The organism is Desulfomicrobium salsuginis (genome assembly GCF_054657795.1).
In genome coordinates, this window is sequence record NZ_BAAHYA010000002.1 from 1419290 (window position 1) to 1645788 (window position 226499).

Below are 226499 nucleotides of genomic sequence, written 5' to 3' on the forward strand. Positions count from 1 at the left end.
GACACTCCTGCACAGGTAAACCGGGCTGCGTCTGCAACCTTACTTCAAAGCCGGGCGACGAACAACCACAAGGTTTTCGCATCCCGCCTGCCGCGGCCTCGATGAATTTTTGCGCTATCGACGCCCGATGGTACGCGGCGGGGTCGAACTTTATGTTCAGCCTGCCTGGGAGCTTGATGCATGCACGCTGAAATTGTATCGCTATACGGCAAACTTCAACCTGAACCCCGGAAACAGCCATGCATGCGCATTCGGTCAGAAGACTCGCACAGATCGATTTCAACATCCCCGGCATCAAGAACGTCGGGATGGAACTCATGAAGCTTTTGAACGCTGCGGATCCCGACATGGATGCCATCGCCCGCACCATAGAGCTGGACCCGGCCCTCTTCGGCTCCGTCCTGGCCTGCGCGAACTCACCCCTCTTCTGCGGCGTCTCGGAGATCATCGATCTGCGCGTGGCCATCAACCGGCTGGGCCTGAAGGAGATCCGGCGCATCGTCTTCCACGTGGTCCTGGAGTCCGCCTTCCGCTCGGACAACGCCGACATCAACAAGCTCCTGCGGAACATCTGGGCCCAGAACCTGGCCGTTTCCCTGACCATGCAGCGGCTCGTTCCGGAATGCCCGCAGGTCGCGGCCCTGCCCGTCGAGATGGTGACCCTCATCTACCCCCTGGGGCTCATGCACGTCATCGGCATCCCCGTGCTGATCATCAACAGATACACGGCCTTCGCCAGATTCATCCGCGAGGACATGACCCGTCCCTTGCCCGAGATATACGAGCGGGAGCGGGAGCTTTTCGACGGCTTCGACCACTTCGAACTCGGCGCGGAGCTGGTCAAACGCTGGGCGTTCCCGGACTTCGTCCCGGAAGTGATCGCCACCTACAACCTGCCCGACCCGGCCCTGGACAAAGACACGCGCACGCTCCACTCCCTGCTGCGCCATGCCCGCCACCTCGCCCAGGAATGGGGCTACGCGGCCCTGCCCAGCGCCCCGGAGGGTTACTGGCTCCAAGGCAACGTCTTCGATCTCGGCCACGTCGACCTGCAGAAGCTCGCCCTGGACGTCAAAGAACAGATGGGCAGGATCGTGCAGATGTTTTCCTGATCGCGGATTGCAGCAGCAAAAGGCCGCCGCGTCCGATGAGGATGCGGCGGCCTTCGTGTTTTTCCGGCTTGGAAAGAGGGTTAGAACCGATAGGTCAGGCTCAGGCCGGCCATGTGGGCGTGGGAGTCCTCGCGGGCCAGGTCCACGATGCCTTCCCGGGGCGTCCTCGGCTCGTAATCGCGGTCCTTCATCCACAGGTAGCCGTAGGACACGTCCACAGTCCAGGCGTCCTGAAAGGTCCAGCCCGCGCCCAGGGTCACGATCTGGCGGTCCGTGCAGGGCACGGCGAAGTCCTCGTAGTCGTCGTTGACCGGGGACTGGTCGTAGACGTAGCCGGCGCGCAGGTCCACGGTATCCGTCAGGGCGTATTCGGCGCCGAATTCGAAGCGCCAGACATTGCTCCAGTTCTTGGGGGCGGAGACGTCGCCCAGGATCTCGTCATACTCAATGACCAGTTCCTTGTAGGCGCTCCAGTTCGTCCACACGGCGTCGAACTCCAGGCTCAGACGGTCCACGGGCTTAACCATGACGCCCATGGTCACGGACTCGGGCACGGGCTCGGTACCGGAAACGCCAATAGAGTCCTTGAGATGCGCCGTAGCGAGAGGGACGGCGCCCTTCTGACTGAATTCGGCCTCCCCATCGACCGTGAGCTGGATCTCGCTACGCCACAGGATGCCGAAAGCAAGCCAATCATAGGGGCGGTAGCGGGCCGCCAGGCTCATGCCATATCCCCATCCATCGGCCGAGATTTCCTGCTTGATATCCCCCGTGTTCGTTGCCGGGTTATACGAGCGGGGCGGGTATACGTCCGAAGTCATGTCATACCCAAAATCCAGATAGGTCATGTCCACGCCCACGGCCAGGGAGAAGGCGTCGGAGAACTTCATGGCCAGGTTGGGCGTGAAACTCACGGACTTGATGGCCGCGTAGGAGCAGCTGTAGCGGCCGGCCCAGGTGTCGGGGTCTTCGTAGTCCGTGCCCAGGCCCACGCGCGAGAACATGCCCATGCCGAACCAGTAGTTGTCCGAGAGCTGCCTAGTGTAATACATGGTCGGCAAGGGCCAGACGTGATCCTCGAAGTCCATGCTTTCAAGGCCGTCCTGATGGACGTCCATGGTTCCCGAAGGGGCCACGGCCGTGAAGCCGAGCTGGAACTGGTCGCCAGGCAGGTCCGTGATGGCCGCCGGGTTGTAGGCCACGGCCGACGGGTCGGCGTCCCTGGCCACCATGGCCCCGCCAAGGGCGTTGCCCCTGGCGCTCCATTCGTAGATTCCGTATCCCGCCGCCCATGCCTGCAACGGCATGAGCGCCAACGCCAAGCCCACGATCCATCTGCGCATCTCTTCTCCCCCTCTTGTGATTTTCCCGGTCGAAGTTGACAGGGCCCGGGGACTGTAGCAGGCAAAGATAAAACGTCAATGAATCACACCATAAAAATTATTCATATTTCATGAATACCACCCCAACCCGTTCATTCCCGGTGAATCCATGAACAGCTCCGATCTCGTCGCGTTCTATGCGCCCCGTCTGGAAAGCATGCCGGACCCGGCCCTGGTCATGAATCAGGACGGCGACGTGCTCTACGCCAACAGCACCCTGCGGGAAATGGGCAACACCCCGCTCGGCGCCCTTGCGCCCGGGAACATCACGGAGGAGCTTCGATCCATGGTCCGCGGCCGGGAACGTGAAGCCCCTGGCGACGACCGCCCGCCGGTGCGGGAATTCCGTCTGCGCGTGGTCCTGCCCGACGGTGCGGGCACGCGCCACGTGAACTGGAAGTGCGCGGCCGTTCCAACCAGCGACGGCATCACGATCCTGGCCTGGGGAACCTTCAGGTCCACGGGGCCGGGCCGGGAGATGGGCTTCACGGTCCTGCCCAGCGGCATCATCCAGGCCGCAAGCCCGGCCCTGTGCGCCGTCTGCGGCTATTCGCGCGACGAACTGGTCGGCCGCCCGGCGCGGCAGTTCTACTACACCGCCGCCTCGCGCCGGCGCATCGTCAACCAGCTCAACGAACGCAGCGAAGTGGAGAACGGCGCCGTAACCCTGCGCCGCAAGGACGGCTCGCCCCTGACCCTGTGGTACAGTGCCGAGGCCATCCGCGACGCCGAAGGCCGCATCCGCGCCTACAGCGGCTACTTCCAGGAGCGGCCCTTCCCGTTCTCGTCCAAGCTGGCCAGCGAGTTCACGCGCATCGTCGACGCCCTGCCCGACCTGGCCTGGGTCTGCGGCCGGGACCTGCGCATCGTGGCCGCCAACCAGGCCTACCTGCAGGCCTACGGCCGCGCCCGCCACGACGTCATCGACCGCACGGAGTACGATTTCCTGGAACCGCGCCAGGCCCGCTTCCCCATCGAGGCGGCCATCAAGGTCTTCGAGGAGAAGCAGGAGCTCCTCCACCCGGCCGTGCCCCACCTGACGGACCCGCGGGTCTGGTACCGGGTCATCCGCCGGCCCATTTTCGACGACGACCGCCAGGAGGTCATCGGGCTGCTGGGCATCGCCCAGGACATCTCGGCCAAGGTCCTGCAGGAGAACGCCTTCATGGAGCAACTGCGCGGCGGCGAGGGTGACGTGGTCGTGGTCACCGACGACCAGGGCCGCATCCTGCGCCGTTCGGCCCAGACCCTGAACCCGTCGATCTTCGGACGGCCCGAGGCCTTCGACGCCTACACCCTGGACATGCGCCCCGTGCTGGACCTGCTCCACGCCGAGGACCTGCCCAAGGTCCGCCAGGCCATGCACAACGCCCTGCGCGAACACCGCGAGCAGCATCTGGAATGCCGCATCCGCAACCAGGCTGGCGAGTACTCCACGGTTCTGACCCGCCTCGTGTTCAACGACACGTTCTACGGCGAGCCTCGCATGTACGCCGTGGTGCGGGACATCTCCGGACAGGTGGGCCTGCGCACGGCCCCGATGGTCATCGAGCGACTGCGGCAGGCCTCTGGCGCGCGCACGGACCGGGAGCTGGCGTCCTTCCTGAACGTCTCGGCCGCAGCCATCTCCAACGCCCGCAAGAGCGGACGCATCCCGCCGGACTGGCTCATCGACACGGGGCTGCGCACGGGCCGGTCCATCGACTGGCTTGTCTGCGGGACCCAGGCCCTTCCATGCTGAAGTCGAAAATCCCGCGGCCACGGCCTCATGGGAGCTGTTGTGCTCGGCGAGGGAGATGGATAGTATCGCGACTTTGAATCTGAACCCAGGGAGCGCAACTTCATGAAGCGACTGACCATATTCCTTTTCCTTCTGCTTGCCATCGGCTGCGCGGCGCGGCAGGCGCCTTCCACCGCCGCCCAGGACGAATGGCTGGCCCTGAACAGGACCTACATCGAACTCCACGCCCGCGGCGATTTCGACCAGGCCCTGGCCGTGGCCCTGCGCGAGATCGATCTGGCCCAGGGCTTCACGCCGCGCGACAACGCCGACATGGCCACGTCCCTCAACAACCTGGGCGTGGCCTACGCCGCCCTGGGCAGGTACGACGAGGCCGAATCACCGCTGCGCCGCTCCCTGGCCATGCGGGAGAAGGTCCTCGGCCCCGAACACCCCGAGGTTGCCACCACCCTTGGAAACCTCGGCGAACTCCTGGTCGCCAAGGACCGGGCCGCCGAGGCCGAGGAGATGTTCATCCGGGCCCTGAACATCCGCGAGAAGCGGTTCGGCGCCGAAGACAAGGACCTGGCAGAGTTGCTCAACAACCTCGGGGAACTCTACTTCCGCAAGAACCTGCTGGGCGAAGCCGAGAACATGCTCCGCCGGTCCCTGGCCATCCGTGAACGCCTCCTCGGACCTGAAGACCCGCAAGTGGCGCGAAACCTCGACAACCTGGCCGGCATCGAGCAGGCCCGCAGGCGCACCGACCAGGCCAGGCTGCTCCTGGAGCGCTCCCTGGCCATCAAGGAGAAGGCACTGGGACCCGGGCACCCCTGGCTGGTCAACACCCTGACCAACCTCGCCGAAGTGCTCACGGCCCAGGGCGATGCGGCGGGAGCCGAAGCGCCGGCGCGGCGTGCGGTCGACATCGCCTCCAAGGCCTACGGCGCCGACAATGTGCGCACGGCCGTGCCCCTGACCACCCTCGGCAACGTCCTGCGCGCCCAGGATCGCCTGACCGAGGCGCAGGAGGCCTACGAACGCGCCCTGAGCCTGCGCGAGGCCTCCCTGCCGCAGGATCACATCGACATCGCCATATCCCTTGGCAACCTGGCCTCCCTGGAGTATGCGCGGGGACGCTTCGCCGAAGCCGACGCGCTCTACGACCGGGCCCTGGGCATCAGCGAGGCGAGTCTCGGCCCGCAGCATCCCGACGTAGCCCAGCTCCTGTTCAATCTCGGCGTGGTCAATCGCCGCCTCGGCAACCTGCAGCGCGCCGAGGGCGCCCTCCTGCGCGCCCTGGAAGTTCGACAGGCTCTCTTCGGCCCCGAGGACCTTTCCGTGGCCCTGACCCTGGAAAGCCTGGCCATGACCATGACCGACGCGGGCCGCGAGGACGAGGCGGCCAGGTACTCACAGCAGGCCCAGGCCATACGGTCCAGGTTGCCCTGAGCCTTGTGAGAGGGAACCGGACCGCGCCTCTGCGCCCGGCATCCGGCGTTAGACGTCAGGCTTTTTTTTCGGTAGATTTTTCAAGTCGGCAGGCGACAGCGGGCAACCCCGCTGACCGCCATCACGCTACACTTCAAAGAGAGGGGCAGGTCAAACCTCAATGTTTGCGATCATAGGCCTTGTGGTTGTCATGGGATGCGTTGCGGGCGGCTACATCATGGCGCACGGAAACTTCAGCGTCCTGTGGCAGCCCGCGGAATTCGTCATCATTCTCGGTGCCGCCATCGGCACCTTCCTCGTCGCGTCGCCCATAAAGGTCATCAAGCTCACGCTGAAGGGCTTCGCCAGCGCCTTCAAGGCCAAATCCCCGGGCAAGGACGAATATCTCCAGCTGCTGCGGGCGCTCTACGACCTGCTGACCCTGGCCAAGCACGAAGGCATCATCGCCCTGGAAAGCCACGCCAACAAGCCCAAGGAAAGCAGCATCTTCACGCCCTACCCCTTTGTCGTCAAAAACCACCACGTCCTCGACTTCATCTGCGACAACGTGAAGACCTACGCCATGGCCGGCATGGAGCCCCATGAATTCGAATCCATCATGGACATCGACATGGAGGCCCACCACGAAGAGGAGATGATCGCGTCCGGCTCCATCAACAAGCTCGCCGACTCCATGCCTGCCCTGGGCATCGTGGCCTGCGTCCTGGGCGTCGTCATCACCATGGGGGCCCTGAGCGAACCGCCGGAGGTCCTGGGCGCGCACATCGGCGCGGCCCTGGTCGGCACGTTCTTCGGCATCCTGATGGCCTACGGATTCGTCGCGCCCTTCGCCACCAACGTCGAGCACCAGGTCCGCGACCAGCACACGCTCCTCAATGTGGCCAAGACCGCCATCATGTCCTTCGCCCTCGGCTGGGCTCCGGCCCTGGCCCTGGAGGCCGCCCGCCGGGCCGTGCCCAGCTCGGCCCGCCCCACCTTTGAAGAACTCGAAAGCGCCGTGCGCAAGAAGTAGCCATGGCCGAGAAAAAAGCGGTCATCATCAAGAAGGTCAAGAAAGGCGGTCACGGCGGTCACCACGGAGGCGCCTGGAAGATCGCCTACGCCGACCTGGTCACGGCCATGATGGCCTTCTTCCTGCTCATGTGGCTTCTGAACAACGTCAGCGAGGAAAAGAAGGAGCAGCTCTCCATTTATTTCAAGGAGTTCTCCGTCTTCGACGGCCCGCCGCCGTCCATGACCATGGGCGCCGGCGGCAAGAGTTCGAGCGAGACCGAACGCCTGGTCCCCATCATGATGGAAGGGACGGTGGGCATGTACAGCGAAGGCAAGTCCCAGGAGGAAATCCTCAAGGAGGCCATGGCCAAGGCCATCGAGGAAAAACTGAAGGAATACAAGGATGAGCTCATCGTCGACACCTTCGACAATGGCGTACGCATCCAGATGCTCTACGGCGAAGGGAACCCCTTCTTCGAGTCGGCCAGCTCCCAACTGACCGGAGACGCCCGCGAGGTGCTCAAGGTCATCGCCGAGACCGTGCGCGACATGCCCAACCATGTCGCAGTCGAGGGCCACACCGACGCCAAACCCCTGGGCGGGCCGAATTCACGCTACACCAACTGGGAACTCTCCACGGACAGAGCCTCTTCGGCCAGACTCATCCTGCAGGAGTACGGCATCGACCCCAAGCGCATGGTCCGCGTGGCCGGCTACGCCGCCACCCAGCCCCTGATCAGGGATAACCCCGAGGACCCTCGCAACCGGCGCGTCAGCATCCTGCTTTTCAACGACCCGACCCAGACGCCCGCCGACGCGCAGAACGCCAGCGGCCGGCCGCCCGACCCCATGAAGCTCAACCCCCTGCCCCAGCCCCCCGCCAACGGCGGCAGGCAGCTCTTCAAGGTCGCGCCGCTGCAGGACAACACCACGGAAGGCCTGGTCCTGCCCAGACGATAGGCGGAAAATCCATACCCCAAAAAGTGCAAAACCCCCGACAGCGAACTGCTGCCGGGGGTTTCTCATTTCATTCAGTCGGGTGCGGATCAGGATGCGCCGAGTCCGAAAACTCCGCGGCGCGAAGAAGCGGGGCGGGGCTGCGGAGCGGTCCGGCCTGACGCATCGGAGCGTTCCGCCGACTGGCGACGGCCCGAAGCAGCCGGGCGATCGGCCCTGACGCCGGCGTCGCGCCCGGCAGGTGCCGGACGGGAGGATCTGCCGGCTGGCGCACCCTGCCGCGGCGACGAGGACGGATTGCGGCGCGGAGTGCGCGGCGGCCTGGGCTCTTCGAAGGAGGAGTCGCTGCCCGCGGCGGAACGGTCGTAGGCGAATCCGTCCAGCTGCACCCGCGGCAACCGCTCGCCCAGAATGCGCTCGATGGCCCGAATCTGGATTTCATCCTCGGGCGAAACCAGCGTCACGGCCTGGCCGCTTCTGTCGGCGCGGCCGGTCCGCCCGATGCGGTGGGTGTAGTTCTCCGCCGTGTCGGGCACGTCGAAGTTGACCACGTGCGTCACGCGGGTGCAGTCGATGCCGCGGGCCGCGATGTCCGTGGCGACCATGATGCGGTAGCGGCCGGCGCGGAAGCCGTCCAGGGCCTCCTGGCGACGGTTCTGGGACAGGTTGCCCTGCAGCGAGGTGGCCGCCATGCCCTTCTGGTCGAGCTTGCGGGCCAGGCTCTTGGCGCGGTGCTTGGTTCGGGTGAAGACAAGCACGCAGTCGTAGTTCTCCGCGCCGAGATAGGCCTCAAGCAGGGCCATCTTCTGGGCTGGCTGGACGGGATAGACGCTGTGCCGGATCTTTTCCGGCGGGGCCGTGTTGGCCACCTGCACCACGGCGGGCTGCACCAGGATCTGGTCGGCGATCTTGCGGATCTCAGGGGGCATGGTGGCGGAAAAGAGCAGGTTCTGGCGCTTGGCCGGCAGCTTGGCCATGATGCGGCGCAGATCGGGCAGGAAGCCCATGTCGAACATGCGGTCGGCCTCGTCCAGGACCAGTGCGTCCACGTGGGACAGGTCGATGAGGCCGCGGTTCAGCAGGTCGAGCAGACGCCCGGGGCAGGCCACCAGGATGCTGGACTGGGAGGCCGCCTTGATCTGGGGCGTCTCGCCCACCCCTCCGAAGACCGCGGCGCTGCGGATGCCCGTCTGCTTGCCCAGGGCGATGAACGTCTCGTGAATCTGCAGAGCCAGTTCGCGGGTCGGGGCCAGAACGAGAACGCGCACCGGGCCGCGTTGCGGGACCGAAGCCTCGATCATGCGCTGCAGCAGAGGCAGGGCGAAGGCCGCCGTCTTGCCGGTGCCGGTCTGGGCCAGGCCGAGGACGTCGCGGCCCTCGAGCACCGATGGGATGGCCTGAACCTGGATGGGGGTAGGAGAAACATAGCCGCAGTCACGGATGCCGGCGTGCAGACGCCGGTCGAGGGAAAAAGAGGAAAAATCCACAAAAGATCCTGTGGTTGGAGGAAAATCGACGACTGGCGTGATGAGCAATCGAAGGCCGGGCGTACCGGATGGACGGAATAATCTCCAAGACGAGACGATGACGGGCCGCAGGCGGAAATGTTCCGCAGGGCTTCAAGGCGCAAGTCTGCACACGCGAGAGATGTGACCCATAAGCGCACCGGGGGCGAATTGCAAAGAAAATCGCGGCCGGGCAAGAAAAAAGGCTGCACCGTAACCGATGCAGCCTGATCTTTCGTGGTGGGCCAACAAGGAATCGAACCTTGAACCTGCTGATTAAGAGTCAGATGCTCTACCAATTGAGCTATTGGCCCGCGCAAACGGAAGGCCTAAGTAGACAGGAGGGGCTGGATTGTCAAACGAAAAAATGCATCCCCGCAATAAATTTTCTCGTGCCCGCATCCGGCCGGATCCCGTCGTCTCGGGGCGCTTCGACTGCGGGCGGCTTCTCGATTCCCGACTACGCGCGCCCCAGCTTGACCAACAGCGTGGCCAGGGGGATGTTCTGCTGCAGCGGGTTGGTGGCGATGGCCGTGATGTTTGCGGAGACGACCGGGTCGTCCTTGCCGAAATCTGGATTGACGCTCAAGATTTCGAGAATGTAGTCGCTTGCCCGCTTGGACGTGTGCCTCTGCCTGATCATTTTCCGGTCCCCGTATGCCGTGTGGTGACAGATGGCGGCGTTGTACAGGGCCGTCGACCAGAACCCGACGTCCATCTTGGCGCCCCGCTTCTCCTCGCGCACCGCCAGGAGCGAATAGATGCCGCACGCCCCGTCCGGGTCGCCCAGCCTGTTCATCCGGAAATAGGCGACTTCGCTCAGGAGCGTCTTGTCCACGTTGCCGTTGCGCAGCAAAAGCGTCGCATACTCCCTGGACATGTCGAGGGACTCGTTGTCGACGCATGTGTTGGCGATCTCGAAAATCACGCCGGACGTACGCTCCTCGGACGTGATCTTGCGCGCCGCGCTGATGGACTTGGCGAAGAACTCCCTGGCTTCCTCCCCCCTGTTCTGTGCAAGGCACAACTCGCCGATCCTGATGAAATTCGTGTAGTCGAGGGTGTTGATCTGCGCGAACTTCTTGAGCCAGAAAATCTCTCCCCGGGTCCTCTTGGTCGCCGCGCAGAGCTTGGCCAGGCTGGCGTAGGCCTGGAAGCTCAACTGCTCGTCCCTGAAGCCACGAATGTAGTACCGCCCGGCGTTCCTGTGTTCGCCCAGCGCAAGCTGAACGTCTCCGCAATACAGCAGGGATTGGTGCGTATGCTCGTATTCGGCCTCGATTTTCCGGCAGATGGCCTGCGCCCTGGCCAGTTCGCCCTTCTCCAGGCACTCGCGCCCGGCTTCGACCAGCCGCTCCAGAACCGTCGGTTCGGCGAACACGGACACGACCCTGGCCTTGAGATCCTTGGGCATGAACGGCTTGACCAGCACGGCCCTTGCCCCGCGGGCGTAGAGCAGGCTGATGAGCCCCTGGTAGGCCTTGTCGACGATGGCCACGACCTTGAGGCGCTCCCGGTACTGGTCGTAGAGGGTGTCGAGCAGATGGAAATAGGACGGGCTGTTTTCGTTGTTGAAGTCCATGATCAGCAGCAGTTCCCTGGCATCCGCCAGGAAGCTCAGGAAACTCTTCTGAACTTTGGGTTCCCTGAAATCATCCGAGGCGATGTGGACGAGCGGGGTCAGCCCGAGTTCCGCCGTGATGCCGGTAATGGACTTGCGGATACCCATCTCGCGGCAGAGGATGCATATCCTGCCGTTGTTGCCGATGAATGTCGCCAGTGTGAAATGATGCTCCGGTGCCATGCCGCCCTCAGAATCGTTTTTCCTTGTGAAACATATTTTCCCCATCAAGCCAAGCGCAACCAGGCCACGCCTCACTGCGGGCATCTGTCGAAACAATGCGCGGTAAACACGCATCAGGCCGGGCGCTCGCCTCGCCTGCCCGCAGATTCCGGGCGCAACCGGGTGCCGCGGTGGACACCCGGCCGGTTACCGTCTATACAATAAACCTGAACGACGTCATGCTTGCGGCCCGTGCGTCATGGACACGGGCCATCATCGAACCGATTCGCCCCATACGGAACATACCCAAGAACATTTTCAGGATACCCACATGTCATTCGACCATCTCGGCCTGCGCCCCGAACTGCTCAAGGCCGTCAGCAAGAAGGGCTATGAGGCCCCCACCGAAATCCAGGCCAGGGCCATCCCCGTCATCCTCGGCGGACGCGACATCCTGGCCAGGGCCCAGACCGGCACGGGCAAGACCGACGCCTTCGCCCTGCCCATCGTCGAAGTCCTGAGCGGCAGCCACGGCAACGGCCACCACCCCCGCGCCCTGGTCCTCACACCCACCCGCGAACTGGCCCTGCAGGTCGGCGAAAGCATCAAGGCCTACGCGCGCAAGGTCGGTCTACGGTGCACCGTGGCCTTCGGCGGCGTACGCATCGAACCGCAGATCGAACGCCTGCAGCGCGGCATCGACATCCTCGTGGCCACGCCCGGCCGCCTGCTGGACCTGGCGGAACAGGGCTTCCTCAACCTGGCGCTCATCGAGTTCCTCGTCTTCGACGAAGCCGACCGCATGCTCGACCTGGGCTTTTCCCGCGAGATCGGCCAGATTCTCGAACTCCTGCCCGAAGACCGCCGGACCATGCTCTTCTCGGCCACCTACTCGCCGCAGATCAGGACCCTGGCCGCGCGCATGCTGAAGAACCCGGAGAACGTGGAGATCACCCCCGAGGTCATCACGGCCGAGGCCGTGACCCAGAAAATCCATTTCGTGGAACGCGACAACAAGCTCCCGCTGCTCCTCCATCTCATCGACAGGCAAAAGGGGAACCGCATCCTGGTCTTCGCCCGCACCCGCACCTGGGCCAACCGGCTGACCGACAAGATCGCGGCCCACGGCGTGAACGTCGCGGCCCTGCACGGCAGCAAGAGCCAATCCCTGCGCAAGCGTACCCTGGAGGAGTTCAAGGCCGGCGAGATCCACGTCCTCGTGGCCACGGACGTGGCGGCCCGCGGCCTGGACATCTCGAACCTCCCGCTGGTGGTCAACTACGACATGCCCGGCTTCCCCGAGGAGTACATCCACCGCATCGGCCGCACGGGCCGGGCCGGGCACAGCGGCGTGGCCGTGTCCCTGGTCTGTCCCGAGGAGCACGACCTGCTGGCGGCCATCGAAAAGGCCCTGGGCCGCAAGATCCCGGTGGAGGCGGTCAAGGGCTACACCCAGGACAGCGACATCCCCGACGGCGTGCTCTACCGCCCCGGCAACCCGGTCAGCGAGAAAAAGGCGCCCAAGGCCATCAAGGCCCTGGTGGCCGACAAGAAGGGCGCGAAGCTGCCGGTCCGCGGCAAAGGGCCCAAGCCCGCAGGTGATGGCCCAACGCGCACGAAATCCGATTCCGGCAGGTCCGGAAAACCCGGCGACACCGTCGGGGGCAAGGTCCGCAGCCCCAAGGTCGGACGCAGCGACGAACGCGGCGGCAAGCCCAAGGCCGGCGGCACTGGCGGGAAACCCGCCCGCCCCGCTTCCCGTCCGGCAAAACCGGCAAAGCCAGGCCGCGGCAGGACGGGACGCTGACCTGTCCCGCGACGCCGCGCGCTCCGCTGCCGGCCTCTCGCCACGGTCGGCAGCAACCACGCAACCAGGAGGAACCGACATGAGTCGCCCCAGAATCTTCGTCACCCGCCGCATACCCGAGGCCGGACTGACCCGGCTCCGCGCCAGCTTCGAGGTCGTCGTCAACCCTGATGACCGGCCCCTTACCACGGAGGAGCTGCACCGCGGTATCGCCGACGCCGACGCCGTCATCGGCCTCCTGACCGACAGGATCGACGCGGCCTTCTTCGACGCCGCGCCGAACCTCAAGGGCTACGCGAACTACGCCGTGGGCTACGACAACATCGACGTGGCCGAGGCCACGCGCCGCGGCATCCCCGTGTCCAACACCCCCGACGTCCTGACCATGGCCACGGCCGAGCTGGCCTGGGCCCTGCTCTTCGCCGTGGCCCGCCGCGTTGTCGAGACCGACGCCGTCATGCGCTCGGGCGCCTGGACGGGCTGGGGGCCCCTGCAGTTCATCGGCGCCGACGTCAGCGGCCGGACGCTCGGAATCGTCGGCGCGGGGCGCATCGGCACGGCCATGGCTCGCATGTCCGCGGGCTTTAACATGCGCGTCCTCTACACCAGCTCGTCGAGCCGCAACGAGGAACTGGAGCGCGACCTCGGCGCCCGCAGGGTGGAGTTCGACGAACTTCTGCGCGAATCTGACTTCATCTCCATCCACACCCCCCTGCGGCCGTCCACGCGCCACCTCTTCAACGCCGACGCCTTCCGCCGGATGAAGAACAGGGCCATCCTCATCAACACCGGCCGCGGCCCCGTGATCAGGGAGGACGACCTCGTGGCCGCCTTGCACGCCGGGGAAATCGGCGGCGCGGGCCTCGACGTGTATGAAATGGAACCGCGCATGGCCGAGGGGCTCAAGGACTGCCCCAACACCGTCCTGCTGCCCCACATCGGCTCGGCCACGCACTCGACCCGCGACAACATGGCACTGCTGGCGGCCGAGAACATCGAGGCCATGCTCGCCGGGACCAGACCACCGACCATCCTGAACCCGGAGGTCCTGAAGTGACGCAGGCCAGGGAGAATACCGCCATGACCGATCCCCTTCTCCACGCCGAGCGGATCTTCCGCGCCGGCCTCGACCGCGTCGACCCCCTGAAGATGATGGAGCGCGTGCTGTCCCTGGACGGAGACACCCTGCGCGTCGCCACGGAATCGCAATCCTTCGAGTACGACCTTGCCCGCTACCGGCGCATCCTCGTCCTCGGCGCGGGCAAGGCCTCGGCCCGCATGGCCCTGGGGCTCGAAAGGCTTCTGGGCGAGCGCATCGCCGACGGCATCGTGGCCGTAAAGGAAGGCCACCTCGAACTCCTGGACCGCATCCGCCTCGTGGAGGCCTCCCACCCCGTGCCCGACGAGCGCAGCGCCGCCGCGGCCGAATCGGTCCTGGACCTGGCCCGCACCGCCGAGCCCGGCGACCTCGTCTTCGTCCTCGTCTCGGGCGGGGGCTCGGCCATCCTCGCCGCCCCCTGGAGCGAAAACGGCCGCAGCCTGACCCTGGAGGACAAGCAGGCCGTGACCAAGTCCCTGCTGGCCTGCGGCGCGACCATCCAGGAGATCAACTGCGTGCGCAAGAAGCTCTCGAACATCAAGGGTGGACGCCTGGCCCGGGCCCTGGCGCGGGCCGAGTTCCTGAGCCTCATCCTGTCCGACGTCATCGGCGACGACCTTGACGCCATCGCCAGCGGCCTGACCGTGCCCGACGGGACCACCTGCTCCGAGGCAAACGGCATCATCGAACGCTACGGCCTGGCGGGCAAGCTCCCGCCCGCAGCCGAATCCCTGCTGCGCGACGTCGCCCTGGGCGTCATCGCGGACACGCCCAAGGCCGACGACCCGGCCTTCGCCAACTCGCGCACCGTGCTCATCGGCACCAACCACCAGGCCCTGCTGGCCGCCCGCGAGATGGCCCGCAAGCTCGGCTACAATACCCTGCTCCTGACGTCGCACCTGACCGGCGAGGCGAGAGAAATGGCCCACCTCTTCCTGGGCATCGCCAAGGACATCACCGCCCACGGACTGCCCGTGGAGCGCCCGGCCTGCGTCATCGCCGGCGGCGAAACCACCGTCACCCTGCGCGGCGGCGGCAAGGGCGGCCGCAACCAGGAAATGGCCCTGGCCTACCTGGCGGCCTACGCCCGCTCGCCCAAGGACGCAGGCGCCGCTGTCTTCCTGGCCGCCTCCACCGACGGCAGCGACGGCCCCACCGACGCCACCGGCGCCTTCGCCTCCCCGGCCATCCTGGAACACGGCCGCGACCTGGGCCTGGAACCGTCCCATTTCCTGGCCGACAACGACGCCTACCACTACTTCGAACAGCTGGGGCAGCTGCTGAAGACCGGGCCGACGAATACGAATGTGTGTGATATCAAGGTGCTGCTGGTGCCTTAGGGGGATGGACGAGAGGACGAGATGGACTTTATGGACCAGATGGACTGACACGGACTGATACGGACAAAAGGCACGCCACTCTCATGGTCCGTGCCTGTCCGTGAAAGTCCGTGTTCGTCCATAAAGTCCATCTCGTCCATTCAGTCCACCCAGCCCCAGCCCCCTCTCACAAAAAAAGGCAGGCCCCCTCGGGCCTGCCTTTTTTCTTTCCAGCTCTCTCCCGCCGTCATCCGCCCAGATAAGCGTGGATGACCCGCTCGTCGTTCAGGAGTTCCTCGCCCGTGCCCTGCAGCACGATGCTGCCGGTCTCCAGAACGTAAGCGTAGTGCGCCACCTTCAGGGCGGCGAAGGCGTTCTGTTCGACCAGAAGTACCGTCTTGCCCTGGGCGTTGATGACCTTGATGATCTCGAAGACGTCCTTGACCAAGAGCGGCGCCAGGCCCAGGGACGGCTCGTCGAGCATGACCACGTCGGGCGAGCTCATGAGCGCCCTGGCCACGGCCAGCATCTGCTGTTCGCCGCCCGACAGGGTGCCGCCCTTCTGGTTCTGGCGTTCGCGCATGCGCGGGAAGAGGTCGAAGACCCACTCCTTGTCCTTCTCGATGCCGTCCTTGTCGCTGCGGCTGTAGGCGCCCAGGTACAGGTTCTCGGTCACCGAGAGGTGCGGGAAGATGCGCCGGCCTTCCGGGGACATGACGATGCCGCTCTTGACGATCTCCACCGGGTCGAGCGTCGTGATGTCTCGGTCGTTGTAGGTGATTCTGCCCTTCTTGTTCTTGATGAGGCCCGAGATGGCCCGCAGGGTGCTGCTCTTGCCCGCGCCGTTGGCGCCGATGAGGGTCACGACCTTGCCCTTGGGCGCCTCCAGGGAGATGCCCTTCAGGGCGTGAATGCCCCCGTAATATACATGCAGGTCGCTGATCTTAAGCATATTTCACGTACTCCTCACCCAGATAGGCCTCGATGACCTTGGGGTTGGACTGGATGGCTTCGGGCCCGCCCTCGGCGATGGTCACGCCGTAGTCGAGGACCCACATGTGCTCGCACACGCCCATGACGACCTTCATGTCGTGCTCGATCAAAAGGATCGTCAGATCGAAGCGGGTGCGGATGGTACGGATGAAATCCATCAGTTCCAGGGACTCCTGGGGGTTCATGCCCGCGGCGGGCTCATCCAGCAGCAGGAAGCGCGGCTTCGTGGCCAGGGCGCGGGCGATCTCCAGGCGGCGCTGGGCGCCGTAGGGCAGGCTGTTGGCCTTCTCCTGGGCGATGCCGGCCAGGCCGACGACGTCGAGCAGTTCCATGGACCTGTCGCGGATCTCGCGCTCCTCGCGCAGGGACATGGGCGTCATGAGCACCGACTGGATCCACCCCGTGCGCTGGCGCACGAAGCTGCCGATCATGACGTTCTCGATGGCCGTTTCGTTGCCGAAGAGGCGGATGTTCTGGAAGGTGCGCGCGATGCCCGCGCGGCAGACCTGATGCGGCGACATGCCGGTCAGTTCCTTGCCCTCGAAGAAGACCTGCCCTTCGGTGGGCTTGTAGAAGCCCGTGACCATGTTGAAGCAGGTCGTCTTGCCGGCGCCGTTGGGGCCGATGAGGCCCGTGATGCTGCCCTGGGGGATGCTCGCGCTGAAGTCCGAGACGGCGACCAGGCCGCCGAAGCGCATGGTCAGTCCCTTGGTTTCGAGAATCATGCTCATGCCTTGCCTCCCTTGATGAGCCGGGCCACGGTGCCCCAGTGGATTTCGCGCATGCCCATGATCCCTTCGCGGCGGAAGAGGATGACGAGGATGAGCACCAGGGAGAAGACGACCATGCGCATGCCGGGAATGCCGGGCAGGGTCCAGTCGCCGATGGTCACGGGGTTCTCCACGAAGCGCAGCCACTCCAGCATGACGGTGATGCCCGTGCCGGCCAGGATGGAACCGGTGATGGAACCCAGGCCGCCGGTGACGACGATCATGAGCACGTTGAAGGTCAAGGTGAAGAGGAACATCTTGGGATCGATGGTGGTCAGAAGACTGGCCAACAGCGCCCCGCCCACCCCGGCGAAGAACGCGCCGAAGGTGAAGGACAGGAGCTTGATCTTGAACACGTTGATGCCCATGGCCTTGGCCGCGGTCTCGTCGTCGCGGATGGCCTTGAAGACGTTGCCTGTGTTGCTGTTCAGGATGCGGATCACGAAGTAGAGGGTCAGCAGGCACCATCCGTAGTTCCACCAAAGGTTGGCGTGGTCGGGGATGCCCTTGAAACCCAGCGCGCCGTTGGTCACGCGCGGGATGTTGTTGGCGATGACGCGCACGATCTCGGCGAAGCCAAGGGTGGCTATGCCCAGATAGTCGTCACCCAGGCGCAGCAGCGGCGCGCCGATGACCAGCCCGAAGAGGGCCGCCACGACCCCGCCGGCGATCACCGCCATCAGGAACGGCGCGTGGGAGTTCTGCACCCAGGGCAGGGCCTCCTGCAGGATGAAGAGCGTCTCCTTCTGCTCCGGCGTCATGATGAGGATGGAGCAGACGTAGGCGCCGATGGCCATGAAGCCGGCATGCCCGAGGCTGAACATGCCCGTGAAGCCGTAGATGAGGTTCAGGGACAGGGCCAGGATGATGTTCACGGCGATGAGGTTCAGGATCTGGATCTTGTAGCCGTCCAGATTCCCCTCGGCCCACCACAGGAAAAGCCCCAGGCAGCCGATCAGGACGAGGTTGAGCAGTATTGTCGTAGAGCGGTTCATCAGACCTTGTCCTCCGTCTTGACGCCCAGCAGGCCGGTCGGTTTGACCAGCAGGATGCCGATCAGCAGGACAAAGGCGAAGGCGTCGCGGTATCCTGCCAGATCAGGGAAAAATGCCACGGTCATGATTTCGATGAAGCCCAGGGCCACGCCGCCGATGACCGCGCCCTGGATGGAGCCGATGCCACCGAACACGGCCGCGATGAAGGCCTTGAAGCCGGGGATGGCGCCCATGATGGGCTGCAGCTGCGGGTACCGCAGGGCCCACATGATGCCGCTTGCCGCGGCCAGGGCCGAGCCGATGCCGAACGTCAGGGCTATGACCTTGTTCACGGACACGCCCATGAGGTAGCTCGTCTCGATGTCCTTGCTGATGGCGCGCATGCCCAGCCCCGCCTTGGTGTGGTACACGATGTAGACCAGGGCCAGCATGAGGAAGAGCGAGAGCAGCGGCACGAAGAGGGTCAGGGGCAGGACGCGCACGTCGCCCCAGAGCATGGGGTTCTCCAGCCAGGCAGGACGGTAGACCTGCCGCGGGATGGCCTGGAAGAAGACGATGGCCACGTTCTGCAGAAAAAAGGACACGCCGATGGCGCTGATCAGTGCCGAGATGCGGGGCGCGTCGCGCAGCGGGCGGTAGGCGATGCGGTCCACCAGGATGCCGATCCCCGCGACCAGGATGATGGATGCGACCATGGCCACAGGCCAGGGCAGGTGAAAAAGCGTGATGCCCCAGAACACGAGATAGGCACCGAGCATGAAGATTTCGCTGTGGGCGAAGTTGATCAGCCGCAGGATGCCGTAGACCATGGTGTAGCCGATGGCGATGAGCGCATACAGACTGCCGAGGGTCAGGCTGTTCAGGAAATGCTGGATGAATGTTGCCAGGTTCATGGAAGGTCCTTTTCTGATGGGCGGCAGGGGCCCAGGCCCCTGCCGCCGCCGCGCCCGAGGCGCGAAATCAGAGGATTAGAGTTCGGGGGTGATGCTGCCGACGTAGGTCTTCTTGCCACCCTTGATCATGACCAGACCGACGGGCTTTTCGGCGTCGTGGGTCTCGTTGATGGTGGTGGTGCCCGTCACGCCGACGAAGCCCTTGGTGGCGGCCAGGGCGTCGGTGATGGCCTGGGGCTCGGCGGAGCCGGCGCGCTTGATGGCGTCCATGATGATCATGTAGGCGTCATAGCCCAGGGCGGCGTTGACGTTAGGGTCCTTGCCGGGGTTGGCCTTGGACCAGTCGGCCGTGAACTTCTTGGCCACGGGGTTCATGTCGGGCATGGACGGATCGTAGGGGAAGGTCGTGTGCATGAAGCCTTCCACGGCGTCGCCGCCGATGGCGGTGATTTCGGGGTTGTCCATGGCGTCGCCACCCATGATCTTGAACTTGGAGCCCAGTTCCTTGGCCTGCTTCATGATGATGGCGCCTTCGGCGAAGTAGGAGGGGATGAACAGGACGTCAGGTTCCTTGGACATGATTTCCTGCAGCTGGGCAGTGAAATCCTGGTCGCCGGACTGGTAGTTCAGGGTGGCCACGATCTCGCCGCCCATCTTGTTGAAGGACTTCTTGAAAAAGTTGGCCAGGCCCACGGAGTAGTCGTTGGCCACGTCGATCAGCAGGGCGGCCTTCTTGGCGCCCAGGTCCTTGAAGGCGTAGGTGGCTGCGCCGGCGCCCTGGAAGGGATCGATGAAGCACACGCGGAAGATGTACTTCTTGCCCTGGGTGACCAGGGGATTGGTGCAGCTGGTGCCGACCTGGGGGATGCCGGCCTTTTCGGACACTTCACCGCCGGCCATGGCCAGGGAGGAGCCGTAGGTGCCGATGATGGCCTGGACCTTCTCCTTTTCGATCAGGCGCTTGACCGCGTTGGCGGACTCGACCTTGTCGGACTTGTTGTCAACGACGAACAGCTCGACCTTCTTGCCCATGATCTCGCCCATTTCCTTGTGGGCCATCTGCACGCCTTCCAGTTCCAGCTGGCCGCCGAAGGCGTTCTGGCCGGTCAGGGGAAGAAACACGCCGATGCGGACGGTGTCGTCGGCAGCCAGGGACATGCCGGCAAAGCCGCAGACCATGGCCAGAACCAGAGACAGGACTACAAGTCTTTTCATCTCAAACTCCTCCAGTGAATGTTGAAATCCGACATACCTCGCGGGGTGGTACCGGCACCTCAGCGGCGCCGGACACTGCGAGTCTGCCATGGGAACGGAAGCACAACGCTCCGGCCCCTTTTCTCCCCATCCGGACGAACCCCTCAGGGTTCCTGCGCAGCAATAATCCTTTTCCTACCAGGACACCACTGCGGAAATCTTCTTTGCCAGTTCCACAAGGTAGCCGGCGAAACGTTTCTCGAACTCCTCCATGGAATAGCGGTCCGTGGAGGAGTCGAAGCTGACCCCGCCCACCACCTTGCCCGTGCGCAGGCTGTACAGGGGGGCGCCGATGGCGATGAGCCCAGGCACGAACTCCTCCCGGTTGCGCGTGTAGCCGCGCTCGGCGGACTCGCGCAGGTCGGCCAGCAGCGCCTCAGGAGATGTGACGGTCTTGTCGGTCTTGGGCGAAAGCTCCAGCCGACCCACGAGGGCGGCGAGATCGCCCGGATCCATGAAGGCCATGGCCGCCTTGCCCGCCGCCAGGTAATAGGGCTCCGAGCCGTAGCTGAAGGAGCGGAAGGCCTTGGTGTCCTGGGACTCGCGGCGGTAGATGAGGTAGATGGCGTCGCCGGACAGGATGCCCACGTCGATGTGCACGCCGTGACGCTCGTGGGCGGCGTCGACCTGGGTCTTGACGGCGCGCTCCAACTCGCTCTTTTCGAGCATGGCGTGGGCCAGGGCCAGCATGCGCACGCCCAGACGGTAGAGGCCCGTGCGGTCGTCGCGCTTCAGGAAGCCCAGCTCGCAGAACGTGTTGACGTATCTGTATATGGAAGTCTTGTTGATGCCGGTGCGGCGGGAGATCTGGGAAAGGGTGTAACCGACGTCGTCATCGCCGAAAATATCGAGGATCCAGAGGCCCTTGGCCAATGTTTCGGAACTGTTGTCCTTGCCTGCCATGGATTTCCCGTTTGACGCCGCAAATACGCTGAAAGAATGGACCCAGCTGGATAACGGACGACTCGTTCCGCTGAGCGAACTCATAATTTGTATCGCGAAACGGGTAGTAAAAAAAAAGGCCGATTGTCAATATGAACTCACGACCGTTGGTAGGGCTGGATATTCGACGGCTTCTCAAGGCGGCAAGACGGCATGGAATGAAAGCGCGGTTTTTGCGGCGCTACGTTCGCATCGCGTTGACCGCACCCGCCTCAACCTGCGCTCTCTCGGCCAGGGCGCGGGCCGAATCGGTATCCGCCCTCTCCCTGCGCGATCTTGCCTCGGCCAAGTCCGCCTCTGTTCTGGCCCTGTTGGCCTCGATCAGGCCTACGCGGGCGTCGCGGCCGAAGTGCAGGACACCCTGGAACAACGTGATGGCCGCCGCGCTTCCGCCGGCGACCACCGCGGCGGTGATCAGAATGCCGACCTGGGTCGGCTGGATCGACCCGTCGGAAGCGGGAAACAAGCGTGACAGCACATCGAAGTCGACGTGCCGGCACGTGTACCAGGCGACCAGAAAGGCGATGGGACTCTTGAGGCCCTCTATCCGCTCGGAAGCCTTGCGGAACCAGTGGTATTCGAACACGAGCGCCAGGGCGCGCTCCAGGAGCAAGGCCAGGGCGACGAGCAGCGCCAGCGCGCCGCTGACGTCAAGCAGTCGCGCATAGGCCGCGTCGGGTGCGGACAACATGCACACCTCCGTTCGTTTCACGTATCCGGCTCAACCCGGTCCTGTCAGGCGCGAACATGCCGGACGGCAAGACGCCTCACATGACCACGCCGTAGAGTTCCGTGAACGCCTCCCGCGCATAGGCGTCGGAAGCGTAGCCGAAGCCGTGGTCGCCCCATCTCTCGCCCCAGGTGTTGCGGACGACGAAACCCTCGCGGTCGTAGCCGACGAGGGCCACAGCATGCCCGCCGCCCGCCGTATCGGCCCGGTAGGCTTCGAGCCTTCCCTTGTTCTCCGTGGCACGGTACCACGTATCGTCAACGTTCAGACGGGTCAGGATGGGCCCGTTGAAGGCGATCCACTCCCTCCACTTGCGCGGGTCCGTGCCCAGGGAAAAATAGCTGGATATCTTGAAACGTGCGGCCAGAGCGTAGAAGGAGTTAGGACGGCCCTGAAAGAGGGACGCCTCGCCGAACGGCAGAACGGACTCGGGCACCGCGCCGAACTTGCGGACGATGTCCAGGGCCGTCTTGATGCTGGTCCCGGCAATCTCGATGAACGTGGTCGGGAAGGACGTGTACTCGTCGACCTCTTTGGCAGCCATCCAGAGATACCGGGCTGAAAGCCTCTCGAAATCGGGCAGCAGGCCCGCCTTGACGAAATGCCATCTGAGCACGGAATTGGCCGCCGCCCACCCGACGCAGGACCCCGTCTCGCCCTGATCGTCCACCTCCCACCACAGCGGTTCACGCAGGTCCCTGGATTCGGGCAGGGGCTGCTCCATGTCCGTCAGGTCCGCTGCCGCGGCGTCCTCGAAAGTCCAATCCGATGCCGTGTTCCGGGATGGCGTGCAGTTGAGAATACGCGTTCTGAATTCAGCCACGGTTCCCTCCTTCGTATCATTTTCTTATTAAGAATATGAAGTTGAGCGCGGAAAGTGAATCCGAGGACACTTGTATATTGAAATTGCAGACACTACATACTTTACATAATTTCCAGCAGCTGGAGAGTTGTGTCCGTGTGGGATGCGCACGCAGGGCGAACACGGCCACGACACCCATCCGCCGGGATTGCGAACCGAAAAGGAGTGACTACCAAGACGTGTACGAGCGGAAACGAGCCGTACGGGCCGGTCATCCGCATCGGACGGGAAGGCCTTCGACCGGGGGACGGGAAAGTCGGGCGCCCCAGCCGGGAGAACGGCGGCGAAGCGCTCCTGGATTTACGTGCCCGACCCTGATAGCTAGACACAGCAGGCGACGAACAATCACTCCACACAGGAGAAACCATGGACCTTCAGTACTGGCATTGGCTTGTTTTCGGCATGATTCTCATCATTGCCGAGCTCTTCGTCCCGAGTTTCACCATCTTCTGGTTCGGTCTGGGCGCCCTGGCCGTCGGGGGGCTCCTGTGGGTCGTCCCGGCCCTGGGGCTGACGGCCCAGCTTCTGCTCTGGGCGCTGTTTTCAGCCCTGCTGACGGCCTTCTGGTTCCTGGTCATGAAACCGCGCATGACCGACAAGACCCGCGCCGGCATGTCCCGCGAGGCCCTGCTGGGCGAAACCGGCCAGGTCATCCGGGAACCCGAGGGCGACCGGCGCGGTACCGTGCGCTTCTCCAAGCCCCTGCTGGGCTCCGATGAATGGTCCTTCATCTGCGACGAACCCGTCCGCGTCGGCGATCGCGTCCAGATCCGCGACGTTTCGGGCAACACGCTGATCGTTGCCACGAAAAACAAGTAAACCAAGGAGATACCCCCATGCTGACCCCAGGTCTGACCGTTGTCCTTTTCCTGCTCGTGCTCGTCATCGTGACCATCGCCATGGGCGTGCGCCTCGTGCCCCAGGGGTACAAGTACGTGGTCCAGCGTCTGGGCAAGTACCACACCACCCTGGCCCCGGGCCTGAACATCATCATCCCCTACATGGACACCGTGGCCTTCAAGGTGACCACCAAGGACATCGTCCTGGACATCCCGTCCCAGGACGTCATCACCCGCGACAACGCCGTCATCATCACCAACGCCGTGGCCTACATCAACATCGTCTCGCCCGAGAAGGCGGTCTACGGCGTGGAGGACTACCGCGTCGCCATCCAGACCCTGGTCCAGACCTCCCTGCGCTCCATCGTGGGCGAGATGGACCTGGACGATGCCCTGGCCTCGCGCGACATGATCAAATCCAAGCTCAAGGAGGCCATCTCCGACGACATCTCCGACTGGGGCATCATGCTCAAGACCGTGGAGATTCAGGACATCAACCCGTCCCAGACCATGCAGCGGGCCATGGAGGAGCAGGCCTCGGCCGAGCGCGCCCGCCGCGCCACCGTGACCCGGGCCGAGGGCGACAAGACCGCGGCCATCCTGCAGGCCGACGGACGTCTGGAAGCCTCCCGCCGCGACGCCGAAGCCAAGATCGTCCTGGCCGAGGCCGACAGGAGTGCCATCACCAAGGTGGCCGAAGCCGCCCAGAGCGGCGAACTGCCCCTGGTCTTCCTGCTGGGCCAGCGCTACGTCGACGCCATGCGCAAGATGGGCGAGACGGACAACGCCAAGATCGTCATCCTCCCCGCCGACCTGCCGGCAGCCGTGCGCGGCATCATGGGGACGCTGGGCAAATAGCCGAAGCCCCCTCCTCTTGCCGAAACTGCGCGGCCGGCATCCCCCGGCCGCGCATCTTGAAATTTCCATCCCCCCTTCAGTCCGCACAAGGCATGCAGGCTAACGACCGCACATCGCCGGCATGCGTGCGAAGACGGCTCGCAGCTTGCCCACGCTTCCTCCCGACACCCCGGCTTCATCCGCCAGGACAGGCCACTGTTCCACCGCTGCCCGGACCTCTTCGTACATGGCGGCCATGTCCTTGTCCCTGAGGCCCTCGCCTTGGCCCACGGCCCACATCTCGCGTCTGCCCGGCGCCTTGCCCTCCCCTCGCACGGTCATGGAGTGCTCTCCGCCCGGGCCGGGGGCAAAGGTCAGGTCATAGGCTGGCGCCAGCCGCCAGTCTCCGGACTCGTCCAGGCAAAAAGAGACGTTCTTGACGTGATCGTCCCGGTTGTGGGTCAGGACGTTGAAAACCATGCGCCGGAAAGCCTGACGGAGATCCTGGTGGTTTTTGGTCAGAATGCGCACGACCTTGAGAAAATCGGCATAATCGCAACTGGGCACGCGGAAGTTGGAATGGATCAGGTTGCCCAAGGTGTGCGTGTGAACGCGTCGGCCTTCCTGGCGGTCAAAGCGCCGCACGCCGAAAAAGCGTTCCTTCCCGACCTCGAAAAGGCGCGTTTCCGGCATGACGAGCCCTGCGGCGGCTGCCATGCGGGCATAGGCGAACTCGATGGGGCCGGAGTCCCGGTCATCCTGCCGGGCCGGAAACTTGATGATCCAAGGCGAAAATCCCTCGGGCAGTTCCCCGTGCCCAGAGATCAGCCTGTCACCCTGCACGCCGACCAGCACCTTGGGCCGTGCTCCGCCCGGGCTTCCTCCGGCCCGTTGCAGCAGGGGCAGAGCGCTTTGCACATCCCCGTCCAGAACCTGGACCGCTTCCCGTGCCAGGCGACCCAGGTCGAAGCTCTCGTTCAGGTCGTCCTCGCGCGGCATGGCCGGTTCATAGACCAGCGCGCCCATGGTTTCCGAGCCCAGGTAGGCCAGGCGCTCCAGAATGCCGACCTCGTGGGGATCGCGACCGGCACGGCGGAAGGCGCGGTCCATGAGCAGAAGCCCCCAGCCATCGGGCAGGGAATCATCGAACAGGCCGAACAGCGGGCCGAAGGCGCGGTCCGTGTGTTCGTGCAGACCGGGCAAGGGCGGCAGCTTGAACGGCGAAAGCCATAGGGGCGCGCGCAAAAACTCTGGATCGTACTCGAAGAACACGCGGCCCAGGCTTTCGGCCAACTGGCCCACCTGCCTCCTGTCTTCGGGAGTGTACTGCAAGAGGACCCGTAGTTTGTTCATACTCGCCCCCGCTTGGGTGCATTTTCCTGCAAGGATTCCAGTTCCTCGATGGATGCGGCGGGGGCAGGGGCGAACAGGGAGGTCAGTTCCTCCAGCCGGTCCAGGGTGAAGGCCAATTTCAGCAGATTTTCCAGGGAAACATGCCCGGTGCGCTCGAACCGCTTCACGGACGCCTCGCTCACGCCGGACCGTTCGGCCAGGGTGGCGCGTTTCCAGTTTCGGCGCAGCCGCAGAGCCTTGACCCGTTCGGCCAGTCGGCGGGCAACGTCTTCGGGAGTGTGCAGGGCAAAAACATTCATGAGATAAAATAAGATCCTTTAATGATATTTTTTGCAATTAATAGATCTTATTTTGCCTTTTGTCCATTCACGTCAGAGCCTCTCCGCAGAGAGTGACAACGCGCCCTCCCCGCGCTATGCGGAGTACCGTTCGGGACGACGTCCCACTGCAACCCTCAACCCCGGAGTCTGGATGTTCAGCGCATCACAGGATTTTGTCGGCACGCTCCGCAGGGGCGACGCCCGGTGATCTGACCGGGTCCGTGGCCCCTGCCCCGTCCTCAACCCGCGCATCACGAGGAGGAGCATCATGGGCTACACCAACGCCACGGAAGTCTTGCCGAAAACCGTTCTGGAGGCAGTGCAGAAATATATCGATGGCCAGTGCGTGTACATCCCGCGCCGGGATGACCGCAGGAAGGCCTGGGGGGAGCGCACGCAGACGCGCGCGAACATCAAAGCCAGAAACCGCGAAATTCATGCCCGGCACGGCCGGGGCATGGGGGTGCGGGAGCTGGCAGAAGAGTTCTTTCTCTCGCCCAAGACCATCGCCAGGATTCTTCGCGCACGAACCGCCGGAAGGTGAACACAGCGCCACGGGTCAGCCCCGTGGCGCTTTTTCGTTTCACAACCGTCCCGGGGCGCGACGAACGCGCAGCAATCGTGTACTCCGCGATCAAACAAACACGGAGATGCGACCATGACCTTTGACTCGACCACGCTATTTTCCCGCCAATACCAGCTTGAAACCATGATGGGGCCCAACTGCCTGCGCATCCTGGACGAACTGCTCGCCCGCGCAGGCCTCCCGCCCGAAGCCCGCGTGCTGGACCTGGGCTGCGGCATGGGCCTGACCTCCATGGCCCTGGCCAGGGGCTACGGCTGCACCGTGACCGCCGCCGACCTGTGGATCCCGGCCGAGGACAACACCCGGCGCTTCGCCGAGGCGGGCCTGACGGATCGCGTCACGGCCGTGCACTGCGAGGCCCGCGCCCTGCCCTTCGAGCCGGAGTCCTTCGACGCCGTGATCTCCATCGACGCCTGGCACTACTTCGCCGCGGACTCGGCCTTCCTGGGCACGCACCTGCTCCCGCTGCTCAGACCCGGCGGACTGCTCGCGGTCGGCGTCCCCGGCCTGCGCCACGCCTTCGACTCCGTGCCGGCCGACCTGCGCCCCTACTGGGTGGACGGCATGAACTTCTGCACCCTGCAGTGGTGGAGAGAACTGTGTCTGCAATGCACGGGCCTGACCCTGCGCGACGCCTTCGACATGACCTGCCATGACCGGGCCTGGGCCGAATGGCTGGAGAGCGACAACGAGCACGCCAAGACCGACGTGGTCATGATGGGCATGGAAGGGGGCCGCTACTTCGCCACCCACGGCCTGATCGGCGAAAAACGAAGCTGGTGAGGCCCGGCATGACCCTGGAGCGTCTTGGATTCGATCACTGGTTCGCGGCCCGGACCCGAGACATGGACGGCCGCTCCCCGGCCCGGGTCTGCGCCGTGGACCGCGGCTCGTATCGCGTACGGAACGAATCGGGCGAGGTGGAGGCGGAGCTGTGCGGAAAGCTCTCCTTCATGACCGACCGGGCGGAGGACCTGCCCTGCGTCGGTGACTGGGTGTCGGCACAGTATTACGACAACGGCCGGGCGGCCTTCATCCATGAGGTCCTGCCGCGCAGGGCCTTCCTGCGGCGCAGGGCCGCGGGAGAGAGCGGCGCGGAGCAGACGATCGCGGCCAACGTCGACACGGCCTTCATCATCCAGGCCTGCCACTTCGACTTCAACCCGAACCGGCTGGAGCGCTACCTGGTCATGGCCGCGGACGGCGGGGTCCAGCCCGTCGTCCTCCTGACCAAGACGGACCTGCTCGCCCCGGGGGAAGCGGAGCGCATGCGCGCCCTCGTGGCCGCCGTGACCACGGCCCGGGTCATGGAGATCAGCAGCGTGACCGGCGCCGGGTACGACGAACTCCACGCGGCCCTGCAGCCGGGGAAAACCCACTGCCTGCTTGGCTCCTCGGGCGTGGGCAAGACGACGATCGTCAACCGCCTGCTGGGGCTGGACGCCTTCGCGACCCGCGCCGTCAGTGGCACTGGCGAGGGCACCCACACCACCACACGCCGCCGGCTCATCCTGCTCGACTCCGGCGCCATGCTCATCGACACGCCCGGCATGCGCGAACTGGGCGTCCTCGGCACCGGGGACCGCGTCGACGCGGGCTTCGGGGAGTTGGCCGCACTGGCCGCGGACTGCCGCTTCGCCGACTGCACGCACCAACGCGAACCCGGTTGCGCCGTGCGGGCAGCCATGGAGCGCGGCGAACTGCCGCCGGAACGTTTCGCCAACTACACGAAGCTCAAGAAGGAGTCGGACCACGCCGCCATGTCCGCCCTGGACAGGCGCAGAAAAGACAAGGCCTTCGGCCGCATGGTCAGGTCGGTCCAAAAACGGCCCAAGGGCTGAACAGTCCCGGCCTCACCCGCAGCCCGCATGTGAATCCGTCACGGACCGCACGCACCCGAAAAACAGCAGGGCCCGCTTGCCATCGAAAACGGGCCCTTGCTTTTCTCGCGCAGTGCACTCCGGCATCACCGGGAGCGGTTCATTTCCCAGGCATCTTCAGATGTTCCAGGACCTTCTGGTGCGCCTGCTTCGACTTCTCCGTCTCCAGGGACGGGATCTCGTCGCGGTCCACGTAGCGGATGGCCGCGCAGGGGCACATCTCCACGCAGGCCGGACCCATGCCGACCTGGCGGCGCTGGGCGCACATGTCGCACTTGGCGACCATGACCCCGCGGTCCGTCTCGAACATGGCGCTGTGGGGGCAGGCCAGGATGCAGTTCTTGGTCTGGCAGCCGCGGCAGAGCATGGGCTGCAGGATGACGGCCCCGTCCTTGTCCTTCTTCAGGGCGCCGCGCGGGCAGGCGTTGGCGCACTTGGGGTTCTCGCAGTGCAGGCAGTACAGGGGCACCATGACGCCGTCCACGGTGCGCGTCATGTGGATGCGCGAGGTGTCGTGGGTGAAGCGGCACACGTATTCGCAGGTCTCGCAGCCGATGCACAGGCTGTAGTCGATGTAGAGGGTCTTGCCGCAGCTCATGCCTGCCTCCCGAACCCGGCCTCGTTGGCCACGAGGTCGTTGTAGTCGTAGGCGTCCAGGCGGTCCTGGGCCTTGAGGTCCAGCCAGTTGGCCAGGGAGCGGGCCGCGCGCAGGCCGCTGTAGACCGCCTTGCCGATCTTGCTCGGGCCGCTCAGGGCGTCGCCGGCCACGAAGACGTTCTCGATGGCCGTCATGTGCAGCCAGCGCACCTCTCCCTTGCGCACGTTCTCCAGGCCGAGTTCCTTGGCGAAGGGCGGCGTGGCCACCTCGCCGATGGCCGCCACCACCAGGTCCACGGGCAGGACGATGGTTTCCGGCCCGTCCTTGCCGGGCCGCGAAATCTCGATGCCCTCGACCCTGCCCTCCCCCAGGACCCTCAAGGGTGCACTGCGCTCCAACCACTCCACGCCCATGTTCTTCAGCTGCTCGACCTCGAAGGAGCCGCACGGGGCCTCGCGGCTCGTTCGGCGATAGATGTGGTAGACCTTGGCCGCACCGAGGTGGATGGCGCTGTGGGCGACGTCGATGGCCGAGTGGCCGGCGCCGATGACGGCCACGGCCTTGCCCTGCACGTCGGGCAGCTTGACGTTGGGCGCGCTGTATTTGACGGCGCGGATGGGGAAGAGGAACTCAAGGCCCGAAAACACGCCGGGCAGACCCTCGCCGGGGATGCCCAGCTTGCGGGAACGCCAGGAGCCCGTGCAGATCATGATGGCGTCGTGCTTCTTGACCATGTCGCCGAAGCCCAGGATCTCGCGGCAGAAATGGTCGCCCTCCTCGTCGTGCAGGGGGCCGCTGCAGCAGATCTTGGTGTGGGTGTGGAAGATGACGCCGCCCTGCCGCTCCAGCCTGCGCGCGCCGAGGTCGATGCGTTCCTTGGGGATGCGGTAGCCCGGGATGCCGAAGAGCATGAGGCCGCCGGGCTTGGGCAGCTTGTCGTAGACCTCCACCTGGTAGCCCAGGCAGGACAGGTAGCCCGTGGCGGCCAGGCCCGACGGGCCGGCGCCGATGATGCCGACGCTGCGGCCGTTGGGCATGGCCGGCTCGGAGCACAGAAAATTGAAGTTGATGGGGTCCATGGAGTCGCTCCCTTTGGCTGGATGCACGTATGCTCAACGTCTGTGCCGGGGCCGGTGCTTTGTCAAGAAAGAGCAATCGTTCACAAGGGTTCGGTCCGCGGCGCGAGGAAAACACGCGTTTTTTGACATGGGTCAAAGCCGGGGGCGAGGCATCGACGTAAAGCTCTTTTCAACGGGGACGACATGGCCGTCCCGGCGCAGGGAAAAGAGCTTTTTTGACATGGGTCAAAGCACCCGGCGCGGGTTGCCCGTAAACCCCTTTCTCAACGGAAACGACAACACCATCCCAACCATGGAGGTTACTCCTCATGTTTTGCAACCAGTGTGAACAGACTGCCAAAGGAACCGGCTGCACCAAGGTCGGCGTGTGCGGCAAGCAGCCCGAAGTGGCCGCTCTCCAGGATCTTCTCATCTATGCCCTGCAGGGGCTGTCCGAAGTGGCCGTGCAGGCCCGCGCCAAGGGCGTGTCCGACGCCGACCTGAACCGCTTCGTCAACGAAGGTGTTTTCTCGACCCTGACCAACGTCGATTTCGACCCGGCCCGCTTCGAAGTCCTGATCAGGGACGCCGTGGCCCGCCGCGAAGCCCTCAAGGCCAAGGCCGGCGTCAATGTCGCCACCCCGGCCGCCACCTTCGCCCCGGCCGCGACCCTCGAAGGTCTCGTCGCCCAGGGTGAACAGCACAATATCTCCGAAGCCCTGGAAGCCCACGAAGACCTTCGCTCCCTGAAGCAGATCCTCATCTACGGCCTCAAGGGCGTAGCCGCCTACGCCGACCACGCCGCCATCCTGGGCCGCGAGGACGAGAGCGTGTACGAATTCGTGCAGCGCGCCCTGGCCAAGAGCCTGGACAAGCTGGGCCTGGAAGAGCTCATCGGCCTGTGCATGGAGTGCGGCCAGGTGAACCTCAAGGCCATGGAGATCCTGGACGGCGGCAACACCGGCACCTACGGCCACCCGGTCCCGACGGAAGTCCCTCTGGGCGCCAAGCAGGGCAAGGCCATCCTCGTCTCCGGCCATGACCTGAAGGATCTGGCCATGCTCCTGGAGCAGACCGCGGGCAAGGGCATCAACATCTACACCCACGGCGAGATGCTGCCCTGCCACGGCTACCCGGAACTGAAGAAGCACGCTCACTTCCACGGCCATTACGGCACGGCCTGGCAGAACCAGCAGAAGGAGTTCGCCGAGTTCCCCGGCGCCATCCTCATGACCACCAACTGCATCCAGAAGCCGGTCGAGTCCTACAAGGGCAACATCTTCACCACCGGCCTGGTCGGCTGGCCCGGCGTGACCCACGTCGGCAAGGACTTCTCCCAGGTCATCAATAAGGCCCTGGAAATGCCCGGCTTCGCGGCCGACGAGGACAAGGGCAGCGTGCTGACCGGGTTCGCCCGCAACGCGGTTCTGGGCGTGGCCGACAAGGTCATCGCCGCGGTCAAGGGCGGCGACATCCGCCACTTCTTCCTGGTCGCCGGCTGCGACGGCGCCAAGCCCGGCCGCAACTACTACACCGAGTTCGTCGAGAAAGTGCCTAGCGACTGCGTGGTCCTGACCCTGGCCTGCGGCAAGTTCCGCTTCTTCGACAAGAAGCTGGGTGACATCGGCGGCATCCCGCGCCTGCTGGACGTCGGCCAGTGCAACGACGCCTACTCGGCCATCCAGATCGCGGTGGCCCTGGCCGGCGCCTTCAACTGCGGCGTGAACGACCTGCCCCTGTCCATGGTCCTGTCCTGGTACGAGCAGAAGGCCGTGGCCATCCTGCTGACGCTGCTTTCCCTCGGCATCAAGGGCATCCGCCTCGGGCCCAGCCTGCCGGCCTTCATCACCCCGAACGTCCTGAACGTGCTGGTCGAAAACTTCGACATCAAGCCCATCACCACGCCGGACGAAGACCTGAAAGCCATCCTCGGCTAGCCCTGACCGGTCGGCCATCCTCCACAAGGCCCCGCCCCGCGCGGGGCCTTTTTCGTTCACGCTCGTCAACCGGCTGATTGCGCACTCCCAGGTTGACAGCGCGCCTGGTTCATGGCCACAGAATCCGGAAGCGGCGCAACGCAACCCGGACACAGCATGGACGAACGCACGAATCCCCTGGACCGCCTCAAGGACTCCCTGACAGCCGCATTGTGGCGCACCCGCCCCGAACACGGACCCGTTCCCTGGATCGTGATCCGCCTGCTCCGCACCCTGTTTCTGGCGGCCAAAGGGTTCGATGCAAGGCAGGGCCCCCTGCACGCATCGGCCCTGACCTTCTATTCCCTGCTGTCCTTGGTCCCCCTGGCGGCCATGGCCTTCGGCGTGGCCAAGGGCTTCGGCTTCGAGCAGATGCTTGAGCGCGAACTGCTCAAGCATTTCGCCGCGCAGCAGGAAGTGGTCCTGCAGGTCATCGGCTTCGCCCGCAACATGCTCGACAACACCAAGGGCGGCCTCATCGCCGGTGTGGGCGTGGCCGTATTGTTCTGGTCCGTGATCAAGGTGCTGGGGCGCATCGAGGAGAGCTTCAACCTCATCTGGGGCGTCACCCCGCGCCCCCTGATGCGCAAGCTGAGCGACTACCTGACGGTCATGATCATCGGCCCGGTCCTGCTCATCATGTCGGGCAGCGTCACGGTCTTCATCGCCTCGCAGGTCTCGGCCCTGTCCTCGCAGGTCGGCCTCGAAAACGTGGTCGACCCGGCCGTGTCCCTGGGCCTGGCCCTGGCCCCATACGTGCTGCTGTGGGTCCTGTTCGCCCTGGTGTACATGATCATGCCCAACACCAGGGTGCGGCTCGGGAGTGCCATGCTCGGCGCGGTCCTGACGGGCTCGGCCTACCAACTCCTGCAGGTCGCCTATGTCCGGTTCCAAATCGGGGTGAGCAGCTACAACGCCATCTACGGCAGCTTCGCGGCCCTGCCCCTGTTCCTGGTCTGGCTGCAGCTGAGCTGGATCATCGTCATCTTCGGTGCGGAAATCGTGCACGCATTTCCCGATTCGGAGTTTCCTCAAGCCGAATCGGGCTGCGCGACCCGCAGCATCTCGCAGACGCGGGTTCTGGCCCTGGCCATATGTCACGAGGTCGTGAGCCGCTTTCACCGCGGCGAAACGCCTCCGAACGAGAAGGAGCTGTCCACCGCACTGGACATCTCAATCGCCGAAATCCACGAAATGACCGACATGCTCGACCAGGCGGGCATCCTCAGCCGAACGGCGCACGGCGAAAGCCCGGCGCTGCAACCGGCCCGCGACAGTTCCGGCATCACGGTTCAGGATGTTCTCACCGCCGTGGACAATGCCCATGCCCGCGCATTCTTCCCCAACCGTCACCCGAAAATGGCCGCCATGGCCGACTGTCTGCGCAGACTCGGCTTGTCCGCAGACGGCATGCCGAACTCGGCCCTGCTGCGCGACGTGCCCCTCGCAAACTCCGAAGCACCTGACGACGGGACCGCGGGTAAAAATTAATCATTTTTGTTTAAAATTTTTTAGAAATTCAGCAACAAATAGGAATAAAGTAACAAAAAAGTAAATATTACTTTTTTTCAGGACATCCCGCCGCCGTCAAATCTCCCGAAATATCCGCGTAATCGCGAAGCCGCCGCCGAACAGATCATTTTTTTCAACCTAATATCCAACATGTTACATACAAGCGACGGTTCAACTTCGCCTGCTCGGACAGCGCGGCATCCTTGTTGCTTCTGACGCGGCATGAGCACGTCCACCTGTTCCACCGAACTGCGGGTTCTGCTGGCCATCAGCAAGGTCATCGACCAGGCCCTGGACCTGGAGAGCGCCCTGGAGTCCATCCTCAAGATTCTCTCGGACACCATGAGCATGCGCCGGGCCACGGTCACCCTCTACGACCCCCAATCCGGCCGTCTGGCCATCTCCACGTCCAACGGCCTGTCCGACCAGGAAAAGCGGCGCGGCGTGTACCGCATGGACGAGGGCATCACCGGGACCATCTTCCGCACGGCAAGGCCCTACGTGGTGCCCGATATCTCCATGGAACCGCTCTTCCTGGACAAGACCGGCACAAGGCGCATCAGCCGCGAGCGCATCTCCTTCGTCGGCGTGCCGATCCTCCTGCATGGCAGCCCCATCGGCGTCCTCAACGTGGACCGGGTCTTCACGGGCCAGGAGCAGCTCGACGCCGACACCGAGTTCCTGACCGTGGTGGCCACCCTCATCTCGCAGTTCCTGAGCCTGAACGAAAAAGTAAAAAAAAGGGAGGCGGCCCTCAAACAGGAGAACACGTCCCTCAAATACCAGATCGCCAAGGAGAACCACGGGCCCTACATCGTGGGCAAGAGCCAGGCCATGCTGGAGGTCGAGCAGTACGTGGCCAAGGTCGCCACGACCAAGGCCACGGTGCTGCTGCTCGGCGAATCCGGCACGGGCAAGACCCTCATCGGCCGCATCATCCACGAACTGTCCGACCGCAAGGCCCACCCCTTCATCAAGGTCAACTGCGCGGCCATCCCGGAGAATCTTCTGGAGGCCGAACTCTTCGGCTACGAAAAGGGCGCCTTCACCGGCGCCAACAGCGCCAAGCCAGGGCGCTTCGAGGACGCCCACCTGGGCACGATCTTTCTGGACGAAATCGGGGAGCTGACCCTGACCCTGCAGGCCAAACTCCTGCGCGTCCTGCAGGAGCGGGAGTTCGAGCGCATCGGCAGCAACCGCACGCGCAAGGTCGACGTGCGCATCATCAGCGCCACCAACCGAGAGCTGGATCTCCTGGTCTCCCAGGGCCTCTTCCGCGAGGATCTCTACTACCGCCTGAACGTCTTCCCGGTGCGCGTGCCGGCCCTGCGCGAACGCAAAGAGGACATCCCGCGCCTGCTGAACCACTTCCAGAAGGAGCTTGAGCGCGAATACGGGCGCAGCCTGACCCTGACCGCCGAAGCCCTGAACCTTCTGCTGGGCTACGACTGGCCCGGGAATGTGCGTGAACTCGAAAATCTCGTCGAGCGCCTCGTCATCCTGACCGACGACAAGTCGGTGGAAGCCGAATTCATCCGCGGTTTCCTGAACCCGGAAACGCACCGCCCACATGCCGCCCGCACCATCCAGGAACCGCCGTCACCGCCGGCGGAACAGTGCCAGCCATTGCGGGAAACGGAGCGCAAGGAAGTGGTGGCGGCCCTCAAACGCAATGCCTGGATTCAGTACAAGGCCGCGCGCGAGCTCAATCTCACCCCCCGCCAGATGGGCTACCGCGTCCGGAAGTTCAACCTGGAGGAACTCATCGCCAAAGGGCGCGTGGAATCCCGCAGACATCAGCCATGACCCCAAGGCCCGGCCGGATCCCAGCACCAACCTCCCTCGTCCGGCCGGGCTTCCTTCTTCACTTTCCCCCAGCATCCGTGCTATGCACAAAGCAGGCGCCAAACGTCCAGGCGGCGACCCGCAGCCTTTGCCTCACAAAGGTTCGCGACTTGCCTCTTGACGAGCGCTTCCGAAAAGCACAAGGGGAGATACCGAAAATTGCCCGCACGCGGCAGAGTTTCACTTCAGGGAGCACAGCGAATGTTCATGCGATTCAAAGCGTTCGGCTTTGTGGCCGGACTTTTTCTTTTTGTTCTGACCAACCAGGCCATTGCCCAGCCCGCCCCTTTCGGACTTGAGAACGTCGTGGCCCTGGCCAGGGACCTCGCGGCCAAGCCCTTCGAGGACAACCAGGGCCAGGTCCCCCAGATACTGCGTGACATCTCCTACGATCAGTGGCGGGACATCCGCTTCGATCCCGAAAAGAGCCTGTGGCGCGACGAAAAGCTGCCTTTCGAACTGCAGTTCTTCCATCCCGGGCTGTTCTACGACCGCACGGTCGCCATCAACATCATCGACAAGGACGCCCCCGCGCGCCTGGACTTCGACACCACGGCCTTCAACTACGGCGGCAACAACTTCGCCGGACAGATTCCCGCGGACATGGGCTACGCGGGCTTTCGCATCCACTCCGCCATCAACACCAAGAAATATCTCGACGAGTTTCTGGTCTTCCTTGGCGCCAGCTACTTCCGCGCCGTGGGCAAGGGTCAGCACTACGGGCTTTCGGCCCGCGGCCTGGCCGTGGACACGGCCGAAGCCACGGGCGAGGAGTTCCCCTTCTTCAAGGAGTTCTGGATCGTGAAGCCGGGCAAGAAGGACAAGAGCATCGTCATCTACGCCCTGCTCGACTCGCGCCGCGTCACGGGCGCCTTCCGCTTCGACGCGACGCCCGGCGCCGAGACCGTCATGGACGTCGAATCGGTCGTTTTCCTGCGGGAACCGGTGGCCAGGCTCGGCATCGCCCCTTTGACCAGCATGTTCATCTTCGGCGAGAACTCGAACCCGCGCGTCAACGACGACTTCCGCCCCGAAGTGCACGACTCCGACGGCCTCATGGCCAGATTCGAGAACGAGGAATGGCTCTGGCGCCCCCTGCAGAACCCCAAGACCCTGGCGGTCAACGTCTTCAACGCCCCCAACATCCGCGGCATGGGCCTCATGCAGCGCGACACGGACTTCGACAACTACCTCGACCTCGAAGCCAGGTACGAGGCCCGGCCCAGCGCGTGGATCGAGCCCAAGGGAGACTGGGGTCCGGGACAGCTGCACTTGGTGCAAATCCCCTCCCCCGAGGAGATTCACGACAACATCGTCTCCTTCTGGGCGCCGGAAGTCACGCCGGAACCGGGCAAACCCCTGCGCTTCGACTACAGGGCCCGCTGGACGGCGCCGCATCGCGTGACATCGCCCGAGGGGCAGGTCATTTTCACGCGCACGGCCAAAGGCAAGGGCGAAAGGTCCAGGCTCTTCGTGCTCGAATTCGCGGGCGGCAAGCTCGACGACCTGCCCGACGACGCCGCCCTGGACGCCAACGTCTGGATCGGCGAGGGCGGCAAGCTTCTGGAAAAACGCGTCTACAAGAATCAGGTCACGGGCAACTGGCGCCTGGCCTTCGAGATCGAGCCCGACGCCTCGTCGGGCCTTTCCCTAGTCCTGTCGGACAAGCGCCCCTTCATCGAGATGCGCGCCACCCTGCAACATGGCATGGCTCCGCTGACGGAGACATGGTCCTACGCCATCAAGCTGTGATGAAAAAAGAAACGGCTGACCCATCCCAGACCGGTCTTCAGGACATGTTCCGCCCCCCGGTCGAGACCCCGGCCATGCTGCTGGAGGCCCGCATGGAGGCCGCCGGCCGCCGCATGGCCGTCTACCTGCGGCACCTGCCCCTGCCGGAAAGGACACGGCACGAACTGGCTCTGGCGGCCCTGACGGAACTGGCCAAGGACCCGGGCGTCAACCCGGTCCAGGCGGAAGCCAGGGGCATGAGGATCCTGCGCGAATTGCTATCCGAGCAGACACCGGCAGTGCATGTCGTTCCTGGACCCGGCGTCCGGAGGAGGCACATGAGGCCGGAGGAGATGGATCGTCGCCCGTGGGTGCGGGTCTACCTGAACTTCATGCGGCCGCTGTGGATCATGGTGGCAGGCTTCTTCAACACGGCGCTGATCGACTTCCTGCTCTATGCGCTGCTCCTGGCCGGGCTGCGGATCATGGACATGCAGCTGCCCTGACCCGCAACACCCGATATTCCCGCTGCCGCGCCCACAGATACGGCGGCGGACGACTCCTTGAAGGAGAAAAATGAAACGCGAATTTCTGAATGAACCGTGGCGCAAGATCGCCTCACGCCGCAGGCTCCTGCTCCTGATCCTGGTCCTCGCTCCGGCCCTGACTGCCGCCTACGTCATGGGCGGCCTTCTGCCGCACAAGGGGCGGACGGTCCTTGAAGCCGCCATCATCGCCGTCTACTGCGTGCTCTTCATCTGGATTTCACTGGGCTTCTGGACAGCCCTGGCAGGTTTCTGGACACTGCTGAAGAGAGATGACCGCTTCGCCGTGAGCCGGTCGCGCGGGGAGCTCGATGCGCCCATCCGCCAGAACGTCAGGACCGCCATTCTCTTCCCCGTCTGCAACGAGGACCCCGAGCGCATCATGGCCGGCATCCAGGCCGTGTGGCGTTCCCTGACACGGCTTGGCGCCGCGGACCGCTTCGACATCCACATTCTGAGCGATTCCAACGACCCCGAACGCTGGGTGCAGGAAGAGGCCGCCTGGAACCGCCTCTGCAACGACCTGTCGGCCCACGGGCACATCTTCTACCGCCGCCGGCGCATCAACCTCAAGCGTAAGAGCGGCAACGTGGCCGACTTCTGCCGCCGCTACGGCGACCACTACACCTACATGATCGTCTTCGACGCGGACTCGGTCATGTCCGGCGAGACGCTTATCCGCATGGTGCGCATCATGGAGCGCAGGCGCAACGTCGGCATCCTGCAGACGGCACCGGCCTGCACGGGCCGCGAAACCTTCATCGCCCGCGCCCAGCAGTTCGCCAACAGGGCCTACGGCCCCATGTACGCGGCGGGCCTGCACCACTGGTTCCTGGGCGACGCGCAGTTCTGGGGGCACAACGCCATCATCCGGGTCAAGCCGTTCATGAAGCACTGCGCCCTGACGCGCCTGCCCGGCAAACCGCCCCTGGGCGGGGACATCATGTCCCACGACTTCGTGGAGTCGGCTCTCATGCGCCGAGCCGGCTATTCGGTCTGGCTGGCGTATGATCTCGAGGGCAGCTACGAGGAGGTGCCGCCCAACCTGCTGAACGAGCTCAAGCGCGACCGCCGCTGGTGCCAGGGCAACCTCCAGCACCTGCGCCTGGTCTTCACCCGCGGCATCTTCCCCGGCCACCGGGCCCTGTTCCTGAACGGCGTCATGGCCTACGGCTCGGCGCTGCTGTGGTTCCTGTTCCTGGCCCTGGCCACGGCCGAAGCCGTGTCCGAGGCTCTCGTCCAGCCCGATTACTTCACTCCAACCAAATCCCTCTTCCCCGTCTGGCCGGTCTGGGACCCGATCCCGGCCCTGAGCCTTCTGGCCGGAACGGCCATCGTGCTGTTCCTGCCCAAGGTCTGCGCCCTGCTCCTGGCCCTGATCAAAGGACGCCGCAAACAGTTCGGCGGCTTTTTCGCCCTGTGCGGCAGCATCATGACGGAGGTCGTCCTCTCGACCCTGCTCGCCCCCGTGCGCATGCTCTTCCACAGCAAGTACGTCTTCCTGACCCTCATGGGCATGGGCATCGGCTGGGGCACGCAGCAGCGCGACGACGAGGGCACCAGTTTCTGGGATGCCCTGCGCTTTCACGGCGGCGGCACGCTCCTGGCCCTGGTCTGGGGCGCGGCCCTCTTTCAGATCAACCGCGTCTTCTTCTGGTGGAGTTCGCCGCTGGTCATCTCGCTGCTGCTGTCCATCCCGGTGTCCATGATCACCAGCCGGGCCGAAGTCGGACGGTTCCTGCGCCGCCTGCGCATCTTCGTCACCCCCGAGGAAGTCCGCCTGCCGCGCGAATACGAGGACATAGACGCCTACATGCAGAGCACGTCCAACGATCGCAGCGGATTCGGCATCCCCTCCGAGGACGGGTTCGTACGCGCCGCCGTCGTCCCGGCCATCAACACGCTGCACCGCAACCTGCTGCGCGGGCCACGATCCCTCGCCCCTGAAATCGCCAAGCGCCGCGACGCCCTGCTGGACCGGGTCCTGCAACACGGCCCGGCGGCCCTGAACAAGAAAGAGCGCAAGGAGCTCCTCTACGACAGCGAGCGCATGGAGCGGCTGCACCACGGCATCTGGGAACTCCCGGAGGAGACGCTGGAAAAGCTGTGGAACGTTCGCCTGAGTTGACGGAACGCCTGCCCGCCACGCGGGCGAAGAACGTCTGATTCCACCAGAGGTCCCGGAGGTTACACAAAACCGCCGGGACTTTTTTTGCCCCAATCCGTCATCATCCTTTCACTTTCTGTTCCGGATGCATTCCGATGCACGTCGAAGATGGATCTCGCGCGTTGCCCGACCAGGCCGCGCTGCGCTCGCGATGACGGCCGTGACAATGCGTCATTGTGAGGAGTCTTCGACGCGGCAATCCAGTTTTCACGATCTTTATTCGATGTAGGTAAGCGCACGTCGAAGATGGATCGCTCGCTACCCTCGCGATGACGGGGCACGTGTGATGATGCGTTCGGAGCGACGTTCGACGACGTCGGTGTGCATCCAATGATAGCCTGGAAGCCCTAACCGGAAAAAAAAAGCCCCGGGAGAACCCGGGGCTTTGCGAGGGGAGATTCCCCTGAAGAGCCTAGTTGGCGCTGGCCTTGAATTCGTCGCGACGATTCTTGGACCAGGCGGCCTCGTTGGAGCCCTGCACGGCGGGGTATTCTTCGCCGTAGCTGATGATGGACATCTTGGAAGAGTCCACGCCCATCAGGACCAGAAACTCGTAGGCGGCACGAGCTCTGCGTTCGCCCAAGGCCAGGTTGTATTCGTTGGTGCCGCGCTCGTCGCAGTGACCTTCGATCAGCAGGTTCAGGCCGGGGGTGGACTTCAGCAGTTCAGCCTTGTCCGTCAGGATCTGACGGGATTCCTGGCTCAGCTCGTTGGAATCGAAAGCGAAATAGATCCGATCCGCAGCGATCTTCTCGATGGCCTGACGCTGCAGTTCGGCCAGGCGCTGGGCCTCGAGCTGCTCGGCGGTCAGACCGCCCTGCGTGCCGTAGCCGTCACCGGAACCGGCAGCAGTCGCGCCGGCAGGAGTGGACGCCACCTTCTTGGAGCAGCCGCCGGCCATGGCCAGGCAAAACACCAACACGATCAATCCAAAAATACCTAACTTCTTCATAACTTCCTCCATTAACGAAAAAAAACCAAGCCTTAGCCACTATAATTTCCCCCAGGCCGGAGAGCTCGCCTCACCTGGCCCGGTTGGAATCAAAATAGGTTCGTCCCCGTGCTTCGTCGTCAGATAAATCTGCTTCGGTCCGGATCTGCTGGACGAAAACGCGATGAAATACCCGTCCGGGGACCACGTCGGATCTTCATCACTGCCCCCTCCAAATGTCAACTGGCGTTCCTGCCCGGAGATCAGATCTGCAAGAAATAATTTATGAACTCCGTTGACCATATGGGCGAAGACGACCTGTGTGCCGTCCGGGCTGATGCTCGGACTGGTGTTGTACTTCCCGGTCATGGAGACGCGTTTGACCTCTCCGCTGCCGAGATTCTTCAGGAAAACATGCGGATTCCCCAATCTGTTGGAAACAAAGACCATTTTCTGGCCGGAACGATCGAAGTCGGGACTGACGTCGATGCCCCAGTTCTGTTCCAGGGGCCTGCCGACGCTGTAGTCGGACTTGAGCTCGTAAATCTCGGGGTTTCCGCTCATGTCCAGGCTGATGGCCACGGAACCGGACTTGGTGAAGGCGGGCGCGATCAGCGTGTTGCCCGGAAGCCTTTTCGTCTCCAGCGACCTTGTCTGGCGGTCCCAGACGCAGAGGTTGTGGTGCTGCTTGTCGAGGAAGACGAACACGAGCTTCTGGCCGTCATGGGACCACGAGGGGCTGACGCAGATGCCGTCGAGATTGGTGACCTTCTGCAGGTTCAGGCCCTGAGCCGTGCACATGTAGATCTGCTTGCGGTTGCCCTCCTTCTTGACGAAGGCGATGTTGGACCGGAAGAAGTCACCCTGGCCCGTCAAAGCCTCCATCAGGTCCGCGCAGAAGCGGGCCGCCACCTCGGGCACCTGCTGGTTCGTGTTGACGCTGTAACCTTTGCCGACGATCAGGCGGCCCGTGTAGACCTCGTAGGCCCGCAGTTCGACCTCGCCCACTCCGCCGGGCCGCGGCGTCCAGGCCGCGGTGACCAGCACGTCGGCGCGGGAGAGCTGGAACTTCTTGAGATCGAGGTTCGGCGTCACGTACCCGCCCGGATTGGGCCCACCGACGATGTCCCTGCCCCCGAGCATGTTGAAGAAGGGCAGAAAGGCGCAGTTGGCGTGAATGCGCTGCTGCAGTTCAAGGGGAGCGTTGCCCGGGATGGCCCCGAGAGGACCGACGCTGTCCTTGGACAGCGGGTCGGCCACGAACAGGTTCACCCTCGACTGGCCCGGACCGAAGATGTCGATGCTCATCACGTCCGCGCCCCAGACCGGAGCCGCGACGACGCACAGGAGCACCACAAGCAAAGAGAGTTTTCTGATCAAGACCGTCTCCTACCCGTTTTCCGTATTGTAAAAAGTTATCCTGAACGTTGTCGGCAGCGTTTCGGGAAGCTCCGGCAGTTTCCTGGTGTCTTCGATGGCCCGCATGACGGAAGCGTCGAAGTCCGAGCGCCCGGAACCGTTGACCATGCGCGAGCCGAGAATCTCGCCGCCCTTGTTGACCCGCAGCTCCACGGTCGTGGCCAGGACCACGTTGGACAGGCGGGGGAATCTCCAGTTCTGGCGGATGACCTTGATGACCTGGGACGCGTAGAAGTCCTCCAGGCTGCCCGTGGATTCACCTTCACCCTCGCCGTCCTCGGCCGTCCCGTCGCCGCTGGTGCCCCGTCCCGAGACCTCGCGGCCGGCATCGGCCAAGGCATCGGCCAGGGCGTCCTTGGAACCGCCCTTGGTGGAACCCTTGGCCGCACCCTCGGCACCGGGTCGGGTCTGCTTGGCGGTCTTGGACACGTCGCCCAGGGCCTCGGCCAGGATATCCTCCTTGCTGGGCGCCTTCTTGGTCTTGTCGTCCTTGGCGTCCTTCTTGGGATCTTCCTTCTTGCCCTCGTCCTTTTTGGCTTCGTCCTTCTTGGGCTCCTCCTTCTTCGGAGCCTCCTTTTTCGGCTCCTCTTTCTTGGGCTCTTCCTTCTTGGGCTCCTCCGGCTTGACCTCGGCCACCGTGGCGTTCTCTGTCGGCACCGGTTTGGCCGTTTCCGACGGGGCGGCCTTTTTCTCGGGCTTCTTGGGTTCCTCGGGGGCCTTGGCCACCGGAGCTTCCTTCGGGGCCGCCTTCTGCGGCGCGGACTCGGGCGTCACGGCCTGCCTGGGAGCGCTCTTGGCGCCGGGCTTGCCCTTATGCGGCGGCCCGACGAGATTGACCTCATACATCCGCTTGTTGAGGTTGAGTTTGATATGGGAATCGGTGGAAACGTAGACTCCTCCGATAAACACTGCAAGGTGCAGGGCAATAGAGAAGACCCAACTCAGATGACGCAGGGAATACGACACGACAACGCCTTGAGCTTAGAGCTTCTCTTCTTCAGGTTCCGCAACCACGCCGAGTTTCTGCACCCCGGCGGCCCTGACCTCGGCCATGACCTTGACGACCACGCCGTAGGCCACATCCTTGTCCGCCTGGAGATACAGCAGTTTACCCTTCTGCATTTCCATCCGCCTGAGATGGTTGCCTAAATCCTCGATCTTGACCTCGTACTTGTCCAGCTTGATGGTCCCATCCTTGAGGACATGCAGCACGACTGTGTCGCTGTCCTCGGGCAGGGTTTCCACCGCCTTGGTTTCCGGAAGGTCGACTTCCACGCCCTGGGTCAGCATGGGCGCCGTCACCATGAAAATGATGAGCAGCACCAGCATGACGTCCACGAAGGGCGTGACGTTGATCTCGGCAAGGAAGCCCTTGCCTGAGTTTAACTGCATGCCCATGGCCTATTCTCCCCGCTTGTTCATCCAGGGCAGTTCGAGCTGGGCGCGATTGAGGAATTCGCTGGCGAAGCACTCCATCTCCGACTGCACCGTGTTGATCATGCCCAGAAAGGTGTTGTAGGCGATGGTCGCGGGAATGGCGACGCCCAGGCCAATGGCCGTAGCCACCAGGGCTTCGGAGATGCCGGGGGCGACGGCGGCCAGAGCCGCGGTCTTCATCTGCCCGATGGAGTGGAAGGAGTTCATGATGCCCCAGACCGTGCCGAAGAGGCCGATGAAGGGGGCGGAGTTGGCGCACGTGGCCAGGAAGGCCAGGGACCGGGACATGTCGCCCAGGCTCTCGGTCACGCCCTGCTCGAGCACGCGCCGCAGGTTGTCGCCGGCCACGCGGAACTTGAGGTTGGGATGAATGACGGACTGTTCCAAACGGCGGAACTCCTGCAGCCCCTTCTTGGCGATGGGGTACAGGGCCGAGTTGCCCTGCTCGCGCAGGGTTTGCACGCCGTCGGCCAGGTTTGTTGCGTTCTGGAACAGGGCGCGCTCCTGCAGAGCCTTGCGCCGGCCAAGGTTGATCTGGATTATCTTGAAGAAGATGATCGACCAGCTGATGAGCGACATCAACGCCAGAAGCGTCATGACGCCCTGCACCACGACCGTCGCGTTGGCGATCATTTCCCAGAAGCTGAACTGCGGCATGCCGCCGAGTTGCGTCGCGGCACCCAGCTGCTGCATTGAATCCAAGGACTGCGTCATGTTTATCGGGTCAACAACGCCTGTCTGCGCTACTGCATCCATAAGTTTCACCTTTTTGAACTACGAAAGTTTTCGACGAAATAACAAATTTTGATTCACTACTGCGAAAGGCACCGGGACACAAGAGCCCAGGCATGATCATCCGCGGCGCGATATTCCTCTTCCGACATGCCGCACCCCAGGGCGATCCGGCGGCGCAGCTCCGCCCCGACGAGGTCGCGGGGCTCGTGGGCATCGTTGTTGAGTACGAACCGGGCCCCGAAGGCACGTGTCAGGGCCAGGACATGGCCGTTGGCGTACCCGTGTCCGGCCCTGGTGGTGATTTCGAGGAGCACGCCTTTCTGGGCCGCCAGACGGACCTCCTCGGGGGTGATCAGTCCGGGGTGAGCCAGCACGTCGACACCGGCCTCGATGGCGGCGAGATTGGTGCCCCGCTCCACCGGCTCGACGATGGTCTCGCCGTGGGCGACCACGATCTGCGCCCCGAGGGTCCTGGCGCGCTCGACCTCCTGGGCCATGAGGGCCGCGGGCACGTGCGTCAGTTCCACGCCGGGGACGATGGCGATGTCCATGTACACGGAATACTCTCGCGCCATGGCGGCCAGGCGCGGCACCACGAGGTCCATGTTCGAGGCGTCGGCGTGGTCGGTGATGGCCACGGCGCGGTATCCCGCCACCTTGGCGCGTCGCGCCAGCTCTGCCGGAACGAGGACCCCGTCGCTGAAGGTCGTGTGAGTATGCAGGTCGATCACGGACGCGTCACATCTTGTACTTGATGTCGTCGAGGCTGTACTTGGAGAGGATGTCCGTCCACTTCTCGCTGTCCTCGCCCTTGACCACCTCCTGGAACACGCCCTTCTGCAGGGTCTTGTTCAGGGCGATGACCTCCTTGGAGACCCGGATAGGCACCTCGGCCCGCAGGGCCAGGGCAATGGAGTCCGACGGACGGCAGTCCACGCGTCTCTCCCCGCTTTCGGAGCGCAGCACCAGTTCGGCGTAGTACGTGCCCTCGTGGATCGACACGATCTCGACGGCCTCCAGCCGGGCGGCCAGCTTCTCCAGGATGTTCAGGATCAGGTCGTGGGTCATGGGCCGGGGCACGGGCACCTTGTTCAGGGCCATGGAAATTGACATGGCCTCCATGGCTCCGATCCAGATGGGGAAAATGATGTCCTCCGTCGTGTCCTTGAGAATGAGGATCGGCATCTGCGAATCCTCGTCCAGGGCCAATCCGAATACCGTCATTTCTACCACGGTTCACCTCGGGTCTCCCCTGTTAGGGAGTGTTTCTTCGCAGCCAGGATGCGCACGCGAATCATTTTGCCCGTCAGGTCGGGCAGGGGCGAAGGAAAGTTGACGATGCGCCCTCCGCCGTCCCGGCCACGCCAAAAAAGGGCCGCGCCGTCCTGCATCCTGCTCGTGCCCTCCACCAGGACGTCGACCTCGGCGCCGACCCGGGACTCGAGCTCCTCGGCGGTGATGCGGTTCTGCAGGTCCTGCAGCACGGCCAGCCGCCGGGCCTTCTCCTCCTCGGGCACCTTGAAATCCATCTTCTCGGCCCGCACCCCGGGCCGGTCGGAGTACTTGAACGAAAAGCTCGACTCGTAGCGGACCTGCCGCATGAGTTCCAGGGTATCCTCGAAATCCCGTTGCGTCTCGCCCGGGAAGCCGACGATGATGTCCGTGGTCAGGGCGATGCGCGGGCAGGCCGCGCGAAGGTCACGGACGATGCCCAGGTAGCGCTCCCGCGTGTACTTGCGGCCCATGGACTTCAGCATTGCGTCGGAGCCGGACTGCACGGGCAGGTGCAGCTGCGGGCTCAGGTTCGACAGTTCGCCGAAGGCCGCCACGACCTCGGGAGCGATGTCCTTGGGGTGCGAGGTCGTAAACTTGAGCCGGTCAAGACCGGGAATGGCCGCAATCCGGCGCAGCAGAGAGGCGAAGGTGGTGCCGTCGCCGTGTCCGTCCTGGCCGTAGCTGTTCACGTTCTGCCCCAGCAGGGTCAGCTCCCTGGCCCCGCGCCGCACCAGGGACTCGCACTCGGCCGCAATGGCGTCGGAAGACCGCGACTTCTGGCGGCCGCGGGTGAAGGGCACGATGCAGTAGGCGCAAAAATTGTCGCAGCCCTGCATGATGTTGACGAAGGCCTGGGCCCCGACGCGACCCTCCTCGGGCTGCTCGCGCTCGGGGTAGTGGTCGAGGAAGTCCAGCAGACTGACGCGCAGGGCCGGATCCTCGACGAGGCGCTCAAGCGCCTTCGGCACCATGGCCGTGCCGTCGGTGCCGAAGACCAGACGCACGAAGGGAAAGCGGTTCCAGAACTCCTCGCCGATCTGCTGCGCCACGCAGCCGCCAACGCCCACGAAGACGGCAGGATCGCGGTCGGCGTAGCCCTTGAGGCGGCCAAGCAGGGAATAGACCTTCTGTTCGGGCTTCTCCCGCACGCTGCAGGTGGTAACCAGGAAAACCTGGGCGTCTTCCTCCGCGGATTCGGTCCAGCCCCGCGAAATCAGGGCCTGCGACAGCCAGTCGGAATCGGCCACGTTCATCTGGCACCCGAACGTCAAAATGTGAAACCTCACGAAACCTCTTCTCCTCTTCGGATCATGCGTTGCGCATTGCTATGAACGAATTTTTTGCCCAGTCAACTCATTTCATGGGCTCCGCCGGCCGCCCCCGTCTGTTCGTCGATCCAGCGCAGGAAGGGGGCGTGTCCGCGGTCGATGCCAAGGGCCACGATACACGGAACTTCATAAGGATGCATCCCGAGAACGCAAGCCTGCAGGCTGTCGTAGAGGTCCGCCCGTGTCTTGGCCAGGAACGCCGTCTCGACCTCGAACTGCACGGAACCGTCCCACCAGTATATGGACTCGATGGACGGCAGGATGTTGACGCAGGCTGCCAGGCGCCGCTCCACCAGGGTGCGGCCGATGCGGCGCGCCGTTTCCAGGTCCGGGGCCGTCATGTAAACCAGGATTTCGCTCATCTCGCGCCTCCGTGCAAAAAACTTGAGGTTGCGGAAAAAAACTGTCAGGCACGTTCACTCGGGGTCCGACATCCGCACGAGGTATCCGCCATGACCAAACCGAACATCCCCGCCAGGGCCGAGGCCATCCGGGAACGGCTGGCCCGCCGCTACCCGGTCCCTAGGACCGAGCTGCACTGGTCGTCGCCGTGGGAACTGCTGGCCGCCACGGTGCTCTCAGCCCAGTGCACCGACGCGCGGGTCAACCAGGTCACTCCGCATCTCTTTGCCACGTGGCCGGACGTGGAGCAAATGGCAAATGCCGATGTGGGGGAAATCGAGGTCGTCATCCGTTCGACGGGCTTCTTCCGCAACAAGGCCAAGAACCTGCGCGCCGCCGCGGCCAGGATCGTCGTCGCCTACGGCGGCCAGGTCCCCCGGACCATGGAGGACATGCTGACCCTGCCCGGCGTGGCGCGCAAGACGGCCAACGTCGTCCTGTCCAACGCCTTCGGCGTCCAGGCCGGCATAGCCGTGGACACGCACGTAAAGCGCATCTCCTTCCGCCTGGGCCTGACCCGCGAGACCGTGCCGGACAGGATCGAGCGCGACCTGATGAAACTTTTCCCCCAGGACGACTGGGGTGCCGTGAACCACTACCTGGTCCTCTTCGGCCGGGAGGTCTGCACGGCCCGCAAGCCGGCCTGCCCGGAATGCGAACTCGAGGACCTGTGCCCCAAGGCGGGCCTGGACACCAAAACCGCAACGAAACGAAAACCGAAATGAAACCAGGAACATTCACCATACATCATACCGACGGCGCGTCCCGGGCCGGCGAACTGCACACGGCCCACGGCGTCATCCCCACCCCCATCTTCATGCCCGTGGGCACTCAGGGGACCGTCAAGGCCGTCTGCCCCGAGGACCTGAAAAACCTCGGCGCGCGCATCATCCTCGGCAACACCTACCACCTGTGCATGCGCCCCGGCGACGAGATGATCGCCCGGCGCGGCGGCCTGCACAAATTCATGAACTGGGACCGCCCCATCCTCACGGACTCCGGAGGCTTCCAGGTCTTCAGCCTTTCGGGACTGCGCAAGCTGACCGAGGACGGCGTTGCCTTCTCCTCGCACCTCGACGGGTCCAAGCACTTCTTTTCGCCCGAAAAGGCCATCTCCATCCAGCGCAACCTCGGCTCGGACATCATGATGGTCCTCGACGAGTGCGTGCCCTACGGCGCGGACTACGACTACACCAGGAAGTCCCTCGGCCTGACCACCCGCTGGGCGCAGCGCTGCCGCAAGGCCTATCCCCAGGGCAGCGGCGACCAGCTCCTCTTCGGCATCGGCCAGGGCGGCTTCTTCCGGGACCTGCGCGAGGAAAGCATCCGCCAGCTCATCGACATCCCCTTCGACGGCTACGCCCTGGGCGGCCTGAGCGTGGGCGAATCCAAGCCCGAGATGATGGACATCCTCTACCACAGCGCCCCTCTGCTGCCCGCGGACAAGCCGCGCTACCTCATGGGCGTGGGCACCCCGCTGGACATCATCCGCGGCATCGACGCCGGCATCGACATGTTCGACTGCGTGCTGCCGACGCGCAACGCCCGCAACGGCACCCTGTTCACCTCCCTGGGCAAGGTCAACATCAAGCGCGCCGAGTACACCGAGGACGACGGCCCCCTGGACCCCGAGTGCTCCTGCTACACCTGCCGCAACTTCAGCCGCGCCTACCTGCGCCACCTTTACCAGGCCCAGGAGATCCTGTCCTACCGCCTGAACACCATCCACAACCTCGCCTACTTCCTGCAGGTCGTGACCGGAGCCCGCAAGGCCATCGCGGAGGGATCGTTCCAGGCGTACAAGGCGCGGTTCGAAAACATCTACGACACCTGAGGAGGCGCGCATGCTCAAGGACATCGTCACCGCCAGCCGCAGCTACCGCCGTTTCGACACCAGCGTCGCCATCTCCATGCAAACCCTCGAAGAACTGGTCGAACTGGCCAGGCTCTGTCCGTCCGCGGCCAACAGGCAGCCCCTGCGCTTCATCCTGTGCAACGCGCCGGCCGACAACGAGGCCGTCTTCGCCTGCCTGAAATGGGCGGCCTACCTCAAGGATTGGGACGGGCCCGCGCCGTCCGAGCGTCCGGCCGCCTACGTCATCGTGGTCAACACGGCCCATGACTGGGACATGGCCAGGATCGACCTGGGCATCATGGCCCAGACCATGCTGCTGGGCGCGGTGGAAAAGGGTCTGGGCGGATGCATGCTCGGGGCCATCGACCGCGACCGGCTGCGCGCGCACCTCGGCCTGGCGCCGGAACTGGAGATCAGCCTGGTCCTGGCGCTGGGCAAGCCTGCGGAGGACGTAAGCGTCGTGGACGTGCCCGCGGACGGCTCCATCAGGTACTGGCGGGATGAAGCCGGAAGGCACTTCGTGCCCAAGCGCCCCATGGCGGAGCTCATTCTGGGAAAAAGAGAGGGATAAGGAGGAGCCGCTTCCCGAAGGAAGCGGCCGATCTGGAGGCTGCCGAGCGGTGGACCTCAGCCCTTGCGGCTGATCAGCTCGCCGAGACGGTAGGAGTCGAGGGTGTTCATGAGGACATTGCTGGCCTCGATCCACACGAACTGGGTCACGCATTCTCCGGCCAGGGAACACTCGCCGCAGATGGGCTCCCCTTCGGCGCACTGGGTCAGGGCGACCTTTTCCTCCAGGGCGCGCACCACGTCGCCGACAGTGATGTCCAAGGCGGACTTGGCCAGCTTGTGCCCTCCGAAGGGGCCGCGCTTGCTCTTGATGAGCCCGCCGCGGCGCAGGCCCGTTATCAGCTTCTCGATGTACTTCTGCGATATGTTCTGACGCCGGGCGATGTCCGTCGTATTCACCCACCCTTTGTCCTCGTTGAGGGCAATGTCCAAGAGAAGTCTGGTCCCGTAGCGGCTTCGCGTTGTCAAACGCATGCGTTCCTCCGAATATTCATGTCCACGCCCCCTAGGACCCCGCCTTGAACTGGCCATTGTCGCCGTTTGGTGCGGGCTGGTCTTTTTTTACATATTTGCGCGGCAGCTCGACGCGAAATTCAGTTCCCTCGCCGACAGTGGAATCGACGACAATCTGTCCCCCGTGCTGATGCACCACATCATTGGCGATATAAAGGCCAAGGCCGGTTCCCTTGCTGCCCTTGGAGGAAAAGAAGAGGGAAAACATCTTCTCCTGGGTGGCTCTATCGATGCCCGGCCCGTTGTCCCGGATGACGAAGGAAACCTTGTTCTTGTCGCCTTCGACGATGAACGTCACCACGTGCCGATCCTTGGACTCGTCTTCGATGCATGCGTCCACGGCATTTTCCAGGATGTTGACCAGGCCGGCGGAGATGACCTCCGGGTCGATCTCGAACCGGCCGAGATTGCCATGGAATTCCTTCTGGAAACGGATGTCGTGCTTGGTGGCCTTGGGCTCCACGAAATTGGCCACGCCGTCGCCGAACGTCTGCACGTCCAGGGTCTGGATGTTCAGATCGCGGTCCTTGGAGTAATAGAGCATCTCCAGGACGGAATTGCGAATCCGCGAAATCATCAGCTTGACCCGCTCCGCACCGTTGGCGACCAGGTCCATGTCGTTGTTCTGGATTCCCTTCTCAAGCCTGTACAGCCCGCCGTCCAGTGCGGTCAACATGCCGCGCACGCCGTGGGAGATGGAACCGATGAACAGCCCCAGCGACGTCAGGCGGTCCTGCAGCTCGCGGATCTGGGTGATGTCCGTGGCCAGTTCCATGACCTCGTTGATCTCCCCGTGGTCGTTTTTCAGCGGGGCCGTCAGGGTCAGCACGATTTTCTGCTGTCCGGTGCGCGTGGTGACCACTTCCTCGGTCTGATGAACCATGCCGTCGCGGAACGTCTCCTCCACCGGGCATTGGGGGCACGGGTGCGTGCGGTGCTTGTAGATCTCGTAGCAGCGCTCGCCGAGGCAGGACCCGAAATCAAGCTTGAACTGCCTGTTGGCGCGCACGATGCGGCGATCCCTGTTCTGGACGGAAATGTAGCACGGCACCTCGTCGAAAAGCTGTCGGCAGAGCTGATGGCTTGATTCGAGAATTTTGCTCTTCTCGACCAGAAGGTCCCGGTCCCTCCGCATCTCGATGAAGGTCAGGGCACGGTCGAGGGCGATGCGCAACGCCCGCTCCGAAACGGGCTTGAACAGGAAATCCGACGCGCCTTCCTCAAGAAAATCGAGCCCCATCTGATACTCGTCCTCCGGGACGAGCACGATGATGCGCACTTCCGGGAAGCTCGTTCGTATCTTGCGCAGGACGCCCTGTCCCAGCCTGCAATCGCAGATTCCGAGCACGGCCAGGCGAGGCCGGACCACGCTTACGGTCACAAGGGCGTCATCGTAGTCGCAATTCGATGGCTGATACCCGTATTCATGGAGGATATGCCCCAGAACCCTGCCGTGCTCGGGGTCCTGGGTGATGATCACGATGGCTTCGGAAATGACGATGTTGTGCATGGCGCAAAGAAGGCGTCCCTGTCCGTGTCGAGACGGGACAAGGACGCCTGCGGGTTGAGTTTGGCGTTACCCGATGTTTTCCTTGATCGCCTTCAGCAGCTCCTCGCGGTCGAAGGGCTTGGTGAAGGAGGCGACCGCCTTCTGGATCGCGTACTTGTTGCCGGCCAGTCCGCTGATGACGATGACAGGAATGTTCTTGTACTCGTCTTCCTGGCTCAGCTCGCGGTAGAAGCGCGGGCCCCATTCCTTGGGCATTTCCAGGTCCAGGGTGATCAGCTCGGGCTTCTCCTGCTTGACCACTGCCAGGGCGTCGGCGCCGTCGGTGGCCTTGCAGGTCGAGTAGCCCGCATCCTGGAAGATATCTTCCAAGTAGGTGACAATATTGGGATCGTCGTCAATGATCAGGATTTTCTTGGCCATCATACACCCCCAACAATGATAAAGAGTTACACGTTTTGAATCTTATCCGGACGGTTGACCGATGCGACAGGGCACGTTGCGCGCAGAAGCACCTGCTCCAGGGTGTGGCCGAAGGCCGACTCCTCATCGCCCACATCCTTGGAATGGTGGGCCATGATGATCAGGTCGGCCTGCTTCTCGCGCGCATACTTCACGATTTCGACATATGGGATGCCTTCCCAGATGTCGGCCGACACGTTCTTGAAATCCCCGGTCTGAATGAGATATTTCCGTCGCATCCGATCCCTGGCCTCGATCATCTGGTCATCGAGCTGCTTCTGGGAGATCAGGCTGTGCGTGGAACCGATGTCGATGGCGTGGAAAACGTGCAGCTTGGCGTCCAGTTCCTTGGCGGTCTTCAGGGCGAACTTGAAGGCGTGCTCGGAAGCCTTGGAGAAATCGGCGCCAAAGACGATGTTGGTGAAGCCGCCCCAGAAGGAGGCCACCGGACGGTTGACCACCAGGACCGGAGCCTTGGAGGCCTTGGCCACGCGCTGCAGGGTGGAGCCGGCGAAGTGGCGCTGGTAGGCGTCGGCGTCGGCCTCGCAGCCAGTGGTGCTGGCGCCCATGACGATGAGGTCCACGTCCTCCTGCCGGGCCTTGCGCAGCACCTCGCGGTGCGGGATGCCGACGGCCGTGTCGATCTCGCAGTCCACACCGCTCTTCATCTGGCGGTCATAGGTATTCTTGAGCTCATCCTTGACCCACAATGCGTAATCCTCGTCCAGCTCGACCTTCTCGCCCGTGCGTACGTCGACCACCACCTGGCTGAACCCGCGGCTGGGTACGCCAAGGACATGGTAGACGAAGAGTTTGGCATTGTAGCGCGCGGCCAGATCGAAGGCGACGCGCGCGGCGGCATCGCAGCAGGGAGAGCCGGAGGTGGCGAACAGAATCTTTGTAAACATGTGTCAACTCCCGTTCTGTTTGCGGCCTGCCGCGCATGGCGCGGCAGGCCGATGACTCGTCGGACCTATTCCTGAGGCAGGAGGTGTTCGGGCACCTCGACCATCTTGAGCAGAAGGGGCTTCAGGAAGCTCCAGCGGATGCCGATTTCGAATTCCTCTTCCAGGTCGCGGATGGCATCCCAGCAGTTGTGGCAGGGGGCGATGACGAACTTCGCGCCCGTGGCCAGGATCTGCTCGCGCTTCATCTTCAGCGCGACGTTGCGCTGCTTGCGATAGCGGCCGATACCATTGAAGCCTCCGCCACCGCCACAACAATAGTTGTGTTCCTTGTTGGGCGCCATCTCGCGGAAGTCCTCGGCGATGTGCTTCATGATGATGCGCGTGCAGTCGCGCAGGCCGGCGTTCCTGACGTAGTTGCAGGAATCCTGAACCGTGACGGGCTCCTTGATTTTCTTGGCGGGGTCGATCTTGAGCTTGCCCATCTCAAGGGCCTCGGCCATCCACTCCACGTAGTGAATGCACTCCACGGGCGGCTTGCCGTCGGGGCGTCCGGCCCAGTACGGGCCTTCGATGACCGTGGCGCGGTAGGCGTGGCCGCACTCGGTGGCGACCATGCGCTTGGGACGCAGGCGCTCCATGGCTTCATAGACCGTCTCGACCTGCATCTTGCAGGCCTCCCAGTCGCCGGCGAACATGGACAGGCTGGTCATTTCCCAACCGGAGGACGGCATGGTCCAGTTCTCGCCTGCGATGTGGAAGAGGATGGCCGCCTCGACGATGTCCTCTGGGTAGTGTTTCGCCTCGCGGGCGTTGATCATGTAGACGATGTCGGCGTCTTCCTTGTCGATGGGTATCTCAAGGCAGGGCCACTCTTCGAGGGCCTCGTCGACCATCCATTCGCAGGTGTCGACGAACTCCTCGACGGTGACGTCCATCTGGGCGCGGAACAGGCGGTGCATGCCCGAGCCGATCTTCAGCTCCCACGGCACGAAGCCCTGGGAGTGCAGCAGGCCGCGCAGGTAGCTGAACATGACGCCCATGTCGATGCCGTAGGGGCAGAAGGAGCCGCAACGGTTACAGCAGGTGCACTTGGACCAGGCCGTGTCCATGCACATGCGCATGAACTCGTTGGACACCTTGCCTTTCTGCTTGACGATCTCGCCCAGGGTGGACTGGATCTTGTAGGACGGCACCTGCTTGGGGTCGCGCTCGTTGACGCTGTACAGGAAGCAGCTGTCGGCGCACAGGCCGCAGTGGGCGCAGATGTCGAGCCAGGTTTTGGTTCTGGACTTCATGGTCTTCTGGATGGTCGCCCACAATGCGTCGGCGTCCACGTCCAGCTGTTCCATTTCTGCATAGTATTGTCTGCCGTTGCTGTCGGAGAGGAGCGCATCCAGCTCCTCGCGGCAGGAAACGGGCTTCTTATTGCAAAGTTTTCCTTCGGGCATGTTGTATTCCTCTTGGCTTACCAGTCAAAATTGGACTTCATTCCACCGCGCTTGATCCCGAAATCCATGCCCAGCTGGATACGCGTGCAGAAAAAGAGCGCGATGTGGGCCAGCTTGGTGAAGGGTGCGGTCAGAAGCACGATCACGCCGCACAGGATGTGCAGGTTGATCCAGAACGAATACGTGTCGGTGTGGTACGAGGCCATGATGCCGGAGGCCAGCAGGGTCAGGGTCAGGACCAGCAGCATGACGTCCTTGAAATCGGTCAGAATGCGCACCTCGGGCAGCAGGAAACGACGCACCGCGATGCCGATGCCGCCCATGAGCGCCGCGATGGCCAGCACGTCGGCCAGAATCTGCGGCATGGACGGCCAGTCGATGCCCAGGCCGTTTCGGATCATCACGGCGTGGCCTTCCAGGAAGATGGGCACGATGACGAGCCCGATGTGGAAGGCGAAGAACATGATGGTGAAGATGGGTTTGGCCCGCCAGCTATGGGTGCCGAAGGGCAGCAGCCAGCGGTACACGGAGCGCACAGCGCCCTTTATGCCGTAGTTCATGTGCGGCTTGTAGGCCACGCGGTCCAGCCGCCAGTCCAGCCCCTTGAAGTAGAGCACCACGCGGGCGGTCAGGCCGACAAAGAATACCGCAAAGGAAATCCAGAGCAGCGGACCAGTCAATATCTCATACATACGAATACTCCTTCATTGGTCGAAACGGACCGAGCCTATTCCTCTTCCTTGTCAGCGAACCTGTCCTCGTCCCGTTCGGTCACGAACAGCCAGAAGGCCACGAACGCCACCAGACCAAGGCCCATTCCGACATAGGCCATGCCCTTGGTCCAGAACATGAAGTCATGATACGTCATGAATTCCATTGTACGCCTCCTTTAATGGGCTTCCTTGAATTCGGGGTGTTCGTGCAGGATCGGCAACTTGCTCAGGCAGAAACGCAGGACCGTGATCTCCAGGGTGACGATGAACACGGTGATCATGATCTCTTCCCAGGCCGGGACGTAACGGAATTCGGACGGCAGCTGCCAGTTGAAGGCCACCAGGGAGATGTTCAGGCGGTTCAGGACGATGCCCAGGACCGTGACGATGGACGCCCAGAAAGCCAGCTTCTGGTTCTTCTCGCGGGCGGCCACGGCGTACATCAGGCAGGGCACCAGCACGAAGCCGATGACCTCGACCAGGAACCAGGCGCCCCAGCCCGTGGCCAGATAGTGCCAGTTGTCGTCAATGGCCACGCCGATCCACTTCAGGTTGAAGTAGCCGAAGAGAACCACGGCCGCGGCCTTGGCGAAGCCCAGCGTCACGCCGGGCGCTTCGTCGATGTGGGTCTGGTCCATCTTGTGGTGCAGGAACTTGTGGGACAGGCCGCCCTCGAAGATGACCATGGACAGGCCGGCCGGGATGCTCGAAACGAAGAAGAACAGGGCCAGGTACGGGGAGTACCAAAGCGGGTGCAGCTTGGAGGGGGCGATCAGGTACAACCCGCCCAGGGAAGACTGGTGCAGGGTCGACAGGATGACGCCGAAGATGGTCAGGACCAGGGTCAGGCTGTGGGCATAGTGCCGCATCTTCTTCCAGCGCAGGGTCTCCCAGACCGCGGGCGAGAACTCGATGGCCAGGACCGTCAGGTACAGGGCGACGCACAGGCCTACCTCGAAGAGGAAGGACGTGGGGCCGGGGTAGATGGTCAGGGGGTACGGCAGCCGGTAGTAGCGGCCCAGGTCGTACAGCAGGGCGAAGACGACGAAGGCGTAGCCCAGGAAGGCCGTGGTGATGGCCGGACGGACCGCCGAGTGATACTTCTTCATGCCGAAGAGGTACACGGCCGCGGAGGTCGTGTAGCCGCCGGCGGCCAGGGCGACGCCGCAGAGCAGGTCGAAGCCGATCCAGATGCCCCATGGGTTGTCGTCGGTCAGGTTGGTGACGGAACCGATGCCCATGGTGAAGCGCTTGACGGTCAGCACCAGGCCGACGGCCAGGATGATGGCCGTCAGGATGTTGGCCGGGGTCCAGAATTTCTTGTCGGGTGTGGTGTGGTGAGACATCGCCACTCCTCCTTATTGCTCGCCCGCGTCGGCGGCTTCGGCTTCTTTCTTGCGAGCCTCTTCCGCGTCCTTCAGGGCCTTTTTCACTTCACGATCGACGGCTGCCTGCTTGTCGCGCTCCGCCTTGTCCATGGCCGCCTTGAGCTTCTTGGCCGCTTCGGCCTGGGCGTCGGCCACGGCTTCCGCCACGGCGTGGTGCTGCTCTTCCTCGGAGATCTTCTCCTTGCGCTTGGTCAGCGCGTAGGCGCCGGTCAGGAACACGGGCCACAGGCCGACAATGGCCGGGACCACGCCCAGGGGGCCGGAGGTGAACTGCGGAGCGGGCGTGATGCCCAGATCCTCGCGCAGGCCGATCTGGGAGAAGGGAGCGCCCGAGATGTAGAGCCAGCTGGTGCCGCCCATCTCGTTCTCGCCGTAGATGTGGTTGATGTACGTGTCGGGGTGCTTGCGGATGCGCTCGCGGGCGATGCCCAGCAGATCCTCGCGGCGGCCGAAGACCAGGGCGCCCTTGGGGCAGTCCTCGACGCAGCCGGGGAGCTTGCCTTCCTCGATGCGCGGCTGGCACATGGTGCACTTGCGCACCCGCGGCGTGACCGGGTCATGATACTCGTACGTGGGGATCTCGAAGGGACAGGCGATCATGCAGTAGCGGCAGCCCACGCACTTGGAGGCGTCGTAGCTGACGGCGCCGGTCTTGTCCTTCTTGAAGGCGCCGACGAAGCAGGCCGAGGCGCAGGCCGGTTCGAGGCAGTGGTTGCACTGCTGCTTGCGGTACACGGGCTTGTCGCCGACCGCGTACTTGTTGACCACCGTGAAGGTGTCGTGGTGCGTACGGCGACGCTTGTCCATGACCGTCAGGTCGTCGAAGGGCACGGGCTGGGCCGGCAGTTCGTTGACCTTGTTGCATGCTGCTTCGCACTTTCTGCAGCCGATGCATTTGGTGCTGTCAAAGAGCACCCCAAAGCTCTCGGGATATCCCGTAAAATGATGATTTCCACCGGCACTGGCCGAAGACGCCGCCAAACAGGCCCCTGCGCCAGCCAGCATGCCAATGAATTTTCTGCGTTTCATAGTAGCTCCTCGTTATTGCGACCTTGCAGGCAGGTTACTTTTTCGCGGCGTGACATTCGGTGCAGGCCGTGGCCGCCGGCTTCTCGATGCCCATCTCCGTGTGGCAGCCGATGCACTGCTGGTGATAGGCGGTCTTCAGATCGGGCTTGGCCTCTGTCAGGGGGCCGGCGCCCTTGCCGTGACAGCTGACGCACTTGGGCGGGTTGGCCGAAGCGGGGCTGTTGTGGTGGCAGCCGGAGCAGACGGCGTTGGGGCTCGCGTGGAAATACGCAGCCATGGCGTCGTCCTTCATGCCTTCCATGATCTTCTGCACGATCTTGCGGTGCGGGAACTTGCTGGCCTGGTATTCATTGGCCAAAACACCGATCTCGATGTTCTCGGGGATCTCGTCGATCTTCACGACCGTGTCGGACTTTGCGCGGGTATCATAGAGCATGGCCGCGGTATTGACCTGCATGGTCTTGTCCTGAGCCATTTCGGGGCCGGCCGTGATGCTGACGTGGCACTTGGCGCAGCTGGCCTCGGTCTTCTGGCCCGTGCGGCCCATGAAGGTATGGCAACCGGCGCACTGCTTCTTGTCCTGGGCCTGGGCGTGGCAGCCCACGCAACTGGCCTTGGCGGTCACGCGGTGCATGGCCTGCTCGGTGGTGATGAAGGCGCCCTCTTCCTTGCCAAGGGAGGTGTGGCACTGGGAACAAGCCACCACGCCCTTGGTCGAGGCGGTGTGATGGCAGACCGAGCAATTCTCGTTCGTCTCTTCGTGCTTCTTGTGATTGAAGGGCACGGCGTTGACGAGGGCCGGCTCTGCGGAAGGCTTGGCGGGTTCGGCCATGAGCAGGGCGAAATCGGACTGGCCGGCTTCGAGCCTGGGCGCGTCGGCGACCTTCTTGAACGTGGCGCGAACGGTCGCGTCATGGCAGCCGGAACACTCCACGGGACCGCTGGGCTGCTTGGCCTTGGCGATCTCCATGTGGCAGGACACGCACTTCTCGTGCGACTGGTCCTTGTTTTCGGCAAAGGAAAGATTGCGTTTTTCGGGCTTGTCCTGGGTGTGGCACTTGGAGCAGTTGTCCTTCTGGCCGGCCGGGGCGGGGACCATCTTGGACGACTGGTGCCTGTAGTGCAGGGACTTGTCGAAGGTCGGCAGCGTGCGGGACGTTTCCGCAGGCCCGGCATGACATGTCCGGCACTGTCCGCTCTCGGGCCCGCTCTTCTTGCCGGCCTTGGACGTGTCGGTGTGACACTTGATGCAGTTGTCGTGGTAAACGGCCTTGATTTCGGCTGCGGTCGTGTCTGCCTCGCGCTTGAACTTGGCCGTGACCGTGTTACCGGTCACCTTGTGGCAGGATTCGCACTTCCCTTCGACGGCCTTGGTGTGCTTGTCATGCTCGAACCGGACAACTGGGTACTCGAGATCACCGAACTGCTTGAGCGTATCGATGGTGACGAGATCGGCGCCCAATTGCTTCGTAGCGACCTGTTCCTGCTTTCCCCCAAGAGCGTTCAGACCGATTCCGGCCACTGCCATGCTTACGCACAGGATTCCGACCCATCGCAGCATTGGTCTTCCCTTCTCCATGTGAAAATTCCTTTGTTGAAATCCACTCCGGAAAATTCCGGCAACCACCCTCGCCAAGAGGCACCGCCTCCCGGCGCCCTCCTCTGTCCCGGAAAAAACCAGACCGCGAACACGTCCGCACGAAAGCCGGACAGGAAATTTGAAACAGACTGTTCAGGTATGATTTATTCCGACCTCGGAGGTATAGAATTCCAAAAATCTCGTCAAGGCTTAATCCATTTTTTCACAATCTAATCCGAACCTGGAAAGACCCCGCGCAATTCGAATTATGCGTATAATATCAATAAGTTAAAAATATGCATTGCGGACAAACACACAAAAACACAATGCCGCTCCGAAGCTCAAAGGCCCCCGAAACGGCGGTAAAAGATATAAAAAAAGCCCGGTCTCCAAGGGGAAACCGGGCTTTTTGAACGGAACCGAAAAGAATTATTTCTTCACATGACATTCGCCGCAGGCCACAGGGCCTTTCTTCTTTTCGACGTGACACGACTTGCACTGGCGGTGGTACGCCATGCGCAGGCCGGGCTGGGAGCCCTGGGCTTTCAGGGTATGGCATTCCGAGCAGGCCTGATCTTCGGAACTTTCGCCCTCCACGAGTTTGCCGTCCTTGTAGACGTGATGGCATGCGGCGCAATCTTCGATCGCCGCCTTCTCGTTGTGGGTGTCATGATCGAAGGCGCTGACGGGTCGTTCCAGGGTTCCGAAGGCCTCGACCTTCAGAACCGTGTCCTCCTGGGAAAAAGCCGGAACGCTGCACAGCGTGACGCAGAGCGCGACGAAGCAATAGATGGCGTATCTGTATAGTTTATGTCTCATCACTCACCCCTAGACAGCATTTGGTTTTTCCATGCAATCGTAGATAATCTCACCAAGGAACTTGAGCTGCATGTCCAGTTTGTACTTGTGGATGATATCCTCAAGTCCACCGTGACAGTTATGGCACGGGGCAATGCACACCTTGACGCCGGTGGCCTGAAGCTGTTCAGCCTTGACTCTGTTGCTTTCCACGCGGGAGTTTTTGAATGGCGGCCCGCAGTTGATGACACCGCCGCCCGCGGCGCAGCAGTAGTTGTGTTCCCGGTTGGGCGTCATCTCGATGAAGTTGGGGCAAAAGGCCCGCACCACTTCGCGCGCCTTTTCGTGCAGGCCGCGGCCGCGCACGACGTTGCACGGATCGTGGAAGGTCACGGGCTCCTCGAACAGCTTGGCGACCTTGATCTTCCCTTCGTTCAGCAGGTCCCAGTAAAACTCCAGGGCGTGCACGACCGGAATGGGGGGCATGCGCCAGCCGAGAACGCGGTTGCCCGTATCGTATACGGAGCGGAAGGCGTGACCACACTCGCCCATGACGATCTTCTTGACCCGCAGCCTGGCCGCCGTTTCGAAATGCAGACGCTTCAGGCGTCCCATCATCTCGGAGTCGCCCGTGTACATGGCCATGTCGGAGTTGTCCCAGCCGGGGGTGGCCGGCATGGTCCAGTCCATGCCCGCCTCGTTCATGATGGCCGCGGCCTGATAGATGAGCTGGGTCCGGAACTTGGGCTCGGGCCCGATGACCGAGTACATGATCTCGGCCCCTTCCTTCTCCAGCGGGATGCGCGCGTTGGGGAGTTCTTCGCGCATCTCGTCCTCCTGCCAGTGCAGGGCGTCGATCCACTCGTCGTCCTTGACCCACATCTGGTTCATGGTCGCAGAATGGGAATGAGCCGTATCCTGGATGTAGAGCGGCGTGATCTCCAGTTTGTGTGAAATGCGGCGCACCAGCGACATCATGTAGGCGATGTCGATGCCGAAAGGGCAGTACTGCACGCAGCGGCGGCACATGTTGCACTCGGTCTGCGCCACCTGCACGGCCTGCTTCATGAATTCGGTCGAGACCTTGCCCTTCTTGTCGAGCATCTCCCAGATGGTCTGCTTGACCTTGCCCACCGGCGAGAACCGGGGGTCACGGTCGCGGGAGAGGTAGAAATGGCAGGCCTCGGAGCACAGTCCGCAGTGAGCGCACGTCTCGACGTACGCCTTCAGGCGGGACCCGGCCTCATTGTCGAGCACCTGATTGATCGTCTTCTCGATCCTTTCGGGGGTCAGCTTCTCGGCCCCCCTTTCAATGCCTTCGTCCTTTATCCAGACGCGTTCTTTCATAGCGTTCTCCTCTTTTTACCAATCCTTGACGTGGCGCACCATGCCGAACTCGGAACCGATGTATGCCCTGGTCAAGGGGGCCAGAAGCATGTGACTCAGACGCGTGAAGGGGATGGCCACGAGCAGGAGCTCGGCGCACAGCATGTGCAGGATGACCATGGTCATGTAGTCGCCCAGCTGATGGTAGGCGAGGACGCCCGTCACGAACGGCGAGGCCACGAGGGCGAGGAGGGCGAAATCCGTCCAGTCGGTGACATATTTGACTTCGGGCCGCACGACCCGGCGCACGCCGAAGAAGATGCAGGCGCCGATCACGGCAAAGGCGATGATGTCGGCCACGGCGTCGGGGATGGTCACCCAGCCGATGCCGAAGCCTTCCTCGATCATGATCTGGTGCGCGGACACGAAGATCAGCAACGCAAAGAAGGCGATGTGAAAGAAGAACGCCACGCCCGTGAAGACGGGGTGCAGCCTCATGTTCACGGTGTTGAACGGGATGGACCAGTTGATGATGGACCTGAGCCCGTACTTGAGGGAAACGTAGTTGAGAAGGACCTGGTCCTTCTGCCTGGCGACGCTCAGGGTCGACCAGATCTTCCAGATCGACCCCAGCGCGAAGATGGTCCACGCCGCCCAGGCCAGGGGGCCGGATACCAGCAAATAAATGTCCTGCATGTCGGGCCTCCTTATCCGATGATTTTTGCGACGGGTTCGACGATTCTCATGTACTTCCCGCCCGCGATGGCGCGAATGAGGACCTTGCTTCCATCCGGACTGAAGGTGGGATCGAAGCACTGGTCGAAGCCCTGGCCGTAGTCCTTGCCGTCCACCGCGATGGTGAACTTGCCCTTCTTCTCGACCCGGGCTGCGACATGCTTGCTGTCGGGGGAGAATACCGGGGCGAAGCACATGTCGTACTGGCCGCCCCAAGGCTTGTCGTCGGCGAAGACCGTCCACTTGCCGTCCTGCTTGCCCAGGGCGGCAAGGCGCTTTCCGTCGGGGCTGAAGGTCATGTCCATGACCATGTCGCCAAAGGTGGTGTTCCAGGGCTTGCCGTCCACGGCCAGGGTCCAGCGGCCGTATTCGGGGCAGACGATGGCGGCCAGCTTGTCGCCGGACGGGCTGAACTGCTGCTGCCAGGTCTGGAAGAACGACGGCTGCCAGATGACCTTGCCGTCCTGGGCCATACCCCATTTGCCGGACAGGCGCACCGGCGCCACCACCGATTTGCTCTTGGGATGGAACAGGGGCTCCCACACCTGGTTGAAGATGGCGTCCCAGGGCTTGCCGTCAACGACGATGGTGTAGTCGAACAGGTTCAGACGCACCTGCGCGGCCACGGACGAATTGTCGGCGCTGAAGCGCGGGCTCCAGGCGTTGACGAAATTGACGCCCCAGGCTTCCCCGTCCACGGCCACGGAAAAGATGCCGTCCTTGAACTTGAAGACTTCGGCCTGTCCCAGGGGGATGGTCTGCACCACGGCGGCGGATTTCTTTCCGTCGGCGCTCAGATGAAAATTGTTGGCGTTGGCGTAGAGGTTTTCCCAAGCCACGCCGTCCACGACCATGCCGTACGTCATGGAATCCGCGACGCAGCAGGCGATGACCGATCCATCCTTGGAAAACATGGTGTTGAACAGGAAGCCGTACGTCTCCTCCCACTGCTCGCCGTCGACGCACATGGTCCAGTCGCCCTGGTCGTTGGCCAGACCGGCCAGACGCCCATCGGGCGAGTACCGCAGATACCAGATACGCTCATACCTGGGTTCCCAGCACGATCCGTTGACGCAGACGCTGAATTCGCCCTCGCCGGTCTTGACGACTGCACCCACCTGCTCGCCGTCCGGGCTGGCCTGGTTTTCCTCCCGCCACTCAACGTCGCAGTCACATTCGGTCAGGTCGGCCACGGTTCTGGAGCCTACGCCCCAATCCCAGGCAGAATAGTCACTCATACACACCCTCCTTACCAACTTGGTTACGCCCAAAACTTGTCACGGTCGCCCGATGATAACGGCAGAAATCCGTCCCGGGTCCCGTCATTTCCTGTTATGAAATTACCCCTCCAGCACTGCTTTACTACCCAATTTTTTTTGTGATCCCGCTATCATGGTAATCAGAGTCTGTAAACACCATTTTCATTTCAGACTCTTTGAGTCTACAACTTTTCGGATTCACCTTGTACGAATATAACGCCACAACAACGCTGAACGAACGAATTCCGACTGGGCTTATCAATATTACATGCGATAGCAGCCAACAAACCAGAATTGTTGAAAACGACAGTGCGTTCCAGACGAATTGAGCGTCGACGAACACGCGTTGAAATGAAACAACCCGGTCAAGCCGGGTTATTCGGAGTGCGGAAGGGCCGAAAGAAAAAAGGCGGGTTTGGTCCGGCCGCAGGCTGCGGCAGACCGGTCAGAGGGAGTCGGACTTGTCCTCCAGGATATCGACGGGAGGCGCTGAAGGCAGGCCCTTGGGCGTATCGGCGGTGACGTCGATGGGCTTCGGCGAAACCACCGCGCCCTTGCTGTCGATCATGGTCCGTTCGTCGAGGATGGCGATCCCCAGACGGTCCATGACCTCGCGCTTGTAGTCGTATTCCATGTTCTTCTTGCGCAGCTTGTAGTTGAGCACCATGCGCACCACCCCGAAGATGGTGCCCGCGGCCAGCACGCAGCCAAGGCCGATGAGCAGGAACCGGGATGCGGCCTCGCCGAATCTGGCCAGAAAGTCCATGATGGCGCCAATGTTGTACACCACGCCGATCAGGGCCCCCAGGAGCAGAAGGGTCAGCAGAAACGGCAACTGGAAACAGAAGTTGGCGGTTCTGGCCAGCTTCCCGGCAAACCCTTCGAGCCCGTCCTCCTTGAAGACCGCCTGACCGCGCTGGCCGTAGAGAAAGGAATTGAAGGCCACGACCACGATCCCGGTGAGAAAGGTCAAGGCCACCGGCGCGGCGAAGGACACCAGGAAATAGGCTTTCCAGGGAAAGGGGACGTCGACGGGCTTGCCCGTGACCGCCACCTCGTCGATGCCCAGCTGGTAGACCCAGCAGACGAGGAAAATGAGCACCTCGACCACGATCAACAGCTGGATGTACCTCCTGAAGAGGTCCTTGATCTCGTAGTCGTCGAAGAGCGAGGCGACTCCCTTTCTTCTACCGCCGCTCTTGGTCTTCTGATTGTCCTGCATTGTATCTCCGTGTTGCGCCAGCCGTGGGCGGGCGGCAACTTCGCGTCTGAAATCCGAGTGTTCCGGTTCCTGTTGCGGCTGGACCGCGCCGTCACCGCCGCATCCGACGGCGAGGCACCCAGCTGGTTTCCGGCGCCAAGCCGCCGGACCGTCCTGAGGGTTGAGTTCCGCCCTGCTTCGGATTAGGCATGTGAGCTTCGTTCACGAATCCCAACAATAGCCTTAGCGGGTATTTCCATGAGCCATTTTGACATCATTGTCATCGGGGCGGGACCGGGCGGTTATGCCGCAGCTCTTCTCGCCAGTCAAAGAGGAAAAACTGTCGCCCTCATAGAAAAAGAACACCTCGGCGGGACCTGCCTGAACTGGGGCTGCATCCCCACCAAACTCTACCTCGGCGCCACTGCGCCCCTTGAGGGGCTGCACGCCCAATCCAGGCTGCGCCTGTGCAGCGGGTCCATCGCAGTTGATATGCCCGCGCTGAAAAAACGCAAGGGCGCCTTCGTCTCGGCCACGCACAAGGCCATGTCCTCCCGCCTCGAAAAAGACGGCGTGGCCCTCTTCCGGGGCGCGGCCGAGCTGACCGGGGCCACGACCTTGCGTGTCGCCGGCGAATCGGTGCGCGAGCTGTCCTTCTCCGCGCTCGTCATCGCCACCGGCTCCTCATCCAACTGGTTCCCCGGCCTTGAGCCGGACCACGAGCGCATCCTCGACTCCACGGACCTGCTTGATCTGGAAGAGGCGCCCGAGAGCCTGGCCGTCATCGGCGCCGGGGCCATCGGCCTGGAAATGGCCGACTTCTGGAACCGCCTGGGAACGCGCATCGACCTCGTCGAAGCCGCGCCGCGCATCGCCCCGGCCGAGGACGAGGAGATCGCCCAGACCCTGCACGGCATGCTCAAACGCAAGAAGTGGAACATCGTCACGGGCAAGCGCGTGGCAGGCATCGTAAACGAAGGGGATGCGGTGCTGACCCGTCTGGAGGACGGCACGGAGATCCGCAGCGCCAAGGCCCTCGTGGCAGTGGGCCGCAAACCCAACACGGTCGGGCTCGGACTCGGGACCGCCGGAATCGACACGCGCGGAGGGGGCTGGATCGCCACCGATGATTGCCTGCTGGCCGCGCCGAACATCTACGCCATCGGCGACGTCAACGGCCGCACCCTCCTGGCCCATGCCGCCGAACACCAGGGGCACTACGCCGTGCGCCACGCCCTAGGCGAAACGACCGCGCCCTACGAGACGGGCCCCATGCCGGGCTGCATCTACGGTTCCATCGAGGTCATGCGCGCCGGCGCCACCGCCGCCGAACTCGCTGCCGCAGGCAAACCCGTCCAAATCTCCCGCGCCAACCTCGGGGCCAACCCCATCTCCCAGGCCCACGGCCAAGCTCAGGGTCTGGTCAAGGCCGTGTGGTCCGACGGCGTGCTGCAGGGCCTGAGCGCCGTGGGGCACGGAGCCTCGCATCTGGTCACCCTGGCCGAGATCATGGTCCGCGACGGCTGGACCCGCACCACGGCGCACGAGCACATCTTCGCCCACCCGACCCTGGACGAGGCTCTGCGCGACGCCCTGACCGCCCCCCTGGAGGACAAGTGAACCAGGGCCCGTTCCGCGTCCGGCGGCCCCTGGTCCTGGCCTCTGCCTCGCCCCGCCGCCAGGCCTTGCTGGCCGAGCAGGGGCTGCATTTCGAGGTCGTCCCCAGCGCCGTGAAGGAGCCCGCGCCCGAACCCGGCGAAGCCCCGGCCGACTACGCGGCCCGCATGGCCCGCATCAAGGGCGCCGACATCGCCGCCCGCCATCCCGACAAGATCGTGCTCTCGGCCGACACCATCGTGGTCCGGGGATCAAGCATCCTCGGCAAACCGCAGGATCGCCGCGAGGCCGTCGACATGCTTTCGTCCCTGTCCGGCGGCTGGCACGAGGTCATCACGGGTTTCTGCGTGCTGTGCGAACGCGACGCCCTGACCGTCTGCCGCACCGTGACGACCAGGGTGCACATGGCCGCCAACTCCCCGAAAATGCTCGCGGCCTACGTGGCCACGGGCGAACCCATGGACAAGGCCGGCGCCTACGGCATCCAGGGCATCGGCGCCTTCCTCGTGGACGAGGTGCAAGGTTCCTACACCAATGTAGTCGGTTTGCCCCTGCGTTCGGTCCTGAACATCCTCCTGGAAATCGGAGCCATCGGAGTGGCCGATGCCTGAAACCAAACCCGAACCACTCTCCTCCCGGCTGGCGACCCAGTTGGCCACCCTCGGCCCGGCCGGGCGCATGCCCAAGGCCCCGGGCACGTGGGGCTCCCTGGCGGCCGCCGCCGCGGCCCCCGTTCTGTTCCTGCCCCTGCCCCTCTGGGCGCGCCTCGCGGTCCTGGCCGTCCTCTTTCCCGTCGGAGCCTGGTGCGCCGGACGGACCGAAAAGTGCCTGTGCTGCAAGGACCCGTCCTGCGTGGTGGTGGACGAACTGTGGGGGCAGTGGATCGCCCTGCTCCCCCTGAGCGCCGCCGAACCGCTGTGGATCATCCCGGCCTTCCTGCTCTTCCGCCTCTTCGACATCGCCAAGCCCTGGCCCGTGCGGACCTCGGAGCGCTGGCTGCCCGGTGGCTGGGGCATCATGATCGACGACGGGCTGGCCGGCCTGTACGCCCTGCTCGTCCTGCTGATCTGCCGCGCCCTGTTCTAGGCCATGGCGTCCACGCTCCCGCCGCTGCCGCCGCTGCCCATTGACGCAGTCCTCCCTGAGCTGTCTCAAGCCCTGCGCACGGACACGGCCTGCGTGATCCACGCCCCGCCGGGCAGCGGCAAGACCACGCGCATCCCCCTGGCCCTCATGGACGCCCCCTGGGCCGCCGGGCGCAAGATCCTCATGCTCGAACCCAGGCGCCTGGCCGCGCGCGCCGCGACCCGCCACATGGCTGGCCTCATGGGGGAGAAGGCCGGGGAGCGCGTCGGCTACCGCACGCGCCTGGACATCCGGGTCTCGTCCTCAACCCGTGTCGAGGTCGTGACCGAGGGCATCCTGACGCGCATGCTGCAGCACGACCCGGAACTCATGGGCTACGCCTGCGTCATCTTCGACGAATTTCATGAAAGAAGCCTCCAAGCCGACCTGGGTCTGGCCCTGTGCCTCGAAGTCCGCGCCGCCCTGCGACCCGACCTGCGCCTGGCCGTCATGTCCGCCACCCTCGACGTGGAGGCCGTGGCCGCGCTCCTGGCCCCGTGCTGCATCCTGTCCTGCCCGGGACAGGTCCACGCGGTGGAGACCCGCTACCTGCGCCTGCCCGAACGCTTCATCGAAGAACGCATGGCCCGCGCCGTATCCCTGGCTCTGGCCACGGAAACGGGAAGCATCCTGGCCTTTCTGCCCGGAGCGCGCGAAATCCGCCGCACGGAGGAACTCCTCGGCGCGCCCCCGCCAGGCGTGGAAATCCACCCGCTCTTGGGCGCACTGACCGCGGCCGAGCAGGACAGGGCCATCGCCCCGCCCCCGCCCGGAACGCGCAAGGTCGTGCTGGCCACGGCCATCGCCGAAACCTCCCTGACCATCGAGGGCGTGCGCGTCGTCATCGACAGCGGCCTGGCCCGCCTGCCCCGCTTCGACCCCAGAAGCGGCATGACGGTCCTGGTCACGGAGCCCGCCTCCCTGGCCACCGTGGCCCAACGGCAGGGCCGCGCCGGACGCACGGAGCCGGGCGTGTGCCTGCGCCTCTGGGACCCGGCTGACGAGGTCAGCCGCAAACCCTTCCCCGCCCCGGAAATGCTGGAGGCCGACCTCACCCCCCTGGCCCTGGACCTGGCCCTGTGGGGCGCAGCCTCCCCCGCGGACCTCGCGTGGCTGACCCCGCCACCGGCCGGAAATTTCCAGAGTGCCAGACGCCTCCTGCGGGAACTCGGCGCCCTCGACGACGCAGGACGCATCACAGCCCACGGCCGCGACATGGCCGCCCTGCCCCTGCACCCGCGCCTGGCCCACATGGTCCTCGCAGCCAAACGCATCGGCCACGGCCCCACCGCGGCCCACCTGGCCGCCATCCTGGGCGAACCGGGCCGCATCATGCGCTCCTCCCCGGACCTGCGCGAAGCCGTGCGGCCGCGGGGGCTCTCCGACACGCTGCGGGCCTCCATGGAGCAGATCACCCGGCTCGCCTCCGTCAAACCCGGACCCGTCGACCCCGAAGCCGCCGGCCTCCTGACTTCCCTGGCCTACCCCGACCGCATCGCACGCCGCCAAGAGGACGGGTCCTACCGCCTGACCAGCGGCCGCAAGGCCGTCTGGCCGGGACCGAGCACCCTGTCGGGCCACGAATTCCTGGCCGTGGCGCAACTGGACGGCAGCGCCGATAACGCCCGGATCTGGCAGGCGGCCCCGCTCTCATGGCAGGAACTGCACGAACATTTCGGGGATCTCATGCGCTTCGAAGACGAGGTGCGCTTCGACCCGCTCCTCGACCGCGTAATCAGCCGTCGCAAGCTGATGCTCGACGCGCTCTGCCTGCGGGACGAGCCCCTGGCCGCCGACCAGGATGCCGTGACCAGGGCCCTCCTGGCCGGGCTCAAAGACGTCTCGCGCCTGCCCTGGGATGACCAGAGCCGCGCCCTGCGCGACCGCGTGCGCTTTCTGCGCAGCCTCGACGAGACAACCTGGCCCGACCTGTCCGACGCCGCCCTCCAGTCCTCCCTGACCGACTGGCTCGGACCCTTCGCCGCCGGCGCGCGCTCCACGGCCGACCTCGCCCGAGTCCCGCTCCTGGAGGCCCTGAAAAACCTCATCGGTTGGGAAAAACTCAAACACCTGGACCGCCTGGCCCCGGAACACCTCGACGTCCCCTCGGGTGCCCGCCGCCGCGTCGACTACTCGCCGGAATCCGGCCCCGTCCTGCCCGTCAAGCTCCAGGAAATGTTCGGCTGCGCCGACACCCCCACCCTGGCAGGCGGCCAGTACCCCCTCGTCCTGCACCTGCTCTCCCCCGCCGGCCGATCCCTGCAGGTCACCCGCGACCTGCCCTCCTTCTGGAAAAACGGCTACCCCCTCGTGCGCGCCGAAATGCGCGGCCGATACCCCAAACACCCCTGGCCCGAAGACCCCGCCACCGCCATGCCCACGGCCAAGACCAAAAAGGCCATGACGCCGAGATAAGAATGCCTCCGGCGGGCAGGGGACTCGCCCCCTGCACCCCCATTCATCTCTTTCTCTCCTCACACCCTTCCGCCCCGCCTCAAGCGGTCCGTCGCGGGCCGGGCAAGGGCTGTCGGCTGTCTGACCGAGCCAGGCATCGTTTGTTTCCCGGCCGCCAAACGCTCAACGCGTCGCCTCCTGCCCGAAGCTCAAGGCCGGGAAGCATTACGAGGCCCGCGAGGAAGTTCCGGCAGCCCTTGCCCGGCCCGCGACGGACCGCGACTCCCGAAAAAGGCAGCTCATAATACTGATAACGCCCAATATCACTCCCTAGCATCACGCATTACCTTCTCCACTACAAGATTGTTTGACGCCCTCAGAGACGGGGGCAGGACACTGCAATGCGGGAGGTCAAATTGATGGAGGTCATGAATGCCTGCGACGCGCTCCGACGTGTCGAAAAACCGGATGCGCTTCTGCAGGAAGCCCGCGACAAAGGGTGCGCGGTCTGGCTGATTCTGGACCCTCTGTGCCACCAGGAGGCCCTGGCCCAACTGTACGAAAATGAGCCCGACGCGGAAAAAACCATCCTATTCCTGAAAACCACGCTGGCGGAATCAAGCGAGATTTCTCCCCGGCTTGCGGCCCTTTCCCTGGATTCCCCCATGGAGCGTTGGATCAACGATTCCATGGCATCAGGATGGGGGTTCTATTTCACTTCGGACGCCCCCTTCTCCGAAATACTCGCCCATCTGCGCAGCCTGGTCTTCATCAAGAGGGGTGGGAAACGGGTCATCTTTCGCTTTTGGGATGGACGCATACTTACACGCATCTGCCAAGGCATACCCGAGGACATCCCCTCGCTGCTGGGGCCCATCCGCCGCATCCTGACCCAGGACGAAGGAGACGGGTGGATCTGCATCGACAGGGACGGGGACGCGTACATGGCGGAAGCGCATCGTCCGGGAACGGTCCTGCCCAGCCCCTGGTACGCCTTCACGGACCGCCACGACCGGCTTTTCCACGACAAGCGCCCCGGGATCGTCGCCCGGAACATCGTCGAGTCCCTGTTCAATGAGAAAATGGAGCATGGCCTCGCCCTGCCGCCAAACGAGGCGCTCTCGACCTTTGTCACCCGCCACGTGAACCGTGGCCTGGCCCTGGGGCTGTGGGGGGTGGAGGCCTTGGAGCTCTTTGTCCGCTGCTGCCTGCGTCACGGCGAGTGTTTCCCCGACGCACAGGCCATGCCGGTCCTTTCCCCCCTTGCCCGCACCCCGCTCGACGAAGACGCGGCCGTGGCCGTCATGCGCCGATTCTGCAACCAGGGAGGTTCCCATGTCTGACCCAGGAATGCTCGTGGGCTGCCCCAAGGTGAAGCGAGTCGGCTTTGCCCTGGAGACACAGGGCAGCGAGCCGCCTGTCGCCGTCCCCGAAACGGTAATGCATACCTTCAGCGTCGCGGCCGATGGCGACCGACAGGAACTGGGGCTGTTCCAGACCGTGGTCTGGCTGGGCCCCGAGGACGACCCGCAGGCCACGACCGAAGGCTACCCATGGCGCGACTACACCTACGCCCAGACAACGACGGTGCACCAGACGGGCGACCTCGATTACGTCCCCATTCTGCCGAGCGGAAAAGGCGGCCGACCATGACAGCGGGCCAAGCAGACACCCAAGGCGGCCCCGCCGCCAGCCCAAGGGCCAAGTCCCGTGCGCACCGCCATGCACTGTGCCTTCTTGCCATCCTGACACTTCTTCTCGCCGGAGGTTGCCAAACCATGCAGCACACCAAAACCAGCCAGCCACCCCTGCCCGTAACCCTCTACCCCGTGGGGCGCTTCCTCTTCCCCGTGCCCAAGGGGCTGGAGTTCCAGGGCAGGTTTATAAAGATCAACCACATGACCATCGAGGAAACGGACTGGGACTCCGGGGACCGCGCACAGCAGTTCCGGGACATGTGGGAACCGGTCCGCGACGAGGCCAGGAAGCACTACGACGTTTACAAGAACACGCCCGTCGTCCGCGGCGGGTTCGTCCAGGAGGACGTCAGCGAGCACTTCGGGCACCCGGCCGTCCTGCTCTGCTACTCGGCCCAGAACGGCGCGCACTGGGTCGACACATTCGTGGCCATGCCGGACTGGATTCTGCGCATCAAGGAGGAGACCGCCTATGAGATCGGCAAGGAATGCCTGGGCGATTTGAAAGGGACGACCCTGGACTTTTTCAGGCACTACCACACGGACAGGTCAAATCTACCGGCTGACTTGTTCTGGACGGGGAGGGGGTGGGTGCAGGGTATGGAGACGCGGGATGAGGACGCCAGAGCTTCAGCAATCTTACCCGCCACAGAAACCACACCGCAAATATCGCTGCGCCTCAGGGCGTACATGATCGCAACTCCGGATGAACCAGCCAAATCGATCACTTCGATTCGAAGAATACTCGATGGGAATAACATTGATCTCAAACTCCTCCGTTCACGCCAACGCCCCTTCGAGGGGATGCCTGGTCTGGAGGAAGTCTATATCCTCTCCGCATACGAATGCGGTGAATACCGATCGACTCTCTATACCCAGTGGGCCATTGAAGTAGAAGCCAAAAACCCACAAAGACCTGCGATCTACCTGGAGATGAGCTGCAACGCCGCTGCTCAGGACGAGGCCCTGTGCATCTGGGATGCAGCCATTAATAATTTCACATCAATCCAGGCATGGAACGCCAAGATGAAAGGAGAAAGATGATGCATAACGACAAACCTAAAATCCCCTACGATGACCCCCTCCGGCACAGGAAGACCCCGCGGGAAATGCTCAAGGAACCGATTTGCACGGAATGTGAGGCATGCCGGGACAACATCATCCAGATCCAACGCGATACCATCGCCGTCATCTTCGTGCCCGGCATCATGGGCTCAAAGCTGAAGGATCCCAAGAATGCACCCGTCTGGAATCCTGACAGTAGTTCGTTCATGGCGGGACTATACATGAAAGCAACACCTTATGATCGTTACAAACTCCTCATCGGGCAACCCTTGACCGTCATGCACGAAGTCACCAAGGATCACGCCGACTACCCCAAAGCCGAAGAACGCGGCTGGGGGAGCGTAGCCTGGAGCTTTTACGGGGACCTGCTGACATCCATCCAGAACTGGGCGACGCACCTCAAGGTACTGCTGGACCTGCCCGTCTATGCCTTTGGCTACAACTGGCTGGAGTCGAACCGCGTGTCCGGGGAGAGACTGCGCGAATTCATCCACACCATCAAAGCCGAAAAGGTCATTCTCGTGACCCACTCCATGGGCGGTCTGGTGGCGCGCTGGGCCTTGGGCGGCGATGACGCCGGGGACGTCGCAGCAAAGGTCCTCGGCGTCATCCACGGCGCGCAGCCCGTGCACGGCGCCCCGGTGGCCTACCGGCGCATGATCGCCGGCCAGGAGGTGGACGGCTTCTTCAACATCCTGGGCATGCTCGGCGCCAAGGTTCTCGGGCCCGACGGTCCCTCCATCACCGCCATTTTCCCACACGCCGAGAGCGCCCTGGAGCTCCTGCCCAGCCAGCACTACCGCACCAACGACGGCAGGCGGGAATGGCTGCACGTCCAGGATCCAGGCTCTCCGGACGGCCTTCAGTCCTACCCCAAGGCCGACCCGTACAGGGAAATCTACGCCAGAAGCAGCCATAGCGACTTCTGGGGCATGATCCACGGCGATTGGTTCCAACCGGAACCGTTGGACCGGGAGGCCCTGGGCCGCGTGTTTCATGGCGAGGTGACAGAGGCGGATCCCGGGTCAGAAACACGGGCCAGGATATTTCTGAACAGGCTGGAGGCGGTCCGTAATTTCCACGCGGCAATCGGCGACTACAGCCATCCGCGCACCATGCAGCTCTTCAGCAGCGGAAGACACAACACCTGTTCGGAAGTGAGCTGGCTGGCCAGGGACATGACCCTGACCGTGGCGCGCCGCCCAGACGACATGCGCGGGGACAGGGAACTGAGGGACAGGTATTTCGCCCTGCGGCACATCCCGGGCATCCTGGAACGCAGCAGGGGCGACTACAGTGAAGTCCGCTGGGTCGAGGCCGACGGATCCCACGGAAATACGGTGCCCTGGGACACGCCCTTTGCGGAACTGGACAGGGGAATCAGGGAAGGACGGCGGCTCATCCTGCTACGAGTGTCAGACTTCGGAGACACGGAACCGGGCATGGCCGACAACTGCAACCTGGGCGACGGCACGGTGCCGCTCAGTTCAGCGACCGGCCTCCAGCCGGATTGCACCACCTGGGGAGGCGCAACGCACACCCTTCCGTTCTGGCAAAACGCTTGGCACTGCATGATCGCCACCGGTTGTCCCACAAACGCGAAACATTCGGGATTCTTCGACCAGAGTTCCATCCAGGCCACCATCAACACCATCCACACCCTCTGTCTGGGATGGCTCCGGGAAGAGTACGACTAAAAGCACGGACTGCTTTCCTGCGCTGGACGATGGGACGAAGGAGATTGGAGTGCAGGGGGCCCCCCCTGCACTCCATGCACATCTTTCTTTCTACACGCACTTCCGCCCCGCCTCAAGCGGTCCGTCGCGGGCCGGGCAAGGGCTTTCGGCTGTCCGACCGAACCAGGCATCGTTTGCTTCCCGGCCGTAAAACGCTCAACGATCCCCCTCTGCCCGAAGCTCAAGGCCGGGAAGCATTACGAGGCCCGCGAGGAAGGTCCGGCAGGCCTTGCCCGGCCCGCGACGGATCGCGACTCCCGCCCACCGAAATGAAAAATCCCCGCCAAGGCGGGGACTCTTCACATCGCACAAACATATTGAACCGAAACCATCACCTCTTGCGCAATTGCCTCTTGTCCCCGATGCGCATGGTGATCTTCTCCTTGTCCAGGTACTCCAGGACCGGGATGGCGAACTTGCGGGTCAGCTCCGTCAGGTCGCGGAAATCCTGCGGGCCCATCTCCTGATTGGATTCGAAGAAGCCCCGCACGCGGGCGATGATATCGTCCATGGCCGTCTTGGCATAGTAGAACTCCTCGCTGACCTTGATGAGCACGCCCTCTTCCATCAGCAGGCGGTACATCTGGGCCACGTCCTTGGCGGCCAGCCCGTTCTCCTCCAGAAACGCCTTGGTGGTCGGCGGCATGAGGCCTGCCTGAGTGTAAGCCGACTCCATCAGCGCCCGCAGGCCCGACTGGTCCGAGGCCAGGGAGACCACGTGGCCCGGCAGGCGCAATGTGTCGCCTTCCAGGACCACCTGGCCGGACTTGACCAGCCGCTCCACCAGGAAGTGGACCAGCTTGGGGTGCATGCCCCGGCCAAAGCCCGAGAGGAGTTCGGCCCGGGACAGCCCCTGCCGCATGGGTTCGCGTTTGTGGTACTCGCCGAGGTAGGCCAGACACTCCGCGCCCAGGGTTTCGAGGACGTCGGCGCCGACATAGCGCTTGTCCTCGCGGTCGAACTGGAAGGCGAGCTGCCGGCCGCCCAGGAGCTGCAGGGTCTTGTCCAGGAGCTTGGACTCCATGTCCGTCATGATGCGCAGTTCCGCCACGGTCAGGCCCGTGCGGCCGGCCAGGCGCAACTGGGCCAGGAGGAGTTCCTCGCCGCCCATGGCGCCCAGGGAGTTCAAGGTCTCAAGCTCGCGGGAGTGGCGTTTGACCTTACGGCCCAGGGGGTTGACGATGCGCCCGCCGGCAACTGTCTGCAAAGGCGAGAAGGAGCGCACGATGCAGCGGTCCCCGAACACGCCGGGCAGGGGCGTGGGGAATCGCACCTGGCAGACGGCCGTCTCGCCGGGCTCCAGCTTGTCGCGGTCGAGGAAGAAGAGGCGCGCCAGGACCTCGCGCGAGCCGTGATGGAAATGGACCTCGGTGCGGTGCTTGAGGGGGTTGGGCGACGACGACAGGCAGGTCATCTCCACGTCCCAGACCAGAGACGGGAAGAGGGTCTGGGGATGGGCCAGGACCTCGCCGCGCTCAAGGTCCGCCACCTCCAGGCCGTAGAGATTCACGGCCGTGCGCTCGCCGGCCCGGGCCGTGTCCGTGGTCACGCCGTGGACCTGCAGGCCGCGCACCTTGGAGCGATGCCCCGAGGGCACGATCTCGATCTCCTCGCCCAGGCGCAGGACGCCGGAAATGGACGTGCCCGTGATGACCGTGCCGTGGCCCTTCATGGTGAAGACGCGGTCCACGGGCAGGCGGAAGAGGTCCGAGCGGCGGTCCGGGGAGAACGTCGTAGCCAGCTCCAGGATGGAGGCGCGCAGCTCGGGCAGGCCCGCGCCGGTGTGGGCCGAGACGGGCATGATGGGCGCGCCCTCCAGGAACGTGCCCTGCAGGTAGGCGCCGACTTCCTCGCGCACCAGTTCGAGCCACTCCTCCTCGACCATGTCCGTCTTGGTCAGGGCCACGAGCCCGGCCCGGATGCCGAGCAGCGAACAGATTTCCAGATGCTCGCGGGTCTGGGGCATGATGCCCTCGTCGGCGGCGATAACCAGCAGCACGAAGTCGATGCCCGCCGCGCCGGCCACCATGTTCTTCACGAACCGCTCATGGCCCGGCACGTCGATGACGCCCAGGCGGATGTCCGGAGTCAGGTCCAGGTATGCGAAACCCAGTTCGATGGTGATGCCGCGCTTCTGCTCCTCGGCCAGCCGGTCGCAGTTGATGCCGGTCAGGGCCTTGATGAGGCTCGTCTTGCCGTGGTCGATGTGCCCGGCCGTTCCCATGATGACAGGCATGCCGTCCTCCTAGCTGACTGTTGAAAAATTCAAAATTCGCAGGCCGTTCAAAAATGGTGAGATGCAAGGAAGCGGAAAAAGCCAGGACGCGCAGTGTACTCTCGCATACATAAGCGGTCTGGCTTTTTTCGCTGACGCAGCAGATCGCCATTTTGGGGCGGCCTGCTAGCTGCGGTAAAATGCTGAGTAGGCCTGGACCGTCGCGTACAGGTCCGCCTTGGAGCTGATCTCGAAGGGGCTGTGCATGGACAGCACGCCGGGGCCGAAATCGATGATCTCCATGCCGTAGACGGCCAGGTCCTTGGCCACGGTGCCCCCGCCGCCCTCGTCGACCTTGCCCATTTCGGCCATCTGCCAGGGGATGTCCTCGGCCGCGAGCAGGGCCCGGAACCAGGCCACGTACTCGCAGTCGGCCTCGCTGGCCCCGTACTTGCCGCCGTGGCCCGTGAACTTGGAAAAGACCGGGCCATGGCCCAGGAGGGAGGCGTTGTGCTTGTCGTGCACGTCCTGGTAGTCCGGGTCCAGGGGGCAGTGCACGTCGGCCGACACGGCCTTGGTCCGGCCCAGGACGTGGCGCAGACGGGTCTGCGGCTCCCAGGCGTCGAGGACGTCCTCCAGGGCGTGCTCCATGAAACGCGACTTGGCGCCGGTCGCGCCGTCGGAGCCGATCTCCTCCTTGTCGAAGAGGAGCAGAACCTGAGTGTGCTCCCCGCTCGGCGCGTCTAGGAAAGCCTTGACCGCCGTGAACACGCACAGGCGGTCGTCCTGACCGTAGCCGCCCAGAAGGGATCGGTCCAGGCCGACGTAGCGCGCCCGGCCCGCGGGCACGACCTGCAGTTCGGCGCTGAAGAGGTCCTCCTCGCCGATGGCGTAGCGCGCGTGAAGGAGTTCAAGGACCTTCTGCCTGACCTTGGCCTCCTCACCGGCCGTGGCCGGTTCGTGGCCGAAGGCCAGGTTCAGCTTTTCGCCGACGAAGGCCTTCTCCACGGTCTCCTCACGCTGCTTGCGCGCCAGGTGGGGCAGCAGGTCCAGGACCGTGAACACGGGATCGGACTCGTCCTCGCCGATGCAGACCGGGATGACGCGGCCGTCCAGGGCCACCACGGTGCCGTGCAGGGCCAGGGGCCTGGCCAGCCACTGGTATTTCTTGATGCCGCCGTAATAGTGCGTCTTCATGAGGGCCACCTGACACTCCTCGTGCAGCGGGTGCTGCTTGAGGTCCAGGTGCGGCGTGTCGGCGTGGGCGGTGACAAGCCGCAGGCCCTGCGCCATGGGCGCGCGCCCCCTCCGGGCCAGCAGCACGGCCTTGGAACGGAAGGGAATCATGGCCAGGCCGTTTGACAGCCCTGCGGAAAATCCCGCGGCCGCGCCCTGCTCGAGAACCCAGGCGACGGTCTCCCGCTCGGTCTTGCACCGCGTCAGGAATTCGAGAAACTCATCGGCCAGCGCGTCCATCCGCGCCCTGTCGCCGTCCGAACCGTAGCGCTCCCAGCAGTTCTTCGCCGTGTACTTCAAGACCTCGTCCATCGCGTTCTCCTCGAAAATCCATTCAACAGAAAAAAAGGGAGCGGAATCGCTTCCCGCTCCCCACGAACCCGAAAACCGTCAGGCCTCAGCCCATCTTCTCGAAGTATTCCTTTTCCGCACCGCACTTGGGGCAGACCCAATCTTCGGGCAGGTCTTCGAAAGCGGTCCCCGCCGGAATGTTGTTGTCGGGGTCGCCTTCAGCCGGGTCGTACACGTAACCGCACGGGCATTCCCATCGTTCCATGGCCATGGTCGCCTCCATCGGAGTTGAAGTGAACGGGTTGAAATCCTTAAAGGACCTAGCTCTTCTTCTTCAAGGCCTTGGCCAGGACGTCGCCCAGGGAGCCCATGTCCCCGCCTGCCTGGGGCTTGTAGCCCTTCCAGTCGGAAACCTCGTCCTTTTTCCCGGTGCCCAGGCTGATCTTGCGGTCGCGCAGGTTTACGCTCTCGATGCTGACCACGACCTTGTCGCCGGCCACGAGCTTGTCATACTTCACCTCGCCCTCGGCCTTGGCCATGACGGACTGGGGCAGAAGCCCGGTCACGCCCGGCTCCAGGTTGACGAAGAGGCCGAACTGCTGGCGCTTCTCGACGGTGCCCTCGAAGGTCTGACCCACGGGGTACTTGTCGGACACGGTCAGCCACGGGTCGCCCTCGGCGTCGCGCATGCTGAGCGAAATGCGCTGCTTCTCGACATCGACCTGCTTGATCACGGCCGCGACCATGTCGCCGACCTGGACCACGTCGCCGGGCTTGTGGATGCGTTTGGCGTAGCTCATCTCGCTGACATGGACCAGGCCCTCGATGCCGGGCGCGATCTCGACGAAGGCGCCGAACTCCATGAGCTTGACGACCTTGCCCGTGACCTTGTCGCCTTCCTTGAAGCGCTCGGACACAGTCTTCCACGGGTCGTCCTGGGCCTGCTTGATGGACAGGGACAGACGGGTCTCGCCGGGCTTCTTGCCGGCGCTGGTGCCGAGGTACTTGACCCGCACGCGGTCGCCCACTGACAGGGCCTCCTCGGGGCTCTGGATGCGCGCCCAGGAGATTTCGGAGATGTGCACCAGGCCTTCCACACCCGGCACAAGCTCGACGAAGGCGCCGAAGGCCGCCAGGCGGGTCACGGTGCCCTCGACCACGTCGCCGGGCTTGACGCCGTCGAAGAACTCGGCGCTGGCCTGCTGCTGCTCCACCTCAAGCAGGGCGCGGCGGGAGACGACGATGTTGCGTCCGCCCTCGGTCAGCTTGGTGATGCGGAACTGCAGGGTCTGCCCGACGTAGTCCTCGGGGTTGGCCACGTAACGCGAGTCGATCTGGGACACGGGGCAGAAGGCGCGGCGCTTCATGATCTCGACATGGAAGCCGCCCTTGATCTGCTCCCTGACCTTGCCCTCGACCGGAACCCCTCCCTCGTAGGCGTCCTGAAGCATGTTCAGCCCGCCGGCGCCAGTCAGCGCCTTGGACAGACGCACGCTGTCGTCGGTCAGGCCCACCACGTAGAGCTCCAGCGTGTCGCCTTCGGCCACGGTCAGTTCGCCGGCGTCGTTCAGCAGTTCCTCGCGGTCCACAATGCCGTCCACGGACGCGCCGCAGTCGACAAACACCGACTTCTGGCCGATGGAGATGACCGTTCCGGATACCTTGTCCCCTGCCTTGAGGGCTGCCTTGCGCTGGGATTCGTAGGAGGCGAACAGCTCGGCAAAATCTTCGCTCATGTTTGATTACCTTACTTCAACGTCTTGCGTCATTCAAAACGGGTAATGGAGTTGATGGACACCTGGTCGGCGGGTGCGTGTTCGTGGTCGCCCTGGGCTTTGACCCGGACTTTTTCAATTTTCTTGACCACATCCATCCCGTCAATGACCTGACCGAAAACGCAGTAGCCGAACTCGCCCTCGCCCTGATGATCAAGGTCCGGGTTGTCGACCGTATTGATGAAAAACTGGGCGCAGGCACTGTGCGGGTCCGCGGTGCGGGCCATGGCCACGGTGCCTTCGAGGTTCTTGAGGCCGTTTGCGGCCTCGTTGGCGATGGGCGCCTTGACCGGCTTCTCGCGCATCATGTTGTCGAGGCCGCCGCCCTGGACCATGAACCCCTTGACGACCCTGTGAAACAGGGTGCCTACGTAGAAATCCTCATCCACATAACTCAGAAAATTGGCCACGGTCTGCGGGGCCTTGTCCGCGAAGAGCTCGACCAGGAATTCCCCCTTGGTCGTGTCCACCAGGACCACCGGATTACTCATTCCTTCCTCCAGAAAATGGTCTCAACAAAAACGGAGCATAAAAATATACGGCTCCGGGCCGTTTGGCAAACCCTTTGCCGCTGTCCCCGAACGCCGGGCACCACCCGCCAAAGCCGCATGGTGCCGGACCGGCCGCAACCCGCCGGGACAGCGGGGCCGCGTGCAAAACGCTTTTTCAGGCGCGAAGGATCATTGGGTCTTGCCCTTGCGATACCCGCTCTTGAAATCGCCGGCCGCGTTCTCGACGCTCTTGACCGTCTTCCCGGTCCATTCGCCCATGGTCGAACAGCCAGCGCCCAGGAAGGCTATCAGGCACGCCACGACAATCCAACATCTCCACATGGTGGACCTCCCGTCCCAATCGCCGGTCGTATCGGAAGCGCGACCCTTCATTTTTCCTCCGGCTGGCAGCGTCTGTCGCACAGCCCGCCCACCTTCCAGCCGTCAAAGGAGGCATGATCCTCCCGCGGCTCAACGTGGATGGTGATCTGCGCCCCGGGCAGGACGGCGCGAATGCCTTCCTCCACGCCGCAGCAGAGGTCGTGGGAATGCTGCACCGTCATGGAGCCCGGAACGAGCAGGTGGAAATCGACAAACCGCACCGCACCGGCCCTGCGCGTCCGCAGGGCGTGATATTGAGTCCCTTCCCCCGCCACCTGCCCGATGGCATCGATAATGGCATCGACTTCGCGGGGCGGGAGGCCTTCGTCCATGAGACCGGCCACGGAGCGGCGCACGAGGGAAACGCCGGTCCAGACGATGTTGACGGCCATGATAAAGCCCAGCACCGGGTCCAAGATCTGCCACGATGGGGGTGCGAAGAGCATGACTCCCAGGGCGGCCACCAGCCCGGCCGAAGTCCAGACATCCGTCAACAGGTGCTTCGCGTCGGCCTCGAGCACGATATTGTCGTACTCCCTGGCGGCGCGGAGCATGACCTTGGCGGCGATGAAATTCACGGCCCCCGCAGCGGTGGCCACGACGATGCCCGTCCCGAGGGCTTCCAGGGGCTGGGGGTCGAGAAACCTCTGCACCGAGGCGTAGGCGATGCCCACCGCCGCGACGCAGATCAGCGCGCCCTCCATGCCGCTCGACAGGTATTCGGCCTTGCCGTGTCCGTAGGCATGGCAGTCGTCGGCGGGCCTGTGGGCCGCGATGATGGCCAAAAGCGCGATGACGCCGGCCGTCAGGTTGACCACGGACTCCACGGCGTCGGAAAAGAGGCCCACGGAACCCGTCAGGAAAAAGGCCCCGAACTTCAGGGCCATGGTCAGGACCGAAGCGCCGATGGAAAGATAGGCATATCTGCGGGCGTGGATCTGCACAGCGGACCTCGACTAGATTTCCGGCGCCCCGGAAGGGATCAGGCACAAAAAGGTCAACTGCTCCGAACCCGCGTTGCGGATCTGGTGCTCCTCCTCGCCCGGAACGAAAACCGCGTCGCCGGGGCCCACCGGCACCCATTCGCCCGCCCGGAAAACCTCGCCCTGGCCGGCGTGGAAGAAGATTTCGTGTTCCCAGGCATGGGTGTGACGCGGCGTGTGACCGCCGGGGGCGAGGTCGAAGCGGCGCATGCAGAAATTCGACGCGCCGTCGCTGTGGCCGATGACCACCCGTCCGGTGACGCCGCTGGCCGGACCGGAATTGAAGTGGACCGGTTCTGGGGCCGTGGTGGATATGATTTTCATTGTCGTTGCCGTCCTTAGATCAAGAAATTGTTTGCGTTCAGTAATTCCAGACGTCGAAGAAATTGAAGCCGATGAGCACGTGCACGTCCTTGCGGGCAGACAGAAGCACGCTCCCGCGCACCGGGCTGAAAGAGAACATGCCGTTGTCGAGCATCCAGAAATCGTCAGGCGCGTCCTGGACGATGGCGAAGGAGTGGCGCCGCCCGGCAAACTCCACCGAGACCACGCCCAGCGCGTCGTCGGGAAAGCCCGCGTCGCGCAGCCGGTGCATGATGGCGATGGACTGGTCCAGGCTGATGCCCCTGCCCTTGTCCAGTGTCACGGAGGACGGCCGCCACAGATCGCCCAGCTCATGCTTGATCTCCAGGAGCGTGCGGCGGTGGATGCGGCGCATGAGAGCCAGGTCCACGGTGCCTTTCAAGGCCTTGACCGGGCGGTCGTTCTCGAAAGTCATGGACTCCATCTGCGTCTTCTGCCATGTGCAGACGTCGTCGTACAGGGGGCTGTTGCGCACGCGGTCGTTGCGCACGAAAGGACGCTTCCCTGGCCGCAGCGCGTATAACCAGCCGCGAACCGTCGAGAGCGTGTATCCGAACCAGTATTTCAAAACATGCATGACGTTCTCCTGCCTGTCGGTGAACGCCTCTTATTCAGGATTGGGCCTTCCTTTGTCAATTTGCGCAGTCATCTACGACGCCCCCCTCCTCGTTGACAAACAGCCCGGGCCCTCATATTGATTGGGTATTCAATTTAATACGTTACGACGAGCTCATCTCTCGGGGCTGTTCATGGCACCGGAAATTTGCCGCCAGCATCATCAGGAGAACGGGAACACACCATGGCCACCGGACCGACCAAGAAGGAATTGCTGCTCAAGGCCGCCAAGGAACTTTTCAGCGAACACGGGTATTCGGAAACGACCTTCAAGAAGATTTCCGACCGTGCCGGCGTCGCGCTGGGGTTGCTCACGCACCATTTCGGCAACAAGGAGAAGCTCTTTCTGACGGCCGGGCTCGACGTGCTGCACGAGCTCATCCAGACCATCAAGACCAACCTCCAGGGAGTGCCCAACGGCCTCGAAGCCGTCCGCATCTTCGCCAACACCTACTTCGACTTCGCCCGCAACCCCCGGCAGGACTTCATGGTCCTCGTCCGCTGCTCGCCCTTCAGCGACCTCAAGACCACCGAGGACAAGGAGTTCATGGTCCGCACCTTCTCGGAACTCTACGACGTCCTGCGGGACTGCGTGGAACTCGGCGTGAAGGACGGCACCATCCGCCCCGTCGACCCGCAGCGCGCCTCCGTGGTGGTCTTCTGCAACCTCGTCGGCGGCATCAGGCACGGCCTGCTCACGCCCTACGGCGACGACAACCTCTTCGACGACATCGTCGAATTCGTGATCTACGGCCTCAAGGCCCGGTAGGCCGATCCTGCGGACGCGACTTTCCCGTGGCATTTCGGTTAACGGGCGTATATGGTGGGCGGGCATCTTCCCATCGACGGAAGATCGTCCCATGCGTCCAAAGCAGGAGGCATCCATGCCGGAAAAACGAAATTCGCAGCGAACCGCATGTCTCGAAGAGTGTCTCGTGCGGCGATATCCCGTCGACTCGGCGTCATGCCGGTCACGAATCCTGAACTACAGCCAGAGCGGCATCAAGATCGAGACCGAATGCCCGTTGCGCAACGACGAGCACATCAAGATCTGCGGCCTTGGAATTGCCTCCGACGCGATGGTGGCCGGACTGGGCCAGCGTGTCGGCAAGGTGCGCTGGTGCTCTGCCGGACCGCCGCCCGACACGGGTCTCTATGAGGCGGGCGTCACGGTGATCGGCGGCGTTTCCGAGAACGCCGACCGGCGAAACTCCCCGAAATAGCTCCGCCGCGGCGGCTGTCCCATGTCCGGCCGTCAGCGACGCCGGTCCTGAAAACAAGTGCTTGAGCTTGGGCGCGGACGAAGCTAGGGTGCATGACTGTTTCGGCGGGCGACTCAAAGATCCGTCCTCCGGACGGGCATCCGAGTGCCGCCCTCGCCAAACCTCAACGCCACGCAAGGACGCATGACCAGAAAGAGAAGAAACACCCACCGCAGGCAGTCCAACATCTTTCGCCAGCACTCCAAGAAGTCGTCCCGCGCTGCGCTGCCATTTCTCGCTTTCCTTGGAATCCTGATCATCGGCGGCGCCATCGCCTTCAACTTCCTGGCTCCCGAGGAAATCCAGTCGAGCATCGACTACAGCGCCATGGGCGTCGCTGCTCGACATGACGTCCAGCCCTCGGAAAACGCCGAAACGCAACCCCTCGACCCGCGTGAACTCCCGGTGGCGGAAGCCCCGCGCGAACCTGAAATCACCCGCATGACCGGCATCATCAAGAACGGCGACACGCCGTCGTCCCTGCTCGAAGGCTGCATGGCCCTGCCGGAGATCTACAACCTCTGCAACGAAAGCAAGAGCGTCTACCCCCTGAACAACCTCAGGGCCGGGCAGCCCTGGACCATGATCTATTCCGGAGACGCCCTCGTCGGGCTGGAGTACGAAATCGACTCCGAGGAGCGCCTCGTCGTCTCCATGACGGACGGCGAGTTCGAATTCCGCCGCGAGGCCATCCCCTACGAAATCGAGACCAAGACCGTATCCGGCGTCATCGAAAGCAGCCTCTTCGGCGCCATCGGCCAATCCGGCGAGAGCGACGAACTCGGCATCCGGCTGGCAAACGTCTTCGCCTACGACGTGGACTTCACCCGCGACCTGCGCCAGGGCGACAGTTTCAAGGCCATCATCCAAAAAAGATACCGGGAAGGGAGCTTCGTCGGCTACGGCCCCCTCGTCGCGGCCAGCTTCACCAACCAGGGGCAGACCTTTTACGCCTACAGCTACACCGACAAGGGCGGGAACTCCGCCTACTACGACCAGAACGGCCGCCCGTTGCGCAAGGCCTTCCTGAAGTCGCCGCTGCCCTTCACCCGCATTTCCTCGGGCTACACCATGAGCCGCATGCACCCCATCCTGAAGTACCGCCGTCCCCATCAGGGCATCGACTACGCCGCGCCAGCGGGTACGCCCATCAGCACCGTGGCCGACGGCATCGTCGCCCAGGCCGATTCCAACGGCTCCCAGGGCAAGTTCGTGCGCGTCATCCACAGCAACGGCTACGAGACCATCTACAACCACATGAGCAAATTCGCCCAGGTCTCGAAAAAGGGGGCCAGGGTGAAGCAGGGCCAGGTCATCGGCTACGTCGGCAGCACGGGCTACGCCACGGGGCCGCATCTGGATTTCCGCATGCGGCAGAACGGCAAGCTCGTAAACCCGCTCAAACTCAAGGTCATGCCTGCCGACCCCATCGCCAAAAAGGAAATGCCGAATTTCAAGGCCGCCATCGCTGCCTGGAAATCGCAGCTCGAAGAACCGGTCCAGGCCGCCTCACTGAGTCAACCGACATCCACCGTGCAGTAACCCAGACTGCCCCGGTCCGGCGCGCCGCCTAGGCCGGCGCGCCCGGCACCACGCGGGCCAGGCAGACTTCCCTGCCGTGCTCCTCGCCCGACATGGCCACCCTCACTCCCCCCTGCCCGTCCTTTTCGTGACGAATCGCAACACCGTCGCCTGCCATGACCTCGCGGGCGTGCCGGATGCGGACGAAACGCACACATCGGCCGCCGATGCCGAACAGTTCGAGATGGTCGGCTATCCAGTCCACGTACCGCAGATTGTTCATGTGCCCGAGGGCGTCGATATCGCTGATGCGGACGATCCTGCTTTCCGACGGCGCGGTTTCCGCGGGCGCGTCCAGGTCTGGCAACGGCTCGCCGAACGCCGGGGCGGGCAGAAGGTCCCACGGCAGCGAGAAAAAGGACTCGGCCTTGCGCGGCCTTCGGCTCTCGAGATCCAGCCCGAACCATGCGCTGGTCCCCAGGGCGACCACCCGCCCCCCGCCATCGAGAATCCGGTAGTCGCGATGGCACAGCAGGCGCTCGGCATGCGTCGGCCAGGTCTGAATCCGCAGCGTCTCGCCCAGGGCGGGGAAACGCATGACCTGCATGGCCTGCTCGCGCAGAACCCAGGCAATGCCCTGGCGCCCCAGGGTCGTAATGCCGAAGCCGAGGCGCTCGGCGTGGCGTCCCGCGCATTCCTGCGCGAAGCGGCACAGGGCGGTGATGGTGCATTCGCCCGCAGGGCCGGTGTGGTGCAGCTGCACCGTCTTGTCCTGTTCGAAGAGATAGCCGTCGAAAGTCTTCATGGCATGTCCTTGCAACATTTTTTGTCCAGCGCAGGTAGCCCGTTTTATCGGCGGCGGCAAGAATCGAAAGGCTTCTGCATGGCCTGAAGCCATGTTCAGACCTTTGCTCTTTGTTGCATGAAAAGACGAATGCGACTACATGATTGACGAGAACACACAGTCGGCGCTGCCCCAGGGGCGGCGTCCCGTAGCGGCAACCTTCCAGGAGCGACACATTGTCCCACGCGCCCAGCAATCAGACGATCCTGATCGTCGACGATGAGCCCATCAACATCAAGGCGCTTCAGCTCGTCCTCGGGGACGAGCACAACCTCGTCTTCGCAACGACCGGAGAAATGGCCCTGGAGATGGCGGCCGGCGCCCCCCAGCCCGACCTCATCCTCATGGACATCGTCATGCCCGGCATGGACGGGTTCGAGGTCTGCGAGCGGCTCAAGAAGGACGAACGGACACGGGACATCCCCGTGGTTTTCCTCACGGCCAGATGGGAGACGAGCGAAGAGGCCAGGGGCCTGGAACTCGGGGCCGTGGACTACATTCGCAAGCCCTTCAGTCCGCCCATCATCAAGGCCCGCATCCGCAACCATCTGGAGCTGAAAAAGACCCGGGACCTGCTCGAAAACCTGTCCACCCTCGACGGCCTGACCAACATCCCCAACCGCCGCCGCTTCGATGAAATATTCGCCCACGAATGGAACCGGGCCGTCCGCAACAAGGCGCCCCTTTCCCTGCTCTTCATCGATATCGACCACTTCAAGAACTACAACGACTGCTACGGCCACCTGGCCGGCGACGACTGTCTCAAGGCCGTGGCCAGGGTCCTGCAATCGTCGCTCGGGCGCGCGGCCGACTTCCTGGCCCGCTTCGGAGGGGAAGAGTTCATCATCCTGCTCCCGGACACCAGGGAGAACGGCTGCCGCTACCTGGCCGAGACCATCCGCGGCGCCGTGGAAAAGCTGAACATCGAGCACAAGGCCTCGCCCGTGGCGAACCACATCACCGTGTCCATCGGCGCGGTGACGTGCGCCGACGTCACGAGCTGCGACCGCGACCGCCTGCTCGAACACGCCGACAGGCTGCTCTACCAGGCCAAGCACGAGGGCCGGAACAGGGTCACGTCGCAGACCGTGCCCGCAGTGCCATGAAGACGCGGAGCCCGCGAGAACCCGGAACCGCATGGAGGTAAGATGGAACTTTCAGGAAAGCGTTTCGTCATTCTGGTTGACACCCAGTTCAACGACCACGAGTTCTGGTATCCGTATTTCCGCCTCAAGGAGGCGGGCGCCGAAGTGACCGTCGTGGCTTCCGCGGCGGGCAAGACATACGAAGGCAAGTACGGCACCCCGGCCAAGGCGGACAAGACGCCGGCCGAGATCAGCGTCGCGGACTATGCGGGCATCATTATCCCCGGCGGCTACGCCCCCGACCACATGCGCCGCGACCAGAACATGGTCAGCCTGGTGCGGGCCTTCGACCAGCAGGGCAAGGTCGTGGCGGCCATCTGCCATGCCGGCTGGATGCTCGTCTCGGCTGGCATCCTCAAGGGCCGCACCGTGACCTCGTTCTTCGCCATCAAGGACGACCTGGTCAACGCCGGGGCCACGTGGCGCGACCACGAGGTCGTCACCGACCGCAACATGATCACCAGCCGCACGCCCGACGACCTGCCCGCCTTCATGCGGACCATCATCGCCGCCTGCAAGGGCTGAAGCGTCGAAGAAGCCGCGGGCCCGGAACCACGAAAGCCATGGCCGGAGGCGGCCATGGCTTTTCGTTTGTGCGACGTAGGGGAAGCGGCTCAGTGGACCAGATTTCGATGCAGGATGAGGCGCGAAATTTCCTGAAAGAGTTCCTGCTCGCGCACGACCCCGATGATCCTGCCGTCGCGCTCCACGGCCACGCGGCGCCGGTTCTCCTCGCACAGGAGAAACGCCACGTGCATGAGGTTCGCCTCGCAGCTCACGACGGGAGACCTCGGGTTCATGATGTCGCGCACCCTCATGGATTCCAGTTCGCGCGCCCTTGAACTGAAAAACCCCGTCCAGAACATGGGCGAGAACTTCGTGCACGACAGCAGGGAACCGTCCTCTGACAGAAGATGGGCCGGGGTCATGGCCTGAATGAGATTGCGCATGGTCAGCACGCCGACCAGCTCATCCCCGTCGAAGACAAGCACCGCACGATGCCCGGATTCCATGACGAGCCCCGAGGAGACAAAGTTCTCGAAGGACCGCCCCAGGGCCTCGATGCCCTCCCGGACCGTGCAGGAGGCCTGCACGCACGTATACCGCTCAATGGGGATCATGATCTCGGTGACCGTCCGTTCCCTGGACTGGCCGCTCCGAGGGGCGTTGACGGCGTCATGGATACGGCCCACGAGGACATCCAGGTCGCACGGTTTGCAGAGGTAGTCGAAGGCCCCGGCCCGCAGGGCCTTGCGCGCCCCCTCCTCCTCGCCTTGCCCGGTGAGGACGATCACCCGGATTCCGGGCTTCATGGCCGTAATGCGCGGCAGGGCCTCGTCCCCACTCAGACCCGGCATGCGGATGTCAAGGAGGATGACGTCCGGAGACATGGTCTGCAGCAGCTCCAACACCTGGTCCCCGTTTTCGGCCGGAGTTACGAAGAATCCCTTGAGTTCCAGAATCTTGCCAATGGTCGCCCTGAAACGGGCTTCGTCGTCCGCGACGACGACATGCGGCCTGCTCACTTCTTCCCCCTGCACGTTGTTCCCGCAAAGCCACGACGCCTCACCGCCCCAGGACAGGCGGCGCGCACGAAGGAGGCAGGCGGCACGATATGCCGGACAATCTACTCTTCCGCCAGGAGCTTAGCAATACGCCTCCGGCTGCAACCGGAATCGAAAGCCCCTGCAGGCAAGCCCCGCCGACACCCATGCCCACGCCACGTCGACGGCGTGTCGGCTCCGGAAATGCCCCTTCGGAATCATTGCGAGCCGCCATCCTTTTGTGTCAGAAGGTTTCCTGAGCGTCGCGCCCCCAATGCCAACCGAATCGACGCCACCATTTCCGGAGCACGCATGAGCCTCATCCAACGCGTCAGAAACATCTTTTCTCCAGCGCTGGTGTCCCACGAAGCGGACAACGGACAGGAGGACATGTTCCGGGCCAGGTACCAGGCCTTTCGGCGCCTGCTCTCGGCCAACAACGGGGCTCTGGACTTCATGACGGAGCTTGAGGAGGCGGCCATGGGCCGCCGTCACTTCGGCATGCATTTCGTGCGCTCGCGGGTGACCGGCGCGACCGCCAAGGTCTTCAACATCGTCGAGAACCTGCTCTACCTCGCCCCCGGCAAGTACCTTATCCTGCGCGACTCCCTGCGCGACATCCAGGAACGGATCCAGGAAAGCCTGACGACCGGCCAGTCCACCCGCCGCCGCGAGTTGGTCCTGGACCTGGCCGACATCGCGGCCGGTGACGTCGGCGACGTCGGAGGAAAAATGGCCAACCTGGGGGAACTCAGGAACACCCTGCAAATCCCCGTGCCCCGAGGTTTCGCCATCACCGCACACGCCTACGAGTCTTTCATGCAGCACACGGGGCTCTGGGAGGAGATCAACTGCCTCGTCCTCGGTCACCCCATGGCCGCGCATTTCAGCGCCTGCCCCCTGCCGGAAACCGATTTGGACGACGAGGCGACAAACCAACCCATCGCGCTGCTGGAACTGTGCGGAAAAATCCGCGGCATGATCCTCGCGGCCGAGGTGCCCGCAGAACTGCAAAGCGCCATCCTCGGGGCCTACGACCGGCTGTGCGAGGAGGAGGGACGGCGGGTGCACGTGGCCCTGCGCTCCAGCGCCCTGGGCGAGGACAGCGCCGGCGCCTCCTTCGCCGGCCAGCACAAGTCCCTGCTGAACCTGGACCGGGACAGCCTCATCGACGGCTACAAGGAGATCGTGGCCAGCAAATATTCGGCCCATGCCATGACCTACCGCTACATGCTCGGCATCCGGGACGACGACGTGCTCATGTGCGTGGGGTGCCTGAGCATGGTCACCTCCCAGGCCGGCGGCGTGACCTACACGACCAACCCCCTGAACGCCGCGGACGACCGGATGCGCGTGACCGCAGCCTGGGGAGTGGCCAAGGGCGTGGTCGACGGCACGGCCACCACCGACGAATTCGTGCTTGAAAAGGCACCCGAACTCCGGATCGTCGAGAGGACCGTGCCGCGCAAGGAATCGGCCCTGGTCTGTTCGTCCACCGAAGGCGTGTGCCGCGTCTCCCTGGACCCGGAACACTGCGAAAAGCCCACCCTGAACGATTCCCAGATTCTCGAACTGGCGGCCATGGCCATGCGCATCGAAGAGCATTACGGGCAGCCGCAGGACATCGAATGGGCCTACACGCCCGAGGGCGACCTCGTGCTGCTGCAGACGCGGCCCCTGGAAATCCGTGAACCTGAGCCGGCCTCGGCGCTGCTGCCCGACGTCCCCCCGCTGGTCCATGCCGGACGTACGGCCAGCCCCGGCGCGGCCTTCGGCGTGGTGCACATCGTGCGCAAGGACGTGGACATCCTCGTGCTTCCGGACAACGCCATCCTCGTCTGCGTCGAGGCCGCGCCAAAATGGGCCGCGGTTCTGAACAGGTGCCAGGGCATCATCACCGAGCAGGGCAGCGTGGCCGGGCACCTGGCCAATGTGGCCAGGGAATTCCGCGTGCCGGCGCTGTTCGGCGTGCCTTCCGCAACGTCCCTTCTGGCCCCCGGCCAGGAGATCACCCTCGACGCCGACAACGCCGCGATCTACCCCGGCCGCGAGGACGACCTGCTCGCGCGCAAGCCCGAGAGGCCCAACATGATGGCCGGCAGCCCCGTCTTCCAGACCCTCGAACGCGTCATCCGGCACATCGTCCCCCTGAACCTCCTGGACCCGGACGCCCTGGACTTCACGGCCGCCAACTGCCGCACCCTGCACGACATCACCAGGTTCTGCCACGAGAAGTCCGTGCAGGAGATGTTCAGCTTCGGCCGGGACCACGACTTTTCCCCCAGGTCGAGCAAGCAGCTCAAGACCGTGATCCCCATGCAGTGGTGGATCATCAATCTGGAGGACGGCTTCACGAAGGAGACGCCGGGCAAGATGGTGCCCCTGGACAACATCGCCTCCGTGCCCATGCTGGCCCTGTGGCGCGGCATCGTAGCCTTCCCCTGGGAAGGGCCTCCCGGCCTCGACGGCAAGGGTTTCATGTCCGTCCTGTTCCAGTCCGCGACCAACGCCAATCTCGAACCGGCCAGGGCGTCTCACTTTGCGGACAAGAACTACTTCATGATCTCGAAACATTTCTGCAACCTGCAATCCAGATTCGGCTACCACTTCACGTCCGTCGAGGCTCTGGCCGGACCCAGGCCACGCGAGAACTACATCCGCTTCCAGTTCAAGGGCGGGGCGGCGGACCAGCAGCGCCGGGTGCGACGGGCGCGTTTCGTGGGCGAAATTCTCGACGAGTTCAATTTCCGGACCCGCGTGCGCGAGGACGCCCTCTTCGCCCGTCTGGACGACTGCGACCAGCAGTTCGTTGAAGACCACCTCGAAATCCTGGGGCACATCCTCATCCACACCCGGCAGCTTGACATGATCATGAACCGTGAGGAAGTGGTCCAGTTCTACAAACAACGCATCCTGCGCCAGCTCCACGCGCTGATGGATGCCAAAAACGGGGCCTAGGCCCGACAACAGGACAGACATGAGCGACAGATCTCAGGAAAACTCGCCGAGCCATGCCGTGCTGCGCGGCGTCATCGTCGGCGGCTCCATCGGCATGATCGCCAGCTGGTTCGGCTACGAGCCGGTCAAGGCCTTCTTCATGGGCATCGTCTGCGGCATCTTCGCCGCCTTCACCAGAATCATGGCTGACAGGTTGCGCAAGAAATAATCCTTGACTTTTTCAACTGCAGGACTATTACTTCAAACCAAGAACCACCGCATGCGGACTGAAGAGGTTCTAGAATTCATGGCGATGTCTTCAAGGAAACTGACAACAACATCTCTTCGACAGAGGCGTGTTGCAAGGTAACCTGGAAAAATCCTCGAAAAACAGGTGTGTAGGCAGTCAACACAATCAGGGAACATCTTTCCGAATCGAAAATCGAGGCGCGTTGGTTGGAAACCGTGAACCAGTAATGTGGTCATGGCGCGTTGGAAGGAAACCCCGAAGTGAACCAGGAAACAGACTGTTGAGGCGTTTATTCCGGTAAATCCGTACAGGAGTACTCGTGGCGCCGGCCCCAATCCGGCGCAAAAACGGTTCACAAGCATCACATCGCATCTGGTTTAACGACATTCCGGTTGATCGGGGGCGGAAGAAAAGACTTCTTCCGCCCCTCTCTTTTTTCCTGCAGGCGAACATGATCATACTTTCCTGCGTCCACCATGGCCGCGTGCGTCCGTATCGCCGGCTTCCTCCCCCGCCTCGGCTTTTTCTCTTTTCGGGAAGGATCAAGCGGCTTGCATAAGAGAAGCTTTTCGTTATAGACGTCCAAGTGCAAACATGAACCAATTCCAATTCAGGACACGCCATGTACTGTAAAAAATGCAAATTTCACTCCTTCGACCATGTCGCGGCCTGCCCCAAGTGCGGAGCGGACTGGGAAGAGACCCGCAAGGCCCTTTACCTGAGCTGGATCACCGCCAGCGGCGTCAGTTGGGTGGCTCCGGTCGCCGCTCAGGCCGCCCCTGCGGCTTCCGCGGTCTCTCCCGCAATGGTCATGGACATCTCCGGCGGCGAAGACGAACTCTCCCACCTCATCGCCCCGGCTCCGACGCCGCCGTCCTCCAAGGACGCCGACATCGACGTTTCGCTCTTCGCTGAGTTGGATTTTTCCGCCGAAGGGACGGAAGCCAAACCATCGGCCCCGGCCGCTGCGAAACCGGCGCCCAAGCCGGACGAGGATCTTTTCCTCGATTCCATGCCCGTGGAGGACATGCCCGAGCTGGACTTCAGCGCGTCCTTCGATGCGCCGGCAGAACCCGCGCCGCCCATCTCGAAGCCCAAGCGCGAAGATCTCTTCATTCCCGAACTCGAGGAAATGCTTGCGCCCCTGACGGAAGAGCCGCGGCAGAACCCGGCGCCGGCCAAGAAAGCCCCCGTGGCCGATGAAACGGAGATTCTGCTCGATTTCGGCGACGGCTCCTCCACGGGAACCGCGGCAGAGGACGTCCCCTTCCTCACCCTGGACGACACGATCAAGCCCTCGTGACCTCGGGCTCAGCCCAGGCTCCCCACGAATCCGAGAACCAGGGCGCTCACCGAGGCCCTGGTTTCTTCGTGCGTTACCAGCAGATGCCCGCTGGTGAGGCTTTCGCGCATGGACAGGAGATGAAGTTCCCGACGCGCACTTGACACCCGCGACAGGATGTCCCAGGCGTTGTCGGGGTGAACGGCCCGGTCCCGGACGCCGTGCAGGACCAGGATCGGCGCCGTGACGCGACCCAGCCCCCGCCGCACCCTGCCGGCCGCGACCTTGAAGGAATGCAGGGGGCGCACGAAGTGCGTGCCCTCGTACCCCTGCCACGGCGCGATGCGTCTGGACTCAGGCTTCGGCGCCGAGGCCGCCGGCCGGGGATGGCAGAAGCGCAGCAACCCGCTGCAAAACAGCAGAGGGTCCGGCGAGAAATAGGGAAAGAGCCGGCACAGGAAGACAGGGGCGGCGATGGTCGCGACGCCAGCCAGCTCATGCCGCTGCGCCAGCGCCAGGGCGAGGGTGCCGCCCATGGAGAATCCGGCCACGAAAACCCGCGGGCACCGCGTCCGCAGGGCCAAGAGCGCCCTCTCGGCCCCGGCCAGCCAATCCTCGAAACGGCTGCGCTCGAAGGCCTCGGTGTCGCCATCGTGCCCGGGCAGGGACGGGACGTCGACCGCGTACCCCGCAGAACGCAGGTCGGCCGCCAGAAAGCTCATTTCAAAAGGCCGTCCGGCATAGCCGTGCAGCAAAAGACAGCCGGTCAGCAGATCGTTCATGGTGACCCCGCAACGGTGAAGGATAGGATACCTGTTCAGCAAATGCGCCAGTTGCATGGGAAAAAAAGTCTTGACTTTTGTCAGTCATTCGAAAAAGAAGACGAGTTTCCGGTGATTCGCGAACAGCCGCCGTTTCCACCGGGCAAAGGCGCGGCAGCATTTCAGGTCAAAATTATGGAGGAGCCTCATGGCAGTAGATTTCAGTAATGCCGTCAAGACCGACGAAGGCGTTCAGGTTAACGGCGTTGTCATGCAACAGATTGTGGAACAGTGCGAAGGCTGCGAGCGGATCAAGGAATTCGAGGGCGGCAAGTACTGCGGCAGCTACCCCCAGCCCGCCGTGAAGTGGAGACTGGGCACCTGCAACTTCTCGACACACACCAAGTCCGCGCCCGCCAAGGGCAAGGCCAAGGTCAACCCCCTCAAGGCTTCCAAGCGCGCTGCCAAAGGCCGCTAGGTCCAGCACCAGAGTTCACGCACAAGGCAGGATCATCCTGCCTTTTTTTTCCTCAAAATTCCGGGCGAGACCGCCCGGCGACCAGCAAGGGGCACAGCCATGCTCTCGTCCATCCTCGACATCATCGACCGCAGCGGCGACGAACTCGTCCGGCTCCAGACCACCCTGGTGGCCATCCCCGCCCTCGGCCCCACCAACGGCGGCCAAGGTGAGGCGGCCAAGGCCGAATGGCTGTCCGGATACCTCTCCGCTTTCGAAGGCGTCACGGTGGAGCGCATCGACGCTCCGGACGACAGGGTCGAAAGCGGCGTCAGACCCAGCCTCGCGGTCCGGCGCCCCGGCAGAAGCCCGCGCACCCTGTGGCTCATCGCCCACACCGACGTGGTCCCCACCGGCGACCTGTCCCTGTGGCAGTCGGATCCCTTCGTCCTGCGCCGGGAAGGCGATCTCATCTATGGCCGCGGCGTCGAGGACAACCACCAGGGCATGGTCGGCGCCCTCCTGCTTCTGCGCGCCCTGGAACAGGCCGGGGCCGCAACGGAACTGTCCCTGGGCATCCTGCTGGCCGCCGACGAGGAGACGGGCAACGCCCTGGGCATCGAGTACATCCTGCGCGAACGCCCCGACGTCTTTGCCAAGGACGATCTGGTCCTCATCCCGGATTTCGGGACAAAGGACGGCGCAGCCATCGAAGTGGCCGAGAAGAGCGTCCTGTGGCTCAAGTTCACGGTCCTGGGCCGGCAGTGTCACGCCTCGACCCCGGACGAGGGCGTCAACTCCCTGGTCGGGGCCTCGGCCCTGATCCTGGCCCTGGGGCGTCTGAACGACGTCTTCGGACGCACCGACACCCTCTTCGACCCGCCGACCTCGACCTTCGCGCCGACGAAGAAGGAAGCCAACGTCCCCAACGTCAACACCATCCCCGGCCAGGACATCTTCTACCTCGATTGCCGCGTGCTGCCCGACTACCTCCTGGACGACGTCGAACAGGAGATCCGGCGCATCTGCGACACGGTCGAAGCCGAACACGACGTACGCATCGCCTTCGAACGCGTGGTGCGCGAACAGGCCGCGCCGGGCACCCCGGCCGACTGCGAGGCCGTCACCCGCCTGGCCAAAGCCCTGCGCGACGAACGCGGCATCGAGCCGCGCGTCATCGGCATCGGCGGCGGCACCGTGGCCGCGGCCTTCCGCAAGCGCGGCCTGCCCGCGGCCTGCTGGTCCACGCTGCTGAACACCGCCCACCAGCCCAACGAACACTCCTCCATCGCCAACACCATCGCCGACGCGCGGGTCTTCGCCCGCCTGCTCCTGGACAGCGGGGAATGAGATGAGCATCCCGACCGTGCCCGAAACCTTCGACATCATCGTCGTCGGCGCCGGCCATGCCGGCTGCGAGGCGGCCATGGCCGCGGCGCACATGGGCATGCAGACGCTACTTCTGACCATCAACGCCGACCGCATCGGCCACCTGTCCTGCAACCCGGCCATCGGCGGCCTGGCCAAGGGGCACATGGTCAAGGAGATCGACGCCCTGGGCGGCATGATGGGCAAGTGGGCCGACCAGGCCGGCATCCAGTTCCGCATCCTGAACACCCGCAAGGGCCCGGCCGTGCGCTCCAGCCGCGCCCAGATCGACCGCGCCGAGTACCTCAAGGTCGTGCAGCGCGACATCTTCACCTGCCCGAACCTCTTCGTGCGCCAGGAAACGGCGGCCTCCCTGACCGCCCAGAACGGCCGCATAACGGGCGTGGTCACCACCCTGGGCGAGACCATCCCCTGCCGGGCCGCCCTGCTGACCACGGGCACCTTCCTGCAGGGCCTCATCCACGTCGGCCTCAAGAATTTCAGCGGCGGCCGCTACGGCGACCCCGCCAGCCAGGGCCTTTCGCCGCGCCTTAAGGAACTGGGCCTGGAGCTCGGTCGCCTCAAGACCGGAACCGTGCCGCGCCTGCTCAAATCCTCCGTCGACTACTCGGTCATGGAGGAGCAGCCCGGCGACAACCCGCCCCGCCCCTTCAGCTTCGACTCGCCGGGCATCGGCCTGCCCCAGCTGCCCTGCTTCGTGACCTGGACCACCGAGCGCACCCACGAGATCATCCGCTCCGGCTTCGACCGCTCGCCCATGTTCACCGGCGTCATCAAGGGCACGGGCGCGCGCTACTGCCCGTCCATCGAGGACAAGATCGCCCGCTTCCCCGACAAGGACCGGCACCAGATCTTCGTCGAGCCCGAAGGCCTGACGAGCTTCGAAGTCTACCCCAACGGCATCCCCACGAGCCTGCCCTTGGACGTGCAGAAGGCCCTGGTGGCGTCCATCCCCGGCCTGGAGAAGGCCCAGATCATCCGCCCCGGCTACGCCATCGAGTACGATTTCGTGCCCCCGACCCAACTGCGCCCCACCCTGGAGACCAAAGCCCTGCGCGGCCTCTACCTGGCCGGCCAGATCAACGGCACCTCGGGCTACGAAGAGGCCGCGGGCCAGGGCCTGTGGGCTGCCATCAACGCGGTCCGGGCCCTGCGCGACGAGCCGGAGTTCATCCTGACCCGCAGCCAGGCCTACATCGCCGTCCTCGTGGACGACCTGGTGACCAAGGGCACGCAGGAACCCTACCGCATGTTCACCTCCCGCGCCGAACACCGCCTGCTCCTGCGCGAGGACAACGCCGACGGGCGCCTGACCCCCCTGGGCCGCGAACTCGGCCTGGTGGACGACAGCCGTTGGAAGCGCTTCACGGCCAAGCAGGCGGCCCTCACGGAGATCATGGCCGGCCTGCAATCCATCCGCGTGCGCCCCGACGCCGCCACCAAAGACGCGGTCGAGGCCATGGGCGGAACCATCCCCCAGAAGGCCGTCAGCCTGAAGGAACTACTGCGCCAGCCCGAACTGTCCATCGGGAGCCTTGCGCCCCTGTGGCCGGAGTTGGCGAACTTCGACGCGGAGGCGCTTGAAGAGGCCGAGATCCAGGCCAAGTACGAAGGCTACCTGCAACGCCAGCAGGACCTGGTCGACCGCTTCGAAAAAATGGAGCGCACCGCCCTGCCCGAAGACATGGTCTACACCGGCATTCCGGGCCTGTCGCGCGAAGTGGTGGAAAAACTGACCCGCATCCAGCCCCGCACCCTGGGCCAGGCCGGACGCATCTCGGGCATCACGCCTGCGGCTTTGTCCTGCCTGGAGATTCAGCTCAAGAAGATGGGGAAGATTTAGAAGAGTGCCTCCGGCGGGCAGGGGATGATCCCCTGCACCCCATCGGGTGGGGCGTGTCTGGGGCTGTCCGAAGGTTCTGAGAAGGATGACTGGACGGGGGAAGAGTGCCTCCGGCGGGCAGGGGATGATCCCCTGCACCCCAGTTTGAAGGCAGCGTGCTACTCCCTGGTTTCGGAGGCGCAGTGGGCGAAGGACGGGACGTGGAAGCCGTCGACCAGCTCCTGGGCCAGGGCTTCGAGCCGCTCCACGAAGGCGTCGTCGAGGACCTTCTCCAGAGTCTCTTCCGAAGGCATGACCTCTTCCTCCGGCCCCCGCACCTTGAGCAGGATGACCCGTCCGTTGCTCATGACCTCGTACCCGACAACCTTTGCCATGCCCTGACCGTGCAGGTCCCGGACATGCGCCGTGATGATCTCGTAAAGTTCCACGCCCGTGTCCGGCCTGGTCACGATGGAAAAAACGCGTTCCGCCATATAAATCTCCTTGGACCCCTAGCTTTCACGTTTGCCCCGCCTTGTAAACTGCCCGCAGCGCACTTCACAACCGTACCGAAGACCGGTAGACTTTCTTTTTTGAACACCTTCCCCGGAACCGTATCATGAAACATCTCGTCGCCTCACGCATGGAGCGCTGCATCGGCTGCCACTCCTGCTCCCTGGCCTGCGCCCGGCTGGTGCACAAGTGCCTGTCCTGGGAGAACGCGGGCATCCGCATCCTGTCCTCGGGCGGGCTGTCCACGGGCTTCACGGCCAAGCTCTGCCTCGTCTGCGACCCGGCACCCTGCGCCGCGGCCTGCCCCACGGGCAGCCTCAAACAGCGCAAGGGGGGCGGCGTCACGCAGAACAAGAAACTCTGCATCCAGTGCGGCAAGTGCGCCGCGGCCTGCCCCGTGGACGCCATCGCCCAGGACCGCCAGGGCAACCCCTACGTCTGCATCCACTGCGGCAGCTGCGTGGAGTTCTGCCCCCACGATTGCCTGGAACTGCGGGAGGCCGAAGGATGATCACCGAAAATTTCAGAGTCCTCGAAATCAACCTGTCCACGGGGCGTTCGGCCATCAAGAACGTGCCCGGTGTGGAAACGGTCCTCGGCGGATCGGGCCTGGCGGCGAAACTGCACCTGGAATACTCCCGGCCCGGCCTGGTCTGGGACGACCCCTCCCAGCCCCTCGTCTTCGCCATCGGCCCCCTGACGGGCTTCTTCCCGCTGATGAGCAAGACGGTCTGCGCCTTCACCTCGCCCCTGCACGGCCAGTACGCCGAGTCCCACGCCGGAGCCCGCTCGGCCCTGGCCCTGCGCTTCGCGGGGATCGACGCCCTGGTGATCATCGGCCAGGCCGAACGGCCGACCGTGCTGCACCTCGGCGCCAACGTCATCGAGTTCATGGAGGCCGGCTACCTGTGGGGCAAGGACGCCCTGACCACGGGCAAGCTCCTGCGCCGCATCCTCAAGGGCTCGGGCCACCGCACCATCATGCGCATCGGGCCGGCCGGCGAGAACAAGTCGGCCATGGCCTGCATCAACGTCGACACCTACCGCCACTTCGGTCGCCTGGGCGGGGGCGGGGTCATGGGCGCCAAGAACCTCAAGGCCATCGCCGTGGAGGGCAACGGCTCCTCCGACCTGCCCCCGGGCAAGGAGTACTCTGCCCTGTTCGCCGACATCTTCCGCAAGCTGACCGACACGGACATGATGCGCAAGTACCACAACCTCGGCACGGCCTCGAACCTCGAAGCCCTGAACGAGCTCAAGGCCCTGCCCTGGCGCAACCTCCAGGCCACCTCTGACCCGGGCATCGAAGGCATCACGGGCGAACGCTTTGCCGACGACACCCTGCTCAGAAACGCCGCCTGCTCGGGCTGCCCCGTGGGCTGCATCCACATCGGCTTCGTGCGCGAGAAGTTCCACAAGGACAACCAATACCTCTACCGCCAGGTGGGCTACGACTACGAGCCCATCTTCGCCACGGGCTCCATGCTCGGCCTGACCCACGCACCCGAAGTGCTGACGGTCATGGACGAGGTGGAGAAGGCGGGCCTCGACGTCATGAGCGGCGGCGTGGCCCTGGCCTGGGCCACGGAGGCCCTGGAGAAGGGCGTGGTCACGCAGGAGCAGACCGGGATCGATCTGCGCTTCGGCGACGCCCAGGGCTACATGCGGGCCGTGCACATGCTCGGCGGCGCCGTGAACGACTTCTGGCGCACACTGGCCGGAGGGACCATGGCCGCGGCCGCGCGCTACGGCGGCGAGGATTTCGCCTGCGTGCTCGGCCAGGAGATGGCCGGCTACGCCACGGGCGAGGTCTTCTACGTGGCCCAGGGCCTGGGACTGCGCCACTCGCACCTGGACACCGGCGCCTACACCTACGACCAGTCCAAGGCCCCCAAGGACGTGGACAAGGCCCTGGCCTTCCTGCTCGAGGACGAACGCGAGCGCGTCATCCTGACCTCCATGGTCTCCTGCCTCTTCGCCCGCAAGGTCTACGACCCCGAGACCCTGCGCCAGTGCCTGGCGGTCCTCGGCGGCCAGGCCCTGGCCGACGGCCTGGACGAGGCCGCCGCCCGCATCCAGAAACTGCGCTGGCAGGCCCGCGCCGCCGGCGGCTACGACCCCATGAACGTTCGCATCCCCAAGCGCTTCCTGGAGGTCGAGACCTGGAAGGGCCGCACCGACCCGCAGTATCTGGAAGAACTCCGCCTGGCCTACGCCGGGGCCATCCGGGAGATGTGCGGCCAGGATTGAAAGCGGCATGGATAACGGGCACCGAAGCCCCGTTCTTTCGGGAGGTTATGCATGGAAAACCGGGATGTCCGCTGGCGCCAGCGTTTTGCGCAGTTCGAGAAATCCTTCGCCCTGCTGGAATCGGCCATTGCCATCGAAAGGCTGACCGTCATCGAGCGCGCCGGGCTGATCCAGTTCTTTGAAATGGCCTTCGAGCAGGGCTGGAAGCTGCTCAAGGATTATCAGGAGTCGGTAGGGTTCGAGATCGTCAGCCCGCGTCAGGCCATCAAGCAGGCCTTCCAGTCCGGACTCGTCGCCGACGGCCACGCCTGGATCGGGGCCCTGGAAGACCGCAACCTGACCACACACACCTACAACGAGCAGACGGCTTTGGCCGTGGAGGAAAAAATCCGCTCGTCCTATCACCCTCTGCTCAAAGCCCTGCACGAAACCTTCACCGCAAAGGCCCGCGAGGAACGATGAACGACCTTTCCCGGACCGGGCTGCGGGACGGCGACATCGCGCTCATCGTCAATGCGGCGAAACGCTTCCCAGAAATCCGCCAGCTCGTGCTTTTCGGCTCGCGGGCAAAGGGCACGCACAAGCCGGGCTCGGACGTCGATCTGGCCATCAAAGGCAACCGGCTGACCTACGACACCCCTGTCCGCCTGGCCGGCATCCTCAACGAGGAACTGCCGCTCCCCTATTTCTTCGATGTGGTGGATTACGAAACCATAACGGAACGGCAGCTGGTCGAGCACATCGACCGCGTCGGCATCGTACTGCTCGATCAGTCCTGAGTCCCGAGGGCGACCTGCGCCACCCTGCGATACTCCGGACCCGACGGACGCAGGACGCTCTGCCAGAGCACGACGCTGTCCACACCGAACGCGGGCCAGTCCCGCGTCAGCGCCCTGGCGAGGCCCGGCCAATCGTCCCCCCTGGCAGCCTCCCTGACCCGGGCCACGGTGACGTGGGCGGCGAAGGGCCTGGTTTCGGCGGCAAAGCCCTCACGGGACAATTCAACGTCCAGGGCTGCGAAATATTCAGCGCACTCCCGCATGCCTTCGGCGAATCCCAACCAGACTACGCGCGGCGCGCCCCGGAGCGGAAAAAAACCTCCCGCCCCGCCCTGCAGTTCGAACCGACCCCGAGCCGCCGCCCGCATGGCCTTGACGATGCCCCCGACCATCGCCTCGTCCGTCTCTCCCAGGAACTTGAGCGTCACGTGCGCCAGCTCCGGCCGCACCCAGGAAACCTTCGACGCCAGCCGGCCCTTCCAAGCGGCCTGGATCTCGCGGATGGCCTGCGCGTAGTCTTGGGGTATGGGGATGCCGATGAACAGCCGCATGTGTGGTACCGCCTGATACGTAACGTGAGGGAAAGGCATGGATTCCCGCCTTCGCGGAAATGACGACGAGGTGAGGCGCATTGTGCGTGAATTGATCGGAAATTCGCCGATGGGACAGGCGCAGCCTGTCGCATAGTGCGAGCGTCATCCCCGCGCAGGCGGGGATCCATCTTGCATTCCCCCATCTCTAAAAGGCGGGCAGTCCCCGCTTCCGCGCCAAGCGAGTCCTGGACGGGGCGGCGCGGGCGCGTCGACTGTCCGACCGATCCAGGCATCGTTTGGTTCCCCGTCGTCAACCGCCCCAAGCACACCCAAGCGCCCTGCACGCGACGGGGAACCACTACGAGGCCGGCGAGGAAGTTTCGACGCGTCCGCGCCGCCCCGTCCAGGACTCGCGCCCCCGCCGAGGCCCCTTCCCTCGCCATCATCTACAAAGCCATCTCACCGCCATCCTCCGCATAAGCCCCGACCAACTCCCACAGCGTCCGCACCCCGAACCCCGTGCCACCGGGCCTGAAGACCGAGACGTTCTCGTCGGTCCAGGCCGGGCCGGCGATGTCCAGATGGGCCCAGTCCACGCCCTCGGGCACGAAGTTCTTCAGGAACATGGCCGCGTAGATCGCCCCGCCCTCGCGCGTGGCGATGTTCTTCAGGTCCGCGACGTCGCTTTTCAGCGGCACGCCGTATTCGGCCCACAGTGGCATGGGCCAGTAGCGCTCGCCCACGCGGCTGCCGCCCTCGCGGATGCGCTGGTCAAGTTCGGCCGTGGTGGCGAACACGGCGGCGACCTTGGTGCCCAGGGCTACGAGGCAGGCGCCGGTCAGGGTGGCCAGGTCCACCAGGATCTCGGGCTCGAAGCGCGCGCTGTAGGCCAGGGCGTCGGCCAGGATGAGGCGGCCTTCGGCGTCGGTGTTGAGTATCTCGACGGTCTTGCCGTTCATGGCCGTGACCACGTCGCCGGGTTTGGTGGCCCGACTGCCCGGCACGTTCTCGGTGCACGGCAGCAGCCCCACCACGCGCCGCGGCGAACCGCCGGCCAGGCCGATGGCCTTGAACAGGCCCAGGATGGCGGCCGCGCCGGCCATATCACCCTTCATCTCATGCATCTTGGCCGCGGGCTTCAGGGAAATGCCGCCCGTGTCGAAGGTCACGCCCTTGCCGACGAAGACCAGGGGACGGCCGCCGTCCGGGTCCGAGTCCAAGACTATGAAGCGGGCCGGCGTGTCGCTGCCCCGAAAGACTGAAGCGAAGGAGCCCATGCCCATGGCGATGATCTCCTCTGGCCCGAAGGCCTGCACGCTGAATCCGTACTGCGCTGCCAGCCCGCTAGCCACACCTGCCAGATGCTCGGGCGTGGCCACGTTGGACGGTGTGTTGACCAGGTCGCGCGCCAGGCGCACGCCTTCGGCCACGGCCATGGCGCGGTCCAGCCGGACCCGCATGTCATCACCGCCCCCCAGGATGGCGAAACTCACGGGGGCATCGTCCTCGCCGGGGTCCGACTTGAAGGTCGTGAACCTGTACCCGGCCAGCAAGACGTCCGTGACGCATTCCGCGGTCATGTCCCCATCCAGCCCCAGCCTGTCCAGATGCCCGGCGTCTACGGCCAGACGGGCGAGTTCCTGGCCTGCCGCGGCGCGCACGGCCGTGCCCACGGCGGAGCGGAATGCGTCGGCATCGACCTCGTCCGCCTTGCCCAGGCCGACCAGAAAGCATGACCCGGCCGCGCCGGAACACAGCCGCGTCCGCCCGGCCTTGCCGGAAAAGGCCATATCAGGGTCCACGCCGAGGGCCACGAGCATCTCCCGATCCTCCCCGGCCCAGAAAACGCCTTCGGCCCTGAACATGACGAGGGTCGCGCCGCCCGATTCATCGCAACTTCGAAAGATTTCAATATTCATCATTGCCTCATCGCTCAAAAATGGTGACATTAGAGTCAAAGGACATACGAGTCTTGGGCGCCCGAGTAAAGGTACGCGCCCGAAGCCGGACACGACTTCCCGCGCATACGCTATCAGGAGAACCCGCATGGATCACAACCGCACCGTCGCCGTTCTCGGAGCCACGGGCTACATCGGAGGCCGCCTCGTCCCGGCGCTGCTGGACCGCGGCTGGCGTGTCCGGGCCGTGGGCCGCAACCCCGACAAGCTGCGCTGCCGGGCCTTCGCCTCGAACCCGAACGTCGAACTGGCCCGCGCCGACGCCCTGGACGGCCCGGCCCTGACCGAGGCCCTGCGCGGCTGCTTCGCGGCCTACTATCTGGTGCATTCCATGTTTCCGGGGGTCAAAGACTTCGAAGACCGCGACAAGCGGGCCGCCATGACCATGCGGGACGCCGCGGCCGAGGCCGGGCTTGCGCGCCTGGTCTACCTGGGCGGCCTGGGCGATCAGGACGGCGATTTGAGCGCGCACCTCAAGTCCCGCATGGAGGTCGGCGAAATCCTGGCCGGCGGCCCCGTGCCCCTGACCTGGCTGCGCGCGGCCATGATCATGGGCTCTGGCAGCGCATCCTTCGAGATCCTGCGCTACCTGGTGGAACGCCTGCCCGTCATGGTCACCCCGGCCTGGGTCAAGTCCCTGTCCCAGCCCATCGCCGTGACCAACGTCATCGACTACCTCTGCGGCTGCCTGGACGTCCCCGAAACCGCCGGACGCACCTTCGACATCGGCGGCCCCGACGTCCTGAGCTACCGCGAACTCTTCGACGTCTATGCCCGCGTGGCCGGCTTGCACAAACGCATCATCATCCCCGTGCCCGTGCTCACGCCCAAGCTCTCGTCGTACTGGATCCAGCTGGTCACGCCGGTGCCCACGAGCCTCTCCCGGCCCCTGGCCGAGGGCCTGCGCAACAAGGTCGTGTGCCGCGAAAACACCATCCGCGAATTCATCCCCACCCGCCTGCTGTCGCCCGAGGAGGCCATCGCCCGCGCCCTGGACCGCACGGTCCGGCACGAGGTCGAGACCTGCTGGTCCGACGCCGGCAGCCTGCGCGTGCCAGAATGGATCGACTGCGGCGACGCGCCCTATGCCGGCGGGACGGTCTTCGAGTCGGCCCACACCGTGACCCTGTCGGCTACGCCGGCGCAGGTCTGGCACGTCCTGACCCGCCTGGGCGGCGACGAAGGCTGGATGTACGGGGACTGGCTGTGGCGGATGCGCGGCCTGCTCGACAAACTCATCGGCGGAACGGGCCTGCGCCGGGGCCGCCGCCACCCGAGCGACCTGCGCGTCGGCGACGCCCTGGATTTCTGGCGCGTGCTGGTGGTGGAGGAGAACCGCCGCCTGCGCCTGCTGGCCGAGATGAAGGTGCCGGGCGAGGCCCTGCTGCAGTTCGACGTGGAAGAGCGCGGCCCGAATCGCACCGCCCTGACCCTGCGCGCACGCTTCCTGCCGCGGGGTTTATGGGGTATCGTCTACTGGAAGGCGCTCGCCCCCGTGCATACGCCGCTGTTTCGGGGCATGCTCACGGCCCTGGCCCGCAAAGTCGGGGGGACCATCCTGTCCGGACCCGTCACGCCACCCAAGGAGGACTCGCAATGTCGAATATCCTGACCGAACCCCGCTCCCGCGAAACGACCATTAACGACCCCGACGTGCGCCGCAGCCTCGAAGCCATCCTGAACGGCCAGCGCAGCGGCGTTCTGGCCACGTGCTTCATGGACATCCCCCTGTGCAGCCAGATGGCCTTCGCCGCCGACGAGGACCTGCGAACCCTCATCGTGGTCACGCCCAAGCAGACCGCCAAGCATGACAACATGAGCGCCAACCCCAACGTGTCCTTTCTGGTCAGCACGGCCAGGAACGACCCGGCGGACCCGGCGCAGGCCCAGGCCCTGACCGTCACGGCCTTCGCCACGGAACTCGACGGCGAGCGCCGCCACCGCGCCGTGACCCTGTTCACGCGCAAGCACCCGAACCTCGCGGCCTTTGCCTCGGCCTCGGGCAACGCGGTCATGGAGCTCAGGATCGGCACCTATTTCCTGGTCGACAACTTCCAGCAGGTCACGCGCATCGCCATGGGGTGATATTTTCGGCGCGCGTCCGGCCGGTTCTGGACAACCGGCCAGAATTCGAGAATATTTCCCGAGAAGGTATTTGCATCGGACAACCCGCGCGTCCCGGAGGCGCGCCACGGCAAGGAGAAACATCATGAACAGACCCATCCGCCTGGGGATCAGCCGCTGCCTGCTCGGGGACAAGGTCCGCTATGACGGAGGGCACAAGCACGACCCGTTCCTGACCAAAACTCTCGGCGAGTACGTGGAGTACGTCCCGGTCTGCCCCGAAGTGGAATGCGGCCTGCCCATCCCGCGCGAAGCCATGCGCCTCGTGGGGGACCCCGACTCCCCGCGGCTTTTGACCCAGAAGAGCGGCATCGACCACACGCGGCGCATGAAGGAGTGGGCCGCCAAACGCCTCGACGAACTGGAAGGCGAAGGCCTGTGCGGCTTCATCTTCAAGAGCAAGTCGCCGTCGAGCGGCATGGAGCGAGTCAAGGTCTACTCGGACACGGGCAACCTCATCGGACAATCCGTGGGCATCTTCGCCCGCATGTTCATGGAGCGTTTCCCCCTGCTGCCCGTTGAGGAGGAAGGCCGGCTGCACGACGTCCACCTGCGGGAGAACTTCATCGACCGCATCTTCGTGCTGCGGCGCTACCGCGACATGCTCAAGGGGGGCCAGACCCTGGGCAACCTCGTGACCTTCCACACGCGCCACAAGCTGCAAATCCTGGCCCACAGCCCGGAAATCTACCGCGCCATGGGCCGGCTGGTGGCCAAGGGCAAGGAAATGCCCAAGGAGCAGCTTTTCAGGAGCTACCACGAACACCTCATGACGGCCATGCGCATGAAGGCCACGCCGCCCAAGCACCGCAACGTGCTGCAGCACATCATGGGCTACTTCAAGAACGACCTCCTGGCCGACGAGAAGCAGGAGCTCCTGGACCTGATCAACCAGTACGCCGGGGGCATCATCCCCCTCATCGTGCCGGTGACCCTGCTCAATCATTACGTCATGAAATACGAAGACTTCTACCTGCAGGACCAGACCTACCTGCGGCCCCACCCCGTGGAACTCAAGTTGCGCAATCACGCCTGACGACACCCCGCAGGAGGATCCCATGGGCAGCGCCTACGACATCATCGCCAGATACGACCCCGAGTTCCCGCGCAAGCGGGCCGGGAGCCTGATGACAGACACGACGGAATTCATGAACATCCAGTACGGCGACGTGATCGAGCTGGACGGGAAGCATTTCCTGGTGCTGCGGGACGAGAAGGAGCGCAGCTTCGGGGTGGAGGATCCCAAATACTGGGTCAAGCGCTGCCGCGAGCTGGACACCGGGGAGCGCAAGATCCTCAAGCTCGTGTTTTACGAAAAGTTTCCCGTGTCCCTGGGCAGCATGGAGATCGAATGCTTCCGCAGCCCGCGCAAGGAGGCCCGCATCCTGGACCTGGTGCGCGGCGACGGGCGCTTCATGCAGGGCTATTCGCGCGACGACGCGGCCGGGAACAATGTGCGCGTCCTCGACGTGGTCCGCGGTGATCTCCTGTCCCTGGCCATCGACAAGCTGGAGGCCGACCACAGGACCTACTTCTTCGAACTGCTGCCGGACATCCTGGAGAAATTCGCCGAGGCCTGCCGGGCCATCGACTTTCTGCACCGGCACGGCGAGAACCACGGCGACATCCGCCGCGACCACCTGTGGCTCGAACATGGCACGGGCAACTACGTCTGGATTGACTTCGACTATACCTACGAGTTCCAGGAGAGCCCTTCGGGCCTGGACATCTTCGGCCTGGGCAACCTGCTGCTCTATCTGGTCGGCAAGAAATTCTGCACCACCTTCAACATTCCCCGCCCGGAGTTCGACGGCCTGCCGGGCGTGCACCTGGAGCCCGCCGACTTCTCCATGCTCTTCAAAAATCGCCTCTCAAACCTGCGCAAAGTCTACCCCTATGTGCCTGAGACCCTGAACAACGTGCTGATGCACTTCTCCACCGCCTCGGAGGTGTTCTACCCCTCGGTCGGGGAAATGCTGGATGAGCTTCTGCCCTGTATCGACGTAATCCGCCGCGGGCGGATCAACGCGTAAGGAGACATCATGGACCCCAAGAAAATTCTCATCGCGGTGGACGCATCCGAGAACTCGGCCCGTGCGGTGAACTACGTGGCCGACCTGCTGGGCGGCAGCAGCGGCTTCATGATCACGGTGCTGTACATCGAGCGCCCGCCCAACCGCGACCTGTTCGCCGACGAGGCGTCCTGGGTCGAGGCCGGCCAGACGCAGGAACTGCGCATCCGCACCTTCCTGAAGCAGGCCAGGACCACCCTGACCGCCGGAGGCCTGGCGCCGGATGCCGTGACCATCGACTATGTCCCGCACTGCCAGTCGCCGGTCAACCCGGGGGCGGCGGAGTGCAGCATCGGCACGTCCATCGCCCGCGACATCCTGCAGTACCAGCAGCGCGGGGACTTCGGGACCCTGGTCATCGGACGCCGCGGCGTGTCCAGGGCCGAGGAGTTCCTGTTCGGCAGCGTAACCACCAAGGTCACCCATTTGGCCAAGGACTGCACCGTCTGGGTCGTACAATAAGGAGGAACAATGCCCTGTCTCGAACTCACGACCAACGTGCGCATCACTGACAAAAGCACCCTGATGCGCGCCCTCTCGGACTGCGTCTGCAAAGGCCTGGGCAAGGCCGAAACCTACATGATGGTCATCGTCAACGGCGAAGTGCCCATGCTCTTCGGCGGCAGCGAGGAGCCCGTGGCGCACCTGACCCTGCGGGCCCTGAACCTGAAGGAGGAGGCCATCCGCGTCCTGGCCGGGGACCTGACCGCCATCGTGCAGGACAGGCTCGGCATAGAGAGTCAGCGCACGTACATCGTGTTCATGGACGCCGACATGGGCAAATGGGCCTGGGACGGCCGCGCCTTCGCCTGAGGGGCGGCTTGCCTGGCGGGGAGGCCTCGTGTACAGGGTCCGGGCGCCGGATCGCTTCCGGCCCAATCCTACACGAGGTGTGCCATGACCGAGAAGAATTACGCCCAGAGCATCGCCGGCGACCTGTTCCGCATGATCGAATCCGCCAAGGAACAGGGCGTGGGCGTCGACAAGGGCTTCCGCAACCAGGCCATGTCGAGCCCCGGCATGTCCCTGACCTATCTTTTCCTGAACAAGTCCGACCTGCTGAAGGTCCCGGCCCTGCCCGGACCGGTCAAGAAGCAGGTCCGCCGCTCCAACGCCCTGGCCGTCATCGAGCTGGCCGACGCGGGCGGCGTGAAGCAGACCGCGGGCATCCACCTCATCTGGTCCAGCGCCAAGCCCTGCTCGGGCATCGAGTCCGAGGCCGAGATGCTTGACGGCATCCAGATCCAGGGCCTGGCGGCGTTCACGGCCCAGATCAAGAGCGTGCTGCGCAACGACGCGCCGCACACCGTGGACCAGCTCGCCCCGGACCAGGCCGAGTAACCCCTCCCCATCCCGCCGTACGACCCGGAGACGCCCATGCTGCTCAAGCTCTGCCTGTCGACGGTGATCTGCGCCTTCATCGGCTGGATCACCAACTTCATCGCCATCAAGATGCTCTTCCACCCCCGCCGGCCCGTGCAGATCGGCAGCCTGACGGTGCAGGGCATCTTCCCCAAGCGCCAGAAGGCCCTGGCCATGAACCTGGCCGCGGTCATCGAAGGCGAGCTCCTGTCCCACGACGACATCCGCCAGGCCATGCAGCGGCCTGAATTCTCGGCCCGCCTGAAGGAACGCATCCTGGACGGGTTCTCGGAGTTCCTGTCCACGCGCCTGGGGAGCCTGAACCCCATGATCGCCATGTTTCTGGACGGCCCCATGATGGAGAAGGTCAAGGGGCTCCTGGACAAGGAACTGGACCGCATCGTGCCGGGCCTGCTTGAGACGGCCACAGGAGAACTGGAAAACAGCCTCGATTTCCGCCGCATCATCCAGGACAAGATCGAGAACCTGTCCATGGAACGTCTGGAGGCACTGCTCATGTCCATCATGGCCAGGGAGTTCCGCTTCATCGAGGTCGTCGGAGCCGTGCTCGGCGCCATCATCGGCCTGATCCAGGGCCTGCTGTTCTTCTGAGCCCAACCCGCCGCCGTGACGAGAAAGGCCGCATCGCGCGGCCTTTTTTCGTTCCAAAGCAGGACGTGAGGCCCCTCACTCAGGACTCGATGACCTTCTTCAGGTCGACGCCGAACTTGCGCATCCGGTTCAGAACCGTCAGGCGGTTCACGCCCAGGATTCTGGCCGCCTCGGATTTGTTGCCGCCCGCCTCGCGCAGGGCGTCGAGGAGCTGTTCCTTCTGGCCGGATGGTGCCGCGGGCGCAGGGGCATGGTCCGTGAATCCCCCGGCAAAGGCGCCCGGCAGGTGGCGGGGCTCGATGTGGCCGCCGTCGGCCAGGACGAAGGCGTACTCCAGGCTGCTCTTGAGTTCGCGCACGTTGCCCGGCCAGGAATAATCCATGAACAGCCGCAGGGTCTCGGGGCTCAGGCCCTTGATGTCCTTGTCGCTCTTGACTCGCAGGCGGTGGATGAAATGGTCTGCCAGCAGCGGGATGTCCTCCTTGCGCTCGCGCAGGGGCGGCAGGTGCACGGGGATGACGTTGATGCGGAAGAAGAGGTCCTCGCGGAACAGGCCGCGCGAGATGAGCTCCGGCAGCACCTTGTTGGTGGCGGTGATGATGCGCACGTCCACGGACAGGGGGCGGTTCTCGCCGACCCGCTCGAAGGTCTTGGTCTCCAGCACGCGCAAGAGCTTGACCTGCACCGGCAGCGGCAGGTCGCCGATCTCGTCCAGGAAGATGTCGCCCCCGCCGGCCGCCTCGAAACGACCCTGGCGGTGCCGGATAGCGCCGGTGAAGGCGCCCTTGACGTGCCCGAACAGCTCGCTCTCCAGCAGCGCCTCGTTCAGGGCCGCGCAGTTGACCTGCACGTAGGGCTCTTCCCGGCGCGGGCCCAGATCGTGGATGGCGCGGGCGACCAGTTCCTTCCCCGTTCCCGACTCGCCACAGATGAAGACGGGAGCGTCGCTCTGGGCGGCCCTCTCGATGAGTTTGAAGACTTCGAGCATCCTGGAGGAATGGCCGACCATGCCGTGGAACATGGTCTTCTCCTCCAGCATGAGGGACAGCTGCTGCAGCTCGTGCTCCTTGCGGTCCAACTCCGTGAGGTCGATCATGGTCTCCACCGCCCCCAAGGGAGAGCCCTCCCGGGAGTTGAGGATCGAAGCGCTCTTGAGGATGGGCACGTAGGCGCCGTCCTTGCGCATGATGTGGCACTTGCGGCGGACGTAGCTGCCCTGCTCGAAGAGCATGCACCACCTCGACCGCGCCTCGGAACGTATCCTGCGGCAGGCGTCGCATTTGAAAATGGAGCAGTCCGAGCCGATGAGTTCGTCCCGGGAATACCCGGTGATCTCCTCCAGGGCCCGGTTGACCATGCGGATCACCCCGTCGGGATCGACCAGCAGCAACCCCTCCTGCATGATATCGACGATTTCCCGCCAATGGGTTTCAAGCGGGGGAGTTTGGGGGAGCGACTCCCTGGCTTCGGCCTGCGAGGCCGCATCACGATTGCCCATGCGTTTCACTCCATGGTTCGGAACTGTCCCGACACACTACGAGACAACGAGTTAGATGTTTAAAACTTAAACAAGTGTCACCATTGAATAAACACATGTCAATGTAATTTCCAAGCACGGGCGAAAGGGAAAAAAAATGATCAATGACTTCGGTACCATTTCACCGGGACAAGGGCACATTTTTGTGGTATGGCCATTGCAAAAATCTGAACCAACTGGAGAGGAAACGGACCCGAGTTCTTTTCACCATTTCGGAACAAGGAGTGAGCAATGCACACATTCGTACGCAGGGGAGTGTTCTGGGGCGCCCTTCTGCTCTGGCTGTGGCCCCTGTCCGCCATGGCCGCCACGGAGGAGGCCCCGGGCAGGCAGCTGGCCCGGCAGGCGGTCAAGGACGACGCGACCCGGTGGATCACCACGGACCACTCGAAACATCCCATCCTCAAGCAGCCATTCGAGAAACCCGAGGACGTGACCAAGGCCTGCCTGTCCTGTCACAACGAGGCGGCCACACAGATCCACAAAACCATCCACTGGACCTGGAAGGACCCGGCCGACCCCTCGGGCGAGACCGGCAAGGGCGGCCTGTCCGTCAACAACTTCTGTATCGCCGTGGGCTCCAACGAGCCGCGCTGCACCTCCTGCCACATCGGCTACGGCTGGAAGGACAAGGACTTCGACTTTTCCAAGGCCGAGGCCGTGGACTGCCTCGTCTGCCACGAGACGACCGGGACCTACAAGAAGTTCCCGACCAAGGCCGGCTATCCCGTGACCAACGCGACCATGTTCGAGGGCAAGACCGAGTTCCTGCCGCCCGACTACAACGCCGTGGCCCAGTCCGTGGGCCGGCCGGACCGCAACAACTGCGGCACCTGCCACTTCTACGGCGGCGGCGGCGACGGCGTGAAGCACGGCGACCTGGACTCGTCCATGGCCAAGCCCAACAAGCAGCTCGACGTGCACATGGGCGTCGACGGCCAGAACTTCCACTGCAGCCGCTGCCACACCACCGACGCCCACAACATCGCCGGCCGCATCTACGCCACCCCGGCCTCCAAGGAGCGCAAGAGCCTCTTGGAGGACGACCTGACGCCCAAGATCATGTGCGAGTCCTGCCACGGCGCGCAGCCGCACAAGACCAACCAGAAGGCCAACGACCACACCGACAAGGTGGCCTGCCAGTCCTGCCACATTCCGACCTACGCCCGCGTCAACCCGACCAAGATGCACTGGGACTGGTCCACGGCCGGCGACACGAAGCGCGAGGCCAAGAAGGATGAGTTCGGCAAGCCCGATTACGACCCCAAGAAGGGCTCCTTCGTCTGGGGCAAGAACGTGGTCCCTCGCTACGAATGGTTCAACGGCTCCATCAAGGGCACCACGGCCAAGGACGTCATCGACCCCTCGGCCCCGGTGCGCATGTCCTGGCCCATCGGCGACGTCTCCGACCCTGCCTCCCGCATCTTCCCCTTCAAGGTGCACACGGGCAAGACGCCCTACGACAAGGTGCGCAAGACCATGGTCATCCCCAAGCTCTTCGGACCCAAGGACTCGGGCGCCTACTGGTCCGACTTCGACTGGGACAAGGCCATCGCCGTGGGCCAGGCCGCCAACGGGCTGCCCTACAGCGGAGAGTACGACTTCGTGGACACGGAGTACGTCTTCCCCATCACGCACATGGTGGCGCCCAAGGACCAGGCAGTGGCCTGCGTGGAATGCCACGCCAAGGCCGGGCGGCTGGACCATCTGGGCGGATTCTACATGCCGGGCCGCGACTCGGTGCGGCTCCTGGACATGGGCGGCTGGGCCATGGTCGGGGCGTCGCTGCTGGGCGTGGTTCTGCACGGCCTGGGGCGTTTCCTGAGTTCCGCCGGACGTCGCAAGGAGTAAGGACATGAAAGCCAAGAAGAAGATCTACCTGTACACGCGTTTCGAGCGCTTCTGGCACTGGGTGCAGTCGCTGCTCATCTTCCTGCTGCTGCTGACGGGCTTCGAGGTCCACGGCACGTTCACCCTGTTCGGGTTCCAGAAGGCGGTGGAGTACCACAACTTCCTGGGCCTGACCTGGATCGTCCTGTTCGTCTTCATCGTCTTCTGGGTGCTGACCACGGGCGAGTGGCGGCAGTACATCCCGACGACGAAGAAGCTCTTCGAGGTCATCGGCTACTACGGTTCCGGCATCTTCAAGGGCTTGCCGCACCCGGTGCAGAAGTCCAAGGAGGCCAAGCACAACCCCCTGCAGCGCCTGACGTACCTGGGCCTGACGGCGATCCTGCTGACCCTGCAGATGGGCACGGGCCTGCTGTACTGGCTCTACAACGACTGGGCCATCTGGAACCTGACCTTCCTGAACCTGCGCCTGCTGGCGCTGATCCACCTGGCCTGCGCCTTCGCCATCCTGGCCTTCGTGGTGGTCCACGTCTACATGACCACCACCGGCCACACCCTGACCAGCCACGTCGCAGCCATGTTCAGCGGCTGGGAGGAGGTCGAGGAAGGCGAAGTGGCCGAGTGGGAAGTGCACGAGAAACGCTGAATCATCCTCCCCTCCCGATACGGGGCCGCGTTCCGTCGCCTGACGGGCCGCGGCCCTTTCCGTTGGAGGAGCGAACGTGTGCGAGTTTGCTTTGCCATGGCGGGTGCAAAGGTGTAAGCGCAAGGCACAACCCGGCCCGGGCCTGGCTGGACGTGAACGGAGCCTGATTCATGCGCAAAACAAAATTTCTTTCTAAAAGCATACTCAACATCACACTTCCGTATTTCGTTTTTTCCTCCTTGTGGATTCTCATATCCGATCAAATTCTCGCAATGCTTGACCTTGATCCGAACACTGCGCTGCGCTGGTCCATGTACAAAGGGTGGGGATTCGTCTTCGTTTCGGCATTCCTTCTGATGATCCTCATCCGCTTCAACCTGGCACGGCATGAGGAGCTCCTGAAGCGCCTTGCGGAGAGCGAGGAGCGTTTTCGCCTTGTGTGCGACAATCTCCCCGAGAGCTATGTGTACCAATTCACGTTGGAACCGGACGGGACGCCCCGATTTCTTTACCTCAGCGCCGGTTTTGAGAGACTCCACGGCCTCCGTACTGAAGACGTGATACGCGACGCCGGCCTGCTGTATCGCCAGGTGGCGCCGTCACAACTGCAGGAGCTGGAAGCTGGGCAAGCCGAAAGCGTCAAAGATCTCTCGGATTTCATGATGAAGCTCTCCATGCGTCGCTCCGATGGAGTCTGGCGATGGTTCCAAATTTGTTCACGACCGCGACGTCTGGCCGACGACCGGATCATCTGGGACGGGATCATCACCGACATCTCGGAGCAGATGGAGTCACAGCAGGAAATTCGCAGAACGAACGAACTGCTGGAACAGGCCGGCGAAATAGCCGGATTCGGGGGATGGGAGTTCGATGTGCAAACCCGGCAAGGCACCTGGACTGGCGAGGTGGCCAAAATCCACGATTTGCCCCCTGCGGAGAGAGAAGGCGTCGATCAAGGGCTGAGTTTCTATACGGAAACATCGAGGGGCAAGATCGAGCGCGCGGTGCAGGACGCCATTGAGCGGGCCCTCCCGTACGACCTGGAACTGGAGATGCAAACACGCGCCGGAAACAAAAAATGGGTCAGAACCGTGGGAAGACCCGTCATGGAAGAAGGCCGAGTCGTGAAGGTTGCCGGCGTCATCCAGGACATCACCGACCGCAAACGCGCGGAAACGGCCCTGCGGGAGAGCGAACACCACTTCCGCACGCTGGCCAACGCCGGAAAAGCTCTGATCTGGACATCCGGCCCCGACATGCTCTGCGACTATTTCAATGACACATGGCTGAAGTTCACGGGCCGGACCATGGAACAGGAACTCGGCAACGGCTGGGCCGAGGGCGTGCACCCGGACGATCATTCCCGCTGTCTGGAATTCTACGTCTCGAAATTCAACCGCCGCGAGGCATTCGAAATCGAGTACCGACTGCGTCACGCCGACGGCTCCTACCGGTGGATTCTGGACCTCGGCAACCCTCGCTATGACAGCGAGGGAACGTTCCTCGGATATATCGGACACTGCTACGACGTCACCGAACGCAAGCACAACGAGCAGGCGCTCATTCAGGCCAAGGACGCCGCCGAAGCCGCCAACAAGGCAAAGAGCGCATTTTTGGCCAACATGAGCCACGAAATCCGCACGCCGCTGAACGGCGTCATGGCCATGCTGCAAGTCCTGGAGATGACGCCGCTGGACCCTGACCAGGCCAAGTACGCGTCCATGGCCATGACGTCCTCGGAGCGGCTCTCTCGCCTTCTGACGGACATCCTCGACCTGTCCCGCATCGAGGCCGACAGGATGACCCTTCGCGAAGAGGCATTCGAGATCGGCAATCTGTGCGACTCCGTGCTTGAACTCTTCCTTGTCGCCTCCAGGGAAAAGGGCCTCTCGCTGAAGACTTCGCTGGACCCGGCCCTCCCGCCCAGACTGCTCGGGGACGAGTCGCGGCTGCGGCAGATCCTGTTCAACCTGATCGGCAACGCCATAAAATTCACCGAAACGGGCTCCGTCCATCTGGAGATGACGCCGCTGCGGTTCGCCAATGCGGAGATGCTCGTGCTGATAAGCGTCACCGACACGGGCATCGGCATTTCACCCGATCGGTTGGACGAGTTGTTCCAGCCCTTCACCCAGGTCGAAACCTCCTACACCCGGAAATATCAGGGCGCGGGTCTCGGGCTGTCCATAGTGCGCAGGCTCGTTGAACTCATGGGCGGCCACATATCCCTGGACAGCCTGCCTGGGGAAGGGACCGCCGTGCATGTCGTCCTGCCCCTGAAGTTGCCGCCTGCGGCCGGCACACCCGCGCAGACGGACACTGCGACGCGGAACGACACGCCCAGGGGCATCCGTATCCTGCTGGCCGAGGATGACTGGTCCAACGCTTTCGCCACCAAAACGCTTCTGGAAAAAAACGGATACGCGGTCTCCCTGGCCGTGAATGGGCAGGAGGTCATCGCCCTGCTTGAAACGCAGGAGTTCGACCTGATCCTCATGGACATCCAAATGCCCGTCATGGACGGGATCACGGCGACCAGGGCCATTCGCTCGTCGACACGCATCGGGCCGAAGAAGGACGTGCCCATCATCGCCCTGACCGCCTTCGCCATGACCGTGGACAAGGAAGCGTTTCTGGCTGCAGGGATGAACGGATTCCTGTCCAAGCCTGTAAAACTGGCGGACTTGCAGGCGGAATACCATAAAATCGCACACGGATCCGTCGGCTGAGGGGGACACGGACGGGGCGACTGCCTCACGGTGGAGACGATGAAGGCTACTGGGTGACCTATTCTTCGGGCACGAAGGGCTGCTCTTTCCTGGCCAGAACGTACAAAGGCTCTCTGACCCCCAGAATGGCTCCAAAATTGCGGAGCAATTCCAGCGCCGCCAGGGTGATGCTCTGCCCCTTGTCGATCAGGACCACGCCCTTTCCGCTCAAGACGGGGCTCATCAGCAGCATGCCTTCGTTCAGTTCGTCTATCCCGACGCTGCGGATCTCACTCTTCTGCCGTCTCTGCACGACCTCGGCCAACGCCGAAACGACTCGCGCATCATACACACCCGACTCCTCCCGCATACGCTGCAACGTCTCGTCGGAGTCGATGCCGACATTGTCCTGATCTACGAAATCAAGGGCCGCCTTCAAGATCCTGGCGCCCGTACATGGGTTCCCGGTCAGGGGCAGTTCATGTTCGGACACCATCTCGACCACGCCCTCCAGGCGGGGCACGTGCCGCAACAGGCTGCCCGCCATGGCCGGATGCATCAGGAATATCTGCTGCTCCTCCTTCGACAGTTCCTGGCCGGTGATCTTCCGCTCAAGGATGTCCATGGGGAGGGATATACACCCGATCTGACTGAGCATGGCCGCAAGTTCGTATTTCCAGCTGCCTTTCAGCCCGAGGACCTGCACCATGTCCGCGACCAGGGGCTTGGCTTTCTCCGCACGCCCGAAGGCTTTGGGGCTGACCGACGCGAGCAGGTCCGACAGGACCTGGATGCAGCCGCGCAAGGTGCCATGGAGAAGTTGCTTCTCCGAGATTGCCAGCCTGTACTGCCGCAACCCGTCGTTGACCGCCAGGAGGAGCGCGTCCGGTGAGCACGGCTTGGTCAGCAACCGGAAAATCCCCCCCCTGTTCACGGCGGAGATGGCCGTATCGAGGTCGGCGTGGCCTGTCAGCATGATGCGGACCGTATCCGGCCATCGGTTCTTGATGACTCCCAGAAACTCGACCCCATCCATGACCGGCATCTTGAGGTCGGAAACGACGACGGCGAAGGGGCCGCCTGACTCCATCAACTGCAAGGCGTCCAGGCCGCTTCCGGCTGTCTCGATCACGAAGTGCTTGCGCAGGTTGCGCCGAAACGTCTCAAGCACGAATTTTTCATCATCGACAAAAAGAATCTGTTCGCTCATGGACCCTCACCATTGGTTGTCTCAAGCGACTTGACCGCAGCCCGTCATATCTTCCCTGGCCTGCGGATGCGTTCTTTGCGAGCAGCATCAGTGCGCCGTGTCGAGTTCTGCTTCAAGCGAATCCTTCCACTTGGCAAATTTCGCTTCTCCATCCTCCACGTCAAAGAGAACACGTGCAAAGGAATGCGGAGCGTAACCGCTCAATCGCACGTAGCGATTGTGCATTTCAACATCGACATAGTGTAAAATTGCGGCCAAATGCGACAATTCAGGACCCTGAAGAATGCCGTGATGCTGGGCTATGGCGATAACGATGGGTTCGGAAAAACCCCACAACCCCAACAGGTACGCGCCGACTTCGGCATGTGTCACACACAGCTCGTCCGCCTCGACATGAGCCAGCGGGACATTTCTCCTCTGGGCGAGGAACAGAATCCGGACGTACTCGCCCGGGCACCCTTCGGCCAGGACGATCTTTCCGACATCATGCAGAAGGCCGCACAGGAATGCGTCCTCGGCAGCCTTGCCTCCCGCGCCTTCCCCGCGCCTGACCGCACGGCAACAGCGCGCCACGTCGATACAGTGGGTCCAGAGTTTTTCCGTATCAAAACCCGGATACATGTCCGGATCCAGGGTCTTGAAGACGCGGTCGGCCAGCACCAACCCCCGTATGAGGTTGACGCCGAGAATGGTCACGGCCTGCAAAATGTCGCTCACTCTGCGCGACAGCCCGAAATACGGCGTGTTGATGAGTTTCAGGATGCCGGTCGTCAGGCTCATGTCTTGGGAGACAATCCCGGCCAACGTCTGATTCGAGGTATTTTCGTCCCTGAGCGCCTTGGTCAGGTCCGTGTACACTTTCGGCACCACGGGCAGATGCTCCATGCGATGCACGACCGCCCGCAGACGCTCGTTCATGAGGAGAAAGCGAAGCCTCGAAGCCGATTGGACGGCATCGAGGAGTTCCGTCGGACTGACCGGCTTGTTCAGCAACTGGTGCGCAGCGACGAGGAGGCTCGAAACGACTCCATCCTCGGCCTCGGATGTCATCAGGATGCGCATGGTCATGGGCCAGCGCTCCCTGACCCTCACCAGCAAGTCTTTCCCGACCATGTCAGGCAGCCTGGCGTCGGTCACGATGACGTCGCAGGCGGTGGAAGAGAGCACCTGCTCCGCCTGACTCGCTGAAGTCGTCAACAGAAGGTCGATGGGAAGCTTCCTGGACGTGACGATACGCCGGAGACTCTGATGCACGATGGCGTCGTCATCGACGAAGAGCACCTTGAGCTTATCCACGACGCAGATCCTCGTCCCTTCCCGCTACGGGCAGGGAAATGATGAACGTGGTGCCCTGTCCGGTTTCGGTTTCAAAGCGGATTTCGCCCCCATGCTCTTTGACCACCACGCGATGGGCGATGAAAAGACCCTGGCCCGTGCCCTTGCCCACGGGCTTGGTCGTGAAGAACGGTTCAAAGATATGATCCCGGGCGTGGGGGGGAATGCCCGTCCCGTTATCCGTGACCCGGATGCGAACCAGGTCCCCCAGACTTCGGGTCTCGATCGTGATCTTGCCCGACCGTTCCGTTCCCGTGGGCGCGTCCATGACCGCGTGGGCGGCATTGACCACAAGATTGAGCAGCACCTGACCGATACCCTGCGAGGAGCACATGACGCGCGGCAGGTTCGGATCGAGGTCCACCGCCATGTCGGCCGCATATTTCCACTCGTTGCGCGACAGGGTGACCGTCTTCTCGACCAGTTCGTTCAGGTCGACCTCCTCATGCCTGTCGTGGCCCGGGTGCGCGAACTGCTTGACCGAATTGACGATGGCTGAGATCCGGTCGAGCCCCTGCATCGTCTCGGAGAGCGCCGAGGGGAGTTCTTCGAGGTAGAAGGGAATCTGCAACCCCTCCTCCCGAGACTCCAAGGCCTTCCGGGCCTCCCCTTCTCCGACCGCGGCCCGGCAAGCGTCGAGCGCCAGCCCCAAATTTTCAACGCCCTCCTTGATGAACCACATGTTGTTCATGACGTATTGGGTCGGCGTGTTGATCTCATGGGCGATGCCTGCGGCCAGCTGACCGATGGCTTCGAGCTTCTGCGTCTGGAGAAGCTGGGATTCGAGCATCCTGCGCTCGGTGATGTCCAGAAAAAGCAGCCAGTATCCCAGGGGCTGACCGTCCCCGGCGTCTTGCGCCACAGGCGTGACCAGAACGAACCGGATCTCCTGACGGGCCTTCAGGCGCAGATCGAACCGGGAACCCGGCAGAAAACAGGCATCCCGGCCGAATATCGTGCCGAAAAGCGACCTGTCCTCTTCATGCACCAGGGGCGTCAGGGGCATGCCGACGAGGTCCTCCCGACACTGCCGCACCAGATCGCAAAAATGGTCGTTGCAGTATTCGACCGTGCCAGCCCTGTCGACCTGCACCAGTCCCTGACTCATGTTCTCCGCCAGGCTTCTGAAGAGCTGCTCGCTGCGCGCCAGGCTTTCCCTGGCTGCCCTGCGGCGGCTCACATCCTCGACGAACCCTTCGAAGTACATGACCCTGTCCTGTGCGTCGCGCACTAGGCGTCCGCGCAATCTGCCCCAGAACGTCGACCCGTCCGGCCGGACCAGGTTCACGTCTTTGGCGGAAATGTTGTCCTTCTCCAGGCCTTCGCGGATGAGCGCGTCCCTGTCCTCAGGGCACGCATACATCTGGCTGGATATATCATTGTAATAATTGATCATATTTTCGACAGAACGAAAACCGAACATCGTGGCCATGGTTTTGTTGACGCTGATGTAAACCCCTTCGGGAGTGCTCTGAAATATTCCCACGGGCGCATGGTCGAAGATGCTCTTGTACTTGCTCTCGATGGACTCCATGGTTTCCCGGATTCTGTCCGAAGCCGTCACGTCGCGGGAAACGACGACCCGGCCGATGCGTTTGCCGTCCCCATCGAGCAGATCGCTGCTGCGGACCATGAATCTGCCGGGCAGGTTGGGATACGTCACGGACACTTCACGCGACTGATGCCCTTCGGCCGACAGCCTGCACTCGGTACAGCCCAGCACCTCCCTGCACGTCCTGCCGACCACGTCCCTCGGCGTCAGCCCGAGCTTGTCCGTCAGGGACCTGTTGGCACGCTGAATGACCCCCGAATCGTCGACCAGGAACACCACGTCGGAAATGGTGTCGAAGGTGCGTTCGAGTTCCTCCTTGGCTCTCTCGATCATCGTCCGGTTCTTCAGGGGCTCCGTCACATCCTGGAGAAGGACCGCATATCCCGGAAATTTGTCCGAAATGTCGGGCAACTGGCTGACACATGCCTGAAAGAGCCGCTCGCCGGCGGATGACGGAAAGGTCACAAGACGCTCGAGCGTGCCTCCCGGTATCCCTTCCCCCTCGCGCAACACGTCTGCGAGCCAGGGAAAGACCTTCTCGGCTTTCTCGCCGCAAAGGCTGGCCGCGCCGATGGCCGAGCGCCGTGCATAATAATCCCGCCCATGCGCGGCGTTCTCGTCCAGCAACCTTGCGGCGGCACGGTTCAGGTTCTCGATGGCTCCGTCACGCGAGACGAAGACCACCGGGTGAACGAGGCTCTCGAAAAAGGTCAGGTACCGATTCTTTTCATTGGTCATCTCCCGCAGGCTTGCGGCCATGCAGGTCCCGGAATCCTGGTCCCCCAGGCTCGCCCACTCGGAGCAGAACGCCGCGCTCATGCGGTCGCAGAGGCGCATGATGAGGTACTCATACCGTTCCCGCTCCCCGCCCGGGGGCATGAAATGCCTGATGCAGTCCAGGAATGCCTGCCTGTAGTACACGAACATCCCCAGAAACATGCCGATATCTATGCCGCGCTCCCGATGTCTGCGGGCTTCCTCCAGTCCGAACCTGGTTACGGGATCCGCATCCCAGTCCGTATGCACCTTGATCTCTATGCCGGAAGTGCCCCCGTTCTCGAGGGCCGCGGCCAGGGCATCGGTCAGACCGACAACGGAAAGCCGCCACGCTTCGGCGAGAGTGGACGTGTACGCGACGTAGCCGTGCTCCTGCGCATAAAAAAGGATGCGCTCAATCAACCAATCTTCCTTCTTGCGGAGCAGATCGACGAGATGATCACCCATTGGTATTCCTTGACTTCCTGCAGTGCGAATCCGGCCCGTCCACGTTGGACGAGCTGTCCCTACGCAAGGGTTGCCCCACGTCGGGATTCAGATTTTTCTTGTCATCGTCCGCGCCCAAGCCATACGTACTTGATCAGGCTGGCAAGCTACTTCAAGGGCCTAGGTTCTGCAAGAACGTACGGATAATTTTGACTCCAAAAGACGAGAACGACACACCTCGAAAGGGATGGCCTTCGATCCCGCGGCGATCGACACCCTGGCGGGAGTCCTGGAGGAACAGGCGGGCTTCCTGAACGACTTCCGAGCGATCGGAAACACCGACTGGCTCCTTTGAAGGGCCACTGCAGTATGCAGAAATCCGTGAATGAGGGTTAATCCCGACTGAAAACTGTCTTGCCGCGTGACGTAAAGTTACGTATCAAAACCTCTTGATACGTACTGCTCACGCCATTCACCGGAGGGTTGCCAGCGTTATGAAGTTTCTTGTCGTTGAAGACGACACTGCCGGGGCGACACTGCTGAGGATGATCCTGGACAAATACGGGCACGTCGACGAGGTGAACGATGGCCCGTCCGCCATAGCGGCTTTCAACGGCGCATGGTCGGAAGGCAAGCCCTACGATGTCATCTTCCTGGACATCATGATGCCGGACATGACCGGACACGACGTCCTCAGGATCATTAGGGAGAGAGAGCGGGCTCTTCGCCTGCCCCAGATAAGGGAAGTCAAGGTCATCATGACCACCGCCCTCGACAGTGCCGACAGCGTAAGCCAAGCCTTTCACGAGGGCAGAGCTTCGGCCTATCTCGTCAAACCGATTCACGTGCACAGCGTCATCGCGGAAATGGAGAAGCTCGGCATCCTCCCGGCGCGCGGAGCCTGAACGGGGACCGCCCGAGGCACGGCCGGGACAAATTGAAGGCCGGACTTCGCCCGCCGCCATCGCACCGCATGGAGAAATTTCGTCCCCATGCGACAGCGACAACCCAACCAACCGTCATTCCAGCATGTAGCAGTGGAAACCCAATTCGCTCCCGTCATTGACCCGACGCCAGTTCCCGGATATTGGTAGGACCAATTTCCATCCCAACCAAGGAGCAGCCCATGACCTACATTCCCGTCGGCGGACTGAACGTCGCAAAGCCCCTCTATGACCTTATCCGTGAACAGGTCGCGCCCGGAACGGGCGTGGCGGACACCGATTTCTGGGCATCCCTGGAAACGATCCTGCGGGATCTGACGCCGCGCAACGAGGCGCTGCTGGCCAAGCGCGACGACCTGCAGAAACGGATCGACGCCTGGCACACGGAACGCGCGGGCAAAGCCCATGACCCCGCGGCCTACAAGGAATTCCTCACCTCGATCGGCTACGTCGTGCCCGAGGGCGGCCCCTTCTCCATCGCCACGTCGGGCGTCGACCCCGAAATCTCGACCATCGCCGGCCCGCAGCTCGTGGTGCCGGCGACCAACGCCCGCTACGCCCTGAACGCCGCCAACTCCCGCTGGGGCAGCCTGTACGACGCCCTCTACGGCACGGACGTATTGCCCGAGGACGGCGGCGCGACCCGCACCGGCAAGTACAACCCCGTGCGCGGCGCCAAGGTCATGCAGTTCGCGGCCGCGTTTCTGGACAAGGTCCTGCCTCTGGCCACGGGCAGCCACGCCGACGTCATCGAGTACCGCACCCGGACGGAAGGCGGGATGGAGGTCTTCGAGGCCGCTCTCCCCGGTTCCGTCACGGGCCTGAGCGACCCGGCGGCCTTCGCCGGTTTCGCCCCCGGAACTCTGCTCTTCAGCAACCACGGCCTGCACATCGAGCTGTGCATCGACCGCGCCCACCCCATCGGCTCGGCCCACCCCGCGGGCCTCAAGGACGTGATCCTGGAGGCGGCCGTGACGACCATCGTGGACTTCGAGGACTCCATCGCCGCCGTGGACGGCGAGGACAAGGCCCAGACCTACGCCAACTGGCTGGGCCTGCTGCGCGGCGACCTGCAGGCCGCCTTCGACAAGGGCGGCAAGACCGTCTGCCGCAGCCTGAACCCCGACCGCGCCTACACCGCCCCCGACGGCTCAATCCTGACCCTGCCCGGCCGCAGCCTCCTGCTGGTCCGCAACGTCGGGCACCTCATGACCACGGGCGCCGTGCTCCAAGACGGCCGGGAAGTTCCCGAGGGCATCCTCGACGCCATGGTCACGGGCCTCGTCGCCCTGCACGACCTCAAAGGGCTCGGCTCCCTGCGCAACAGCCGCGCCGGCAGCGTCTACATCGTCAAACCCAAGATGCACGGGCCCGAGGAAGTGGCCTTCGCCTGCGAACTCTTTGACCGCGTGGAGGACGCCCTGGGCCTCGGCCGCCACACCATGAAGATCGGCATCATGGACGAGGAGCGCCGGACATCGGTCAACCTGAAGGAGTGCATCCGCGCGGCCAGGGAGCGGGTCATCTTCATCAACACCGGCTTCCTGGACCGCACGGGAGACGAGATCCACACCAGCATGGAGGCCGGCCCCATGGTGCCCAAGGCGGCCATGAAGAACCAGCGCTGGATCCTGGCCTACGAGGACTGGAACGTGGACACGGGCCTGGCCTGCGGCTTCTCGGGCAAGGCCCAGATCGGCAAGGGCATGTGGGCCATGCCCGACCGCATGCGCCAGATGGTCGAGACCAAGCAGGTCCACCCCCTGGCCGGCGCCAACTGCGCCTGGGTGCCCTCGCCCACGGCCGCGACCCTGCACGCCATGCACTACCACGAGGTGGACGTCTTCGCCCGCCAGGTCGAACTCGCCGGCAAGTCCAGAGCAAGTCTGGACGACCTGCTGACCCTGCCGCTGCTGGACGGGAAACTTACGCCGGAAGAAATCCAGCGCGAACTGGACAACAACTGCCAGGGCATCCTGGGCTACGTGGTGCGCTGGGTCGACCAGGGCATCGGCTGCTCCAAGGTGCCGGACATCACGGACACGGGCCTCATGGAGGACCGCGCCACCCTGCGCATCTCCAGCCAGTATCTGGCCAACTGGCTGCACCACGGCCTGTGCACGCCGGAGCAGGTCCTCGAGACCCTCAAGCGCATGGCCGCCGTGGTCGACCGTCAGAACCAGGGCGACCCGGCCTACCGCCCCATGGCCGCGGACTTCGAGGCCAGCTTTGCCTTCCAGGCCGCCAAGGACCTCATCTTCAAGGGCATCCAGCAGCCGAGCGGCTACACCGAACCCATCCTGCACGCCAGGAGACGGGAGCGCAAAGCCAGAGACCTCAAATAAGACTCCACAACGCGAAAGGGGCGGAATTTCCGCCCCTTCGGCGTTACAGCACCCTTCTGGCCTCCTGCCACAGGATCGAGCAACCGACCCCGCCGAAGATGAGGCCCACGCCGCCGTCGATCCACCGGGCCAGGCCCGCGTACATGGAGCGCATGCGGCCCGTGGACAGGAAGAGGGCCAGGAGCGTGAACCAGGCCGTGACAATGACGATGACCTCGGCTCCATAGATCCAGCGCACCGCGCCTGGCGTGTCCGGAGTCATGAACTGGGAGAAGATACTCAGGAAAAAGAGTGCCGCCTTGGGGTTGAGCAGGTTGCACCAGAACCCCTCGCGCCAGCCACGAAAGAGCGAATCCCTCCCTGCCGGAGCTTCCGTCTGAATGCAGACGTCGGGCATTTCGGACTTCCGCGCCACGAGACAGCGCGCCGCGATGTAGAGCAGATAGAGCGCCCCGCAGATCCTGATCAGCCCGAACACGGCCGGGCTCGACGCGATGACCAGGGCCAGCCCCAACACGGAATAGACCACGTGCACGACCAGCGCCGACCCGATGCCCAATGCCGTCATGACCCCGGCCATGCGCCCACGCGAAAGGCTGTTGCGCAGAACCATGAAAAAATCCGGCCCCGGCGCCACGGCCACGGCCACCCCCACGGCAAACACCTGCAAAAACCCGCTCTCCACCTGAACCTCCTCAACATCACTCATGTTCATCAGAAAATTTCTTCGATCCGGTCCCGGATACGCGGCAAGGCTTTGGGTCGGCTTGCAGGGCGCGGCGACTGTCCGACCGAGCCTGGCATCGTTTGCTTCCCGGCCGTATGCCGTCCGAAGCGAAATCGGCTGACCGGAGATCAAGGCCGGGAAGCATTACGAGGCCGGCGAGGAAGTTTTGCCGCGCCCTGCAAGCCGACCCAAAGCCGTCTCGGAGCCACTTCGACCTCTTTCATCCGGCCCTGCTACACCGACCTCACCAGCCGCACATGAAACCTGCACGTCCTGTCCTGGGCCAGCACCGCCGCGCCCCCGACGTCCACGAACCAGGCCGACGTAAAGCTTCTGCGGTCCGCCGTCCACAGCCACAGATACCTGTCGCCGAACGGGCGATGGCAGAACTCTCCCAGCGCCTGCCCGGGCCGCAAGAGCGACACGGCCTCATCCACCGTGGGCATGCGCCAGCCCTCCGCCGCCACGGCCTCCCGCCGCGCCAGGGCCATCCCCTCGTCCCAGGTCATGGGCCAGGACGAGACGGGCCCCCAGACCAGGCCCGTGCAGCGGTCAAACCACCCGTCCGCGATCTCCTCCAGTTCCGCTTCGTGGAACTTCCACGGCCTGCACAGCCCGTCCAGAAAGCCGAAGGGACAGGGCCCGACCACCCCCGTGCGCACGGGCTCCTTCCGCAACGCGCCCATGACTTCGCACTCGGCCTCGCGCAGCACGCAGTCCACCCCGGCGCGCCTGTCCAGGTCAGCCTCCAGGGCACCCAGGGCCGCCCGCATGGCCGGCGCGTCGGGGAACCGCGCTTCACGGTCCGCGGCCAGGCCACGGACGAAAAATTCCTTCCAGACATCGGAAAAAAGCTCCGTCTGCGCGATGCCTCCTTCGGGCAGCAGACCCGTCAGCAGCCGGTGCAGGATCACGCCCACGGAATAGAGATCGGACCTGGCGTCGGCCGTCTCGGGCCGCGCCTCCTGTTCGGGCGCCGCGTAGAAGGGCGACCCGACCTTGAGCCCCCGTGGTCTGGCCCACGGCTCCCCGCGCAGCCGCGAAAGGCCCATGTCGATGAGCCGGACCGTGCCGTCGGCGCCGAGCATCAGGTTGGCCGGTTTGACGTCCAGGTGCACGATGCCCCGGTCGTGCAGATACCCGAGCCCGTCGAGGGTCTGGCGCACGAAGTCCAAGGCCGTGCGCGGCGGGACGATCCGCGTCGGCGCCTCCACGATCCGGCCCTCGCCGATGAGGGAGCCGACGTTCATGCACAGGTATTCGAGGACCATGAAGGGGCGCCCCCGGTCCACGTCGAGATCCCAGACCTGGGCGATGTTGCGATGGTCGCACCCGGCCAGGATGCGCGCCTCGCGCAGGAAGGCCTCACGCACGGCTTCCGCGCCCATGAGATCCACAAGAATTTCCGGCGGTTCCAGGAGCTTCAGGGCCATGACCCGCCCGAGCTCGCGGTGTCGTACCTTGAAGACCCGGCCCATGCCGCCGCGCCCCAGAGGGCCGAGGACGGTGTAGCGACCGATGTCCATCACCACAGCCTCGACCCGTAGAACTCGGGAAAGCCGCGCTCGCGGATCTTCGCCACGGTGGCGGCGATGTCGTAGGGCACGAAGCGCACGTCCACGGTGTCCCCGTCCGTGTCCCAGAGGAGATATTTCGCGTTGTTGTTGCCGTCGCGGGGCTGGCCCACGCTGCCGGCGTTGACGATGCAGGGCCGGTCCGCGAGGCCGATGCGGCCCGACCCGAGTTCGCGGCGTTCGATCCCGGCGCCGTCCCGGAGCAACAGCATCAGTTCATGGGTGTGGCCCACGAAGGTCAGTGGCTCGCCCCGGTCGAACCAGGACGCCACACGCTCATCCGCGGCCTGGTACAGGTAGGTCGTCACGCTGTCGGGCGGGAAACCGTGCACGAAACGTGCGCCCGCAAGCAGGATGAAGCGCGGCAGGCCGGCGATGAAGGTCAGGCTGTCCGCGGAAAGGAGACGTGCGGTCAGAGCCAGGCCCTTTTGGGCCGTGGGGTTGAACCAGGACCGCTCGGAACGGCTGACGATGCCGAGTTCGTGGTTGCCGAGGCAGCAGCACGCCCCCCGCTCGCGCACGGACCGCAGCACCTCGTCGGGATTGGGCCCGTAGCCGACCATGTCGCCCAGGCACACGACCTCGTCCACGGCAAAAGCCGCCATGTCCGCCCAGACCGAGGTCAGGGCTTCGAGGTTGCCGTGAATGTCCGAAAGAATCGCAACGAGCATGCATTCCCCATGCGCAGGCGCCCGGGTCGCCTCTTTTCATTTGTCCCGGAGGGTGTTAAGCGGACGCTCAACGCAATTGGGACAACATCCAAACACCGCCATCATTCCAATAAATTAGACGCTCAAGGAACGACCATGATCCGCAAATACATTCTCGTGTGCCTCTTCGTCCTCTGCCTGTCCTCGCCCGCCTCGGGCGCGACCCTCGGCGACGTCACCCTGCCCGACACGGTCACCGAAAGCGGAACGGAACTGAAGCTCAACGGCATGGGCATGCGCACCTTCACCTTCTTCGACGTCTACGCGGCCGGCCTGTACCTCGCCTCACCCTCGGGCGACGTGGCGGCGATCCTGGCGGCCGACGGGCCGCGGGTCATGACCATGCATTTTCTGCGCGAGGTCGGGGCCGAGAAGATCGCGTCGGCCTGGCTGGACGGCCTGACCGCCAACACCCCGGCGGCCGACGCATCCCTGAAGGAGCGCTTCGCCAGCCTCGGCGCCATGATGGAAACCCTGGACAAGGGCCAGACCCTGGAATGCGTCTACCTACCAGCCAAGGGCACGGCCATCCGGGTGCGCGGCCAGGTCAAAGGCGTCATCGAAGGAAAGGATTTCAGCGACGCCCTGCTGGCCTGCTGGATCGGCCCCAAGCCCGGGCCGGGCGAAAAATTCAAGGCCGGCATCCTCGGCCAGCGTTAGATGCAAGGCGCCTCAGGGCGCCTTTTTCATTTCCTGTTCCAGGGAAAATAACGGCTCACGGCCTCCCAGGCGTAGCGCACGCCGCGGATCACGAACAGACCAAGCACCGTCAGCAGAGCGGCGTTGGTCCTGGCCGCCTGCACCGCGGACTCCTGAAAATAGGATTTGGCCTGCCGGTACTCCTCCTCGACGGGGGTGACCACGGGCGCGGCGTCGGATTCCTCCGCCTTCTCCACCGGCACAAGGGCCCCTTTCTTCTCATCCGTCACATCTTTCTCCCTATGAATTCGCCCACCAGGCGATTGAAGGCATCCATATCCCCGCGTTCCCCGTAGCGCAGGGCCACATACGCGTCCGCGATCTCCAGCGCCGCCGACCCCAGGTCCGGACGCTCCAGGCCGATGCGCCCGGCGTAGTCCAGCGGGCCCTCCGAAGGCCGTCTGGGCAGCCCGACCCGCTCCATGACGCGGCAGAACCGCGCGTAGAGCAGCGCGACCGGGTCGGCATCGACCCGCCGCGCACGCAGCATGAACCAGAAGACCGTCCCCAGCACGACCGCCAGCCCCATGGCCAACAGGCCAGCCAGCTTGCCGGCCCCGGCGCGGGTCGACGGGTCGAGGCCCAGGCGCTGCCACAGGCTGCGCTGCCTGTCGTGGCTGAAGCCCAGCACCCACTGGTTCCAGGAGTTGTTGGCTGCGTCCCAGCCCAGCTGGAAAAAGCGGCCCACCCGGCGCAGGGCCCGCAGCCCTTCGGGCACGGCCTCGCCCTGCCCCTGCGGGGCGGTCACGGCCTGGGCGCCCACGGTCAGCCGCTGCGGGGCGACCACGGAGGTCGGGTCCACCCGCAGCCAGCGCCCGTCCTCCCAGACCTCGACCCAGGCGTGGGCGTCGGACTGGCGGACGATGAGGTACTGCCCCATGGGGTTGAACTCCCCGCCCTGGTACCCGACCACCACCCTGGCCGGCACGCCGGCGCTGCGCAGCAGGAAGGTCATGGCCGAGGCGTAATGTTCGCAGTATCCCCTTCGGGAGGCAAACAAAAACTGATCGATGATGTCCCCTTCCATGGCTCCGGGCTGCAGGCTGTACACGAAGCCGCCCTCGCGGAAAAGGGCCAGTACCGCCTCTATCAGACCGCGTGTCCCGCGGCCCTCGCCCCGCCACCTCAGGGCCAGCTCCCGGGCCTGAGGGTTGCCGTCCTCGGGCAGGGCCGTCCACTGCGGACCCGCAGGCTCGACGGCGGGCGCCGGGGCGGAAACGAGATCGTAGCGCATGCGGGAGCGGACCAGGCGCAGGCTGACCAGGGTCCGGTCGGAGCGCAGCACGGTCCCGCGCGGCGCGATGACCGGCAGGTCCAGGGCAAAGAGCCATTCCTTGCCATGGGGTTCCACGGTCAGGGCGTACTCCGTCCGGTCCGGCGGAAGCCCGTCGGCCTTCTCGGCCAATTCGAAGGGGAGGTTTCGGAACCATTTGCTCCCGTCGAAGGTGTCCAGCACGAGACCGCGCCAATACAGGCCGTCGCGGTCCGGGGCCGGACCGAAGAAATCGACGCGAAAGGCGACCTCGCCGGACAGGGACAGGCTGGACACGGAGCCCGGCTCCAGGGTGTCGCTGAAGCCCGTCACGCCCTCGTCGCGGTCATCCTGCACACCCCACAGCGCACCCGGCAGGCGGGGAAAAAAGACGAAGAGCAACAGGGCCAGGGGCAGGGACTGGACGAGCAGCACCGCCCCGCCGCGCAGGTCCGGGGCCAGGGTGGGCCGGGCCGAGTGCAGATGGACCAGAGCCGCGGTCACGGCCAGGACCGAAAGGATCATGTACGCGCTCATGAGCAGGCCCTGGGAATAGAGCACGTTGGTCACGACCACGAAATAGGCCAGGAAGAGAAGGGCCAGCATGTCCCGCACGGACTTGCTCTCCACGGCCTTGAGCCCGAGCATGAGGGACAGCAGGGCCACGCCCTCGTCGCGTCCGAAGGAGCGGCCGTAGTAGGCGAAGACCAGGCCCAGGCAGCCCAGGGCCAGGATGACACGCAGCCAGCGCGGCGGCACGGGCCAGCCGCGGTACTGCATGCCCAGGGCGTAACCCCAGGCCGCGCAGACGAAGCCCGCGACGAAGGCCGGGACGCGCATGAGGTGCGGGGCGAAGGCCACGGCCAGGGCGGCCAGGACCACGCTGAAGCGCCGCTTGTCGTGGATCATGCGGCCTCCGGCAGGAGGGCCAGGGCCTCCAGGCAGCGATGGGCGTGGGCAGTCCCGCTGCCCGGCTCGATGAAAAGGGTCGGCAGCCGCAGTCCGTAGCCCAGGCCCCGGCGCTCGGCCTCGCGCACCAGCCCGGCCAGGAGGCTGATGCGCTCCTCGTATTCCGAGGCGCGGACCTCGTCCCAGTCGAAAACGAGGGTCCGGGCCACGCCCGAACGGTATTCCTTGGCGAAGAGGCCCTGACCGCGGGCCGAGGCCTTCCAGGAGATGCGCGACGGCCCGTCCGCTGGCCGGTAGGGCCGGATGCCGGCGAACTCGCCCGACTGGGCCACGGCGCCGAGGCCACCGTCCTCGCCCGAACCCCGCATGAGGTGCCAGTCCAGGGCGTCCACGGGCAGAAGCCGCGGGTAGACCAGGCCCGTCACGGGCAGGATGAGGGGCGACCAGGCCCGGAAGAGGCCCAGGGGATAGCGGGTGCTGACCACCACCTTGTCCAGGGCCAGCCGGCCTCGCCGGGTCGTGGGCACGCCCAGGTCCAGCTCGCGGCCCTCGCCCGCGGACAGGGACATTTCGGCCGCGGTCAGGCCGACCCGCACCTGCAGACGCCTTCGCTCGCGCCCTACGGCGCGGAACATGAGCTGCAGCCGCGCCTCCTCGCCGCAATAGGCCGGCAGGAGCCGCCCGTGCTCCAACTCCAGCCCGGCCAGGTTGGCGTAGGCGTGGATGGCCGAGATCACGGCCACGCTGCCGAGGATGAAGGTCAGCAGGAAGGCGAGGTTGTTGGTGTAGTTGATGGCCGCCAGGAGCATGGCCAGGAGGAAGGCGCCGAAGACCATGCCGGCCCGGGTCGGCAGGATGAAGATCCGCTTGCGGTCCAGGCGCGCGGGCAGGTCAGCCCGCAGCCGGGCCAGGACGAGGTTGCGGATGAAACGTGGCAGGACCATGCGCCGCTCCCGGCCCCTTCAGGGGATGGGCACCGCGTCGAGGACGGCGGCCATGTCCACGGGCGTGCCGCCGGCCGGGCGCAGACGGTGCACGGCCAGGCTCGGGAACACGGCCTGCACGTCCTCGGGCAGGACGTAGTCGCGGCCGTCCAGGAAGGCCCAGGCGCGGGAGGCCCGCACCAGGGCCTGACCGGCCCGGGGCGAAAGCCCGTTGACGAAACGCCCGCCGGCCCGCGTCCACTCCAGCAGATCACGCACGTAGCGCAAGAGCGGTGTGCTCGTGCGCACGCCGTCCACGCGCTCCTGCAAGTCGAGAATCTCGTCGGCGCTGGTCACGGCCTCGGGTAGCTCCGGCCGCCCGCCGTGCTGGCTGCGGCCCAGGAGCTCCAACTCGGAATCCAGGTCCGGATAGCCCAGGCTGATGCGGAACAGGAAGCGGTCCAGCTGGGACTCGGGCAGCGGGTAGGTCCCGGCCTGATCCAGGGCGTTCTGGGTGGCCAGGACGAAGAATGGCCGGGGCAGCACGCGCGTGCTGTTGTCCAGGCTGACCTGCTGCTCCTCCATGACCTCGAGCAATGCGCTCTGGGTCCGCGGCGTGCCGCGATTGATCTCGTCGGCCAGGAGCACGTTGGTGAAGACCGGACCGGGGTGGAAGACAAAGGAGGCCTCGGCCGCGTCGAAGACCGAGACCCCCAGCACATCGGCCGGCAGGAGGTCGTTGGTGAACTGCACCCGCTTGAAGTCCAGGCCCAGCACCGTGGCCAGGGCCTTGGCCAGGGTGGTCTTGCCGATGCCCGGGATGTCCTCGATGAGCAGATGCCCCCGTGCCAGGAGGCAGGCCACGGACAGGCGCAGCTGCGTCTCCTTGCCCAGGACCACGCCGCCCAGCAGATCCAGGGCCTTCTTCAGGGTGCCGTTCACTAGGCCCCCAGGAGCTGGCCCATGGAGTAGAGCCGGCCGGGTTTCTGCCCCGAGAGCCAGGAGGCCGCGCGCAGGGCGCCGCGGGCGAAGTTCTCGCGGGAGTGGGCACGGTGGGTGACCTCGATGCGCTCGCCGGGGCCGAAGAAATAGACCGTGTGGTCGCCGACCACGTCGCCGCCGCGCAGGGCGTGCACGCCGAGTTCCTCGTGGGGCCGGGCGCCGACCATGCCCTGGCGGCCGTAGTTGCCGACGTCCTCCATCTTCCAGCCCCGCGACTCGGCCAGAACCTGGGCCAGCTTCACGGCCGTGCCGCTGGGCGCGTCCTTCTTGTGGTGATGGTGGATCTCGGTGATCTCCATGTCGTAGGCCTCGCCCAGGATGCGTTCGAGCATGGGCAAAACGCGGACCAGGGCGTTGACGCCGATGGACATGTTCGGGGACCAGAAAATGGGCGTCTGGCAGGCGAGGGTCTCCAACTCCGCCAGCTGTTCGGCCGAGAGGCCGGTGGTGCCGATGACCACGGGGTTGCCGGTCTTGGAGGCCTTGCGGGCCGTGGACAGGCTCACTTCCGGAGCCGTGAAGTCGATGACCGTTGCGCCCGGGCAGGACGGCAGCAGGTCCTGCAGGTCATGGGCCACGGGGCAGCCCAGGAGCTCCAGCCCGGCGCTGAACTCGGCCCGCTCCACAACCCCTCGCACGCTGAAATCGTCGGATTCCGTGGCCAGGCGGACCAGGGTGGAGCCCATCCGTCCCTTGGCGCCCATGATGATGACTGGAATGCTCATGTGTCTGACTCCTGTGGTGTTAGTGCCCGACTGCGCCGATGAGACGCAGGTACTCGTCTTCCTGCAGGACCGCGGTCCCGAACTGGCGGGCCTTGGTCGTCTTGGCCGCCCCGACGTTCTCGCCGCAGACCAGAAAGTCGGTCTTGGCGTTGACGGCGCTCTGCACCAGAGCGCCGAGGGCTCTGGCCTGCTCCTGCATGTCCTCGCGGGAGCCGCGCATCTTGCCCGTGAAGACCACGTGTTTGCCGGCCAGGGGGCTGGCGGCGGCAGTTTCCGTCGCCTGGGCCGCACCCGTGGGCCGGATGTTGAAGCCCAGGTCCAGCAGGTGCCGCAGGGTCGGGGCCAGCCGCGCCAGGCCGGTCGCGATGGACCGGGCCGTGATTGCGCCAAAGCCGCGGACGGCCTCGATGCGCTCCTGGCCGACGTCCGGCAGCTCCTGCAGGCGGAAATTCTGGAGCAGCTTGCGGCTGTCGCCCTTGCCCAAATCCTCGATGCCCAGGGCGGCCAGGAAGCGCCAGTCCTCGACCTCGCGGGTGCGGCTCAGGTACACGGCCTCGGCCAGATTGGCCGACTGCACGGGGCCGAAGCCCATGGCCCGGAAATCCTCCTCGCCCAGTTCGTACACCCGTTCGAGGCTGTCATACCCCGAACGGACCATTTTTTCCACGGTTTTGCGGCCGAACCAGTCGGCGTTGCCCAGGGTCTTGAACCAGTGCTCGATGGTCTGCACGACCTGGTCCGGACAGTGCTCGTTGCGGCAGAGCAGGAAATCGTTCTCGCGCGTGAGGGCAGTGCCGCAGGACGGGCAGGCTTCGGGCAGATGCGCCGGGGCCGGCACGAGGACCTCCTCGACCTTGGGGATGACCTCGCCGCTGCGGATGATCTCGATCTCGGCCCCGGTCCCCAGGCCCTTTTTCTCCAGGAACCCGGCGTTGTGGGCTGTGACGCGGCGTATGGTCGCGCCCGAGACGTTCACGGGACTGACCATCAGCACGGGCGTGACCTTGCCCGTGCGGCCCACCTGCCAGACCACGTCCTCGACCTCGGTCACGGCCGTCTCGCCCTTGCGCTTGACGGCGATCTGCCAGCGGTAATGATGGCTGGTGGCGCCCATGGTGCGACGCACGTCCTCGTCCGTGACCTCGACCACCAGGCCGTCCTGCGGGTAGTCGACCCGCGCCGAAAGCTCGGCCCATATCCCGTCCAGGCGGGCCAGCAGCGCCTTCCCGTCCACCACCTCGTTCGGCAGTTCGCTGTACGGGACGAAATGCACGGCCTCGTCGGCCAGGGCCCTGGCTGCCAGCTCGTTGACCGTGTCCGAGGACACGATGCCGACCACGAGGTTGCGCGGGTGCTCGAAGGCATCGGACAGGTGCTCGTCGAAATAGCTCTGCAGGATGACCATCTCGCCCACGCCCCGGCCGCGGCCGCCCAGAGGGATCATGCCCTTGGCGAAGGCCGAGCTGACCTCGTAGCCCGATTCGCCGTTGCCGCGCGTGACGAAGAAGGTCCCGTCGTCGCGGCCGGCCAGGCCGTCGAGCTTGGGGGTCACACGGTAGCGGACGTCCGTGATGCCGATCTCCCCGGCCTCCTTCTCCACGCGGGCCACGAAGCGGGCCAGTTCCTCGGCCGTGTAGGCCTTGTCCGTGGACAGCATGGGCGCGGGGTGGCGGATCTCGCGCTTGCCGGCGAAGGTCTCGGGTTCCACGCGATGCAGGAAGGGGTGCTCGGGAGCCAGCTGCCGCAGCCGCTCGATGAACTGGTCGTACTGCGCGTCGGTGACAACGGGCGCTCCGCGGCGGTAGGCCTCGTTGTACTCGGCCAGGCGCTCGGCCAGGCGGTCGGCCTCGGACGGCAGGTTCAGGGGCAGACTCATGCCTCGCCTCCCCCGACGGCCCGGCTTATGGCCTGCAGGCCGGGGAAATTCTCGGGCGGCCCGACGGCGATGAGGGTGTCGGCCGTCTCGATGGTCGTCTCGGGACGAGGGTTGAAGATCATCCTGCCGTCGGACTTCTCGATGGCGATGATCATCAGGTTGAAGCGGGGCCGGATGCCCGAGGTGATGAGATTCGTGCCGATGAGTTCGGAGCCGGGCATGACTTCGATCTCCTCCATCTGCAGGTTGTGGCCCTGGGTGGCCAGGTCCATGAAGTCGGTCACCGTGGGTCGCAGCATGACCTGAGCGATGCGCTTGCCGCCGATCTGGTGCGGGGTCAGCACGCGGTTGGCCCCGGCCCGCTCCAGCTTGGCCACGGACTCGGGCCGGTCGGCGCGGGCGATGATGGTCAGCCGGGAGTTGAACTGGCGCGAGGACAGGGTGATGTAGACGTTCTCGGCGTCCTGGCTGACGCAGGCGAAAAGGCCCTTGGCGCGCTCCACGCCGGCGGCCAGGAGGAGCTCGTCGGTAGTGGCGTCGCCGGCCAGGAAGAGATGCCCGTCGCGCTCCAGCTCGAAGAGCAGGTCGGGGTCCTTTTCGAGGACGACCACGGGCAGCTCCTCCCGCCGGAACTCCTCGGCGATGACCGCGCCGATGCGCCCGTAGCCGCAAATGATGTAGTGGTTGTCCAGGGAGTCGATGATCTTCTGCACCTTGCGTTTCCCCCATAAGTCGTGGAGGCGCCCCTCGACCACGACCTGCGTGAAGGCGCCCACGAGATAGGCGAAGCTGCCCACGCCCATGAGAATGAGAAAGGAGACCATGAGCCGCGCCCGATCCGAGAGGGGATGCAGCTCCATGTACCCGACGGTGGAGAGGGTCATGACCACCTGGTAGAAACTGTCCAGCAGGTTCCACCCTTCCACCGCCATGAAAATGAACAGCCCGTAAATGAAGACGCCCAGCAGAAAGCCGGCGCCGAGCACCAACGGAAAAAAGGAGCCGAAGCGGAACTTCACGGTCTGGTACAGGCCGGTGAAGCCCTTGAGACGGGCGGAGCAGCCGGGCAGGAAGCGGCGCAGGAAAGAGCTGCGCAATGAGCACGTGTTCATGGTCGTGTCGCCTTGGAGCCTTCCAGGCCGTAGCGTTTTTCCAGGCTCTTGATGCGGTCCCTGATGCGCGCGGCCTCCTCGAACTCGAGCATTTCCGCTGCCTTGCGCATTTCGCGGGCCAGCCTGGCCACTTCCCTGGCCGCGTTGTCCGGCCCGGGGTCGTACTCCGCGGTCCGCTCGGCCGCCCGCTCCTGCTCCTTGATCTCCTGGTGCAGGTCGTACAGCACGTTCTCGGACTTCTTGCGGATGGACTGCGGAACGATGCCGTGCTCCTCGTTGTGCAGGGCCTGACGCTCGCGCCGCCGCCGCGTCTCGCCCATGGCCTCGGCCATGGAGCGGGTCACGTTGTCGGCGTAGAGCAGGACCTTGCCCCGCACGTTGCGCGCGGCCCGGCCGAAGGTCTGGATCAGGGACCGCGTCGAGCGCAGGAAGCCCTCCTTGTCCGCGTCCAGAATGGCTACCAGAGAGACTTCCGGAATATCAAGGCCCTCGCGCAGCAGGTTGATGCCCACGAGCACGTCGAACTCCCCGGCGCGCAGGGCCTGGATGATGGCCACGCGCTCCAGAGTGTCGATGTCCGAGTGCAGGTAGCGGGAGCGCACCCCCCTGGCCTGCAGGAACTCCGTCAGGTCCTCGGCCATGCGCTTGGTCAAGGTCGTGACCATGACCCGTTCGCCGGCCGCGATGCGCTCCAGGCACTGGACCATGAGGTGGTCCATCTGGCCCTTGGTCGGCACGATCTCCATCTCCGGGTCGAGCAGGCCCGTGGGCCGGATGATCTGCTCCACGACCACGCCTTGGGCCCGCTCCAGCTCCCAGGGGGCGGGCGTGGCCGAGACGAAGACGGCCGTGCCGATGCGCTCCAGGAACTCGTCGAAGCACAGGGGGCGGTTGTCCAGGGCCGAGGGCAGACGGAAGCCGTAGTCCACGAGGGTCTGCTTGCGCGAGCGGTCGCCGTTGAACATGCCGCCGACCTGCGGCACGGAGATGTGCGACTCGTCCATGAAGAGCAGGAAATCCTTGGGGAAATAGTCCAGCAGCGTGGCCGGCGGCTGCCCCGGACTGCGGCCGTCGAGGTGCAGGGAATAGTTCTCGATGCCGTTGCAGTAGCCCAGCTCCTCGATCATCTCCAGGTCCAGCTGGGTCTTCTGCTCCAGGCGCTGGGCCTCGACGAGCATGTTGTTGGCGCGGAAATACTCCAGGCGCAGCCGCAGTTCCTCGCGGATGTCGCTCATGGCCCGGACCAGGTTGTCGCGGTCCGAGACGTAGTGGCTGGCCGGGTAGATGACGGTCTTCTGCACCCGCGACAGGATCTCGCCCGTCAGCGGGTCCGTCTCGTAGATGCCGTCGATCTCGTCGCCGAAGAACTCCAGGCGCAGGGCCTGCTCGTGCTCGTAGGCCGGGATGATCTCCAGAACGTCCCCGCGTACGCGGAAGGTGCCGCGGTGCAGGTCGTAGTCGTTGCGCTCGTACTGCACGTCCACCAGCCGCCCGATGACCGTCTCCATGGCGATGGGCTGCCCGCACTCCACGGGGATGACCATCTTGGCGTAGTACTCGGGCGAGCCCAGGCCGTAGATGCACGAGACCGAGGCCACGATGATGACGTCGCGCCGCGTCAGCAGGGCGTGGGTCGCGGCGTGGCGCAGCTTGTCGATGTCCTCGTTGATGGCCGAGTCCTTCTCGATGTACGTGTCCGAGTGCGGCAGGTAGGCTTCGGGCTGGTAATAGTCGTAATAGCTGACGAAATACTCCACGGCGTTGCGCGGGAAGAGCCCCTTGAACTCGTTGTAGAGCTGAGCGGCCAGGGTCTTGTTGGGGGCCATGATCAGGGCCGGCCGCTCCGTGCGGGCGATGACGTGGGCCATGGTGAAGGTCTTGCCGGAGCCGGTCACGCCCAGGAGGACCTGGTCGCGCACGCCCTGCGCCATCCCGGCACAGAGGGCGTCGATGGCCGCGGGCTGGTCGCCGCGCGGGACGAATTCGGATTCAAGCTGGAAGAGGGACATGCGTACCTGCACGCCGCGCGGCGGGCGCGGCGCCGAGAGGGGCTATCTGGGCCGGATGCCCAGCACGTTGGGCGCGGGCCAGAAGTTCCGGTTGCTGCCTTGAAAGAAGTCGGACTGGTACTCGCCGACGAAGCGCCCGACATAGCCGTCCACGTCGACATACATGGCCGCGTCGGCCCCACCCTCGACGTACATGGCGCCGATGAGGTCCAGGGGCAGGTCCAGCAGGGCCTGGGCGAACTCGTGCAGGGTCACCTGCGGCCGGCAGTGGATGAACAGCACGCGGTTCGACGCGTCCATGCCGATGGCCGCAGCCGAATGGCGCTGGTCGTTCTGGGCCCAGAGGTTCTCCCGCTCGCGGCTGATGAGGCGGTAGTTCTGGATGATGCCGTCGTAGGCCGTGAGCACGGCCTCCCAGTCGGGGTCGAGCTTGCGGTCCACCCAGCGCACCCGCGGCAGGGAGGCCTCGCGGGGCTGGAAAGCCAAAAACGCGCCGTAGCCGGGATGCAGGAAGTCGCTGACCAGGACGCCGGCGTCGCGCATGTAGCCGGTGCTGCGCAGGCGGTCGTCGGAGCGGAACATGCCGGCGTTGATGGCGGCCACGAAGCCCGAGAGCCTGGCCCAGTCCTGCATGCTGCGCATCTGGCCCGTGCTCAGGGCCGCGCCCAGGGCCAGGTCGTAGCGGTCCGGGTCGATGCGCAGCACGGCCATGCCGCCCTGCTGCCCCGCCAGGTCGCCGACCTGGTCCGGAACCAGGAATTCGCGCAGCTCCAACCCGGGCGCCAGCAGCCTCCACTCCTCCGCGTACAGCGCGGAGGCCGTGGCGCAGAGCACCAGAAAGGAGAAGAGGGCGCGAGGGACAAGGGCGAACATGCTGGGGACTCCGTTGGGCCACGGTCTGGGCCAATGCCTATACATTCCACAGAAGCGGAATCATTTCAAGCAGAACCGGCCAGCCGGCATTGAAGCCCGCGCCGAACCGTGCTAGACTGCATGAAAAATTGACGCCAACGCCTGCTCACGGAGGAAGGTCTCATGGAGATAGTCCGCAAGGAACCGCAGTTCCCGTCGCCCTGCCCGCGCGGCCATGTCGCCACGGTCTGCATCCGGGCCTTCAAGGGCCGCAAGGAAGTCCTGGTCCATCTCTTCCGGCCGCAGTGGGACCCCGCGGAGGAAGGGGGCTACCCGTGGGCCGAACTCGTCCAGGAAGACACGGCCGGGGGCCGCGGCAACAGCCGCGAGGTGCTGATGGAGTCCTTCACGGCCGCCGAGATGGACCGGATCGTCGAGTATCTGGCCGGCCGCTACGCCGAGCGCCTGACCCGCATCTCCACCAACATCCTGGAATTCCCCCTGCCCGGCGGCCTGCTGCCCCTGCGTTCCATGCCCGAGGGCAAGGACATCGGCCGCATCCGCTTCGAGATCGTGCCGGGCTACCCCCTGCCCTTCACCGTGCACGGGCTGTACGACCTGAGCCAGCACAAGCCCATGGACCCGGGCGGCACCCAGGACTAGCTGACTGTTAAAAACTCATAATTCGCAGACCGTTCAAAAATGGCGAGATGCAAGGAAGCGAAAAAAGCCAGGACGCGCAGTGTATTGCACATACATCAGCGGTCTGGCTTTTTTCGCTGACGCCGCAGATCGCCGTTTTGGGACGGTCTGCTAGCTCGCTTCGCCCTCGAATGCCTGCCGCAGGAGGCGGAACAGGGCGCGTCCGTTCTTGGACGGCTTGCCGGCCTCCTTCTCGGCGGCCGCAAGGCGCGCCAGGCGACTCAACTGCTGCGAGTCCAGCCCGAAGCGCCCGACCAGCTCCGTCAGCACCTCCCGGTCACCGCCCACCAGGGCGTCCCGCCACTCTTCGATCTGATGGAATTCCTCGGCCTGCTGGTACCGGAGCTGGTCCAGCTCATCCATGGCCTGGCGCAGGGGCTCCGGGTCGACCTTGCGCATGACCGTGCCGATGAACTGCAACTGGCGCCGCCGAGCCTCCTTGTCCTTCAGGGTGTGGTAAAAGCGCACGGCCTCGGCCAGGTCCTCGGGCAGGCCTAGGCGTTCCAGCTGCTCGGGCGCCAGTTCCAGGAGGCTCTCGCCGAGCTTCTGCAGGGCGACCATGTCGCGCTTGCGCTGTGATTTGCTGGGTCGGCCTTCCCAGTCCTCTTCATTTCCATAGACGAATTCGGTCATGTTGGACTCCGTAAAGTTCGTTCAGGGCCGCCCGCAGACCAGGCCGCCGTCGCACAGGGCCCAGACCCCGCGCAGGAAAGGCAGCTCCAGGGCCGCGCGCAGCCGGGAGAGAAATTCGACCCTGGGCACCTCGAACCCGCCGAAGCGGAGCATGTGCGCCGTGGTCTGCTGACAGTCGAAAAGCGTGAAGCCCGCACGGTCCAGGACCCGCATGAGGGTCGCAAGGGCGGCCTTGGAGGCGTCGGGCTCGCGGTAGAACATGGATTCCCCGAAAAAGGCCCCACCCATGGCCACCCCGTATAGCCCGCCGACCAGCTCGCCGCCGGACCAGGCCTCCACGCTGTGAGCGAAACCCAGCTCGTGCAGGCGGCAGTAGGCGGCCAGCATCTCGGGCACGATCCAGGTCCCGTGGGCCCCGCGCCGGGGCATGTCGGCGCAGAGGCCGATGACGCGCTTAAAGGCCGTGTCCAGGGTGAAGGTGAAGCGCCCCTGGCGCAGGATGCGCTCCAGACGCCGGGGCACGTGAATCCGCGAAGGTTCCAGGAGGAGCCGCGGGTCCGGGCTCCACCACAGGATGGGCGCATTCTCGCTGTACCAGGGGAAGATGCCCTGGCCGTAGGCCATGAGCAGGCGCTGGGGCGAGAGGTCCCCGCCCACGGCCAGCAGCCCGTCCTCGTCGGCGTGGGCCGGGTCGGGGAAGGCGGGCTGGGCGTTCAGGGCGAAGACGGTCATGGGGTCATCTGGGCGTGAAGGTGAACTCCAGCTCCTTCCCGTCCCCGAGGCCCACGCGCACCGCACCGCCCGCAGCCAGCTCGCCGAAAAGGATCTGATCGGCCAGCCTGTCCTTGACCTCCTTCTGGATGAGCCGCCCCAGTGGGCGGGCGCCGAAGGCCGGGTCGAAGCCCTTCTTGGCCAGCCAGGAACGCGCCTCGGGGGTCAACTCCAGAGTCACGTTCTTGGCCGCCAGCTGGACGCCCAGCTCGGCCATGAACTTGTCCACGATCTGTTCCATGATGTCCTGGGTCAGGGAATGGAACGTGACGATGGCGTCCAGGCGGTTGCGGAACTCGGGGCTGAAGAGCTTCTCCACGGCGGCCAGGCCGCGCAGGCCGCGGTCCTCCTCCACGCCGGCCTTGAAGCCGATGGCGTTGCCGCTCATCTCGCGGGCGCCGGCGTTGGAGGTCATGAGCAGGATCACGTTGCGGAAGTCGGACTTGCGGCCGTTGTTGTCCGTCAGGGTGGCGTGGTCCATGACCTGCAGCAGGATGGAGAACATGTCCATGTGCGCCTTCTCGATCTCGTCCAGCAGGAGCACGCAGTGCGGGGTCTTGCGGATGGCGTCGGTCAGGAGGCCGCCCTGCTCGAAGCCCACGTAGCCGGGAGGCGCGCCGATGAGCCGGGCCACGGCGTGCTTCTCCATGTACTCGCTCATGTCGAAGCGCACGAAGGCCACGCCAAGGCAGGCCGCCAGCTGCTTGGCCAGCTCGGTCTTGCCCACGCCCGTGGGGCCCGTCAGCAGGAAGGAACCCAGGGGCCGCTCGGCGTTGCCCAGGCCCGCGCGGGAGCGCTTGATGGCCTGGGCCAGCTGCTCCACGGCCTCCTTCTGGCCGAAGACCTGGCCGCCCAGGTCCTTTTCGAGGTTGGCCAGCCGGTCGCGGTCCGAGGACGTGACGCGAGAACTGGGGATGCGGGCCATGCGCGCCACCACTTCCTCCACGTCGCGCCGGGTCACGGACTTGCGGCGGTTCTTCTCGCCCGAGAGGACGAAGATGGCGCCGGCCTCGTCGATGACGTCGATGGCCTTGTCGGGCAGGCAGCGGTCGTTGATGTGCCGGGCGGACAGCTCCACGGCCGCGGCGATGGCCGAGGGCTGGAACTTCACGCCGTGAAACTCCTCGTAATAGGGCTTCAGGCCCATGAGGATCTTCTCGCTCTCGGCCACGCTGGGCTCGACGATGTCGATCTTCTGGAAGCGCCGGGACAGGGCCCGGTCCTTCTCGAAATGGTTCTTGTACTCCTCGTAGGTCGTGGAGCCGATGCAGCGCAGCTCTCCCGAGGCCAGCACGGGTTTGAGAATGTTGGAGGCGTCCATGGACCCGCCGCTGGTCGAACCGGCGCCGACGATCGTGTGGATCTCGTCGATGCACAGGATGGCTCCGTCCATGGCCTTGAGCTCGGAGATGACGCCCTTGAGGCGCGCCTCGAAGTCGCCGCGGTACTTGGTCCCGGCCAGGAGGCTGCCCATGTCCAGGGCGAAGATGCGGGTCTGGGCGAACTGCTCGGGCACCTCGCCGCGGGCGATCTTGAGGGCCAGGCCCTCGGCCACGGCCGTCTTGCCCACGCCGGGGTCGCCGACGAAGATGGGGTTGTTCTTCTTGCGCCGGGCCAGGACCTGCAGGGTGCGCTTCAACTCCTCGTCGCGGCCGACCAGGGGGTCGATCTTGCCTTCCATGGCCCTGGCCACCAGGTCCACGGTGTATTTCTCCAGGGCGCTCTGCTTGCCGCCCTCCCTGGGCTCGGCCTCGACCGCGCCGCCCGCGTCGGGGAGCTCGTGGGAAATGTATTCGAGGACGCCAAGCTTCGTCAGGCCCTGGGCCTTGAGGTAATAGACCGCGAAGGCGTCCTCCTCCTCGAGCATGGCCGCCAGGAAGTCGCCCGCCTGGACCTGGGCCTTGCCGGCCGACTGGATGTGCAGGATGGCTCGCTGCATGGCGCGCTGCACGCTGACCGTCTGTACGATCTCGTGCTCTGGGCGCGGGTTCACGTCCAGGTGGTCCGTGAAGAACTGCACCAGCTGCTTGCGCAGGCGGTCCACGTCTATGCCGCAGCCCTGCAGAAGATGCTGACCGTGAGCGTCCAGCGTGTAGCTGTACAGCAGATGCTCCAGGGTCAAAAACTCGTGCTGGCGCAGCTTCACCTCGCGCACGGCATTCCCGATGATTCTTTCCAACTCCTTACTCAGCATTCACACCTCTTCCATGGTACAGCGCAGGGGGAACGACCTGGCCTTGGCCATCTGATGCACGATCTGCACCTTGGTCTCGGCCACCTCGGCCGTGTAGATCCCGCACAGGCCGATGCCCTTTTCGTGGACGCTCATCATGATGGCGAAAGCCTCAGTCTCGGACTTTCCGAACACATTCATAAGCACCTCCACGACGAAGTCCATGGACGTATAATCGTCATTATGCAGCAAAACCTTGAACTGCCGCGGCTCCTGCAGTCCGTCCTCGACGATGACGTCGGGCTCGGAACCTGGAACCTCATATGGTGCGGTCATGGCCCATCCTATTCGTCTTCGCCGTACTCGTCGATCCAGGTCTGGAGAATCTCCACGACCTGCCTTGCCTGCTTGACCGAGGAGATGTTGAACTTGGAGTGAGGCGAAAACCGCCCGTTGCGCTTCTGGTAGCGCCCGACCCGGAACTTGACGGGACCGAACTCCTCCTCGCCGCGGCCGACCTCCTGATAGGCGAACATGACCGTTGCCCAGGCGCCGCGCGTCAGCACTTCCTTCTTCAGTTCGCGGACCTTCTGGACACCGTCTTCGTCGGACCAGTCTATGGAAATATCGTCGATGGTTTCGGCCATGCTTTCTCCTGATGTTGTCTTGGGAATGCCGCCCAGCCGGGCGGCGCTGTGGATGGGGAGCGCCCCGCCGGGACTATTAATGCCGCGTGCGGTAAAAGCAAGCCTCAAAAAGCCGTCCGCCACGAGGGCCTCGGTGCCCGCGCATTGCCCGCAAGAAGATGCGGAGAAACGAAAGCCCCATGCGATGTCGAATCGGCCATCCGTCGCACCCCTGAAATACCGTTACCCTTCTTGCCAATGCCGACAAATCGTCCTAAAATTGTTTTGATATCATAACATACCGATATTTTGAACTTTAACATGGAGACAGGAGATGGAGAAGATTCTGATCGTCGGCTGCAAGAATACCATGGACGATGTCTGCATCGGGTGTTCGCGCTGTCTTGTGGCATTCAACAGGCGGGTGGGGATTTTTGAGCTCTACGAGGACACGGAGGCGGAGATCGTCGGCATGGTCGGTTGCGGCGGCTGCCCAGCCCCGGCCATCGTGACCCGTCTGATGCAGGTCAAGCTCTGGAACGCGCCCATGAACGAAAAGCCCACGGTCATCCACATCGCGCCGTGCATTGCCGAACAGTGTCCCCACAAGGCCGAGATCATCAAGAAGATCACGGCAAAGGCGGGAATCCCCGTGATCGAGGGGACGCACCCCTACGTGCCTTCCGACATCTTCGCCTGACCGGCCGGGAGGGTCCGGGCGCGGGTTCGGACTCTCCCCCTTTTTTGCGTCCGGGGCTCAAGGCTTCGGAAGCGCCTCGGAAAGCCTGGCGACATCCCTCGGGGGACACGGTGCAGCTGGCCCGGCGGCGGCATCGTGCGCCGCTTTCCTTGAGGCGGTGCGCTAATGCGTGACTTTTTTTCTACCCCTTCGAGCCAAAATATATTAGCTAGCGTTCCCGTCTGAACTCATCGTTTCGATTTCGCAACACTCATTTATCCGAAGGAGCTTTTCATGCCTCTGAACGTTGTTGTCATCGGCGGCGTGGCCCTTGGACCCAAGGCCGCGTGCCGCATAAAGCGATTGGACCCCGACGCGAACGTGACCATGGTCGACGCCAGCAAACTGATCTCTTACGGGGGCTGCGGCATCCCATACTACGTATCCGGCGATGTCAGCGACCACCAGCAGCTGCAGGAAACGAGCTTCCACATGGTCCGTGACGAGCAGTTCTTCCAGGACTGCAAGGGCTTCACGGTCATGACCGAGACCCGCGCCCTGTCCATCGACCGCAAGGCCAAGACCGTCCTGGTCCAGCACAAGGACGGCACCCAGCGCGCCCTGCCCTACGACAAGCTGGTCCTGGGCACGGGCAGCACGCCCCGCAGGCTGCCCATCCCCGGAGCCGACCTGGGCAACGTCTTCACCGTCTCGACCCTGGGCGAGGCCATCCGCATCAAGGAGCAGGTTGCGGGCGGCGGCGTCGGCTCGGCCGTCATCGTGGGCGGCGGATTCATCGGCCTGGAGATGGCCGAGTCCTTCGCCGACATGTGGGGCATCGAGACCACGGTCATCGAGGTGGCGGATCAGGTCATGCCGGGCTTCATGAGCAAGGCCATGGCCACCATCGCAGAAAAGCACCTGGCCGAGAACGGCGTCACGGTCCGCACCGCCGAGATGGTCCAGGCCATCGAGGGCGAGGACGGCAAGGTCACGCGGGTGGTGACGGACAAGGGCGCCATCGACGCCGACCTTGTCATCCTGTCCGTGGGCGTCGTACCCAGCGACACCCTGGCCCGCGATGCAGGGCTGTCCTGCTCCGCCCGCGGCGGCGTCATCGTGTCCAAGACCATGCAGACCTCGGACCCGGACATCTACGCCGGCGGCGACTGCGTGGTCATCGAGAACATCGTCACGGGCAAGATCGGCTACTACCCCCTGGGCTCCCTGGCCAACAGCCAGGGACGCATCATCGGCACCAACGTGGCCGGCGGGCGGGAGACCTTCGACGGGGTCGTCGGCACCTACATCATCAAGCTCTTCGACCTGGCGTTCTCCGGCACCGGCTTGTCCCTGCCCGTGGCCCTGCGCGAGGGCTTCGACGCCTTCAGCACCCACGTCATCATGAGCGACCACTCCCACTTCTACCCCAAGCGCGACATGGTCAGCCTGGAGATCGTGGTCGAACGCCGCACCGGGCGTGTGCTGGGCCTGCAGGGCGCCTGCCAGAACGGCGACTCCCTCAAGGGCCGCATCGACACCATGGCCGCCATCCTCAAGTTCCGCCCGACCCTGCGCGACGTGTCCAGTCTCGAAATGGCCTACGCTCCGCCCTTCGGCTCGGCCATGGACGTCTTGAACGCCGCCGCCAACACCGCCGAGAACATCCTGGTGGGCAGGAACGTTTCCATCCAGCCGGTGGAATTCGCCAAGCTCTGGGAGAACCGCGTGCAGGAGAACCTGCTGTGCATCGACACCCGCGAGTGGGGCAACGCCGAACCGTTCGTAAACAAGTACCCGGATTTCTGGAAGAACATTCCCCAGGGCCAGATCCGGGGCAGGCTCGATGAAATCCCCAGGGACAAGAAGATCGTGCTGCTGTGCAACACGGGCGGCAGGTCGTACGAATCCCAAGTCATCCTGCGCCACGCCGGCTTCCTGGAGCCGGTCAACCTGCAGGGCGGCATGGGCTTCATCAAGCAGCTCGGCTTCGACCCGAGCCAGAACGATTAGGACTTCGGCCGGCCCCACGGGGCCGGCCTTTTGCTTTCCGGCTGCGGCCAACACTGCGCGGCCGCATGGAGGACACATGACCAGACTCCTCGCAATCATCGCGCTGCTCTTTCCCGCCCTGGCCTGGGCCGCGCCGACCCAAGTCACGCTTTTCCCGTCCTCGGCCCAGGTGGAGGAAGTGTCGGCCCCGTCGTGCACTCCGGCGGACGGGGGCCTGTCGTCCTGCACCCTGACCCTGCCCGGACGGGCAGACCCGGCCACCCTGCGCTTCAGCAAGCTGCCGGGCACGGCGTCCATCGCGGACCTGACCTGGAAGGCCCGCCACGACCCCGATCAGGCCGCCCTGGCCCCCCTGCTGGCCAAACGGGACGAACTCACGGCGCAGCGTGATGCGGCCGCGGCCGAACTTGAAGGCGTGCGCGGCCGGCTGGCCTTCTGGAAGGCCCAGACCGAGCCGGGCCAACAGACCGTGGCCGCCCTGCGGGAGCTGGCGGCGGAGCTTGGCGCGAACCTGCGCGACGGAACCCGGCAGGCCCAGGCCCTGGAAGGGAACATCGCCGACCTGAACGGGAAGATCGCCAGGGTCGAGGAGGAGATCGCCGCGGCCGCGGGCCGGCAGCGCACGGTCTGGGAGGTCACGGCGCTGGTGTCCGGCAACGCCCCGGGCGAAGTGGCCTACTCCTACACCCTGGCCGACTGCGGCTGGACGCCGCTCTACCGCCTGGAGGCCCTGCCTGCGGCCGGGAAGATCGACTTCTCCTGGCAGGCCAAAGTCTGGCAACGCTCGGGCCAGGACTGGAAGGACGCGCGCCTCTTCCTGGCCACCCTGCAGCCCGAGGCCCAGGCCGAGCCCTCGGATCTGCCGCCCTGGGAGATCCGTCCCATGCAGATTTTTCAGAAGACCATGGCCGCCCCGGCCATGATGGAGATGCGCGCCGGAGCGGCCGACGAAATGGTCGCGGCGGCGCCGGCCCCGCCCCGCGAAATCCGCCGCGCCACCTACGCGGCCTGGGACATGGGCAAGAAGTCCCTGCCCGCCGGCGCGGAGCGGATCATCGACATCGAGCGCGGCTCCTGGCCGGCCTCCTTCCTGCACCTCATGCGTCCGAGCCTCGACGCCAAAGCCTTTGTCCAGGCCAGAGCCGAGTTCAAGGAACCCAAGGAACTGCCGCCCGGCACGGCCTTCTTCTTGCTGGACGGCGCCATGGTCGACCAGCGCGAGTTCGCCCTGTCCGGACGCGAGGGGACGCTGTTCTTCGGGACCGACCCGTTGCTGACCTGCGAGACCACGCTGGGCGACAAGAAGACCGGCGAGAAGGGCCTCTTCGGGCAGAAGCAGTCCTTCGTGCGCCAGTGGACCCTGACCGTGCGCAACGCCGCCGCCCGACCCGTCCAGGTCCGCATCGAGGAGCCCCGGCCCCTGCCCCGCGACGAGCGCATCAGTGTGGAACTGACGGCCAAGCCCGAACCCCTGGCCGAGGACGACCCGGAAATCCTGGCCTGGAACGCCACGGTGCCGGCCGGAGGTCAGAGCGTCATCGAACTGGGGCTGAAAATGACGGCCCCCGACGACCTCCACGTAGATCCGGGCTGGCGCTGGTAGGCTTCAGGGCCGGCCAGAAAGCGCAAACGCGCTCCGCCTCGTTCAGAGGGGGAGCGCGTTTGTCGTCAGGACCGGCGGAAATCGAAAAATCAGCCTCTCCGTGCCCTGCCTTCATCCTTGGGCGGCGCCAGCGGCGCGCCGCACTTCTCGCAGCGGTCCCTGCGCCTGTCGTCGACCGAAGCCTGCTGCCTGTGCCCGCAGTGCGGGCAGACCAACGTCCTGCCCATCAGTTTACGCACCATCTCGACGAGAAACATCACGCCTCCCCCGGGCCGGTCCCGGCCCCGTCGCCGTGTCCGAGAAAAAGCCCCGCCTTGTCCGAAATCACGCTCTGTTCGCCGAAGACATGGGCCCTGTCGCCGGCGGCGAAGACCCAATCGGCTGCCGGGTTGAGCACCGTCTTCCCGTCCCGCTGCACCGCCACCACGGTCAGTCCGTGCTCCTTGCGCAGGTGGGTCTGGGCCAGGCTCCTGCCTTCGACGAACGCCCCGGGCGCCACAGCCAGCACCGTGGCCCCGAAGGACGAGCAGACGCCGTCCAGGCTGTAGGCGTCGGCCGTGTTCAGCATGGAGCGCCGCAGCATGCCGTAGCCCTCGGCGCGGATCTCGCGCACGAAACGTTCGATGTCCGCCTTGGGCACCAGGTACGTCGACAGGACGCGGATGAACATTTCCACCGAAGTCTCGTATTCCTCGGCCACCACCTCCTGCGCCCCGAGCTGCATGAGGGGCTCTATCTCGCTGACGAAACGGGTGCGCACGACAATGTGCAGGGCCGGATTGTGGGCCCGGGCCGTGGCCACGATGCGGCCGATGGCCGCCGGGTCCGAGATGACCACGGCCAGAATGCGCGCCCCCGCCACGTTGATGTGCTCCAGCACCGCCGCCTGGGACGCGTCGCCGTAGAGGATGGGCTCGCCCTTGGCCCGCTCCCGGCGCACGGTGTCGGGGTTCATTTCCAGGACGACGTAGCGGATGCCCGCCGCCTTGGCGGCCCGGGCCAGATGGTGCCCGCCCAGGCCGAAGCCGGCGATGACGAGGTGGTCGCTCATTTCGGCCTCGGCCTCACGGGGCGGCGCGGCCTTGAGGCCCGGAGGCATGAGCCTGACCAGGCGCTCGGAGATGGCCGGGACGGCGGCGATGAGGAAGGGCGTCACGGCCATGGTCATTATGGCCACGGCCAGGAAGTACTGGTATTCCACCGCGCTGAGCAGATCGCTGCCCATGCCCACGCCGGCCAGGACGAAGGAGAACTCGCCGATCTGGCACAGGCACAGGCCGCCAAGGATGGCCACGTGCCAGGGATAGCCCAGGAGTCGTCCGGCCACGGCGGCCAGGGCGGCCTTGAGGACCAGGATGGTCGTGGTCAGCCCCAGGACCTGCGGCAGGTGCGTGACCACGAAGGCCGGGTCCAGAAGCATGCCGATGGACACGAAAAAAACGCTGGTGAACACGTCGCGGAAGGGCAGCACTCCTTCCAGGGCAGAATGGCTGTACTCGGACTCGCTCATGATGAGCCCGGCCAGGAAGGCGCCCAGGGACAGGGACAGGCCGACGCTCGACGTCAGCAGGGCGATGGCGAAGCACAGGCCCAGCGTGGTCATGAGGAAGAGCTCGCGGCTGCGCGTGCGGATGACGGCCTCCAGGACGCGCGGGATGAGCTTCCTGGCGGCGACGAAAAGGACCCCGCCGACCAGGGCCGCCTTGAGGCCCATCTCGCCCAGTGACAGCCACGGGTTGCCCCCCGCCCCGGCCAGCAAGGGCACAAGCAGCATCATGGGCACCACGGCCACGTCCTGGAAGATGAGCATGCCCAGGGAGATGCGCCCGTGGGGCGCGCCCAGCTGGGCCTTTTCGGCCAGGAGCTTGAGCACAATGGCCGTGCTCGACAGCGCCGCCAGGAAGCCGATGAAGACGGCCTTGCCGATCCCCACCCCGAAGACCATGAAGGGCAGCTCGAAGACGACGATGGTCAGCAGGACCTGGGCCGCGCCGCCGATGAAGACCGGTTTCCTGAGACGCTGCAATTCCTCCAGGGACAGCTCCATGCCGATGACGAACAGCAACAGGATGACCCCAATCTCGGCGAAGATCTCGACCTCCTGCTCCGCGCCGACGAGGCCCAGCCCGTAGGGCCCGGCCAGGACGCCCGTCAGCAGGAAGCCGATGACCGGGGGAATCTTGAAGCGGTGGCTGGCGATGATCACGGCGCTGGACAGGCCGAAGATCATGACCACGTCGGACAGGATGGGTATTTCGACGCTCATGTCGCGCTCCCTGAGCCCTGCGGCGGCGGCTCGCGCCGCCGGTAGCTGTCCGCGAATTCCTGGAGCCGCCTGGCCCTGCGCTCCATGTGCGCCACCCAGGCCTCAAGGACCTCGCCGCCCTCAGCGGTCATGACGTACACCCTCTTGGCCGGTCCGGACCCTTCGGCCTCCCACCTGGACTCGACCAGTTTCTCCTCCTCCATCTGGCGCAGATGGCGGTAGATCATGCCCGGAGGTACCTCATCGCGCAGGAAGCCGTATTCCGGCAACCGCTGCAGCAATTGATAGCCGTAGGACGGCCCGTCCAGGAGAGCCATGAGGATGGACGGCTGGATGTATCGCTCGGGCTTGGCGCCGCCGGCATGCCGTGCTCCAGTATCTTTTTCACGCATTGACATATATCCTTTGAGAACATATTTTTATTACAGCAAATAAAACTCCAACCAGGGAGGCCCCATGAGCAGCTTTATTTTTGTACGTGAAAGACGCAAGGTCGAAAAGGGCGAAAAACGCCCCCGCTTCCGCGTGGTCGGCACCACCGGCGACATCAAGATCCACGCGGAGCATGCCCGCAAATGCGAACTGGACGAAATTTCCCGCCTGACCGGCGCCGAGGTGGTCTACCTGCCCAGCGACGGAGAGGGCAAGGAAGGAAAGAAGGACAAGGATAAGGATTAGTCCAGCCCAAGCGCAGAGTGCGAACGGAAACGGCCGCCCCCGGTATGGGAAGCGGCCGTTTTTTTATTATTTGTGCCGGTTATCGTGATCCGAGCCAAGCCTGGTGAACGTTTTTTCTTGACCCGGTGTGCGTCCCGGGCAGTCCACAAGGAATTTATGGCGCCTGCCCCTAGTCCTTGTAGACGATGGTCCCGACATGCTCGCCATTCAATGCGGCGAGAATGTGCTCGGGGTGGCGCAGGGCGTCGACGATCTGAAACTCCTTGAGGCACTTGGAATTCTTGAGAAAGGTCAGGACCGGGCGTTCGACGATGAGATCGTCGAGGTCCATGGCTATCAGGTCTGAGACCGAAATGCGGTCGATGAACTTGAGCTCTTCGATGTTATTGGCCTTCTTGGGGTCGTCGCTGTACAGACCGCGCTCGTCCTTAAGGTAGATGAGGGACTTGGCCCCGATGTTCTCGGCCAGCAGGAAGGCGCCGCAATCCGTGCGATGCGGCGGGATGGACCCGAATTCGGCCGGATGCTCGAAGAAGCCGTAAGGCGGGATGCCCGTGGTTATGGGCAGGTAGCCCTCGCGGCAGAACATGGTCAACTGCTCCAGGTGATCGCCGTGGCCGATGCGCACGCCTCCGTCCTTGGCCAGGAGCACCGCCAGCATCTCGGCGTTCTGGGACGAGACCTTGTCGCCGAGTTTGGACAGCACGCCCGTGGGCATGCCCAGGTCAACGCCGATGTTGTAGACGTGGCGGGCGCGGGTGCCGCCGCCGGTCATGAGCAGGAGCTTGTGCTGCTCCTTGGCCTTGAGCAGCACGTCGATGATGGGGAACAGCGCCTTGGACCCGCGGTCCATGATGGACTGGCCGCCGATCTTGAGCACGTTCACGTCCGGGTGCATGCGGAAGTATTCCGCCGACTCGGTCTTGGCCAGGAACTTCTTGCTGACCAATGATTCCCCCATGAGTGGGGTGTCGATGTGCAGCCGGCCGGTTTCCGCTTTTTCCTTGATGAGTTTGCTCATGGTTTCCTCCGGTATCGCGACGGCCGGGCGGCCGGGCGCGTCGGTCGTTAGATGTCGAACATGTCCCGCTTGAGCAGGTGGTACAGGCCGATGCCGACCACATAACCCAAAGCGAGATTGGATGCCAGGGTTATGCCCAGCATGGCCATGCAGACGAAGTATTCCTTGTGGTCCGTGATGTCCCTGACCGTCATGGCCAGCTGCGCCCCAGCGAAGACCAGCAGTGCCCCGAGCACGGACAAGGGGACGAGCTGGGCAATGGCCAGGGCCTGCGGGCCGAAGAACAGGGCTACGAGCACGAAAAGCCCGCCGATGAACAGGTTGGAGCCAGCCGTGCGGGCCCCGAAGCGGTAGTGGGCTGCCAGCCCCCCCGCGCCGTGGCACATGGGAATGCCGCCGAGGATGAAGCTGCCGATGTTGGCCAGCCCCATGCTGATGCACAGGGCCTTTCCGGTGGTCCTGGCGGCATCTTCACCGAAATATTCCCTGGCCAGATCCTCGTTGGCCAGGACCGCGTTGCCCAGAGTCATGGGCAACTGCGGCAGGGCCAGAACGAGCAGGGCCGTGGAGAAGGACGCCCAGTCCGGAAAGCCCGTAGGGAAAAGGTCGGGAAAATGCAGGCCCAGGCCGTCCAAGGGCAGCCCATTGCCCAGCAGGAGGCCCATCAGGAAGCCGAAGCCCACGACGCTGCTCGCGGCGGGAAAGCGCCGGCTGTTGATCAGAAAGAGCGTCAGGACGACCGCGATGGCCCCGAACACCCAGCTCAGCTGCAGGGGCCCGAGGGCGGACACGGCCAGGAAGGGTTCGCTCAGCCCGGCCTTGGCCTGGGTGGAACTCGTACCCAGGATGAGCCTGACCCCCTGGGCCATGAGCAGCACGCCAGTGGACAGCTGGACTCCCCGGATGACCACCCTGGGCACGAAGCGGGTGATCTGCTTCATGGCTCCGCTCATTCCGATGGCCAACAGGAGGATGCCGACCCAGAGGGTGGACGCCTGGATGACGTCCGGGGACAGGGCCATGGCCACGCCATACGAACCGATGACCTTCATGGGCTGCACGGGAGTGGTCACGCCGAAGTACATCCCGGAAAAGATGTAGTATAGTCCTATGGCCATGAAGACGCCGGCGGGAGGGAGATGATTGACGAGGACCATACCCACGGCGATGGGCAGGAGCACCCCGAGATCTCCCAGAGAACCCGCGATTTCCAACCTGTTGATGCGATACTTCACATTGCCTCCCTGCCCGTTCCGACGAGACCGGCGACATCACGTGGCAATAGACACTATTTTTAAAAAAATCGTGTCAATAAAATGCACACCTGCTACGGCAAAGTCAAGCCTTTTCCGATTGCATCCACGCACATGAAAAAACCCTCCGAACAACCGTTTCGGGCTGGTCGGAGGGAACCTCCGGGAATGGGTTGTCCCGACCACTAATACAGCGGACAACTCGGCGGCAAGTCCGGCACGCGGCCCCTCGACAGGCATTGCCGGACGCCATGCCACAATCCGGCCTTGCTCTCCATGGCGGCAACCTGAACCCCCATCCATTTTTCGCAGGACGGCGACAGGCCCAACGGGTTGCTGACCCAGGCATACCCGGCCCGAACCATCTCTTCGTTGACGCTCAACCCTTCGGTCCAGACCATGCTACGCATGCGGCCAAGCAGATCTCGCCCGACGTTGATAACATGAATCGACTTGCTTTCGACGAGCCGTGCAAAATACTGCGTACACTCATCGCCGAAATACTGAGACTTACGCGGGGCCTCGACACCATACAAATGAATACGCACAATTTTCCCATTGCAATTCATGACTTCTACGGTGTCACCGTCCAAGACCTTAACAACACGGCCATTCCATGCGTTTGCGTTCCCTGCAGCGAGAAAAAAAAGAACAAGAAGAAAAAAGATGCATGCCATGAATTGCGACACAACCCACGGTTTAAACGAAGGCGATTGAGACAAACAAGCGGTCATTCCAAAATTTCGACTGCGTCTGCACATGGTACCCCCGCACGCTTTAGACAAAATTTTGCCAACATGCATCTTGCAGGAAACAGTAAATATCACAAACACATCAACCCATGTCAGAAAAAAGGGAACGGTTCTTTCTCCTGCATTCCAGCTGCAAATTCTTCCCGCCGATGCGCACGAATCGATCCGGTGCAAACAACGGACCGAAATGCAGAACAAGCCATTGACGAACAGCCGATTCTCGGACCATCGTGCATGACGGAGGGCTCACCATGCGCGCATTCAAGGGCTCCTTGCAGCTCAAGTTCGTCTCGTCCATCATCTGCATCGTCGTGCCGCTGCTGGGGATCATCTTCTTCTGGCAGGCCATGGCCGAGGAGCGGCAGGCCTGGACGCAGATGATCAACCAGGCCCGCGTGCTGACCCGCCAGATCATCCTGACCAGGCAGTGGGTGTCCGACAGCCAGGGCGTGTTCATTCGCCAGGACTCGCCCGGCGCCCAGGGCGGCGGGGGCTTCTATTCCGACCTGCTGCCCACGGAGCGCGGCACCCTGCAGCGCTTCACGCCGTCCATGGTCACCAAGCGCCTGTCCCTCTACTCCTTCAGCCAGAACCTCTACCGCTTCCGCCTGGCCGGCCTGGCGCCCATGAACCCCGAAAACCGCCCCGACGACTTCGAGATGGAGGCCATCCGCAGCTTCGCCCAGACCGGCAGCCAGGAGTACTACGCCCTGGACAGGGGCGACGGCGAGGCCGTCTTCCACTACTCCGCCCCCCTCCTCGTCGAAGAGGCCTGCCTGTCCTGCCACAAGAACTACACCAGCGGGACCATCAGCGGCTGTCTGAGCGTCTTCCTGCCGGCCCAGCACGTGCTCGACGCCCTCGGCCGCAGCCGGGCCCAGCTCTTTGCCTCGGCCCTGGCGCTCATCGTCCTGACGGTCCTGACCCTCTACTTCCTGGTCCGCCACCTCGTGCTCAAGCCCCTTGGGCGTCTGGAGGCCGTGGCCGACGGCATCAGCCGCGGAGAGTTTCCGGGCGAGGTGCGCATCGGCAGCGGCGACGAGATGGACCGCCTGGGCAGGGCGCTCCAGGACATGAGCGGCAAGCTGGTGGAGAGCCGTTTCCGGCTGGAGGAGAAGGTCAGGAACGCCACGGGCGAACTGGCCCTGGCCAACGAGGAACTGAAGACCCTGGACCGCCTCAAGACGGATTTCCTGGCGACCATGTCCCACGAACTGCGCTCGCCCCTGACCTCCATCCGCGGCGGCCTGGACTACCTGCGCCGAACCGAGACCGCCTCCGACAGGCAGGACTACCTGCAGATCATGGACAAGAACCTGCGCCGCCTGGTGCATCTGGTCACGGACATCTTCGACATCACGCGCATCGAGGCGGACAAGGTGCAATGGAACTTCGCCACGGCCGACCTGTCCGAACTGGTGGCCGAGGTGGTCGAGATCATGGCCCAGCAGGCCGAGGAGCGGAACGTGCGACTGCGCTTCGACCAGACCGGCCCCATGCCCGCGCGCATGGACCTGGAGCGCATCGAGCAGGTTCTGGTCAATCTCACGGACAACGCCGTCAAGTACTCCCCGCCGGGAGGGACGGTGACTTTCGAGGTCGTCTGCACGGAGGGGGAAGTCCAGATCAGGGTCAGGGACCAGGGACCGGGAGTCGGGGCCGAGGACAGGGAGGCCATCTTCAAGAAGTTCCACACGGCGCCGTCGTCGGGACGGGGGGAGAAGCCGGGCGGGACGGGGCTGGGCCTGGCCATCTGCAGCCAGATTGTGCGCGCCCACGGCGGGAGGATCTGGGTCGAGGACGGCCAGGACGGAGGCAGCGTCTTCACCTTCACCCTGCCGGCAGGGAGGCTCCCGTGAGCACGGCGCGGCGCATCTTCGCCATCGGCGACATCCACGGCTGCAACGCCAGGCTGACCATGCTCCTGGAACGCCTGCCCCTGGACCTGGAACAGGACGCGCTGGTCTTTCTCGGGGATTACGTCAACAGAGGGCCTGACTCGCGCGGGGTCATCGAGACGCTCCTGGACCTGCGCTCCCGCTGCCCGCGCGCCGTGTTCCTGATGGGCAACCACGAGGAGATGCTGCTGGAATACGCCGCCGACGGCGACATCGACAGGCTCAGGCTCCTGCACGAGATGGGCGTCGAGGCGACCCTGGCCAGCTACGGCGCGGCCATGCGCGACCTGCAGGGCCTGTCCTTCCTGCCCGACTCCCACCGGGAATTCCTGGGCTCCCTGCGCATGTCCTGGGCCAGCGGGCCGTACCTCTTCGTGCACGCCGACGCCTGTCCCCTGGCCGGCGATGCGGGGACCGCCCGGAAGGGCCACTCTCCCGCCGCGGACCAGCTCCTGGCCAGCCGGCGCCTGGCCGGGGAAACGCCGACGGGTTCAGACCAGCTGGTGATCTTCGGCCACACGGCCTTCGCCACGCCGCTGGTCCGTCCCGACCGCATCGGCATCGACACCGGCGCGGTCTACGGGAACATGCTCACCGCCCTGGAACTGCCGGCCATGCGCTTTCATCACGCCTGACCGCCCCCCTCGTCCCCGTCGAGAATCTTGGCCGAGTCGTAGACCCCGTCCAGGAAGCCGCGTGCCAGACGATGGGCCGTGCCGTCGTCGCGCATGACCGCGTCCAGGCACCGGCTGAAGCCGATCAGGCGGCCGAGCATGACCAGCCTGGCCCTGACGGCCTCCCGGCCGGCGCCGGTCAGGGAGGCCGTGACCAGATCGCCCTTCACGGACGTGACGAACCCGCTCTCTTCGAGCACCTCGCGCAGGAAGAGCGCGCGGCGGCTCGTGCGCTCGGCGCTCGTGCCTCCGCCCTTGAAGCGGAAACGCACATAGTTGGCCTGGGCGCTCCCCCCGCACACGGCGTCGAGCATGGCGAAGTGGTATTCGACGCGGCTGTTGAGATTGAGGTAGTCCCTGGCGGCCAGGGCATAGTTGAAGGAGCCCACTGGGCGGGCCGAGGCCGCGTCGAGCATGTTGCGCGAGAAGAGCCCCGACAGGGCCGCGCCCACGGCCCCCGGATGCCAGGACAGGCCGGGCGTGGTCAGGCCTTCGCACAGGGCGGCCAGGGGCCGGGAGAGGATGTCGCCGGGGCCGAGGACCCGACGCCGCAGGCCGCCCCACCGGACCCCGGACGCAGGGGCGTCGCGCCGCAGCCCGCCGCCCACGTCGACCACCAGGAAATGAAAGGGCACGCCGATGTCCAGAGGATGGAGCAGCCCGCCCGCCTCCTCCATGACCATGTCCCCGGCGTGGAACATGGCCAGCACGGCCATCTCGTGCGTGTAGCGGATGAGATCGTGCAGGGAACGGCACTGGGCCAGGGAAAAGGTCGGGCCGTAGGCGTCGGTCAGGTTCAGCGGCGCCACCCGGCTGCGCAGCGTCTCCCGCGACGGGTCCAGGGTGCACCGCGCGGAGCCGTCCTGGGCCGCGCCACGCGTCCGTCCGCCCTGCGCGGGGAAGGCGGACCACAACTCGGGCGAGGCCTCGGTCACCTGGCCGTTGTCCGCGTCCAGCACCACCCACTGCCGGGCCTGCAAGGTCCGCGTCGCCCCGGCCGCGCCGGTGATCATGGGCAGGCCGAGCTCACGCGCGATGCATGACAGATGGTCCGTGGGGTTGCCCTCGTCGACGACGAGGCCGGCGAAGCGGGCCAGGTGCGGCGAGGCCTCGACCATGCTTTGGGGCAGAACCAGGACGCGCGTCCCGTCTTCGGCCTCGGGCATGGCCGCGACAACCTCCTCGAGTTCCGCCGCGCCGCGCACCGGCAGGACTCGACCCACGGCCTTGCCGGCGCCGGCGCACATGCCCGTGACCAGGGGCTCGGCCAGGGGGCCGGCCGGAGCGGCGCCCCCGCCGGCGACGCGCAGGGGCCGGGCCTGCAGCAGATGGATATTCCCGTCCTCGTCCAGGGCCCACTCGATGTCCTGGGGCATGCCGTACAGGTTTTCGACCATCTCGCCGAAGCGCGCGAGGCGACCGACCTGCTCCGGGGAAAGGAGCGCCACCTCCCGCTCGGCTTCGGGCACCTCCTCCTGGCGCAACCCGCCCGCCCCGTCCGCCACCTCGCGCACGGTCTTGCCGGCGACGAAGACCTCCCCCTCCCCTTCTCCCTCGGGGGCGTCCGAACGCCTGGGCCGGTACAGGTCCGCGGGGGCCGCGCCGCCCACGGCCAGGGTCCCCAGGCCGGGCACGGCGCTTACGAGCATGCGTCCGCTGCCAGGGCGCCCCGGATCGCGGGTCATGAGCACCCCGGCCGCACGGGCCCGGACCATGCCCTGCACGAGCACGGCCAGGTCGAACGCCGCCGGGTCCATGCCGATGCGCTGCCGGTAGGCCATGGCCCGGGCCCCGAAGCCGCTGGCCACGACCTCGCGGAAGGCGTCGAAAAGCGCCTCGTCCCCGACGACGTTGAGGACCGACGTATACTGACCGGCAAAGGAATGGGCCGCCGTGTCCTCGGCCACGCCGCTGCTGCGCACCGAGACGGCCGCACCGTTCGCAACGGCCGCACCGTTCGCAACGGCCGCGCCCATTGCGCGATGACAGGCCGACAGGGCCCCGGCCAGATCGGGCGGCAGGGGTGCGGCCAGGATCATCTCCCGGATGGCCGCGGCCGCTTCCGCAAAACCGGCCCGCCCGGCCTCCACGTCGCCCATGGCCCTCCTGACCCCGGCCTCGATCCCGCCCTGCTGCAGAAACCTGCGGCAGGCCCGCACCGTGCAGACGAATCCGTCGGGCACCGGCAGGCCCATGCGCCGCAGGGTGGCCAGATTGGCGGCCTTGCTCCCGGCCAGACGGTGCGCGGACGGGTCGACCGCGTCCAGGGGGAGGCAGGGCGCCGCGTGGCGCGGCAGGCTCGCCAGGGCCGCCAGGCTCTCGCGCACGTCGCCGGACATGCGGCCGTGCAGGGCGTAGAGTTCCTCATGGGCGTCGGCGGACAGGAGATTGAGGCCGTCGACCAGTTCGAGGGTCACGGCCAGGAGCTCCTCGGCCAGGGGGGACAATTCCTCGTCTTCGCCGCGGGCCAGGACGCGGTCCAGGTCGATGACCAGTTCCAGGGCCCGGCCGTTGTTCTCCAGAAACACGCGAAACGCGTGATAGCGCGCCTTGACCTCGTTCAGGGCCAACTCCTCCCGCTCGGCCCGGCGGGCGCGCCAGCGGTCGACGATCAGGCGCCACGGGTTCACGTCGTCGCCTCGGCCGTCTCGACAGGCTCGTCCGAAACAGGGGGAGGCATGAACCGCGCGGAAAAATCGTCGAGGATGCGCCCGACGTCCCCCTCGTCGCCCATGACCGTGTCCATCTGCCGGCAGTAGGCGGTCAGGGCACCGAGGGTCTCCAGGGCCGCACGCAGGCTGTCGTCCTCGGCCAGCTTGAGGCGCCCGACCACGAGGTTGGCCTCGCGCGTGACCAGGAAGTCCATGCGTTCGAGGACCAGGGCGATGAAACGGGCCCGGCGCTCGCGGCGCTTTCCCGCGGCCAGCCCGCCGGCGAAGCGGAAGTAGACGTAGTTGCGGCTTTGCTCCGGGCCCAGATAGGCGTCGACCACGCTGAAATGGTAGCCCATGCGCAGGCTCAGATTGAGATAGTCCGCCCCGGCGACGGCCAGCGAGGCGCCCTGGGCCTCGGTCCCACCTTCGAGCATGCCCATGGTCCGGGGCATGTTGGCCATGATGTCGCCCAGGCCCAGGGCCGAGGCGCCGTCATCCCAAGCCGCCGGCCGGTTCAGGCCACGCAGGAAGATCTCGAAGGGAACCGAGCGCACGTCGTCCACGCCGACCTCGTCCCCGGCCGCGGGGTCCACACCCCCGCCGACGTCGAGAACCCGCATGTCCAGAGGCACCCCCGCATGGAGGCGACGCGAACGGATGGCTCCGAGGCCGGGCCGCCGCTCCTGGAAATGAGCCAGTTCGTCCACGGCGCGGTCGTGGCAGAAATGAAGGATGTCGTGCATGGTGCGGCAACCCTGGACCGAAAAGCCGGGCGCTGCGGGGTTGACCAGGTGCAGGGGCATGATGAAGCGCAGCAGGCGGCGCAGGGTCCGGTATTCCGGATCCGTCGGGCTCAGGTCGCCGGCCGCGCCGTGGCGCAGAAGGGAGTCCAGGACACCGTCGTAGACCACGCCTTCGCCCGCGTCGACGGTCACGCTGCGGCCGTCGGGGATGAGGCGTGTGGCGTCGGCCAGCCCGAAGACGGCCGGCAGACGCAGTTCGCGGGCCACGGTGGCCAGGTGGCCGGCGGCGGTGCCGTACTCCGTGACCACGGCCGAGGCCATGCGCAGCACGGGCGTCAGGCGGGGCGAGGCCGTCCTGGCCACGGCCACGGCGCCGAGCGGGAAGTCCGCGGGCGCAGTGTTCTCGCGCACATGCACGGCCAGGCCGGCGGCCACGCCCGACTGCACGAGCTGGCCGCCCCTGGCCAGCACCGTGGCGCGGGCCATCTCCTCGGCCAGTTCGCCGTCCGAAGGCGCCTCCAGGCGCACGGGCCGGGGGCTGACGCGGCAGATGACACACGCCTCCCCGGCGGCCTCGCGCCACTGCGCCTCGACCGGCACGCCCAACATGCGTTCCAGGGTCATGGCCGTCTCGGCCAGGGATTTGAGGGCCGACGGCGGGATCAGGGCCGAACCGCGGCCCATGGAGCGGCTCACGGCGTCCGTGGCCCGCCGGCCGTCGGCGAAGCGCCTGCCGCCCTGGCGCGGCGTGATCTCCGACCGGACCATGTCGAAGGGGTGGACACGCCGCAGGAAAAACGCATCGTTGCCCGCTCCGGTCTGACGGGCCTCCACATGCAACATCTCCGGCTCGTCCTGGGCGCGGGTGCGAACCGCCCCGCTCACGTCCGCTGTCGGCACGGACAGCACGAGCACCGCCAGCGGCCCCGGGCAGGCCCGCGCCTCCCGTTCGATGCGCCGAACGAGTTCCAGCGCGGCGGGCAGACTCCCTTCCGGGCCGTGGTCCGCCTCGAACGTGAAAAGGTCCCCGGGCAGATCCCCGACATCCTCGACGAAATCCCCTCCGGCGCGCACGCCGGCGACAAGGAGCACGCTTCGCTCCTCGCCCATGGCCTGCAACGCCGCCGCCAGGGACGACTCGGTCGTCTCCCGCGCCGCCGAAGTCTCGACCGGCGTCCCGACCCGCCCCAGCAGCGCGTCCACACCGACCGTCGTAAGCACCGCACCGCGCGCCGCGCGCACTCCCGCGTGGCGCCCCAGTTCGGCCAGGCAGACGGCCTCGATGCCGACCAGGGGCTCCAGCTCCCAGCCAATGTCCTCCAGGGCGAGGACCGGCGCGCCGGCGCGGCCGGAGTTGCCTCCGGCCAGGATGGCGTCCAGGACGGCCAGGATGTCCTGATAGCGGTCGTAGAGGGGGACGTAGGCGTTGCCCGTCAGGGCGTTCAGGCAGTAGACGGCGTGGTGCACCAGGGACGAGACGCGGCGCACGGAGTCTTCCAGGTAGGGCCGGTCGAAGATGTACTCGCCGCCCAGGGCCTGCTCCATTTCGGCCATGCCGGCCAGGGCCGTGTTGTTCAGTTCGAGGATGGCCTTGAAATTGTGGAACAGCGCCTGCAGTCGCCAGACGCTCATTTCCGGCGTTTTCCCCCGCCGTCTGAAGATGCCGGATCGTTTCAAGGGCGCTCGCTCCTCATGCGATGCGGATCGGGGATGCGGACCGGTCCTTGCCGTCGCGCAGTTCACCCTCGATGCGTTTGACGCAGTCCACGATGTCGCCGAGCTTGAAGGGCTTGGCCACGAAATCGAAGGCGCCCTTACGGAACGACTCCTTGGCCGTCTCCAGGGTGGCGAAGCCGGTGATGACGATGACCCGGGTCCGCGGCGACGATTCCAGCGCGCCGGACAGCACCTGCATGCCGTCGGCCCCCTCCATCTTCAGGTCGGTGATGACGATGTCGAAGCTCGCCTCGCGCAGCCGGGCCAGGGCGCCGGCGCTGTCCGTGAAGGTTTCGACGTCGTATCCGGCCTTCTGGAAGGCCGGCTTGAGCCGCTTGCAGACGATGGGCTCGTCGTCGAGCACCAGAATGCGCAGCCGCGCGCCGTCCTGTTCCGTTTCACTCCTCATGTTCACCTCCGATGGAATCGCGCATGGCCTCCAGGAAGGCCCGGACATGCCGGGCCACGTCCCGCTCGCTGTGCAGCCGGGCGTCGAGCTGGCGCGCATAGCCGACAAGGCCGCCGAGCATGCGCAGACGACGGGCCATGCGGGCCGCGTCCAGCTTCTTGACCCTGCCTACGACGAGGTCGCCATGGATTTCAACCCGGAAATCGTAGCGTTCGAGCACCTCGGCCACGAACCTGGCGCGCCTGGAACGGCGGATGAAGTCCGTCACGCCGCCCAGGAAGCGGAAATAGATGTAGTTGTCGTTGAGCTCGTCGCTGCAGTACGCGTCGATGATGTTGAAATGATACCCGAGCCGCATGTTGAGATTCATGTAGTTGCGGAGCACGACCACGAGGTTGCGGCCCACGGCCTCGGGACCGGCCAGGGAGGCGCTGAAGGTGCGGGTCACGCTGGCCATGAAGCTGCCCAGGTCCACGGACACGGGCTCCGTGCACCACGTGCCGCAGGCGTCCATGCCGGCCAAAAACTCCCGCAGGGGAACCGAGACGACCTGATCCGGCCGGACGGTCTCGGATTCGGGCGGACACTCGACCCCGTCGCCGCCGTCCACGAGCAGCAGGCCCAGCGGGGCCGACGTCAGCAGGCGCCGAGGCGAGGACAGGTCGGCCGCGCCGCGCCGCTCGCTCAGGTGGATCAGCGCCTCCACCGCGCTCTCGTGGATGTAACGGGTGATGTCATGGAAGGTCCGGCAGGCCGAAGGCACGAAATTCTCCCCGTGCGGGTCCACGAGGTTGAGGGGCGCGATGTGCTTGAGCAGGCGCCGCAGCAGCCGGTACTCGTAGGAATCCTCGAAAGCGTCGTCCTCGGTCAGCTCGAAGCGGTCCGCGGCGCCGATGCGCCCCCGGAAGACCGCGTTGCGGGTCGTGTCGAGGGTGATCTCCTCGCCCTCGCGCAGCATCTCGGTGGCCACGCCCGCGTTGACCAGCGTCGGCACGCGGAACTCGCGGGCGATGGTGGACATGTGCCCGGTGGGCGAGCCGACGTCGGTGATGATGCCGCGGGCCTGGCGCATGACGCGGGAATAGCGCGGCGAGGTGTGCCGGGCCACGAGGATGGCCCCGGCGGGAAAACTCTCCAGGTCGGCGTCGGAGCGGACCAGGCGTACCGGGCCCGATGCCACGCCGCGCTGCGCCACCAGGCCCCGGCCCTCGAAGATCACCTCCGCGTCCCATGGGACCGTTTCGGCCGCGGCCGGATTTTCCGCGCCGGTCGTGGTCACGCGCAGGGGGCGGGTCTGCAGGATGTGCAGCGTCCCGCGCACGTCGAAGGACCACTCGATGTCCTGGGGGCGCTTGTAGTACCGTTCGATGGCCAGGGCGGCGTCCGCCAGTTCCTGCGCCTGGGCCGCGGTCAGAAGCGGCTCCTCGTCCGGCCCGTCGTTCTGCGGGCTCACGGCGCGGATCGCGTGGGGTTCCATCCGCTCGACGAGCATGGAGACCGCCGGGCCGCTGCCGTCGACGACGGTCCGGCACCCGCCGCGCGCCGCGTCCACGGCCATGACCTCGTCGGCGGCCGGGGCGTACGAATGGAGCACGCCGCTGACCCGCCCGCGGACCATGAGCTGGCAGCCGACGGCCATGGACACCTCGTGCTCGCGGTAGCCGCGCATGATGCGGTACCTCCAGGCCGTGGCCGAATAGGCGCTGGCCACCACCTCGCGGTAGGCCTCCATGACGCGGTCCGGAACCACGTCCAGCGCCGAGGCGTACTGCCCCGCGAAACTCGATTCGCCGTCCTCGTGCCAGGCGCTGCTGCGCACGGCCATCAGCGCGTCCAGCCCGTCCCGGCCGGCCACGAGCCGCGCGGCCGCGGACCCGACATCGCGGGCCAGCCCCCGCGGCAGCGGGGCGTCGAGGATGCGGCGGCGCATGTCGGCGGCCAGTTCGTCCAGGGCCGCGGCGTCTTCGCCGTCCCAGGCCGCGATGCCCTTGCGGGCGCGTTCCAGCAGCCCCGCGGCGTTCATGAAATCGAAAAAGGCGCGGGAGGTGATGACGAAACCCTCCGGCGCGGTCAGTCCGAGACGGCCCCTGATGTCGCCGATGTGGGCCATCTTGCCGCCGACCTGTTCGATCTGGTCGTGGCCGACGTCCCGCAGTTCCAGGATGTAGGCGTCGCCCTCCACCTGCGGCCGGCCGGCCAGCTCCTGCCAGAGCAGGTTGCGGATGCGTTCGAAGGCCATGAACAGGTCCACGTTCTTGCGCTGCGTCAGCACGCTCAGGTCGGAGATGAGCTTGAAGACGTGGTCGCCCATCTGCTCCGTGGTCTGCTCGATGTAACGCCTGTCGAAAACGTATTCGCCCCCCAGCTTGTCCCCCATGTCGGCCATGAGTTCGAGGATGCGGTTGTTGCGCTCCAGGATGTGCTGGAACTTCTTGAACAGCACCGCGAACGGGAGCTGCCTGGGTTTGGGGCGCCAGAAGGCGAACACGTTTCCGAACAGATTGGACATGATGGGGCTCCGGATCAGTGCGCGCCCTTGCTCTGGAAGACCAGCCCGATGGCCAGCCCGCTCAGGATGGCGATGACCGTGGCCAGGACGCCGTACAGCAGGCCGTTGTCGAAGGCCATGTGGCTGAGCCAGGCGGGCAGTCCGACGAGCTTCGCCCTGACGGGCATGGACGCGGTGTCGAGCACGGCGCCGTCCTGAACCGCCAAGGCCTCCAGGGTATACTCGCCGGGACTGAGGGCCGAAGGAATGGCCAGGCTCGCGGTGAAAGCCCGGACTCCGTCCTTGTCTTCCGCGAACTGAACCTGCTGCGCGGATTCGGCGTAGAGGCCGTTCCCGATTTTCAGGCGCAGCAGTTCGGTCACGGCATCCAGTTCGTCCGCGGCCGCAGGGTGCTGCTGCTCGATGCTCTCGTGCAGGCCGCCGACGCGCAGGGCGGCCCCGGCAGCGCCCAGGTCGTCAAAGCTCCTGGAGGCCGCCACGAGGTAGACGCCGGGCACGTTCTCGAATTCCACGGTGCCGACATTCATCCACAACAATCCGAAAACCTTTCCTTTCTCGCGCAGGTGCAGCGTTTGCGGCGCACCGACGAGACGCAGCACCACGTCGCTCCCGGCCGGAACCTCGCCGGACACGCGCAGGGTCGTCCCGTCGTACAGGGCGTCCATCAGGATCTCGTCCGGCGAAGACGTCAGCTCGACCTGACCGGCCGCATGCGCGCTCCCCGCGGCCACCAGGCCGAGCAGCAGGGAGATGCAGACGAATTTAAGCAAAGAAGCACGCATATCAATGTCCTCCCATGTACGCCAGAAGCACATCGGGCCTGGCGAGCAGATCGTAGAGCATCTTGACCATGACCAGGAGCACCAGCGAGGCCAGCAGGATCTTCAACTGTTCGCCGCCGAGCTTCTTGCCGAGCTTGGCGCCGACCTGGGCGCCGACGGAGGACGCCAGCAGGAGCAGCAGGGCCAGGACGAAATCCACGGTGTGGTTCTGGGAGGCCTGCATGATGGTCACGTTGATGCAGGTGAACAGGATCTGGAACAGGCTGGTCCCGACCACGACGTGCATGGGCATGCGCAGCAGGTAGACCATGACCGGCACCATGATGAAGCCGCCGCCCACGCCCATGATGGCCGCCAGCACGCCGACCAGGGTGCCAAGGACCAGCGGCATGAGCAGGGAGATGCGGATGCCCGAGCGCGGGAAGTCCATCTGCAGGGGCATGCTGCGGAGCATCCTGGCGTAGCCGGATTCGGGCTTGGACTTGGACTCGGCCTTGGGCTGCCCGGAAGCGCGCATGGACTGCAGGCTCTCCAGGAACATGTAGCCGCCCACGAACCCGAGCATGAGCACGTAGGTCAGGCTGATCAGGAAGTCCGCGTTGCCGAGCTGTCGCAGCACCTTGATGATCTGTACGCCGACGCTGCCGCCGGCGATGCCGCCGACCAGCAGCAGGAGACCCATCTTGATGTCCACGTTGCCCATGCGGAAATGGGCGAAGGTGCCGGAGGTCGAAGCCCCGACGATCTGGTTGGAGTCCGAGGCCGCGGCCACGGTCGGCGGGATACCGAACATCATCAGCAGCGGGGTCATGAGAAATCCGCCGCCCACGCCGAATATGCCGGACAGAAGCCCGACGGCGCCCCCGAGTCCCAGGATGACGAGCACGTTCACGCTGTTCCCGGCAATGGGCAGATACAGGTTGAAGGACAGGTCCATACGCTCCTCTTCAGTTGAATGTATGTTTGATCGGGGCCACGACTTCCACCCTGCAGGCGACGCGATGCCGGATGGCCTTCAGGGAGGCGCACTCCCCGTCCGCGCTGCGCGTGTCCCCGTCGGTGGCTTCGTACACCAGCAACGTGACTCTGTTGTTCTGCGTAAAGGCGATCACCTCTTCCTCATAGACGCCCTCCGTGACGAAATAGTTGATGCGGACGCCTTCGGCCTTGAAGACCTCCAGCATGAGTTCGAGGCGCTCCCTGACCGTGGTCTCCAGTTGCGCTTCGGTATAGGACAGGTTCCGCGACTGTGGCGGAATGACGAGCAGCACGTTCACGTGCACATGGACGCGCAGGGCCAGGGAGCAGGCGCGCGAAAGCGCCTCCCAGGCGTTGTGCTTAGCGTCGATGGCAACGAGAATGTTTTCCATGGGTTCCTCTCATTGCCGACGACAAAGCAAGCTTGATGCCTGGGAAGAATCTATTTTCTATCGTCAATAAATCAGATAGTTACGAATAAAAATACGCGCCAGGCGCTTTTTCTTATTTCATTATGAAACATGACATGTTATTCACAAAGTCACCTTGTTTCAAAATGAAATAACGATAGCCACGGAGTCCGGCATGAACAGCAGCCCGGCATCACAACCCTCCCCCTGGCACGCCCTGCTCCGCCAGATCCATTTCAGCTCCATCAAGGGCAAGATCTTCATCGTCTTCGTCGTCGCCTTCCTCTCCACTGGCGCCCTGACGGCCCTCAACTACTGGAACCTGTCGACGGTCATGGAGCGCATGGTGCTGAGCGAGCACTACGACGACCTGCTGAACAACATCCTGGAGATGCGGCGCTTCGAGAAGAACTACCTGATCTACGGCAGCCGCCTCAGCTTCACGGAGATCAGCGCAAACATGGACGCCATCGACGAACTCATCGACATGCTCCGGGACGACCTGCCGCGCCTGGTCGGCGCGCAGGAGTTCGACGGCTTCCAGCAGACCGCCGGCGACTACCGCAACTGCATCATCGCGCTGACCTCACCCGCGTCGCAGCAGGCCGGGGCGGCTTCCGCTCCGGGGGACCGGGACGTCCAGCTGCGCAACCTCCGCTCCCTGGGCAAGGTCCTGACCGATTCCGCCGAGCGCTACAGAAAGATCAAACGCGCCCGGATCCACGACACGATCCAGCGCACGTCCATGCTGCCCTTCGCCTTCCTGGCCATCGTCCTGCTGCTCATGATCCTGCTCATCAAGCTCATCTCCAGCGGGCTGCTGCGTCCCCTGGACGTCATCCGCGAGATGACCAGCGTCGTGGCCCGCGGGGATTTCAAGCCCATCTCCTACGACGGCGTCCGCCTGGAGGAGGTCGCGGGGCTCATCGACGCCTTCAACCGCATGGCGCGTGAACTGGAGGCCAATCAGGAAGACCTGCTGCAGGCTCGCAAGATCGCGGCCATCGGCACCTTCACCGCGGGCATCGCCCACGAGCTCAACAACCCCATCAACAACATCGCGCTGACGGCCGAGAGCTTCGACGAGGAATACGGGGAGAGGATCGACGAGGACGGGCGGGAAATGCTGCGCGACATCCTGAGCCAGTCGGAGCGCGCCGCGGACATCGTCAAGAATCTGCTGGACTTCTCGCGCACCGAGAGCCCTACCTTCCAGTGCCTCCCGCCGGGGCAGGTCCTGTCGAGCACCATCAGCCTCGTCAGGAACCAGGCCCACGTGGCGGGGATTCAGCTCGAACTGGAGCTGGAGGACGACCTGCCCTGCGTGCAGGGCAACCTGCGCAACCTGCAGCAGGTCTTCACCAACCTGCTCCTCAACGCCATCCAGGCCACGCCCGCCGGCGGGCGGATCGGCGTCTCGGCGCGGCTGGACCGGGAGGAGCGGCAGGTGCGCATGAGCGTGCTCGACAGCGGGCCGGGGGTGCCGGTGAACATCCGGCAGCAGATCTTCGAACCGTTCTTCTCCACCAAGGAGGTGGGCAAGGGCACGGGGCTGGGACTGGCCGTGAGCTACTCCATCGTCAAGCGCCACGGCGGGCGCATCGAGGTCCACGGCGAGGAGGGTCAGGGGGCCGAGTTCGTGGTCACCTTGCCGATACCCAGGAACACGGACAGGAACATCGAGGAGGAGGGCGCATGAATCTGCGCGTGGCCATCGTCGACGACGAGGAAATAGTCTGCCGCCGCCTGAGCCAGGTCCTGGCCAAGGAAGGGTTCGAGGTCGAGGCCTTCATGATGGGGCGTTCCTTTCTGGAACGCATGGTGCAACTGCCCTTCGACATCGTGTTCCTGGACATGCGCCTGCCGGACATCAGCGGCCTGGAGCTGCTGCCGCGCATCAAGTCCCTGCGTTCCGAGGCGGAGGTCATCATCGTCACCGGCCACCAGAGCGTGGACACGGCCATCGAGGCCATCCGCAACGGGGCCTTCCACTACGTCTGCAAGCCGGTCAACCTGACCGAGATCCGCCTCCTGGCCCAAAACGCCAAGGACAGGATCGCCATGCGCCTGGAGAACATCAGGCTGCGCGAGGCCCTGAAGGGCGACACGGGGCTGTCGGCCATCATCGGCAACAGCCCCGCCATCCAGGAACTCTTCGCCATGATCCGCAAGGTCGCGCCCGTGGACTGCAACGTCCTCATCCAGGGCGGCAGCGGCACGGGCAAGGCGCTGGTGGCGCGCTCCATCCACCAGCTCAGCCCCAAGCGCGACCACCCCTTCGTGGCCTTCAACTGCGGCGGCTTCACGGACGAACTCATCAGCAGCGAGCTTTTCGGCCACGAACGCGGCGCCTTCACCGGCGCCACGGCGACCAAGGTCGGGCTGCTGGAGGCTGCTGCCGGGGGTACGGTCTTCCTGGACGAAATCGGCGAGATGCCCCTGCCCATGCAGGTCAAGCTTTTGCACGTCATCCAGGAGCGGCGCATCCTGCGCGTCGGCGGCACCAAGCCCATCGACCTGGATATCCGCATCATCGCGGCCACGAACAAGGACCTCAAGCACGAGGTGGAGATCGGGGCCTTCCGCGAGGACCTCTACTTCCGGCTCAACGTCGTCTCCCTGTGCCTGCCGCCCCTGGCCGACCGCCGTGAGGACATCCCGCTGCTGGTGCGCCATTTCACCGAGAAGTACAGCCTGGCCTTCCACAAGCAGATCAGCGGCATCAAGCCCCAGGCTCTGCAGCTTCTGTGCTGCTACAGCTATCCTGGCAACGTGCGCGAACTGGAGAACATCGTCGAGAGGGCCGTGGCCCTGACGGACAACGAGGAGATCGACATCCAGGACCTGCCGCGGGACCTGCAGCAACTGGAGTTCAAGACCATCGAGGGCGACGGGCTGCCGACCCTGGAGGAGATGGAACGCCGCTACATCGTGAAGGTGCTGGAGAAGACGGGCTACAGCAAGAGCCTCACGGCCCAGGTGCTCGACATCCCGCGCACCACGCTGTGGCGCAAGCTCAAGGCCTACGGCATCGAGTGACGGGGCGGTTCTTTGCGGGGAGGAAGTGGCGATTCGCCCGGCTGTTCGCAGACGATCTTTTTTTGCTCTCGACAAAATAATCATTGACACTCATGCACGATCCACCTAGACGTCACTGGTCCTGACGGGAGTGAACGGCATAATGTGAAACGCCTCTTCGCTGCCCGGCTCCTTCTGGTAGCTGTTTACAGAAGGAAAACGGATATTCTTTTTACTTTTTTTCTTTTGAGGTTATTGTCTTGGCTAAGAACATCTATGTTGGTAATCTGCCCTGGTCCACCACCGATGCCGATCTGCGGAACATGTTTTCCCCGCACGGTGAAGTCACTTCCGCCCACGTCATCGAAGACCGTGAGACCGGCCGTTCCCGTGGCTTCGGCTTCGTCGAGATGGACGAAGAAGGCGCCCGCAAGGCCATCCAGGCCCTGAACGGCGCTGACATGCAGGGCCGCGCCCTGAAGGTCAACGAGGCCCAGCCGCGCGAAAGCCGCCCGTCCCGTCCCCGTTACTAAGCCGCATCATCAGATCACGAAGAAGCCCGTCCCCGACGGGCTTTTTTTTTGGCTCTTCCGGTTAGAGCGTCCAGACCGTCATCTGATGCCCACTGACGTCGTTGAACGTTGATCCGAGCGCATCACCACAAGTGACCCGTCATCGCGAGCGTGGCGCGGCCTGGTCGGGCAACGCGCGAGATCCATCCTCGACGTACACTGGAATACGACCGGAAAAGACCGTGAAAAACTGGATTGCCGCGTCGAAGACTCCTCGCAATGATGGGATAGACCCGCCCCCCATATGCCCATGGCATAACGGCATCGAATGTGCCATAAGTGAGTATCTCCAAACACTTAATCTGGGAGGCGGGTCATGAAACAAGTATGCCGTATTGGGCTTGATATCGCAAAGCATAAATTCCAGGTGCACGGCGTGGACAAGCACGGAAAAGACGTTTTCAACAAGCAGCTGAACAGAAAGGATGTTCTGGCGTTTTTTGCCAACCTTCCCGTTTGCACGGTGGGCTTGGAAGCCTGCGGAGGTGCGCATTACTGGGGGCGGGAGATACAGAAACTGGGACACACTGTAGGTTTGATTTCGCCTCGCCACGTGAAGCCGTTCGTTATCAACAATAAAACTGACGCTGCGGATGCCCGGGCCATCTGTGAAGTCGCAGGACGACCGTCAACACGTTTTGTGTCGGTCAAAACTGAAGAGCAGCAAGACATGTCTGCCTGGCATTGTGTCCGTGAGCGGTTGCTCAAAAGCCGAACCGCCCTTGCGAACCAGATACGCGGTCTTCTGTCCGAAAAAGGAATCATTTTGCCTCAAGGCATCACCCATGTACGCAAGCGCTTACCGGAAATTGTGGAAGATCCTCAGAACGGATTAAGCATCAAGGCTCGTGATTTATTCTCCGACCTCTACACAGAACTCCATGAGGCTGACGAACGTCTTGCCGAATTGGATCACAAGATGGAGGCAATCACAAAAGCCAACGAGCATTGCACTCGACTGATGAAGGTACCTGGTATTGGCCCAGTGACAGCCTCCGCGCTTGTTGCCCATGTGGGCGATGCCAAACAGTTCAAAAACGGCAGAGAGCTTGCTGCATACTTGGGGTTGACGCCCAGAGAGCATTCTTCCGGCGGAAAACAGAAACTTCTTGGCATCACCAAACGAGGCAACACATACATCCGCAAACTGTTGATACAGGGGGCTCGGAATGTTTGCCGGGCTTGGTCCGGCATTGTGGAAACAGCCAATGATAAACGCAAGGCGTGGCTTCAAGGAGTGGTTGCTCGACGAGGGCAATTTGTGGCCTCAGTGGCTCAGGCGAACAAAACCGCTCGAATTGCCTGGGCGGTATTGGCACGAGGCGAGGAATATCAGGCAGCAAAGGCAACGAACTGAGATATGCCGGGGCTGTCACGGCCCTTGCTATGCGACATTTTTTTGGATGTCCCACGCAAGGGCCGCGCCAGCCAACTGTGGATAAACGCGAAAAAACTCATCCTGTGGAGTGCCGCAAAACATGATGCACAAACGGTCGAACCGGCTTTGGGAAACTCCGGAAGCGTCATCGGCAGAAACATGCCGTCGCAATGTTTGGATTCCAAAGCGCGGATTTCATCAGGGCACGGTCTCAGTGACCAGATGCCGGATACATGACTGCATTCCTCTCGTTTGTTGCAAAATGTTTTGACACTGAGGGCGGGTCTATACATGACTGATTCCACATTGATTCATCCTGCTCGAACGCGTCCAGAGTTGACCTGTCGCGGCTTACAAGCTCATGAACGCTCAACCCGGATGAACCTTTTTTTTGCCCCCCGCACACCAGGAATCCGATTCCCGTCCCCCTTTCCGGCCTCGCACAGCTCATGGGCGAAGACGCCATCCCCCTCCAAAGACATCGCGACGGCCCGGCCCGAAGCGGACCGTCACCCCTGCGTCGCCTCGAACCTGTAGCCCACGCCGGGGATGGTCAGGATGAGACGCGGCGTCTGGGGGTTCTCCTCGATCTTCTTGCGCAGGCGCTGCACGTGCACGTCCACGGCCCGGCTGTTGGCGTAGAGCTTGGAGTCGGCCCAGTTCTGGCCCTGGATGAAGTCGCGCGACAGGGTCTCGCCGGCATGGGAGACGAAAAGCTCGAGCAGGGCGAACTCCGTCCTGGTCAGATCGACCTCCCGGTCCTGGATGGTGGCCGTGTGGTCGCGGTAGTTCAGGCAGACCTCGCCCGAACGGCACGTCGCCGCGGGCTCGCTGCGCCGCGCGCGGCGCAGGACGGTCCGGATGCGGGCCGAGAGTTCCAGGGCGTTGAACGGCTTGACCAGGTAGTCGTCGGCTCCGCATTCGAGCCCGAGCAGCTTGTCGGCCACCGTGTCGCGGGCCGAGAGCATGATGACCGGCACATCGCTGTCCCGGCGCAGAATCTGACAGACCTTGATGCCGTCGATATCGGGCAGGCCGAGGTCCAGCAGGACAAGATCCGGCGCCTGCGCTTCCACCGCCGCCAGGCCGGCGCCGCCGCTCGACGCGCTCCGCACGGCAAAGCCGTCGAGTTCAAGGTTGGCGGTCACGGTCTTGACGATGTCCTGGTCGTCATCGATGATGAGAATGCTCTGACGTGTCATGAAAACCCTTGAGAATCCGAGCTGTTGAAGATTCAGGCCAGCCTACCGGCAGCCTCCGGCCATATCCGATACACATGTTTCAATTTTGTTACAACTTTAACTCCCAAAACGTGATTTTTTGTGGTATCGAGCCTACATATTTGAAGCCCGACCAAGCTGGATGTGGTCGGACACAGTGAAGGACCCGGTTCACGCACCTGTACAGGAGGGAGTATGACCCAAAAGAAAGATGCATCCCGTGGACGCGGATGGCGGCTCGCGCTGCCCCCGGCCATCGCGGGCATCGTGGTAACGGTCGGGGCCGCCCTGGCCATGACTGCCACGGATCAGGCCATGTTCTGCGGCAGTTGCCACTCCATGGCCGAAGCGGCGCTGACGCACAAGAGATCCGTGCACGCCGAACTTGCCTGCAACGAATGCCACGCCCCGCACAACCTCGCCGCAAAGCTTCCGTTCAAGGCCAAGGAAGGCACCAGGGACATCCTGGCCACGGTCACCAGCACCATCCCGGACCTCATCCACCCCGGAGAGGACACCAAGGCGGTGACCCAGGAGAACTGCCAGCGCTGCCACAGCGCGACCACGTCCACCGTGGTCATGCAGAGCAAGACGTTCTGCACGGACTGCCACCGTCACGTTCCCCACACTCCGAAAATCCCCGTAGCCAAAAGGAGCGCCGCCGATGCGTAGCACCAGAACACTTTTCATCATGCTGGCCGTGGGCATGTCCCTGGCCTTGGCCGCCTGTTCCGACGTCACCGAGCCCAAGACCCCTGAATTCAAGACCAAGCTCAAATCCGACGAAATCAAGAATTCCGCCTTCAAGGCCGAATTCCCGCTGCACTACGAAACCTACCTGCGCAACAACGAATCGACGATCATGACCGAATACGGCGGGTCCGTGCCGTACAACAAACACGACAACGTCCATCCGCTGCCTGAAGGCTACAAGCACGCCCAGCCCTACCTGAAGAACCTCTGGCTCGGCTACCCCTTCAGCTACGAATACCGCGCCGCCCGCGGCCACACCTACGCCATGAAGGACATCCTGAACATCGACCGCCTGAACCGCTACGACGAGAAGGCCGGCCTGCCCGCCACCTGCTGGAACTGCAAGGGCGCGAAGATGAACGAATGGATCGGCAAATACGGCGACGACTTCTGGGCCAAGGATTTCAACCAGTTCCGCGAAGAAGTCGACATGGACGAAAACACCATCGGCTGCGCCAACTGCCACGACCCGGCCAACATGGAACTGCGCCTCTATTCCGTGCCCCTGCAGGACTACTTGAAGGCCGAAGGCAAGGATTTCAAGACCCTGCCGCGCAACGAGCAACGCGCCCTGGTCTGCGGCCAGTGCCACGTGGAATACTATTTCCAGGACAAGGGCTTCGGCCCGGCCAAGAAGCCCGTCTTCCCCTGGGCCGAGGGCAAGGACCCCGAACAGATCTACGCCTACTACAAGACCCACGGCGACACCAAGACCCCCGGCTTCGAGGGCAACTTCGTGGATTGGGTACACCCCGTGTCCCAGACCCCCATGCTCAAGGCCCAGCACCCCGAGTACGAAACCTGGCACAACGGCGTGCACGGCGCGGCCGGCGTGAGTTGCGCCGACTGTCACATGAGCTACACCCGCCTCGACGGCAAGAAGAAGATGTCCAACCATCACTGGACCTCACCGCTGAAGGACCCGGACATGAAGGCCTGCCGCCAGTGCCATACGGACAAGTCGCCCGACTACCTGCGCCAGCGCGTCATCTACACTCAGGACAAGGTCTGGGAACAGCTCATGGTCGCCCAGGACATCTCGGTCAAGGCGCATGAAGCCATCCGCATGGCGAACGAATTCCAGGGCGAGAAGCCGGCCGACTACGACCAGCTCATGATCGACGCCCGCGAAATGTGCCGCAAGGGCCAGTTCTTCTGGGACCTCATCTCCGCCGAGAACAGCGTCGGTTTCCACAACCCGACCAAGGCCCTGGACACCCTGGCCAAGTCCCAGCAGTACAGCCAGAAGGCCGTGGACACCGCCATCAAGGCCGCGGCCTTCACCACGGCCCAGGCCCTGTCCGGCGACATCAAGGAACTCGTGCCGCCCATTCTGGAACACAGCCGCAAGCTGCAGATGGACCCCGAGCACATGACCAAGCACCAGTGGTTCAAGTACCTCAAGCTCACGCCCAAGTCCGAACAGATCTGGGACGAGAACCGGCGCCTGGTGCCCAAGCCGGCCGCCGGCTGACATCGCCCTTTCCCGCATCACTGCACTCGACGGGGTTCCGGCACAGCGCCGGAACCCCGTTTTCAGTTCCGCGAACCCCGATTCGTCCATGAGCAGCCGGATTTTTCGCGGCCGAGCCTTGTTCTTTTCCCCCAAACAGGATAGTAAATACGTATGACTCTCGTTAAAAACTATCGTTATCATCAATAGACTCAACCCCCGGAGGTCCGGCTCATGGCAGAAGAAGTGGCAGTAGGCTGCACCCGACCGACTTCAGAAGTGGAACACGAACCAGAGGCAACACCCCAACCCGCGGCACCACCAACCCAAGGAGCGCGCCCCATGATCCAGGTAGGCAAGAAGGCCCCCGATTTCTCCGCCCCGGCGTATTTCAACGGGGGATTCGTCAACATCAGGCTGTCCGACTACCTCGGAAAATGGGTGGTCCTGTGTTTCTACCCCGGTGACTTCACCTTTGTCTGAGCGACCGAAATCTCGGCGGTCGCCGAGAAGCACGCGGAATTCGCCAAGCTGGGCGTGCAGGTCCTGTCCATGAGCACGGACAGCATGTTCGTGCACAAGATGTGGGTCGACGACGAGCTTTCCAAAATGATCACGGCGAAGACCGTGCCCTTCCCCATGCTGTCCGACGGCGGCGGCAATGTCGGCAGGATGTACGGCATCTACGACGAGGCCGGCGGCGTTGACGTGCGCGGCCGCTTCCTCATCGACCCGGACGGCAACGTCCAGGCCTTCGAGGTCCTGACGCCGCCCGTGGGCCGCAACGTGAACGAGACCCTGCGCCAGATCCAGGCCTTCCAGCTGGTGCGCGAAAGCAAGGGCACCCAGGCCACGCCTTCGGGCTGGCGCCCCGGCAAGCCGACCCTCAAGCCCGGCCCCGGCCTGGTCGGCAAGGTCTGGGAGGTCTGGACCGTGGACAAGGCCTTCGACTGACCTCCCCTCCTCACCCAAGTGAAGCGCCCGGATTCCCGGGCGTTTCGCATTTGAGGAGAACCTCATCCTGCTTTTGTTCCTCCACCGCTCCGTCGCAGCGGTCCTGCCGGTCCCTGGCCGGGGCCGTCGACTGTCCGACTGAGCCAGGGCATCGTTTGTTTCCCCGTCGCGTCCCGCCCGAAGAGCAGATTTCACTCCGGCAGGGGCGACGGGGAAACATTACGAGGCCGGCGAAGAAGTTTCGACGGCCCCGGCCAGGGACCGACAGGACCGCGACCGCACCTCCACCCCCCTTTTGTCTGCACTCCGCGCCCACAACTCCTCATCAAACAATGGATTACCACAAACAATCAGCGTATTGATTTGCGCATGTGCTTCGTTCGCCACCACAAAACGCCACCCAAACGGGCGGACATCTCCAAGACCGATCGGCTGGAAGCGGCGTTGCAGCGCTCCACCGACCGCTGCCTCGTGACCGGCTTCTCCGTCCCGCCGCAACCTCAACCGGACACGCATCCATGAAACGCTTCATCGCGCCTATCCTCCTCCTGGCCGCCCTGGCGGGAGGCTGGTACGCCTGGAAAACCCATACCGCCGAGTCACGCGGCGACGCGCCCGCATTCCACGGCAACATCGACATCCGCGAAGTGCGCCTGGGCTTTCGCGTCAGCGGCCGGGTGCGGGAGGTTCTGAAGGAGGAGGGGGACGCCGTTGCGGCGGGCGAAGTGGTGGCCCGTCTCGATGACGAGCCCTTCCGCAACGCCCTGGATCAGGCCGAGGCCCAGGTCGGGCAGTTCTCGGCCCGCCTGGAGGAACTGCGCAACGGCAACCGCCCCGAGGAGATCGAGCAGGCGCGCAAGGTCCTGGCCGCCGCCGAGGCCGCACTGGAGAACTCCCGCCTTGTCTTCGAGCGCCAGCAGCGGCTCGTGGGCCAGGGAGCCGTGGCACGCCAGGATTTCGACACCGCCAGCACCGCCTTCCGTGCCTCGCGGGCGCGCCGCGACGAGGCCAGGGCGCGCCTCGACCTCCTGGAGGCCGGCACCAGGGCGGAACAGCTCGCCCAGGCCGAGGCCGGCCTGGGGACGGCCCGCGCCGCCCTGGCCCAGGCCCGCACCACCCTGGCCGACACCGTCCTGTCCGCGCCCGAGGCCGGCGTCGTGCTGACCAGGTCCGTGGAGCCCGGCAGCATGGTCCAGGCCGGGGCCACGGCCCTGACCGTCAGCCTGCTCAACCCGGTCCGCGTCCGGGCCTACGCGCCGGAGCCGCTGCTGGGACTTGTCCGGCCCGGCCGCGAGGTGCTGGTTTACACCGATTCCCGCCCCGAACCCTACCACGGCCAGGTCGGCGACGTCTCGCCGCGGGCCGAGTTCACGCCCAAATCCGTGGAGACCGAGGAACTCCGCACATCCCTGGTCTACCGCTTCCGCGTCGTGGTCCGCGACGACGACGGCCTGCTGCGCCAAGGCATGCCTGTCACGGTGCGCCTGAAGGACTGACCATGGCCGCCGTCGAACTCCACGACCTGGGCAAGTCCTTCCCCGGGATGGACCAGCCCGCCCTGTCCGCCATTTCCGGGACGATCTCCGCCGGGAAGGTCACGGGCATCGTCGGCCCGGACGGCGCCGGCAAGACCACCCTCCTGCGCCTCATGGCCGGCCTCATGCGCCCGGACTCCGGAGGTCTGACGGTCCTCGGCCGCAACCCGGCGACGCAGGCCGGCGAACTGCGCCTCGAAGTCGGGTACATGCCGCAGAAATTCGGCCTCTACGAAGATCTGACGGTCATCGAAAACCTCACCCTGCACGCCGATCTGCGCGACGTATCCGGCGAGGAGCGCGAACGCGCCTTCACCCGCCTGCTGGCCTTCACGGGCCTGCACCCGTTCACCGCACGGCTGGCCGGCAAGCTCTCGGGCGGCATGAAGCAGAAGCTCGGCCTGGCCTGCGCCCTGCTCGGCAGACCGTCGCTGCTCCTGCTTGACGAGCCCGGCGTGGGCGTGGACCCCATCTCCCGCCGCGAACTGTGGAACATGGTGCGCGAACTGGCCGGCCAGGGCATCGCCATTGTCTGGAGCACGTCCTACCTCGACGAGGCCGAGGCCTGCGACGAGGTGTTCCTGCTCAGCCTTGGGCGCCTGCTCTTCGCCGGCAAGCCGCAAGACCTGACGGCGCCCATGCGCGGGCGATGCCTGCATCTGGGAGGCGTCGAGGGCCGCAGGCGGCAGGCCCTGGCCCGTCTGCTGCAGCGTCCGGAAGTGACCGACGGGGTCATCCAGGGCGCGAACCTGCGCATCGTGCTGCGCGAGGGCGCGGACCGGCCCGACCCCGGGAGTCTCGGCATCCCCGGCCGGACGGAGTGGAGGCCGGTGCCCCCGCGCTTCGAAGACGCCTTCGTCGATCTCCTGGGAGGCGGGCCGGGCGGGGAATCGGCCCTGGCCCGGGCCATGCCCGCGCGGGAGAGAAGCGAGGAAGAGCTGATCAGGGCCGCGGACCTGACCAAGCGTTTCGGGGACTTCACGGCCACGGACCGCGTCACCTTCTCGGTGCGCCAGGGCGAGATCTTCGGGCTGCTGGGGCCCAACGGGGCGGGAAAATCCACGACCTTCAAGATGATGTGCGGGTTGCTGGCCCCCACTTCCGGCCGGGCCGAGGTCATGGGCATCGACCTGGCCCACAGCCCCGCCAAGGCCAGGCAGCGGCTCGGGTACATGGCCCAGAAATTTTCCCTCTACGGCCAGCTCACCGTCCGGCAGAACCTCGATTTCTTCTCCGGGGTCTACGGACTGGCCGGCGGACGCCGACGCACGGCCGTCGACGGGATGGTCGAGTCCTTTCACCTCCAGCCGTTTCTCGACGCCCGCACCGAAGACCTGTCCCTGGGCTTCAAGCAGCGCATCGCCCTGGCCTGCGCGGCCATGCACGAGCCGGACATCCTCTTCCTCGACGAGCCGACCTCCGGGGTCGACCCCGTGACCCGGCGCGAATTCTGGAATCATATCAATGGGATGGTCGAGAAGGGGGTGACGATCATGGTCACGACACATTTCATGGACGAAGCCGAATACTGCGACCGCATCGGCCTCATTTTCCAGGGCCGGCTCATCGCCCTGGCCCCCCCCGACGACCTCAAGGCCGGCGTGGCCGGACCGGCCCTGCCCGATCCGACCATGGAGGACGCCTTCGTCGAACTGATCACCCGCATGGAGCGCGCATGAGCGGCTTTTCCCGGACCAGGCTGTGGACGCTGTGCCGGAAGGAGGCGCGCCAGATCCTGCGCGACCCCAGCAGCGCCATCATCGCCTTTGTCCAGCCCATGCTGCTGCTGTTCATCTTCGGCTACGGCATCAACCTGGACATGGACCACCTGCGGCTGGGCCTGTGCGACGAGGACGGCGGGCCTGCGGCGGCGGAGTTCACGGCCCAGCTGACGGGATCGCCATACTTCGAGATCACGGGCGCAAGCCGCCCCCGGCTGGACCTGCTGCTCGAGAACGGGGACATCCGCGGCTATGTCGTCCTGGCCCGCGACTTTTCACGGCTCCTGGACAGCCCCGGCGAGACGGCGCCCGTGCAGGTCGTCACCGACGGGGCGGAACCCAACACGGCCAATTTCGTCGGGGCCTTCGTCAGCAACGCATGGCAGCAATGGCAGCAGACCCGGGCGAGGGACCGGGGGGACACGGCCGTCCGGGGCGTGGAGGTGCAGACCCGCTACTGGTTCAACCCGGCCGCCGTCAGCCGCCACTACCTCATTCCGGGGTCCATCACCATCATCATGACCGTCATCGGGGCGATGCTGACCTCCCTGGTCGTGGCCAGGGAGTGGGAGCGGGGCACCATGGAGGCTCTCCTGGCCTCCCCCGTGACCCGGACGGAGCTGCTCCTGTCCAAGCTGCTCCCCTATTACACCCTCGGGATCGTCTCCATGGTCGTGGTCGTGCTCTGCGCCGTCTTCGTCATGGGGGTCCCTTTCCGAGGATCCATCGCCGCGCTGTTCCTCGTGACCACCGTCTTTCTCCTGAGCATGCTCGGCATCGGCCTCTTCATCTCCTCGACCATGCGCAGCCAGTTCGACAGCGCCCAGACCACCCTCAACGTGGCGTTCCTCCCCGCCACCATGCTCTCGGGCGCGTTCTTCGTCATTTCGAGCATGCCCGCGCCCGTGCGGATGCTGACGTACATCCTCCCGCCCCGCTACTTCGTCAGCTCCCTGCAGACCATCTTCCTGGCCGGCGACGTCTGGCCGATCCTGCTGCCGGACATCGCCTTCCTGACCGGAACGAGCATCCTGTTTCTCGCCCTCACGGCCCTGAAAACAGCCCGCAGGCTGGATCAATGAACATGAACGCACTGCACCGCATCGCCGCGCTGATCCGCAAGGAACTGCACTCCATCCTGGCCGACCGGCAGAGCCGCGTCCTGGTCGTCATGCCCGTCATCCTGCAGGTCATCCTCTTCCCCCTGGCGGCCACTCTGGAAGTGAAAAACAACACCCTGGCCGTCCTCAACGAGGACGGCGGCCACGCCTCCGTCGAACTGGAGCAGCGTTTCGCCCGGGCCGCCGCCTTCACGAAAATCCTGCATCTGACCGGGGCGGAGCAGATCGCCCCGACCCTCGACGAGCAAAAGGCCATCGCCGTGGCAAGGTTCCCCCAGGATTTCTCCCGGAAGCTGAACCAGGGCGTCCCGGCCCCCCTTCAGCTGCTCCTGGACGGCAGAAGGTCCAACAGCAGCCAGATCGCGGCCGGGTACATCCAGGAGATCACCACAGGCTTCGTCGCCGAACGCCTGCTCGCCGCCGGTGCCCAGCCCGCCTCGACCCTGGTCGTGATCAACCGCTACAACCCCAACCTGGACTACCGCTGGTTCGTCCTGCCCTGTCTGGTGCCCATCATCCTGACCATCAGCGCCCTCATCCTCACGGCCCTGTCCGTGGCCAGGGAGCGGGAGCACGGCACGTTCGAGCAACTGCTGGTCTCCCCCCTGACCCCGGAGATGATCATGCTGGGCAAGGCCGCGGCCGTGCTTGTCGTCGGCCTCTTCCAGGCCTCGATCATCATCCTGGCCGCGGTATTCCTGTACGGGGTGCCGCTGTCCGGGTCCCTGGCCCTGATCTACGCCAGCTCGATCCTCTACTTTCTGGCGCTGGTGGGCGTCGGACTGTGCATCAGCGCGGTCTGCGCCACCCAGCAGCAGGCCTTCATCGGCTCCTTTTCCTTCATGATGCCGGCCATTCTCCTCTCGGGCTACGCATCCCCCGTGGAAAACATGCCCCGGTGGCTGCAGACCGTGAACTGGATCAATCCCATCCAACACTTCATCGTCATCGTGAAGGGCATCTTCCTCAAGGACGTCTCCCTCGCCTTCGTGCTCGAAAACTGCATCCCCCTGGCCGTCATCGCCATGGTGACCCTGACCACGGCCGTGATCATCTTTCGTCGCAAATTCGGCTGACGGCGCCGGGCGTCACGAAGCCCGCCCCGACTCCTTCCCTTCCAGAAGCCGCGCGATCTCGTCCTCGCCCATGGGCTCGGGGTGCTTGATGTCCAGGCTCCGGGACCACTCGCGGGCGAAATCCTTCTGCAGCCACATGTTGAGGCCCATGGTCAGGCCCATGGCGATGAGGGCGCCGAGACTGGCCAGGAGCATGTCCTTGTGCGCGTCCCAGACGTCCCCCTGGGTGCCCAGGTAGGCCGCGCCCAACTCGCCGCCGAAGACCTCGGCCGCGGCCCACTCGACGAGTTCGTAGAGCATGGACGTGGACATGGTGAAATCCAGCGGCAGGAAATACCCCCAGAACCCTTCGGCGTTGGCCATGCGGAAGTAGATCTCGCGGATGGGGTAGGCCAGGAGCAGGCCGTAGGAAAAATGGACGACGCGGTCGAAGTTGTTGCGCTCCCAGCCGACGATCTCGTTGAAGGTCGTGCCGAAGGCGGCCTGGAACCAGGCGTCGTAGGGCACCTCGGCGTAGGCGTAGTGCGCCCCGATCTCGTGGATGCCCAGGAAGATGAAGATGAGGGTGTAGGAGATGCGGGAGAAGGGGAACTTTCCTGCGGACCAGAACATGAAGACGAAGAAAACGAGGACCAGCACATTTTCCAGGATCCAGTCCTTGCGGTCGAAAGGATCGACGGCCAGGACGGCGAACTCGACGCAGAAGAGAGCCGTCAGAAAGAGGAAGTAGGACTGATGGGAAATGCCGCGGATCCATTTCATCATGTTTTCTCCTGCTCGGATGCTTACGCGGGCGTAACCTCGGCGATGATGCGGGCCAGGGCGTCCATGTCCACGGGCTTGGACAGGTAGGCGGTCATGCCCTCGGCCAGAAAGCGTTCCCTGTCGCCGGCCATGGCGTGGCCGGTCAGGGCGACGACGGGAAGGTCGGCGGGGATGTCGGGGTGGACGCGGGCGCGGATGCGGCGGGTCGTTTCCAGGCCGTCCATGACCGGCATCTGAATGTCCATGAGCACGCAGTCGAAAGTCTCCCGTTGCAGGATGTCCAGGGCCGCACGGCCGTTGTCGGCCACCGTCGGCACGTGCCCGAGCTTGCCGAGCATTCTGGTCAGGGCCAGCTGGTTGATGCGGTCGTCCTCCACCACCAGAATGCGCCGCCCAGTGACCAATGGCGCCGCGGGCTCTCCCGCGGTTTTGGAACAGACGCGCTCGCCGATGCCGAGAGGCACGGCCACCTCGATGGTCGTTCCCCGGCCGGGCTCGCTCTGCATGGCGATCCGCCCGCCCAGCATGTCCACCAGGCGCCTGACGATGGCCAGGCCCAGGCCCACCCCGCCGTGGGAGCGCACCGACGAGCCGTCGACCTGGGTGAAGGGCTGGAAAATATCGTTCTGTCGTTCGCGCGGGATGCCCACGCCCGTGTCCGCCACGGAAAAAACGACCGCCATGCCGGCGTCCCTGTCCTCCCGCCGCGCCGTGATGCGGATGCTTCCCGTGGACGTGAACTTCACCGCGTTGCCGACCAGATTGAACAGGATCTGCCGCAGCCTCCCCTCGTCCCCGACGACGTGGGAAGGGATGGCGTCGTCGATCTCGAAGGAGAGGTCCAGCCCCTTGGCCTTGGCGGAAATGGCGAAGAGGTCCCGCACGGAGTCCCGCAGGTCGGCGAAATGAAACTCCGCCGTTTCCAGCTGCAGCTTGCCCGCCTCGATGCGCGACAGGTCGAGGATGTCGTTCAGGAGCTGGGTCAGGCGGCGGGAGGAACGGATGGCCGTGAAGACCGAGTCCTTCTGGTCCTCGTCCAGATGGGTGCGGCTCAGCAGCTGCAACATGCCGAGGATGCCGTTCAGGGGGGTGCGGATCTCGTGGCTCATGTTGGCCAGGAACTCGGTCTTGGCGCGATTGGAGGCCTCGGCCTCCTGCCTGGCCCTGGCCAGGTCCGAAACGTCCGTGAGGACGCTGACGTACCCGGCGACCTCGCCGCGGCTGGTCTTGAGAGGCGCCCTGGTGGCCAGCATGCGCCGCATGCAGCCATCGTCGAGGAGGCATTCGAGCGCCGCCTGTTCCGCCGGCTCCGCCGGAGCCGACTCGATCACGAAGGACGACCCTAAAAGGATTTCCGGCTCGCCGACCAGCTCCTGCTCGGACCGGCCGACAAGGGAGCAGTAGGCGGGATTGCAGCGCAGAATGCGACCGTCCATGTCCTGAACGGAAACCGGGTTGGGCAGCCCCGAGAGAAGCGACGAGAGAAAGGCATGCTGCTCCTCCAGCCGGTCCCGGGCGGAGCGAAGTTCCTCGGTGCGCTGCGCCACGGCCAGTTCCAGATCGCGGTACTGGTCGGCCTGGCGCATGATCAGGGCCAGCAGGGACGACAGGCGGTTGAGGCTGCGCACGATGATCTCGATGCCCTTCGTGTCCATGAGGCCGAGCAGCACGAGGGCCCCCACCATGTTCTCGCCGACGCGCAGCGGCACGACGACGGACTCGCCAAGGCCCAAGGCCTGCAGCAGCGCGCCGGCCGGAGTCTGATCCTGCGGGCTTGCGATCATGGCCTGGGTTGACGCGTGGCTCAGGTGGATGAGCCGGTCTATCTCGGGCCTGTGCACCAGTTCCGCGTGCCGGGCCGGACGGACGGCCAGGATGCCGTGCGGTGCGCGATGACCCTGGCAGGCGGCCACGGCCACGGCGCGGACCCCGAGCAGTTCCCGGACCTGGTCGGCCACGTGTTCGGCGCACCGCACCGGGTCGTTGGCATGTTCCAGGGTGCCCACGGCCAGGTCGGTGAAAAGCTGGTAATACGCAGGTGAATCAGCCTTCACGCAGCTCCTCCAGGGCGTCGGCGATGCTCGCCTCCAAGCGGGAGAACCCCGTCTCCCGTACCGACATGGGCAGCCCGAGTTCGCGGGCGATCTCGTCCAGTGTGTCGCGCGGCACGGGGACGACGCCCGTGTCCAGATACATGAAGCGGTCGTGAACCTCGCGCAGCATCTCCTCCACGCCGCGCCCTCCCGCAAAGCCCAGCTCCCGTTCGAAGACATCCCGCCAGCGCCGGGTCCATTCCGGCAGGAAAAAAAACACGCCGGCCTTTCGCAACCGCCTGTAGTCCTCGCGGCCGAGCATGATCTCGCAGCAGTTGATGCCGCACGTCTTGGCGAAGCCCGGCAGGCGGCAGAGCTCGACGATGCGCGGCGTGCAGTCGCCGTAAATGAAGAGCACCCGTGCCGGCCGGCGGACCTCCAACAATTCGTCGATCCTGTCCTGCAGCTCCTCGGGCCGCATGTGCAGCGTGGAGTCGAGAAACACCGGGCGCAGGCCGGGAAACTTCGGGCTCAAGGCCATCAGCTCTTCCCTGAAGATGCCGCAGGTCACGGCCAGGATGTCCGTCACGTCACGGCCCCCGCGTCCAGAACGGCCCGGCGCACGGCCAACAGGGTGTCCGGGTTCGTGTCGAAGGGCACGTCAGCGTGGCCCGAAGCCAGGATGAAGGCCCGGTCGCCGGCCCGATCGGCCAGAATGTCCGAGGCCAGGGCCCGCGCCTCCTCCGGGGCCGTGCGCACCAGGGCCGGACCGCTCAGGTTGCCCAGGATGAGCCGCCCGGGGCCCAGGATCTCACGGGCGCGGGACAGGCTGTCGCGGGGGTCCATGACGAAGCCCGGCACGTTGGGCAGCTCGACGTAATGGCGGAGATGGTCCTCGATGCGGTTGCCCCCGTGGTGGAAGACGACCGGCCCGCGGGACAGGCCGAAGCAGCGGGCCAGGGAGGGCAGAATGGTTTTTTCGAGCAGGCCCGGTGTGACCAGCCGCAGGTTGGCGAACATGACGGGGCAGGCCATGAAGGTCGCCCCGGCGTCGAACAGGGCTGCGGTCAGCCGCAGAAAATGGTCTTCGGACAGGTGCATGAAGGCGGCGGCTCGTTCGGGGTCGAACAGCAGGATTTCGAGCCAGGTCTCGATGCCCAGCAGCATGGCCGGCAGGTCCACGGGGGCCGTGACCACGGCGCAGACGGGCTTGTCCGCCCCGAATTCCCCGGCCAGCAGCCGCGTGGCCTCCACGAGGTAGCCCACGCCAGGGTCGAGCAGCAGGCCCTCGCCCAGGGGCTCGGCCAGATCCGGGTCGCGGAACGGCGGTTTGCGCACGTTGGGCGCGAAACGGTCCAGCCAGACCTCCTCGCCGCCGTAGGCCAGGGCCTCGAAAGGCAGGACGAAGGGGGTGAAGAGAATGTCCGGGTCCAGCAGGTCCACCACCTCGCGCTGGCCTTCGAGGTATCGCCGCGGCACGGTGAAATACTCCCGCACCGGGCAGCCCGTGAGGCGCGCGCCGTAGAGGCTCAGGGTCAGGGTGAAGGCCCTGCGGTCCGCAGGTTCGCCGCGCAGGGCGCAGAGGACGCGTTCCAGGCTGGTCATGTCCCCTCCCCTTCGGGCCCGCCGGCCCAGAGCCGATCGAAGAGCGCCGGGGCCTGGATGGCGCTGGCCGCGGTGCCGTCGCCGCCGACCTCCCGCACGAGCTCGGGCCGCAGCTTGAAGACGGCCCCGCCCACGGCCAGGCGGATGCGTCCCGACAGGCCCCGGGCGTCGAGTTCCGCCCGTACGGCCCGGATGTTCTCGGCCGTGGTCAGCATCATGGCCGAAACGCCGATGACCCGCGCCCCGTGTTCGAGGGCCGCGTCGACAAAGGCCGCAGGCGACACGTCGTTGCCCAGGTCGACGACCTTCCATCCGGCGGCGCGCAGAAAGACGGCCACCATCTTGCGGCCCAAGGAGTGGTAGTCGTCCTCGACATTGCCGAGAACCACGGGCCCCTTGACGTCGAGCCGCAGATTGCCGTGGGACGAGACCGCGGCCAGCAGGACGTCCTCTGCGATCTTGCCGGCCACGTAGCCCTGGGCCAGGGAAATGCGCTCCCGGCACCAGTCTTCGCCAACGCGCTGCAGCACCGGCTCCAGCAGGTCGTTGACGGCCGCCTGGAATCCCCGCTCATGGGCGAACCCGAGCAGCATCGCCACGGCCCCCTCGCGCTCGGCGTCGAGCATGAGAGAGAACAGGGTCTCCTTGAGCTTCTCGATATCGGTCGTGTTTCCAACTGTCATGTCCCCTCCCGAGGCCGGTGGCATGTCGTATGGATTGATCATATTTTCGGCGAGTTGGCAACGCCGAACGCGTCTTTGCACACACGGCGAAGCGATCTCCCGCCACGATCGGCGCGGGCCGAACCACCTGTTGACTTCACGGCCCATGGTGGCAAAGTCGGGGTTTACTTTTCCGCCCCGCACACCTATTTGACCCGGCTTCCGCAGGCCTCCGGCCGCGCGGAAGCCACATCCCGGCGCGGCACGATCGCGCCCGCACCCTTCGGAGGAAAGCATGAAGCGTCTGCTGGTTTCCCTGGGTCTTTCGGCCCTGCTCCTGTGTCCGTCCATGGTCATGGCCAAGGACCTGACCATCGGCCTCATCCTGGTCGGCCCCTACAACGACAAGGGCTACAGCCAGGCCCAGTACGAAGGCGGCAAGTACGTCGAGGAGAAGCTCCCCGGCGCCAAGCTCATCTACCTGGACAAGGTCAACCCGGCCGACCGTCCGGGCCTGACCATCCCGCAGGTCGTCGACGATCTCGTCGAGAAGGGCGCCGACCTGATCATCGCCGGTTCCGACGACATGAAGGACGGCATCCGCGAGGCCGCCAGCCTCCACCCGGACAAGACCTTCATCCACGCCTCGGGCGACGACGTCCTGACCGGCAAGGCCCCGGCCAACCTGGGCAACCTCTTTGGACGCATGGAATACGGCAAGATGATGGCCGGCTTCGCCGCCGCCCTGACCTCCAAGACCGGCAAAATCGCCTACCTGGGCCCGCTGATCAACGAGGAGACCCGCCGCCTGGCCGCCTCCGCCTTCCTGGGCGCGCGCTACGCCTGGACCGAGGTGCTCGGGCATAAGGCCGAGGACCTGCAGTTCAAGGTCAGCTGGATCGGTTTCTGGTTCAACATCCCCGGCGTGACCACGGACCCGACCCAGGTCGCAACGTCCTTCTTCGACGGCGGCTACGACGTGGTCATCTCCGGCATCGACACCCCCGAGGCCTCGACCGTGGCCCGTCAGAAGCGCGACCAGGGCCGCGACGCCTGGGCCATCCCCTACGACTACGCCAAGGCCTGCGAGGGCCAGGGCCCGACCTGCATCGGCGTGCCCTACTTCAACTGGGGCCCGGACTTCCTGCGCCAGGCCAAGGCCGTGCAGGGCGGAACGTGGAAGCAGGATTTCGAATGGGTCGCCCCCCACTGGGCCGACATCAACGACCACGACGCCTCCATTGTCGGCTTCATGGCTGGCGAAGGCCTGAGCGCCGAGAACAAGGCCAGGCTCGACGCCTTCGTCGCCGACCTCGGCGCCAAGAAGGTCAACCTGTTCAAGGGACCGCTCAACTTCCAGGACGGCTCCGTCTTCCTGAAGGAAGGACAGGAGGCCACGGACGAGCAGGTCTGGTCCCTGCCGCAGCTGCTGCAGGGCATGGAAGGACAGTCCAGCGCCAAGTAAGATGATCGTCCTCACCGACATCACCAAGCAGTACGGCCGGGTCCAGGCCAACGACTCCATCAGCCTGACCCTGGAACCCGGCCGCATCTACGCCCTGGTGGGCGAGAACGGGGCCGGCAAGAGCACGCTCATGCGCATCCTTGCCGGCCACACCGTGCCCGACTCCGGGACCATCGCCGTGCGCGGCGCGTCCCACGCCAGGCTGACCCCGGCCCTGGCCGCGAGCCTGGGCGTGGGCATGCTCTACCAGGACCCCCTCGACTTCCCGGCCCTGCCCGTGTGGGAGAACTTCAGACTGGGCGGGACGGCCCGCACCAGGGACCAGGTGGTCGACAAGCTGGGCGAGCTGTCCAACCACCTGGGCGTGTGCTTCCTGCCGGGCGAACCCATCGCCGCCCTGACCGTGGGCGAGCGCCAACTGCTGGAGCTTCTGCGCCTGCTGGACCTCGGCGCCACGACGCTCATCCTCGACGAACCCACCACCGGCATCACCCCCGAGCAGAAGCGCAGCCTCTTCGGGCTGCTGACCCGCCTGGCCCGCGAGGAGAACCACACGGTGGTGCTCGTGACCCACAAGCTTTCCGAGGCCCTGGAGATGGCCGACGCCATCTTCGTCATGCGCCAGGGCCGCCTCGTGTCGCGCCTGGAGACGCCCTGCGGCGAGGACGAGCTGGTGCGCCTCATGTTCGGCGAGGCCGTGGACCGGGCCGGGGACGTCCCGCCCGTGTCCGCCCCGCAGACGCGCCGGATGGTCCTGGACCGGGCCGTCTTCGCCGGACCCAAGTACCATCTGGGCCCCCTGAACATCGCGGCCGCACCGGGCGAGATGATCGGCTTGGCCGGCCTCGACGGCAGCGGGCAGGAGCTCTTCCTGCGCGGTCTGTGCGGCCTGGACCGCCTGGCCGAAGGCGGGCTTGAGCTCGACGGCCGACGCTTCGAGCGCAACGACTTCAAGACACTGCACAAGGCCGGCGTGCACTTCGTCCCGGCCGACCGCATGAGCCAGGCCCTCTTCCCCGACCTGTCCATCCGCGAGCACATCCTCCTGGCCTTCCCGGACCAGACCGGGCGGCTGGAGGACTTCCGGCGTGAACAGTGCGAAGGGCGCTTCAACCTGCGCGCCCACCCCGACACCCCGGCCAAGTCCCTCTCGGGCGGCAACCAGCAGCGCCTGCTCCTTTCCCTGATCCCCGACGGCGCCCCGCTCCTGCTCATGGAACACCCCACGCGCGGCCTGGACGCCGGCTCGTCCCTGCAGGTCTGGGAGCACCTGCGCGAGCGCTGCCGTGCCGGCGCCACGATCTTCTTCTTTTCCCCGGACCTCGACGAGGTCATCGAACACAGCCACCGGGTCCTGGTCTTCTACGACCGCATGCTCGTGGCCGACGTGCCGCGCGCCCAGGCCACGGTCGAGACTCTGGGCGCCCTCATGGCCGGCAAGAACCTGGAGGCCTGGCATGCCGCGTAGCGCCTGGCTGGAACAAACCCTGTGGATGCTGGCCGCCCCCGCCCTGGCCCTGATCCTGACGGTCCTCGTGGCCCTGCCCTCGGGCGCCCCACCCCTGCAGACGCTGCAGGTCCTGGTCCTGGGGGGGCTCGGGTCCATGTCCAAGTTTGGCCAGGTGCTCACCGTCTTCGTGCCCCTCATGCTCTGCGCGGCCGGCCTGCTCGTGCCCTTCACGGCGCGGCTGTGGAACATCGGCATCGAGGGGCAGGTGGTGCTCGGCGCCATCTTCTGCACCGGGGCGCTCATGCCCTTCGATCAGGGCGGCCCGGCGCACATCGCCCTGGCCCTGGCGGCCGGGATGCTCGGCGGGGCGCTGTGGGCCCTGCTGGCGGGGGTGCTGAAGACGTGGGGGCGGGTGCACGAGATATTTTCGGGCCTGGGCCTCAATTTCGTGGCCATGGGCCTGACCATCTGGCTCATCTTCGGCCCCTGGAAACGCCCGGGCGTGGCCTCCATGAGCGGCACCGAGACCCTCGACATGTCCCTGTGGCTGGACCGCATGGGCCGCCTGGCTTCCAGCTGGACGGCCTTGGCGCTGGCCGCGGCCGCGCTGGTGCTGGTCGCCGTCCTGCTGACGCGCACCCAGTGGGGCCTGGGCCTGAAGGCCGTGGGGCAGAACCCAAAGGCCGCGCGCCTCTTCGACCTGAGCCCCAGACGGCGCATGCTGCAGGCCTTCGCCCTGTGCGGGGCATTGGGCGGCCTGGCCGGAGCCGTGCAGGTCCTGGGCGTGTACCACCGCCTGCTGCCGAGCATCTCCTCGGGCTACGGCTACACGGCCCTGCTGGTGGGCATGATGGCGTCCTTCCGCATCCTGCCCGTGCCCTTCATCTGCCTCTTCTTCGCCGTGCTGAACGTCGGCTCCATCCAGCTGCCCCTGCAGCTGAACCTGGACTCGTCCTTCAGTGGCGTCATCCAGGGCCTCATGGTCCTGTCCGTGTTCGTGACCCAGGGCCTGCGCGCCTGGCTCATCCGCCGCAGGGAGGGATGCTGATGCACGAATTCGCCCTCGTCCTGGCCGGCATCCTCCTGGCCGGCGCGCCCCTGGTCCTGGCGACCCTGGGCGAGACCATCACCGAGAAGGCCGGGGTCATCAACCTGTCCCTGGACGGCTCCATGCTGCTCTCGGCCATGGCGGCCTTCGCCCTGGCCTCGGCCACGGGCAGCCCCTGGACGGGCGCCCTGGGCGGCATGGCCGTGGGCGCGGCCGCGGCCGCCGTGCTGGGCCTGACCAACATTTACCTCGGACAGTCGCAGCTGGCCGTGGGCTTCATCCTGACCCTGCTGTGCCGGGACCTGGCCTATTTCCTGGGCCATTCCTACTCCCGCCAGCCCGGGCCGACGCTGGGCCTGTGGGGCATCCCCGGCCTGTCGGACACGCCCGTGCTGGACGCCCTGCTCGGACGGCAGTCGCCGGTGGTGGCCCTGAGCCTGGCGGCCATCGCGCTGTGCTGGTGGTGGATGTACAAGACGGTCGGCGGCATGCGTCTGCGCGCCGTGGGCGAATCGCCGCGGGCAGCATTCGGCCGCGGCATCCGCGTGCGATTGACGCGGCTCGCGGCCTGTCTGATCGGCGGGGCGCTGGTCGGCCTGGCGGGAGCGGCCTATTCCCTGGCCGTGAAGCCGGGCTGGGGACGGCCCCAGGGCTGCGAAGGCGCGGGCTGGATCGCCCTGGCCATCGTCATCTTCGGCGGCTGGCACCCGGTGCGGGCGGCCATTGGCGCCTACTTCTTCGCCGCCCTGCAGGTCTCGGGCATCTACCTGCAGGAGCTCTTCCCCTCGGTCCCGGCCCAGGTCTTCCAGGTGGCGCCCTTCCCGATGATGATCGTCACGCTCCTGGCCGTAAACCTCGGCCGCGTGTCCTTCGTGCAGGACATGATGCGCCGCTACCCGTTCCTGAAACGCTTCTCGGGCAGCTGGCCCATCACGTCGCCTGCGGCGTTGGGGCAGGATTTCGATCCGAAGAAGGGGCTGTGACCGTGCCGGGACGACGCCTGAAACTCAGCACCCCGTGCGCGTGTCTCGCCTTTCCGCGGCGGGTTGGCAGGGCTTGGTGAAGTGAGCCGTGTAGGCGATGCTGTTGCCGAAAAATTCCGCCTCCAAGAACCCTGCTTCACGCGCAAGGGCGGTCACCGTCCCGCGGGTCTGAAAATGAGGGTCGAAGACGATCTCCGTCACCGACAGGATGCCCCCGGGCCTGAGCGCTCCGAAAATCTCCCGCAGTGACGCCGCACGGTCCGGAATCTCCCCCAGGACCGTCACCAGAAGCGCGCGGTCGAAGGCTTTCTCCGGCAGATTGCCATCGCCGAGGCCGGCCTGCAGGAACTCGATATTGGTCATCCCCTGGGTGAAGGCCTTTTCCCGCACGCGCGCGAGCATGCCGCCCTGGATGTCCGTGGCCAGCACCCTTCCGGCGGGGCCCACGGCCTGTGCGGCAGGGATTGTCAGGCGACCCGGGCCGCAGCCCGCGTCAAGGACGGACATGCCCTCCTCCAGACCAAGGTGTTCGATGATGAAAGCCGCCCGGTTGGTCCGGGCGAACGGATTGTCCAGCTCCACCATCCAGCGCAGCCAGACAGGACAAGGCAGATTCCGACGACGGGAGCCCGCCCGCCATGCGAGAAAGACGAGAACCGTCGCCGCCGCCAGAATCAGGACGCCATCCACTCTTGCCTCCGTTACCCGGACCGGATGTTCCAGCCCACTCCGTCAGAGCCTTACCGAGGGAACACCGCCGGCACGGTGAAGACCCAGTCCCTATCCCGCACCGGGGCATGGCAAGACGTGCAGACTTCGGGCCCCTTGTCGAAGGGCTTCTGCTCCATGCCCAGCCAGCGTCCCCATCCCCTGCCGCAGGTCTAAGCGAACTTCTTCGAGTCCTTGAACATGAACTCGGCGTGAACCAGCTCGCCCGGGACCTTGGCCTCGGGCCAGGCATCCAGGTCGACGGCCTTCCAGACCACCTTGCCGAGCACGGTGCCGTCGGGCCACGGGTTGGTCCGCCCGGCCCGGACCGCCTTCACGGCCACGTCGTTGCCGACGATGAGCCGGACCGTCTCGTTGTCCGTGCGATGGGCCACTGAGATGGCCGCCCAGTCCTGCCAGCCCGCCGGGTAGCCGATGCCGTTGGACGGGGCCGGCCCGTCGGCCGCCCAGGCCGCCACGACGGTCATGCAGACCGCCGCCAGGGTGATGATCATCCGCATTTTGCCGCTCCTTGTTGCGTGTCCTTCGTTTAGACAGCTACAATCGGCACTCACCTTCCGCCAGGGACCTGAGCCTGTCCATGTCCAGGATGCTGATCTCCTTGCCCTGGACCTCGATGAAACCTTCCTGGCTCATCTTGCCAAGCACCCTCGAGAGCGTTTCCTGGGACGTGCCGAGGATGTTGGACAGCACGCCCTTGGTCACGCTCAGCTTGACCCTGGCCGAGACGGGCTTCAGGGACTGCTGGTGTACGAGGTAGGTGGCCAGGCGCTGGGGGATCTCCTTTAAAGACAGGTTCTCGATAAGGACCGTGAATTCGCGCAGGCGCCTGGACAGCACGGCCAGCATGTTCATGGCCAGGGACGGGCTCTCGCGATAGAGTTCGATGAGCTTCTTGCGCGGGAAAAAGTAGAGCCCGGCCTTGCCCATGGCCTGGGCGTTGGCCGGATAGGTCGTGCCGGCGAAGACGGGCACCTCGCCCACGGGGTCGCCGGGGCCAAGAATGTGCAGGATCTGTTCGCGGCCGTCGAAGGACATCTTGAAGACCTTCACCTGCCCGCTGGCCACGACGTAGAAGCCGACGCCCTCCCTGCCCTCCTGGAAGAGCATGTCGCCCTTGTCGAACTCGCGCGGCTCGCCGATGCCTTCCAGCCGCCGCAGCTCCTCCTCGGGCAGGCCACGAAAGAGCGTGCTCTGCCCCATGATCGCCATGAAATCCATCCGTACCGTCCTTATCTGGTGAAAACGAAGATGTTGGCGGAGAACACGTCCGGGTCGAACCCGCTGCCGGCGTAGTCCGAGACGTGCTCGACCAGCCTGAAGCCGCGCGCCTCGTGCCCGGCCAGCATTGCGGCCGAGGCCAGCGGGTGCAGGCGGACCTGGTCGTCGAAGACCCGCCGGCCCTCGATGTCCAGGCCCGTGCGGAAGGTCAGGCCGTCGGGCGTGATGCCCTCGTAGGCGCGGTGAAAGACCGCCCCGTCCATGACCTTAGCCGGGAAGGTGAAGGCGGGCAGGCCCAGGACGTAATCCCAGTTCATGACCTGCACGATCCAGACACCGCCGGGCATAAGCCTCGCGGCCACGTTCTCGACGCACCCCCAGAACCTGTCGCGGGGCAGGTGGGCGGCCGTGTTGCCGATGGAGTAGATCATGTTCCACGGCCCGCCGAGGGTCGGGAACTCCGCCATGTCCAGGACATGGAACTCGGTCTCGGGCCCGCGCGTCCTGGCTTGGGAGATCATGGCCGGATCGAGGTCCACGCCCACGGCCCGCACGCCGTCGCGGGTGAAGGCGGCGCAGTAGTCGCCCGTGCCGCAGCCCAGGTCCAGCACCGGCCCGCCCCGGTCGCCGAGGTGATGGTTCAGGAAGGCGTAGACGCCCGGACTGAAGGGAAAGATGCGGTCGTACCACTCGGCGAACTTGGAATACATGGACATGGCGGCCTCCTTGTCGTGAACGCGAATCAGAACATCCTGATATGTCCGACCCGCCCCGAGGTCCAGCCCGAAGGGGCGGAAAGCCCGCCTTCACCATGACTGAACGCGCCGAACGAAACCGGGGGCAGTACTGCAAGAGACGAAAATCGTCGACTTCGTGGATGAAAATCGTCCACTTAATGGATGATTTTCATCCACTCAATGGTTGATTTTCATCCACACAACCCGTACATTCCCCTCCATGTACACACGCCATATCTCATCCAGCATCTTGGAATCACTGACAGATACGCCCGTCATACTCATACGTGGCGCCCGCCAGACCGGCAAAACGACTCTGGTTCGGGACCTGATGCCGGAGCACATCTCGTCGGAATACGTCACCCTGGACAACGCCGTCGCGCTCTCGGCGGCCCAGAACGACCCGGCCGGGTTCATCGCGGGTATCGGTAAACCGGTCGTCATCGACGAAATCCAGAAAGCGCCGGAGCTCCTGCCCGCCATCAAGGATCATGTGGACCGGGACCGTACACCCGGCCGCTTCATCCTGACCGGCTCCGCCGACATCATGTCCGGTCTGCGCGTCTCCGACTCCCTGGCGGGCCGCATGGAGATCTTCGACCTGTGGCCCCTGTCCCGGGCGGAAATCAACGGATCAGACGCCAACCTCGTGGACGCCTTGTTCGGCCCGAACCTGGACTGGCCCGCGCCGACTCAGGCCGATGTGATGAACGCCGTGCTCACGGGCGGCTACCCCGAAGCGCTGGCCAGAAGCGGCGAACGGCGCAGGCAAGCCTGGTTTTCCGCGTACGTGACCACCATCGTGGAGCGCGACGTGCGCGACATCTCGAGCATCCAGGATCTGGCCGCCATGCCGCGCCTGCTCCAGCTTCTGGCCTCGCGCACCGGCCAGATCCTGTCCTATGCCGACATCTCCCGCGGCCTGACCATCCCCCAGACGACGCTCAAGCGCTACATGGCCATCCTGGAGGCCACGTTCCTCATTCGCGAACTGCCGGCCTGGGCCGTGAACATCGGCAAGCGGATCACCAAGGCCTCGAAGCTCCTCTTCTCGGACACGGGTCTGGCCGCCCATCTGGCAGGGATGAACCCCGACCGGCTGACGCGCGACCGACATGCCTTCGGACACCTCCTTGAAAATTTCGTGGTCTGCGAGATGGCCAAACACGCGACATGGTCCCGCAGCAGGGTCGCTCTGAGCCATTTCCGGTCCCACACCGGCCAGGAGGTCGACCTCATCCTGGAAGACCCGGCCGGCAACATCGTCGGGGTGGAGATCAAGGCCTCGGCCTCGCCCACAGCGTCGGACTTCAAGGGTCTTAAGCTCCTGGCCCAGTCGTGCCCCGGAAAATTTCTGCGGGGCGTCGTCCTGCACCTCGGCCACGACACCGTCCCATTCGGAGAAAACCTCCATGCCCTGCCCATTGCGGGCATGTAGCGGAACGCAGTGCACCATCAACACGTCAGACATCAAAGGACAGCAATGAATCCGACCCAGCAGCTCCTCATCAAGAATATCCTCCAGGCCCCCATCCAGGACGACCCGGACCAGGAGATCGTCTACGCAGGGACGCTCCGCTTCACCTATGCGCAGTTCCGCGAGCGCGTGGCCCGTCTGGCCGCGGCGCTCCTGGCCCAGGGCGTGGGGCCCGGCGACACCGTGGCCGTCATGGACTACGACAGCCACCGCTATCTGGAGTGCTACTTCGCCATCCCCATGATCGGCGCGGTCCTGCACACCATCAACATCCGCCTCTCGCCGGAGCAGATGGTCTACACCATCGGCCACGCCGAGGACGACGTCATCCTCGTCAATTCCGACTTCCTGCCCCTGCTGGAGCAGATTCGAGGTCGGCTCGACACGGTGGAGAAGTTCATCCTGCTGACCGACGGCGGCGACGCGCCCGCCACGTCCCTGCCCCTGGCCGGCGAGTACGAGGCGCTCCTGGCGGCAAGCTCCCCCCTGGCCGACTTCCCGGACTTCGACGAGAATACCCGCGCCACGACCTTTTACACAACCGGCACCACGGGCCTGCCCAAGGGCGTCTTCTTCAGCCACCGCCAGCTCGTCCTGCACACCCTGGCCGGCCTCGCCGCCCTGGGCACCAACGCCACGCAGGGGCGCTTCCACCGCGAGGACGTGTACATGCCCATCACGCCCATGTTCCACGTCCACGCCTGGGGCATCCCCTACATGGCGACCATGCTCGGCGTGAAGCAGGTCTATCCCGGCAGGTACGTACCCGAGGCGCTGGCCCGGCTCATCAGTGCCGAAAAAGTCACCTTCAGCCACTGCGTGCCGACCATCCTGCACATGCTCCTGACGGACCCCAAGTGCGTGCAGTACGACCTGCGCGGCTGGCGCGTGGTCATCGGCGGCGCGGCCATGCCCAAGGCCATCTGCGCCGCGGCCCTGGAGCGGGGCATCGACGCCTTTACGGGCTACGGCATGTCCGAGACCTGCCCCATCCTGAGCCTTTCCCACCTGAGCGACGCCGAGCTGCAGCTCGACCGCGAGACGCAAATCGCCCTGCGCACCCGCACGGGCAAGGCCCTGCCCATGGTGCGGCTGCGCCTGGTGGACGACGAGGGGCTGGAAGTCCCGAACGACGACAAGGCGCCCGGCGCCCTGCAGGTCCGCGCGCCCTGGCTGACGGCCTCCTACCTGAAGGACGAGAGCAACTCCAAGCGGCTGTGGACCGACGGCTGGCTGAACACCGGCGACGTGGCCTGCCGCAACGCCGAAGGCAGCCTGCGCATCACGGACCGCACCAAGGACGTCATCAAGGTCGGCGGCGAGTGGGTCAGCTCCCTGGAGATGGAGGACATCATCCTGCAGCACCCCGACGTGGCCGAGGCAGCCGTCATCGGACGGCCCGACCTGCGCTGGGGCGAGACGCCGCTGGCGCTGGTAGTTCCCAAGCCCGGCGCCGCCCCCCAGGAGAAGGAGATCGTCCAGCACGTCAAGGGCTTCGTGGACAGGGGCGTGCTGCCCAAGGAGGCGGTCCTCCTGCGGGCCCGCCTGGTGGACGCCATCGCCCGCACCAGCGTAGGCAAGACCAACAAGGTGGCCATGCGGGAACTGTACCTGCGAGACATCGAGGAGTAGCAGGAACGCCATCGCGGAAAAGTCGTGTACCGGCTTTTCCGCGATGGAGCCCCGGCTTCCGCGCGACAGACGAGAAAAGGCCCAAACGACCACTTCCCATCCTGGGGGCAGATGACATGCCGATCGACATTCGAACCCTGACCCTGCTGCTGGGCCTGGCCCTGGCCCTGCAGACCGTATCCCTGACCATCCAGTACCTCCTGAACCGGTCCCGGCCGGGCCTGGGCTGGTGGCTCTGCGCCACGGGGCTCGGGGCGCTGGGCTTCGCCGTCAACATCCTGCGCGACCACCCCGTCCTCGGCCCCGTCTGCATCCTGGCCGGCAACGCGTTCTTCGTCGGCGGCCACTGCGCCGCCCTGATCGGTACGCGCCGCTTCTTCGGCCGCCCCGCGGGGTTCAAGCCCATCCTGGCCGTCTGGACGCTTCTGGTTCTCGTGGCCGCCGCCTTCATCTGGATCGACGACTGCCTGACCTGCCGCTGGGTCAACGCATCCTTGGGCGTGGCCCTCCTTGCCCTGGCCGTGGCCCGCGATTTCCTGCGCTTCCGGACTGCGGAGCACCGGGCCGCGGCGATCTTCCTGGCCGCGACCTTCGGCCTCCACGGAGCCTTCTTCGCCGCGCGCGGCCTCCAGCCCCTCTTCGGTCCGGGCATCGGCGACTTCTTCACCCCTTCGGGCATGCAGATCGCAACCTATCTGGTCACACTGGTTTCGACCACCCTGTGGACCTACGGCTTCATCATCATGGTCAACCAGCGTCTGCTGGCCGAGAACCGCGACGCGGTCCGCAACATGGAACTGATCTTCAACACCAGCCCCGATGCGGTCTCCATCACGCGCCTCGGGGACGGCGTCTTCGTCCGCGTCAACGACGGGTTCACGGCCATGACCGGGGCCGACCGCGAGGACGTGATCGGCCGCAACACGCAGGAGTTGAGCGTGTTCGACGACCCGTCGGCCCGCGAGCGAATCATCGCCCTTTTGCGCACGACCGGACGCTGCGACAACGAGGAGGCCGTCTTCGTGCGTCACGACGGGACCCGGGTCATGGGCATGGTCTCGGCCAAGGTCATCGATCTCGACGGCGAGCCGCACGTGCTGAGCGTGGTCCGCGACATCACGGAACGCAAGCGGGCCGAGAACCTGCGCGTGGAGATCGAACGCATCATGCAGCACGATCTGCGCTCACCGGCCGCATCGGCCGTGGCCCTGGCCCGGTACTTCGCCGAAAGCCCGGCCATGAGCGAAGCCGAGCGGTCCATGGCCCGCAAGCTGGAACTCTCGGGCCAGCACATCCTCGACACCCTGAGCATCAACCTGACCCTGCACCGCATCGAGGCAGGACAATACCTGTCCTCCCAGAGCGGGCTGGACGCGGCCGCGATCCTGCGCGACATCGCCGACCGGCTCCTGCTCCTGCCCGAGCACGCCGGCAAAGGCGTGGACATCCTGAGCGCCGGACGGCCGGACCGCCTTGCACCCTGCATCTGCATGGGCGACGAGACCCTGCTCCGCCTCGCCCTGCAGAACATCCTGCTAAACGCCCTGGAGGCATCCCCGCCCGGCGGACGTGTGGCCGCGGCCCTGGAATGCTCCGGCGCGTGCCGGATGACCATCCGCAACCAGGGAGCCGTGCCGCCCGCCATCCGGACCCGCTTCTTCGACAAGTACGTGACCATGGGCAAGATCAAGGGCACGGGCATCGGCACCTACTCGGCCCGGGTCATGATCGAGGCCCAGGGCGGCGGAATCGCCATGCGGGCCCTGGACGACGAGGACACGACGGAGATCGTCATCGACCTGCCGACCCCGTCTGACAGGAAAGGGTCGGAAACCTGAAACAACGGCTCCACGACACGCGGAAGCGACACGGCATGATCGCCCGGGCATCGGCTTCAGATTTCGGCGGCGCCATGTCGGTTCACGACGTCCACAGTCTGGCCGCCGAGGCCTTGGCCCTGGGTGTGCGGTGGTCACCCTGACGCGGCCTCACAGGCATGGAAAACACTTTCTCTGCGCCGTCGTTTGGGGGTAAGGTGCCCCAAACACGACATGGGAGGAAACCATGAAAGCGCAACTCCTGCATACATACGGCGAGACTCCTGATTTCCGTTCGGGCGAGATCGACGCTCCGGCCCTGAAACCCGGCCACGTGCTGGTGCGGGTGGCCGCCACCAGCGTGAACCCCATAGACATCAAGATGCGAGTCATGCGGCCGGCCTTCGCACCGGCGCTGCCCGCAGTCCTCGGCATGGACGTGGCCGGCGTGGTGGAGGCCGTGGGCGAGGGCGTGGACGACCTGTGGCCAGGCGACGAGGTCTTCGGCTGCGCCGGCGGCATCGCCGACCTGCCCGGGGCGCTGGCCGAGTTCATGCTCTGCGACGCGCGGCTGCTGGCCCCCAAGCCGACGAACCTGACCATGGAGGAGGCGGCCGCCCTGCCGCTGGTAACCATCACCGCCTGGCAGGCCCTCTTCGACCGCGCCCGGGTCACGCCTGGGCAGTTCGTGCTCGTCCACGCCGGGGCCGGGGGCGTGGGGCATGTGGCCGTGCAGCTGGCCAAGGCCGCGGGAGCCCGCGTGGCGGCCACCGTGTCCTCGACGCAGAAGGCGAATCTGGCCAGGGAATTGGGCGCGGACAAGGTCATCGACTACCGTCAGGAGAAGCCCGAAGCATACGTAGCCAGGCTGACGGACGGCAAGGGTTTCGACATCGTCTTCGACACCGTGGGCGGGGCCAACCTGGACGCATCCTTCGCCGCGGCCGCTTCAGGCGGGACCGTCGTCTCAACCAACACGCGTTCCACCCACGACCTCTCACCCATGCATGCAGGCAGTCTGACCCTGTCCGTGGTCTTCATGCTTCTGCCGCTGCTCACCGGCCGGGGGCGCGAGGCCCACGGGGAGACCCTGCGCCAGGCCGCGAAGCTGGCTGCCGGCGGCAGGCTGCGCCCCCATCTCGGGCACAGCCTCTCGTGGCGGGACATCGCCAAGGCCCACGATCTCGTGGCCTCAGGCCGGACCATGGGCAAGGTCGTGGTGCGGATAGACTGACGGCGCCGGACACGGTCCTTGTTTCAGGAGGGATCGTGCTTATGAAAACCCGTCGACCGGCACCTCAAGCAACGGAGCACCCCATGCGCGCCACCTCCATCGATCCCGCCCGCTTCTCCTCCCACCGCGGCCTGAACCGCCTGCAGACCCTGCTGCTGCTCGGCCTCATGACGGGCTACGCCGGCTTCGTCGGCTGGATGCTCTGGGGGCCTAACGGACTGTGGTTTCTCGTGATCTGGGGCGCAGTCCTGCTCCTCTTCTCCCCGCAGCTCTCGGCCCGCTGGGTGCTCAGGATGTACGGCGCCCGCCCCGTTCCCCCGACCCAGGCGCCCGAATACCACCAGGCCCTGTCCGTGCTGGCCGGACGCGTCGGCCTCCCCGGGACGCCGTCCCTGTGGTGGGTGCCGAGCCCCATGGTCAACGCCTTCGCCGTCGGCAGCCGCGACGCCTCGGCCATCGCCGTGACCGACGGCCTGCTGCGCACCCTCTCCCCGCGCGAACTCGTCGCGGTGCTGGCCCACGAGACGGCGCACATCGCCCACGGCGACCTCTTCGTCATGGGCCTGGCCGACGTCATCTCGCGCATCACCTCGGCCATGAGCTTCGTGGGGCTCGTACTCATCTTCCTGTCCCTGCCCCAGGCTCTGGCCGGCGGCGACGTGGACTGGTGGCCCCTCATCCTCCTGTCCGCGGCGCCCCAGGTCAGCCTCCTGGCCCAGCTCGGCCTGTCCCGTACCCGCGAATTCGACGCCGACCTGACCGCCGCCCGCCTGACCGACGACCCCGACGGGCTGGCCTCGGCCCTGCTCAAGCTGGAACGGGTCCAGAACGGCTTTCTGCGGCGCATCTTCTTCCCGGGCCGGGGCCTGCCCGAACCGTCCTGGCTGCGCACCCACCCGACCACGGAGGAACGCGTCAGGCGCCTGCGCGACCTGCGGCCGGAACGGACGCCAGGCGCCTGGGGCGGCTATTCATTCGAACCGCCCTCCTTCCCCCACGTCCGCCTGCGGCAGCGGCCGCGCGGGGGCTGGTGGGGATACTGGTACTGACGTGTGGGATGCCGGCAAGGTGCTGGCAGCGATCCATGTCTGGATTGACGGCGTGAAAAGGCCCGGACCTGCGGCACGAGGCCGCGGTCGGCAGGAAACTCATTTGGCGAGCAGAAATTCGTCGTACATGGCCCGGTAGTCCTCGACGGCCCCGGCGGGAAGCCAGCGTTCGAAGGCCTGCCGGTACTCCTGCGTGCCCCGATGACGCTGCAGCACGGCGTTGACCCGAACGATCATGTCCGATCCCCAGGCGGTGCGCGGCGCGGCGATGCGGCCGACGACCGGGACCAGCGCCTCCTTCAGGGGGACGAGGGCGATGTCGCGCTCCCGGCCTTTCATGCGGGCCACGTACGTGGCTTCGAAGGGGTAGGCCAGCACCCCGTCCACCCTGCCCCGCAGGAGCATGTCCAGCAGGCTGCCGAGCAGGTTGGAGCCCGTGTGGGCCACGATGCGGGGCTGGTCGGGGGCGGTCCGCAGCACGGTGTCCACCTCGGGACCGTAGGACCTGTCCACGGCTACGCCCAGGACCTTCCTGGCCACGAATTCCCGGAGAGCAACCCGGCCGCCCTGAGCGTTGCCCGCATCGTCGGCCCTGATCACGAGGCAGGCCGGCGGAACCAGCACGCATGGAATCGAATACTGCATGCAGGCATCCCGCTCCGGGTTGGGGATGATCCCCACCGCCAGAACCTTCTCCCCTTTTTGCATCCAATTCATGGTCCGGCTCAGGTTGGCGGTCAGGACATGATGGTCCAGGTCGGGCATCTCGCGGCGCATGAGACCGTGGATCATGTCCGACGGCCCCTGCCCGGCGTACGGCCCGTCGACGATGCGCAACGGGGGGAAATCCGCGTGCATCCAGGTCACGGCGTTGGCTGCGACCTCGGCTGCCGGACACGCCCATGGCAGGCCGAGGCAGACGAGGAGGAGCATTGTTTTGCATAAATTCGACAACATACACGAAATGTAAGACAAAACCGCGTAAACTTCAACATTGTTGCCGCCTGTATGACATTCGCGTTCCACGCGAGAGGAGGACACAAGCTGCAACTCCCGGCCAGAATTGCCGAATTTTCGCTTTATTCGGCGGCTCGACAGGCTTATGGTTCGGAAAATTTCACGGAGGAGCCGCCATGTCGCACCACTCGCACCGCTCCGGCTACGCGGAGCTCACCGAACGCCTGAACCGCTGTCCCCAGGGCGCCCCGCCATCGACGTCCCTGCACAAGATCCTGAAGATCCTCTTTTCCGAGCGTGAGGCCGAACTCATCGCCCTGCTGCCCATCAAACCCTTCACGGCCGAGAAGGCGGCCGAAGTCTGGAAGATGGACCTGACGCAAACCCGGAACATTCTCGACGACCTCGCGGGGCGGGCCATGCTCGTGGACATCGTGGCCGAGGATGGAAGCACTACCTACGTCCTGCCCCCGCCCATGGCCGGGTTCTTCGAGTTCTCCATGATGCGCACGCGCGGCGACATCGACCAGAAGGCCCTGGCCGAACTCTTCTACCAGTACCTGAACGTCGAGGAGGACTTCGTCCGCGCCCTCTTTGCCGACGGCGAGACCCAGCTCGGCCGCGTCTTCGTGCAGGAGCCCATGCTCTCGGCCGACAACGCCGTGCACGTGCTGGACTACGAGCGGGCCAGCGAGGTCATCCGCACGGCCTCCCACCGGGCCATCAGCACCTGCTACTGCCGCCACAAGATGCAGCACGTGGGCCGCGACTGCGACGCACCCAAGGACATCTGCATGACGTTCAACACCTCGGCCGCATCCCTGTCCCGCCACGGCCACGCCCGACCCGTGGACACGGCCGAGTGCCTGGACCTGCTGGACCAGGCGCAGGAACACGGGCTGGTGCAGTTCGGAGAGAACGTGCGCGAGCGGGTCAACTTCATCTGCAACTGCTGCGGCTGCTGCTGCGAGGCCATGATCGCGGCCCGCAAGTTCGGCAATCTCCACCCCGTGCACACCACCAACTTCCTGCCCGCGGTGGACGAAAACGCCTGCACCGGCTGCGGCAAGTGCGCGGCGGCTTGCCCCGTGGAGGCCATGGGCGTGGTCTCGGCCAACGACCCGCGCCAGCCCAAGCGCAAGAAGGCCCGCGTGGACGAGAACATCTGCCTGGGCTGCGGCGTATGCGTACGCGCCTGCCCGGACAAGGCCCTGTCCCTCAAGCCGCGGGAGAAGCGCGTCATCACGCCGCTCAACTCCGTGCACCGCACCGTGGTCATGGCCCTGGAGCGCGGCAAGCTCCAGCACCTCATCTTCGACAACCGCGTCCTCTGGAACCACCGCGCCCTGGCCGCAGTGCTGGGCGTGATCCTGAAACTCCCGCCCATCAAGCAGGCCATGGCCACGAACCAGGTCAAATCGCGGTTCATGGAATACCTGGTGCGCAAGTTTCCGGTCTGACGACTTTTGCGACCCGAACGTACGAAATCGCCCGGCGTCACAGCGAACGCAGCCGGTGCCTGGCCCGTTCCCTCTCCTCGGCCCGCTCGATGATCGTCCGGTAGGCCAGGTAATACTTGTAGATGTTGCCCACGTAGCGGACCGTCTCCTGGCCCGTGACCTTGCCGGCGGCGACCTCCACGTTGGCGAACCACTGGTTCGGGTCCAGGCCCATGTCCGCCGCCAGGCGGCGCATGCGCGCCATGTTGCCCGGGCCGGCGTTGTACCCGGCAAAGGCGAAGAGCATGCGGTTCAGGGGGCTGATGGCCGGGTCGTTGTAGTACGTGTCAATGAGATGGCGGTAGTACTTGGCCCCAGCGTGGATGTTGGTGTCCAGCCGCCGAATGTCGGGGAGGTTGATGGGCGGGCCGGCCGCGGTGCTCGGCAGGAGCTGCATTACCCCCACGGCACCTGCCGGACTCCGCGCGTCCTGGTCCAGGCGCGACTCCTGGTAGCCCTGGGCCGCAAGGAGCAAGAAATCCAGGTCGTACTGCCCGCCGTACCTGCGAAAGTACTTCACGGCCGCCTCGAAGCGACGCAGGTCCTCGCTGTCATTGGCGTTGCGCAGGTAGCCGGACTTGGCGAAGTACTTGCGGCCCAGAAAGGCCAGATCCTTCGAGGCGCGATAATGTTTCGCGAAATCGTTGATCAGCCCCAAGAGCTGCAGGCTGTCCTTGCGCACCGCCCAGGCCAGACGCTGGCCCTCTGCCACCACGAGATCTTCGCGGACGCGGATGCCCGGCAGCACCTCGCTCCACAGCCTGGCCCGGTACCTGTCCACCACGGTCAGGGGCAGGAGCCCGGCGCCGACCATCTCCATGATGTCCTCGCTCTCCAGACTTTCGTCGGACGGGCGGATGTCGACCTGCGGCAGACCCTGGGACTCCAGACGCGCGTTCAGCCTCTGCAACGTCTCGAAATAGCTGCTGGAACGCCGCACGTAGACCTCCTGCCCCGAAAGGTCCTCGATGCTCCGCAGCTCGGGCGATTCCGGCCCCGTGACCACGACTTCGCGGACATCCGAGGCCCAGGGCTCGGAAAAGGCCACCAGTTCCTCGCGGCCGGGCGTTATGGACAGGCTGGCCACGACGATGTCCCCCCGCCCGGCATTCAGCGCCGAGATCAGCTCGTCCCGCCGCACGGGGATGCAGATTACATGGACGGGGTACTTGCGGGTCTTGAGGCTCATATTGAGCCACTTTTCGAAAGCCTGAGCCACTTCCGCCGTGAAGCCCTTGGTCACGGCGCCGTCCAGGTAGTAGTTCGTGCGGCTGTAGGTGACCAGGATGCGGATGTAGCGGCGCGTGCGCATCCCGTCGAGGTCGCCGCGCCAAGGCGTGTTCAGGTATTTGAACAGGGCGGCCTCCTGCCGCTCCTGCTCAGCCGCCGACAGTGTTTCCTCGGACAGCGCACCGCTTGGCGCCAGAAGCAGCAGGCTTACGCACAGGGACAGCGCCCATGCGACGAGACGGTTCACGGACCGCCACGTGGAAAGGAGCCGTCCATCGACTGATTCCCCAAGCAATGCATTCATGCCAGCTTCCTCACGGTTCATGCCCCGGGACATGAACATCATTGCATTTGACTTTCCATCCCGACGCGCCGGACATGTACGATTCAGGTGACAGCACGAGGTTCACGTCTATTCCCTGTGAACCATTGTATTCTCGTTTGCGAACGGATGAACGATACCGGAAGCCGTCTCAGAGCACGCCGAGAAAAAGATATCCGCACAGCATCACGCCCATGAAGCCCACAACCACGTTGATGGCCATGGCCGCGCGGGTGTTGTAGCCGACAGGGATGTCCATCTCGTGCAGGGAGGCCAGGAAGTGCCTGTGCTGGAGCACGGAATAGATCTCGACGAAGGCGCCGAGCAGGATGAAGCCCATGCCGCCGATGAAGGACAGGTGCCGCTGGGCCCCGAGCACGCCCTGCACGCCCAGGATCTGCATGTAGAGGCCGAAGCGCTCGACGACGAATCCGAAGGCCATGAGTGAGATGCCCGTCCTGTTCCAGGAGAAGAGCGTGCGCTCCGCGGCGAAGAGCACGCGCGGGTCCGTCTGTCCGGTCATGATGTCCTCCTTGTGGCTCGGCTACATGGCTCCGCGGCCCAGGTTCACGCCCGTGGCCTCGGCCGTGCGGATGAGCTGGTGGTCCAGGGGCACGGTGCGGCACAGCCCGGCCAGTTCCGAGAGGGGCACGAGCACGATGTCCGGCGTCTTCAGGGCGACCATGGTCCCGAACTCGCCGCGCGCCGCCGCGTCCACGGCCGCGGCGCCCAGGCGCGTGCCGAGCACCCGGTCGAAGGCCGTGGGCGAGCCACCGCGCTGGATGTGACCCAGGACCGTGGTCCGCACTTCGAGGGGAATGCGCTCCCGGATCTGGTTGGCCAGGTGGAAGCCGATGCCGCCCAACTGCTCCACGCCCTGCAGGCGGCTGGCGGCCGTGCCCTGGGTGATGCGCTCCCCGCCCTCCTCGCGGGCCCCTTCGGCCACCATGATGATGCTGAACGGGCTCTTGCCGCGGATGCGGTGCTGGATCTTGGTCACCACGTTGTCAAGGTTGTAGGGGATCTCGGGAATGAGGATGATGTGCGCGCCCCCGGCCAGCCCCGACTCCAGGGCGATCCAGCCGGCGTTGCGGCCCATGACTTCGAGGATCATGACCCGGTCGTGGCTGCGCCCGGTGGTGTGCAGCCGGTCCATGGCGTCACAGGCCACCTGCACGGCCGTCTGGAAGCCGAAGGTGTAGTCCGTGCCTTCGAGGTCGTTGTCGATGGTCTTGGGGATGCCGACCACGGGCATGCCCATCTGCTGAAACTTGTGGGCCAGTTCCAGGGTGCCCTCGCCGCCGACCACGAACAGGCAGTCGAGGCCCAGCATCCTGAAGGTGTCCATGGCCTGCTCGGACAGGTCGCTGACCGTTATCTGCCCTTCCTCGTCGAACTCGCGGTAGGCGAAGGGGTTGCCCTTGTTGGTCGTGCCCAGAATGGTCCCGCCCAGGGTCAGGATGTCCTTGGTGTTCCCGGTGGTCAGTTTCATGGTGTGGCCGAAGATGAGGCCGTCGAAACCGTTTTCGAGACCCAGCACCTCGGCGCCGTACTGGATTATGGCCGTACGGGTCACGGCCCGGATGACGGCGTTGAGGCCGGAACAGTCGCCCCCGCCGGTCAGAATACCCACTCGCTTCAAGGCCATGATCCCTCCTGGAAAATGCGATGATTACATGACATTGCCCCTACAACGGGCCGCTTTGCGCGTCCATCCCCCGGGACTCCTGAAAGGCCGAAGGCCTGCCGACATGATGACGGCAGGCCTTCGGATTCTGATCTGTCGAGCGAGGTTCCGGCCCCGCGCCCTACCCCTCGGAGGTCGTCGGGTCGATGATGGTCTTGACCTCGGTCACGCTGTTGGCAGGGAAGCCGCCGCGGGTGGCGTGCTCGCGTACGGCCGCCTCGTTCTCGGCGATGTAGACGCAGTAGATCTTGTCCGGCGTGACAAAGCTCTCCACCCACTGGATGGACGGGCCCATCTCCCTGAGCACGCCGCAGGAATGCTGGGAAATGCCCTTCAGGGTCTCGGCGGACATGCTGCCCGCGCCGGGAATCTCGCGCTCGATGATGTACTTCGGCATACAGTCTCCTTCCGGTTAGAGGACCGTGGCGGGTAAATGCGGGTCATACCGCCACAGGAATTTTCCGCGGAAGCGGTACTTTCAAATACACGGCCAATATGCACCATATCCAGGAAAACCGGGGGATTGGATGCCTGGCGTAGCTCATCGCGAGACGAATGGTGCCCCAAAAAGATACAGTTTCGGCAAATTTCGTATCACTATGATCCACAATCCGGCATCCCATCTCCCCCGCCCGGTCCCGTCACTGCAGAGCCTGGTCCAGATCGGCCAGGATGTCGTCGATGTGCTCGATGCCCACGGACAGGCGCACCAGGTCCGGGGTGATGCCGGCCGCGGCCTGTTCGGCCTCGGACAGCTGCGAGTGCGTGGTGCTGGCAGGGTGAATGGCCAGGGACTTGGCGTCGCCGACGTTGGCCAGGTGCGAGACCAGGCCCAGGCGGTCGATGAAGCGCCGCCCGGCGTCGAGGCCGCCCTGCACGCCGAAGACGACCATGCCGCCGCAGCCGCGCGGGAACATGGTCTTGGCCAGCTGGTGGGACGGGTCGCCCGGCAGGCCCGGATAGCGCACCCAGGACACCTTGGGGTGGGCCGACAGGAATTCGGCCACCTGCAGGGCGTTCTCGCTGTGGCGCTCCATGCGCAGCGCCAGGGTCTCCAGCCCCTGCAGGAAGATCCAGCAGTTGTCGGGCGAGAGGCAGGCGCCGAGGTTTCTGAGCGGCACCAGGCGCAGGCGCATGATGAAGGCCAGGGGGTTCAGCTCGCCCAGGTCGCGGGCGTAGCGCAGACCGTGGTAGGACGGGTCGGGCTCGTTGTAGAGGGCGAACTTGGGGTCGGTCCAGTCGAAGGTCCCGCCGTCGATCACGGCCCCGCCGATGGCCGTGCCGTGCCCGCCGATCCACTTGGTCAGGGAGTGGATGACGATGTCCGCGCCGTATTCCAGGGGCCGGAACAGGTACGGCGTGACGAAGGTCGCGTCCACCACCAGGGGCAGGCGGTGCTCGTGGGCGATGACCGCCAGCGCCTCGATGTTGGCCACGTCCAGGGCCGGGTTGCCGATGACCTCGGTGTAGATCAGCCTGGTGCGCTCGTTGATGGCCGCGCGCACCGCCGCGGGGTCGTGGATGTCGACGAAGCGCGTGGTGATGCCGGCGTCGGGCAGGATGGACGCGAACATGGTGTGCGTGCCGCCGTAGAGGGTCGAGGACGAGACGAGCTCGTCGCCCTGGCGGCAGATGTTGATGACGGTGTAGTGGATGGCCGCCGTGCCCGAAGCCAGGGCCAGGGCCGCCTTGCCGCCCTCGAGCATGGCCAGGCGCGTCTCCAGGGCCTCCTGGGTGGGGCTGCCCAGGCGCGTGTAGATGTGCCCGAGCTGGCGCAGGGCGAAGAGGTCGGCGGCGTGGGCCGCGTCCTTGAACATATAGGCCGAGGTGCGGTGCACGGGCACGGCGCGGGAACCCGTGGCGTCCGGGGCGTACCCTGCGTGCAGGGCCTTGGTCTCGAATCGTTGCATGTTTCCTCCTTTCCGGGCCAGGCCCGAGGTCCGCTCCTCACGCGGCGGTTATCATGAAAACTCCGTATGATGCCAGAAGATTGGGCCAGAAGCGCACCTGTCTGGCCGACCCGTCCGGAGCCGGGTTCACGGCCAGGGAGCGGGTGATGGCGAAAGGCACGGCCCGTGAATATGTCTTGAAATCCTCCAGGCTCAGCACGCGGATGTTGGGCGTGTTGTACCACTGGTACGGCAGTTCCGGCGTAACGGGCACATGGCCCGAGAAGGCCATCTGCAGGCGGACCTGCAGACAGCAGAAATTAGGGAAGCTGACGATGCCCCGCCGTCCGACCCGCAGCATCTGGTTCAGCAGTTCCGTCGGCCTGTAGGCCTGCTGCAAGGTCTGTGACACGACCACGTAGTCGAAGGCCTTGTCCGGGAAGCCGGGGAGCTCCGTGTTGATGTCGCCGTGGATGACCGAGAGCCCCTGGGCGACGCAGGACACCACCTCGTCCTCGTCGTGCTCGATGCCCAGGCCCTTGACCCCCTTGGCGTCCCGCAGGTGGCGCAGGAGCCGGCCGTCGGCGCAGCCCAGGTCCAGCACGCGGCTGCCCGGCTCGATCCAGGAAGCCACGATGCGAAGGTCGAAACGCAGGTCCGGCGCGGCGTCCACGCAGCGTTCAGCAGCCATGCAGCCCTCCCAGGAAGCCGCGGATGACGGTCTCCAGCCGCTCGTCGGGCAGCAGGAAGGCGTCGTGCCCCCACGGCGCGGTGATTTCGCAGAAGCTGACGTCCCGTCCCAGGGTCTTCAGCACGTCCACCACCTGCCGCGACTGGTAGGTCGGGTAGAGCCAGTCCGAGGTGAAGGACACGAGCAGAAAGCGGGCCGCTGTCCCGGCCAGGGCGCGTCTGGCGGGACTTTCGGGGCTGGCCAGGTCCAGGTCGAAATAGTCGGCGGCCTTGGTCACGTAGAGGAAGGCGTTGGCGTCGAAGCGCTCCACAAATTTTTTGCCCTGGTGGTGCAGGTAGCTCTCGACCTGGAAATCGCCCTCGAAGTTGAAGGCGAAGGCCCCGCCGCGCAGCTCGCGGCCGAACTTCACGTGCATGGACTCGTCGGAGAGGTAGGTGATGTGCCCGATCATGCGCGCCACGGCCAGGCCCAGGTCCGGCCGCACGCCGTCGTAGTAGTCGCCGTTCTTCCAGTTGGGATCGCTCATGATGGACTGCCGGGCCACCTCGTTGAAGGCGATGGCCTGGGCCGAGTGGCGGCTCGTGGTGGCCAGGGCGATGATCCCGTCCACCATCTCCGGGTAGCTGGCCACCCACTGCAGGGTCTGCATGCCGCCGAGGGACCCGCCGACCACGGCCCGCAGGCGCTCGACGCCGAGATGGCGCACGAGCTCACGCTGGGCACGGACCATGTCGGGGATGGTCACGATGGGGAAATCCAGGCCCCAGTAGCGACCCGTGGACGGGTTGATGGAGGACGGGCCGCAGGAGCCCATGCAGCTGCCGATGACGTTGGAGCAGATGACGAAGTGCCGGTCCGTGTCGATGGGCTTGCCGGGTCCCACGTAGTGCTCCCACCAGCCGGGCCTGTCGTCGCCGGCATGGTAGCCGGCCACGTGGGCGTCGCCCGTCAGGGCGTGGCAGATGAGCACGGCGTTGGACTTCTCGGCGTTCAGTTCGCCGTAGGTTTCGTAGGCCAGTGAAACGGGCCCCAGCCCCACCCCGCTATCGAGGGCCATGGCGTGGGGCGGGTGCGCGAAGGTGAAGGACTGGGTGCGGACAATGCCGACGGTGGGTTGCGTCATCAGGTTCTCCGTAGTGGCGGACGGGATGCCCGCAAACCGAACTTCTATGAACATCCACCCAGAGGTCAAGGCCGGGGGACTGTGCCGCTCCGTCTGGCCCTCGGCCCGCAGACGTGCTATGGAGCGCGAAAGCAACCACCGGAGGTCCCATGCTCAGAACCGACCTGCTCGAACAGCTCGACACGCCCACCCCGTGGGACATGATCATCATCGGCGGCGGAGCCACGGGCCTGGGCTGCGGCGTGGACGCGGCCAGCCGCGGCTACCGCGTCCTGCTCCTGGAGGAGCGCGACTTCGCCCAAGGCACGTCCAGCCGCTCCACCAAGCTCGTGCACGGCGGCGTGCGTTACTTGCAGCAGGGCAATGTGGCCCTGGTCATGGACGCCCTGCACGAGCGCGGCGTGCTGCTCCGAAACGCCCCCCACCTCGTCTCCAACCAGGCCTTCGTCGTGCCGGACTACGCCTGGTGGGAGCGGCCCTTCTACGGCATCGGCCTCAAGCTCTACGACATGCTGGCCGGCAAGCTCGGCTTCGGCCGTTCGCGCATCCTCTCGCGAGCCAAGACCCTGAACATGATCCCCAACCTCGAACCCACGGACCTGCGCGGCGGGGTCATCTACTACGACGGCCAGTTCGACGACGCGCGCCTGGCCGTCACCCTGGCCCGGACCATGGAGGACCTGGGCGGACTGCCCGTCAACCACATGGGCGTGACCGGCCTGCTCAAGGACGATCAGGGCCAGGTCTGCGGCGTGGAGGCCACGGACTCCCTGACCGGGGACATTCGCCACCTGCGGGCCAAGGTCGTCGTCAACGCCACGGGCATCTTCGTGGACTCGGTCATGCGCCTGGACGACGCCGCGGCCCCGCCGCTCATCGCGCCGTCCCAGGGCATCCACCTGGTCCTGGACAAGTCCTTCTCGCCCGGCGACACGGCCATCATGGTCCCGCACACCGACGACGGCCGCGTCATCTTCCTCGTGCCCTGGCACGGCCGCGTCCTGGTCGGGACCACGGACACGGCCCTGGACGCCCCGGCGGCCGAGCCCAGGCCCATGGACGAGGAGATCGAATTCCTGCTGGAGCACGCCGGCCGCTACCTGACCCGCGACCCGAGGCGCAGCGACGTGCTGAGCGTGTTCACCGGCATCCGGCCCCTCATCCGGGCCCAGGGAACCGACCGCACGGCCTCCCTGTCCCGCGACCATCACCTGACCATCTCCCAGAGCGGCCTGGTGACCATCGCCGGCGGCAAGTGGACCACGTACCGCAAGATGGGGGAGGACACGGTGACACAGGCCGCGCGCCTGGCCGGCCTGCCGTCGCACTCCTGCAAGACCGAGAACCTGCCCCTGCACGGCTGGATGAACGGCCTGGACCCACGCGACCACCTCTCGGTCTACGGCAGCGACATCGAGGATATCCGCGAACTGGTCCGCCACGACCCCGAACTGGGCCGCCCGCTGCACTACAAGCTGCCCTACCTGCGGGCCGAGGTGGTCTGGGCCGTGCGCCGCGAATGGGCCATGACCCTGTCCGACGTGCTGCGCCACCGCACCCGCGCCATCGTGCTGGATGCGGCCGTGAGCATGGAGATCGCCCCCGACGTGGCCGCCATCATGGCCCGAGAACTGGGGCGCGACGCCGAGTGGGCCGAGGAACAGGTCCGCGCCTACCGCGAACTGGCCAGAAGCTGCCTGGCCGAGTGACGCGACCGGGCACACCGCCGTATGGACTGAATGGACCGAATGGACGGGATGGACTGAATGGACCCGATGGACGGGGCCCGACCCGATGCCTTCAGGGGGCGTCCATTTCGTCCATAAGGTCCATGCCGTCCAACTCGTCCATTATTCCTGCCCCTTCCCCCCCAGCACGGCCAGCGCCCTGGCCGGGAAATCCGTGATGATGCCCGCGGCGCCCTCGGCGGCCAGGCGGAGCATGTCCTCCGGACGGTTCACGGTGTAGACGTTGACGTCGAAGCCGGCCTCCCGGAAGGCGGCCGCACGGCCGGGCGCCAGGGTGCGCACGCAGGGGTTCAGGGCCGCGGCGCCCAGGTCCCGCAGGCTGGCCAGAATGTCCGCCACGGGCGCGGCCGTGGCCTTTTCGTCCAGCAGCAGGCCCACGGGCACCTCCGGGCACAGCTCGCGGAAGAGCTCCAGCGAGGCCCTGCGGAAGGACGAGACCAGCACCCGCCCCCCAAGCCCCGATTCCCGGATCAGCCGGACCGTCTCGTACACCAGCAGGGCGTCGTCGCCGCCCAGCATGTCCTTGATCTCGACGTTCACGGACAATCCCACGCCGCGGGTCCACTCCAGGGCCTCGGCCAGGGTCGGGATGCGCTCACCGGCGAAGGCGGCCAGTTCCTGCGGCGAAACCTTGCCGGCGGCCACGGTCCCGAAAGGGTCGCGCCTGGCGAACCAGCTTCCGGCGTCCAGGGCGCGAAGCTGCGCCAGGGTCAGCCGGTCCGCGAGATGGTCGGCCCGGCCGGGCATATCCGGCCGCCGGGCGATGTCCGTGACACGCCGCAGGCCCTGGTCGTGGGCAACCACCACGGCGCCGTCCAGGGTCAGGCGCACGTCCAGCTCCCAGCCGAAGGCGCCCTGGGCCAGGGCCGCCCGGGCCGCGGCCAGCGTGTTTTCCGGGGCCGCGCTACGCGCCCCGCGGTGGGCCCAAACCTTGGGAAGTGCACTTGGATGTGGCATGAAAAGCTCCTGATGGGGGCAAGAATTGTGGACGTTATTGACGGCCTGGACCTCATGGACGATATGGACGCCCCCAAAAGGCACCGGGCAGGGCCCGTCCATCGGGTCCATCTCGTCCATAACGTCCATTTCGTCCACCAAAAGCCCAACCCTTCCTATCCGCGCAGCGGGCAGACCACCTTGCCGGTGATGTCCTGCCCGTGCCGCTCCGCAGTATCGTCCGAGAGGCGGTACCCGATGGCTTCGATGGCGTCCAGATTCTCGAAGAAGAGGTCCACGACCTTCGGGTCGAACATGCCGCCGCGCTCGCCGCGGATGAAGTCCAAGACCTTCTCCTTCGGCCAGGCCTTTTTGTAGACGCGGCCCAGGGACAGGGCGTCGTAGACGTCGGCCAGGGCGCAGATGCGCGCGGACAGGCTGATCTCCTCGCCCTTCAGGCCGCAGGGGTAGCCGGTGCCGTCCCAGCGTTCGTGGTGCTGCAGGGCGATGGTCCGCGCCGCTGCCATGAGCTTGCGGTCCGAGGTGTGCAGGATGCGCTGGCCGATGACGGTGTGGTGCTTGATGCTCTCGTACTCCTCGTCGCTGAGCGTCCCAGGCTTGTTGAGAATGGAGTCCGGGATGCCGATCTTGCCGATGTCGTGCATGGGCGCCGCGGCCTCGAGGATGAGGATATCCTCGGGGCCCAGGCCGTACTTTTCGCCGAGCAGGGCCGAGTAGGCGGCCACCCGCCGCACGTGGTTGGCCGTCTCCTGGGAGCGCGACTCGATGACCTCGCCCAGGGTGGTCAGCATTTCGCGCTGGGTTTCGATCATCTCGCGGTTGAGGGTCATGATCTCCGCGTTGTCCCGGTTGATCCTGCGCTGCTTGACGACGTTCAGGACCAGGAGCGCGATGATCACGCCGAGCACGGCGATGACGACAAGGGCCCAGAGGATGACCTCGCGGTGCAGTTCGAAAAAGGACAGGGGGCGGTTCAGGACCAGCGCGCCCGGCGGCAGTGTCTCGGCGGGGATGGAAAAACGCGAGAGCGCCGCGAAATCGTAGGTATGCCGGTTCACCTCCTGCAGCCCGCTGTAGGCATGCGGGGGGTTCTTCCCGGCCAGGCGGTCCAGCAGGGTCCGGGCAGCCATGCGGCCGTGCCCGAAGGCGCTGGTCACGCACCCGCCGACCACGCCCGTGCCCATCTGAAAGTCCCAGGCCACGTAGACCGGCACGGGCGAGGCGGCGGCCAGGGCCCGCGGGATGTCCTCGGCCGCAAAGACCTCCCCCGCCGCGTCCTGGAAATAAACCAGCAGGTAGATGATCTCCCCTCTGGTCCGCTCCCTGGCAAAGGCTTCGAGCTGCGCTCTGGTCATGGGCGGAGCCACGTCCACCTCGACCTGTCCGGACAAAGCCCTGGCCTGTTCCAGAAACTCGCGCAAAATGGACTTGCCCGTAAGGGTGCCGTCGATGACCACATGGACCTTCCGCGTCCCGGGGTTCTGTCTGAGGGCCGCGGTGAGCGTCTCGACGTGCGCCAGCCGCTCGACGATGATGTTCATGTCCTCGGCGCCCGGCGGCACGGACTTCAGGTCGTTGATGCCGCAGGCCGCCACGGGTGTGCCGGGAAACAGCTCGTCCCGGTGCCGGACCGTGAAGTCCAGGGCATGGTCGTCGGTCAGGATGATCCCGTCGAACCTCTCCCCGGCGTACTTCTCGCGGAACAGCTCCAGCAGGCGGGCCTGGTACGAAGGCGAATCGCGGTGCTTGGCGTCCATATGCTCCACACGCCAGCGCGCCCGAACCTCCGGGGCGTCCAGAACCGAGACGATCCCGGCCTGCATGTCGCGCGTCCAGGCATAGTCCGGGGCGTAGGAGTGGATGACCAGCACCCTGGGGCCGTCCTGCCCGGCCGAGGCCGCCGAGGCTGGCGCCACGCCCGCTGCGAAGAGGAGGACCATGGCCCAGCAGATAAACGATCGGATGTCCATGTTGCCTTCCTACCACCCCGCTGCGGTCTGGGGCAAGAAATTCGAAGAGTCCACCTCCGCAGCCCTAAATGAGGGGCGCCAACTCCTCGACAACGCGCAGCGCGCCGGCCTGGACGAATCCGGGCCCGAAACGCCTCCGCCAGGATGAACCCCGTGCTTTCGGCGCAAGGCCACGTCCGGTCGGCCGCGAATCAGCCCAGGCCGCCCGCAACATGACCGTTTACAGAACCCCGGACTCCTCCTATGGGAGTTTTCCCTGGTCGGAGGGCTGCCCGCGCAATCGCGGAAGCCCGGCGTTCCATTCCCTGTTCCCCATGTCCGTTCCCAGCCCCGGACCCAGGAACGCTTCGACCCAAATCCATAGAACAAACACCGAAGGCGCCGTCCGGACCGGATGGCGCAGTGGAGCAGCATCCATGCGATTTCGTTCCGTCTCTTTCTGGGGGCCGGTGGTCTCCCTGGTTCTCATCGCGGCCGCCCTGCGCTTTTTGAACCAGGAGCTCAGCCACGTCAGCGTCGGACAGATATGGTCCGCCCTGTCCTCCATCCCGCGCCAAGGCATCGGCCTGGCCCTGGCCCTGGCCGTGCTCAACTACATGGTTCTGGCCGGGTACGAGCTCTTCGCCTGCCGCTACGCAGGGGTGCCACAACCCCTGAAGCGCATCGCCATCTCGTCCTTCATCGGCAACGCCTTCGCCAACACCCTGGGCTTCTCCTTCCTTTCGGGGAGTTCCATCAAGTTCCGCCTCTACGCCGCCTGGGGTTTGTCCCCGGCCGACGTGGGACGCATCACCATCTTCACCACCGTCAGCCTCTGGCTCGGTCTGGTGGGCCTGGGCGGCTTGGCCCTGCTGCTGAGCCCAGAAGCCGCCCACACCCTGGCCCTGGGCGGCGACATCCTGGGCGCGGTCTTGGCGGCGCTTCCGCTGCTCTACATCCTGATGTCGACCCGCTGGCGCTCGCCCCTCTCGATTCTGGGTTTCCAGATTCCGGCCCCCGGAACGGCCATGGCGGCGGTGCAGGTGCTCTTTTCCATCCTCGACTGGGGCCTGTCCGGCCTGATTCTCTACGTGCTGCTGCCGGGCGATCCGGGACTGACTGTCTTCTTCACCCGCTTCATGCTGGCCCAGCTGGCCGGCGTGGCCAGCCAGGCTCCTGGAGGGGTGGGCGTCTTCGAGACGGCCTTCATGCTGCTCACGCCCGACGCCGCGGACAACGGCAGCCTTTTCGCCGCCCTGCTGGCCTTCCGCTGCATCTACTACATCCTGCCGCTGCTGCTGGCGGCCCTGACCCTGGCCGTGCGCGAAGCCCTGGAAACGGTCCCGGTCCTGCGCCTCCTGGCCCACGCTGGCGTGCGCGGCAGCGCGACCATGGTGCCCCAGGCCCTGGCCGCCCTGACCTTCGCTTCCGGGGCCGTGCTGCTCCTGTCCGGCGCCACGCCGTCCCTGGCCGGCAGGCTGCTGTGGCTGAAGGACCACCTGCCGGGCTCGGTGGTTGGCGGGTCCCACCTCATGGGCAGCGTCATCGGCATGTGCCTGCTCTTCCTGGCCCGCGGCATCCAGCGGCGCCTGGACGTGGCCTTCCACCTGACGGCGGTCATGCTGGTTCTGGGGATGCTCGCGGCACTGCTGCGCGGCGGCGACTACGAGGAAGCCATCGTCCTCGGCGTCGCCCTGACGCTGCTCGTGGTCAACCGCGCGCGCTTCTCCCGTCATTCGAGCATGTTTTCGGACCGTTTCACCCCCGGCTGGATCGTGGCCATGGCCCTGGTCCTGACCGCCACCACGGCCCTGGCCGCCACGTCCTGGAAACTCGGCGGCCAGGCCGACGACTTCTGGCTGACCCTGACCACGGACGGCTCCGTACCCAACGTGGTCCGCGCCTGGGCCGGGGCCGGAACGGCCGGACTGTGCCTGGCCTTCATGCGCCTGCTGGCGCCGGCTCCCTACCGCCCAGCCCCCGTGGGCCCCGAGGACGAGGCGTGCGTGCGCGGCATCGTGGCCGAAACCCCGCACACCCGCGCCAACCTGGCCCTGTTGGGCGACAAGACCTTCCTCTTCAGCCAGAGCCGCGAATCATTCCTCATGTTCGGCGTCACCGGACGGACCTGGGTGACCATGGGCCCGCCCGTGGGCCGCGAGGACGAGGCCCAGGAGCTCATCTGGCAGTTCCGCGAAACCTGCGACCGCCACTGTGGGCGCCCCGTCTTCTACGGCGTGCCCCAGGACCGGCTGCACCTCTTCTGGGACACGGGCCTGAGCCTGCTCAAGATCGGCGAGGAGGCCATCGTCGACCTGCCGTCCTTCCACCTGAACGGCGCGTCCCGGCAAGGGCTGCGCTACAAGAAGAACAACCTGGAAAAGAACGGCTGCGTCTTCGAGGTCATTCCGCCCGAAGGGTTTGCGGGCATCGGCGACGAACTCCGGGCCGTGTCCGACGCCTGGCTGTCCCTCAAGAACGCCCGCGAGAAAGGGTTCTCCCTGGGGCGCTTCGACCCCGACTACCTGGCCCGCTTCCATACGGCCGTGGTCCGACAGGAGGGGCGCATCCTGGCCTTCGGCAATGTCTGGACGGGCGGCAGGACCGAGCTGGCCATCGACCTCATGCGCTTCGTGCATGGCGCGCCGCGCGGCGTCATGGACTACCTGCTCTTCATGCTCATGTTCTGGGGCCAGCAGCAGGGCTTCGCGCGCTTCAACCTCGGCGTCTCGCCCTTCTCGGGCCTGGAGACCCACGCCCTGGCCCCGACCTGGAACAAGGTCGGCAACTTCCTGTATTCGCACGCCGAAGACTTCTACAATTTCAGGGGGCTGCGCGCCTTCAAGGAGAAGTTCGGGCCCACTTGGGAGCCGACCTACCTGCTGGCGCCGGGCGGCCTGGCCCTGCCGGGAATCCTGACCGAAGTGGCCGCGCTGGTGGCCGGCGGCGTGCGCGGGATGGTGGGCAAATGAAGGGCCTGATCCGCCTCGCCGCGCTTCTGGCGCTTCTGCTCCAGGCCGTGCCGGCTCCAGCCGGAGGGCTCCCGGCCGCAGGGCCGCTGGAGTTCGGCCCCTTCGGGGAGCTGATCCTGCGCGGCCGGCAGTCGGACCCGTCCATGGTCGCCATCGTGCTCTCCGACGACTCCGGCTGGGGCGAAACCGAGGAGGAACTGGCCAGGATCGCTGGAGAGGCAGGGGCGCTGGTGGCGGGCGTGGACATGCAGCGCTACTTCGCGAACGTGGCGCGGGAAAACTACGAGCCCAACGTGTCCCTCGAACTCGAATCCATGAGCAAGTACGTGCAGAAGAGCCTGGGCCTGCCCCGGCTCACGGCTCCGCTGCTCATCGGCCACGGCTCCGGGGCGGGCATCGTCTACGCGAGTCTGGTGCAGGCGCCCGCCGGGACGTTCCCGGCCGGCGTGAGCCTCGGCTTCAGGCCGGAGCTGAAACTGACGCAGCCCTTCGGCTTCGGCCGCGGGCTGACCTGGACAAGGACGACCGGTGGCGTGCGCTACGAGCCCTTCGCCAAGGCGGAGCTGCCCTGGACCGTGGTTCAGGCCCAGAACGACCCGGTCTTTCCGGAATCCGCCCTGCGCGGCTTCACGGGCGGCATGAAAGGCGTGCGGTTGAAGATTCTTCCCGACGCCACGGATTACGCCGACACGGCCAGGTGGCGCGACATCGTCCGGGAGGCCGTGGAAGCCCATGTGCAGCACGAGCCCGACCTGAGTGCCGGGCACCGGGGCGACGTCGACGACCTGCCGCTGGTGGAGGTGCCCGCCGAGGGACAGGCCTCGGACACACTGGCCGTGTTCGTCACGGGCGACGGCGGCTGGGCCGGCATCGACAAGGACATTGCCGCCCTCCTGGCGAAAAGCGGCGTCGGCGTCGTGGGTCTCGACTCCATGAAGTACTTCTGGACCAGGCGCACGCCCGAAGGCGCCGGAGCGGACCTGTCGCGGATCATGCGCCACTACCTCGCGGCCTGGGGCTCGAAGCGGGTCGTTCTCATCGGCTTCTCCCTGGGGGCCGACGCCCTGCCGCCCATGGTCAACAACCTGCCCCCCGACCTGCGCGGCACCGTCCGCCAGATCTCCCTGCTGGCGCCGAGCAGGTTCGTGGAACTGGAGTTCCACGTCTCGGACTGGCTCCACGACGACGAGGCGGCCCAGGACATCGCCCTGCTCCCCGAGGTCCGAAAGCTCGCGCCCATTCCCCTGCTCTGCCTGCACGGACAGGAGGATGAATCGTCCCTCTGCCGCGAACTGGGCCCGGACGAGGCCACTATCGTCACGCTTCCCGGTTCCCATCACTTCAACGGCGACTACGCCCGGGTCGCGGCCCTCATTCTGGATCACCTGCGGAAATTCTGACCCCTCGAGGTCCGGCGACAAACCGACCTCCCAGTATTGCCGGGTTTTGCGCGAAGCGGACCAGGTTGCACGCAACATGCCGGTCGCAATGAGTCGCGCCCGCCCGGTTTCTGCTGACTTTTTCCATCAAGGGCGCTACAACGGCGCATTCGACGCGGGCTTCACGCCCCGAAAACACGGCGTGCACCGGCACCGCCGCAACCCCGACCGAGGCCATGACCGACTTCTACGAATCCAACGCCCGGGCCTACTTCGAGCGCACCAACCGCATCGACCCGTCGCCCATCCTTGAACCGCTGCTGCCCTACCTGCAGCCGGGCGGCGCCATCCTCGACATCGGCTGCGGTTCGGGCCGCGACCTCAAATGGTTCAAGGCTCGGGGCTTCGACCCGACAGGCCTGGAGCGCTCGCCGTCCCTGGCCGTCCTGGCCAGCGACCACTCGGCCTGCCCCGTGACCATGATCGACCTCTTCGACTACAACCCGCCCATGCACTACGACTGCATCCTGCTCATCGGCACCCTGGTCCACCTGCCCAAGCCGGAATTCCCCAGGGCCATGAGCAAGGCCAAGCGCATGCTCAAGGCCGGCGGCATCATGTACGTCAGCATGAAGGCCTGGGGAGGCAGCGAGGAGGCGGGCGACGGCCGGGTCTTCCAGCTCTGGTCGGACTCGGAGTTGCGCCGCGAGTTCGACCGGGCGGGGCTGCGCGTACTGGAGCACACGCGCAGCCGGTCCCTGCTGGGCAACCGCGACGTCTGGCTCGGGTACATCCTGCGCGCCGAAGGCTAATCCTTATTTTCGCCGCCTGCGTGCAAGCAGCGGGAACGCCAAGGCCTGGCGCGAGAAGGTCGTCGCCACGCTGACGCGCATCTCCGGGACAGCCGCCCGCACCATGGGCGAGATCGGCGCCGCGCAGAAAGTCCGACTGGACGCCATGGCGGCGACGCACCGACAGTCCGAAACCAACGCCGCCAGACTTGAGACCGCCCAAAGATGCCGCCGCAGGTGCGGTCCTGTCCATCACGGAAGCCCAGGAGCGCACGCCTAGGACGCGTACCCGCAAATGTTCAGAATGGCTTCGGAAGCGGCATGTGGATCGCCGCCCTTGCCGATCAGCGTCAGAAAGCGATCGGAATCGGACGGCGAAGGAAAGAGCGATATCTCGTATCTTCCTCCGACGTACTGAAACAGCAGGGCCTGGGGCGAACCCTCGAATTCGATGACCCCTTTGGCGCGAAAGACTGAAGCGGGGAGCAGGTTCACCATTTCCAAGAACGTTTCGCGTTGCAAGGGGCGGTGCAGGCGGACGCTCTTGGACCATAGCCCTTCATGGATGTGCGACACGTGCTGCAGACCTCGCCCGAGTTCGCAAGACGATGCGGTCGGGTGCGTCTCCGCGTCGAGAACCAGGGCCGGATGCAATTCCCCGTTCGTCGTCGTGAACACGGGCGCATGCGGATTTCGTTCCCGCACCAGCCGCACGACGGCATCAAGGCGCTCCTGATCCACCAGATCCTGCTTGTTGAGCATCACAATGTCGGCCGCCCGTATTTGTTCCGTCGCGAGATGGTGCTCGGCCAAAGTCGCCTCTGCATTGACCGCGTCGACCACGGTCAGTGTGCAGTCGTGACGCACCAGATCCTCAAGCTCCTCCATTTCATCGAGCAGATTCATCGGATTGGCCAGACCTGTCGTCTCGACGATGATGCAATCGGGGTCGAAATCAGCAAGGATGCCGTGGACGGCCCGTTTCAGGCTGCCGGCCAGGCTGCAGCAGACGCACCCTTCGTCGATTTCCGTGACTGCGTAGTCGAGCAGCTTTCCGTCGAGCCCCACGGAGCCTATCTCGTTCTGGACAACGGCCACGAACCTGCTGCGCTGGGTTTGGTATTCGATGAAATGCCGAAGAAAACTCGTCTTGCCCGAGCCCAAAAAACCCGTCAGAATAATGAGCGGCGGCCGACCGTCGAGACCAAGGGTTTTTCTGTCGACAGGGGACGGGGCGCGGAGCCGGTCGGTGCTCCACCACGGACATTGGCGCCAGACCTCCGGAATCGGATTCCCGCTCCACCACGCATGGACGTTTCCACTGCCTTCGAGGGGCCCGAGCAGATCGATGAAATCTCCCTGCCCGTACCCCAGCGTCAGGGCGCGCTCATGAATGTCTTCGACGGGCCTGGTCGTCAGCCCGAAAGCGTCCGCAAACGTTTCCTGGCCGGCCGACTGTCTTTCGTCCAAAAAAACAGGGCACTGGACGAGATTGAAGGTTATGGACGAGGCCAGGACGTTGAAAAACTCCAGGGCGGTTTCAAAAGCGGGGAAATCTGAATCCACTCCCCCCGGCTCGATCAGGGTCACCTCGTGACCGTCCCGCCTCGCGACGACGCCTGGCCCGGAAATGCAGCGCAAGACCGAGGATCCTTCGACGCCAAGGCCGACACCCTGCTTGCGCGCGTCCAGGCTCACGGTCAGATCCGCGATGCGAAACAGGCCAGCGGCTTCCGGCCAGGACGTGAATTCCCTGACTCGGGACATGTAGCCCTCCTCCTGGGTCACGACAGCGGCCCGCAGCGAGCAACGCTCCACGAGTTCCTCGTACGGGTGCGGAAAGTAGTACAAGGAAAACCGCCCCTGAATCCAGCCGTGGACGAGGTCGGCTCCCGCAAAGGCGACGCCGTATACACCATCGCGCCCCCGAATTTTGGCCGTCCAACTCTCCTCCTGCCCCGGCACGTGTTGCAGGCCTCGCCAGCCGATGACATGACGCACCACCGGCACAAAATTGGTGCGCATCATAATCGCTCGGAAAAATTCTTGAATCGCCGCAAGGGGCTTCATGGACGGATCGCCCGGGTATACATCGTCGAGACACAGCCCCGCCGGTTTCTGATCTGGATATACACGCATCGCCGCTCCCCCCATATGGCCCGACAGCGAAAGAAAGCCTCTCGCCGTCGGGCCATGATCGAATCACACGTCTATGCCGAACCCAATCTTGTCGCCGTTGCCGAGGTAGTTTGTCTCCTTGCTGCGGTGCCGGGCGGTTCCTTTGACCACGGGGTAGCCGGCATCCACGAATTTCTTGGCGCACAGCAGACCGGTGCAGTGGTTGCAGCCGATCTTCTGGAAATCGTACTTCCCGAGGGACAGCACCAAGTCGTCGTACTTGGGATCCCAGTCCTCAAAGGGCGAAATGTGCAGCCCGCCGTAAATGCCATAAAGTTGGTCGTTCTCGTACTTGATCTCCTTATATGCGGTCTCGGCAAACTGAACGATGCCGAAGTGGCAGCAACCGGTCACACTCACCAGCCCGTGATCCTTGACGTTGGCGTAGATGGCCTGTTCGCCGTAGACTCGGCAAATGATCGGCACGGCGAAGACAAACGTCGCCAGGCCGGGAACGATGGGGTTGAGGCCGGGCTTGACGGTGACGACCTTGCCCTGATGGCCGGAATCCTTGATGTACTGCAAGCCCTCTGGATAGAAGCCGTCCGGAATGTATGTGGTGATGGTCGGGTCGTATTTGTAGGTGACCGGGATGCCCCAGAAATGATCGAAATGCTCATGGGAGATGATGAGCGCCTCGATTTCCCGATTGCGGAGCATCTCGTCGATCCCCTCGCGCTTGAAACACTCGTCCATCCATTGATAGGACCAGCCGCTGTCGAGCAGGAACTTGCGCTTTCTGCCGTCGAGTTCCTCGACCTCGACCAATGCGGCAAATCCGCCCGCGTTCAGCGGGCTGACGGATAGCTTTTCCGTGATGGCCCACGCCTCGTCCAGATTGTTGGGCAACAGGTGCTTGATCTTTGCGATGCCGCTCTCGTAGCTGCCCTTGCCAAGTCCGTTTCCATCGCCGAAGGGCGGCCAGTTGTAGCTGTACTGGTTGACCAGCAGCCCGCCTGCGTTCTTGATGTCCCCCATGAGGACCGAGTTTTCGAACCAGCTGGTTTCTGAAATGTTTGTCACCTTGATGCTCTTGCACATGCCGATGTCGGTCATCTTGCGCTGCACTTCAGGCAGGAAGGCCTTGCGCAGCGGACTGTACGAATACGCCCCCATGGACAGGATGGTCCCTCCCAGGGCCCCCAGCGCCGCTCCCTTGAAGAAATCGCGGCGGCTCAGTGTCTTCTTGTCTTCGCTCATGATACATCCTCTCCGGCTACTTGATGATGGTGAAGGTTTTCGAAACCCAGGGCAGGGCTGTCAGGACGAGGAAATACACCGCGACACCGCATGCCAGGCCGGTGCCGAGGCCCCAACCCAGGGCCGGGGACCAGCGCACGCTTTCGATCTGCGCCTTCTCGGCCGCATGGTCCGCAGCAATCTCCGCGGCCGTCTTGGGAACCATCTTCCAGGCCGGCCAGTTGTCCATGAACCAGTGGTGCACGAGCCAGATATTGATCAGCCAGATGGTCGGGATCATGGGGAACTGCTGTTCGTGCATGAAACCCTTCTGCGTCCCCAGAAAGTCGTGGGACGTCTTGTAGTAGAACACGTAGAGGACAACGGCGGCGGCAAGGGTGATCAGCGTCCTGACCAGAATGTTGACGGGCAGGCTGAAGCGCCGCGGCCAGTTGCCGCAGTAGAAGTTCAGGAACAGGGCCGGAACCAAGAAGAAGACGGCCATCTCCCCGACATGCAGCCAGCGCCAATCCGGGGCGTTGATCAGGCGCGTGCCGCGGATGGCCGGTCCCCAAGTCAATTCCTGCGCAAAAAAGAGGAAGAAATGCATGGCCCAGGCGATGGCGATGATGCCGAAAAATGCCGTGATGCGGCGCAACCAGTTGGTGCGAATGAGTTTGAAGGGCATCCGCTCCCAGATGGTCTCCACCAGCCAGACCGTCACCGTGCAGCACATGATCCAGGCGACATGAAAGTTGCCGGACACGGTGTTGGCAAACCGCTCCCAGTACGGCGGCGTGATGGACGTGAAATACTGCCACGGGTAGTACAGGATGCCCATGTGGGAATGCATGGTCATGAAATACACGACCGTGCTGAGGAAGAACGTCACGACCAGAATGCTGACGCCCTTGCCTGGCTGCGGCATGCCTTTCCAGGGCACCTCCTCCAAGGCGACGATCCATGCGGGGCTCAGCCAGGACGCTATGGCCGCGAACATGAGGCAGGCCAGGGAAGCATACTCGACGGCGAAGAACTCCGTAATTCCGGGAAGTTTGGTCAATTGTTCGGGATTGAAGTAGGCCAGCGCGTAGTTACCCAACAGGTATTCGAAAAATCCCTTAATCAGCACCCAGAGAATGAGCACCGAGATGCCGGTCAGCACCGTCCCCTTGATGACAGGGTGTGTATTTTCCAGCCACGCGCGCTTGAAAGGCCAGTAGTTGAAGATATAGACCATCCAGATGAGCATGATCAACCACCAGCGGGTGTACATGTACCCGACATACGGCGTGTACATGCGCATGAGCCCTCTGGGGTCCTGGAAAATCCACCATGTCCCGTAAAAAACCACCAACGTCAGCACGAGGGCGACAATCGCCGGGATCGGCTGAGGCCAACGCTTGACAAGCTTTCGCTCCTCAAGATAATTTTCTCCGTACCTCTCCATAAGTCCTCCGTAGTTGGGTTGGAATGTGGCTTGGGGGAAAAGATCGGGGCGTCCTGCGACCAACACTTCGCCCCGATTTTTTAATAGCGTCTGAAATTTGAATCTTCTTTGA

At 64.9% G+C, this 226499-nt stretch carries 202 protein-coding genes and 1 tRNA gene; 91 read left to right on the forward strand and 112 right to left on the reverse strand.

The genetic code is table 11. The features are described 5' to 3' along the window. Nucleotides 1-239: 239 nt before the first annotated feature. Complete coding sequence (locus tag ACYQ3G_RS13515) at nt 240-1112, forward strand: HDOD domain-containing protein (protein WP_028575920.1); 873 nt, start codon at nt 240-242, stop codon at nt 1110-1112. Between the two features lie 80 nt (nt 1113-1192). Here the strand turns inward: ACYQ3G_RS13515 and ACYQ3G_RS13520 are convergent, their stop codons facing one another. After that, nucleotides 1193-2455, reverse strand: a complete 1263-nt coding sequence (locus ACYQ3G_RS13520; protein ID WP_459826439.1) for an OmpP1/FadL family transporter — start codon at nt 2453-2455, stop codon at nt 1193-1195. Between the two features lie 148 nt (nt 2456-2603). Between ACYQ3G_RS13520 and ACYQ3G_RS13525 the strand changes: the two genes are divergently transcribed. The 4 genes from ACYQ3G_RS13525 to ACYQ3G_RS13540 all read left to right on the forward strand — a co-directional run bounded on the left by ACYQ3G_RS13525 (nt 2604) and on the right by ACYQ3G_RS13540 (nt 7619). Beyond that, on the forward strand, nt 2604-4235 hold the full coding sequence (locus ACYQ3G_RS13525) for a PAS domain S-box protein (RefSeq protein WP_459826441.1): 1632 nt from the start codon (nt 2604-2606) through the stop codon (nt 4233-4235). A 102-nt stretch (nt 4236-4337) separates the two neighbouring features. After that, a complete protein-coding gene (locus ACYQ3G_RS13530; RefSeq protein WP_459826443.1) occupies nt 4338-5666 on the forward strand; it encodes a tetratricopeptide repeat protein in 1329 nt (442 codons plus the stop codon). A gap of 160 nt (nt 5667-5826) precedes the next feature. After that, complete coding sequence (motA, locus tag ACYQ3G_RS13535; RefSeq protein WP_459826445.1) at nt 5827-6678, forward strand: flagellar motor stator protein MotA; 852 nt, start codon at nt 5827-5829, stop codon at nt 6676-6678. A 2-nt stretch (nt 6679-6680) separates the two neighbouring features. After that, nucleotides 6681-7619 carry a flagellar motor protein MotB gene (locus ACYQ3G_RS13540; RefSeq protein WP_459826448.1) on the forward strand — a complete coding sequence of 313 codons (939 nt, stop codon included), beginning with the start codon at nt 6681-6683 and terminating at the stop codon, nt 7617-7619. A gap of 86 nt (nt 7620-7705) precedes the next feature. Here the strand turns inward: ACYQ3G_RS13540 and ACYQ3G_RS13545 are convergent, their stop codons facing one another. The 3 genes from ACYQ3G_RS13545 to ACYQ3G_RS13555 all read right to left on the reverse strand — a co-directional run bounded on the left by ACYQ3G_RS13545 (nt 7706) and on the right by ACYQ3G_RS13555 (nt 10925). Then, on the reverse strand, nt 7706-9103 hold the full coding sequence (locus ACYQ3G_RS13545; protein WP_459826450.1) for a DEAD/DEAH box helicase: 1398 nt from the start codon (nt 9101-9103) through the stop codon (nt 7706-7708). 256 nt (nt 9104-9359) lie between these two features. Then, nucleotides 9360-9435: transfer RNA gene (locus ACYQ3G_RS13550), tRNA-Lys, on the reverse strand. A 146-nt stretch (nt 9436-9581) separates the two neighbouring features. After that, entirely contained in the window at nt 9582-10925 is a 1344-nt protein-coding gene (locus tag ACYQ3G_RS13555; protein ID WP_459826452.1) for a hypothetical protein, read from the reverse strand. Nucleotides 10926-11235: 310 nt separating this feature from the next. On the opposite strand from ACYQ3G_RS13555, the gene ACYQ3G_RS13560 reads away from it, so the two are divergent. From ACYQ3G_RS13560 to ACYQ3G_RS13570, 3 genes are all read left to right on the forward strand, one after another. Next, a complete protein-coding gene (locus ACYQ3G_RS13560; RefSeq protein WP_459826454.1) occupies nt 11236-12711 on the forward strand; it encodes a DEAD/DEAH box helicase in 1476 nt (491 codons plus the stop codon). 79 nt (nt 12712-12790) lie between these two features. Then, complete coding sequence (locus tag ACYQ3G_RS13565; protein ID WP_459826456.1) at nt 12791-13768, forward strand: 2-hydroxyacid dehydrogenase; 978 nt, start codon at nt 12791-12793, stop codon at nt 13766-13768. Between the two features lie 23 nt (nt 13769-13791). Continuing rightward, complete coding sequence (locus ACYQ3G_RS13570) at nt 13792-15150, forward strand: glycerate kinase type-2 family protein (RefSeq protein ID WP_459826458.1); 1359 nt, start codon at nt 13792-13794, stop codon at nt 15148-15150. Nucleotides 15151-15376: 226 nt separating this feature from the next. Here the strand turns inward: ACYQ3G_RS13570 and ACYQ3G_RS13575 are convergent, their stop codons facing one another. From ACYQ3G_RS13575 to ACYQ3G_RS13610, 8 genes are all read right to left on the reverse strand, one after another. Beyond that, complete coding sequence (locus ACYQ3G_RS13575) at nt 15377-16081, reverse strand: ABC transporter ATP-binding protein (protein ID WP_459826460.1); 705 nt, start codon at nt 16079-16081, stop codon at nt 15377-15379. Beyond that, entirely contained in the window at nt 16074-16853 is a 780-nt protein-coding gene (locus ACYQ3G_RS13580; RefSeq protein ID WP_459826462.1) for an ABC transporter ATP-binding protein, read from the reverse strand. Before ACYQ3G_RS13580 ends, ACYQ3G_RS13575 begins: the two co-directional genes overlap by 8 nt. Beyond that, complete coding sequence (locus ACYQ3G_RS13585) at nt 16850-17887, reverse strand: branched-chain amino acid ABC transporter permease (protein WP_459826464.1); 1038 nt, start codon at nt 17885-17887, stop codon at nt 16850-16852. Before ACYQ3G_RS13585 ends, ACYQ3G_RS13580 begins: the two co-directional genes overlap by 4 nt. Beyond that, entirely contained in the window at nt 17887-18780 is an 894-nt protein-coding gene (locus ACYQ3G_RS13590) for a branched-chain amino acid ABC transporter permease (protein WP_028575909.1), read from the reverse strand. Before ACYQ3G_RS13590 ends, ACYQ3G_RS13585 begins: the two co-directional genes overlap by 1 nt. A 75-nt stretch (nt 18781-18855) precedes the next feature. Beyond that, on the reverse strand, nt 18856-19995 hold the full coding sequence (locus tag ACYQ3G_RS13595; protein WP_028575908.1) for an ABC transporter substrate-binding protein: 1140 nt from the start codon (nt 19993-19995) through the stop codon (nt 18856-18858). 174 nt (nt 19996-20169) lie between these two features. After that, nucleotides 20170-20937 carry an IclR family transcriptional regulator gene (locus ACYQ3G_RS13600; RefSeq protein ID WP_459826467.1) on the reverse strand — a complete coding sequence of 256 codons (768 nt, stop codon included), beginning with the start codon at nt 20935-20937 and terminating at the stop codon, nt 20170-20172. Between the two features lie 220 nt (nt 20938-21157). Next, nucleotides 21158-21667 (reverse strand): hypothetical protein, encoded by a 510-nt coding sequence (locus ACYQ3G_RS13605; protein WP_459826469.1) that lies wholly within the window; start codon nt 21665-21667, stop codon nt 21158-21160. 76 nt (nt 21668-21743) lie between these two features. After that, the gene (locus ACYQ3G_RS13610) at nt 21744-22529 is read right to left on the reverse strand and encodes a C1 family peptidase (RefSeq protein WP_459826471.1); all 786 of its coding nucleotides are present in this window, start codon (nt 22527-22529) and stop codon (nt 21744-21746) included. Between the two features lie 405 nt (nt 22530-22934). Here ACYQ3G_RS13610 and ACYQ3G_RS13615 point away from each other — a divergent pair, with 405 nt between their 5' ends. Further along, a complete protein-coding gene (locus ACYQ3G_RS13615) occupies nt 22935-23387 on the forward strand; it encodes an NfeD family protein (protein WP_459826473.1) in 453 nt (150 codons plus the stop codon). Nucleotides 23388-23404: 17 nt separating this feature from the next. After that, nucleotides 23405-24265 carry an SPFH domain-containing protein gene (locus tag ACYQ3G_RS13620; protein WP_459826475.1) on the forward strand — a complete coding sequence of 287 codons (861 nt, stop codon included), beginning with the start codon at nt 23405-23407 and terminating at the stop codon, nt 24263-24265. 99 nt (nt 24266-24364) lie between these two features. On the opposite strand, the gene ACYQ3G_RS13625 is transcribed toward ACYQ3G_RS13620, so the two are convergent. Both ACYQ3G_RS13625 and ACYQ3G_RS13630 read right to left on the reverse strand, forming a co-directional pair. Further along, nucleotides 24365-25597 carry a type II toxin-antitoxin system HipA family toxin gene (locus tag ACYQ3G_RS13625; RefSeq protein ID WP_459826477.1) on the reverse strand — a complete coding sequence of 411 codons (1233 nt, stop codon included), beginning with the start codon at nt 25595-25597 and terminating at the stop codon, nt 24365-24367. Beyond that, the gene (locus ACYQ3G_RS13630; protein WP_459826479.1) at nt 25594-25896 is read right to left on the reverse strand and encodes a helix-turn-helix domain-containing protein; all 303 of its coding nucleotides are present in this window, start codon (nt 25894-25896) and stop codon (nt 25594-25596) included. Before ACYQ3G_RS13630 ends, ACYQ3G_RS13625 begins: the two co-directional genes overlap by 4 nt. 289 nt (nt 25897-26185) lie before the next feature. Between ACYQ3G_RS13630 and ACYQ3G_RS13635 the strand changes: the two genes are divergently transcribed. From ACYQ3G_RS13635 to rsgA, 3 genes are all read left to right on the forward strand, one after another. Further along, complete coding sequence (locus tag ACYQ3G_RS13635) at nt 26186-26461, forward strand: CD3324 family protein (RefSeq protein WP_459826481.1); 276 nt, start codon at nt 26186-26188, stop codon at nt 26459-26461. Nucleotides 26462-26575: 114 nt separating this feature from the next. Beyond that, nucleotides 26576-27286, forward strand: a complete 711-nt coding sequence (locus tag ACYQ3G_RS13640; protein ID WP_459826483.1) for an SAM-dependent methyltransferase — start codon at nt 26576-26578, stop codon at nt 27284-27286. 8 nt (nt 27287-27294) lie between these two features. Continuing rightward, complete coding sequence (gene rsgA / locus ACYQ3G_RS13645) at nt 27295-28344, forward strand: ribosome small subunit-dependent GTPase A (RefSeq protein ID WP_459826485.1); 1050 nt, start codon at nt 27295-27297, stop codon at nt 28342-28344. 139 nt (nt 28345-28483) lie between these two features. Here rsgA and ACYQ3G_RS13650 read toward each other — a convergent pair whose 3' ends face one another. Together ACYQ3G_RS13650 and ACYQ3G_RS13655 are read right to left on the reverse strand one after the other, a co-directional pair. Further along, on the reverse strand, nt 28484-28981 hold the full coding sequence (locus ACYQ3G_RS13650) for a 4Fe-4S dicluster domain-containing protein (RefSeq protein ID WP_028575900.1): 498 nt from the start codon (nt 28979-28981) through the stop codon (nt 28484-28486). Continuing rightward, entirely contained in the window at nt 28978-30060 is a 1083-nt protein-coding gene (locus tag ACYQ3G_RS13655) for an FAD-dependent oxidoreductase (RefSeq protein ID WP_459826488.1), read from the reverse strand. The genes ACYQ3G_RS13650 and ACYQ3G_RS13655 overlap by 4 nt, the downstream gene beginning before the upstream one ends. 308 nt (nt 30061-30368) lie before the next feature. Here ACYQ3G_RS13655 and hcp point away from each other — a divergent pair, with 308 nt between their 5' ends. The 6 genes from hcp to mdoH all read left to right on the forward strand — a co-directional run bounded on the left by hcp (nt 30369) and on the right by mdoH (nt 39776). Continuing rightward, on the forward strand, nt 30369-31976 hold the full coding sequence (gene hcp, locus ACYQ3G_RS13660) for a hydroxylamine reductase (RefSeq protein WP_459826490.1): 1608 nt from the start codon (nt 30369-30371) through the stop codon (nt 31974-31976). A gap of 156 nt (nt 31977-32132) precedes the next feature. Then, entirely contained in the window at nt 32133-33506 is a 1374-nt protein-coding gene (locus tag ACYQ3G_RS13665) for a YihY/virulence factor BrkB family protein (protein WP_459826492.1), read from the forward strand. 243 nt (nt 33507-33749) lie between these two features. Then, on the forward strand, nt 33750-35333 hold the full coding sequence (gene nifA, locus ACYQ3G_RS13670) for a nif-specific transcriptional activator NifA (protein ID WP_459826494.1): 1584 nt from the start codon (nt 33750-33752) through the stop codon (nt 35331-35333). A 246-nt stretch (nt 35334-35579) separates the two neighbouring features. Then, nucleotides 35580-37124, forward strand: coding sequence for an OpgD/OpgG family glucan biosynthesis protein (locus ACYQ3G_RS13675; RefSeq protein ID WP_459826497.1), 1545 nt, complete (start codon nt 35580-35582; stop codon nt 37122-37124). Continuing rightward, nucleotides 37124-37609: a hypothetical protein gene (locus ACYQ3G_RS13680; protein ID WP_459826499.1), complete on the forward strand. Its 486-nt coding sequence runs from the start codon at nt 37124-37126 to the stop codon at nt 37607-37609. The genes ACYQ3G_RS13675 and ACYQ3G_RS13680 overlap by 1 nt, the downstream gene beginning before the upstream one ends. Nucleotides 37610-37679: 70 nt before the next feature. After that, nucleotides 37680-39776: a glucans biosynthesis glucosyltransferase MdoH gene (gene mdoH / locus ACYQ3G_RS13685; protein WP_459826501.1), complete on the forward strand. Its 2097-nt coding sequence runs from the start codon at nt 37680-37682 to the stop codon at nt 39774-39776. Between the two features lie 451 nt (nt 39777-40227). On the opposite strand, the gene pal is transcribed toward mdoH, so the two are convergent. The 9 genes from pal to cutA form a co-directional block, all read right to left on the reverse strand. Next, nucleotides 40228-40767: a peptidoglycan-associated lipoprotein Pal gene (gene pal, locus ACYQ3G_RS13690; protein WP_028578257.1), complete on the reverse strand. Its 540-nt coding sequence runs from the start codon at nt 40765-40767 to the stop codon at nt 40228-40230. 39 nt (nt 40768-40806) lie between these two features. Beyond that, nucleotides 40807-42126, reverse strand: coding sequence for a hypothetical protein (locus tag ACYQ3G_RS13695; protein ID WP_459826503.1), 1320 nt, complete (start codon nt 42124-42126; stop codon nt 40807-40809). Between the two features lie 9 nt (nt 42127-42135). Further along, nucleotides 42136-43131, reverse strand: coding sequence for a cell envelope integrity protein TolA (gene tolA, locus ACYQ3G_RS13700; protein WP_459826505.1), 996 nt, complete (start codon nt 43129-43131; stop codon nt 42136-42138). A gap of 15 nt (nt 43132-43146) precedes the next feature. Beyond that, the gene (locus tag ACYQ3G_RS13705; protein WP_459826507.1) at nt 43147-43563 is read right to left on the reverse strand and encodes an ExbD/TolR family protein; all 417 of its coding nucleotides are present in this window, start codon (nt 43561-43563) and stop codon (nt 43147-43149) included. A gap of 3 nt (nt 43564-43566) precedes the next feature. Then, nucleotides 43567-44295, reverse strand: a complete 729-nt coding sequence (locus ACYQ3G_RS13710; protein WP_245578349.1) for a MotA/TolQ/ExbB proton channel family protein — start codon at nt 44293-44295, stop codon at nt 43567-43569. Nucleotides 44296-44414: 119 nt separating this feature from the next. Next, entirely contained in the window at nt 44415-45068 is a 654-nt protein-coding gene (locus ACYQ3G_RS13715) for a histidinol phosphate phosphatase domain-containing protein (RefSeq protein ID WP_459826509.1), read from the reverse strand. A 7-nt stretch (nt 45069-45075) separates the two neighbouring features. Then, nucleotides 45076-45570, reverse strand: coding sequence for a bifunctional nuclease family protein (locus ACYQ3G_RS13720; RefSeq protein WP_028578263.1), 495 nt, complete (start codon nt 45568-45570; stop codon nt 45076-45078). Beyond that, the gene (miaB, locus tag ACYQ3G_RS13725; RefSeq protein ID WP_459826512.1) at nt 45564-46898 is read right to left on the reverse strand and encodes a tRNA (N6-isopentenyl adenosine(37)-C2)-methylthiotransferase MiaB; all 1335 of its coding nucleotides are present in this window, start codon (nt 46896-46898) and stop codon (nt 45564-45566) included. Before miaB ends, ACYQ3G_RS13720 begins: the two co-directional genes overlap by 7 nt. 62 nt (nt 46899-46960) lie before the next feature. Beyond that, nucleotides 46961-47302, reverse strand: a complete 342-nt coding sequence (gene cutA, locus ACYQ3G_RS13730) for a divalent-cation tolerance protein CutA (RefSeq protein ID WP_459826514.1) — start codon at nt 47300-47302, stop codon at nt 46961-46963. 90 nt (nt 47303-47392) lie between these two features. On the opposite strand from cutA, the gene nth reads away from it, so the two are divergent. The 3 genes from nth to ACYQ3G_RS13745 are packed head-to-tail and all read left to right on the forward strand — an operon-like array spanning nt 47393 to nt 49768. Next, nucleotides 47393-48067, forward strand: a complete 675-nt coding sequence (gene nth / locus ACYQ3G_RS13735) for an endonuclease III (protein WP_459826516.1) — start codon at nt 47393-47395, stop codon at nt 48065-48067. Next, nucleotides 48064-49176 carry a tRNA guanosine(34) transglycosylase Tgt gene (gene tgt, locus ACYQ3G_RS13740; RefSeq protein WP_459826518.1) on the forward strand — a complete coding sequence of 371 codons (1113 nt, stop codon included), beginning with the start codon at nt 48064-48066 and terminating at the stop codon, nt 49174-49176. Before nth ends, tgt begins: the two co-directional genes overlap by 4 nt. A gap of 10 nt (nt 49177-49186) precedes the next feature. After that, nucleotides 49187-49768, forward strand: a complete 582-nt coding sequence (locus ACYQ3G_RS13745; RefSeq protein WP_459826520.1) for a nitroreductase family protein — start codon at nt 49187-49189, stop codon at nt 49766-49768. A gap of 56 nt (nt 49769-49824) precedes the next feature. On the opposite strand, the gene ACYQ3G_RS13750 is transcribed toward ACYQ3G_RS13745, so the two are convergent. From ACYQ3G_RS13750 to ACYQ3G_RS13820, 15 genes are all read right to left on the reverse strand, one after another. Continuing rightward, nucleotides 49825-50241, reverse strand: a complete 417-nt coding sequence (locus tag ACYQ3G_RS13750) for an RrF2 family transcriptional regulator (protein WP_459826522.1) — start codon at nt 50239-50241, stop codon at nt 49825-49827. Between the two features lie 31 nt (nt 50242-50272). Further along, entirely contained in the window at nt 50273-51790 is a 1518-nt protein-coding gene (locus tag ACYQ3G_RS13755; RefSeq protein ID WP_459826524.1) for a two-component system sensor histidine kinase NtrB, read from the reverse strand. Nucleotides 51791-51856: 66 nt separating this feature from the next. Then, complete coding sequence (gene divK, locus ACYQ3G_RS13760; protein ID WP_459826526.1) at nt 51857-52210, reverse strand: DVU0259 family response regulator domain-containing protein; 354 nt, start codon at nt 52208-52210, stop codon at nt 51857-51859. Between the two features lie 26 nt (nt 52211-52236). Continuing rightward, the gene (locus ACYQ3G_RS13765; protein WP_028578270.1) at nt 52237-53157 is read right to left on the reverse strand and encodes a universal stress protein; all 921 of its coding nucleotides are present in this window, start codon (nt 53155-53157) and stop codon (nt 52237-52239) included. 65 nt (nt 53158-53222) lie between these two features. Further along, a complete protein-coding gene (gene hmcF / locus ACYQ3G_RS13770) occupies nt 53223-54605 on the reverse strand; it encodes a sulfate respiration complex iron-sulfur protein HmcF (RefSeq protein ID WP_459826529.1) in 1383 nt (460 codons plus the stop codon). A gap of 17 nt (nt 54606-54622) precedes the next feature. Beyond that, nucleotides 54623-55297, reverse strand: a complete 675-nt coding sequence (gene hmcE, locus ACYQ3G_RS13775; RefSeq protein WP_028578272.1) for a sulfate respiration complex protein HmcE — start codon at nt 55295-55297, stop codon at nt 54623-54625. 35 nt (nt 55298-55332) lie between these two features. Beyond that, nucleotides 55333-55482: a sulfate respiration complex protein HmcD gene (hmcD, locus tag ACYQ3G_RS13780; protein WP_459826531.1), complete on the reverse strand. Its 150-nt coding sequence runs from the start codon at nt 55480-55482 to the stop codon at nt 55333-55335. Nucleotides 55483-55494: 12 nt separating this feature from the next. Then, a complete protein-coding gene (gene hmcC, locus ACYQ3G_RS13785; protein ID WP_028578274.1) occupies nt 55495-56664 on the reverse strand; it encodes a sulfate respiration complex protein HmcC in 1170 nt (389 codons plus the stop codon). Nucleotides 56665-56676: 12 nt separating this feature from the next. Then, nucleotides 56677-57735 carry a sulfate respiration complex iron-sulfur protein HmcB gene (hmcB, locus tag ACYQ3G_RS13790; protein WP_459826534.1) on the reverse strand — a complete coding sequence of 353 codons (1059 nt, stop codon included), beginning with the start codon at nt 57733-57735 and terminating at the stop codon, nt 56677-56679. Nucleotides 57736-57769: 34 nt separating this feature from the next. Further along, nucleotides 57770-59296 (reverse strand): sulfate respiration complex hexadecaheme cytochrome HmcA, encoded by a 1527-nt coding sequence (hmcA, locus tag ACYQ3G_RS13795; protein ID WP_459826536.1) that lies wholly within the window; start codon nt 59294-59296, stop codon nt 57770-57772. 447 nt (nt 59297-59743) lie between these two features. Beyond that, entirely contained in the window at nt 59744-60133 is a 390-nt protein-coding gene (gene tmcA, locus ACYQ3G_RS13800) for an acidic tetraheme cytochrome c3 TmcA (protein WP_028578277.1), read from the reverse strand. A 9-nt stretch (nt 60134-60142) separates the two neighbouring features. After that, complete coding sequence (tmcB, locus tag ACYQ3G_RS13805; RefSeq protein ID WP_028578278.1) at nt 60143-61459, reverse strand: electron transfer complex ferredoxin TmcB; 1317 nt, start codon at nt 61457-61459, stop codon at nt 60143-60145. A gap of 15 nt (nt 61460-61474) precedes the next feature. Beyond that, nucleotides 61475-62134 carry a TmcC family electron transfer complex membrane anchor subunit gene (gene tmcC, locus ACYQ3G_RS13810; RefSeq protein ID WP_028578279.1) on the reverse strand — a complete coding sequence of 220 codons (660 nt, stop codon included), beginning with the start codon at nt 62132-62134 and terminating at the stop codon, nt 61475-61477. Nucleotides 62135-62145: 11 nt separating this feature from the next. Next, nucleotides 62146-63411, reverse strand: coding sequence for an electron transfer complex subunit TmcD (tmcD, locus tag ACYQ3G_RS13815; RefSeq protein WP_459826539.1), 1266 nt, complete (start codon nt 63409-63411; stop codon nt 62146-62148). Nucleotides 63412-63877: 466 nt separating this feature from the next. Next, nucleotides 63878-64654: a hypothetical protein gene (locus ACYQ3G_RS13820; protein ID WP_459826541.1), complete on the reverse strand. Its 777-nt coding sequence runs from the start codon at nt 64652-64654 to the stop codon at nt 63878-63880. A gap of 237 nt (nt 64655-64891) precedes the next feature. Here ACYQ3G_RS13820 and ACYQ3G_RS13825 point away from each other — a divergent pair, with 237 nt between their 5' ends. The 8 genes from ACYQ3G_RS13825 to ACYQ3G_RS13860 all read left to right on the forward strand — a co-directional run bounded on the left by ACYQ3G_RS13825 (nt 64892) and on the right by ACYQ3G_RS13860 (nt 74228). Next, the gene (locus ACYQ3G_RS13825; protein ID WP_459826543.1) at nt 64892-66253 is read left to right on the forward strand and encodes a dihydrolipoyl dehydrogenase family protein; all 1362 of its coding nucleotides are present in this window, start codon (nt 64892-64894) and stop codon (nt 66251-66253) included. Beyond that, nucleotides 66250-66861, forward strand: coding sequence for a Maf family protein (locus ACYQ3G_RS13830; RefSeq protein ID WP_459826545.1), 612 nt, complete (start codon nt 66250-66252; stop codon nt 66859-66861). The genes ACYQ3G_RS13825 and ACYQ3G_RS13830 overlap by 4 nt, the downstream gene beginning before the upstream one ends. After that, nucleotides 66854-67336 carry a phosphatidylglycerophosphatase A family protein gene (locus ACYQ3G_RS13835; RefSeq protein ID WP_459826546.1) on the forward strand — a complete coding sequence of 161 codons (483 nt, stop codon included), beginning with the start codon at nt 66854-66856 and terminating at the stop codon, nt 67334-67336. Before ACYQ3G_RS13830 ends, ACYQ3G_RS13835 begins: the two co-directional genes overlap by 8 nt. 3 nt (nt 67337-67339) lie before the next feature. Next, nucleotides 67340-69790, forward strand: coding sequence for an ATP-dependent helicase HrpB (gene hrpB, locus ACYQ3G_RS13840; protein WP_459826547.1), 2451 nt, complete (start codon nt 67340-67342; stop codon nt 69788-69790). Between the two features lie 398 nt (nt 69791-70188). Next, nucleotides 70189-71112, forward strand: coding sequence for a DUF4123 domain-containing protein (locus ACYQ3G_RS13845; protein WP_459826549.1), 924 nt, complete (start codon nt 70189-70191; stop codon nt 71110-71112). Further along, complete coding sequence (locus ACYQ3G_RS13850; RefSeq protein ID WP_459826551.1) at nt 71105-71422, forward strand: MBL fold metallo-hydrolase; 318 nt, start codon at nt 71105-71107, stop codon at nt 71420-71422. Before ACYQ3G_RS13845 ends, ACYQ3G_RS13850 begins: the two co-directional genes overlap by 8 nt. A gap of 125 nt (nt 71423-71547) precedes the next feature. Then, entirely contained in the window at nt 71548-72510 is a 963-nt protein-coding gene (locus ACYQ3G_RS13855; protein WP_459826553.1) for a hypothetical protein, read from the forward strand. Further along, entirely contained in the window at nt 72510-74228 is a 1719-nt protein-coding gene (locus tag ACYQ3G_RS13860) for an esterase/lipase family protein (protein WP_459826555.1), read from the forward strand. The genes ACYQ3G_RS13855 and ACYQ3G_RS13860 overlap by 1 nt, the downstream gene beginning before the upstream one ends. A 370-nt stretch (nt 74229-74598) precedes the next feature. Here the strand turns inward: ACYQ3G_RS13860 and selB are convergent, their stop codons facing one another. From selB to ACYQ3G_RS13905, 9 genes are all read right to left on the reverse strand, one after another. Continuing rightward, nucleotides 74599-76503 carry a selenocysteine-specific translation elongation factor gene (selB, locus tag ACYQ3G_RS13865; protein WP_459826557.1) on the reverse strand — a complete coding sequence of 635 codons (1905 nt, stop codon included), beginning with the start codon at nt 76501-76503 and terminating at the stop codon, nt 74599-74601. A 165-nt stretch (nt 76504-76668) separates the two neighbouring features. Next, nucleotides 76669-78030, reverse strand: a complete 1362-nt coding sequence (locus ACYQ3G_RS13870; protein WP_459826559.1) for an aminopeptidase — start codon at nt 78028-78030, stop codon at nt 76669-76671. 85 nt (nt 78031-78115) lie between these two features. After that, on the reverse strand, nt 78116-78274 hold the full coding sequence (locus ACYQ3G_RS13875; protein WP_028578292.1) for a rubredoxin: 159 nt from the start codon (nt 78272-78274) through the stop codon (nt 78116-78118). A gap of 55 nt (nt 78275-78329) precedes the next feature. Further along, nucleotides 78330-79745, reverse strand: a complete 1416-nt coding sequence (locus ACYQ3G_RS13880) for a 30S ribosomal protein S1 (protein ID WP_459826561.1) — start codon at nt 79743-79745, stop codon at nt 78330-78332. Nucleotides 79746-79774: 29 nt separating this feature from the next. After that, nucleotides 79775-80275, reverse strand: coding sequence for a peptidylprolyl isomerase (locus ACYQ3G_RS13885; protein ID WP_459826563.1), 501 nt, complete (start codon nt 80273-80275; stop codon nt 79775-79777). A gap of 189 nt (nt 80276-80464) precedes the next feature. After that, nucleotides 80465-80596, reverse strand: a complete 132-nt coding sequence (locus tag ACYQ3G_RS13890) for a hypothetical protein (protein ID WP_459826565.1) — start codon at nt 80594-80596, stop codon at nt 80465-80467. A gap of 68 nt (nt 80597-80664) precedes the next feature. Beyond that, nucleotides 80665-81600 carry a cation diffusion facilitator family transporter gene (locus tag ACYQ3G_RS13895; protein WP_459826567.1) on the reverse strand — a complete coding sequence of 312 codons (936 nt, stop codon included), beginning with the start codon at nt 81598-81600 and terminating at the stop codon, nt 80665-80667. A gap of 12 nt (nt 81601-81612) precedes the next feature. Then, nucleotides 81613-81963, reverse strand: coding sequence for a cupin domain-containing protein (locus tag ACYQ3G_RS13900; protein WP_459826569.1), 351 nt, complete (start codon nt 81961-81963; stop codon nt 81613-81615). A gap of 37 nt (nt 81964-82000) precedes the next feature. Next, nucleotides 82001-82579, reverse strand: a complete 579-nt coding sequence (locus ACYQ3G_RS13905) for a hypothetical protein (protein WP_459826571.1) — start codon at nt 82577-82579, stop codon at nt 82001-82003. Nucleotides 82580-82801: 222 nt separating this feature from the next. On the opposite strand from ACYQ3G_RS13905, the gene ACYQ3G_RS13910 reads away from it, so the two are divergent. From ACYQ3G_RS13910 to ACYQ3G_RS13920, 3 genes are all read left to right on the forward strand, one after another. Continuing rightward, nucleotides 82802-83386 (forward strand): TetR/AcrR family transcriptional regulator, encoded by a 585-nt coding sequence (locus tag ACYQ3G_RS13910; RefSeq protein WP_028578298.1) that lies wholly within the window; start codon nt 82802-82804, stop codon nt 83384-83386. 115 nt (nt 83387-83501) lie between these two features. Continuing rightward, on the forward strand, nt 83502-83840 hold the full coding sequence (locus tag ACYQ3G_RS13915) for a hypothetical protein (RefSeq protein WP_459826573.1): 339 nt from the start codon (nt 83502-83504) through the stop codon (nt 83838-83840). A gap of 183 nt (nt 83841-84023) precedes the next feature. Next, nucleotides 84024-85421 (forward strand): M23 family metallopeptidase, encoded by a 1398-nt coding sequence (locus ACYQ3G_RS13920; protein WP_459826574.1) that lies wholly within the window; start codon nt 84024-84026, stop codon nt 85419-85421. Nucleotides 85422-85449: 28 nt separating this feature from the next. Here ACYQ3G_RS13920 and ACYQ3G_RS13925 read toward each other — a convergent pair whose 3' ends face one another. Beyond that, nucleotides 85450-86205 (reverse strand): acyl-[acyl-carrier-protein] thioesterase, encoded by a 756-nt coding sequence (locus ACYQ3G_RS13925; RefSeq protein WP_459826576.1) that lies wholly within the window; start codon nt 86203-86205, stop codon nt 85450-85452. 215 nt (nt 86206-86420) lie between these two features. Here ACYQ3G_RS13925 and ACYQ3G_RS13930 point away from each other — a divergent pair, with 215 nt between their 5' ends. Both ACYQ3G_RS13930 and ACYQ3G_RS13935 read left to right on the forward strand, forming a co-directional pair. Beyond that, the gene (locus tag ACYQ3G_RS13930; RefSeq protein ID WP_028578301.1) at nt 86421-87350 is read left to right on the forward strand and encodes a diguanylate cyclase; all 930 of its coding nucleotides are present in this window, start codon (nt 86421-86423) and stop codon (nt 87348-87350) included. Nucleotides 87351-87392: 42 nt separating this feature from the next. Next, a complete protein-coding gene (locus tag ACYQ3G_RS13935; protein ID WP_028578302.1) occupies nt 87393-87914 on the forward strand; it encodes a type 1 glutamine amidotransferase domain-containing protein in 522 nt (173 codons plus the stop codon). Between the two features lie 89 nt (nt 87915-88003). Here the strand turns inward: ACYQ3G_RS13935 and ACYQ3G_RS13940 are convergent, their stop codons facing one another. Beyond that, nucleotides 88004-88915, reverse strand: coding sequence for a CBS domain-containing protein (locus ACYQ3G_RS13940; RefSeq protein WP_459826579.1), 912 nt, complete (start codon nt 88913-88915; stop codon nt 88004-88006). A 330-nt stretch (nt 88916-89245) separates the two neighbouring features. Between ACYQ3G_RS13940 and ACYQ3G_RS13945 the strand changes: the two genes are divergently transcribed. The 3 genes from ACYQ3G_RS13945 to ACYQ3G_RS13955 all read left to right on the forward strand — a co-directional run bounded on the left by ACYQ3G_RS13945 (nt 89246) and on the right by ACYQ3G_RS13955 (nt 93423). Further along, nucleotides 89246-91891 (forward strand): PEP/pyruvate-binding domain-containing protein, encoded by a 2646-nt coding sequence (locus ACYQ3G_RS13945; RefSeq protein WP_459826581.1) that lies wholly within the window; start codon nt 89246-89248, stop codon nt 91889-91891. 19 nt (nt 91892-91910) lie between these two features. Further along, nucleotides 91911-92099: a hypothetical protein gene (locus ACYQ3G_RS13950; protein WP_028578304.1), complete on the forward strand. Its 189-nt coding sequence runs from the start codon at nt 91911-91913 to the stop codon at nt 92097-92099. Nucleotides 92100-92742: 643 nt separating this feature from the next. Beyond that, nucleotides 92743-93423, forward strand: coding sequence for a hypothetical protein (locus ACYQ3G_RS13955; RefSeq protein WP_459826584.1), 681 nt, complete (start codon nt 92743-92745; stop codon nt 93421-93423). 8 nt (nt 93424-93431) lie between these two features. On the opposite strand, the gene ACYQ3G_RS13960 is transcribed toward ACYQ3G_RS13955, so the two are convergent. Further along, on the reverse strand, nt 93432-94184 hold the full coding sequence (locus ACYQ3G_RS13960; protein ID WP_459826586.1) for an alpha/beta hydrolase: 753 nt from the start codon (nt 94182-94184) through the stop codon (nt 93432-93434). Between the two features lie 187 nt (nt 94185-94371). Between ACYQ3G_RS13960 and ACYQ3G_RS13965 the strand changes: the two genes are divergently transcribed. The 3 genes from ACYQ3G_RS13965 (at nt 94372) to mnmG (ending at nt 97852) form a co-directional block, all read left to right on the forward strand. Beyond that, nucleotides 94372-94641, forward strand: coding sequence for a PxxKW family cysteine-rich protein (locus ACYQ3G_RS13965; RefSeq protein WP_459826588.1), 270 nt, complete (start codon nt 94372-94374; stop codon nt 94639-94641). Between the two features lie 99 nt (nt 94642-94740). After that, nucleotides 94741-95970 (forward strand): M20 family metallo-hydrolase, encoded by a 1230-nt coding sequence (locus tag ACYQ3G_RS13970; protein WP_459826590.1) that lies wholly within the window; start codon nt 94741-94743, stop codon nt 95968-95970. Nucleotide 95971: 1 nt separating this feature from the next. After that, nucleotides 95972-97852, forward strand: a complete 1881-nt coding sequence (mnmG, locus tag ACYQ3G_RS13975; RefSeq protein ID WP_459826592.1) for a tRNA uridine-5-carboxymethylaminomethyl(34) synthesis enzyme MnmG — start codon at nt 95972-95974, stop codon at nt 97850-97852. Nucleotides 97853-98010: 158 nt separating this feature from the next. On the opposite strand, the gene ACYQ3G_RS13980 is transcribed toward mnmG, so the two are convergent. Beyond that, on the reverse strand, nt 98011-98325 hold the full coding sequence (locus tag ACYQ3G_RS13980; RefSeq protein ID WP_459826594.1) for a hypothetical protein: 315 nt from the start codon (nt 98323-98325) through the stop codon (nt 98011-98013). A 125-nt stretch (nt 98326-98450) separates the two neighbouring features. On the opposite strand from ACYQ3G_RS13980, the gene ACYQ3G_RS13985 reads away from it, so the two are divergent. From ACYQ3G_RS13985 to ACYQ3G_RS14000, 4 genes are read left to right on the forward strand one after another with little or no spacing between them, the layout of a single operon-like run. Beyond that, nucleotides 98451-98855, forward strand: coding sequence for a 4Fe-4S binding protein (locus ACYQ3G_RS13985; protein WP_028578311.1), 405 nt, complete (start codon nt 98451-98453; stop codon nt 98853-98855). After that, nucleotides 98852-100594 carry an aldehyde ferredoxin oxidoreductase N-terminal domain-containing protein gene (locus ACYQ3G_RS13990; RefSeq protein WP_459826596.1) on the forward strand — a complete coding sequence of 581 codons (1743 nt, stop codon included), beginning with the start codon at nt 98852-98854 and terminating at the stop codon, nt 100592-100594. The genes ACYQ3G_RS13985 and ACYQ3G_RS13990 overlap by 4 nt, the downstream gene beginning before the upstream one ends. A gap of 51 nt (nt 100595-100645) precedes the next feature. Next, on the forward strand, nt 100646-101056 hold the full coding sequence (locus tag ACYQ3G_RS13995) for a nucleotidyltransferase substrate binding protein (protein WP_459826598.1): 411 nt from the start codon (nt 100646-100648) through the stop codon (nt 101054-101056). Beyond that, nucleotides 101053-101373 (forward strand): nucleotidyltransferase domain-containing protein, encoded by a 321-nt coding sequence (locus ACYQ3G_RS14000; protein ID WP_459826600.1) that lies wholly within the window; start codon nt 101053-101055, stop codon nt 101371-101373. Before ACYQ3G_RS13995 ends, ACYQ3G_RS14000 begins: the two co-directional genes overlap by 4 nt. Here the strand turns inward: ACYQ3G_RS14000 and thpR are convergent. After that, a complete protein-coding gene (gene thpR, locus ACYQ3G_RS14005; protein WP_459826602.1) occupies nt 101364-101924 on the reverse strand; it encodes an RNA 2',3'-cyclic phosphodiesterase in 561 nt (186 codons plus the stop codon). The two genes, ACYQ3G_RS14000 and thpR, sit on opposite strands and share 10 nt — an antisense overlap. Nucleotides 101925-102352: 428 nt before the next feature. Further along, nucleotides 102353-103825, reverse strand: a complete 1473-nt coding sequence (locus ACYQ3G_RS14010) for a leucyl aminopeptidase (RefSeq protein ID WP_459826604.1) — start codon at nt 103823-103825, stop codon at nt 102353-102355. Nucleotides 103826-103952: 127 nt separating this feature from the next. On the opposite strand from ACYQ3G_RS14010, the gene ACYQ3G_RS14015 reads away from it, so the two are divergent. The 8 genes from ACYQ3G_RS14015 (at nt 103953) to ACYQ3G_RS14050 (ending at nt 110034) form a co-directional block, all read left to right on the forward strand. Beyond that, complete coding sequence (locus ACYQ3G_RS14015) at nt 103953-105476, forward strand: SDR family oxidoreductase (protein WP_459826606.1); 1524 nt, start codon at nt 103953-103955, stop codon at nt 105474-105476. Further along, on the forward strand, nt 105461-105949 hold the full coding sequence (locus ACYQ3G_RS14020; RefSeq protein WP_459826608.1) for a pyridoxamine 5'-phosphate oxidase family protein: 489 nt from the start codon (nt 105461-105463) through the stop codon (nt 105947-105949). The genes ACYQ3G_RS14015 and ACYQ3G_RS14020 overlap by 16 nt, the downstream gene beginning before the upstream one ends. Before the next feature lie 124 nt (nt 105950-106073). Then, nucleotides 106074-107024: a YbgA family protein gene (locus ACYQ3G_RS14025; RefSeq protein ID WP_028578319.1), complete on the forward strand. Its 951-nt coding sequence runs from the start codon at nt 106074-106076 to the stop codon at nt 107022-107024. 22 nt (nt 107025-107046) lie between these two features. Then, a complete protein-coding gene (locus tag ACYQ3G_RS14030; RefSeq protein WP_459826611.1) occupies nt 107047-108021 on the forward strand; it encodes a protein kinase family protein in 975 nt (324 codons plus the stop codon). A 9-nt stretch (nt 108022-108030) separates the two neighbouring features. Then, the gene (locus tag ACYQ3G_RS14035) at nt 108031-108522 is read left to right on the forward strand and encodes a universal stress protein (RefSeq protein WP_459826613.1); all 492 of its coding nucleotides are present in this window, start codon (nt 108031-108033) and stop codon (nt 108520-108522) included. Between the two features lie 9 nt (nt 108523-108531). After that, complete coding sequence (locus ACYQ3G_RS14040; protein WP_459826615.1) at nt 108532-108873, forward strand: phenylpyruvate tautomerase MIF-related protein; 342 nt, start codon at nt 108532-108534, stop codon at nt 108871-108873. 84 nt (nt 108874-108957) lie between these two features. Then, nucleotides 108958-109401: a hypothetical protein gene (locus ACYQ3G_RS14045; protein WP_459826617.1), complete on the forward strand. Its 444-nt coding sequence runs from the start codon at nt 108958-108960 to the stop codon at nt 109399-109401. Between the two features lie 36 nt (nt 109402-109437). After that, complete coding sequence (locus ACYQ3G_RS14050; protein ID WP_459826619.1) at nt 109438-110034, forward strand: DUF445 domain-containing protein; 597 nt, start codon at nt 109438-109440, stop codon at nt 110032-110034. Nucleotides 110035-110113: 79 nt separating this feature from the next. Here ACYQ3G_RS14050 and ACYQ3G_RS14055 read toward each other — a convergent pair whose 3' ends face one another. Then, on the reverse strand, nt 110114-111532 hold the full coding sequence (locus tag ACYQ3G_RS14055) for a sigma-54 interaction domain-containing protein (RefSeq protein ID WP_459826621.1): 1419 nt from the start codon (nt 111530-111532) through the stop codon (nt 110114-110116). Nucleotides 111533-111802: 270 nt separating this feature from the next. Between ACYQ3G_RS14055 and ACYQ3G_RS14060 the strand changes: the two genes are divergently transcribed. The 3 genes from ACYQ3G_RS14060 to ACYQ3G_RS14070 all read left to right on the forward strand — a co-directional run bounded on the left by ACYQ3G_RS14060 (nt 111803) and on the right by ACYQ3G_RS14070 (nt 116797). Further along, a complete protein-coding gene (locus ACYQ3G_RS14060) occupies nt 111803-113422 on the forward strand; it encodes a tetrathionate reductase family octaheme c-type cytochrome (RefSeq protein ID WP_459826623.1) in 1620 nt (539 codons plus the stop codon). Between the two features lie 4 nt (nt 113423-113426). Continuing rightward, a complete protein-coding gene (locus ACYQ3G_RS14065; RefSeq protein ID WP_459826625.1) occupies nt 113427-114068 on the forward strand; it encodes a cytochrome b/b6 domain-containing protein in 642 nt (213 codons plus the stop codon). 272 nt (nt 114069-114340) lie between these two features. Beyond that, nucleotides 114341-116797 (forward strand): PAS domain S-box protein, encoded by a 2457-nt coding sequence (locus ACYQ3G_RS14070; protein WP_459826627.1) that lies wholly within the window; start codon nt 114341-114343, stop codon nt 116795-116797. Between the two features lie 58 nt (nt 116798-116855). Here the strand turns inward: ACYQ3G_RS14070 and ACYQ3G_RS14075 are convergent, their stop codons facing one another. The 3 genes from ACYQ3G_RS14075 to ACYQ3G_RS14085 all read right to left on the reverse strand — a co-directional run bounded on the left by ACYQ3G_RS14075 (nt 116856) and on the right by ACYQ3G_RS14085 (nt 122097). After that, entirely contained in the window at nt 116856-117986 is a 1131-nt protein-coding gene (locus ACYQ3G_RS14075) for a response regulator (protein ID WP_459826629.1), read from the reverse strand. Between the two features lie 87 nt (nt 117987-118073). Then, entirely contained in the window at nt 118074-119282 is a 1209-nt protein-coding gene (locus ACYQ3G_RS14080; RefSeq protein WP_459826631.1) for a response regulator, read from the reverse strand. After that, nucleotides 119275-122097, reverse strand: coding sequence for a PAS domain S-box protein (locus tag ACYQ3G_RS14085; protein WP_459826633.1), 2823 nt, complete (start codon nt 122095-122097; stop codon nt 119275-119277). The genes ACYQ3G_RS14080 and ACYQ3G_RS14085 overlap by 8 nt, the downstream gene beginning before the upstream one ends. A 473-nt stretch (nt 122098-122570) precedes the next feature. Here ACYQ3G_RS14085 and ACYQ3G_RS14090 point away from each other — a divergent pair, with 473 nt between their 5' ends. Then, nucleotides 122571-122981 (forward strand): response regulator, encoded by a 411-nt coding sequence (locus tag ACYQ3G_RS14090; protein WP_459826635.1) that lies wholly within the window; start codon nt 122571-122573, stop codon nt 122979-122981. A gap of 221 nt (nt 122982-123202) precedes the next feature. After that, nucleotides 123203-125365, forward strand: coding sequence for a malate synthase G (locus tag ACYQ3G_RS14095; RefSeq protein ID WP_459826637.1), 2163 nt, complete (start codon nt 123203-123205; stop codon nt 125363-125365). 43 nt (nt 125366-125408) lie between these two features. Here ACYQ3G_RS14095 and ACYQ3G_RS14100 read toward each other — a convergent pair whose 3' ends face one another. From ACYQ3G_RS14100 to ACYQ3G_RS14110, 3 genes are all read right to left on the reverse strand, one after another. Further along, nucleotides 125409-126080 (reverse strand): LysE family transporter, encoded by a 672-nt coding sequence (locus tag ACYQ3G_RS14100; protein ID WP_459826639.1) that lies wholly within the window; start codon nt 126078-126080, stop codon nt 125409-125411. Between the two features lie 245 nt (nt 126081-126325). Next, complete coding sequence (locus ACYQ3G_RS14105) at nt 126326-127618, reverse strand: protein kinase domain-containing protein (protein WP_459828329.1); 1293 nt, start codon at nt 127616-127618, stop codon at nt 126326-126328. Continuing rightward, nucleotides 127618-128337, reverse strand: coding sequence for a metallophosphoesterase family protein (locus tag ACYQ3G_RS14110; protein WP_459826641.1), 720 nt, complete (start codon nt 128335-128337; stop codon nt 127618-127620). The genes ACYQ3G_RS14105 and ACYQ3G_RS14110 overlap by 1 nt, the downstream gene beginning before the upstream one ends. Before the next feature lie 135 nt (nt 128338-128472). Between ACYQ3G_RS14110 and ACYQ3G_RS14115 the strand changes: the two genes are divergently transcribed. Beyond that, nucleotides 128473-129036 carry a chalcone isomerase family protein gene (locus ACYQ3G_RS14115; RefSeq protein ID WP_459826643.1) on the forward strand — a complete coding sequence of 188 codons (564 nt, stop codon included), beginning with the start codon at nt 128473-128475 and terminating at the stop codon, nt 129034-129036. 26 nt (nt 129037-129062) lie between these two features. Here the strand turns inward: ACYQ3G_RS14115 and ACYQ3G_RS14120 are convergent, their stop codons facing one another. From ACYQ3G_RS14120 to ACYQ3G_RS14160, 9 genes are read right to left on the reverse strand one after another with little or no spacing between them, the layout of a single operon-like run. Beyond that, a complete protein-coding gene (locus ACYQ3G_RS14120; RefSeq protein WP_459826645.1) occupies nt 129063-129305 on the reverse strand; it encodes a hypothetical protein in 243 nt (80 codons plus the stop codon). Further along, a complete protein-coding gene (locus tag ACYQ3G_RS14125; protein ID WP_459826647.1) occupies nt 129302-131236 on the reverse strand; it encodes a transglutaminase TgpA family protein in 1935 nt (644 codons plus the stop codon). The genes ACYQ3G_RS14120 and ACYQ3G_RS14125 overlap by 4 nt, the downstream gene beginning before the upstream one ends. Then, nucleotides 131233-132180, reverse strand: a complete 948-nt coding sequence (locus tag ACYQ3G_RS14130; RefSeq protein ID WP_459826649.1) for a DUF58 domain-containing protein — start codon at nt 132178-132180, stop codon at nt 131233-131235. The genes ACYQ3G_RS14125 and ACYQ3G_RS14130 overlap by 4 nt, the downstream gene beginning before the upstream one ends. A gap of 18 nt (nt 132181-132198) precedes the next feature. Next, complete coding sequence (locus ACYQ3G_RS14135; RefSeq protein WP_459826651.1) at nt 132199-133101, reverse strand: AAA family ATPase; 903 nt, start codon at nt 133099-133101, stop codon at nt 132199-132201. Continuing rightward, nucleotides 133101-133886, reverse strand: a complete 786-nt coding sequence (gene dapB, locus ACYQ3G_RS14140) for a 4-hydroxy-tetrahydrodipicolinate reductase (protein WP_459826653.1) — start codon at nt 133884-133886, stop codon at nt 133101-133103. The genes ACYQ3G_RS14135 and dapB overlap by 1 nt, the downstream gene beginning before the upstream one ends. Nucleotides 133887-133905: 19 nt before the next feature. Further along, nucleotides 133906-135762 (reverse strand): BRCT domain-containing protein, encoded by a 1857-nt coding sequence (locus ACYQ3G_RS14145; protein ID WP_459826655.1) that lies wholly within the window; start codon nt 135760-135762, stop codon nt 133906-133908. After that, nucleotides 135759-136874: a potassium channel family protein gene (locus ACYQ3G_RS14150; RefSeq protein WP_459826657.1), complete on the reverse strand. Its 1116-nt coding sequence runs from the start codon at nt 136872-136874 to the stop codon at nt 135759-135761. Before ACYQ3G_RS14150 ends, ACYQ3G_RS14145 begins: the two co-directional genes overlap by 4 nt. Then, a complete protein-coding gene (gene uvrB / locus ACYQ3G_RS14155) occupies nt 136871-138883 on the reverse strand; it encodes an excinuclease ABC subunit UvrB (RefSeq protein ID WP_459826659.1) in 2013 nt (670 codons plus the stop codon). Before uvrB ends, ACYQ3G_RS14150 begins: the two co-directional genes overlap by 4 nt. A gap of 42 nt (nt 138884-138925) precedes the next feature. Then, a complete protein-coding gene (locus ACYQ3G_RS14160) occupies nt 138926-139756 on the reverse strand; it encodes a phosphodiester glycosidase family protein (protein ID WP_459826661.1) in 831 nt (276 codons plus the stop codon). Between the two features lie 162 nt (nt 139757-139918). Between ACYQ3G_RS14160 and ACYQ3G_RS14165 the strand changes: the two genes are divergently transcribed. Beyond that, nucleotides 139919-140398: a hypothetical protein gene (locus ACYQ3G_RS14165; RefSeq protein ID WP_459826663.1), complete on the forward strand. Its 480-nt coding sequence runs from the start codon at nt 139919-139921 to the stop codon at nt 140396-140398. Nucleotides 140399-140548: 150 nt separating this feature from the next. Here the strand turns inward: ACYQ3G_RS14165 and yjgA are convergent, their stop codons facing one another. From yjgA to ACYQ3G_RS14190, 5 genes are read right to left on the reverse strand one after another with little or no spacing between them, the layout of a single operon-like run. Further along, nucleotides 140549-141070 (reverse strand): ribosome biogenesis factor YjgA, encoded by a 522-nt coding sequence (yjgA, locus tag ACYQ3G_RS14170; RefSeq protein WP_459826665.1) that lies wholly within the window; start codon nt 141068-141070, stop codon nt 140549-140551. A gap of 21 nt (nt 141071-141091) precedes the next feature. Then, nucleotides 141092-141802 carry a leucyl/phenylalanyl-tRNA--protein transferase gene (aat, locus tag ACYQ3G_RS14175; protein WP_459826667.1) on the reverse strand — a complete coding sequence of 237 codons (711 nt, stop codon included), beginning with the start codon at nt 141800-141802 and terminating at the stop codon, nt 141092-141094. Nucleotides 141803-141806: 4 nt separating this feature from the next. Beyond that, complete coding sequence (gene clpA, locus ACYQ3G_RS14180; protein ID WP_459826669.1) at nt 141807-144035, reverse strand: ATP-dependent Clp protease ATP-binding subunit ClpA; 2229 nt, start codon at nt 144033-144035, stop codon at nt 141807-141809. Continuing rightward, a complete protein-coding gene (locus tag ACYQ3G_RS14185) occupies nt 144036-144350 on the reverse strand; it encodes an ATP-dependent Clp protease adaptor ClpS (RefSeq protein WP_028576788.1) in 315 nt (104 codons plus the stop codon). An 8-nt stretch (nt 144351-144358) separates the two neighbouring features. Next, nucleotides 144359-144661, reverse strand: a complete 303-nt coding sequence (locus ACYQ3G_RS14190; protein ID WP_028576787.1) for a hypothetical protein — start codon at nt 144659-144661, stop codon at nt 144359-144361. A gap of 313 nt (nt 144662-144974) precedes the next feature. On the opposite strand from ACYQ3G_RS14190, the gene ACYQ3G_RS14195 reads away from it, so the two are divergent. The 3 genes from ACYQ3G_RS14195 (at nt 144975) to ACYQ3G_RS14205 (ending at nt 148935) form a co-directional block, all read left to right on the forward strand. Then, nucleotides 144975-145340, forward strand: coding sequence for a CGGC domain-containing protein (locus tag ACYQ3G_RS14195; RefSeq protein ID WP_028576786.1), 366 nt, complete (start codon nt 144975-144977; stop codon nt 145338-145340). Between the two features lie 273 nt (nt 145341-145613). Next, complete coding sequence (locus ACYQ3G_RS14200) at nt 145614-147332, forward strand: FAD-dependent oxidoreductase (RefSeq protein WP_459826673.1); 1719 nt, start codon at nt 145614-145616, stop codon at nt 147330-147332. A gap of 76 nt (nt 147333-147408) precedes the next feature. Continuing rightward, nucleotides 147409-148935: a DUF4139 domain-containing protein gene (locus ACYQ3G_RS14205; protein ID WP_459826675.1), complete on the forward strand. Its 1527-nt coding sequence runs from the start codon at nt 147409-147411 to the stop codon at nt 148933-148935. Nucleotides 148936-149024: 89 nt separating this feature from the next. Here ACYQ3G_RS14205 and ACYQ3G_RS14210 read toward each other — a convergent pair whose 3' ends face one another. From ACYQ3G_RS14210 to ACYQ3G_RS14220, 3 genes are read right to left on the reverse strand one after another with little or no spacing between them, the layout of a single operon-like run. Continuing rightward, entirely contained in the window at nt 149025-149195 is a 171-nt protein-coding gene (locus ACYQ3G_RS14210; RefSeq protein ID WP_156902458.1) for a transposase, read from the reverse strand. After that, nucleotides 149192-151201, reverse strand: a complete 2010-nt coding sequence (locus ACYQ3G_RS14215; protein WP_459826678.1) for a monovalent cation:proton antiporter family protein — start codon at nt 151199-151201, stop codon at nt 149192-149194. Before ACYQ3G_RS14215 ends, ACYQ3G_RS14210 begins: the two co-directional genes overlap by 4 nt. Then, on the reverse strand, nt 151198-151593 hold the full coding sequence (locus ACYQ3G_RS14220) for a PadR family transcriptional regulator (RefSeq protein ID WP_459826680.1): 396 nt from the start codon (nt 151591-151593) through the stop codon (nt 151198-151200). Before ACYQ3G_RS14220 ends, ACYQ3G_RS14215 begins: the two co-directional genes overlap by 4 nt. 64 nt (nt 151594-151657) lie before the next feature. On the opposite strand from ACYQ3G_RS14220, the gene ACYQ3G_RS14225 reads away from it, so the two are divergent. Beyond that, nucleotides 151658-151879, forward strand: coding sequence for a hypothetical protein (locus ACYQ3G_RS14225; protein ID WP_459826682.1), 222 nt, complete (start codon nt 151658-151660; stop codon nt 151877-151879). A gap of 169 nt (nt 151880-152048) precedes the next feature. Here the strand turns inward: ACYQ3G_RS14225 and ACYQ3G_RS14230 are convergent, their stop codons facing one another. From ACYQ3G_RS14230 to ACYQ3G_RS14240, 3 genes are all read right to left on the reverse strand, one after another. Beyond that, a complete protein-coding gene (locus tag ACYQ3G_RS14230) occupies nt 152049-152900 on the reverse strand; it encodes an amino acid kinase family protein (protein ID WP_459826684.1) in 852 nt (283 codons plus the stop codon). A gap of 47 nt (nt 152901-152947) precedes the next feature. Continuing rightward, nucleotides 152948-154135 (reverse strand): putative sulfate/molybdate transporter, encoded by a 1188-nt coding sequence (locus tag ACYQ3G_RS14235; protein ID WP_459826686.1) that lies wholly within the window; start codon nt 154133-154135, stop codon nt 152948-152950. Between the two features lie 203 nt (nt 154136-154338). Further along, the gene (locus tag ACYQ3G_RS14240; RefSeq protein ID WP_459826688.1) at nt 154339-154914 is read right to left on the reverse strand and encodes a thermonuclease family protein; all 576 of its coding nucleotides are present in this window, start codon (nt 154912-154914) and stop codon (nt 154339-154341) included. Nucleotides 154915-155156: 242 nt separating this feature from the next. Between ACYQ3G_RS14240 and ACYQ3G_RS14245 the strand changes: the two genes are divergently transcribed. Next, nucleotides 155157-156764 carry an ATP-binding protein gene (locus ACYQ3G_RS14245; protein WP_459826690.1) on the forward strand — a complete coding sequence of 536 codons (1608 nt, stop codon included), beginning with the start codon at nt 155157-155159 and terminating at the stop codon, nt 156762-156764. Beyond that, nucleotides 156761-157438 carry a metallophosphoesterase family protein gene (locus tag ACYQ3G_RS14250; RefSeq protein WP_459826692.1) on the forward strand — a complete coding sequence of 226 codons (678 nt, stop codon included), beginning with the start codon at nt 156761-156763 and terminating at the stop codon, nt 157436-157438. The genes ACYQ3G_RS14245 and ACYQ3G_RS14250 overlap by 4 nt, the downstream gene beginning before the upstream one ends. Here the strand turns inward: ACYQ3G_RS14250 and ACYQ3G_RS14255 are convergent. The 7 genes from ACYQ3G_RS14255 to ACYQ3G_RS14285 are packed head-to-tail and all read right to left on the reverse strand — an operon-like array spanning nt 157429 to nt 167660. Next, nucleotides 157429-160107 (reverse strand): PEP/pyruvate-binding domain-containing protein, encoded by a 2679-nt coding sequence (locus tag ACYQ3G_RS14255; RefSeq protein WP_459826694.1) that lies wholly within the window; start codon nt 160105-160107, stop codon nt 157429-157431. The genes ACYQ3G_RS14250 and ACYQ3G_RS14255 overlap by 10 nt on opposite strands. Next, the gene (locus tag ACYQ3G_RS14260) at nt 160104-162506 is read right to left on the reverse strand and encodes a PEP-utilizing enzyme (protein ID WP_459826696.1); all 2403 of its coding nucleotides are present in this window, start codon (nt 162504-162506) and stop codon (nt 160104-160106) included. Before ACYQ3G_RS14260 ends, ACYQ3G_RS14255 begins: the two co-directional genes overlap by 4 nt. Before the next feature lie 58 nt (nt 162507-162564). Next, nucleotides 162565-162999, reverse strand: a complete 435-nt coding sequence (locus tag ACYQ3G_RS14265) for a response regulator (protein WP_028576777.1) — start codon at nt 162997-162999, stop codon at nt 162565-162567. Then, on the reverse strand, nt 162989-165508 hold the full coding sequence (locus ACYQ3G_RS14270; RefSeq protein ID WP_459826698.1) for a PEP/pyruvate-binding domain-containing protein: 2520 nt from the start codon (nt 165506-165508) through the stop codon (nt 162989-162991). The genes ACYQ3G_RS14265 and ACYQ3G_RS14270 overlap by 11 nt, the downstream gene beginning before the upstream one ends. 14 nt (nt 165509-165522) lie before the next feature. After that, the gene (locus tag ACYQ3G_RS14275; RefSeq protein ID WP_459826700.1) at nt 165523-166290 is read right to left on the reverse strand and encodes a TIGR02186 family protein; all 768 of its coding nucleotides are present in this window, start codon (nt 166288-166290) and stop codon (nt 165523-165525) included. Nucleotide 166291: 1 nt separating this feature from the next. Further along, on the reverse strand, nt 166292-167227 hold the full coding sequence (locus ACYQ3G_RS14280; protein ID WP_028576774.1) for a sulfite exporter TauE/SafE family protein: 936 nt from the start codon (nt 167225-167227) through the stop codon (nt 166292-166294). Between the two features lie 10 nt (nt 167228-167237). Continuing rightward, nucleotides 167238-167660 carry a universal stress protein gene (locus ACYQ3G_RS14285; RefSeq protein ID WP_459826703.1) on the reverse strand — a complete coding sequence of 141 codons (423 nt, stop codon included), beginning with the start codon at nt 167658-167660 and terminating at the stop codon, nt 167238-167240. A gap of 193 nt (nt 167661-167853) precedes the next feature. On the opposite strand from ACYQ3G_RS14285, the gene ACYQ3G_RS14290 reads away from it, so the two are divergent. From ACYQ3G_RS14290 to ACYQ3G_RS14305, 4 genes are all read left to right on the forward strand, one after another. Continuing rightward, nucleotides 167854-169377, forward strand: a complete 1524-nt coding sequence (locus ACYQ3G_RS14290; RefSeq protein ID WP_459826705.1) for an ATP-binding protein — start codon at nt 167854-167856, stop codon at nt 169375-169377. After that, the gene (locus ACYQ3G_RS14295) at nt 169374-170717 is read left to right on the forward strand and encodes a sigma-54-dependent transcriptional regulator (RefSeq protein WP_459826707.1); all 1344 of its coding nucleotides are present in this window, start codon (nt 169374-169376) and stop codon (nt 170715-170717) included. Before ACYQ3G_RS14290 ends, ACYQ3G_RS14295 begins: the two co-directional genes overlap by 4 nt. Nucleotides 170718-170956: 239 nt before the next feature. After that, entirely contained in the window at nt 170957-171229 is a 273-nt protein-coding gene (gene rbp, locus ACYQ3G_RS14300; protein WP_459826709.1) for an RNA-binding regulator, read from the forward strand. Nucleotides 171230-171584: 355 nt separating this feature from the next. Next, nucleotides 171585-172625, forward strand: a complete 1041-nt coding sequence (locus tag ACYQ3G_RS14305; protein WP_459822339.1) for an IS110 family RNA-guided transposase — start codon at nt 171585-171587, stop codon at nt 172623-172625. A gap of 530 nt (nt 172626-173155) precedes the next feature. Here the strand turns inward: ACYQ3G_RS14305 and ACYQ3G_RS14310 are convergent. Continuing rightward, nucleotides 173156-173848 carry a response regulator transcription factor gene (locus tag ACYQ3G_RS14310; protein WP_459826711.1) on the reverse strand — a complete coding sequence of 231 codons (693 nt, stop codon included), beginning with the start codon at nt 173846-173848 and terminating at the stop codon, nt 173156-173158. Nucleotides 173849-174061: 213 nt separating this feature from the next. Between ACYQ3G_RS14310 and ACYQ3G_RS14315 the strand changes: the two genes are divergently transcribed. The 7 genes from ACYQ3G_RS14315 (at nt 174062) to ACYQ3G_RS14345 (ending at nt 182479) form a co-directional block, all read left to right on the forward strand. Further along, on the forward strand, nt 174062-174538 hold the full coding sequence (locus tag ACYQ3G_RS14315) for a cytochrome c3 family protein (RefSeq protein ID WP_028576768.1): 477 nt from the start codon (nt 174062-174064) through the stop codon (nt 174536-174538). Then, a complete protein-coding gene (locus ACYQ3G_RS14320; protein WP_028576767.1) occupies nt 174531-176093 on the forward strand; it encodes an ammonia-forming cytochrome c nitrite reductase subunit c552 in 1563 nt (520 codons plus the stop codon). The genes ACYQ3G_RS14315 and ACYQ3G_RS14320 overlap by 8 nt, the downstream gene beginning before the upstream one ends. A 213-nt stretch (nt 176094-176306) precedes the next feature. After that, a complete protein-coding gene (prxU, locus tag ACYQ3G_RS14325; RefSeq protein WP_459826714.1) occupies nt 176307-177026 on the forward strand; it encodes a thioredoxin-dependent peroxiredoxin in 720 nt (239 codons plus the stop codon). A 518-nt stretch (nt 177027-177544) separates the two neighbouring features. After that, the gene (locus ACYQ3G_RS14330) at nt 177545-178522 is read left to right on the forward strand and encodes an HlyD family secretion protein (RefSeq protein WP_459826716.1); all 978 of its coding nucleotides are present in this window, start codon (nt 177545-177547) and stop codon (nt 178520-178522) included. A 2-nt stretch (nt 178523-178524) separates the two neighbouring features. Beyond that, nucleotides 178525-180240: an ATP-binding cassette domain-containing protein gene (locus ACYQ3G_RS14335; RefSeq protein WP_459826718.1), complete on the forward strand. Its 1716-nt coding sequence runs from the start codon at nt 178525-178527 to the stop codon at nt 180238-180240. After that, nucleotides 180237-181364: an ABC transporter permease gene (locus tag ACYQ3G_RS14340; protein WP_459826720.1), complete on the forward strand. Its 1128-nt coding sequence runs from the start codon at nt 180237-180239 to the stop codon at nt 181362-181364. Before ACYQ3G_RS14335 ends, ACYQ3G_RS14340 begins: the two co-directional genes overlap by 4 nt. Nucleotides 181365-181366: 2 nt before the next feature. Beyond that, nucleotides 181367-182479, forward strand: a complete 1113-nt coding sequence (locus ACYQ3G_RS14345; RefSeq protein WP_459826722.1) for an ABC transporter permease — start codon at nt 181367-181369, stop codon at nt 182477-182479. Nucleotides 182480-182491: 12 nt separating this feature from the next. Here ACYQ3G_RS14345 and ACYQ3G_RS14350 read toward each other — a convergent pair whose 3' ends face one another. From ACYQ3G_RS14350 to ACYQ3G_RS14370, 5 genes are read right to left on the reverse strand one after another with little or no spacing between them, the layout of a single operon-like run. After that, nucleotides 182492-183244, reverse strand: a complete 753-nt coding sequence (locus ACYQ3G_RS14350; RefSeq protein WP_459826725.1) for a DUF2238 domain-containing protein — start codon at nt 183242-183244, stop codon at nt 182492-182494. Between the two features lie 20 nt (nt 183245-183264). Next, nucleotides 183265-185298 carry a hybrid sensor histidine kinase/response regulator gene (locus ACYQ3G_RS14355; RefSeq protein WP_459826727.1) on the reverse strand — a complete coding sequence of 678 codons (2034 nt, stop codon included), beginning with the start codon at nt 185296-185298 and terminating at the stop codon, nt 183265-183267. Then, nucleotides 185288-185866 (reverse strand): DUF1638 domain-containing protein, encoded by a 579-nt coding sequence (locus ACYQ3G_RS14360; RefSeq protein WP_459826729.1) that lies wholly within the window; start codon nt 185864-185866, stop codon nt 185288-185290. The genes ACYQ3G_RS14355 and ACYQ3G_RS14360 overlap by 11 nt, the downstream gene beginning before the upstream one ends. Further along, nucleotides 185863-186882, reverse strand: a complete 1020-nt coding sequence (locus ACYQ3G_RS14365; protein ID WP_459826731.1) for a uroporphyrinogen decarboxylase family protein — start codon at nt 186880-186882, stop codon at nt 185863-185865. Before ACYQ3G_RS14365 ends, ACYQ3G_RS14360 begins: the two co-directional genes overlap by 4 nt. Further along, nucleotides 186879-187565 carry a cobalamin B12-binding domain-containing protein gene (locus tag ACYQ3G_RS14370; protein ID WP_459826733.1) on the reverse strand — a complete coding sequence of 229 codons (687 nt, stop codon included), beginning with the start codon at nt 187563-187565 and terminating at the stop codon, nt 186879-186881. Before ACYQ3G_RS14370 ends, ACYQ3G_RS14365 begins: the two co-directional genes overlap by 4 nt. A gap of 274 nt (nt 187566-187839) precedes the next feature. On the opposite strand from ACYQ3G_RS14370, the gene ACYQ3G_RS14375 reads away from it, so the two are divergent. The 4 genes from ACYQ3G_RS14375 to ACYQ3G_RS14390 are packed head-to-tail and all read left to right on the forward strand — an operon-like array spanning nt 187840 to nt 192490. Continuing rightward, nucleotides 187840-189009: a BMP family lipoprotein gene (locus tag ACYQ3G_RS14375; protein ID WP_459826736.1), complete on the forward strand. Its 1170-nt coding sequence runs from the start codon at nt 187840-187842 to the stop codon at nt 189007-189009. Between the two features lies 1 nt (nt 189010). Then, nucleotides 189011-190477: an ATP-binding cassette domain-containing protein gene (locus tag ACYQ3G_RS14380; protein WP_459826738.1), complete on the forward strand. Its 1467-nt coding sequence runs from the start codon at nt 189011-189013 to the stop codon at nt 190475-190477. Beyond that, nucleotides 190467-191507, forward strand: a complete 1041-nt coding sequence (locus tag ACYQ3G_RS14385; RefSeq protein ID WP_459826740.1) for an ABC transporter permease — start codon at nt 190467-190469, stop codon at nt 191505-191507. The genes ACYQ3G_RS14380 and ACYQ3G_RS14385 overlap by 11 nt, the downstream gene beginning before the upstream one ends. Continuing rightward, complete coding sequence (locus ACYQ3G_RS14390; RefSeq protein WP_459826742.1) at nt 191507-192490, forward strand: ABC transporter permease; 984 nt, start codon at nt 191507-191509, stop codon at nt 192488-192490. Before ACYQ3G_RS14385 ends, ACYQ3G_RS14390 begins: the two co-directional genes overlap by 1 nt. A gap of 24 nt (nt 192491-192514) precedes the next feature. Here the strand turns inward: ACYQ3G_RS14390 and ACYQ3G_RS14395 are convergent, their stop codons facing one another. From ACYQ3G_RS14395 to ACYQ3G_RS14410, 4 genes are all read right to left on the reverse strand, one after another. Then, nucleotides 192515-193180, reverse strand: coding sequence for a class I SAM-dependent methyltransferase (locus ACYQ3G_RS14395; protein WP_459826744.1), 666 nt, complete (start codon nt 193178-193180; stop codon nt 192515-192517). 191 nt (nt 193181-193371) lie between these two features. Continuing rightward, nucleotides 193372-193719, reverse strand: coding sequence for a cytochrome P460 family protein (locus tag ACYQ3G_RS14400; protein ID WP_459826746.1), 348 nt, complete (start codon nt 193717-193719; stop codon nt 193372-193374). 37 nt (nt 193720-193756) lie between these two features. Next, nucleotides 193757-194440, reverse strand: a complete 684-nt coding sequence (locus ACYQ3G_RS14405) for a Crp/Fnr family transcriptional regulator (RefSeq protein WP_459826748.1) — start codon at nt 194438-194440, stop codon at nt 193757-193759. Between the two features lie 11 nt (nt 194441-194451). Continuing rightward, nucleotides 194452-195156, reverse strand: coding sequence for a class I SAM-dependent methyltransferase (locus ACYQ3G_RS14410; RefSeq protein WP_459826750.1), 705 nt, complete (start codon nt 195154-195156; stop codon nt 194452-194454). A 241-nt stretch (nt 195157-195397) separates the two neighbouring features. Here ACYQ3G_RS14410 and ACYQ3G_RS14415 point away from each other — a divergent pair, with 241 nt between their 5' ends. The 5 genes from ACYQ3G_RS14415 (at nt 195398) to ACYQ3G_RS14435 (ending at nt 202386) form a co-directional block, all read left to right on the forward strand. Continuing rightward, a complete protein-coding gene (locus ACYQ3G_RS14415; protein ID WP_459826752.1) occupies nt 195398-196615 on the forward strand; it encodes an ATP-binding protein in 1218 nt (405 codons plus the stop codon). Nucleotides 196616-196660: 45 nt separating this feature from the next. Beyond that, nucleotides 196661-198286: a fatty acid--CoA ligase gene (locus ACYQ3G_RS14420; protein ID WP_459826754.1), complete on the forward strand. Its 1626-nt coding sequence runs from the start codon at nt 196661-196663 to the stop codon at nt 198284-198286. Between the two features lie 116 nt (nt 198287-198402). Further along, on the forward strand, nt 198403-200124 hold the full coding sequence (locus ACYQ3G_RS14425) for a PAS domain-containing sensor histidine kinase (RefSeq protein ID WP_459826756.1): 1722 nt from the start codon (nt 198403-198405) through the stop codon (nt 200122-200124). 226 nt (nt 200125-200350) lie between these two features. Further along, nucleotides 200351-201337 carry a zinc-dependent alcohol dehydrogenase family protein gene (locus tag ACYQ3G_RS14430; protein ID WP_459826758.1) on the forward strand — a complete coding sequence of 329 codons (987 nt, stop codon included), beginning with the start codon at nt 200351-200353 and terminating at the stop codon, nt 201335-201337. Nucleotides 201338-201420: 83 nt separating this feature from the next. Then, a complete protein-coding gene (locus ACYQ3G_RS14435; RefSeq protein ID WP_459826760.1) occupies nt 201421-202386 on the forward strand; it encodes a zinc metalloprotease HtpX in 966 nt (321 codons plus the stop codon). Between the two features lie 99 nt (nt 202387-202485). Here ACYQ3G_RS14435 and ACYQ3G_RS14440 read toward each other — a convergent pair whose 3' ends face one another. Further along, nucleotides 202486-203319, reverse strand: a complete 834-nt coding sequence (locus tag ACYQ3G_RS14440) for a TIGR02285 family protein (protein ID WP_459826762.1) — start codon at nt 203317-203319, stop codon at nt 202486-202488. 200 nt (nt 203320-203519) lie between these two features. Between ACYQ3G_RS14440 and ACYQ3G_RS14445 the strand changes: the two genes are divergently transcribed. Beyond that, entirely contained in the window at nt 203520-204803 is a 1284-nt protein-coding gene (locus ACYQ3G_RS14445; RefSeq protein ID WP_459826764.1) for a 4Fe-4S dicluster domain-containing protein, read from the forward strand. A gap of 37 nt (nt 204804-204840) precedes the next feature. On the opposite strand, the gene ACYQ3G_RS14450 is transcribed toward ACYQ3G_RS14445, so the two are convergent. The 7 genes from ACYQ3G_RS14450 to metX form a co-directional block, all read right to left on the reverse strand. Next, nucleotides 204841-206376, reverse strand: a complete 1536-nt coding sequence (locus ACYQ3G_RS14450; RefSeq protein ID WP_459826766.1) for an MltF family protein — start codon at nt 206374-206376, stop codon at nt 204841-204843. 169 nt (nt 206377-206545) lie between these two features. Then, nucleotides 206546-206917 (reverse strand): YidH family protein, encoded by a 372-nt coding sequence (locus ACYQ3G_RS14455; protein ID WP_028576744.1) that lies wholly within the window; start codon nt 206915-206917, stop codon nt 206546-206548. Between the two features lie 21 nt (nt 206918-206938). Continuing rightward, a complete protein-coding gene (locus ACYQ3G_RS14460) occupies nt 206939-208042 on the reverse strand; it encodes a 6-phosphofructokinase (RefSeq protein ID WP_459826768.1) in 1104 nt (367 codons plus the stop codon). 160 nt (nt 208043-208202) lie between these two features. Then, the gene (locus ACYQ3G_RS14465) at nt 208203-208478 is read right to left on the reverse strand and encodes a DUF4242 domain-containing protein (protein ID WP_028576741.1); all 276 of its coding nucleotides are present in this window, start codon (nt 208476-208478) and stop codon (nt 208203-208205) included. Between the two features lie 244 nt (nt 208479-208722). After that, a complete protein-coding gene (locus tag ACYQ3G_RS14470) occupies nt 208723-209991 on the reverse strand; it encodes an O-acetylhomoserine aminocarboxypropyltransferase/cysteine synthase family protein (RefSeq protein ID WP_459826770.1) in 1269 nt (422 codons plus the stop codon). A gap of 37 nt (nt 209992-210028) precedes the next feature. Next, on the reverse strand, nt 210029-210661 hold the full coding sequence (gene metW / locus ACYQ3G_RS14475; RefSeq protein WP_459826772.1) for a methionine biosynthesis protein MetW: 633 nt from the start codon (nt 210659-210661) through the stop codon (nt 210029-210031). Next, complete coding sequence (gene metX / locus ACYQ3G_RS14480; protein WP_459826774.1) at nt 210651-211784, reverse strand: homoserine O-acetyltransferase MetX; 1134 nt, start codon at nt 211782-211784, stop codon at nt 210651-210653. The genes metW and metX overlap by 11 nt, the downstream gene beginning before the upstream one ends. A gap of 149 nt (nt 211785-211933) precedes the next feature. Between metX and ACYQ3G_RS14485 the strand changes: the two genes are divergently transcribed. Beyond that, a complete protein-coding gene (locus ACYQ3G_RS14485; RefSeq protein WP_459826776.1) occupies nt 211934-213493 on the forward strand; it encodes a glycerol-3-phosphate dehydrogenase/oxidase in 1560 nt (519 codons plus the stop codon). 141 nt (nt 213494-213634) lie between these two features. Here the strand turns inward: ACYQ3G_RS14485 and ACYQ3G_RS14490 are convergent, their stop codons facing one another. Then, nucleotides 213635-214489, reverse strand: coding sequence for a glycerophosphodiester phosphodiesterase (locus tag ACYQ3G_RS14490; RefSeq protein WP_459826778.1), 855 nt, complete (start codon nt 214487-214489; stop codon nt 213635-213637). 155 nt (nt 214490-214644) lie between these two features. After that, nucleotides 214645-216459, reverse strand: coding sequence for an HD domain-containing phosphohydrolase (locus ACYQ3G_RS14495; RefSeq protein ID WP_459826780.1), 1815 nt, complete (start codon nt 216457-216459; stop codon nt 214645-214647). A gap of 416 nt (nt 216460-216875) precedes the next feature. Here ACYQ3G_RS14495 and mprF point away from each other — a divergent pair, with 416 nt between their 5' ends. The 3 genes from mprF to ACYQ3G_RS14510 all read left to right on the forward strand — a co-directional run bounded on the left by mprF (nt 216876) and on the right by ACYQ3G_RS14510 (nt 221601). After that, nucleotides 216876-219410, forward strand: coding sequence for a bifunctional lysylphosphatidylglycerol flippase/synthetase MprF (gene mprF, locus ACYQ3G_RS14500; RefSeq protein ID WP_459826782.1), 2535 nt, complete (start codon nt 216876-216878; stop codon nt 219408-219410). Next, the gene (locus ACYQ3G_RS14505) at nt 219407-220810 is read left to right on the forward strand and encodes an AcvB/VirJ family lysyl-phosphatidylglycerol hydrolase (protein WP_459826784.1); all 1404 of its coding nucleotides are present in this window, start codon (nt 219407-219409) and stop codon (nt 220808-220810) included. The genes mprF and ACYQ3G_RS14505 overlap by 4 nt, the downstream gene beginning before the upstream one ends. Before the next feature lie 215 nt (nt 220811-221025). Next, nucleotides 221026-221601: a class I SAM-dependent methyltransferase gene (locus tag ACYQ3G_RS14510; protein WP_459826786.1), complete on the forward strand. Its 576-nt coding sequence runs from the start codon at nt 221026-221028 to the stop codon at nt 221599-221601. 255 nt (nt 221602-221856) lie between these two features. Here the strand turns inward: ACYQ3G_RS14510 and ACYQ3G_RS14515 are convergent, their stop codons facing one another. The 3 genes from ACYQ3G_RS14515 to ACYQ3G_RS14525 form a co-directional block, all read right to left on the reverse strand. Beyond that, on the reverse strand, nt 221857-223608 hold the full coding sequence (locus ACYQ3G_RS14515) for a CobW family GTP-binding protein (RefSeq protein WP_459826788.1): 1752 nt from the start codon (nt 223606-223608) through the stop codon (nt 221857-221859). A 174-nt stretch (nt 223609-223782) separates the two neighbouring features. Next, entirely contained in the window at nt 223783-224958 is a 1176-nt protein-coding gene (locus tag ACYQ3G_RS14520; RefSeq protein ID WP_459826791.1) for an MBL fold metallo-hydrolase, read from the reverse strand. A 16-nt stretch (nt 224959-224974) separates the two neighbouring features. Next, nucleotides 224975-226387 (reverse strand): hypothetical protein, encoded by a 1413-nt coding sequence (locus tag ACYQ3G_RS14525; protein ID WP_459826793.1) that lies wholly within the window; start codon nt 226385-226387, stop codon nt 224975-224977. Nucleotides 226388-226499: the final 112 nt, after the last annotated feature.

Coding starts and splice junctions, on each gene's coding strand:
- ACYQ3G_RS14470 (WP_459826770.1), bottom strand. CDS start 209,991: ATGCAACGATTCGAGACCAAGGCCCTGCACGCAGGGTACGCCCCGGAC.
- ACYQ3G_RS13870 (WP_459826559.1), bottom strand. CDS start 78,030: ATGGACGAGGTCTTGAAGTACACGGCGAAGAACTGCTGGGAGCGCTAC.
- hmcC (WP_028578274.1), bottom strand. CDS start 56,664: ATGTCTCACCACACCACACCCGACAAGAAATTCTGGACCCCGGCCAAC.
- ACYQ3G_RS13750 (WP_459826522.1), bottom strand. CDS start 50,241: ATGCGTTTGACAACGCGAAGCCGCTACGGGACCAGACTTCTCTTGGAC.
- ACYQ3G_RS14160 (WP_459826661.1), bottom strand. CDS start 139,756: ATGTTCGCCCTTGTCCCTCGCGCCCTCTTCTCCTTTCTGGTGCTCTGC.
- ACYQ3G_RS14385 (WP_459826740.1), top strand. CDS start 190,467: ATGCCGCGTAGCGCCTGGCTGGAACAAACCCTGTGGATGCTGGCCGCC.
- ACYQ3G_RS14000 (WP_459826600.1), top strand. CDS start 101,053: ATGAACGACCTTTCCCGGACCGGGCTGCGGGACGGCGACATCGCGCTC.
- ACYQ3G_RS13825 (WP_459826543.1), top strand. CDS start 64,892: ATGAGCCATTTTGACATCATTGTCATCGGGGCGGGACCGGGCGGTTAT.
- ACYQ3G_RS14065 (WP_459826625.1), top strand. CDS start 113,427: ATGAAAGCCAAGAAGAAGATCTACCTGTACACGCGTTTCGAGCGCTTC.
- ACYQ3G_RS14015 (WP_459826606.1), top strand. CDS start 103,953: ATGGATCACAACCGCACCGTCGCCGTTCTCGGAGCCACGGGCTACATC.
- ACYQ3G_RS14075 (WP_459826629.1), bottom strand. CDS start 117,986: ATGAGCGAACAGATTCTTTTTGTCGATGATGAAAAATTCGTGCTTGAG.
- ACYQ3G_RS14040 (WP_459826615.1), top strand. CDS start 108,532: ATGCCCTGTCTCGAACTCACGACCAACGTGCGCATCACTGACAAAAGC.
- ACYQ3G_RS13560 (WP_459826454.1), top strand. CDS start 11,236: ATGTCATTCGACCATCTCGGCCTGCGCCCCGAACTGCTCAAGGCCGTC.
- ACYQ3G_RS13950 (WP_028578304.1), top strand. CDS start 91,911: ATGAGCGACAGATCTCAGGAAAACTCGCCGAGCCATGCCGTGCTGCGC.
- ACYQ3G_RS13970 (WP_459826590.1), top strand. CDS start 94,741: ATGCTCTCGTCCATCCTCGACATCATCGACCGCAGCGGCGACGAACTC.
- clpA (WP_459826669.1), bottom strand. CDS start 144,035: ATGCTGAGTAAGGAGTTGGAAAGAATCATCGGGAATGCCGTGCGCGAG.
- ACYQ3G_RS13710 (WP_245578349.1), bottom strand. CDS start 44,295: ATGCAGCAGCTGGGTGCCGCGACGCAACTCGGCGGCATGCCGCAGTTC.
- ACYQ3G_RS13960 (WP_459826586.1), bottom strand. CDS start 94,184: ATGAACGATCTGCTGACCGGCTGTCTTTTGCTGCACGGCTATGCCGGA.
- metX (WP_459826774.1), bottom strand. CDS start 211,784: ATGACGCAACCCACCGTCGGCATTGTCCGCACCCAGTCCTTCACCTTC.
- ACYQ3G_RS13680 (WP_459826499.1), top strand. CDS start 37,124: ATGAAAAAAGAAACGGCTGACCCATCCCAGACCGGTCTTCAGGACATG.
- ACYQ3G_RS13650 (WP_028575900.1), bottom strand. CDS start 28,981: ATGAGCTGCGGCAAGACCCTCTACATCGACTACAGCCTGTGCATCGGC.
- ACYQ3G_RS14420 (WP_459826754.1), top strand. CDS start 196,661: ATGAATCCGACCCAGCAGCTCCTCATCAAGAATATCCTCCAGGCCCCC.
- ACYQ3G_RS14290 (WP_459826705.1), top strand. CDS start 167,854: ATGAACAGCAGCCCGGCATCACAACCCTCCCCCTGGCACGCCCTGCTC.
- ACYQ3G_RS13910 (WP_028578298.1), top strand. CDS start 82,802: ATGGCCACCGGACCGACCAAGAAGGAATTGCTGCTCAAGGCCGCCAAG.
- nifA (WP_459826494.1), top strand. CDS start 33,750: ATGAGCACGTCCACCTGTTCCACCGAACTGCGGGTTCTGCTGGCCATC.
- ACYQ3G_RS13955 (WP_459826584.1), top strand. CDS start 92,743: ATGTACTGTAAAAAATGCAAATTTCACTCCTTCGACCATGTCGCGGCC.
- ACYQ3G_RS14445 (WP_459826764.1), top strand. CDS start 203,520: ATGTCGCACCACTCGCACCGCTCCGGCTACGCGGAGCTCACCGAACGC.
- ACYQ3G_RS14295 (WP_459826707.1), top strand. CDS start 169,374: ATGAATCTGCGCGTGGCCATCGTCGACGACGAGGAAATAGTCTGCCGC.
- hrpB (WP_459826547.1), top strand. CDS start 67,340: ATGGCGTCCACGCTCCCGCCGCTGCCGCCGCTGCCCATTGACGCAGTC.
- hmcE (WP_028578272.1), bottom strand. CDS start 55,297: ATGTATGAGATATTGACTGGTCCGCTGCTCTGGATTTCCTTTGCGGTA.
- ACYQ3G_RS13590 (WP_028575909.1), bottom strand. CDS start 18,780: ATGAACCTGGCAACATTCATCCAGCATTTCCTGAACAGCCTGACCCTC.
- ACYQ3G_RS14285 (WP_459826703.1), bottom strand. CDS start 167,660: ATGGAAAACATTCTCGTTGCCATCGACGCTAAGCACAACGCCTGGGAG.
- tmcC (WP_028578279.1), bottom strand. CDS start 62,134: ATGCAGGACATTTATTTGCTGGTATCCGGCCCCCTGGCCTGGGCGGCG.
- ACYQ3G_RS14150 (WP_459826657.1), bottom strand. CDS start 136,874: ATGAACACGTGCTCATTGCGCAGCTCTTTCCTGCGCCGCTTCCTGCCC.
- ACYQ3G_RS14365 (WP_459826731.1), bottom strand. CDS start 186,882: ATGACCAGCCTGGAACGCGTCCTCTGCGCCCTGCGCGGCGAACCTGCG.
- cutA (WP_459826514.1), bottom strand. CDS start 47,302: ATGAGCGAAATCCTGGTTTACATGACGGCCCCGGACCTGGAAACGGCG.
- ACYQ3G_RS14485 (WP_459826776.1), top strand. CDS start 211,934: ATGCTCAGAACCGACCTGCTCGAACAGCTCGACACGCCCACCCCGTGG.
- nth (WP_459826516.1), top strand. CDS start 47,393: ATGACCAAACCGAACATCCCCGCCAGGGCCGAGGCCATCCGGGAACGG.
- tmcD (WP_459826539.1), bottom strand. CDS start 63,411: ATGAGTGACTATTCTGCCTGGGATTGGGGCGTAGGCTCCAGAACCGTG.
- ACYQ3G_RS14400 (WP_459826746.1), bottom strand. CDS start 193,719: ATGCGGATGATCATCACCCTGGCGGCGGTCTGCATGACCGTCGTGGCG.
- ACYQ3G_RS13835 (WP_459826546.1), top strand. CDS start 66,854: ATGCCTGAAACCAAACCCGAACCACTCTCCTCCCGGCTGGCGACCCAG.
- ACYQ3G_RS13640 (WP_459826483.1), top strand. CDS start 26,576: ATGACCTTTGACTCGACCACGCTATTTTCCCGCCAATACCAGCTTGAA.
- ACYQ3G_RS14030 (WP_459826611.1), top strand. CDS start 107,047: ATGGGCAGCGCCTACGACATCATCGCCAGATACGACCCCGAGTTCCCG.
- ACYQ3G_RS13850 (WP_459826551.1), top strand. CDS start 71,105: ATGTCTGACCCAGGAATGCTCGTGGGCTGCCCCAAGGTGAAGCGAGTC.
- uvrB (WP_459826659.1), bottom strand. CDS start 138,883: ATGTCCCTCTTCCAGCTTGAATCCGAATTCGTCCCGCGCGGCGACCAG.
- ACYQ3G_RS13925 (WP_459826576.1), bottom strand. CDS start 86,205: ATGAAGACTTTCGACGGCTATCTCTTCGAACAGGACAAGACGGTGCAG.
- ACYQ3G_RS14115 (WP_459826643.1), top strand. CDS start 128,473: ATGATCCGCAAATACATTCTCGTGTGCCTCTTCGTCCTCTGCCTGTCC.
- hmcA (WP_459826536.1), bottom strand. CDS start 59,296: ATGCTGCGATGGGTCGGAATCCTGTGCGTAAGCATGGCAGTGGCCGGA.
- ACYQ3G_RS13820 (WP_459826541.1), bottom strand. CDS start 64,654: ATGCAGGACAATCAGAAGACCAAGAGCGGCGGTAGAAGAAAGGGAGTC.
- metW (WP_459826772.1), bottom strand. CDS start 210,661: ATGGCTGCTGAACGCTGCGTGGACGCCGCGCCGGACCTGCGTTTCGAC.
- ACYQ3G_RS14505 (WP_459826784.1), top strand. CDS start 219,407: ATGAAGGGCCTGATCCGCCTCGCCGCGCTTCTGGCGCTTCTGCTCCAG.
- ACYQ3G_RS13705 (WP_459826507.1), bottom strand. CDS start 43,563: ATGGGCATGCAGTTAAACTCAGGCAAGGGCTTCCTTGCCGAGATCAAC.
- ACYQ3G_RS14490 (WP_459826778.1), bottom strand. CDS start 214,489: ATGCCACATCCAAGTGCACTTCCCAAGGTTTGGGCCCACCGCGGGGCG.
- ACYQ3G_RS14380 (WP_459826738.1), top strand. CDS start 189,011: ATGATCGTCCTCACCGACATCACCAAGCAGTACGGCCGGGTCCAGGCC.
- ACYQ3G_RS14440 (WP_459826762.1), bottom strand. CDS start 203,319: ATGCTCCTCCTCGTCTGCCTCGGCCTGCCATGGGCGTGTCCGGCAGCC.
- ACYQ3G_RS14035 (WP_459826613.1), top strand. CDS start 108,031: ATGGACCCCAAGAAAATTCTCATCGCGGTGGACGCATCCGAGAACTCG.
- ACYQ3G_RS14275 (WP_459826700.1), bottom strand. CDS start 166,290: ATGCGTGCTTCTTTGCTTAAATTCGTCTGCATCTCCCTGCTGCTCGGC.
- rsgA (WP_459826485.1), top strand. CDS start 27,295: ATGACCCTGGAGCGTCTTGGATTCGATCACTGGTTCGCGGCCCGGACC.
- ACYQ3G_RS14450 (WP_459826766.1), bottom strand. CDS start 206,376: ATGAATGCATTGCTTGGGGAATCAGTCGATGGACGGCTCCTTTCCACG.
- ACYQ3G_RS13520 (WP_459826439.1), bottom strand. CDS start 2,455: ATGCGCAGATGGATCGTGGGCTTGGCGTTGGCGCTCATGCCGTTGCAG.
- ACYQ3G_RS14185 (WP_028576788.1), bottom strand. CDS start 144,350: ATGACCGCACCATATGAGGTTCCAGGTTCCGAGCCCGACGTCATCGTC.
- yjgA (WP_459826665.1), bottom strand. CDS start 141,070: ATGACCGAATTCGTCTATGGAAATGAAGAGGACTGGGAAGGCCGACCC.
- ACYQ3G_RS13880 (WP_459826561.1), bottom strand. CDS start 79,745: ATGAGCGAAGATTTTGCCGAGCTGTTCGCCTCCTACGAATCCCAGCGC.
- ACYQ3G_RS13965 (WP_459826588.1), top strand. CDS start 94,372: ATGGCAGTAGATTTCAGTAATGCCGTCAAGACCGACGAAGGCGTTCAG.
- ACYQ3G_RS14340 (WP_459826720.1), top strand. CDS start 180,237: ATGAGCGGCTTTTCCCGGACCAGGCTGTGGACGCTGTGCCGGAAGGAG.
- ACYQ3G_RS14215 (WP_459826678.1), bottom strand. CDS start 151,201: ATGAGCGTCGAAATACCCATCCTGTCCGACGTGGTCATGATCTTCGGC.
- hcp (WP_459826490.1), top strand. CDS start 30,369: ATGTTTTGCAACCAGTGTGAACAGACTGCCAAAGGAACCGGCTGCACC.
- ACYQ3G_RS14510 (WP_459826786.1), top strand. CDS start 221,026: ATGACCGACTTCTACGAATCCAACGCCCGGGCCTACTTCGAGCGCACC.
- ACYQ3G_RS14495 (WP_459826780.1), bottom strand. CDS start 216,459: ATGGACATCCGATCGTTTATCTGCTGGGCCATGGTCCTCCTCTTCGCA.
- ACYQ3G_RS13675 (WP_459826497.1), top strand. CDS start 35,580: ATGCGATTCAAAGCGTTCGGCTTTGTGGCCGGACTTTTTCTTTTTGTT.
- ACYQ3G_RS14090 (WP_459826635.1), top strand. CDS start 122,571: ATGAAGTTTCTTGTCGTTGAAGACGACACTGCCGGGGCGACACTGCTG.
- ACYQ3G_RS13595 (WP_028575908.1), bottom strand. CDS start 19,995: ATGAAAAGACTTGTAGTCCTGTCTCTGGTTCTGGCCATGGTCTGCGGC.
- ACYQ3G_RS14200 (WP_459826673.1), top strand. CDS start 145,614: ATGCCTCTGAACGTTGTTGTCATCGGCGGCGTGGCCCTTGGACCCAAG.
- ACYQ3G_RS13525 (WP_459826441.1), top strand. CDS start 2,604: ATGAACAGCTCCGATCTCGTCGCGTTCTATGCGCCCCGTCTGGAAAGC.
- ACYQ3G_RS14240 (WP_459826688.1), bottom strand. CDS start 154,914: ATGTGCAGACGCAGTCGAAATTTTGGAATGACCGCTTGTTTGTCTCAA.
- ACYQ3G_RS14455 (WP_028576744.1), bottom strand. CDS start 206,917: ATGACCGGACAGACGGACCCGCGCGTGCTCTTCGCCGCGGAGCGCACG.
- ACYQ3G_RS13580 (WP_459826462.1), bottom strand. CDS start 16,853: ATGAGCATGATTCTCGAAACCAAGGGACTGACCATGCGCTTCGGCGGC.
- tmcB (WP_028578278.1), bottom strand. CDS start 61,459: ATGAAAGAACGCGTCTGGATAAAGGACGAAGGCATTGAAAGGGGGGCC.
- hmcF (WP_459826529.1), bottom strand. CDS start 54,605: ATGCCCGAAGGAAAACTTTGCAATAAGAAGCCCGTTTCCTGCCGCGAG.
- dapB (WP_459826653.1), bottom strand. CDS start 133,886: ATGAGCATTCCAGTCATCATCATGGGCGCCAAGGGACGGATGGGCTCC.
- ACYQ3G_RS13630 (WP_459826479.1), bottom strand. CDS start 25,896: ATGAATGTTTTTGCCCTGCACACTCCCGAAGACGTTGCCCGCCGACTG.
- ACYQ3G_RS14415 (WP_459826752.1), top strand. CDS start 195,398: ATGTACACACGCCATATCTCATCCAGCATCTTGGAATCACTGACAGAT.
- ACYQ3G_RS14270 (WP_459826698.1), bottom strand. CDS start 165,508: ATGTCCAATCTGTTCGGAAACGTGTTCGCCTTCTGGCGCCCCAAACCC.
- ACYQ3G_RS14010 (WP_459826604.1), bottom strand. CDS start 103,825: ATGAATATTGAAATCTTTCGAAGTTGCGATGAATCGGGCGGCGCGACC.
- ACYQ3G_RS14430 (WP_459826758.1), top strand. CDS start 200,351: ATGAAAGCGCAACTCCTGCATACATACGGCGAGACTCCTGATTTCCGT.
- ACYQ3G_RS13515 (WP_028575920.1), top strand. CDS start 240: ATGCATGCGCATTCGGTCAGAAGACTCGCACAGATCGATTTCAACATC.
- ACYQ3G_RS13935 (WP_028578302.1), top strand. CDS start 87,393: ATGGAACTTTCAGGAAAGCGTTTCGTCATTCTGGTTGACACCCAGTTC.
- ACYQ3G_RS13585 (WP_459826464.1), bottom strand. CDS start 17,887: ATGAACCGCTCTACGACAATACTGCTCAACCTCGTCCTGATCGGCTGC.
- ACYQ3G_RS14410 (WP_459826750.1), bottom strand. CDS start 195,156: ATGTCCATGTATTCCAAGTTCGCCGAGTGGTACGACCGCATCTTTCCC.
- mprF (WP_459826782.1), top strand. CDS start 216,876: ATGCGATTTCGTTCCGTCTCTTTCTGGGGGCCGGTGGTCTCCCTGGTT.
- ACYQ3G_RS14220 (WP_459826680.1), bottom strand. CDS start 151,593: ATGCGTGAAAAAGATACTGGAGCACGGCATGCCGGCGGCGCCAAGCCC.
- motA (WP_459826445.1), top strand. CDS start 5,827: ATGTTTGCGATCATAGGCCTTGTGGTTGTCATGGGATGCGTTGCGGGC.
- ACYQ3G_RS14310 (WP_459826711.1), bottom strand. CDS start 173,848: ATGACACGTCAGAGCATTCTCATCATCGATGACGACCAGGACATCGTC.
- ACYQ3G_RS13765 (WP_028578270.1), bottom strand. CDS start 53,157: ATGTTTACAAAGATTCTGTTCGCCACCTCCGGCTCTCCCTGCTGCGAT.
- ACYQ3G_RS14025 (WP_028578319.1), top strand. CDS start 106,074: ATGAACAGACCCATCCGCCTGGGGATCAGCCGCTGCCTGCTCGGGGAC.
- ACYQ3G_RS14405 (WP_459826748.1), bottom strand. CDS start 194,440: ATGGATTTCATGGCGATCATGGGGCAGAGCACGCTCTTTCGTGGCCTG.
- ACYQ3G_RS13915 (WP_459826573.1), top strand. CDS start 83,502: ATGCCGGAAAAACGAAATTCGCAGCGAACCGCATGTCTCGAAGAGTGT.
- ACYQ3G_RS14055 (WP_459826621.1), bottom strand. CDS start 111,532: ATGGGCAATCGTGATGCGGCCTCGCAGGCCGAAGCCAGGGAGTCGCTC.
- ACYQ3G_RS14390 (WP_459826742.1), top strand. CDS start 191,507: ATGCACGAATTCGCCCTCGTCCTGGCCGGCATCCTCCTGGCCGGCGCG.
- mdoH (WP_459826501.1), top strand. CDS start 37,680: ATGAAACGCGAATTTCTGAATGAACCGTGGCGCAAGATCGCCTCACGC.
- ACYQ3G_RS14465 (WP_028576741.1), bottom strand. CDS start 208,478: ATGCCGAAGTACATCATCGAGCGCGAGATTCCCGGCGCGGGCAGCATG.
- ACYQ3G_RS13995 (WP_459826598.1), top strand. CDS start 100,646: ATGGAAAACCGGGATGTCCGCTGGCGCCAGCGTTTTGCGCAGTTCGAG.
- tgt (WP_459826518.1), top strand. CDS start 48,064: ATGAAACCAGGAACATTCACCATACATCATACCGACGGCGCGTCCCGG.
- hmcD (WP_459826531.1), bottom strand. CDS start 55,482: ATGGAATTCATGACGTATCATGACTTCATGTTCTGGACCAAGGGCATG.
- selB (WP_459826557.1), bottom strand. CDS start 76,503: ATGCCTGTCATCATGGGAACGGCCGGGCACATCGACCACGGCAAGACG.
- ACYQ3G_RS14260 (WP_459826696.1), bottom strand. CDS start 162,506: ATGAGCGTCTGGCGACTGCAGGCGCTGTTCCACAATTTCAAGGCCATC.
- ACYQ3G_RS13745 (WP_459826520.1), top strand. CDS start 49,187: ATGCTCAAGGACATCGTCACCGCCAGCCGCAGCTACCGCCGTTTCGAC.
- ACYQ3G_RS14110 (WP_459826641.1), bottom strand. CDS start 128,337: ATGCTCGTTGCGATTCTTTCGGACATTCACGGCAACCTCGAAGCCCTG.
- ACYQ3G_RS14280 (WP_028576774.1), bottom strand. CDS start 167,227: ATGGACCTGTCCTTCAACCTGTATCTGCCCATTGCCGGGAACAGCGTG.
- ACYQ3G_RS14330 (WP_459826716.1), top strand. CDS start 177,545: ATGAAACGCTTCATCGCGCCTATCCTCCTCCTGGCCGCCCTGGCGGGA.
- ACYQ3G_RS13635 (WP_459826481.1), top strand. CDS start 26,186: ATGGGCTACACCAACGCCACGGAAGTCTTGCCGAAAACCGTTCTGGAG.
- ACYQ3G_RS13605 (WP_459826469.1), bottom strand. CDS start 21,667: ATGTTGTCCGCACCCGACGCGGCCTATGCGCGACTGCTTGACGTCAGC.
- ACYQ3G_RS13855 (WP_459826553.1), top strand. CDS start 71,548: ATGCAGCACACCAAAACCAGCCAGCCACCCCTGCCCGTAACCCTCTAC.
- ACYQ3G_RS14130 (WP_459826649.1), bottom strand. CDS start 132,180: ATGGTCCTGCCACGTTTCATCCGCAACCTCGTCCTGGCCCGGCTGCGG.
- ACYQ3G_RS14370 (WP_459826733.1), bottom strand. CDS start 187,565: ATGACAGTTGGAAACACGACCGATATCGAGAAGCTCAAGGAGACCCTG.
- ACYQ3G_RS14345 (WP_459826722.1), top strand. CDS start 181,367: ATGAACGCACTGCACCGCATCGCCGCGCTGATCCGCAAGGAACTGCAC.
- ACYQ3G_RS14060 (WP_459826623.1), top strand. CDS start 111,803: ATGCACACATTCGTACGCAGGGGAGTGTTCTGGGGCGCCCTTCTGCTC.
- ACYQ3G_RS13985 (WP_028578311.1), top strand. CDS start 98,451: ATGAAACATCTCGTCGCCTCACGCATGGAGCGCTGCATCGGCTGCCAC.
- ACYQ3G_RS13845 (WP_459826549.1), top strand. CDS start 70,189: ATGGAGGTCATGAATGCCTGCGACGCGCTCCGACGTGTCGAAAAACCG.
- ACYQ3G_RS13625 (WP_459826477.1), bottom strand. CDS start 25,597: ATGAACAAACTACGGGTCCTCTTGCAGTACACTCCCGAAGACAGGAGG.
- thpR (WP_459826602.1), bottom strand. CDS start 101,924: ATGCGGCTGTTCATCGGCATCCCCATACCCCAAGACTACGCGCAGGCC.
- ACYQ3G_RS13575 (WP_459826460.1), bottom strand. CDS start 16,081: ATGCTTAAGATCAGCGACCTGCATGTATATTACGGGGGCATTCACGCC.
- mnmG (WP_459826592.1), top strand. CDS start 95,972: ATGAGCATCCCGACCGTGCCCGAAACCTTCGACATCATCGTCGTCGGC.
- ACYQ3G_RS14320 (WP_028576767.1), top strand. CDS start 174,531: ATGCGTAGCACCAGAACACTTTTCATCATGCTGGCCGTGGGCATGTCC.
- ACYQ3G_RS13875 (WP_028578292.1), bottom strand. CDS start 78,274: ATGGAACGATGGGAATGCCCGTGCGGTTACGTGTACGACCCGGCTGAA.
- ACYQ3G_RS14315 (WP_028576768.1), top strand. CDS start 174,062: ATGACCCAAAAGAAAGATGCATCCCGTGGACGCGGATGGCGGCTCGCG.
- ACYQ3G_RS13980 (WP_459826594.1), bottom strand. CDS start 98,325: ATGGCGGAACGCGTTTTTTCCATCGTGACCAGGCCGGACACGGGCGTG.
- ACYQ3G_RS14050 (WP_459826619.1), top strand. CDS start 109,438: ATGCTGCTCAAGCTCTGCCTGTCGACGGTGATCTGCGCCTTCATCGGC.
- divK (WP_459826526.1), bottom strand. CDS start 52,210: ATGGCCAAGAAAATCCTGATCATTGACGACGATCCCAATATTGTCACC.
- ACYQ3G_RS14190 (WP_028576787.1), bottom strand. CDS start 144,661: ATGGCCGAAACCATCGACGATATTTCCATAGACTGGTCCGACGAAGAC.
- ACYQ3G_RS13570 (WP_459826458.1), top strand. CDS start 13,792: ATGACCGATCCCCTTCTCCACGCCGAGCGGATCTTCCGCGCCGGCCTC.
- ACYQ3G_RS14265 (WP_028576777.1), bottom strand. CDS start 162,999: ATGAGGAGTGAAACGGAACAGGACGGCGCGCGGCTGCGCATTCTGGTG.
- ACYQ3G_RS14020 (WP_459826608.1), top strand. CDS start 105,461: ATGTCGAATATCCTGACCGAACCCCGCTCCCGCGAAACGACCATTAAC.
- ACYQ3G_RS14095 (WP_459826637.1), top strand. CDS start 123,203: ATGACCTACATTCCCGTCGGCGGACTGAACGTCGCAAAGCCCCTCTAT.
- ACYQ3G_RS14435 (WP_459826760.1), top strand. CDS start 201,421: ATGCGCGCCACCTCCATCGATCCCGCCCGCTTCTCCTCCCACCGCGGC.
- ACYQ3G_RS13755 (WP_459826524.1), bottom strand. CDS start 51,790: ATGCACAACATCGTCATTTCCGAAGCCATCGTGATCATCACCCAGGAC.
- ACYQ3G_RS14335 (WP_459826718.1), top strand. CDS start 178,525: ATGGCCGCCGTCGAACTCCACGACCTGGGCAAGTCCTTCCCCGGGATG.
- ACYQ3G_RS14460 (WP_459826768.1), bottom strand. CDS start 208,042: ATGGCCTTGAAGCGAGTGGGTATTCTGACCGGCGGGGGCGACTGTTCC.
- ACYQ3G_RS14350 (WP_459826725.1), bottom strand. CDS start 183,244: ATGATGAAATGGATCCGCGGCATTTCCCATCAGTCCTACTTCCTCTTT.
- ACYQ3G_RS14195 (WP_028576786.1), top strand. CDS start 144,975: ATGGAGAAGATTCTGATCGTCGGCTGCAAGAATACCATGGACGATGTC.
- ACYQ3G_RS14305 (WP_459822339.1), top strand. CDS start 171,585: ATGAAACAAGTATGCCGTATTGGGCTTGATATCGCAAAGCATAAATTC.
- ACYQ3G_RS14070 (WP_459826627.1), top strand. CDS start 114,341: ATGCTTGACCTTGATCCGAACACTGCGCTGCGCTGGTCCATGTACAAA.
- ACYQ3G_RS14205 (WP_459826675.1), top strand. CDS start 147,409: ATGACCAGACTCCTCGCAATCATCGCGCTGCTCTTTCCCGCCCTGGCC.
- tmcA (WP_028578277.1), bottom strand. CDS start 60,133: ATGAGACATAAACTATACAGATACGCCATCTATTGCTTCGTCGCGCTC.
- ACYQ3G_RS13530 (WP_459826443.1), top strand. CDS start 4,338: ATGAAGCGACTGACCATATTCCTTTTCCTTCTGCTTGCCATCGGCTGC.
- ACYQ3G_RS13900 (WP_459826569.1), bottom strand. CDS start 81,963: ATGAAAATCATATCCACCACGGCCCCAGAACCGGTCCACTTCAATTCC.
- ACYQ3G_RS14045 (WP_459826617.1), top strand. CDS start 108,958: ATGACCGAGAAGAATTACGCCCAGAGCATCGCCGGCGACCTGTTCCGC.
- ACYQ3G_RS14100 (WP_459826639.1), bottom strand. CDS start 126,080: ATGAACATGAGTGATGTTGAGGAGGTTCAGGTGGAGAGCGGGTTTTTG.
- ACYQ3G_RS13615 (WP_459826473.1), top strand. CDS start 22,935: ATGGACCTTCAGTACTGGCATTGGCTTGTTTTCGGCATGATTCTCATC.
- ACYQ3G_RS13565 (WP_459826456.1), top strand. CDS start 12,791: ATGAGTCGCCCCAGAATCTTCGTCACCCGCCGCATACCCGAGGCCGGA.
- ACYQ3G_RS14225 (WP_459826682.1), top strand. CDS start 151,658: ATGAGCAGCTTTATTTTTGTACGTGAAAGACGCAAGGTCGAAAAGGGC.
- ACYQ3G_RS13945 (WP_459826581.1), top strand. CDS start 89,246: ATGAGCCTCATCCAACGCGTCAGAAACATCTTTTCTCCAGCGCTGGTG.
- ACYQ3G_RS14125 (WP_459826647.1), bottom strand. CDS start 131,236: ATGATCCACGACAAGCGGCGCTTCAGCGTGGTCCTGGCCGCCCTGGCC.
- ACYQ3G_RS13665 (WP_459826492.1), top strand. CDS start 32,133: ATGGACGAACGCACGAATCCCCTGGACCGCCTCAAGGACTCCCTGACA.
- ACYQ3G_RS14145 (WP_459826655.1), bottom strand. CDS start 135,762: ATGAGTCTGCCCCTGAACCTGCCGTCCGAGGCCGACCGCCTGGCCGAG.
- hmcB (WP_459826534.1), bottom strand. CDS start 57,735: ATGAAACGCAGAAAATTCATTGGCATGCTGGCTGGCGCAGGGGCCTGT.
- ACYQ3G_RS13600 (WP_459826467.1), bottom strand. CDS start 20,937: ATGGCAGGCAAGGACAACAGTTCCGAAACATTGGCCAAGGGCCTCTGG.
- ACYQ3G_RS13540 (WP_459826448.1), top strand. CDS start 6,681: ATGGCCGAGAAAAAAGCGGTCATCATCAAGAAGGTCAAGAAAGGCGGT.
- ACYQ3G_RS13620 (WP_459826475.1), top strand. CDS start 23,405: ATGCTGACCCCAGGTCTGACCGTTGTCCTTTTCCTGCTCGTGCTCGTC.
- ACYQ3G_RS14230 (WP_459826684.1), bottom strand. CDS start 152,900: ATGAGCAAACTCATCAAGGAAAAAGCGGAAACCGGCCGGCTGCACATC.
- ACYQ3G_RS14165 (WP_459826663.1), top strand. CDS start 139,919: ATGGAGATAGTCCGCAAGGAACCGCAGTTCCCGTCGCCCTGCCCGCGC.
- ACYQ3G_RS14375 (WP_459826736.1), top strand. CDS start 187,840: ATGAAGCGTCTGCTGGTTTCCCTGGGTCTTTCGGCCCTGCTCCTGTGT.
- ACYQ3G_RS13920 (WP_459826574.1), top strand. CDS start 84,024: ATGACCAGAAAGAGAAGAAACACCCACCGCAGGCAGTCCAACATCTTT.
- ACYQ3G_RS13860 (WP_459826555.1), top strand. CDS start 72,510: ATGCATAACGACAAACCTAAAATCCCCTACGATGACCCCCTCCGGCAC.
- pal (WP_028578257.1), bottom strand. CDS start 40,767: ATGAAGAAGTTAGGTATTTTTGGATTGATCGTGTTGGTGTTTTGCCTG.
- ACYQ3G_RS13555 (WP_459826452.1), bottom strand. CDS start 10,925: ATGGCACCGGAGCATCATTTCACACTGGCGACATTCATCGGCAACAAC.
- ACYQ3G_RS13905 (WP_459826571.1), bottom strand. CDS start 82,579: ATGCATGTTTTGAAATACTGGTTCGGATACACGCTCTCGACGGTTCGC.
- ACYQ3G_RS14245 (WP_459826690.1), top strand. CDS start 155,157: ATGCGCGCATTCAAGGGCTCCTTGCAGCTCAAGTTCGTCTCGTCCATC.
- ACYQ3G_RS14525 (WP_459826793.1), bottom strand. CDS start 226,387: ATGGAGAGGTACGGAGAAAATTATCTTGAGGAGCGAAAGCTTGTCAAG.
- aat (WP_459826667.1), bottom strand. CDS start 141,802: ATGACCGTCTTCGCCCTGAACGCCCAGCCCGCCTTCCCCGACCCGGCC.
- ACYQ3G_RS14520 (WP_459826791.1), bottom strand. CDS start 224,958: ATGAGCGAAGACAAGAAGACACTGAGCCGCCGCGATTTCTTCAAGGGA.
- ACYQ3G_RS14425 (WP_459826756.1), top strand. CDS start 198,403: ATGCCGATCGACATTCGAACCCTGACCCTGCTGCTGGGCCTGGCCCTG.
- ACYQ3G_RS14105 (WP_459828329.1), bottom strand. CDS start 127,618: ATGGACATCGGTCGCTACACCGTCCTCGGCCCTCTGGGGCGCGGCGGC.
- ACYQ3G_RS14515 (WP_459826788.1), bottom strand. CDS start 223,608: ATGATGCGCACCAATTTTGTGCCGGTGGTGCGTCATGTCATCGGCTGG.
- ACYQ3G_RS13885 (WP_459826563.1), bottom strand. CDS start 80,275: ATGAGTAATCCGGTGGTCCTGGTGGACACGACCAAGGGGGAATTCCTG.
- ACYQ3G_RS14085 (WP_459826633.1), bottom strand. CDS start 122,097: ATGGGTGATCATCTCGTCGATCTGCTCCGCAAGAAGGAAGATTGGTTG.
- ACYQ3G_RS13990 (WP_459826596.1), top strand. CDS start 98,852: ATGATCACCGAAAATTTCAGAGTCCTCGAAATCAACCTGTCCACGGGG.
- ACYQ3G_RS13655 (WP_459826488.1), bottom strand. CDS start 30,060: ATGGACCCCATCAACTTCAATTTTCTGTGCTCCGAGCCGGCCATGCCC.